This window comes from Kribbella lupini (assembly GCF_039529595.1).
GTDB lineage: Bacteria > Actinomycetota > Actinomycetes > Propionibacteriales > Kribbellaceae > Kribbella > Kribbella lupini.
The window spans coordinates 17,825-246,342 of record NZ_BAAANC010000003.1 but is presented as its reverse complement, the minus strand read 5'-3'; the positions used below and the strand labels follow the sequence as shown (position 1 = coordinate 246,342).

The window sequence follows — 228,518 nt, the reverse complement described above, 5'->3', positions numbered from 1 at the left end:
GGGACGGCTCGTGGATTGTCGCCGACCAGGTGGGTGCGTTCGGCGGGCGTCATCAGGCCGGCGGCTACGAGCTGTGGGGCGAAGGCTGCGTAGTCGGTGAAGGTCCAGTGGTTGGCCTGCTGCAGCTGCGTACGGCGTACTGGGCCGCCGTGGGACTGGACGGCGGACCACGTGCGGTCGAGGCGGGGGTTGGTGTAGCCGTCGGTGCCGGCCAGGAGGAGCGGCTTGCGGGTGCCTTGCTGGGCGATGGGGTAGAGGGCGCCGTCGGCCAGGTCGAGGTAGCCCTCGAGGTTCGCGGCGGCCAGGATGCGGTTGTCCTCGTGCATGGACTGGGCGGCGGTGGCGCCGCCGGCGGAGTGGCCGTAGGTGCCGACGCGGCGGAGGTCGAGGGCTCGGTGGAGGTTGCGGGGCAGTGCGCGGCCCGAGGCATCCGGGTTGTGGCCTGACGCCATGCGTTCGAGTTGGTCGAGGACGAAGTGGACGTCGGCGAAGCGGGTGGTCATCATCGTGCGGTTGAGCACGGGATCGGTCTGGACGTCGGGGGTGATCTCGATGATGCGTGGCGGGCGGCCGGGGAAGTCGACCTCGCTGGTTTCGCCGGGGTGGTCGATCGTGACGACGACGTGGCCGTGGCTCGTCAGGTCCTCGGCGAGCGACGTGCCGATCGTGCGTGGGTCGGCGCCGCCCGGGCTGTAGAGCAGGACGGGACGGCGTACCGGGAGGGCGGGGGCATCGGCGTACGAGTGGGTGCGGGTGGCGGCCCAGCTGACGCCGGTGGAGGGAAGTTCGGGGTGCAGAATCCCGGCGTCGAGTTGCCCGAAGACGGCGGCGGCTGCAGGAGACAGTTGCGGCGCGCGTCGGCAGCCGTGGGTTGTCGACGCTGGGTAGTAGATGGTGACCATGAGTTCGCGGGTGGAGGCGTTGCTCCACGGGTCGCGGCGGGTCGCGTCGACGAGGTGCAGGGTCGTCGTACCGATGCGGTGTGGACCGGTTGGCGAGGGCAACCGAAGGGTGAGCGGCGCGGTCAGCGCCGCGGCGGGCAAGGCTCCCACGGCGGGGACGGAAGCAACGGCGGCGAGGAAGGTTCGTCTTCTCATGAGGCCGACGGTGGCAGCCGCAACCGTCGTGGTCACTGCTGTCGGACGGACCTCCACCGAAGATCCACCGGGCGCCGGAAAGCGCTCTCGAACCAGGGACGGTTGACATCAAAGGGATAACGCCCCGAAACGCCGCGCCTGAGACAGGGCACGGATGTCGGAGCCGCGCCGTAGTGTGGGTGATGTGAACCGGCGAATCTTCGGCTTGGAGAACGAGTACGGAGTCACCTGCACTTTTCGCGGTCAGCGCCGACTGACCCCCGATGAGGTGGCGCGGTACTTGTTTCGGCGAGTCGTGTCCTGGGGGCGGAGCAGCAACGTCTTCCTCCGCAACGGGGCCCGGCTCTACCTCGACGTGGGCTCCCACCCGGAGTACGCCACCGGCGAGTGCGATTCGGTCACCGACCTGATCGCGCACGACAAAGCCGGTGAGCGGATTCTCGAGGGCCTGCTGGTCGACGCCCAGAAGAGGCTGCACGACGAGGGCATCTTCGGCGACGTCTACCTGTTCAAGAACAACACCGACTCGGCCGGCAACAGCTACGGCTGCCACGAGAACTACCTGGTCAGCCGGCACGGCGACTTCGCGAAGCTCGCCGACGTGCTGATCCCGTTCCTGGTCACCCGGCAGCTGATCTGCGGCGCGGGCAAGGTGCTGCAGACACCTCGCGGCGCGGTGTACTCCGTGTCCCAGCGGGCCGAGCACATCTGGGAGGGCGTCTCCAGCGCGACGACGCGGTCCCGCCCGATCATCAACACCCGCGACGAGCCGCACGCGGACGCCGAGCGGTTCCGCCGGCTGCACGTGATCGTCGGCGACTCGAACATGTCCGAGACCACCATGCTGCTGAAGGTGGCCAGCACGGACCTGGTGCTGCGGATGATCGAGGCCGGCATCGTGATGCGCGACCTGACGCTGGACAACCCGATCCGCGCGATCCGCGAGATCAGCCACGACATGACCGGCCGCCGCGAGGTCCGGCTGGCCAACGGCCGCGAGGCCAGCGCCCTGGACATCCAGGGGGAGTACCTGTCGAAGGCGCGCGACTTCGTCGACCGGCGCGAGCTCGGGACGCCGGCGGTCGAGCGGGCGCTCAACCTGTGGGAGCGCTGCCTCAAGGCGATCGAGTCCGGCGACCTGTCCGGGATCGAGCGCGAGATCGACTGGGTGATCAAGTACCGGCTGATCGAGCGCTACCGCGCGCAGAACAACCTCGGCCTGGCCAGCCCGCGGGTCGCCCAGCTCGACCTGGCCTACCACGACATCCACCGCCCGCGCGGGCTGTACTACCTGCTCGAGCGCAAGGGCGCCGTCACCCGCGTCGTCGACGACCTGCGCGTCTTCGAGGCCAAGTCGGTCCCGCCGCAGACGACCCGCGCGCGGCTGCGCGGCGAGTTCATCAAGCGCGCGCAGGAGCGGCGCCGCGACTTCACCGTCGACTGGGTGCACCTGAAGCTCAACGACCAGGCGCAGCGCACGGTGCTGTGCAAGGACCCGTTCAAGTCCCACGACGAGCGGGTCGAGAAGCTCATCGCCAGCATGTAGACAGAGGCGGCCCGGTACGACGCTGTGCCGGGCAGTGCCGATGGACCGGCCGCCGGGCTACGGTGGCCGGCGTGATCAGGCTTGGATATCCGGTGGTCGGCGTCGCGGACGTGGCCGCTGCCGCCGTGTTCTGGACGGCGGCGCTGAATCTGGTGGAGAGTCCGGAGGGGCCCAGCGACCGCTGGCGGACGCTGGTCGCCCGGGACGGCGGCGAGCGGGTGCTCGGGCTGATGCACAGCGACTCGCCGGTCGAGAACCATCCGCGCCTCCACCTCGACCTTCTCGTCGACTCGACCGCCGAGCAGCGGTCCGAGGTCGAGCGGCTGGTCGGGCTGGGGGCGACGCGCGTCGACTGGGACAGCTACCCGCCCGACCCCGACTTCGTCGTCCTGGCCGACCCGGACGGGAACCTGTTCTGCGTGGTCGATCTGAGCCGGGCGCCGTCGGTGTCCTGACGGCGCCCGCTCCGTCCCGCGGACGGCGAAGGGCAGAGATCAGTCGTCCCCGCGGCGTCCCCGACCCGGATTCGCGCCGGCCTGTTCATCGGGTGCGAACTTCATCCCGAGCGCGGCGGTGAGGATCAGGGCCAGGCAGGCGGCGATGGCGAAGTTGTCACCCATCATCCCGTGCGGCGTCGTGATCGCCGGCCGGATCAGCAGGGACATGATCAGCAGGCCGATGCCGATCCGTAGCAGCACCCTGGCCGCGGTCCTCATCATGATCGAACCTGCGATCGCGTCGGTTGCGGGCTCGCCTCGTCGGCACCGAGGTGCTTCAGCGGCGGGATCTCGTCGGAGAAGAAGCAGGCGGTCCGGTGTCCCGAGCCGATGTCGACGAGCGGTGGAGCCTCCTTGCGGCAGACGTCCTGGACGAGCGGACACCGGTTGGAGAAGACGCAGCCCTTCGTCGAGGGCTCGCCGGTCAGACGCTCGGCGCCGCTGCCCTCCGCGTCTCGCTTGCGCACCAGCACCGGGTCCGGCACGGGGATCGCCTGGAGCAGCATGTGCGTGTACGGGTGGCTCGGTGTCTTGATCAGCTCCTCGACCGGGCCTTCCTCGACGATGTGGCCGTAGAACATGACCGCGATGCGGCCACCCTGCGCGAAGTAGCGGACCACCCCGAAGTCGTGGCTGATGAACACGAACCCGATGCCACGGTCGCGCTGGAACGACAGCAGCAGGTCGAGGATCGCGACACGCATCGACACGTCCAGCATGCTCGTCACCTCGTCGGCGACGATCAGCTTCGGCTGCAGGCTGATGGCCCGGGCGATCGAGACCCGCTGCCGCTGGCCACCCGACAACTGGTGGGGGTAACGCTGCAGGAACGCCGGAGTCGCGTCCAGACCAACCTGCTGCAACAGCTTGATCATCTCCGCCTGGACGGTACGGCGGTTCGCCAGCTTGTGCCGCAGGAGGCCCGGCGCCAACGTACTGCCGATGGTCAGTCCCGGATTCAGCGAACCGTAGGGATCCTGATGCACCATCTGGACGCGACGCCGCCAGTTCTTGCGCTGCTTGCCTCTCAGGCCCGCGATGTCGCTGCCCTCGAAGGAGATGCTGCCGCTGCTGGGCTCGTGCAGTCCGGCGATCAGGCGGCCCAACGTGGTCTTGCCACAGCCTGACTCGCCCACCAGAGCCACGATCTCGCCCTCCCGGGTGGACAGATCGACATTGTGCAGGACCGGCCTGCCGGTGCCCGTGTCGTAGGTGTGCGTCACGTTCCGCACGTCGAGCAGGCTCATGCCTTCGACACCTCCATCGGTACGACGTCGCGATTCACGACGTGGCAGGCCACGAGGTGGCCACCACCGTCGCCGAGCAGCGGGGGCTCGGTGCGCCGGCAGAGGTCCTCCGCCAGCCGGCACCGCGGAGCGAACCGGCAGCCGGCCGGCAGGTCGGCGAGATTCGGCACCGAACCGCCGATCGGCCGGACCGTGAGGCCGGCGTCCAGCACGCTCGGAATCGCGTTGATCAGCGCCTCGACGTACGGATGCCGGCGTTCGGCCTTGAAGATCTCCTCGACCGTCCCGGTCTCGACCAGACGCCCCGCGTACATCACCGCGACCCGGGTGGCCACCTCGGCGACGACCGCGAGGTCGTGCGTGACGAAGACGATCGTCACCCCGAGGTCGCGGTGAAGGTCCTTGAGGATGTCGATCACCAGGCGCTGGTTGAGGACGTCCAGTGCCGTGGTGGGCTCGTCGAGAATCACCACGGACGGCTTCAGCAGCAAGGCGACGGCGATCGCCACTCGCTGCTTCATCCCGCCGGACAGCTGGCTCTCGTAGGCCTTCCAGATCCGCTTCGGTGGGAGCTGGACGAGTTCGAGGAGGTGCTCGAAGTGCTGGCGGCCCTGTTTCAGGTCGGGGAACACCTCAGGGTGCGCCTGCAGGATGTGGTCCACCTGGGCGCCGATGGTCACGACCGGGTTGAACGCGTTCATCGCGCCCTGGAAGACCATCGCCAGTTCGGCACCGCGCAGCGCGTTGAGCTCGCGCTTGGACATCGCGACCATGCCCCGGCCACGGAACCTGATGTCGCCGCCGACGACCCGGCCGGGCTGCGGCACGATCTGCAGCATCGAGTACGCCAGTGTGGACTTGCCACAGCCGGACTCACCGACCAGGGCGTAGATCTCGCCGGGGGCGACCGAGAGGGTGACGTTCTCGACGGCGCGCACCGAGCCGGCGCCGTCGCCGAACGCGACCGTCAGGTCGTCGATCTCCAGCAGGGTCCCGTCGTCGGGTTTCCCGTTCTTCGCGTTGGTCACTGGACACGCAGCCTCGGGTTGAACACGCTGTCGAGCGCGCGGGAGAAGAACACGAACGCGACCTGCAGGATGACGATCGCGGCCATCGGGGAGAACAGGTAGAACGCGCTGTCGGTGGTGTACAACGCGCCCTGGGCCATCGCGAGATTGATCATGATGCCCCAGTTGTTGCCGCTGATCGGCGCGATGCCGAGCAGGAACAGGCCCACGGACGCGTAGATGGCGCCGGTGATGGCCAGCAGGAAGTGGATCGCGACGTACGGCCCGACGTTCGGAAGCAACTGCCGTCCGACCATGTTGCCGAGCGAGACGCCCTGGAGCTTGGCGGCTTCGACGAACTCCCTGCTGCGCAGGCTCATCGCCTGGGACCGGATCGCCCGGGCCAGCCCGGCCCAGGCGGTGATCGACAGGATCAGGGCCAGGACGACGGGGTTGGTGGTGTTGATCACGCTGGCCAGCACGATGATCAGCGGCAGGCCGGGAATGGTGAGGAAGATGTCGGTGATCCGCATGATGACCGAGTCCGCCCAGCCGCCGACGTACCCGGTCAGCAGGCCGATCGCCACGCCGACGAAGACCGTGATCACCGCGGACAGCACGCCGACGATCATGATCGGCCGGGTGCCCACGATGATCTGGGACAGCACCCCCTGGCCAAGGGAGTCGGTGCCGAGCGGGTGCGCCCACGAGGGCGCCAGGTAGGCCTGGTTCGCGTCCTGCTCGTTGCCCACCTCGACGAAGACCGGGCCGAAGATCGCCGCCAGGCAGTAGAGCAGCACGATCGCGCCGCCGATCAGGGCCCCTTTGTCGTGGCGCAGGATCCGCCACAGGTCGCTGAGGAATCTCATGCCATCGAACCTCCTGCCGGCAGTACTTCCTGTTCGGGATCGGTGGGCTGGTCGGTCGCCCGGGCGCGGGCGGCCGGATTGGCGATCCGCGGGTCGACCAACGGGTAGAGCAGGTCGACCAGGAGATTGGTGATGATCACCGAGACCGTGATCAGCACGAAGCAGCCCATCATCAACGAGTAGTCGCGCTGGCCGACCGACTGGATCATGTAGAACCCGATCCCCGGGTACTGGAAGTAGGTCTCGATGAACACCGAGCCGCCGAACATGAAGCCCACCGACAGGGCCAGCTGGGTGACCATCGGCAGCATCGAGTTGCGCCCGACGTACGACTGGGTGATCCGGCGGTCGCTCAGTCCGCGGGACTCGGCCGCGCGGACGTACTCCGCGCCGAGCACCGAGACCGCGCTGCCCTTCATGCCGAGGGCCCATCCGCCGAACGACGTGATCACCGACGCCGCGATCGGCAGGATGGAGTGGTACAGCACGCTGACGATGTAGGGGCCGTTGAACCCCGGCGTGACGTCGACTCCGTAGGCGCCACCGGACGGGAACACCTGGTAGACGCTGGTGAGGACGTAGAGCAGCGCGATCGCCACCAGGTAGCTCGGAACGGCGCTCAGGAACGAGACGACGAAGGTCATCGCCTGGGAGAACCGGCTGCTCTGGAAGGCGGCCATCACTGCCCCGACCGCGATGCCGATGACGAAGCTGATGATCAGCGACACCGCCACCACCATGATCGTCCAGGGCAGGGCCTCGGCGATCACCGCCACCACGGTGGTGCCCGGGTTGGTGATCGGGCGGCCGAGGTCGCCACGGACCGCGCCCCACACGTACCGGAGGTACTGCTCCCAGACCGGAGCGTCCGGCGTCACGCTGTAGATGGCGTTGATCCGTTGCTGGATCTCGACCTCGCTCAGCCCGCCCTGCATCCGCAGCTGGGACTCCAGCGCCGCCATCGGGTTGCCGGGCATCAGCCGGATCATGAAGAACGACAAGGAGATGACGATGTAGATGATCAGCAACGACATCGCCAGTCGTTTCAAAACGTAGGAAACCATCAGCGCCTTCCGGGGTCGGGGCGGTACCGGTCGGCACCGCGTGAACGGTGCCGACCGGATGGTGCAGGACTTGCTACTTGGGAGTGATGTAGCCCTGCTGCATCGCCAGCGAGAGGCCGCCGTTCATGTCCGCGCTGATGATGTCCCAGAGTTCACTGGACTTGTTCTCGCCCAGGGGCGGCCAGTTGGTGAACTCCTTGGTGGAGAACGGGAACTGGTAGACCTTGGTCGCGTACCAGATGTAGGGCACCTCGTCGTTGACCAGTTGCGCCCAGTTCCACACCTGCTTGTTCATCTCGTCGCCCGGTTCGACGGTGCGGACCTGCCGTTCGATGGTGCTGGCCACGTCAACCTCACCGAGACCGGGCACGTTCTTCTTCGGGCCGAAACCGATACCGCGCTTTCCCGCGTAGTTGCCCTGGCGCGTGAAGTTGTATCCCGGGCCGAGCAGGAACCTGTACATCTCGAGCGGGTTGCTACCACCGACGAACGCCATGCCGGCCTGGAAGTCACCGTTGTGCTGATCGGCGTCCTGCTGCGCCCCTGAGGTCGCGTTCACCTCGGCCTTGATCCCGAACGCGGTCAGCGCCTTGGCCGCGGAGTTGAACGACGTGACGATGTCGGTGGTCTCGGCGTTGGCGGTGAACCGGAGCGTGAACGGTTTGCCGTCCGGCTTGATCCACTGATCGCCCTTCTTGGTGAAGCCCTGGCTCTGCAGCAGGTCGGTCGCCTTGGCCAGGTCGACCGGATACTTGTTCAGCTTCCCGAGCTGATCCGGCTTGAGGTAGATCTCCTCGAGCGTCGGCGAGATGCCCGTGTTGACTTCCTTCCAGGTTCCACCGGCCGCGTCGTCGGTGCCGTAGGCCGCCTCGCTGATCTGCTGGCGCGGAATCACGTACGCGAGGGCCTGGCGTACCGCTTTGGAGTCCAGTGGCTTCTGGTTGCTGTTGAAGACCATGGCGAACCCGAACCCGAGCGGGAGCGCCGTGTTGGACTCCGGGGTCGTTTTCCAGCGGTTGAGGATCGGGGGCGGCATGTACACGTTGGACAGGTGCACGTTGCCGCTGAACAGCTGCGGGTAGACGGTCTGCGTGGACCCGTTGAGGTACTGGATGCCCGCGAACTTGATCTTGTCCGCGTCCCAGAAGTCGTTCCACTTGACCAGCTTGGCTTCCTTGGTGGTGATGTTCTCCAGCCGGAACGGCCCGTTGCCGATCAGCTTGTCGACCTTCAGCTGGGCCAGGTCCTTGAACGCGTCGCCCATCCGCTTGAACTCGGGCAGCTTCGCGGCCTTGGCCGGGTCCTGCTGCAGCGTGCGGAAGTACGTGGTCACGTCCTGCTTCAGCCCGTCGGTGACCAGCTTGCCGTACACGCTGGACGGGTACGGGCGGATCGAGTTCAGGATGTCCAGCTTCGCCAGCGACTCCGGCTGGCCCTTCTTGAGCGTGAAGGCGACCGTCTTCTCGTCCACGGCGGCCACGTCGGTGATGTCGTTCCAGAACCCGTCGCCGCGGAGCCCGTTCAGGATGGCGGTGTCGTGCAGGTCCTTGCTCGTCACCGGAGTGCCGTCCTGCCACTTCGCGTCGTCGCGCAGGTGCACGTTGAGCTTGCCGCCCTCGACCGCCCACTTGTCGGCCAGCTGCGGGATGAACTCGGTCAGGCTCGGTGACTTCACGATCGCCAGGCGCATCGAGATGAAGTCGTTCTGGATGCCGAGCTGGTTCACGTTGTACGGGTTGTAGGACCACGTCGTGCCCCAGCTGCAGCACGGGAAGAAGGTGAGGAACTTGCTGGAGTCGCCGGCCGCGGCACCGGTGCCGCCGGAGTTTCCACCGGAGTTCCCGGCGGGTCCTCCGCCCGCCGTACCTGCGGTGCAGGCGGCCACCAACGTGACCACCAGGCACGCCGAGACCAGGGCCAGCAAGCGCTTTCTCGCGCGACAGATCACTCGCGGCAACATCATCGTCGATCCTCTCGACCGGGGCGGGCAGGGCGGGGGTGGGTCCCGATCTTGTCGAGATCGAGCGGTTTAGTAAAGAGGATGGGGAAAGTAAGTTGTTTGCGGAACGGCCACGATTGTTCGCGCGACCGCCATCCCGATCCGCGGCCGGATCCCACTTCTGACACTGCGTGACGTGACCGAACGGTGACGCAGGTGGCCGCTCCGGGGCTTGGTCGTGCCCGCTAGGGTGGGCGCGTTCATGGCCGTCCAGCAGGCGCGGGGTCCGCGCCGGGATATTTTGAGGTGCTTTGTTCGTGCGCAAGCTGCTGAGTGTCGTCGCGGTGATCGCGCTGGGGTCCTCCCTGGCCGCCTGCGGCTCGGAGTCCGGCGGGAGCAAGGATTTCGGCGCCGCCGGGATCAAGGTCGAGTCGGAGTTCGGCAAGAAGCCGACCATCACCCACCGCGACGGTGAGCCGGACAAGACCCTCGTCACCGAGGTCCTCAAGGAGGGCGACGGCCCCGAGGTGAAGAAGGGTGAGCTGCTCACCGCGAACTACCTCGGCCAGATCTGGCGCGACGGCAAGGTCTTCGACAACTCCTACGACCGGGGCGCGCCGTCGTCGTTCCCGATCGGGGTCGGCGGCGTCATCGCCGGCTGGGACGAGGGCCTGGTCGGCAAGAAGCTCGGCAGCCGCGTGCTGCTGTCGATCCCTTCGGACAAGGGCTACAAGGAGCAGGGCAACGAGCAGGCCGGCATCAAGGGCGACGACACGCTGATCTTCGTCGTCGATCTGGTCTCCGCGGCCGCCAACGACACCAAGCTGGACGCCGAGCCGGTCGCCGCTCCGGCGACCAAGTTCAAGGTCACCGGTGAGCTGAACGCCGAGCCGAAGGTGACCGTCCCGGCCGGTTCGAAGCCGCCGGCCAAGCCCGGCAAGCCGGTCGTCATCGCGACCGGCAAGGGCAAGCCGGTCGACAAGTCCAGCACCGTCGTCGCGCGGTACGTGATCTTCGACTACACCGGCAAGAAGCAGGCGAGCACCTGGGACGGCCAGCAGGGTCAGGCCGGCGCTCCCGCCGAGCTCCAGGTCGGCCCCGGCCCGACGGGTCAGACCGGTGCGCTCGACGGTCTGGCCGGTCTCCCGGTCGGCAGCCGCGTCCTGGTCGAGCTCCCGCCGTCGAAGGACGACAAGGGCAAGACCGTCAACGCCTTCGCGGTCATCGACCTGCTGAACAACTTCCCGGCCGGCAAGCAGCAGCAGTAAGTCCGTCGACACAGGGCCGGCTCCGAGTGGGGAGCCGGCCCTTCGTCATGTCCGGAACCACCTGGTCGTGTCGCGGTGGAAGGTCAGGGCGAGGGCGGCGATCACCGCGAGGACGTGGACGGTTCTCAGGACCGCTTCGAGGACGAAGACCGGGGTCGGGGACAGGTCGCCGGGGGAGTGGTTGGTCAGCCAAGTGATCGGGCCGATCAGCAGGCTGCCCAGTCCGACGGTGCCGAGCAGAGCGGTCAGGAGCCAACGGGACCAGGCGACACCGTGGCGGAAGTAGCGGTCGACGACGACGAACAGGCCGCCGTACAGAATGGTGCGCAAGGCGACCTGGGCGACCAGGCCGAGCGCGGGGGCGCCGTCGTGGATCGCGAGGCTCAGGCCGAGGATCGACTCGGCGACGCCGGCGCCGACGGCTAGGAACCACGCGCCGGTCGCGGCGCGGGCGGTCAGTGGCGAGGTGCGGACGGCGACACGAGTACTTTCCATACCTCGAGGGTCCGCCGGAACGGCGGCGAGATCAGGAGTACTGCGTCCCCGAAGCCGGTGGTGGTACGTCCACCAGCCGCGCCGCGTGCCGCCCCGACGCGGCCGCCGCCTCGAAGTACGCGCGGTCGCCGTCCAGGTCGCGGCCCATCGTCGACAGCTTGACCGGTGCGGCCTGCAGCGCGTCGTACAGGCCCTCGACACCGACCCGTACGACGCGGTGCCGCGCCTTCAGCGGCTCGGCGGCGTCCCGGACGGCGTCGCCGAAGTCGCCCTCGAGATCCGGTACGACGACGTCCGCGGACTGCAGCGCGACCCGTCCGTACGCCGTGAGGCTGTGGTGCGAGATCCCGCGGTGCCGCGGGCGCGGGTCGGCCTCGGAGATCCGCAGCGACGCGACCGCGCGGCCGCCGAGCGTGCCGACCGCGTTGACGGCCTCGCCCGACTGGACGCCGGAGAAGCCCCAGCGCGTCCCGGTGCCGAGGTTGCCCGGGCCCTGGGTGATGACGACGAGCTCCGCCGCGAGGACGTGGACGGCGGTGAGGAGGCCGGTGTGCACGGTGACGGCCTCGCGGTCGCCGCCGTACGCCTGGCCGACGGTCACCGTCCCGGCGAGCCAGCCGCTGTCGCGCAGCGAGGCGACCGTGCGCGAGAACGCGAGCGGGAGGGCGCCGCCGTCGGTCATCACGTAGACGACGCGGGTGGTCGGGCGCATCTCGTAGACGCCGGCCAGCACGGCGGGCAGCGCGGAGTGCAGGTCGGCCACGACGACCGGCGTACCGAACAGGTCGTCGGCGTCGCGCAGGACGTCGTGGTCGGGGGAGTCCTGCTCGTCCGCGCCGAGGACCATCGCCTGGAGCGGGGTGTAGCGGGCCTTGACCAGGTGACCGCTCTCCGGCGGGTCGGCGGGGAGGCGGTCGGGGATCGCGACGACGAGCGCGTAGCCGCCGGTGCCGAGGCCGCGGTCGAGCGCGCCGACGTTGAGCAGCACGCGGTCGCCCTCCTGCGGCTGACCGACGAGGTCTGGATAGGCCAGGGCCTTGACGCTCTGCTGCGCGACGCTCACCCTCAGCTCCTGCGCGCCGGTCCACGCGCGCCCGAGCTCGGTCACCACACCTTCACGCCAACGGATCACACGCCGACCCTAAACCTGTTGCAACAAGTCAGGAGGTATCTCGAACGTCTGTTCGGCGTGCAGTACGTGATTCGGCCTCCTGACCCCGTAAGGTGGTCGGGTGTCGGCGCGGAAGAGTGAGCGGCTGCTCAACCTGGTGATCTGCCTGCTGGTCGCGCGCACGTACGTGACCAAGGAGCGGATCCGCGAGGTGGTCGAGGGCTACGCCGGGCAGACCGACGACGCCTTCGAGAAGATGTTCGAGCGCGACAAGGACGAGCTGCGCGATCTCGGCATCCCGATCGAGATGGGCACCATCGACAAGTTCTTCTCCGACGACGTCGGCTACCGGATCCGCCGCGACGTCTTCGAGCTGCCCGAGGTGCACCTGGAACCGGACGAGGCCGCCGTGCTGGGCGTCGCCGCCCGGGTCTGGCAGCACGCCAGCCTGGCCGAGGCGACCACGTCGGCGGTACTGAAGTTGAAGGCCGCCGGGATCCAGACCGACCAGTCCGCGCTGAGCGCGATCGAGCCGCACGTCGGCGCGTCCGAGCCGGCGTTCGACCCGTTGTGGTCGGCGGTCGTCAGCCGTACGGCGGTCCGCTTCGAGCACCGCCGCTCCGGCGCGTCCGAGGCGACCCTGCGGACGCTCGAGCCGTGGGGGATCGTGTCGTGGCACGGCCGCTGGTACGTCGTCGGGCGCGACCGCGACCGGGAGGCGACGCGGATGTTCCGGATGTCGCGGATCGGCGGGAACGTGAAGACCGTCGGCCCGGCCGGTGCGTTCACGGTGCCGGAGGGGACGGATCTGCGCTCGCTCGTCTCCGAGCTGGCGCCGCCGCGACCGACGTCGGAGGCGAAGGTCCGGGCGCGCACGGGCTCGTGCGTCAGCCTGCGCCGCCGCGCCAACGCGATCGAGCCGTACGAGGAGGGCTGGGACCTGCTGCACGTCCCGTACGCCGACTCCGGGGTGCTGGCCGAGGAGATCGCGTCGTACGGGCCGGATGCCGTGGTCGAGGGCCCGGGCGACGTGCTGGACGGCGTACTGCGGCGGCTGCGGACGGTGGCGGGGGTCTGATGAGCAAACGAACCGACGCCGGGGCGACCGCGGCGGAGTGGCGGTTGTCTGCGGCCGAGGCGAAGCGAGGTCGCGGATGAGCAACGCGCGTGACCAGGTGCAGCGGCTGCTCGCGCTGGTGCCGTACCTGCGGGAGAACGACGGTGCCCGCGTCGACGACGTGGCCGCGGACTTCGGCGTTCGGCCGAAGCAGATCATCGCGGACCTAAAGGTGCTGTGGTTCTGCGGCCTCCCGGGTGCGCAGATGGGCGACCTGATCGAGATCGACATCGACGCCGCTGAAGGCGAAGGCGTCATCCACCTGAACAACGCCGACTACCTGGCCCGTCCTCTGCGCCTGGCCGCGGACGAGGCGCTGGCGCTGCTGACCGCGCTGCGGACGCTGCGCGAGGTGACCGCTGGTGGAGACCGCGACGCCGTCGATCGCGCGATCGCCAAGCTGGAGACCGCCGCGGGGGCCGGCGCCGCCGCTGTCGAGGGTGCGGCCGCGCACGTCCACGTCGAGCCCGCCGCGCCGGAGATCGCCGAGACGGTCAACCGTGGCCTGGCCGGCAAGCGCCGCCTGCACCTCACGTACGACGTACCGTCGCGTGACGAGACCACCGAACGCGACGTTGATCCGATGCGCCTGGTCGTCTCCGAAGGCCGCACGTACCTGGAAGCCTGGTGCCGCCTGGCCGAGGACGTCCGCCTGTTCCGTCTGGACCGGATCGCCGGTGTGAAGCTGCTCGACCTGCCGAGCGAGCCGCCGCCGGAGGCGACGCCGCGAGACCTCTCCAACGGCATGTTCCAGCCGTCGGAGTGCGACCTCCTGGCCACGGTCTCGCTGGCGCCTCCCGCGCGGTGGGTCGCCGAGTACTACCCGACGGAGTCGGTGAAGGAGGGCCCCGACGGCTCGCTGATCATCCAGCTCCGCGTTGCCGACACCTCGTGGCTCCAGCGGTTGGTGCTGCGCCTGGGCGGCTCGGCGACCGTGCTCGAACCGGCCGACCTCGGCGCCCAGATCGCCAGCACCGCCCGCGAGGCGTTGTCGGCGTACGACGATCAGCTCTGAGGGGTCTGTGGCTGAGGCCGGTGTCCATGCGGCCGATGAGGTCGCCCGTGGCTGAGGCCGCACCGGCCGGAAAAGAGAACGTGGACTGGTCGAGTGCGGTAGCCAGGGCGCGGGCGTTGTCGACCGCTGCTGGTCGCCGCACGGCCTGCCCCGGGCTAGTGGCGCTCTAAGCGCCGAAGCGGCCGCACGGCGAGTGGGACGGGACCGCTGGGCTTCAGGCGCCGAAGCGGGTGCGGGACTCGAGGGGGATCAGGCGCCGAAGCGGGTGCGGGACTCGACCGGGATCAGGCGCCGAAGCGGGTGCGGGACTCCACCGGGATCAGGGGGTTCTCGCCGCGCACCTTCAGTTGCTGGACGGCCCAGGTGTTGCCGTCGGGGTCGGTGAAGCCGAAGAAGGTGCCGCCGTCGTCGGGGGAGAAGCTGGTGATCTCCGAGCAGTCGACGCCGCGGGCGACGAGCTCGGCGCGGGCGGCTTCGGCGTCGGGGACGCAGAGCTGCAGGCCGTGCAGGGAGCCCGGGGTCATCTGGTTCTGGGCCGGCAGGCTGCCGATGACGATCGAGCAGCCGGAGCCGCGCGGGGTGAGCTGGGCGACGTGCATGTGCTCGTTGACCGTGTCGTGGTCGAGGTCGAAGCCGACCTGGTCACGGTAGAAGGCGATCGCCCGGTCGAGGTCGGAGACGGGCACGATCACGACTTCCAGGGTCCAGTCCATGGGGAGTGCTCCTCGTTCAGGGGCGCCGTGTGCGCCCGACACCCAGTACGACGCACCGGCCGGGAAAACTCATCGGTCACAGCGTCATCGGCAGTCCGAACGCCGCGAACAGGTGCGGTTCGAAGGTCGTGATCTGCGCGATCAGGCCGTCCTCGAAGCGGACGACGTCGAGCAGCTGGGCCCGGTACACGCTGGTGTCCGGGTGCTGGAGGTAGCCGGCGACGGCGAGCTGACCGTTGGCGCGGACCGGCAGGTGCCGCCAGCGACCGGCGTACCTCGGCGACGCCGGATCCAGGTTCGGCCGGACGAAGCCGAACAGGGCGTCGCTCGAGGTGAACCAGAACGGGTTCGGCGGCATGGTCAGGACGGCGTCGGCGCGGACCAGCTCGACCATCGCGTCGAGGTCGGCCGTCGCCGCCGCGTCCATGTAGCGCTGCAGAAGAGCCCGGTCCTCGGCGGTGGGCTCGGCGGCCGACCAGTCCTCGCGCCGTTGCGGCAGCGCTTCGCGGAGGGCCGCACGACCACGCTGTACGGCGCTGTTGGCCGACGCCAGGCTGGAGCCCAGCAGCTCCGCGGTCTCCTGCGCCGACCAGCGCGCGACGTCGCGCAGGATCACCGCGGCGCGCTGCCGCGGCGGCAGGTGCTGGATCGCGGTCAGGAAGACCAGCTCGAGGGTCTCGCTCGCGACCGCCTGCTCGTCCGGCGCGTGCCCGGGCGCCGGGCGCTCGGGCAGTTGGTCGTCGGGGAACGGCTGCAGCCACGCGATCTTCGGTGGCGGCGGGCCGTCGCCGGAGTCGATCCCGGGAATCGGCTCGTACGTCGTCGGCGCCCGGTTCACCTTGCGCAGGAAGTCGAGGCAGGCGTTGGTGGCGATCTTGTAGAGCCAGGCGCGCGGGTTGTCGAGGTCGCCGAGCTGGTCGGCCGCGTTCCAGGCGCGCAGGAAGGTCTCCTGGGTGAGGTCCTCGGCTTCGTCGTACGAGCCGAGCATCCGGTAGCAGTGCGCGCGCAGCTCGGCCCGGTGCTGCTCGATCAGCGCGGTGAACGCGTCCTCGCCGGGTTTCGTCACGGGCTCCGGCGTGACGATTTCCGCGGCGGGTTTCGTCACGGCGTCCGGCGTGACGTTTTCCTCGCGGGCCTGCCGGGCCACGCGCCGCAGCTGGGTGATGCGGGTCGACAGCACCTCGACGTCCGCGTGCAGCGCGGTCGCCGGGGCCGGCCGCAACCGGCGGGCCCGGTCGGCGATGTCGGAGATCAGTTCCTGCACTGGCAGGCCCGGCGACCGCCGTTCCCGGTAGGCGCGCTGGCGGCAGGCCTGCGAGCAGTACGACGCGGCGCGTCCCGGCCCACCGCTCCCGGCGATCGGCTTCCCGCAGACCTGACACGTTCCCGTCATGGGCTCACGCTAGGGCCACGGCGGATCAGCCCTGACTCAGGATCCTCTCCAGCGGGGTCCGGAACCGCGGCGTGATGCGGACACCGGCCAGCCAGGAGGTCCAGCGGGCGGCGTGGTCCTCGATGGCGGCCTGGGTCTCGCTGCCCACGTCTTCCAGCAGTTGGTAGCGGACCTCGCCGGACTCGGGTTGCCCCCAGGCGCCGACGATGCGGCCGTCGGCCCAGATGGTCGGGCCGATGTTGCCGGTGTTGTCGAACAGGCGGCTCTTGTGGTCGCCGACGTACCAGGCGCGGTCCTTCCAGCCCATGGAGGTGGGGTCCAGGGCGGGGAGGAAGGCGACCCACGGCTCCACGGCGACTTCGGGGGCCTCGTCGCCGGGGAGGACGTAGCCGGAGGCGCCGTGCAGGTCGACCTCCACGGCTTCCACGGCGACCAGGGCCTTGCGGGACTGGCCGAGGGTCCAGCCGGTCCACCACTGGAGGTCGGCCAGGGTGACCGGGCCGAAGGACTCCAGGTAGGCGCGGGCGAGCGCCGTACGGGCTTCGTCGGCGGACAGGTCGCCGGCCAGGCCGCCGGCGAGCCAGTCCTCCGCGGGTGACCACTGGTGTTGGCTGCTCAGCCAGGTGCCGAGAGGACGGCCGCGGACGATGCGGCCCTCCGCGGCGAGCTGGAAGAGCACGCGGCTGGTGACGTACGGCTGGGCCGCGTACGACTTGCCCGGCGCCATCGCCAAGCGGCTGCGCAGCCGCGGCTCGTCCTGGGCGAGCTCCTGCGCCGTCGCCGACCCGCGCAGGCTGAGCGCGGTCGCCGTCGACTCCTCGACGGCCCGCAACCACTGGCCGGCTGCCTCCGCGTCGCCGCCGATGCCGGCCTCGACCAGGTGTTTGACCAGCAGCTTGCGCTGCTTCACCGCGATGTCGTCACTGGCCGCGGCCTGGACGACCGGCGCGAACGAGGTCGGTACGACGAACACCGTCCGCCGCATCCCGAGCATCCGGATCAGCGTGCGGTCGTCGTACAGCGCACGCTCGGTGAGCGCGACGTCACTGCCCGGCACCCGGGCCGCGACCGACAGGTGCACCGTGGCCGGGTCGGTCGCGTGCAGCACGACCACCGAAGCGGCCGCCTGCACCGGATCCGCCGCCTGGCAGGACGTCGCCAGCCGGTGCCGGCGCCCCAGCCTGACCCGCCGTTCCTCGATCCCGAACCGCAGCACCACAGCCCCCTCGATCGCCGTCCCGCCCTTGCCGGACACCAATTCTTACCATCACGTTCCGACACCGTTGCCCGCGACGAACACCCATCCGCGTGGGCCGGGGCCCCGAACCGGATAAGGTCGGGACATGTACTGGTTCCTGCTCTTTCTCGCGGTGGTGGCGGTGTGGCTCGTGGTCCTCGCCCTGCTGGCGAAGAAGGTCTGGGGCCAGACCAAGGCGCTGACGCGTGAGTTGGTCGCCGCCCAGTCCAAGCTCGAGGCAGCACAGAGACCAGGTCCGGACAGGACTCCGGGGTCTGTAGGGCCTCGGGCGTAGTATCGGCCCAGTCTCACGTTGAGCCATCAGTTAGTCGTGAAAGGGAGATCCTCATGCCCCCGCTTCTCGGTATGCCCCAGGGCGCAGAGTGGCTCGTCATCCTCGCGATCGTCGTGCTGCTGTTCGGTTCGGCCAAGCTGCCGGCCCTGGTCAAGCAGCTCGGCCGGTCGAAGAAGATCTGGGAGGAAGAGGTCGGGCCCGGCAACAAGAAGAAGGACGCCGAGCTGACCGAGACCGCCCCGCCGCCGGCCCAGCCGGTGCAGCCGCCGGTCCAGCAGGCCCAGCCGCAGCAGAACCAGGCGAACGGTCAGGCCCCGGGCGACGGCCTGCCGCCGACGCACACGGCCAACTGATTCCCGCGCACCACCTGTGACGATGGTGAGGTTCGGACGGCGGAAAGAAGCACGTCCGAAGGACGAAGAGGGTCGGATGACCCTGCGCGAGCACATCGCCGAGCTGCGCAACCGCCTGCTCATCTCGGTGCTCGCGATCGTGGTGCTGACGATCGTCGGGTACGTCTTCTACGACCAGGCGCTGGACTTCCTGGTCAAGCCGTTCAACTCCGGCGTGGCCCAGCTGCTCGCCGACAGCAACGGTGGGAAGCGGCCCGAGCTCACGTTCAACAACGTGACCTCGCCGTTCACCTTCCAGATCAAGATCTCGCTGGTGTTCGGCCTGATCCTGGCCTCGCCGGTGTGGCTGTACGAGCTGTGGGCGTTCATCGCGCCCGGCCTGCACCGCTCCGAGCGGCGCTGGGCGTTCCTGTTCGCCGGGATCGCGACGCCGCTGTTCGTGGCCGGCCTGGCGGTGGCGTACTGGACGCTGCCGAAGGGCATCGAGATCCTGATCGGCTTCACCCCGGACTTCGCCCAGAACCTGATCACCCTGCCGGAGTACCTGGACTTCGTGCTGCGCACGATGCTGGTCTTCGGGATCGCGTTCCTGCTGCCGCTGGTGGTGGTGCTGCTGAACATCGTCGGGATCGTGCCGGCCAAGGCGCTGGCCAAGTTCCGGCCGTACATCATCCTGGCGATCTTCATCTTCGGCGCGGTCGCGACGCCGTCGGGTGACCCGTTCTCGCTGATGTTCCTGGCGCTGCCGATGTGCGCGCTGTTCTTCGGCGCCGAGATCATCGCCCGGATCCTCGACAGGCGGAAGGCCCGCAAGGCCGAAGCGCTCCTGGCCGACTGATGGCTCGCAAGATCGCGCTGGTGGTCAACCCCACCAGCGGCCGCGGCCTGGGTGCGCGGGTGGCTCCGGTCGTCCGGCAGCGGCTGGAGGCCGGCGGGCTGACCGTCGACCTGTACGAGACGACCTGCGCGGAGGACGTCGGCCGGATCTCGGCCGAGGTGGTCGCCTCGGGCGCGGACGGCGTCGCGCTCGTCGGCGGTGACGGCACGTTGCACCTCGGCGCGCAGGTGCTGGCCAAGTCCGGCATGCCGTTCGGCGTGATCCCGGCCGGCACCGGCAACGACTTCGCCCGCGGGATCGGCGTACCGCTGAAGGACCCGGTGGCCGCGGCCGACCTGATCGTGGCCGGCCGCACCCGGGACATCGACCTCGGCGTCGCCGCGGGGGAGTACATCACGACCGTCGTGGCCGGCGGCTTCGACTCCCTGGTGAACAAGCGCGCCAACGCGATGACCTGGCCGAAGGGCAACGCCCGCTACACGGTCGCGACGCTGGCCGAGCTGCGCACGTTCTCGCCGCTCTCGTACGTCGTGACGGTGGACGGCGAGCGGACCGAGACCGACGCGATGCTGGTCGCGGTCGGCACCGGCCCGACGTACGGCGGTGGCCTGCAGATCTGTTCCGGGGCCGTGATCGACGACGGGCTGCTCGACGTCACGATCATCAAGCCGGTGTCGCGGCTGACCCTGCTGCAGATGTTCCCGAAGCTGTCCAAGGGCACCCACCTCGGGCACCCGGCGGTGCACACGCTGCGCGGCCGGGAGATCCGGCTGGAGTCGCCGACGGTCACGGCGTACGGCGACGGCGAGGTGCTGGGCCCGCTGCCGCTCGACATCACGATCGCGCCGGGCGCGCTCACCGTGTACTCCTGAATCTATCGGTCACCGAAAGAATTCGCCCGATCTCTGGTCGTCACAGCGGTTGTCTGATAGGAAAGCTTCCTAACAGATACCTCTCGACGCCCCTCAGAGGAGAGATCGTGCTCAACCGCCCCAAGAAGCAGCTCACCGCCCTCCTGCTCGGCCTCGCCGTGGCCGCCGCCCCGGCCACGGCGTTCGCCTCGCCCTTCCAGCCCCAGTCGGCGATCAGCGGCCCGCAGTACCAGGACCGCGTGCACGCCCCGAGTGCCGTCGGGCTGGACGACCCGGCGAAGAAGGACATCGCGATGCAGATCGTGTCCAGCGCGGAGAACTCCTCGCTGGACTGGAAGGCGCAGTACAAGTACATCGAGGACATCGACGACGGCCGCGGCTACACGGCCGGCATCATCGGCTTCTGCTCCGGGACCGGCGACATGCTCGACCTGGTCGAGCTGTACACCCAGCGCAAGCCCGGCAACGTCCTGGCCAAGTACCTGCCCGCCCTGCGCGAGGTCGACGGCACCGACTCGCACGACGGTCTCGACCCGAACTTCACCAGGGACTGGAAGACGGCCGCGAACGACAGCGCCTTCAAGACCGCCCAGAACGACGAGCGCGACCGGGTCTACTTCAACCCGTCGGTCAACCAGGGCAAGGCCGACCGGGTCGGCGTACTCGGTCAGTTCATGTACTACGACGCGATCGTGATGCACGGCGACGGCGGCGACGCGACCAGCTTCCGCAACATCCGCAAGCGCGCGCTGACCAAGGCCAAGCCGCCGGCGCAGGGCGGCAACGAGACCACCTGGCTGAACGCCTTCCTCGACGCCCGGGTGTGGGCGATGAAGCAGGAGGAGGCGCACAGCGACACCAGCCGGGTCGACACCGCGCAGCGGGTGTTCCTGCGCAACGGCAACCTCAACCTCAACACCCCGCTCGACTGGAAGGTGTACGGCGACAGCTTCCACATCGGCTAAGCTCCGGTCCGACGAACAGCCTCCGCGCCGCGCACTGTCCCGGCGGCGCGGAGGCTTTCGCGCGCTATGCGGTGCGGTCGGTCCGCGGGTCCGACTCGGCACGCTGCCGCAGTGTCGACAGCGTGCCGGCCAGCTCTTCGAGTGCGTCGGCGGACAGGACCGCGCCGAGCCGGTGGCGGAGCTCGGCTTCGACCGTGGGGGTCGCCGCGGCGAGGATCGCCGCCCCGGCCGGGGTGATCTCGACCAGGGAGGACCGGCGGTCGTCGGGATTGGCCGTACGGCGGCAGCGGCCGGCCGCTTCGAGCCGGTCGACCGCCTTGCTGGTGGCGCCGACCGTGATGGCCATCTCCTGGGCCATGTCGTAGACCCTGGTCGTGGTCCGGCCGGCGATGAAGCGCAGGAACTCGAACTGGCCGAGCGGGAGGTCGTGCTCGGCCTTCAGTCGCGCGTCGAGCGCGTTGTAGAGCCGCGTCTCCAGCCGGACCAGGTCCGCGAACAGCGCCGTGAGCTGAGTCACAGAACGATCCTGATTCATGGGAATTAGATTCCTGGGAATGTAGTTGTGGAGACCATACCGCGGAATCACCGCGAGCAACCAGAGGGGTCCACGATGAGCCGGGCAGAACGTGAGTTGGCACGCGGAATGATGAGCAAGGGCGACCTGGGCCTGACGCCGGTCCAGCAGCGGGACTACTTCGACGAGCTGTTCGCCGATCGTCCGCTGGGGGACGACGTGACGCTGCGGCCCCGGACGCTCGGCGGCCGGCCCGCGCTGGACGTCCTGGTCGAAGGTGCCGACCGGGACGGCGTCATCCTCTACCTGCACGGTGGCGGGTACTCGATCGGCTCGGCGCGGACCGGGGCCAACCTCGCCGCGCCGCTGGCCCGTCGTACCGGTGTGCCGGCGGTGTCGCTGGACTACCGGCTGGCCCCGGAGGACCCGTTCCCGGCCGGGGTCGACGACGCCCTGGCGGCGTACGAGGAACTGCTGGCAGCGGGCCAGAAGGTCGTTGTCGCAGGCGATTCGGCCGGTGGTGGGCTCGCACTCGCGCTGCTCCTCGCCGCGCGCAGGGCCGGGCTGCCGCTGCCCGTGGGGGCTGTCCTCTACTCGCCCTGGACGGATGCCTCGCTGAGCGGCGGCAGCATGGACTCACGCGGTGAGCTCGACCCGCTGTTCACCCGCGCGCACATGCAGGAGTCCGCCGACTGGTACGTCGGTGGCGGTGACCCGCGCGACGAGCTGGCCAGCCCGCTCTTCGCGGACCTGACCGGCCTGCCGCCGCTGCTGATCCAGGTCGGGTCCGCCGAGGTCCTGCTGGACGACTCGCTGCGGCTGGCCGTCCACGCCGCCGAGAGCGAGGTCGACGTCAGCCTGGACGTGGTCGCCGGAGCGCCGCACGTGTTCCAGTACTTCACCGGCCTGATGAGCGAGGCCGACGAGGCGCTGGAGCGGGCCGCCGCGTTCGTCACCCGCCGACTCGCTGACTGACCGCCGGTCGGGGAGGCGCGTGGTTCTGGGGGTGGCTTCGCATAGATTGGAGCCCATGAGCACTCCGTCCGAGAAGTACGCCAGTTTCCGCTCGGACCAGGAGCACCCGGCCGTGAAGGAGTTCCGGTCGCTCTACGACTTCCGGCTGGACGAGTTCCAGCTGCGCGCCTGCGCCGCCCTCGAGGACGGGCACCAGGTGCTGGTCGCGGCGCCGACCGGGTCCGGCAAGACGCTGGTCGGCGAGTTCGCCGTGCACCTGGCGCTGCAGCGCGGGCAGAAGTGCTTCTACACCACCCCGATCAAGGCCCTCAGCAACCAGAAGTACGCCGACCTGGTCCGCCGCTACGGCCAGGACAACGTCGGCCTGCTGACCGGCGACAACTCGATCAACTCCGAGGCCCCGATCGTCGTGATGACGACCGAGGTGCTGCGCAACATGCTGTACGCCGGGTCGCACACCCTGCTCGGCCTGTCGTACGTCGTGATGGACGAGGTGCACTACCTGGCCGACCGGTCCCGCGGCGCGGTCTGGGAGGAAGTGATCATCCACCTGCCGGACTCGGTCGCGGTGGTCTCGCTGTCGGCGACGGTGAGCAACGCCGAGGAGTTCGGCGACTGGCTGGAGACGGTCCGCGGCAACACCGTCGTGGTGCTGGAGGAGAAGCGGCCGGTCCCGCTGTTCCAGCACGTGATGGTCGGCAAGCGGCTGCACGACCTGTTCGCGGGGGAGACGCCGACCGCCGGCGCGGCGCAGGCGCAGTTCGGGCCGTCGGCGGGGCGGCCGTCGAAGTCGGGCAACCCCGCGAAGGCCGCGGCCAAGGGCAACGCGCCGGACCTGCGCGACCTGGTCAACCCGCAGCTGGTCCGGATCGCCCGCGACGACAACCGGATCTTCCGCGACGACTCGCGCAAGCCGCGGCGCCGCCGGGACCTGCCGAAGAGCCGGCCGGCCAAGACGCACTTCACGCCGTACCGGTCGGACGTGGTGGAGGAGCTGGATGCGGGCGCGCTGCTGCCGGCGATCTACTTCATCTTCTCCCGCAAGGGCTGCGAGGACGCGATGCTGCAGTGCCTGCGGTCCGGGCTGCGGCTGACCAAGCCGAGCGAGCGCGACGAGATCAAGCGGGTGCTGGCCGAGCGGACCGTCGACCTGCCCGACGAGGACCTCGGCGTGCTCGGGTACCACGACTTCGCCGAGGCGCTCAGCCGCGGTATCGCGGCGCACCACGCGGGCATGCTGGCGGCGTTCAAGGAGGTCGTCGAGGAGCTGTTCGCCCGCGGCCTGATCAAGGTCGTGTTCGCCACCGAGACGCTTGCCCTGGGCATCAACATGCCGGCCCGCACGGTGGTGCTGGAGAAGCTCAGCAAGTGGAACGGCGAGGCGCACGTCGACATCACCCCCGGCGAGTACACGCAGCTGACCGGCCGGGCCGGGCGGCGCGGGATCGACGTCGAGGGGCACGCGGTCGTGCTCTGGCAGCCGGGCTTCGACCCGCGGGCCGTCGCGGGCCTGGCGTCGACGCGTACGTATCCGCTGCGGTCGTCGTTCTCCCCGTCGTACAACATGGCGGTGAACCTGGTCCGCCAGGTCGGGCGGTCGCGGGCGCGGGACATGCTGGAGCTGTCGTTCGCGCAGTTCCAGTCCGACCAGGCCGTGGTCGGGCTGGCCCGGCAGGTGCAGCGCAACACCGAGGCCCTGGAGGGGTACAAGGAGTCCATCGACTGCCATCTCGGCGACTTCCTCGAGTACGCCGACCTGCGGCGCCGGATCGGTGAGCGCGAGTCGTCGGGGTCGAAGCGGCGCAAGCTCGACCGCCGGGTCGAGGCGCAGGAGTCGATCGAGAAGCTGCGGATGGGCGACATCATCCGGATCCCGGCCGGCCGGAGCGCGGGCTGGGCGCTGGTGATCGATCCGGGGATGCGCTCGGAGCGCGAAGGGCCGCGGCCGACCGTGCTGACGCTCGACCGGCAGGTGCGCAAGCTGTCGATGGTCGACTTCCCGACACCGGTCGAGTCGATCGGGTCGCTGCGGGTGCCGAAGAAGTTCAACGCGCGCAACCCGCAGCAGCGCCGCGAGCTCGCGCAGGTGCTGCGGAACCGGACCGACATGCATGGCGAGGAAGGCCCGCCGTCGTACCGGAGCAGGGCCGGCGACGTGATCACCCACGCCGACGACCCGGAGTTGCAGGAGATGCGGGCGCAGCTACGCGCGCACCCGTGCCACGGCTGCTCCGACCGGGAGGACCACGCCCGCTGGGCCGAGCGCTACTTCCGGCTGGACCGGGAGAACCGCGAGGTCCAGCGCAAGATCGAGCAGCGGACGAACACGATCGCCCGCCAGTTCGACCGGGTCTGCCAGGTGCTCGACGCGCTGCACTACCTCGACGGCGACAAGACCACCGAGGCCGGCGACCGGCTGTCGCGGATCTACGCCGAGCTCGACCTGGTCGCGGCCGAGTGCCTGCGCCAGGGCGTGTTCGACGACCTGGACGTGCCGCAGCTCGCGTCGGCGCTGGCCGCGCTGGTGTACGAGTCGCGTTCCAAGGACGAGCCGACGTCGCCGCGGCTGCCGCGGGGCGAGGTGCGGGACGCGCTGGAGAAGATGGGCGTCATTTGGCGCGACCTGTCCGCGCTGGAGCGGGACATGCGGGTCGACTTCCTGCGCTCGATGGATCTCGGGTTCTGCTGGGCGGCGTACCGGTGGGCCTCGGGAGCGTCGCTGGCCGAGGTCCTGTACGAGTCGGACCTGGCCGCGGGTGACTTCGTGCGCTGGGTGAAGCAGTTGATCGACCTGACCGAGCAGGTCGCCGACGCGGCCGGCCCGACGCCGCTGCGCGCGACAGCGCGTGCGGTGACGGACCAGATCCGTCGCGGTGTGATCTCCTACGCCTCGGTCGTCGACGAGCCCTAACAGCGCCTGATGGGCGCGGAGTACGTCGTGTTGCTGGCGGTGGCTACGTAGTAGTCGGTGACGTAGCTGCCGTCGGTGAGCCGGTCCCACACCGCCGTCGTACCGACTTTGCTGCCGGCGCGCTGGCAGGTGACCCAGGCGAGCGAGCCGCTGGGCAGGGTGCCGACCACGCCGTACGACGTACCGGGCCCGCTGCGTCGGCTGAGCGACGTGGTCGTCTGGTACGGATGGGTGCAGCCGGGGACCGGGTACGAGTAGGTCATGTTCGACGGGGTGTTGACGTAGTAGTCGGTGACGTAGGCGCCTGAGGTCAGCTTGTTCCAGACCGTCGTGGTGCCGACCTTGGTGCCGTAGGTCTGGCAGACGACCCGCAGCGCCGCGCCCGCGCCGTACGTCGCGACGACCGGGTGGCTGGTGGACGGGCCGCTGCGGGCGCTCAGGGCGGTCGTTGTCGAGTAGGCGAAGCCGACCGAGGCGACCGGTGCGTCGAAGCGGTCGGCGTCGATGTTCAGCGTGACGCCGCCCCACGTCTCGTTGTGGTCACCCCAGTACTGCTTGGCGCGCTGGCCGGAAGCCCAATAGCTGTTGGAGATCAGCGGCCAGCCGGTCAGAGCTGTCTTCTTGTCCCAGCGTGCGATCCACAACGCGTCGGGCCGGGCGTACGCCGTGCTGTTGTAGACCTCCGCCAAGTGCCGCGCGCCGCTGTCCTGATGCGCGTACACCGCCGACAGGTAGCCGTGCCGGTGCAGCTCCTTCGTCCACGCCGACAGGTAACTCAGGACGGCGGCCCGGCAGGTGGCGTTGCCCAGGTCGTAGTGCTCCATGTCGCCGTAGATCGCACTCCCGCCGACCAGTCCGAGCGCCCTTGCCTTAGTCACCGCGTCCGCCGCGGACCCGCGAGCCTGCGTGGCGGCCGTTGCCGTCGACGACGACATCTTCAACGCCGTCGTCCGGTGCGTGCAGGTCGCCTGCCAGCCGAGGTAGATCGGGATCAACCGCCAGCCCTGCTTGGTCACCGTGCTCACCCAGGCCGCCGTCAGCTGCGGCTGCGCACAGCTCCGGTTGCCGCCGCCGATGTAGATCCCCACCGCCTGGTACGGCGACGAGGCCTTCCACGCTGCCATCTGCGCCACCGTCGGCGCCGTACAGGTGTCGAACGCCCACCCGTTCACCCGCGTCGACGTCGCGCCGGCCGGATAAGCCACCCCAGTAGCCGGCTCAGCTGCCGCCGTACCGGCTGTCCCCGCCACCAGTGCCCCCGCCACCACCCACACCTTGAGCCGCCACACGTTCAACCCCTCCCACCTGCAGTACACGCCTGAAACCTCCAGACAGCAATGCCTTCGGTGGGGCAGGATGTGGAGCATGCCGGAGATCGTGGAGCGTAGTGAGCAGCCGTACGTCGCCCTCAGGGCCAAGGTGCGGATGGACGAGATCGCGACCTTCGCCCGGCGGGGCGGAGAGGTGTTCGGATGGCTGGCCGCGCGCGGCATCACGCCGGTCGGCGACCTGTTCTTCAAGTACGACGTGGTCGACATGGAGAACGGGCTGGTGATCGAGATCGGCATCCCGGTCGAGGAGCGGCACACCGGGGAGGGCGAGATCGTCACCGGAGTGCTCCCGGCCGGGCAGTACGTCAGTCACACGCACCACGGCCACCCGGACGGCCTCTACCAGGCGACGGGTGACCTGCTGGCCTGGGCCGAGAAGGAGGGGCTGGAGTGGGACGCCGACGGTGACCGCTGGGGCGCCCGCCTCGAGGTCTACAAGTCGGACCCGATGGAGGTCCCGGACATGGACCAGTGGGAGACCGAGCTGCTCTTCCGCCTGCGAGGCTAAGGGGTGCCGACTGTTCTGGCCGGCCTCACCAAGCTGGACCCGGACCGCATCAGGCACGTCGCCTCACCGCTGATCGAGCTCGGCTGCGCCCTGCACGTCCTGGCTGAGCCGCGTCACCACGACCGCACGGAGTGGGCCGAGGGCACCCAACTCAGCAAGCCCCTGCGCAAGGAGCTGGCCGCCTGGACCTGGACGGTCCGCGCTGTCCGCGCCCGCTTCTTCGCCACCAGCTCCGCGACCGGTCTGCCCACCTGGCAGGACGAGCTGGACGCACTGCGAGCCCGTACGCCGGAAGACCTGGCCGCTGAGCTGGTCCGCCCGCTTCGAGGCCGTCCGCTCAGCTCCCGCACCACCGACACCGACTCCGTGCGCCGGTGGGCCCGCAGCCGCGGCCGGGCGGTCGAGGCGCTGGTGGAGTCGTTGCTGACGGACCCGGCCGAGCCGGTGCAGCGTTTCCTGGCTCTGCTCGACTCCTGCTGGCACGAGTGGTTCGGCGAGCTCTGGACCGAGTCACGCGACCAGCTGGCCGCCCGCGGCCGGCAGGACCGGGACCTGGCCGCCCGGGACGGTGTGGCGGCCATGCTCCGTTCGCTGGACGGTGCCGTGCACCCGCGGGACAAGGACAGCGTCGTCGTCCAGAAGGTGCAGAACAAGCGGATCGATCTGGCCAGTCGCTCGCTGCTGCTGGTGCCGAGCAACTACATCGCCCCGCACGTCTTCCTCGGCGAGGTGCCCGGCGAGCCCTTGACCGTCATCTACCCAGCAGCAGCCAGGCGGACCGGCGTACCGGCTGCTCAGGTTGTCCGGGCCAGGCTGGAAGCGCTGGCCGCGCCGGACCGGCTGCAGATCTGCCGGGCGGTCGCCAGCGAGCCGCGCACCGCCGGAGAGATCGCAGCACTCTGGGGACTCAACTCCACCCAGGTGACTCGGCACCTGCGAGCCCTGACCCGAGCAGGCCTGGTCACCGCCGAGCGGCAGGGCAGGTTCGTCGCGTACCGGCTGGACGAACAGGTGATGCGTGCCCTCGGCACAGATCTGCTCGACCTCGTGATGCGTTGACGGATCCCGTCAATCCAACCGCCTGCTGACGGCCGGAGCTGTTGGCTGGCTGCTATGACTGCTTCCCTCCCGCCCGAGGTCCGCCGGCTGGTGATCGCCACGCTGGTCAACACCTTCGGCAACGGCGTGTACGCCGCCGTCGGCGCGCTCTACCTGACCCGCGCCGCCGGTCTGTCCGTCCACGAGGTCGGCCTCGGCCTGACCATCGCCGGGCTGGTCGGCCTGGTCGCCAGTACGCCGCTGGGCGTCGTCGCCGATCGCCTCGGACCCAACCGCGCGTACGTCGGCTTCCTGCTGCTGCAGGCCGTGACGATGACCGCGCTCACCCAGGTCCGGTCGTTCGGCCTGTTCGTCGCCGTCGTCGGGGTCACGGCGATCGCCGACTCGGGTCAGCGCGGCGCCAAGGGTGCGCTGATCGCCGGACTGGTCCCGTCCGACCAGCGGGTCCGGACCCGGGCGCTGCTGCGGGTCACCACCAACATCGGCATGGGCATCGGGATGGCGCTGGCCGGGATCGTGCTGGCGGTCGACCAGCGCGAGGTGTACGTGATCGCGTTGCTGGCCAACGCCGCGACCTACGTGGTGACGGCTGGCCTCGTGCAGTGGGGGATGACCCGGGTCGCGCCGGTGCCTTCTGCGGACGGACCGTCGGCCCTGACCGCGCTGAAGGACCGCCCGTTCCTGGCGTTCGTCGCGCTGGACGGCCTGCTCAGCATGCACAACGCGATGGCGCAGGTTGCGATCCCGCTCTGGGTGGCGACGGCGACGGACGCTCCGACCTGGGTGATCTCGGTGCTGCTGGTGGTCAACGCGGCGTCGGTGATCCTGCTGCAGCTCCGGGTCGCTCGTGGGACCGAGCAATTGGCCGGTGCTGCGCGGGCTGGTCGCCGGGCAGGCGTCCTGCTCGCGCTGGCTTGTGGAGTACTGGCCATCACTGACTTCACTGCGGGCTGGGTGACGATCGCCCTGCTGATCGTGGCCGCGCTGGTGCACGTGCTGGGGGAGATGCTGCAGTCGGCGGGCGGCTGGGGGATCAGCTTCGAGCTGGCGCCGCCGGGTGGGCAGGGCCAGTACCAGGGGGCTTATGCGATGGGCACGCAGGTCGGCGACCTGGTCGCGCCGGTGGTGCTGACTGTTGTCGCCGTCAGCTGGGGCTGGCCCGGATGGTTGCTCACAGCCACTATCTTCCTGCTGGCCGGCGCTTTCATTCCTGTGGCGGTCCGGAGGCACCGGCAGCTACTCGTACCTGCTGAGGATGCAGCAGGTCCCGCAGCTCTCGGGCTGCGGTGAAGCCGGCGCGGTTGCCACCGATGGTGCTTGCCGACGGCCCGTAGCCGACCAGGTGGACGCGGGCATCGAGCACGGTGTGCGTGCCGTCCATGCGGATTCCGCCGGACGGTTCGCGCAGGTGCAGCGGTGCCAGGTGCGCGAGGTCGGCCCGGAAGCCGGTCGCCCACAGGATCGCGTCGACCTTCTCCTCCCGCCCGTCGGCCCACACAACCCCGCCTTCAGTGACCCGCGAGAACATCGGCAGCCGCGTGTAGACGCCCCGCTCGTACGCCGCCTGCTCCTGCCGCCGCAGCTGCAGCCCGGTCACGCTCACCACGCTCTTCGGCGGCAGGCCGGCCCGAACCCGCTCCTCGACCTTCGCGATGATCTTCCGCCCGAGCTCCGGCCCGAACTCCTCGTCGGTCCGCCACACCGGCTCCCGCCGCGTCACCCAGGTCGTCGACGCGACCTCGGAGATCTCGGCCAGCAGCTGGACGGCGGACGCGCCGCCGCCGACGACCAGCACGTGCTGCCCGGCGAACTCCTCGGCGCCGTGGTAGTCCGCGGTGTGCAGCTGCCGTCCCTGGAAGGACTCGATCCCCGGGTACCACGGGATGAACGGCCGGTTCCAGGTTCCGGTCGCGTTGACGATCGCGTCCGCCGAATACAGGCCTCGAGAGGTGCTCAGCGAGAACCGCCCGTCGACCGCCCGCACGCTCTCCACGATCACCGGCCGCACCACCGGCAGCGCGAAACGCTGCTCGTAGTCGGCGTAGTAGCGCGGCACGAAGACGTTCGCCCGCTCGGCGCCGATCGCCGGCGGCACGTCCGCGCCGGGCAGGTTCGCGATCCCGTGCACGTCGTCCATGGTCAGCGAGTCCCAGCGGTGCTGCCAGGCGCCGCCAGGGGCGTCGTTGCGGTCCAGGACCACCACTTCGTCGTACGGCGTGAAGCCCATCCGGACCAGGTGGTACGCCGCCGACAGCCCGGCCTGACCGGCCCCGATCACCACGACTTGGGTATCCACAACCAGCACAACGCCCCCGCCATCGTGGTCCTTCCCGGATAACCTCAAGGGCATGGACCTCACCGCGGCCTACGGCTACCGGCTGGACTGGGTCGTCAGCTTCGTGGCCGTCGCCCGGTACGGCGGGTTCTCGGCGGCCGCGAAGGCGGTGTTCCGCGGGCAGTCGCGGATCAGCGAGCACGTCGCCGAGCTGGAGAAGGCGCTCGGCGTGCAGCTGTTCGACCGGTCGGCGCACCCGGTCGCGCTGACGCCCGAGGGTCGCGCGTTGCTGCCCGCGGCCGAGGAGATCCTGCACCGGCTCGGCGAGCTGGCGACCGTGCGGGGGCAGGTCCGGTTCGGGACGTACCCGAGCGCGGCCGCCTGGCTGTTCCCGCAGGTCGCCGTACGGGTGAAGGAGGTCCGCCTGCTGCTCGTCGAGGGTCCGAGCATCGAGCTGGAACGCGCACTCGTGCACGGCGAGATCGACCTGGCGATCCGGCCTGTCCACCCGCTCGTCGCGTCGGAGACCTTGGAGCACCGGGTGCTGTGGCGTGAGCCGCTCGTCGCCGTGTTCGCCGCCAGCCACCCGCTGGCCGCGCAACCGTCCGTCGGTCTCGCGGATCTGGCCGCGCTGCCGCTGATCTCCATCGGCGAGGCTTCGGGCGGGCGTCAGTTCGAGTCCCACCTGGCCTTCGCGTCCGCCGGGTTGAGCCCGGCCAGCGTCTACCGCACGAACCAGCCGCAGACCCTGCTGTCGCTGGTCCGCCACGGCCTTGGAACCGGCGTCACGAACGCGCTGGCCGTGACTACCGCCAACCTGGACGGCGTACGCCTGGTCCCGATCCACGACGCGGGCGTCGAACGTCAGGTCGCGCTGTTCCTGCATCGCGACCGGCCCCGGACTCCGGCGCTGACCGCGGTGATCGACACGGTCACCGCCATCGATCCGCCGGCCTTGGGTGTCCTGTAGTTCTTCGCACGGGGCCGTCAGCGGATGAACTGGTCCACGTAGTCGGCGCCCAGGCCGTTGGCGGCGTAGTGGTCGCGGCAGAGCTGGATCTTGGTGAAGGTGTCCTCGTAGCCGGTCTGGTTCCCGTCGTCGTCGACGTAGATCATCGCGCCGGAGATGTTGAAGAACGTGATCATCTCGCCGGTGTCCTCGGGTACCCGCAGGGTGTGGATCTCGCCCGGCGGCTCGTACACGAACGAGCCGGTCTCGGCGACCCACTCGTGCTCGTCGTACTGCCACTTACCCTTGATCACGTAGCCGAACACGGCGCTCGGGTGCCGGTGCCGGGAGACGATGCCGGCCCGGGTCACCTTGAGCAGGTTGCACCACTGACCGGTGATCGTGTTCAGCATCAACGGGCGGAACCACACGTCCGGCGCCTGCGGGACCCAGAGGCGGTCGTCGTCGGGCACCGCCTGGACGGCGATCTCCTCCGGTACGGCGGTCGAGATGGGGATCTGGCTCACGGACTCTCCTTCAGGCGCTGAGGTAGCCGCCGTCGACGGGCAGGACGGCACCGGTGACGAAGCCCGCGTCGGGGCCGGTGAGAAAGGCGATCGCCCCGGCCACCTCGTCCGGCGTCCCCCAGCGGGCCATCGGGGTCCGGCGCAGGATGCGGTCGGAGGCTTCGGGATCCGCCTGCAGGGCGGCGGTCAGATCGGTGGAGATCCAGCCGGGCGCGACGGCGTTCACGCGGATACCGTCGGTCGCCCAGGCGACCGCGAGCGAGCGGGTGAGCTGAACGATGCCGCCCTTGCTGGCGCTGTACGCCGGGACCAGCGGCCCGCCGAAGTAGCTCAGCATCGAGGCCACGTTGACGATGCAGCCCTTGGTCGTGGCCAGCGCGTCGTGCGCGGCCTCGGCGGCGCGCATCGCGCCGGTGAGGTTGATCGCGAGCACCTCGGCGAACACCTCCGGCCGGTGCTCGTCGCCGCGGCGGATGATGCCGGCGGCGTTGACGAGCACGTCCAGTGCGTCGTACGACGTGAGGAGGTCCTCGAGCTCGGTGGGGGAGCGGAGGTCGAGGGCGCGGAGCTCCGCCACCTGACGGAGCTCCGCCGGAGCCGCGTCCGGATCCAGCCCGGCCGCGACCACTTCCGCCCCGTCGCGCGCCAGGCGCAGCGCGGCGGCGGCACCGATCCCGCTGGTCCCGCCGATCACCACCGCGTTCCGACCTGGCATGCGGTCGATCCTGTCGGTCACCGCGTCCCCCGACCACCGTCTCCCGGAAGCCGGATGGGTCCGATCCGCGCTCGCCACGCCTCGTTGCGTCCGAAGAAGCGGCATGCGTCCGAAGAACCCGAGGCTATGAGCCACACCCGTTCGGACGCATGCGGGATCTTCGGACGCAACCGGCGCCGGACAGGGGAAGCGGGGGAAGCCGGAGGAAGGGTCCGGGCTTCCCCCGCTTCGGGGAGGGTGAGAGACGGGACGGGGGCATCGCGCCTCTCCGGGAAGGTCAGTCGAAGCTGTGGTCGATCCGGTGGTGGTAGCGCTGGCCGGCCTTGCCGCCGATCACCGCGGCCAGCAGCGTGACGACCAGGACGGCCGCACCGAGGATCAGCCCGCCGGTGGTGAGATCGGCGTCGGCGATCGGGATGGACGGCAGGTCCACCCGGTCCAGGACGTCGTACTGCGAACCGGCCAGGGCGCCGATCCCGGCGACGATCAGCGTGACCACGACGCCGATGCCCCAGACGCCGAAGCCCTGCCGCGCACCGTCGAAGCGCGCCAGCCGGCCGGCGACGTACCCGCCGTTGTAGTAGGCGATCGCGAGCACGACGAGCAGCAGCGCGCCGGACACGATGCCGATCGTGCCGGCCTGCTCGTCGATCATCCCGCGGTCGATGGTGACCGCGTAGTCGACCGCCGCCGCGATCGCGCTGATGATCGCGGTCAGCAGCACGATCAGGCCGATGGCGATCAGCCAGCCGAAGAACGCCGAACCGCCTTTGAACCCACGGTACGCCGGGTCGACCTCGGCGGCGGTGGAGGTCTTCACATTCGAGCGGTGCAGCGGCTTGCGCTCTTCGACCGGGCCTTCTTCGACCACCGGCTGCGTCCCGGTCCGGTCGGGCGTGAAGCGCTGCTCCGGCGGACCGACGCGCGCGTCGGTGTCGTCACGGTAGTGCTGGACCATGGCAGTTCTCCTCACAGGGACGGCCCCGTCTCGCACCTCTCGTACCCGCCCGTACACGCGTACATGCGCAGCGTCCGATTCCCGGGCGATCTAGTCCAGTTCGGCGTCGATCTTGTCGTGGAAGCGCCGTCCAGCGCGGCCGCCGACGATGGCGAAGAACAGGGTGAGCAGCACGACCGCGCCGGCCGTCGCCGCCGCGCCGTACACGAGCAGGTCGGAGTCGAGCGTGCCGAGGCGCAGCGGCAGGTCCGAGCGGTCGAACTGGCTGACCGTGCCGTACCAGACGTTCAGCGCGGCGCCGATGCCCGCGATGAGCACGACCACCAGCACGGTGATCAGCCAGACGCCGAAGCCCTGCCGCTTCCCGTCGAACCGGGCGAGCCGGCCGGCGACGTACCCGCCGCAGAAGTACGCAAGGCTCAGCACCACGATCACCCCCACCGCGCCGGCCAGTCCGACCTCGGTCGGTCGCTGTCGCGCGTCGAGCAACGTGTAGTCGAGGAAGTAGCCGGCCAGCCCACCGATCCCGGCGACCACCAGGCTCAGGAAGACCGTCATCGACAAGGCGATCAGCCAGCCGAAGAAGGCCGCTCCGGCCTTGAATCCCAGGTACGACGGCCGCTCGGTCTCCACCTCGGACTCGGTCTCGGGCTGGTCGGGAACGATCCGGACCGTCGACATCGCCCGGTGCGCCGCCGCCCGCGCCTCCTCGTAGCGCTGCGTGCTCGTGTCCGGCCGGAGCTCGGTCACCGTGCCGGGGTCTTCGTACGGCTGAACCACAACGTTCTCCTCACGGGGGCGGCCTCGTGCCCGGGGCCTACCCACGAGGTGCGTGGCTCACTCACGCCGTCGGCAGATTTAACCCGGCTCTTGTACGCCGTCCGGATAGCGGCGCGGCGTGAACACCAACGGCCCGCCCGGCCGCTCGACCGCCCGGGTCTGCGAGGACCCGATCAGCAGCAGGCAGCGCATGTCGACCGTGGCCGGGGCGAGCTCACCGAGCGTGGTGATCGTGACGGACTCGTTCGCGCCACCGACGTTGCGGCCGACGACGACCGGCGTACTCGGGTCGCGGTGCTCGAGCAGCAGTTCCCGAGTCGCGGCGACCTGCCAGGTGCGCGACTTGGACGCCGGGTTGTAGATCGCGATCGCCAGGTCCGCGGTCGCGGCGGCGGTCAGGCGGGCGGCGATCACGTCCCACGGCTTGAGGCGGTCCGACAGCGACAGCACGCAGTAGTCGTGGCCGAGCGGCGCACCGGCCCGGCTCGCCACCGCCTGCGCGGCGGTCATGCCGGGGAGGACGTGGACGGCGAGGTCGGCGTACTCGGGTTCGGAGGCGACCTCGGTGACCGCGCTGGCCATCGCGAAGACGCCGGGGTCGCCGGAGGACACGACGACGACCCGGGAGCCCTTGCGGGCGAGGTCGAGCGCGAACGCGGCCCGCTCGGACTCGACCTTGTTGTCCGAGCCGTGCTTGCGCTGCCGGGCCCGGTCGGGCAGGCGGTCGACGTACGGGCCGTAGCCGATCACGTCGTCGGCGGAGGCGAGCGCGGCCCGGACCTCCGGGGTCATCCACTCGGGGCCGGCCGGTCCGAGACCGACGACGGTGACGGACCCTTCCTGCTGCGTCCTGGTCTCCGGCGCGGCGAAGGCGTTGTTGATCGGGCTCGGCAGGAGGGCCAGCGAGAAGTACGGCACCTCGCTCGGGTCCACGTCGGCCAGCTTGGCGGTGCGCTGCTGATCGGTCGTCGCGCGTTCGACGTACCAGGCCTCGTCCGCCCGTCCCGCCAGCTCGAACGCCTCGCGCACGTTGCCGAACGTCCGGCCGAGCTTCATCACCGCGGCCGCGTCGGTCTCCCGAAGCTTCTGCGCGAGCACGTCCGGCGGGAGCGTGCCGGGCAGCACGGTGAGGATCTCGTCGCGCTCGCACAACGGCCGGCCCAGCACAGCGGCCGCCGCGCTCACCGACGTCACACCGGGCACGACCTCGCAGTCGTACCGATCCGCGAGCCGCTTGTGCATGTGCATGTAGGAGCCGTAGAAGAGCGGATCGCCTTCGGCCAGTACGACGACGTCGCGCCCGGCGTCCAGGTGCGCGGCCAACCGCTGCGCGCACTCGGCGTAGAAGTCGTCCATCGCGCCCTGGTAGCCACCCGGGTGGTCGGTCGTCTCGGTGGTCAGCGGGTAGACGAGGTGCTCCTCGACCTGACCGTCGCGCAGGTACGGCGCGGCGACCGAGCGGGCAATGCTCCGTCCGTGCCGCGCGCTGTGAAACGCGATCACGTCGGCCGCGCCGATCAGTCGCGCGGCCTTCACCGTCACCAGTTCGGGGTCGCCCGGGCCGAGCCCGACGCCCCACAGCCGTCCGGTCACTCTTCCTCGCTAGCGATCGCGTTGATGGCGGCGGCGGTGATCGCGCTGCCGCCCCGGCGGCCGCGGACGACCAGGTACTCCAGGCCCAGGTCGTTCGCCGCGAGCGCCTCCTTGGACTCGGCCGCGCCGATGAACCCGACGGGGATGCCGAGCACGGCGGCCGGCTTCGGCGCGCCGTCCCGGATCAGTTCGAGCAGGCGGAACAGTGCCGTCGGAGCGTTGCCCACGGCAACCACCGATCCTTCGAGCCGGTCGACCCAGAGGTCCAGCGCGGCCGCGCTCCGGGTGGTGCCGAGATCTGCTGCTCGCTGCGGCACCGACGGGTCGCTCAGCGTGCAGACGACCTCGTTGTCCTTCGGCAGCCGGCGCCGCGTGACGCCCGCCGCGACCATCGCCGCGTCGCAGAAGATCGGCGCGCCCTGCTGGAGCGCTGTCCGGGCGGCCTTGACGACGCCCTCGGACCAGCCGAGGTCCGCGACCAGGTCGGTCATGCCGCAGGCGTGGATCATCCGGACGGCGACCTGCGCGACGTCCGGCGGCAGGTCCCCGAGCGCGGCCTCGGCCCGGATCGTCGCGAACGACCGCCGGTAGATCTCGGCGCCGTCGGTCTCGTACTCGTACTGGCTCACCGCATCCTCATCACACTCTGCTCGGCGGTCACGGCCTCTGAACCGTCGACCGAGTACCCGTCGGCCAGCGCGAGCACGTCCACGAAGTCTCCCGCGGGCTGCCCACACCGCCGCTCACATCCGGACCAGTGCACCGGCCGGTGTCCCGGCTGAAGCGCCGGCGTCGTCCGCCGCGCGTCACGCCGTACGTCGGCCAGCGCCTTGCCGCAGCCCGGCTTGCCGGCGCAGGCGGTCACCCTGGTCCACGGCGACTCGCTGTCCACCACGAGGCCCGTGTCCTGCAGCCGGCCACTGTCTCCACCGACCACCACTACCGAGCGCCACGGTGTAACCCGCAACTGCTCGGCCTCTGCCAGTACGGCGGCCTGCTCCGGCCCCAGACTGCCCAGCGGCACAGTCGCCACCAGCAACTCGGGCCCGTAGACCCCGGCGCGCACGGGCTTGCCTTTCGGCAACGCCACAGCGCTCACCGGCCCAGCCGCAGGTGGCTCCTCAGTCAGCTGCTGAGCCGCTCTGCTGTACCCCAGCCTGCTCAACACCTTGGCCACACCGTCCGCCAGCTCACCCAGCCGCCACTCGCCGTCCCGCTCGTCCAGGAACGCCTCAGCAGCCCGCAGCATCACCTGCGGCGCCTCAGCCGGCGTCAGCCGAACCCCGGTGTCGTCACCGGCCAGCAGCAACGCCACCTGGTCTCCGACAACCCGCACCCCGACATCGGCTCCGACAGCAGCCAGGTCCCCACGCCCGTCGTCGAGCGCGAACAGGAACCGCCCCGGCAGCCCGGCCAGCCGCGGCGACGCGCACAGCCCGCGGTCCAGCTCCCGGACCAGCGCCTGCACGTCGTACGACCCGTCGAGCCCGGACAGGGGAGAGGCCAGGAGGTTCCGCACCCGCTCGTGCGTGAGCGACGGCAGCAGGCCGGCGTCGTACAGGCGGTCCGACAGCTCCTCCGGAGCCTTCAGCGCCCGGATCTGGAGGTTGCCCCGGGAGGTGAGCTCCAGATTCCCGTCACCCAGCTCAGCAGACGCAGCGACAAGCACCTGGAGCTGGGCCGGGCTCAACACTCCACCCGGCAACCGCACCCGCGCCAGCCCACCATCAGCCGCCTGATGCACCGAGAGCACGCCAGGACAGCGGTCCGGTTGGCTCCTCCCAGTGCTGGTCACAGCCGAGATGCTACGTCCCGCCGATCACCTGTGTTCTGCGTCACCGCGCAGCAGCACCCCGACCATCACCAGACCAGTCACCCCACCGCACACCATCACCACCGCCACGGACGTCCGGTCCAGCAGCAACCCACCAGCCAGCGCCCCAGCCGACAGCGTCGCCTGGAACGACGAAGTGAACACCACCGTCGCCGCCTCCCGCGCCTGCGGCGCCGCCGCCGCGAACCAGCTCATCGAGCAGACCGGCACCGCGCCGTACGCGAGCCCCCAGACCACGAGCAGTCCAGCCGCGCCCAGCGTCGTCCGACCGACCAGCGGCAGCAGCAGCGTCGCCACGGCTAGTAGTCCGGCCGCGCTGACGAAGGTCGGCCGTAGCCACCTGCTGACAGTCAGCCCAGCCAGTCCGTTTCCCACGAGCCCGGCTACGCCGTACGCCAGCAGCAACGTGCTGATCAGCTCCGGCCGTACGCCGGTCACGTCACGCAGGAACGGCGTCACGTACGTGTACGTGCCGAAATGCGCCACCACGATCAGACAGGTCGCCACCAGCCCGACCCGCGTCTGCTTGAGCCGCAGTACGTCCCACAGCACGGCCAGTCGGGTCACCTCCTCAGCCGGCAGCGGCGGCACGAACAGGATGAGCGCGACCAGCACCAGCAGGCTCAGCCCGGCCAGCAGCACGAAGGGGAACCGCCACCCGCCGTGCTCCCCGAGAAACGTGCCGACCGGCACACCGAGCACCGACCCCAGCGGCACTGCCGAGAAGATCACCGCGGTCGCCCGCCCCGCCTGGTGCTCCGGCACCAGCCGCCCGGCCAGGCCGGCGCCGATCGACCAGAACCCACCGATCACCAGCCCGACCAGCACCCGCGCGACCAACTCCAGCCAGTACGCACTGGCTGTCGCCGCCAACACGTCCGCTCCGGCGAGCACGACCATCAGCACCGCGAGCATCACCCGCCGATCGACCCGCCCGGTCGTCACGGTGACCATCGGCGCGGCCACGGCCGCGACCAGGCCCGGCGCCGTCATCAGCCAGCCCGTCCGCCCGGGCGACAGCCCGAAATCCTCGCCGATCAGGGTCAGCAGCCCGATCGGGAGGATCTCGGCGGTGACGATCGAGAAAATCCCCAGCGTCACCGCGACGACCCCGAGCCAGCGGACCACCGGCGTACGCACGAGCACTGGACCAGGCATGCGGCCAGTCCACCTGGTTGCTGGTGGCAACGCTGGCGGATTCCCGCCCTCCTGATCCACTACCGTGGTCGCCCGTGAGTACGACGAGGAACCCGGACCGCCTGGTGCTGTTCACCGACGCCGTCGTGGCCATCGCCGTCACGCTGCTGGTCCTGCCGCTGGTCGAGGTGGTGACCGAGTCGAAGACCGAGGGCCTGACCGCGGTCGAGGTGATCACCGAGCACCGGCCGCAGATCTTCACGTTCCTGCTGAGCTTCGTGGTGATCGTCCGGTTCTGGCTGGTGCACCACCGCGTGTTCGAGCACGTCCGCCGGTACAACACGCGCCTGATCCAGCTGAACCTCGGCTGGCTGCTGCTCATCGTCATCCTGCCGTTCCCGACCGAGATCATCGGGTCGTTCGAGACCAGCAGGTTCACCAGCGGGCTCTACATCGGCACGATCCTGGTGCTCAGCCTCTGCCAGTCCGGCCTGGTGCTGATGATCCGCCGGCACCCGGACCTCGAGGACCCGGACAACCCGGTGACCCGCGGTGAACTGATCAACTCGATCGTCACCGCGGGCCTGTTCGGGCTGGCCTTCGTCCTCGCGGCCTTGGTACCGAACGTCGGCTTCTACGCGCTGTTCCTGCTGTTCCTGACCCCCGTGATCAGCCGGCCGCTGGCCAAGAGAACCGCCTAGTTCCAGAAGTCGCAGTGGTGCTCGGCCGTCAGGTCGACCTTCGTGACGCCGCCCTGGTCGCTCGGCGCCAGTGAGAGTCCGCGGACGTCGCCCTGCCTGACCGGTGCCCAGTGCGGCCGGTCCGGGCCGTTCGGGTTGCCGGTCCGGGCGAACGCTGTCCAGTAGTCGACCATCTGGTCCGACAGCCGCTGCTGGGTCGGTGTGAGCGGAGCATCCCAACCGCCCAGCTTGAACAGGTACGGCAGTTCCGTGGCGTGCGCAGCGCCCTGACCGGGCTGCGACAGCGGCGAGTGCTTGTCAGCGAACTCGTACGCGTACACCGGGACCTCCCGCGCCGCCTGCTGGTCGCTGGCGACCTGCGTGCACGACCAGATCCGGTCGGTCGTCACCGTCGCCCAAGCCTCCGCCGCGGACGCGTAGTCCTTCAGCGGGTACTCACGCAGTACGGCGGCAGCTCGCTTCGCCCCGACCATGTCCTTCACCAGCCGCGGGTAGTCCGCGTCGGTGAGCTTGCCACCGTTGAACGCCGCCACCCAAGGCGTCGCCTCGTCGTGGTTGTTCCCGGACAGCACCGGCACCCGGTGGAACAGCCCTGCCTTGAGAGCCTTCGCCGGACTGATCGGCAGCACCGCACTACCGCCGTACGCCGACTGCGTGAACTGCAACGTGTCCTCAGTCAGTACGGCGGGGTCCGCCGCCCGCAGGCAGTCCAGCATCGCCTGACCGGGCTTGCAGCCCAGCTTGTCCTTGCTGGCCGCGGCCCACTCGACCCCTGCCTGCTGGACTCGGCTCTGCGGGACCCAGAACGAGTCGGCCGCCTGGCCGGGGTACTGGCTGTTGTCGGCCCAGTTGAACGCGCAGGACCCGCTCTGCATGATCGCCTTCGAGAACAGCCCGGCGGACGTCGGTGAAGTGAGCTGCGCGCAGACACTCATCCCACCGGCCGATTCCCCTGCCACGGTGACGTTCCTGGGGTCGCCGCCGAAGCTGCGGGCGTTGCGCTGCACCCAGCGGAGTGCGGCCTGCTGGTCCTGGAGCCCGTACGTGCCGGACCCGGGCAGTCCCGGGTAGCCGAAGAAGCCGAAGATGCCCAGGCGGTAGTTGATCGTGACGACCACGACGTCGCCCCGGGTCGCCAGCTTGGCCGCGCCGTAGTTGCTGCCGGCACCGGAGAAGAAGCCGCCGCCGGGAATCCAGACCACGACCGGGTGCGGCTTGGCCGAATCCTTCGCCGGGGTGGTGACGTTCAGGTAGAGGCAGTCCTCGGTGGTGGACCCACCGGGCGCCTCGGAGTTGTCCTGCTGCGGGCAGGGGCTGCCGGCCGTCGTGGCGTCCCGTACGCCGGTCCACGGCTTCACCGGCTGCGGCGCCTTCCAGCGCAGGGCCTCGACCGGCGGGGCGGCGTACGGAATGCCCTTGAAGACCCGGGTCTCGCCGGAGACCGCACCACGCACTACGCCGGCGTCGGTGCGGACCTCCATCGCATCGCTAGCGGAGGCCGTCACCTTGCTGGTCAGTAGCGCGACCGGCACCAGCACGAGCGCCAGTGCCAGCCGTACCTTCTTCTTGCCGAGTTGTCTGGTCATGCCCAGCAGCCTCGGCCTTCGCGGGCAGTACCCGCTTCGGCCGGACGGCCAGGCCGCCTACACCTTTGGTCGAACCAGGTCTACCGGTGGCCGCGGCGGAGCAGGTAGGTGTCCATGATCCAGCCCTTGCGTTCGCGGGCCTGGGCGCGGACCTTCTCGATCTCGCCGGCGACCTCGGACAGCTTGCCGGCGACCAGCAGCTCGTCCGGCGTACCGAGGTAGGCACCCCAGTAGATGTCGGCGTCCTGGTCGGTGTGCGCGGTGAACGCGGTCTGCGCGTCGAGCATCACCACCACGTCGTCGACGCCGTCCGGCCACTCCTTGGCCAGCCGCCGTCCGGTCGTCACCTGGATCGGCTTGCCGACCTGGTTGAGCCCGATGCGGTGCTTGGCGGCGAGCGCTGAGACGCTGCTGATCCCCGGGATCACCTCGATGCCGAACTTCAGCTCACCGCGCGCCAGGAGGTCGTCGAGGATCGCGAGCGTGCTGTCGTAGAGCGAGGGGTCGCCCCAGACCAGGAACGCTCCGACCTGGTCGCCGGTCAGCTCCTGCTCGATCAGCCCGGCGCAGACGTCGGCGCGCCGGCGCCGCCAGTCGTCGACCGACTCGACGTACGCCGTACTGCTGCGATCGCGCTCGGGGTCGCGCCCCACCACGACCTTCGCCCCTGGCGCGTACTTCTCGAGGATCTCCGTCCGCAGGTCGACCAGCTCCTGCTTGACCTCGCCCTTGTCGAGCACGAAGAACACCTCGGCCCGCTCGATCGCCCGCACCGCCTGCATCGTCAGGTGGTCCGGATCCCCGGCGCCGATCCCGATCACCAAGATCTCCATGGCGCAGGAGCCTAGTTCCCGCCCTCCGGCGCACGGCCCGACGGTTAACTGCTAATTTAGAAGTCAGTAGAACCGACCTCGTGGGGGAGACCAGTGCCAACGGCCGAGGAAATGCTCAGCACGGAATCGGTGGTCGCGCTGGGCCGGATCCTGCGCACGGTCGAGCCGGCGCTCGACTTCACCGCTCTCCGGGCGGCCCCTGGCCAACTGTCCGGCCTGGCTTTCAGTGACCGAGGCCGCCTGGTCCGCGACGCACTGCTCGCCGATCTTCCCGCCGGCTACGCGCCCGTTGACCAGCTCTTCCGGGCAGCGCTGGAGCGGGAGGACTTCACCGGCTGGATGATCTGGCCGGTCACCGAGGCTGTCGCCGTACGAGCGACCTCCGCCGATGCTCCCGGCGGTGACTTCGAGCGAGGGCTCGAGTTGCTCGCTCTACTGACCCCCCGGCTCACCGCGGAATTCGCTCTCCGCACGTTCCTCGCCGCCGATCTGGCGCGCGCTCTCGAAACCGTCAGTACTTGGACCAAGCACCCCGACGAGCACGTACGCCGCCTGGCCAGCGAAGGCACCCGCCCTCGCCTCCCGTGGGCCAAGCAGGTCCGCGAGATTCTGGCCCGCCCCGAAGTCACCCGCGAAATCCTCGACGCCCTGCGCCACGATGATTCGCCGTACGTCCGCCGCTCGGTCGCCAACCACCTGAACGACGTCAGCCGCGCCAACCCGGCCCTCGCTGTGGACATCGCCACCAGCTGGCTCGCCGACCCCGCGGACACCACACCGCAGCTGGTCAGCCACGCTCTCCGCACCCTCGTCAAGGCCGGCGACCCGGCGGCCATGGCCCTCCTCGGCTACGCCCCACCCGCCGCCCTCACCGTCGACGGCCCGCTCCTGTCGGTCGAAGGCGTCACCGTCGGTGAGTCGCTCGAGTTCACCTTCGACGCGCGCAACGAGGGCCCCGACGAGGTCCGCCTGGCGATCGACTACGTCGTGCACCATGTGAAGGCGAACGGCACCCTCACCCCGAAGGTCTTCAAACTCACCACCCGAACCCTCGCCCCCGGCGAGTCGATCAGCCTCGCCAAGCGCCACTCCTTCAAGCCGATCTCCACCCGCCGGTACTACGCCGGCGAGCACGCCCTGGAGCTCCAGATCAACGGCCACCCGTTCGGCCGCGCCACCTTCACCCTCACCACGGAGGCATGATGACCATCCCCACCCCGCCCGACCCGACCGTCGCCGAGACGATCAAGCACCTCCCGCACGCGATCACCGCGTACCTGCGCGAGACCCAGCCCGGTCGCAAGGCGAACTTCCACGACCTGCTGCCCGCGTTCGCCGAGGACGCCACCGTCCTCGACGACGGCAACACCTACACCGGCCACGACGAGATCCGCCACTGGCGCGAAACCGCCGCCAGCGAGTACACCTACACCGAGGAACTCACCCACGCCGAGAAGCTCGACGACACCCACTGGGTCCTCACCCACCACCTCGAAGGCAACTTCCCCGGCGGCGAGGTCGACCTCATCTACCGCTTCACGCTGACCGGCGACGTCATCCAGTCCCTGGAAATCGCCCCCTGACCCAGCGCCGGTGGTGGACATCCACCACTCACCAACCCGCAGCCAGCGCCGGTTTCTGCCGGTTGTCAGGCGTGGCGTCCAGCGTCGGCCTGGGGTTGGTGGTGGTGGACGTCCGCTCAGCGGAGGAAAGCCTGGAGGGCCTTGGTGGTTGCGGCCGGGGCCTCCTCCGGCAGGTAGTGGTCCGACGGGAGGGCTTCGCCGCTGAGGTCTTCCGCGTACGAGCGCCAGGCGTCCAGTACGTCGTACGTGCGGCCGACGAAGCTGGAGGCTCCCCACAGCGCCAGGACCGGGCAGGTGAGCGGCGTGCCGTACGACGCGTCGTCGTGGGTCAGGTCGATCGTGGCGGCGGCTCGGTAGTCCTCGCAGGTGGCGGCGATCGCCTCGGGGGTGGAGAAGCACCGGACGTACTCGGCCATCGCCTCGGGGTGGAAGGGCTTGCCGCCGTGGTGGCGGGACTCCATCCGGGCGCGGATCCAGAACTCGGGGTCGCCGCCGATCAGCCGCTCGGGGATCCCGTTCCCGGCGGTCAGGAAGAACCAGTGGTAGTAGCCCTGGGCAAACGTCGCGTCGGCGTGCTCGTAGGTGTAGCGGGTCGGGACGATGTCGAGCACGGCGAGACGTTCGACGGCCGAAGGATGGTCCAGCGCGAGCCGATGCCCGACGCGGCCGCCGCGGTCGTGGCCGGCGACGGCGAAACGGTCGAAGCCGAGGGACTGCATGACCAGCAGCTGATCACGCGCCATCGCGCGTTTGCTGTACGGCGCGTGGTCGGGAGCGCCGGCCGGTTTCGCGCTGTCGCCGTACCCGCGGAGATCCGTGGCGACGACGGTGTGCGTCCGCGCGAGCACCGGCGCGACCTCGTGCCAGATCAGGTGGGTCTGCGGATAGCCGTGCAGGAGAAGCACCGGCGGCCCGCTCCCGGCGACCGCGCAGTTGATCTCGATGCCCTCGGCATCGACCCGCCGGTAGTCGAACCCGTCGAGCTTCATCGCGCCTCCACCGCGTCGAGCACCGCCTGCGTGAAGCTCGTCGTGGTCGCCGTTCCGCCGAGGTCCGGCGTCCGCACCTCCCGAGCAGCCAGTACGGCGGCAATCGCGTTCTCGACCTCCGCCGCAGCCTCCAGGTGCCCGAGATGGTCGAGCATCATCGCGGCCGTCCAGATCGCGCCGATCGGGTTCGCGATCCCGCGCCCGGCGATGTCCGGCGCGGACCCGTGCACGGGCTCGAACATCGACGGGAAGTCGCGCGCCGGGTTCAGGTTCGCGGCCGGCGCGATTCCGATGCCTCCGGCAACCGCCGCGGCCAGGTCGCTGAGGATGTCGCCGAACAAGTTGGAAGCCACGATCACGTCGAAGCGCGCCGGGTCGAGCACGAGCTTCGCGCTCAACGCGTCGATGTGCTCCTGGTCCCAGCGGATCGCGGGACGCAGAGCGGTGCGCTCGGCAACGATCTCGTCCCAGAACGGCATCGTGTGCACGATCCCGTTCGACTTCGTTGCCGACGTCACATACCCGTCCCGCGGCGAAGCTGCGGCCGCGCCGTACGAGCGCCGCCGCTCCGCCAGATCCAGCCCGAAGTCGACCAGCCGCGTCACCCCCGCCCGCGTGAACACGGCCTCCTGCACCGCGAGCTCGTCCGGGAACCCCCGGCTCATCCGCCCGCCGATCTCGCTGTACTCGCCCTCGACGTTCTCCCGGACCACGACGAAGTCGACCTCACCCGCGACCGCGCCGCGGACCGGGCTGTCGAGGCCGTCGAAGACCCGGATCGGCCGCAGGTTCACGTACTGCTGGAACTGCCGCCGGATCGGGATCAGCAGTCCCCACAGCGACACGTGATCCGGTACGCCGGGAGCGCCGACCGCGCCGAGGAAGATCGCGTCGTGCCCGCGGATCCGGTCCAGGCCGTCGGCCGGCATCATCGCGCCCTCGGTCAGGTACCGCTCGCAGGACCAGTCGAACTCGTCGTAGGTGAAGGCGATCCCGTGCCGGCGCCCGACCGCCTCGAGCACGGCGAGCGCGGCCGGGACCACCTCGCGGCCGATGCCGTCGCCGGGAATGAGTGCGATCCGCTCAGTCGTCATGACTCGATCAGACCAGCTGTCGGAGGCTCAGGTCCAAGACCGGATTCCGACCGCACCGATAGGCGGTGCCTATAAGTTGTCGCGGGCAACCGCCAGGAACGCCTCGGCGGCGGGCGTCAGCGCGGCCGTCCGGCTGGCCAGGGAGAGATGCAGGTGCGCCGCCGGTTCCAGCAACGACACCGTCGCGCCGGCCTGGCGGGCCAGCGTCGCCCAGGAGTCCGTCAGTACGGCGTACCCGACGCCGCCGAGCACGAGCGGCAGGATCGCCTCGCGGTGCTCGGACTCGACCACGGCCGTCACGTCGATACCGTCCGCCTGGATCTCGTCGACCAGCCGCCGCATCCCCGTCCCGGTCTGCCCGACGATCAGCCGGCAGCCGCGCAGCGCCTCACGCCGTACGGGACCTCCGTCGGGAAACCCGGACCCCGGCGGCGAGATCAGCACGAACCGCTGGACGCCGGCCGGCTCGAGGCGGACTCCGGCCGCCTTGGCGGGCTCCGGCGTCCCGAGGAGGCCGAGCTCGGTCACGCCCGAGCGAACCAGCTCCAGTACGACGTCCGCCGTCGGCGCGGCGCGGATGCCGACCGACAGCCCGGGATAAGCGCGCGTGAACGCGCCGATCAGACTGCTCAGCGGCTCGACGGTTTGCGACGGCATCGCCGCGATCTCCACCTGCCCGGCCTGCAGCCCGGCCGTCGACTCCACACTTGCCCGCGCTGAGGCGATCCCGCGCACCACCTGACGGGCCGGCTCGATCAGCGCCTGCCCCGCCGGAGTCAGCACCACCCGGCGGCCGACACGGTGAAACAGGTCGCTCCCGAGGTCGCGCTCCAGCGTCCGGATCGCCTGCGACAACGACGGCTGCGCGATCCGCAACGCCTGCGCGGCCCGGCTGACGCCACCCTCGTCGACCACCGCCAGGAAGTACTCCAACTGCCGCGCGTCCACGCCGACCACCTCCGCTCGAACCTCACCGTAGCCGCGCTCGACGCGGCTGCAGCGCGGGCGAGCTGAGCCTCGCCGGAGGCTGGCCTCCGAATTCTTCGCCGGATTCGGAAGGAAGTGTGGGGGCACCGCGTTGACTGGTGGTTGACAGTGATGAGAGGACATCCTTATGGACATCGGTCTGCAGATTCCTGATTTCACCTGGCCCAACGGCCCCAGCGCACTCGGCCCTGAGCTGGCGGCGGTGGCGCGCACCGCCGATCAGGCGGGGTTCCAGTACCTGGCGGTGATGGACCACTTCTTCCAGATCGGCGCCGTCGGGCCGGTCGAGAACGACATGCTCGAGGCCTACACGACGCTCGGCTTCCTGGCCGCGCACTCCGAGCGGGCGAAGCTGCTCACGGTCATCACCGGTGTGCACTACCGCGAGCCGGCGCTGCTGGCCAAGGCGGTCACGACGCTGGACGTGCTGTCCGGCGGGCGCGCGATCCTCGGCCTCGGCGCGGGCTGGAACGAGGAGGAGTCGCGCGGGCTCGGCTTCCCGTTCCCGCCGCTGGCCGAGCGGTTCGAGCGGCTCGAGGAGACCGTGCGGTACGTGCTGCAGATGTGGTCGGACGACGAGGGCGCGTTCGAGGGCAAGCACTACCAGGCGACGCGCCTGCTCAACTCGCCGCAGGCGCTCAGCAAGCCGCACCCGCCGCTGATGATCGGCGGTGGCGGCGAGAAGAAGACGCTCCGGCTGGTGGCGAAGTACGCCGACGCGTGCAACCTGTTCAACACCCCCGATCTGGAGCACAAGCTCGACGTCCTGAAGCGGCACTGCGAGACCGAGGGCCGCGACTACGACACGATCACCAAGACCGTGTACCAGCCACTGGACACGGGCGAGAAGGGCGAGAAGACCCAGGAGCTGATCGACGAGCTCGGCCGGCTGCACGGGCTGGGCATCCAGGTCGCCCTCGGGTACGTCCCCGACGTGCAGAAGCTGGACGGCCTGGAGCGCATCGGCGCCGACGTCATCCCGGTCGCCGCCGCCTTCTAGCCGTACGCCGGCCGAGCGCAGCGTCCGAAAAACCCGCACGCGTCCGAAGAAGAGTGCGCTATAGCCTCGGCTTCTTCGGACGTAAACGGATTCTTCGGACGCTGCGGGCCGGCGGACCCGCGGATCAGGCGGCGAAGGTGGCGACCCCGATCCGCCCGCCGTCCACGTCCAGCGTCGTGGCGTGGATGAAGGCGGCATCGTCCGAGGCCAGGAACACCGCCGCCCGCGCGATGTCGTCCGGATGCCCGACGTCCCCGCCCGGCGTACCGGCCATCATCCCCGCGGCCGGGTGATCGGTCATCGTGTGCACCACCCCGGGCGAGATCGCGTTCACCCGTACGCCGGACGCGCCGAACTCCGCCGACCACGCCCGGGTCAGCGTCTCCAGCGCCCCCTTCGAGGCCGCGTACGCCGTACCACCCCGTACGCCGAGCCGCGCGACCCACGACCCCAGGTTGACGATCGTCCCGCCGCCCGCGGCGGCCATCCCCGGAGCGATCGCGGCGACCAGGAAGAACGGCGCCTTGACGTTCACCGCGTAGACCGTGTCGAACGCGGCCTCGTCGATGGTCGTCGTACTGGCGCTGTCGAGCGCGCCCGCGTTGTTGACCAGGATGTCGATCCGCCCGCCCAGTGCGGCGGTCGCCTGCTCGGCCAGTTGCCGCGCGGCGGCGGGGGTGCCGTCGAGGTCGGCGGCGACGAAGTCGGCCTTGCCGCCGGCTGCGCGGATCTCCGCGACGACCGCCTCGCCGCGCTCGGCGTTGCGGCCGGTGACGACGACGTGGGCGCCCTCGGCGCCGTACGCGACCGCGATCGCCTTGCCGATGTTGCTGGTGGCCCCGGTGACCAGGGCCGTCTTGCCTGCCAGACGCATGAGAGTTGCTCCTCGAGCGAAGAATGGACTGATGAGTCCAAAGTAGCACGAAGAATGGACCTATCGGTCCAGACGTGGAACCAGTAGGCTGAGTGGCATGGAAGAGCGAGTGCTGACCGCGAAGGGGGCCGCGACGCGGCAGCGGATCGTCGACGGGGCCGCGCTGCTGATCCGCGAGCAGGGCGTGGTGAACGTCGGGCTGGACGACATCCGGGCCGCGACGGCGACCAGCAAGAGCCAGCTGTTCCACTACTTCCCCGACGGCAAGGCCGACCTGATGCTGGCGGTCGCGCGGCGGGAGGCCGACCAGGTGATCGCGGAGCAGATGCCGCAGCTCGGCGACCTCACCACCTGGCGCAAGTGGCAGGCGTGGCGGCGCCGCGTGATCAAGATGTACGACGAGCAGCGCGACGGCTGCGCGCTCTCCGCGCTGGTCGGGCAGCTCAACCTGGGCGACACGACGACGCGTCAGGTCGTCGGCGACATGCTCGACCGCTGGCTGCAGTACCTGGTCGACGGCGTCGAGGCGCTGCGCGCGTCAGGCGAAATCGACCGTTCCGTTGACCCGGTCAGGGCGGCCACCGCGATCCTCACCGCGGTCAACGGCGGCGCCACGATGCTGGTCGCCACCGACCGGATCAACTACCTGGAGACGGCCCTCACCGAGGCCATCGACGACCTGCGCCGCCCGAAGCGCTAGCCGCGACGGCAGCGCGGCCCCGCGAAGGCGGCCCGCGAAGGCGGCCCGCGAAGGCCGCGCGCCCGGCGTACCGGTTGCTACGACTTCTGCTCGCGCCACTCCCGCTCGAACGGCAGCCGCCAGGCCCGCGGCGCGATCAGCTGGTGGATCGCGTTCGGCCCCCACGTGCCCGGCGCGTACGGCTTCACCGGCGGCGGGTCCTCCAGCAGGAGCGTCGAGTTCTCCCACAGCGACTCGATGCCCTCGGCGGTCGTGAACAGCGTGTGGTCCCCGCGCATCGCGTCGAGGATCAGCCGCTCGTACGCCTCCAGCACGTCGGCCGCCGACTCCGTCTCCTGCGTCGAGAACTGCATCGACAGCTTCTCCAGCCGCATCCCCGGACCGGGGCGCTTGCCGTAGAACGAGAGCGACACCCGCGACGAGTCCGCCAGGTCGAAGGTCAGGTGGTCCGGACCCTGCGCGCCGACGCCCGAGCCGGCCGGGAACATCGTCTTCGGCGCCTCCTTGAAGGCGATCGAGATGATCCGCATCCCCTCGGCCATCTTCTTGCCGGTCCGCAGGTAGAACGGGACGCCGGCCCAGCGCCAGTTGTCGATCCCGACCTTCATGGCGATGAACGTCTCGGTGTCGGAGTCCGGCGCGACACCTTCCTCGCTGCGGTACCCGCCGTACTGACCCCGGACGACGTCGGTCGGCTGGATCGGCAGCATCGACCGGAAGACCTTGTTCTTCTCCTCCGAGATGGCCCGCGGTTCCAGCGCCGTCGGCGGTTCCATCGCGACGAACGCGAGCACCTGCAGCACGTGCGTGACGACCATGTCCTTGAACGCGCCGGTCGGCTCGTAGAAGGTGGCCCGCTGGTCCAGCCCGAGCTCCTCGGGGATGTCGATCTGGATGTGGTCGATGAAGTTGCGGTTCCAGATCGGCTCGAACAGCCCGTTGGCGAACCGGAACGCCAGGATGTTCTGCGCCGCCTCCTTGCCCAGGAAGTGGTCGATCCGGAAGATCTGCGCCTCGTCGAACGTCTCGTGCACGAAGTCGTTCAGGCGGATCGCGCTGGACAGGTCGTCGCCGAACGGCTTCTCCATCACCACCCGGGCCCGGTCGACCAGGTCGGCGTCGCGCAGCATCTGGATCACCGAGTGCGCTGCCTTCGGCGGCACCGACAGGTAGTGCAGCCGGCAGGCGTCCGGCCCGAGCAGCGTCTCGGCCTCCTTGACCGCGGCCGCCAGCGCGTCCGGCCCGGCCGTCGTCGACACGTAGGACAACCGGGTGGAGAACTGCTCCCACTCCTCCTCGGTGATCTTGTGCGTGCCGAAGGTGTCGACCGCCAGCCGCGCGCGGGCGCGGAACTCCTCGGTGGTCAGCTCCTCGGTCGCCGTACCGATGATCCGTACGTCGGGCGCGAACCGGTTCTGCTGCAGGTAGGCCAGCCCCGGCAGCAGCTTGCGCTTGGCCAGGTCGCCGGTCGCCCCGAACAGCACGATGACGTGCGGCGCGAGCGGCTCCAGATCCCGCCGTGACGGCCGCGCGCCGGGCGCAGGGTAGGCGATCGTCTGGCTACGGGATTCGGGCATTCGGTCCTCCTACGGACGACGCTCACGGCACAGGCCACAAACGAATTCAGTGTAGGCGCGTCGGGTTGCCGGGAAGGGCAGGCTCAAGTGACGTTCAGGAGACCGTCGTACGCCGCCATCAGCAGCTCCAGTCCCCGGTCGTCGCCGAGCGGGCCCTCCTCGAGCATCCGGTTCATCACGTAGGCGACGGTCAGGCCGGTGTCCAGGTCGACCAGCACCAGCGATCCGCCCCAGCCTCCCCACGAACACGCTCGCCCCTGCAGGCTGTAGCCCATCCCGTACCGGATCGGCCGGTCGAAGACCTGGTCGGTCCCGGCGAACTGCTGCTCCAGCACCCGCTCGCAGCCGGCCTTCGAGAGCAGCCGTACGCCGTGAGCCACGCCGCCGTTGCCCAGCACGGCCTGGACGGCGGCGACCGAGCGCGCGTTGCCGTAGCCGGCGGCGGAGGGGATGTCGGCCCGTCGCCAGGCCTCGGTGTTGGCGACCTCGGCGGGCAGCGGCGGGTTGCCCTCGCCCATCGAGCTCAGCTCTGGTGCCCGGCTCGTCGCCGGGATGATCTCGGCGACCCGGTGGTCCTCCTCCGGCGCGACCACCATCCGGAAGTCGGCGTCGAGCGGACCGGCCACCTCGTCGGCGAAGAACGCGGCCAGGCTCCGCCCGGTGACGCGGCGGACGACCTCGCCGAGCAGGTATCCCTGCGTGATCGCGTGGTAGGCGCCGACCTCACCCGGCGGCGAGCTCGGCTGCTGCTCGGCCAGGAGAGAGGTCATGGCTTCCCAGTCGTAGAGCTGCTCGGTGCGCAGCGGCTCGTGCCAGGTCGGCAGGCCGGCGGTGTGCCCGAGCACGTGCCGGACCAGGACATTTTCCTTGCCGGCGGCCCCGAACTCCGGCCAGTACGACGCGACCGGCGCGTCCAGGTCGACCACGCCACGATCGGCGAGGACCAGCAGGCACAGCGCGGTCATGGTCTTGGTGGTGGACCAGACGCAGGTGATCGTGTCCCGTTCCCACGGACGGGTGCGCCGGGCGTCGGCGTACCCGCCCCAGAGGTCGACCACCAGCTCGTCGCCGACGGACACGGCGACCGACGCCCCGACGTCCTTGGTGTCGAGGAAGCGCGCAAAGGTGGCCTGCACGGCGGCGAACCGCTCGTCGCAGGTCCCGTGCAGGTCGGCCATGGACCTCATCAAAGCCGAGTTCAGGCCTGGGACCAATTGATTTGCGTACCGTGTGAGGTGTCCGGGGTCGCCGGTCCCGTTCGTCGGTGGGGTGGAGAGGAGTCCGGATGAAGTACTTGTTGATGATCTGTGGGGACGAGTCGGCCGAGGCGCACGCGGAGGACGGGTGCGGCGGCTGGTCGGAGGAGATGGAGGCCCGCGGGGTCGTCCGGGGTGGCGCGGGGCTGCGGCCGCCGCGGGAGGCGACGACGGTTCGGGTGCGGGGCGACGAGCTGCTGCTGACCGACGGGCCGTTCGCGGAGACCAAGGAGCAGATCGGCGGGTTCGTGCTGATCGAGTGCGCGGACCTGGACGAGGCGATCGAGATCGCCGGCAGGCACCCGGCGGCGTCGTACGGGACGATCGAGATCCGGCCGGTGATCGACGGGCCGCAGGCGTGAGTGTTGCCGACCGGCTGGACCAGGTGTTCCGGGAGGAGTGGGGCCAGGTGCTGGCCACGCTGATCCGGGTCACCGGGGACTGGGAGGTGGCCGAGGAGTGCGTCCAGGAGGCGTTCGCGGCGGCGCTGCGGCACTGGCCCGAGGACGGCGTACCGGACAAGCCCGGGGCGTGGCTGACCACCACGGCCCGGCGGCGGGCGATCGACTGGATGCGGCGTGAGGCGGTCGGGGCCGCGAAGCTGCGAGAGGTGGCGGTGATGGCTGAACCGGACGGCGATGTGGCAGGCGCGTTCGGTGCGGGGGAGGAGCTTGCGAGCGTCGTGCAGGACGACCTGCTGCGGCTGATGTTCACCTGCTGCCACCCGGCGCTGGCGATGGAGTCCCGGGTCGCGCTGACGCTGCGGACGCTGGCCGGGCTGAGCACCGCCGAGATCGCGCGAGCCTTCCTGGTGGGGGAGGAGGCGATGTCCAAGCGGCTCACCCGGGCGAAGCAGAAGATCAAGCACGCCGGCATCCCGTACCGGGTGCCGCCGGACCACCTGCTGCCCGAGCGGACTCCCGCCGTACTGGCTGTGCTCTACCTGCTGTTCAACGAGGGGTACGCCGCGACTGCGGGCGCTGAGCTCGTACGGGACGGGCTGGCCGCTGAGGCTATCCGGCTGGCTCGGCTGCTGGTGCGGCTGATGCCGGACGAGCCGGAGGCGACCGGACTGCTCGCGCTGATGCTGCTGCACAACGCGCGGCGAGACACCCGGTCGGAAGGCGGCGTACTGGTCACGCTGGAGGAGCAGGACCGCAGCCGCTGGCACCTGGACGAGATCACCGAGGGCACCGACCTGCTGGACGCGGCTCTCACCAGGCGGCAGCCGGGTCCGTACCAAATCCAAGCAGCCATCGCCGCCTGCCATGCGACCGCGCCGACTGCTGCTGACACCGACTGGCCGCAGATCGCCGCGCTGTACGCGCAGCTGAAGCAGACACCGATCGTCAGGCTCAACCGGATCGTCGCCATCGGCATGGCCGACGGCCCGGCGGTCGGGCTGAAGCTGCTGGACACGCTGGAGGGCCTGGACGGGTACTACCTGCTCCCGGCGACCCGTGCCGACTTCCTGCGCCGACTGGGCCGCCGAGCCGAGGCGGCCGACGCCTACCGGGCCGCGCTCGAGCTGACCAAGACGGAGGCCGAGCAGACCTACCTGCAACGCCGTCTGGGCCAGGTGTCCGTCTAGGCGTCCGCCGTCCGTCGGTAGGGCATGACCGACGTACAGACAGCCATCGTCGCCGAGCGCACCGACCTCGTCGCAGTACTCCGCAGCCTGTCCGCCGAGGACTGGGACCGGAGCACCCTGTGCGAGGGCTGGCGGGTCCGCGAACTGGTGGCGCACCTCGTGATGCCGTACCGCTACTCCACGCCACGCTTCCTCAAGGAGATGCTGAGGAGCCGCGGCAACTTCAACCGGATGGCCGACCGCGTGGCCCGTGCGGACGCCGCCGCCCTGACTCCGGACGAGCTGACCGACACCCTGGAGGCCAACATCCACCACCAGTGGAAACCCCCGGGCGGGGGCTACGAGGGCGCCCTGTCCCACGACGTCATCCACGGCCTCGACGTCACGGTTGCCCTAGGCATCGACCGCCAGGTCCCGCTCGACCGCCTGCAACTCGTCCTCGGCAGCGCCGGCGCGAAGCAGCTCAAGTACTTCGGCGTGAACCTCACCGGCACCCAGCTCCAGGCGACCGATCTCGACTGGACCCTCGGCACCGGCACCGTGGTCAGGGACACCGCACAGAACCTGCTGCTCAGGATCACCGGCCGGACCTGAGGGAACAACCGCGCCGCCCGCGGGGTTGTGCGTGGTGTGCATGGTGAGTACAAGGTCCCCGGCGGCAAGCTCGTCGTAGCCGACCTCGAGGTTCTCGACGACACGGTCCTGCGGGCCCAGATCAGCGGGGACTTCTTCCTCGAACCCGACGACGCACTGCAGCGGATCAACGCGGCCCTGGCCGGTACGCCGACCGACCTGCCCGCCGCGCAGGTCGCCGCCCGGATCAAGGCGGTGCTCGGCGACGGCGTCGAGATGCTCGGGTTCTCGCCGGAGGCGGTCGCGGTCGCCGTCCGGCGGGCGCTGACCGGGGCGACCGGCTGGCACGACCACCCGTGGGAGCTCGTGCACGACGTACCGCGCGAGCCCGCGCTGCAGATGGCCCTCGACGAGGTGCTGACCGAGCAGGTCGGCTCGGGCGAGCGCCCGCCGACGCTGCGGGTCTGGGAGTGGGCGTCGAACGCGGTGATCATCGGCAGCTTCCAGTCCCTGGCCAACGAGGTCGACCTGGACGGCGCGGCCGAGCACGACGTCACCGTCGTACGGCGGATCAGTGGCGGCGGCGCGATGTTCGTCGAGCCGGGCAACACGATCACGTACTCGCTCTACGTCCCCGAGTCGCTGGTCTCCGGCCTGTCGTACGTCGACTCGTACGCGTTCCTGGACGACTGGGTGATCGGCGCGCTCAACGACCTCGGGATCGCCGCGACGTACCAGCCGATCAACGACATCACCTCGCCCGCGGGCAAGATCGCGGGCGCCGCGCAGAAGCGGTTCGCCGGCGGCGCGGTGCTGCACCACGTGACGATGGCCTACGACATGGACGCCGCGAAGATGCTGCAGGTGCTGCGGATCGGCCGCGAGAAGCTGTCCGACAAGGGCACCAAGAGCGCCGCCAAGCGCGTCGACCCGCTGCGCAGCCAGACCGGCCTCGAGCGCGCCGACGTGATCGACCGCATGGTCGCCTCCTTCCGCGGCCGCTACGGCCTGGCCCCCGGCGAGATCTCCGCGGAAACCGTCGCCGAGGCCGAGGAGCGCGTGGTCAAGAAGTTCGGCACCGAGGAATGGCTCAGGCAGGTCCCGTAACGCTCAGGCAGGGGCCATCACGACCGCGTTGCCGCTGACCCGTACTCGGTGGTCGCCGTCGCGCAGCTCGACCTCGATGCGGCTCGGCCGGCCGAGGTCGTCCCCCTGGTGGAGCTGCAGCGTGACCGGCGGTTGCACCAGCTCCAGCTCGCGCAGGTAGGCCCCGAAGGCGGCAGCCGCCGCACCGGTCGCCGGGTCCTCGACGACCCTACCGACCGGGAACGGGTCGCGCACGTGGAACACCGTCTCCGACTCCCGCCAGACGAGCTGCAGCGTGGTCAGGTCGCGCTCCAGCATGTACGCCCGCAGCCGGTCGAAGTCGTAGTCGAGGTCCGCCAGCCGCTGCCGCGTCGACGCGGCCAGCACCAGGTGCCGCGCTCCTGCGAAGGCGACGTACGGCGGAAGCTCCGGATCCAGCTCGTCGGCCTTCCAGCCGAGCATGTCCAGCACGTCGGCGACGTCGCCCACTGCCTCGATCGACGGCTCGACGCTCGTCAACGTCGCCCGCAGCCCGTCCGGGCCCTGCTCGACCACCACCGGCACCAGCCCGGCCGGCGTCGAGAACGTCAGCTCGCCGGGCCCGACCCGCTCGGCCACCGCGACCGCGGTCGCCACCGTCGCGTGCCCGCAGAACGGCACCTCCGCCTGCGGCGAGAAGTACCGGATCGGCACCACGCCGTCCGCACCTTCCACTCCGGACGTCAGGAACGCACTCTCGGAGTACCCGACCTCCGCCGCGATCTCCTGCATCGCCGCGTCGGTCAGCCCGGCGGCATCGAGTACGACGCCGGCGGGATTGCCGCCGGCCGGATCAGTGGTGAACGCGGTGTAGCGCAGAACCGTCATGGAGCCATTGTGGATCGATAACCGCGCCAGCTGCCGTGGTGGGTGATCTCTCGCGCGGGATCGGCGACCTCGGCGGTGCAGACGAACCCCAGTACCTGCCGGTCGTCGGCGAGTGTGATCGGACCGATTGCCAGCGGGGGAGTGACCGTGGTGAGGAAGTCCGCCAACGCGGCAGGCGCCAGGCTCCAGATCTCCACCTCGATCCCGGGACCGTCTCCCGACGGCAGAGTGCGGGTCAGTCCCGGCCGCGGGACCGGACCGTCGACCAGGAACATGCTGTAGTCGCGGGCAGTCCGGCTCTCGAACGCCAGCCGGGCGCCCCGCCGTACGAGCTCGTGGTTGAGCGGCTCACCGGTCAGGTGCGCGCCCGCCACCGCGAGCAGGATCTCCTCCTCACCGCACCACCTCGACGCCAGGTCGATGACGAGGTCGTCGTGCCCGGCCGGAGCCAGCAGCTGGACGCCGAACGGCAGGCCGTCCTCCCGCAAAGGACCCGGAAACGCGACCGCGCACAGGTCCAGCAGGTTCACCATGTTCGTGAACCGGCCCATCCGGCTGTTCACCCCGACCGGGTCCGCGGCCACCTCGGCCAGCGTGGGGTGCGACTCCGTCACCGGCAGCAGCAGCGCATCCACCACGGCCCACAGCGGCTCGGACTGCCTCCTCAGCTCGGCCAGCCGGTCGAACCCGGCGAACGTCTCCGACGCGGTCAGCCCGGCACCTCGCCGGACGATCGACCGCACGGTCGGGTCCACCGCCGGATCGTCGTCGAGCTTGTCGCCGAACGCGAGCCAGCGCTCGGCCAGCCACGGCCCGGAGTACAGCAGGTCGGCCGTCTCGAGCAGCGCACCCACATCCACCGGTACGACGGCGCCCACCTCCGCCGCGCGATCGAGCGCCTCCGCCCAGGCCTTCTCGTGCAGCGGATCCAGCCCCAGCGGCCGATCCGGTACGCCGATCCGCGGCACGCCGCTCAGCGGGGCAGCCCGAGGCAACTCGCGCGCGTAGGGATCGGCCGCGTCGAAATCCACCATCACGTCGAACGCACGCCGAGCCGTCGCGACGGTCCGTGCGAAGACCGTGACGCAGTCCAGCGACCGGCAGGCCGGAATCACCCCGGACGTCGAAACCAGCCCCTTGCTCGGCTTGATCCCGACGATCCCGTTGAAGGCCGCCGGCACCCGGCCGCTCCCGGCGGTGTCGGTGCCCAGCGCGAAGTCGACCTCTCCGGACGCCACCGCGACAGCACTGCCCGCACTCGAACCACCCGAGATGTGCTCCGCGGAGTACACCGAGTGGCAGGCCCCGTACGGCGACCGCGTGCCCACGAGCCCGGTCGCGTACTGATCCAGATTCGTCTTGCCCAACGGCACCGCGCCCGCCTCGACCAGCCGGTCGACCACGAACGCGTTCCGCGCCGCGGGCACCGTGTTGCGCGGATCGCCGCCCGTGGTCGGTACGCCGGCCAGGTCGATGTTGTCCTTGAGCGCCATCGTCAGTCCGTGCAGCGGCCCGGGCCGCGCCTCGGTCGCCGGGACGCGCGAGATCCAGACCGTCATGCGCCCCACCTCGCCCGCTCGGCGTCGAACGCGGCGCGCCTCTTCGCGCGCACGGTGACGATATCCATCGGTGCCTCCTGTTCGATGCGGCGGACGTCCGCGACCGAGAACGTCGCGGGTCTCACCTCGAGATCGGCCCGGCCGGCCTTGATGTCCGCCCGTTGCCGGGCGAGTTCCTCCGGACTGACGGGGGTGAAGCGGATCCGGTCGAACTGCCGCAGCAGCCACGGCTGCTCGTCGCGCTCCGACAGCCGCCAGACCGGCACGGTCCGGCCGACGAGCTGGTAACCGCCCGGCCCTTCCATGCCGTAGACGCACAGGTAGATCCCGCCGATGCCGACGGCGTTCTGCGGGGTCCAGGTCCGGGCCGGGTTGTACTTGGTGGTGACGAGCCGGTGCCGCGGATCGATCGGTACGGCGACCGGAGCGCCGAGGTAGACGTCGCCCAGCCCGACCACCAGATAGGTGGCCGCGGCAACGATGTCGAACACCTCGGACCGCTCGTCCAGGTCGTTGACCCGGCGGATGAACTCGACGTTGTCCGGGCACCAGGGCGCGTCCGGCCGGACCGAGGTCTGGTAGCGCCGCATCGCCTCGTGGGCCAGCGGATGGTCGAACGCGATCGGCAGGATCACCTCGCGGGCGGGCAGGATCACGGCCGCCGGATCGGCCAGCCCGTCGGCCAGGACCGTGAGCCGTTTCGCCAGCTCGTCCAGGCCGAGCCGGGCCGAGTCGATCGACACCAGCACCGACCGGACCCCCTCGACGATCTCGACAACACCGTCGGGACGGTCGGCGCGCAACGCCTCGGCGAGCAGGTGAATCCACACCCGCACCGTGAGGTCCAGCTCGGTGGGGCCCGCCTCGACCAGCAGGTGCCGGTCCCCGGACCTCCTGATCGTGTACGCCGGTGCGCTGTCGGCCGCGTCGGCCCGGTGCAGCTCGGCGGGCCGCTCCGGCCCGCAGCCGACCGGAAGGGCCGGCGTCGGCTCCTGCCGCAGATCGGCCAGCCAAGTACGCCGTACCCGCATCGCCTCGGCGGCCTCGTCAGGCGACACCGGTCGAAGCCGTACGGCGTCGCCCGGCCGCAACTGCCCGAGCATCCAGCGATCCGCCTCGATCACCACCGCCGGTACGACGAACCCGCCGAGCGACGGGCCGTCCTTGCCGACGATCACCGGGGTGTCGCCGGACAGCATGATGCCGCCCACCGGGTACGCCGAGTCGTGCAGGTTGGACGGGTGCAGACCCGCCTCGCCGCCGTCCTCACGGGACCACTCCGGCGTGGGACCGACCAGCCGGACACCGGTGCGGTCGGACCGGTGGTCCACCGTCCAGTCGGCGGCGAAGAACTGCCGGACGCCCTCGTCGGTGAGGTGGTCGGGCGCGCCGTGCGGACCGGGAACGACCCGCAGCGTCCAGTCGGTGCTCAGCCGCGGGAGCGAGATGGTTGCCGGAGACAACAGGTTCTCCTGCCGGCCCAGCGGAATCGTGTCGCCCGCTCGGAGAGGCCGTCCTTGAAGTCCGCCGAAGCCGCCGAGGGTGAAGGTGGATCGGCTGCCGAGCACCCGCGGGACGGCGAGGCCGCCCGCGATCGCGACGTACCCGCGCATGCCGGGCCCGTCGAGCGGGCCGACGTCGAGGGTCGCGCCGGCGGGCAGCATCACGACCAGGCCGGGGCGCAGGTGCCATCCGTCGATGGTGGCCCGGGTGGCCGCACCGCCGACGCAGACCAGCCGGTCCTCGTCGGTCGTCAGCGTCGGCCCGGCCACGACGCACTCCAGGCCGGCCGCGTTCTCGGGGTTGCCGACGGCCGCGTTCAGCAGCGCGAACGTGAGCTCGTCGACCGCACCCGACGGCGGTACGCCGACGTCCCACAGCCCTTGGCGGCCGGCGAGATCCTGGATCGTGGTCTGCAGCCCCGGTGCGATGACGGTGATCACTGCCACCACCCGAGCAGCTGGACGGGCGTGGGGTTCCAGCCGTTGCAGGGGTTGTTGACCTGGGGGCAGTTGCTGATCAGCACCAGCAGGTCGCGGGAAGCGGTCAGCTCGACGTACTTGCCCGGTGCGGACAGGCCGTCGTCGAACCTCAGGGAGCCGTCGGGCTCGACGGGGACGTTCATGAAGAAGTTGAGATTGTGGCCGAGCTGGCGCTGCCCGATGCCGGCCTGCGCGCCGTACCGCAGGAAGGTCTGCCGGCACGCGTGCTGGTGACGCGTCTGCTCGCCGTACCGGATGACGTTGCTCTCCTGCGAGCAGGCGCCGCCGATCGTGTCGTGCCGGCCGCAGGTGTCGGCGGTGACGACCGCGAGCTCGTCGAGCCGCGTCGAGAGGAGGCGGGAGCCGGTGGTCAGGAAGACCGCGCGCTGCTCGCGGACGGTGTCGAACGCGGAGTACCGGTTGCCGAGGTCGTGCGCGTCGTAGAGCAGGGTGTCGACGGCCTGGTTGCCGTGCAGGTCGACGATGCGGAGCCGGCCGCCGCGCGGGACAGGGATCAGCGCACCGTCGCCGGCGGGGACGACGGTGTCGAGCGTGGGGGTCATACCAGCGTCCTCCTCGACATCTCGAGCGCGCGCGCCGCCTCGTCGCGCTGTGGTCGGTGGGCCTCGGTGGCCGGTGACACCTCGATGCGGACGGCCGCCGGGTCCTGGTCGGACAAGGGGTGCCGCGCGGTCGAGACGACCACGAGCACGTCCTGCTCGGTCCGGAGGTCGACGGTGTCGCCCGCTGCCGCATGGCCGGGGACGTACGTCAGCGCGGACCGGTCGTCGATGGCGACCTTCGAGAAGAAGTTGACGCTGCCGTGGAGGTCGGCCTCGCCCAGGCCGTACTTGGCGAGCTCGACGGTCAAGAGGGTGTCGTGGACGAAGCCGCTGAGGCAGTCGTGCCAGTCGAGGCTCGACGCCGTGACGGACGCGAGGGCGAGTCCGCGGTCCGACATCAGGACCATCGGCGGCCGGACGCGGGCCGACATCTGCGCCTTCAAGGTGTCGGGGACGTTGAGCCGGTCGAGCCGGTCGGGGCCGAACAGCAGCATCGTCGCGTTCGGGTCGGGCGCGAGGGCGGTCAGCCTGATCAGCCGGCCTGCGCGGACGGGGAAGGACCAGGCTGCGCCGGCGGGGATCTCGTGCTGATAGGTCATGCGGTCACCGCCGCGACCTGGCTGATCGACCGGTGGTAGCTCGTCCGCTGGTACCGGTAGGCCAGTACGCCGCCGACCGCGGTCGCGGCCAGGACGATCAGCGGAAGGTAGTGCAGGTACCAGCCTTCGCCGGCCGGGTCGTACACCTCCGCCCGCGGCCAGCCGAGGTTGATCGCCATCGCGAGGCCGTAGACCACGGCGACGAGGTTGATCGGAAGGCCAAAACGGCCCAGGGAGAAGAGCTTCCGGCCGTCCTCGTCGACGCCGTCCGGGAGCGGGTTGCCTTTGAGGCGCTGGAGGAGCAGCGGCCCGGTGACCAGCAGGTAGGCGATGTAGAGCAACGTGATGCAGACGCTCGCCAGGCCGAGGAACAGGCCCGCGTTCCCGACGTTGACCGCCAGGCAGACGGCCGCTCCGACGCCCGGTACGACGGTCGCGAGCACAGGCGTACCGGTGCGGTCCGAGACGCGGCGCAGGTGGTTCGAGAACGGCAGGACGTTGTCGCGGGCCATCGAGAAGATCATCCGGGCCGCGGCGGTCTGGATCGCCAGCGTGCAGACACAGACGGCGAAGGCGACGTCGAGCAGGAGCAGCTTGCCGGTCGTCGTCCCGAGGCTGCTGGTGAGCACGTACGGCAGTCCGCCCAGCGCCAGCTCCCCGTCGGTGAGCGACGGCGCGGCCATCAGCGCGGCGACGATGAGGAACGCGCCGCCCAGGCCGGAGGCCAGGACCGCGCGGATGATCGTGCGCGGCGTGGTGGCGCGCGGTTTGTGGGTCTCCTCGGAGAGCTCTCCGGCGCTGTCGAAACCGACCAGGACGTAGGCGGCCATCAGTGCCGAGATCAGCAGCGGTACGACGTACCCGGTCGTGCTGTCCAGGTTCGTGGTGTGCAGCACGACCTCGGGCCCGCGCTCGGCGTGCCCGATCAGCAGCACGACGAGGAGGACGACGCCGATCAGTTCGCAGGTGACGCCGACCGAGTTGACGATCGCGGTCACGCGGACGCTGACGGCGTTGAGGGTGGTGGTCACGACGAGCAGCAGACAGCCCAGCAGTACGGCGTTGGCCGCACCGTCTCGCGAAGCCAGTGAGGGGTCGGTGCCGATCAGCTGGAAGCCGGACCAGACCGCCGGAAGCACCACCTGCAAGGCGATCGCGGCCGCCGCGACGGTGACGATCTGCGCGATCACCATCGTCCAGCCCGCGAACCAGCCGACGACCGCGCCGCCGAGCCGGCGGGACCACTGGTAGATGGCGCCGGACAGCGGGTAGCGCGCGGCCAGTTCGGCGAAGCACAGGGCGACGGTGAGCTGGCCGACGAGGACGGCCGGCCACGTCCAGAAGAACGCCGTACCGCCGAACCCGTAGCCGAGCCCGAAGAGCTGGAACACCGTGGTCAGGATCGACACGAAGGAGAAGCCGGCCGCGAACGACGCGTACCGCCCGACCCGCCGGTGCAACTGCTGCTCGTAGCCGAAACCGCTCAGCTCGGCCGCGCTGACACCGTCCACCTCAGGGCGATCAAGAGTTGCTGACATCCGGGCCTCCCGGCGAGTCGGCCCGGAAACCGCACGGCAGCCCGGGCCATCAAGGCCTCCCGGGCTTTTGTCCCGCCGTGGAACGGATCCGGCGCCGCGGCCGGTTCCGTCTCCCCTCTCGGACCAGTCCTCCCGTCACCGGAAGCGGAACCCTAGGGGCGCCCCGCCGTCGGCGGGTCTTGTCCAGTTCAGGGCCTGCGTGTTTCGCCTCCCGACGCCCGCGGTAACACGTCTGTGAACACCACCTCACACCACCGGCCGGAACCGGTGATCGCCTGTGAGGACGCCCGGTGCCAGCTGTGAACCGGGGGTCTCGCTGTCCCGCGACCTGTTCGGCGACGGGGGGATGGACACCCCGACGGTGGCACGCGGCAACGAAATCGGCGCCGGTTCGCGGCTGGCAGGATCCGGCGTGACGGGAAACCGCCAGGGGTCCGGGGGACACGAAAAAAAGGCCCGAGCTGATGCTCAGGCCTTCGTCGTACGGCGCCCCCGGCAGGATTCGAACCTGCGCACCCGCCTCCGGAGGGCGGTGCTCTATCCCCTGAGCTACGGGGGCTCAGGAACGAGCAGAACAGTAGCAGGTGATGCCGCCTAGTCCCGAATCGGGCGGGGTCCGGTGAGCCGTCGGGGTGACCCCTGAACCGTCCCTGGCTCGTCCGCGCGGCGGGATCTCGCCGGGACGGGCGGGCGTCATAGTGGACGTAACCCCTCGACAGCCGAAAGGAAACTCGACCTCATGGCCTCCACCACATTGGTCCGTCCGAGCCGCGGTCGTTGGATCGGCGGCGTCTGCGCCGGTCTCGCGCGCCGGTTCGGGACCACGCCGAACACCATGCGCCTGATCTTCGTGATCAGCTGCATCCTGCCCGGGCCCCAGTTCCTGATCTACCTCGTGCTCTGGGTCTTGATGCCCTCCGAGGACTGACCTCCTGCGCGGCGCGGCGTACGGCCGTGAAACCCTGCTCCCCATGAGAGCAGGCCGCCGGGTGTTCGCCGCCGTCGTACTGGCGGTGCTCCCGGTGGTGGCGGCCGGCTGCCAGGTCGGTCCGGCCCCGCCCGGCCCGGCCGAGACCCGGGACGGGCCGCCGCCGTGGGACGCGCCGCGCGATGCGGTCTCCTACATGGACCAGGCCGGGATGGAACGGCTGCCGCTCGACTTCAGCGGGCCGATGCCGTACACGGTGAACCTCGCGCTCACCCTCGACGGCAAGCCGGTGAAGATCCCGGCCGGGATCGGCGTCGACCGGGTCCGCGCGGAGCAGGCCGCGGTGCACACGCACACCGACGACGGCCTGGTCTACGTCGAGGCGAAGACCAAGGCCGAGCGGCCGACGCTGCGCCAGTTCTTCCAGCTCTGGGGCGTCCGGTACGACGGCAAGTGCGTCGGCGACGTCTGTGGCACGGTGAAGGTCGAACTGAACGGCCGGCCGGCCGCGTGGGACACCAAGCTGGTCCGCCAGAGCAAGATCCAGGTCACCGTGACGCGGTAGGTCCGCCAGGTGGAACGCGGGCCGCCCGGAAGGTGGCAGACTGCGGCCGGTGACCCGCCCCTTACGCTTGGCTGAGCGCATGCGAACCAGTACGCCCCTGGCCGCCGCCGCCCTGGCGGTCAGTCTCACCGCCTGCAGTGGTGGGAGCGACACCAGCGCGGACCCGGCCGGCGGTCCGGGCTCGCCACCCCCGAGCGAAGAGCCCAGCGCCTCGCTGTCGACCGCCGCCCCGCTCCCGACCGGCCCGCACGCCAAGGACGGGTTCAACTACCCCGCCTGCAAGGACGGTGCCTGCGAGATCTACGTCCGCACCGGCACCAAGGTCCCGATGAAGCAGAGTGTCGCCGGCTTCGGCACGCTCGTCGTGAGCAAGGCGACCTCGAGCGGCGTCGACTTCGCCGGCAAGAGCCCCGACGCGACCGGCAGCATCGGCCAGCAGCCTGGCTACCGGGCCCGGATCGGCAAGCTCGACGTCGTGACGGTCACCGTCAACCAGCGTCACCCCGCGGGCAACGGCGTGGAGACCCTCGCCATCCTCCGCCTCAGCCCCGCCTGAGTCCCGCCGGGGCCGTGGCGCGGGACACGCCTGGGGTGGCGGTGGGTCCCGGCCTGTGGATGGCGAAGGTGGAGGCTGGGACGCGGGCCATTAGGCTGAGCGGGTGACTCCGGAACAGCTCGCTGAGAAGATCCTGCAGGCCCTGACCGCGCTCGTCGACGACGGCACCATCACTGTCGACGGCGGGTTGCCGGGCGAGCTGAAGGTCGAGCGCCCCAAGAACCCCGAGCACGGGGACTACGCCACCAACGTCGCGATGCAGCTGGGCAAGCGCTCGGGGATGAACCCGCGCGCCTTCGCCGAGCTGCTCGCCGCCAAGCTGGGCACCGACGAGGCGATCACCGCCGTCGAGATCGCCGGCCCGGGCTTCATCAACATCCGGGTCGCCGCCGATGCCCAGGGCAAGATCGCGCAGTCGATCCTCGACGCCGGGCCGTCGTACGGCAGCAGCGACAGCCTGAAGGGCCAGGCGATCAACCTCGAGTTCATCTCGGCCAACCCGACCGGTCCGCTGCACCTCGGCCACACCCGCTGGGCCGCCGTCGGCGACGCGCTGGCCCGGGTGCTGACCAAGGCCGGCGCGGTGGTCACGCGGGAGTTCTACGTCAACGACCGCGGCGCCCAGATGGACAAGTTCGGGGCCTCGCTGAAGGCCGCCGCGCACGGTGAGCCGATCCCCGAGGACGGCTACCACGGCGAGTACATCGGTGACCTGGCGCGGCGGATCGTCGAGGAGGTCCCGGGCATCACCGACCTGCCCGACGACGAGCAGACCATCGCCTTCCGCGAGGCCGGGTACGAGCGGCAGCTCAAAGAGCAGCAGGACCAGCTCGAGCACTTCCGCACCAAGTTCGACGTCTGGTACTCCGAGCGCAGCCTGCACGAGCAGGACGGCGTCGGCCACGCGATCGAGAAGCTCCGCGCCCAGGGCCACCTGTACGACGACGACGGCGCGCTGTGGATGCGCACGACCGACTTCACCGACGACAAGGACCGGGTGCTGATCCGGTCCAACGGCGAGCCGACGTACTTCGCCTCGGACGCGGCGTACTACGTGAACAAGCGCGAGCGCGGCTTCGAGGTCGCGATCTACCTGCTCGGCGCCGACCACCACGGGTACGTGAACCGCCTGAAGGCGATCGCGGCCTGCGCCGGCGACGACCCCGAGCACAACATCGAGATCCTGATCGGCCAGCTGGTGAAGATCCTCAAGAACGGCGAGGAGATGAAGCTGTCCAAGCGGGCCGGCACCATCGTCACGCTGGCCGAGCTCGTCGAGGAGGGCGGCGTCGACCCCCTGCGGTACACGCTGAACCGCTTCCCGGTCGACTCGCCGCTGACGCTGGACATCGAGGAGATGACCCGCCAGGCCAGCGAGAACCCCGTCTACTACGTGCAGTACGCGCACGCCCGGCTGGCCTCGATCCTGCGCAACGCCGGCGACCTGGGCATCAAGCTGGACGAGTTCGACCCGGGCCTGCTCAGCCACGAGCGCGAGGGCGACCTGCTGCGCGCGCTGGCCGAGTTCCCGCGGATCGTGGCGACGGCGGCCGAGCTGCGCGAGCCGCACCGGATCGCCCGCTACCTGGAGGACACCGCGTCCGCCTTCCACAAGTTCTACGACAGCTGCCGGGTGCTCCCGCGCGGCGACGAGGAGGTGGAGCCGGTGCACAAGGCTCGCCTGACCCTGGTCGGTGCGACCAGGACCGTGCTCGCCAACGGGCTGGACCTGCTCGGCGTCTCCGCTCCGGAGCGGATGTGAGGGCGCACGAGGCGGGCACGCTGCACGCCGACATCGGGCACAAGGCGCCGCCGTGGCTGCGGGCGCCCCGCGACGTCAACGACCTGGTCCCGGCGCTCTGGTCCGGTACGGCGAAGAAGTCGGCCGAGGGTTCGCTGGTCGTCGGCGGTGTCGACCTGCGCGACCTGGTCGCCGAGCACGGCAGCCCGGCGTACGTGCTGGACGAGGACGACTTCCGCAGCCGGGCGCGCGCGTTCAGGACCGCGTTCAAGGACATGGACGTCTACTACGCCGGCAAGGCCTTCCTCTGTACGACGGTCGTCCGCTGGGTGATGGAGGAGGGGCTCAACCTCGACATCTGCAGCGGTGGTGAGCTCGCCGTCGCGCTGCGGGCCGGCGCCGACCCGAAGCGGCTGGGATTCCACGGCAACAACAAGTCCGTGCAGGAGCTGACCCGCGCGCTGGAGGCCGGGGTCGGCCGGATCATCGTCGACTCGCTGTTCGAGATCGACCGGCTGATCGAGCTGGCCGCCGAGCGCGGCCTGGTCGCGCCGGTGATGGTCCGGGTCACCGCGGGCGTCGAGGCGCACACCCACGAGTACATCGCGACCGCGCACGAGGACCAGAAGTTCGGCTTCTCGATCACCTCCGGCGCGGCCTTCGAAGCCGTTGCCAAGGTCAACGAAGCCGCCGAGCTGGAGCTGCTCGGCCTGCACTCGCACATCGGCTCGCAGATCTTCGACACGTCCGGGTTCGAGCTGGCCGCGAAGCGCCTGATCGCCTTGCACGCAAGGGTTTCCGACGAGCTCGGGGTGGACATGCCCGAGCTCGACCTGGGCGGCGGATTCGGAATCGCCTACACGACGCAGGACGACCCGGCCGATCCCGCGCAGCTCGCCACCGAGATGACCAAGATCGTCGAGCACGAGTGCCGGGCGTACGAGGTCGAGGCGCCGCGGATCTCGATCGAGCCCGGGCGCGCGATCGTCGGCCCGGCGGTCTGCACGGTCTACTCGGTCGGCACGGTCAAGGAGGTCGCGCTGGACGCCGGCGCCTCCCGCACGTACGTGTCGGTCGACGGCGGGATGAGCGACAACATCCGCACCGCGCTGTACGACGCGGACTACTCCTGCACCCTGGCGAACCGGTACTCCGGCACCACCCCGACGCTGGCGCGCGTGGTCGGCAAGCACTGCGAGTCCGGCGACATCGTGGTCAAGGACGAGTTCCTGCCCTCCGACGTCGGCCCGGGCGACCTGGTCGCCGTGCCGGGCACGGGCGCGTACTGCCGTTCGATGGCGAGCAACTACAACCACGTCCCGCGGCCACCGGTGATCGCGGTCAAGGACGGACAGACCCGCGTCGTCGTCCGGCGTGAGACCGAGGACGACCTGCTGCTTCTGGACATGGGGGCCGAATGAGCAAGCCTTTGAAGGTGGCCCTGCTGGGCTGTGGCGTCGTCGGCACCGAGGTCGTTCGCATCCTGACGACGCGCGCCGACGACCTCGCCGCGCGGGTCGGCGCCCCGCTGGAGATCGCGGGCATCGCCGTACGGCGGGGTGGGCGTGAGCGGGACATCGCCGTCGACCCGTCGCTGATCACCACCGACGCCCAGGCCCTGGTCAGCCGCGACGACCTGGACCTGGTGATCGAGGTGATCGGCGGGCTCGAACCGGCCCGCGGGCTGATCCTGACCGCGCTCGAGCACGGCGCCTCGGTCGTCACCGCGAACAAGGCGCTCCTGGCCGAGGACGGGCCGACGCTGTTCGCCGCCGCCGAGAAGTACGAGCGCGACCTGTACTTCGAGGCCGCCGTGGCCGGCGCGATCCCGATCCTGCGGCCGCTGCGCGAGTCGCTGGCCGGTGACGACGTGACGCGGGTGATGGGCATCGTCAACGGCACGACGAACTACATCCTGGACAAGATGGACTCCACCGGCGCCGGGTTCGACGAGGCGCTGGCCGAGGCGCAGGCGCTGGGGTACGCCGAGGCCGACCCGACCGCCGACATCGAGGGCTTCGACGCCGCCGCGAAGGCCGCGCTGCTGGCCAGCCTCGCCTTCCACACCCGGGTCTCGATCGCCGACGTGCACCGCGAGGGCATCACCGACGTGTCCGCGACCGACATCGCCTCGGCCCGCGAGATGGGCTGCGTCGTGAAGTCGCTGGCGATCTGCGAGCTGGACGAGGTGACCGACTCGGTCAGCGCCCGCGTCTACCCGGCGATGATCCCGCTGAACCACCCGCTGGCCTCGGTCCGGGACGCCTACAACGCCGTTTTCGTGGAATCCAAAGCAGCCGGCCAGCTGATGTTCTATGGTCGTGGTGCCGGCGGCGCCCCGACGGCCAGTGCTGTCCTCGGGGATCTGGTGTCCGCCGCGCGCAACCGGCTCAAGGGAGTGCCGGGGGTCGGCGAGTCGTCGTACACCCAGCGAGCCGTGCGGCCGATGGGCGACGCGATGACCCGCTACCACGTGTCGCTGGACGTGGCCGACAAGGCCGGCGTACTGGCCGCGGTGGCCCACGCGTTCTCCGAGCACGACGTGTCGATCCAGACCGTCCGCCAGGAGGGCCGGGGCGGTGACGCGCAACTCGTCGTGGTCACCCACACCGCCACCGACGCCGCGCTCTCGGCCACCGTGGAGACCCTGCGCGACATGGACATCGTTCGTGAAGTCAGCAGTGTGATGCGGGTAGAAGGAGACTAGCCATGGCGCACCAGTGGCGAGGCGTGATCGAGGAATACCGCGACCGGCTTCCGGTCTCGACGGACACTCCGGTGGTCACGCTCGGCGAAGGCGGTACGCCGCTGGTGGCCGCGCAATGGCTGTCCGAGCAGACCAACTGCGAGGTCTGGCTCAAGGTCGAGGGCAACAACCCGACCGGTTCGTTCAAGGACCGCGGCATGACGGTCGCGATCTCGCTGGCCGCGCAGGCCGGGGACAAGGCCGTCGTCTGCGCCTCGACCGGGAACACGTCGGCCTCGGCCGCGGCGTACGCGGTGCGGGCCGGGCTGATCCCGCTGGTGCTGATCCCGGCCGGGCGGATCGCGCAGGGCAAGCTCGCGCAGGCGATCGTGCACGGCGCGCAGCTGGTGCAGGTCGACGGCGGGTTCGACGACTGCCTGCGGATCGTGCGCGAACTGGGCAAGCACTACCCGGTCGCGCTGGTGAACTCGGTCAACCCGGTCCGCCTGGAAGGGCAGAAGACGGCCGCGTTCGAGGTGGTCGACGCCCTCGGCGACGCGCCGGACCTGCACGTGCTGCCGGTGGGCAACGCGGGCAACATCGCGGCGTACTGGAAGGGGTACGGCGAGTACGCCAAGGACAAGGTGTCGTCGCGACGGCCGCGGATGTGGGGCTTCCAGGCCGAGGGCGCGGCGCCGATCGTGAACGGCGCGATCGTCGCGCAGCCGGACACCCTGGCGACCGCGATCCGTGTCGGCAACCCGGCGTCCTGGACGCTGGCCGAGAACGCCCGCGACGAGTCCGGCGGCCTGATCGAGGCCGTCACCGACGACCAGATCCTCGCCGCCCAACGCGAACTCGCCGCCCGCGAAGGCGTTTTCGTCGAGCCCGCGTCGGCGGCCGGCGTGGCAGGCCTGCTGAAACTGAAGGCAGCCGGTCGAGTCGACGGTGGTCAGACGGTGGTCATCACGGTCACCGGCCACGGCCTCAAGGACATCGACACCGCACTGTCGTCGGCCCCACCGGCCGAAGCAGTGGTCACCCCCGCCGATACCGACGCGGTCGCCCGAGTTGCCGGACTGGTCTGAGTTGGAGTCGACTCCGTCAGGCCTTTCTCTCCCCACCGACCCTCGGCCCGCAGGGCCGGGGGAGGTGCGGGTTCGGGTGCCTGCGACGAGTGCCAACCTGGGGCCGGGCTTCGACGCCTTCGGGCTTGCGCTTGGTTTGTACGACGAGCTGACGGTGATCCCTGGCGGCTCCGGGGTTTCCGTCGAGGTGTCCGGAGCCGGGGCTGGGGAGGTCGCGCTCGACGAGTCGCATCTGGTGGTGCGGGCTGTTCGGGCTGGGCTGGATGCTCTTGGCGTTTCTGTGCCGGGCTTCGTGCTGAAGTGCGAGAACCGGGTGCCGCACGGGCGGGGGCTGGGGTCTTCGTCGGCGGCGATCGTCGGGGGAATCGCGGCGGCGTACGGGCTGGCGGGTGTCGAGCTCGATCGGGAGCACGTGGTCGCGCTGGCCAACGAGCTCGAGGGGCATCCGGACAACGTGGCGGCGGCCGCGTTGGGTGGGTTCACGACGGCCTGGGTCGACGGTGGCGTCGGCCGGGCGGTGCGGAACGATCCGGTCGCGGAGTTGCGCGCGACGGTCTACGTTCCCGAGGTGAAAGTCCTGACGAAGCAAGCACGTGGGTTGCTTCCGGACGCCGTACCGCACGCGGACGCGGCGGCGAACGCCGGACGGGCCGCGTTGCTGGTGACGGCGATCACGTCGCGGCCTGGACTGCTGATGACGGCGACCGAGGACCGCCTGCACCAGGAGTACAGAGAACCGGTGATGCCGGAGACGCTGGCCCTCGTGCACAAGCTCCGGGGGAGTGGTTGGGCGGCCGTGGTCAGCGGAGCCGGTCCTACCGTTTTGGTGCTGGATGCCCTTTCGGGCAAGGAGATCCCGGCGCTGCCGGCGGCTCCGGACGGCTGGACGCGGCACGACCTGGCGATCGATCCAGCCGGCGTACAGGTCTGGTCCGGGGAGCCGAGCACCGCAAGCACCCGCGCCCGGTTCGACGACAAGACGCTCTAGTTCGCCCTGGGCGGAATGATCAGGACCGGACACGCGTTGTACCCCACGAGTCAGCAGAAGGACCCTCTGTGGTGCTAGTCTCGACTCACCCGATCCCCTCCAGGTGATCGGTGACTCTCGCCGCTTCCGGGCTGTGTTCCCGGCACCCAGGTGTCCGTGGCGATCTCCCAGTAGATGACCTGCGCCGCCTGCGCCGGAGACTTTCGGGGGACCGGATCCAGCGAGAACCTCTTGTACCCACGATGCCGTCCGCCGGCCGTGGGAGCTGATTCCGGGCGATGAGCCGGTCAGGACATCGTTCATCCGTGTGGGAAGGACCTCACGTGACAGAAACTGTTGAAGCCTCCAACGGCGCTACCGCGCCCGAAGCGAGCGCGAGCACGCGGCGCCGCAAGACCGGAGGCGGCCTCGAAGGCATGCTGCTCCCCGAGCTCAAGCAGCTCGCCGGGACGCTCGGCATCAAGGGCACCGGCGCGCTGCGCAAGGGCCAGCTGATCGAGGCGATCAAGGCCGCTCAGGGCGGTAGTTCGACTGGTGGCGCCACCCGCGCCCGGTCGAGCCAGCCGACCCTGGACGAAGCGGTCCCTGAGGTTGTTTCCGCGCCGACGGTGACGCGCGCCAAGAGCGCGCCGGCCGAGGCTCCGGTGCGCGAGGGCGGCAGTCGCCGGGCCCGCGCCGCCGCGGCCGAGACGGCCGCCGAGCAGAACGGGGCCGCCGCCCCGAGCGTGACCGCCGAGGCCAGGACCGCCGACGCCAAGGGCGCCGACCTCAAGGGCTCCGACGCCCAGAACGGCGCGAGCGTCGTCCAGGCTCCGGTCACCGAGAGCGCGCCGCAGGTCACCGACCGCGCCGCGCAGAACGGCGCCACGACCGCGCCGGCCGGTACCGACGAGCGCGAGGGTCGGTCCGAGGACCGCACCCGCGACGGTGGCCGCGAGCGCACCCGCACGCGTGAGAACCAGAACCGCGACGGCAACCGCGACGGCCAGCAGGCCCGTGACGGTGGCCGCGAGCGCAACCGCGCCGAGGGTCGTACGGACGGCCGCACCGAGGGCCGGGGTGACGCCCGCACCGACGGCCGGGCGGACAACCGCACCGACGGTCGCACCGACGGCCGGGGCGACTCCCGCACCGACGGTCGTACGGACGGTCGCACCGACGGCCGCGGGGACACCCGTAACGACGGTCGCGGGGACTCCCGGACCGACGGCCGCAACGACTCCCGCACCGACGGCCGGGGCGACTCCCGCACCGACGGTCGGACGGACAGCCGCAACGACGGCCGGACCGACTCGCGCAACGACAGCCGCAACGACCGCGGCGCCGACGACCAGGACGGCGACGGCCGCCGTCGTCGCCGCCGGGGCCGCGACCGGGACCGCAACCGCGACGGCCGCGACGCCGGTGGGCGCGACAACACCCGCAACCGCGGTCGCGGCGAGCGCTTCGACCCGGAACCGACGATCAGCGAGGACGACGTCCTGGTCCCCGCCGCCGGCATCCTCGACGTGCTCGACAACTACGCGTTCGTCCGGACCAGCGGCTACCTGCCCGGCCCGAACGACGTGTACGTCGCGCTGTCGATGGTCAAGCGCTACGGCCTGCGCAAGGGCGACGCGATCACCGGTGCGGTGAAGCAGCCGTCCGACGGTGAGCGCAAGGAGAAGTTCAACCCGCTGGTCCGGATCGACACCGTGAACGGGTCGGACCCGGAGATCGCCAAGCAGCGCCAGGACTTCAACAAGCTCACCCCGCTGTACGCGACCGAGCGGCTGCGCCTGGAGACCGAACCGGGCATCCTCACCACCCGGATCGTCGACATCGTCAGCCCGATCGGCAAGGGCCAGCGTGGTCTGATCGTGTCGCCGCCGAAGGCCGGCAAGACGATGGTCCTGCAGGCGCTGGCCAACGCGATCACCACGAACAACCCCGAAGTGCACCTGATGGTCGTGCTCGTCGACGAGCGGCCCGAAGAGGTCACCGACATGCAGCGCACGGTCAAGGGTGAGGTCATCGCCTCGACCTTCGACCGTCCGGCCGACGACCACACCACGGTCGCCGAGCTGGCGATCGAGCGGGCCAAGCGCCTGGTCGAGCTCGGCCACGACGTGGTCGTCCTGCTCGACTCGATCACCCGCCTGGGCCGCGCGTACAACATCGCGGCGCCGGCCAGCGGCCGGATCCTGTCCGGTGGTGTCGACTCCTCGGCGCTGTACCCGCCGAAGCGGTTCTTCGGCGCGGCCCGCAACATCGAGGACGGCGGTTCGCTGACGATCCTGGCCACGGCCCTGATCGAGACCGGCTCCAAGATGGACGAGGTCATCTTCGAGGAGTTCAAGGGCACCGGCAACATGGAGCTGCGGCTGCGCCGCGAGTTCGCCGACCGCCGGATCTTCCCCGCCATCGACGTCGTCGCCTCCGGCACCCGCCGCGAGGAGCTGCTGATGTCGAAGGACGAGACCCAGGTGGTCTGGAAGCTCCGCCGGGTGCTGTCCGCGCTGGACGGCCAGGCGGCGCTGGAGCTGCTGATCGGCAAGCTCAAGGAGAGCAAGTCGAACATCGAGTTCCTGCTCCAGGTCAACAAGACCACGCCGAGCACCGGCGGCGGACGCTCGACGGACGACGGCAACTAGCAGCAACCCCCGAACCGACCAGACCGATTACCCCGGTTTGGTCGGTTCGGTCTGTACCTGGCAGACTTGTCTGTTGGTTCCGGTTCACGTCAGCACCGTGCGGGCGACCCGGGGCACCTGAGACCTAGGAGATCCATGAAGAGCGACATCCACCCGACGTACGTCGACACCAAGGTGACCTGCACCTGCGGCGCGAGCTTCGAGACGCGCTCGACGTCCGAGTCGGGCTCGATCCACGCCGACGTCTGCTCGCAGTGCCACCCGTTCTACACCGGCAAGCAGAAGATCCTCGACACCGGCGGCCGGGTCGCCCGCTTCGAGAAGCGCTACGCCAAGAAATAGCTTTTCCACCGCGCGCCGGTTCGCGACTCCTCCAGGGGTCCGCGAACCGGCGCGCGGTTTGTGTTGTACCCACAAGACCTGCTGGAAGGAGTGACCGATGTTCGAAGCGGTGCAATCGCTCAAGGCGGAGTACGCCGAGCTGGAGCGGCAGATGTCGGACCCCGAGCTGCACTCCGACCAGGCCAACGCTCGCCGGGTCGGCAAGCGGTACGCCGGGCTCGCGCCGGTGGTGCGCGCGTACGACGAGTGGCTGCAGACCGCCGACGACATCGAGGCGGCCAAGGAGCTGGCCCACGAGGACCCGGCGTTCGCCGAGGAGGCCGTCAAGCTGGAGGCCCGTCGCGACGAGCTGACCGAGAAGCTGCGGATGCTGCTGGTCCCGCGCGACCCGAGCGACGACAAGGACGCGATCCTCGAGATCAAGGCCGGCGAGGGCGGCGACGAGTCGGCGCTGTTCGCCGGCGACCTGCTGAAGATGTACCTGAAGTACGCCGAGTCGCAGAACTGGAAGACCGAGGTGCTCGACTCGGCCGAGTCCGATCTCGGCGGGTACAAGTCGATCACCGTCGCGGTGAAGGCCAAGGGCACCCCCGAGCCCGGCGAGGCGCCGTACGCGAAGCTGAAGTTCGAGGGTGGCGTGCACCGGGTCCAGCGGGTGCCGGTGACCGAGTCGCAGGGCCGGATCCACACCAGCGCGGCCGGGGTCCTGGTGCTGCCCGAGGCCGAGGACGTCGACGTCGAGATCGACCAGAACGACCTGCGGATCGACGTGTTCCGCTCGTCCGGCCCGGGCGGTCAGAGCGTCAACACGACCGACTCGGCGGTGCGGATCACCCACCTGCCGACCGGCATCGTGGTCTCGATGCAGAACGAGAAGTCCCAGCTGCAGAACCGCGAGCAGGCGATGCGGGTCCTGCGCTCCCGGCTGCTCGCCGCGGCCCAGGAGGCGGCCGACCAGGAGGCCTCGGACGCGCGGCGCCTGCAGATCCGAACGGTGGACCGCTCGGAGCGGATCCGCACCTACAACTTCCCGGAGAACCGCTTCTCCGACCACCGCGTCGGCTACAAGGCGCACAATCTGGACCAGGTTCTCGGCGGCGACCTGGCGCCGGTCATCCAGGCGCTCACCGACGCCGACATGGCCGCCCGGCTGGACGCCGTCGAGTCCCACCAGTGAACACTCGCCAGCTGATCGCCGCCGCCACCGAGCGGCTCGCCCAGGCCGGTGTGGCCTCGCCCGAGTACGACGCCGCCGAGCTGCTCGCGTTCGTGGCGGGCACCTCGCGGCTGCAGCTCGGCCTGGTCGACCTCACCGACGACCAGCTCGAGCGGTACGACGTACTGGTGGGTCGTCGCGCCCAGCGCGAACCGCTCCAGCACCTGACCGGTACGGCGGCCTTCCGCTACCGCGAGCTGGTCGTCGGCCCGGGCGTCTTCGTCCCGCGCCCGGAGACCGAGGTGCTGGTCGGCTGGATGCTCGACCGCCTCAAGGACGTCGAGGCGCCGCTGGTCGTCGACCTGTGCAGCGGTTCGGGCGCGATCGCCGGAGCCGTCGCGACCGAGCGCCCGGACAGCACGGTGCACGCGGTCGAGCTGTCCGCGGAGGCCTGCGTCTGGGCTCGCCGCAACCTGGCCGGCACCGGCGCGACGCTGCACGAGGGCGACATCGACGGCTGCCTGCCGGAGCTCGACGGCCAGGTCGACGCGGTGATCGCCAACCCGCCGTACATCCCGCTGACCGCCTGGGAGTCCGTCACGGCCGAGGTGCGCGACCACGACCCGGCGCTCGCGCTGTGGTCCGGTGACGACGGCCTGGACGAGATCAAGGTCGTCGCGGCCACCGCGGCCCGCCTGCTCAAGCCCGGCGGCTGGTTCGGCTGCGAGCACGCCGACGTCCAGGGCGAGTCCGCCCCGGCCGTCTTCGCCGCGACCGGCCAGTTCACCGAGGTCCGCGACCAGCTCGACCTGGCCGGCCGCCACCGCTTCGCAACCGGCCGCCGGGTTTAGCCCTTACTCGTAAACGACGAACTCCGGCCGTGGCTTCAGCGCCATCACCTGGGCGGGCGTCATCAGCGGGCCGTGCCGGGTGTCCTCCTTGTAGAAGAGCTTGAAGCCCGCGTGCACACCGGGGGCCATCGTCGGTGTGAGCTTGCGCCAGGTGGATTCCTTGTCGGCGCGGTGACCGATGCCGTCCACGGACTTGATCGTGACGACGCCGGGCTGCTGCTGGAAGGCCTTCTCGTTGCTCAGGATGCGCGACGAGAGCTGGTGGAAGACGAAGACCTTCTCGGGCAGGTTGTTCACCTTGACCAGGCCCGACAGGTACGACGCGATCGCGGTCAGCTCGGCGCCGGTCGTCCGGCCGAAGACGCGACCGGGGACCTGACCCGGACCGACCGCCCACTCGGGGTCGAAGGCCAGGCCGACGTCGGGTTCCTTCAGCCACTTCTCCAGCCGCTTGATCTCGGTCAGGCTGTCGGCGCGACCGGGCTGGACGTCGAGCAGCAGCAGCATCTTGTGCTTGCGCGCGGTGTCCAGGTACGGCTGGATCTTCTCGTCGGTGAGGCGGGCGCGGTACTGGCCGTCCTTGCCCGGGTGGTCGTTGGCGATCACGACGATCAGCTCCATCACCGGCAGCGGCGTGCGGCCACCGGCGTACGACGTCGCGAGCTTGTCGAGCTGGGCGGCCTTGGCGTCGATGTTCTTGTCGAGCGGACCCAGCGCGGGGGAGCCGGGCAGGCCGACGTACCCGACGAGCTGGTGCTGCGGGAAGATCGTCCGGCCACCGCGGGGCAGGTCGCCCTCAGCCGGTGGGGCAGGGGTCGGGGTGGTCGGTGCGGAACTCTGGGTGGTCGCCGGAGGCTTGCCCGGCGTCGGACCGGCGCCGGCAGGTTCGTCGCTGCAGCCGGTGAGGAGGCCGAGCAACACTGCGGTCGCGCTGAGGACGGGTAGCTTGCGCACCGGTCAAGGGAACCACGCACGACCGACAGAGCAAGGTCCCGGCGTGTCACGCCTCGCGCGCTGTCATGATGTTGTCGCTCTCCGTGAATCACCCTTGAGGAGCCGCCGATGTCACTGCTCAGCACGCTGGTCGCCGTACTGGCTGCTGGTGCCGTGCCGCTGTCGCCGCCGGCCCCGGCTGATGCGTTGCCGGGGATGACGCTGCAAGGCGAGGCGCGGCCGCTCGAGTCAGGCATCGCCGAGGCGACCATCGCCGCGCACCCGATCGTCTGCGAGGGCGACGGCAAGGCCGGCAAGCGGGTGCAGGTGATGTACGCGCGGGAGACGCAGCAGGTGTCACGGCTGGCGCTGTTCGTGCCGTCGTTCCGGGCCTGGTCGCACGAGATCGACGCGGCGTACAACGACAGCGCCGCGCAGACCGGAGCCAGTCGGCACGTCCGGTTCGTCACCGAGGCGGACGGCGACGGTTGCCGGATCAGCGTGCGGGAGGTCGCGCTGCCGAAGGGCGGTCTGGACACCTGGGACACGATGATCACCGCGCTGCAGAAGCTCGGCTACCAGGACCCCAACCGCAAGTACCTGGTCTTCGCCGACGCCAAGAAGACCTGCGGCCTCGGCACTCTGTACGGCGACGACCGGCCCGGCCTGGACAACGCCAACAACCGCAACACCGGCTACGCCCGGGTGGACGCGTCGGCCAACTGCTGGGGCTTCAACGCCGCCGCCCACGAGCTCGGCCACACCTTCGGCGCGGTCCAGAGCTCGGCACCGCACTACAACGGCCACTGCACCGACGAGTGGGACCTGATGTGCTACGGCTCCGGTACGACGGTCGTCTGCCCCGAGAAGGACAGCGACCGGCTGCTGGACTGCAACAAGGACGACTACTTCAGCACGAACCCACCGGCCGGCAGCTACCTGGCGACGCACTGGAACGTCGCCAACAGCGACTGGCTGATCAAGAACGCCGTGCCGGATGCCCGGCCCGGTCCACGGCACGGTCAGGTCTACGAGTTCGTGAACCCGGCGACCGGTGGTGCGCTGAGCGTCGCCTCCGCGGACGACTTGGCGTACATCAGCCGTCAGCCCTTCAGTGGCGAGGCCAACCAGCAGTGGCGCTTCCAGTACGCGACCGGCTGGCAGCTGCAGAACGTCAGCAGCGGCAAGTGCGCCGACAGCGCCTTCAGCGGCACCGCACCGGGCACCCAGGTCCTGCAGTACACCTGCAAGGGCCAGGACGGCATGCGCTGGACCTTGCATCCCTTGGGCGGAGACCTGTACGGCGTACTCAACACGCTGACCGGTCTGGCCGTGACCGATGCCGGGAGCAACGAACGCGTGACCCAGCAGGCCTTCACCGGAGCTGCCGGTCAGACGTGGCAGCTCCGGCGGGTCAACTAGCCCACGTACGCGTCGATCTCGGCGATCAGCTGGTCCTTGACCGACTGTTCGGCGAAGGAGACCCGGACGGCGGTACGCGCCAGGTCGGCGGCGCCGGCCTCGTCGAGCTTCAGCAGGTCGGTGGCGACGCCGTACTCGGTGACGAGATCGGTGCCGAACATCGGCGGGTCGTCGGAGTTGATCGTGACGACCAGGCCGGCCTCGACCATCGCCGGCAGCGGGTGCTCGGCGTACGAGGCGACCGCCTGGGTGGCCAGGTTCGAGGTCGGGCTCACCTCGAGCGGGATCCGGTGCTCGGCCAGGTACGCAACCAGCTCCGGGTCCTGCATCGCCGACGTGCCGTGCCCGATCCGCTCGGCCTTCAGGGAGCGCAGCGCGTCCCAGATCGTCTCCGGACCGGTGGTCTCACCGGCGTGCGGGACGCTGTGCAGACCGGCGGCCAGCGCCTGCTCGAAGTACGGCGCGAACTGCGGCCGCGGGACGCCGATCTCCGGGCCGCCCAGGCCGAACGCGACCAGCCCGTCGGGACGGATCTTGGTGGCGATCCGCAGCGTCTCCTCGGCGGCCGGCAGGCCGGCCTCGCCGGGGATGTCGAAGATCCAGCGCAGCGTCACGCCGAGCTCCTTCTCGGCCGCGGTCCGGGCGTCCTCGATCGCCTCGCAGAACGCCTCGGCGGCGATCCCACGGACCACCGACGTGTACGGCGTGACGGTGAGCTCGGAGTAGCGGATGTTCTGCGCCGCCATCTCGCGGGCGATCTCGTAGGTGAGCAGCCGGACGTCGTCCGGGGTGGTGATCAGGTCGACGACGGTCAGGTAGACCTCGATGAACTTCGCGAAGTCGGTGAAGGAGAAGTACTCCGCCAGCGCGGCCGGGTCGGCCGGCACCGGCGAGCCGGGGTGCCGGGCGGCCAGCTCGGCGACGATCCGCGGCGACGCGGACCCGACGTGGTGGACGTGCAGTTCGGCCTTCGGCAGGCCGGTGAGGAAGTCCCGGGACAGAGTCATGCAGGATTTTTACAGCAAAGCGGGTGGGTGACGTCGCGTTGCTGACAATCGATTGTCAGAAGCACGCTCAAGACGCTGGTGATCCCTGACAATCGGGTGTCAGCTCTGGCCGGGACTGCCCCAACTGGAGTGCGTGACCGGGGGAGTGGCACGATTCACTGCGTGAGCGAGCGCTTTGACTTCACCGGAGACGAACTGGCGCCGGCCTACCGCGCCGCCGTGGACGCGATCGAGGCCGGTGACCTGGTCGTCCTGCCGACCGACACCGTGTACGGGCTGGCCGCCGACGCCTTCAAGGCCGACGCGGTGCAGCGGCTGCTGGACGCCAAGGGCCGCGGCCGCGACATGCCGCCGCCGGTGCTGATCTCGGTGGTCGAGTCGCTGGACGCCCTCGCGACCGACGTACCGGAGGACGGCCGGAAGCTGTGCCAGGAGTTCTGGCCCGGGCCGCTGACCGTGATCTGCCACGCGCAGGGTTCGTTGATGTGGGACCTCGGCGACACCCAGGGCACGGTCGCGCTGCGGGTCCCCGACCACGAGAACACGCGTGAGCTGCTGTCCCGGACGGGACCGCTCGCGGTCAGCTCCGCCAACCTCAGCGGCCGGCCGGCGGCGCTCGACGTGTACGACGCCGAGGCGCAGCTGGCCGAGTCGGTCGCGGTCTACCTGGACGGCGGCGAGGTGACCGGCGGCCTGCCGTCGACGATCGTCGACCTGACCGGCGACGTCCCGCACGTCGTACGGATCGGCGCGCTGTCGATGGAGGACATCCGCAAGGTCGTCCCGGAGGCGACCACGGACCTGGAGCCGAAGGCCGCGGACGCCGAGGACAAGCCTGCCGAGGACGTCCAGGACAAGCCTGCGGAAGACGTCCAGGACAAGCTTGCGGAGGACGCGCCGGCGGTCGAGCCAACCGATCAGGTCCCGGCGGCGTCCACAGAGGAGCCGGGCAAGCCGGCCGACTCGAAGGCACCTGATGTGAGGCCTGCGGACTAGTGCGCGCGTACCTGCTCGTCTTCTTCGTGGCGATGGCCACGACCTTCCTGCTGACCGGACTGGCCCGCAGGATCGCGCTGCGCTACGGCGCGGTCGCGAAGGTTCGCGCGCGGGACGTGCACAAGGTCCCGATCCCGTACTTCGGCGGCGTCTCGATCCTCGGCGGCCTGATCGCCGGGTACCTGGTCGCCTCCAGCATGCCGTTCCTCGGCGACAGCCTGCAGGTCGCGCACGACGCCCGGGCGATCCTGATCGGCGGCGTGGTGATCTGCGCGGTCGGCGTGATCGACGACCTGTACGAGCTCGACCCGATCACCAAGCTGGCCGGCATGGTGCTCGCGGTCGGCGTGATGATCGTCCAGGGCATCCAGCTGTACTGGCTCCCGCTGCCCGGCGGCATCCTCTCGCCGCCGCCGGCCCAGCTCGCCGTCGTCACCGCCGGCATCCTGCTGGTCTCCTGCAACGCGGTGAACTTCGTCGACGGCCTCGACGGCCTGGCCGCCGGCGTCACCACGATCGGCGCGATCGCGTTCTTCACCTACTCGTACCTGCTGAACGTCGAGCAGAACCTCGACCGCGCCACCACCTCGACCCTGATCACGGTCGCGCTGGCCGGCGCCTGTCTCGGCTTCCTGCCCCACAACTTCTTTCCAGCGCGGGTCTTCATGGGCGACTCCGGCTCGCTGCTGATCGGCCTGATGCTGGCCGCGTCGACGATCAGCCTGACCGGCCAGATGGACCCGAACGCCGTCCCGTACGAGGTCGGCGGCTCGAGCCTGCTGCCCGCGCTGCTCCCGCTGGTGCTGCCGATCGCGGTGCTCGCGATCCCCGCGCTCGACCTGACGATGGCCTACGTACGCCGTACGAAAGCAGGCCGCTCGCCGTTCGCCGCCGACAAGCTGCACCTCCACCACCGCCTCATGCAGCGCGGCCACTCGCACCGCCGGGCGGTCCTCCTGATGTACCTCTGGACGGCCCTGATCGCCTTCGGCGTGGTCGTCCTGGGCCTGCTGCTGGACTGGTGGACGGTCCTCATCGTGCTCGCCGCGACGGTCACCGCGATCGTCCTGACCACCGGTCTGCCCGGACGCTCCGGCCGCAAGCTCGCGAAGGTCTGACGGACCGGAGGCTCCCTCTCCACTGAACGGCAGCCTCCGGTAGAGGATGTCAGTCGCAGGAGACTCCGTAGATCCGAATACCCTGCCCGAAGAAGGTTGACGAGTAGGCGTCTTCCTGGGTCCTGTTGCCGGGAATAGAGACCAGCGGGTCACCGATGTACTTCTGTTCGACCCTGTAACACTGCGTGCTGATGCAGGTGTTCTTCGCGGTGACGTAGCGAGTGCTGCTGCTGTTACGCCAGGAAATCAGGTTTACACAAGCGTTCAGCTTGGTGACCTGCACGGCGCCTTCGGTGGCGTCGGTGGCCGCCTCAGCGGTAGCAGTGAAGCCCGCCGACAGCAGTGCGCAGGCGGTCAGTGAGAGAGCGGTGCGACGCAGGATCATCATGAGTTTCCTTTATTCGGTCCAGTGATCCTCCGTTCCTACGCTGTCACGGAAGGTCACAACAGCGACAATCCATGCAACTGCCCATACAAGTTTTGATTTGCAGCAACTTGCAGGACTTCTCTGTCGATCTGGGAGACCAGACCAGTGGGCGGTGTGGCCTACCGATAGGGTGTGGGCGTACAGCGGCAGGGACCTCGTTTTGCTGACGGTGCAGACTTTGTGCTAGTTTTCACAAGCACCACCGAAAGCAAGCGTCACCCCTGACCCCGCCCACCCGACGACCGAGGGCAAGAATCCCGGTCGCCAGCAGGACGGAACCACCAGATGGCTCCCCATCGAAGCAGCGACGAACCCGCCGGCCAGGCCACTCGGCACCCGGCGCTGGCGATGCTGCGCGGCGCGTTGGTTGCCGCCGTGGTCGTCGGCGTGAACGCCGCCGCCGTGGCGACCGTTGCAGCCGGCCTCGAGGGCCTGTGGGGCGCGTTGCTCGGACTGCTGATGGTGGTCGTCTTCTCCGGCCTCGGACTCCTCGCGCTGCACCTGTCGCGCAAGACCAGTCCGACCGCGCAGCTCGGCATCGCGATGGCCTCCTACACCGGCCGGATCGCGCTCTTCGGTGGCATGCTCGCGATCGCCCTGAACTCCCAAGCCCTGGACGAGGCGGTCAATCTGACCGCCCTCGGTCTCAGTGCACTGGTGGTCGTGATGGGCTGGATGGCCGGCGAGATCTGGGCCTGGTCGCGGCTGCGCGTCCCGATCTACGACCTCGACGAAGAGGTCCCCGCATGAGCACCGTCCGTAGTACGTCGGCAAGCCGTTTCCCAACCGTGACAACGGATGTGGCGCACGGCACTGGTGCCGATGTGACCCGGCGTGTCGCCGACTGGTACCTTTCGGGTGCCGATGAGCCAGCACAGCGATCCGAAGCCGACACCCGACACCTCGGGCGACGGCTGGCGGGTCATCTCCTACCTGATCGGCGGTGTCCTGGTGTACGGGGGCATCGGCTTCGGGTTGGATCGCTGGCTCGGCACCCAGTTTCTGCTTCCGGTGGGCATCGTCCTCGGATCCGGACTCACGATTGCGATGCTGCACTTCCGGTACGGGCGGTCCTGAGCTCTGCCGGGTCTGACGTTGTTGACCGCCTTGCCCTGAGCCGCCCTGCCGCTAGCCCGATGGCGAACGACTTGAGCACGACGCGAGAGGAGACCCGGTGATTGCCGGCGTTTCGACCGAGTTCATCCCGCCCGGTCCACAAAGCTTCGAGACCCCGCCGATCTTCGACGGTGTCGAGTGGTTCACCAAGCCGGTCCTGGTGGCCGCGCTGTCGGTGATCGTGATCGTCTGGTTCTTCTGGGGTGCCTCCCGCAAGGCCGCGATCGTGCCGAGCAAGCTGCAGTTCGCGGGCGAGCTCGGGTACAACTTCGTGCGGAACTCGATCGCCCGCGACGCGATCGGCAGCCAGGACCACATGAAGTACGTGCCGTACCTGTGCGGCCTGTTCTTCTTCATCCTGCTGAACAACGTCGCGGCGTCGATCCCGCTGATCCAGTTCCCGACCTTCAGCCACATCGGCTGGGCCTACGTGGCCGCGGTGATGAGCTGGGTCATCTACAACGCGGTCGGCATCAAGAAGCACGGCCTGGGCGGCTACTTCAAGCTCCAGACCATGCCGGCCGGTGTGCCGGGCTGGCTGATGCCGCTGATGATCCCGATCGAGTTCATCTCGAACATCCTGGTCCGGCCGATCTCGCTGAGCCTGCGACTGTTCGCGAACATGTTCGCCGGCCACATCCTGCTGCTGGTCTTCGTGCTCGGTGGCGAGTACATGATCCTGCACTCCGGCAGCGTCGCGCTCGGCGGCGTCGGCATCCTCACCCTGCTGATGGGCATCGCGATCGCCGGACTGGAGTTGTTCGTCCAGTGCATCCAGGCCTACATCTTCGTCGTGCTGACCGCGCAGTACATCGGTAGCGCGATCGCCGACGAGCACTGATCCGCACCCCCTTTAGACCCGTAGCAACGGAACCCCGGATAGCCCTTATCCGTACCGAAAGGAACACACTGAAATGGCTCTCGAGATTGCCGGCAACATCGCCGTTCTGGGTTACGGCCTCGCCGCGATCGGCCCGGGCGTCGGTGTCGGTCTGATCTTCGCCGCCGTCATCAACGGCACCGCGCGTCAGCCGGAGGCCCAGGCCAAGCTGCAGTCGATCGCGTGGATCGGCTTCGGTGTCACCGAGGTTCTGGCGATCATCGGTATCGCCCTGGCCTTCGTGTTCAAGGCAAGCTGACCGTACTTTCTCCTTGACTGACAGGACACAGAGATGTTGACGAAACTTCTCCCGTTGACGGAAGCCGCGTCTGAGGAAGCCCCCAGTCCGCTGCTGCCGCACACAGCGGAGATCATCTTCGGCTTCGTTTTCCTGGTCCTGCTGGCCATCGCCTTCGCCAAGATCGTCGTTCCCAAGTTCGAGAAGGCGTATGCCGACCGGACCGCGGCGATCGAAGGCGGGATGAACGAGGCCAAGCAGGCCCAGGCCGAGGCGAAGGCGGCGCTCGACAAGTACAACGCGCAGCTGGCCGAGGCTCGCTCGGAGGCTGCGAAGATCCGTGAGGACGCGCGTGAGCAGGGTGCGCAGATCATCGCGGAGATGCGTGAGCAGGCGAACGTCGAGGCCGAGCGGATCGTGACCCACGCCCGGACCCAGATCGACGCCGAGCGCACGCAGGCCGTCGCAACGCTTCGCAGCGAGGTCGGCTCGATGGCCACCTCGCTGGCCGGCCGGATCGTCGGGGAGTCGCTCGAGGACGAGGCGCGTCAGCGTCGTACGGTCGAGCGCTTCCTGGAAGAGCTGGAGTCGAGCGAGTCGGCCCGGCAGGCTGTCGGAACGGACGGCTGATGCGCGGCGCTTCGAAGGAGTCACTCGCCCGGGCCGAAGAGGCCCTGGCGGGTGTCACCGTCTCCGAGGGCCTCGGCGCCGAGCTGTTCTCGGTCGCCAAGGTGCTCGACACCAACGGGTCGCTGCGCCGGGCGCTGACCGACCCGGCCCGCGGTTCCGAGAGCCGGACCGGCCTGGTCCGGCAGCTGCTCGGCGGCAAGATCTCCGACCAGGCGCTGGAGATCGTCACCGCCGCCGTGGTCGGCCGCTGGGTCAGCGGCCGGGACCTCGGTGACGCTCTGGACGACCTGAGCGTGCAGGCCGAGGTCGCCTTCGCCGACGGGCAGGGCAAGCTGGACGAGCTCGAGGACCAGCTGTTCCGCCTGGACCGCGTGGTCGCGGTCGAGCGGGTGCTGGCGAGCAAGCTGAGCGATCGCACCATCCCGCTCGAGGCCCGGCAGGAACTGATCCGCGGACTGCTGCAGGGCAAGGTCGACGCCGTCACCGTACGGCTGGTCGAGCGCGCGGTGGACGGCCGGGGACGCGGTTTCGCCGGCGCGATGCGGGCCTACCAGGTCGCCGCGGCGGCCCGGCGCAGTGCCAGCATCGCGACCGTTCGCGTTGCCACCGACCTGACCGAGGCCGAGCGTGCCCGGCTGGCCGAGCTGCTCGGCCGGCAGTACGGACGGCAGATCCAGCTGAACGTGATCGTCGACCCCGGTGTCGTCGGCGGCGTCCGGGTGGACATCGGTGACGAAGTGATCGACGGGACCATCGCGGCCCGCCTCGACGAGGCGCAACGGCGCATCGCGGGCTGACCCCTTAACGATTAGCAGGCGCTAAGGGTCGGCAAAGCCTTTAGAGCCACAACAGGCCAGCAAGGTCAAGGAAGCAGGGAAGCACAATGGCGGAGCTCACGATCAGGCCGGAGGAGATCCGGGACGCCCTGGATCGCTTCGTCTCCAGCTACGAGCCGGAGACGGCGACCCGCGAAGAGGTCGGCACCGTTGTCGACGCCGGTGACGGCATCGCGCACGTCGAGGGCCTGCCCTCGGCGATGACGAACGAGCTGCTCGAGTTCGAGGACGGCACCCGGGGCATCGCCCTGAACCTGGACGTCCGCAACATCGGTGTCGCCGTCCTCGGTGAGTTCGACGGCATCGAGGAGGGCCAGCAGGTCCGCCGGACCGGTCAGGTCCTGTCGGTCGCAGTCGGTGAGGGCTACCTGGGTCGCGTCGTCGACCCGATGGGCCGTCCGATCGACGGTCTGGGCGAGATCAAGGACCTCGAGGGCACCCGTGCCCTGGAGCTGCAGGCGGCCGGCGTGATGGACCGCCAGGAGGTCCGCGAGCCGCTGCAGACCGGTATCAAGGCGATCGACGGCATGATCCCGATCGGCCGCGGCCAGCGTCAGCTGATCATCGGCGACCGCAAGACCGGCAAGACCGCGATCGCGATCGACACGATCATCAACCAGAAGGCCAACTGGGAGTCCGGCGACCCGAAGAAGCAGGTCCGCTGCATCTACGTCGCGATCGGCCAGAAGGGCTCGACGATCGCCTCGGTGCGCGGCGCGCTCGAAGAGGCCGGCGCGATGGAGTACACCACCATCGTGGCCTCCCCGGCGTCCGACCCGGCCGGCTTCAAGTACGTCGCGCCGTACACCGGTTCGGCGATCGGCCAGCACTGGATGTACCAGGGCAAGCACGTCCTGATCGTGTTCGACGACCTGAGCAAGCAGGCCGAGGCCTACCGCTCGATGTCGCTGCTGCTGCGTCGCCCGCCGGGCCGTGAGGCGTACCCGGGTGACGTCTTCTACCTGCACAGCCGCCTGCTGGAGCGCTGCGCGAAGCTCAGCGACGCGCTCGGCGCGGGCTCGATGACCGGTCTGCCGATCATCGAGACCAAGGCCAACGACGTCTCGGCGTTCATCCCGACCAACGTCATCTCGATCACCGACGGCCAGATCTTCCTGCAGTCGGACCTGTTCAACGCCAACATCCGTCCCGCCATCGACGTCGGTATCTCGGTGTCCCGGGTCGGCGGCGCCGCGCAGGTCAAGGGCATGAAGAAGGTCTCGGGCTCGCTCAAGCTCGACCTCGCGCAGTTCCGCGCGATGGAGGCCTTCGCGATGTTCGCCTCCGACCTCGACGCCACCTCGCGCCGTCAGCTGGACCGCGGTCAGCGGCTCGTCGAGCTGCTGCGCCAGCCGCAGTACTCGCCGTACCCGGTCGAGGAGCAGACGGTCTCCATCTGGGCCGGTACGACGGGCAAGTTCGACGACGTCCCGGTCGAGGACGTGCTGCGCTTCGAGCGTGAGTTCCTCGACTACCTGCGGCGTGACTCCAAGGTGCTCGACGCCGTCCGGGAGAGCGGAAAGTTCGAGGACGACTCGGCCCAGGCCGTGGAGTCCGCGCTGGACGCCTTCAAGCCGACCTTCCAGACCACCGGCGGCGAGCTGCTGGTCGGTCGCGAGGAGGCCACGGCGATGGACGAAGAGGACGTCGAGCAGGAGCAGATCGTCCGGCAGAAGCGGGGCTGATCAACCCATGCCAGCCAGTCTGCGGCAGCTTCGTGAGCGTCGGGCCTCGGTCTCGACGATCAAGAAGCTCACCCGCGCGATGGAGCTCATCGCGGCGTCCCGGATCGTCAAGGCGCAGCAACGCGCCCAGGCGGCCGGTCCGTACGCGCGTGAGCTCACCCGTGCCGTGTCGGCGGTGGCGACGTTCTCGAACGTCGACCACCCGCTGACCACCGAGAAGCCGAACCCCCAGCGGGCCGCGGTTCTCCTGATCACCTCCGACCGCGGTCAGGCCGGTGCGTACTCCTCCTCGGTGATCCGCGAGGGGGAGCGGCTGCACCAGATGCTGCGCGAGGACAACAAGGAGATCGTGCCGTTCCTGAGCGGCCGCAAGGGGATCGCCTACTACACCTTCCGGCAGCGCGAGGTCGCGCAGTCGTGGAGCGGTGACTCCGACGCGCCGTCGTTCACCCGGGCCCGGGAGATCGCCGACGCGCTGATCGAGGCCTTCCTGACCCCGACCGAGGAGGGCGGCGTGGACGAGATCCACATCGTCTTCACCCGGTTCGTGTCGATGCTGACCCAGCGGCCGGACGTGATCCGGTTGCTGCCGCTGGAGGTCGTCGAGGGCGAGGAGGCGCCGGCCGAGGACGACGTACTGCCGCTGTACGAGTTCGAGCCGTCCGCCGAGGACGTCCTGGACGGGTTGCTGCCCAAGTACGTCGCCAGCCGGATCCACTACTGCATGCTGCAGGCGGCCGCCTCCGAGCTGGCCAACCGGCAGCGGGCGATGAAGTCCGCGACCGACAACGCGCAGGACCTGATCGAGCGTCTGACGCGTGAGGCCAACCAGGCGCGTCAAGCCCAAATTACCCAAGAAATCAGCGAGATCGTCGGTGGCGCGGGCGCGCTGGCCGATGCATCAGCCGGGAGCGAGTGAGAGAGATGACTGCCACGGTTACCGAGAACAACAACGAGGCGGGCGCTCGCGGCGTCGGTCGCGTCGCCCGGGTGATCGGCCCGGTCGTCGACGTCGAGTTCGCCGCGGACACGATGCCGGACATGTACAACGCGCTCGAGGTGGACATCACCCTGGGCGACGTCACCACGACGATCACCCTCGAGGTCGCGCTGCACGTCGGCGACAACATGGTCCGGGCGATCTCGATGAAGCCCACCGACGGCCTGGTCCGCGGTGCCGAGGTGCGCGACACCGGTGCGGCGATCTCCGTCCCGGTCGGCGACGTCACCAAGGGCCGCGTGTGGTCCGTGACCGGCAAGTGCCTGAACCAGGACGAGTCCGAGTTCGAGATCGCCGAGCGCTGGCCGATCCACCGCAAGGCCCCGGCCTTCGACCAGCTCGAGTCCAAGACCGAGATGCTGGAGACCGGCATCAAGGTGCTGGACCTGCTCACGCCGTACGTGCAGGGCGGCAAGATCGGCCTGTTCGGCGGTGCGGGCGTCGGCAAGACCGTCATGATCCAGGAGATGATCTACCGGATCGCCCACAACTTCGGTGGCACCTCGGTGTTCGCCGGGGTCGGTGAGCGCACCCGTGAGGGCAACGACCTGATCGGTGAGATGGAGGAGGCCGGCGTCTTCAAGGACACCGCGCTGGTCTTCGGTCAGATGGACGAGCCGCCGGGCACGCGCCTTCGGGTCGCGCTGTCGGCCCTCACGATGGCGGAGTACTTCCGCGACGTGAAGGAGCAGGACGTGCTGCTCTTCATCGACAACATCTTCCGGTTCACCCAGGCCGGTTCCGAGGTCTCCACGCTGCTCGGCCGGATGCCGTCCGCGGTGGGGTACCAGCCGAACCTGGCCGACGAGATGGGCGTGCTGCAGGAGCGGATCACCTCGACGCGTGGTCACTCGATCACCTCGATGCAGGCGATCTACGTGCCCGCCGACGACTACACCGACCCGGCGCCGGCCACCACGTTCGCGCACCTGGACGCGACCACCGAGCTGTCGCGTGACATCGCGTCGCGTGGTCTGTACCCGGCCGTCGACCCGCTGACCTCCACGTCGCGGATCCTCGACCCGCAGTACATCGGCCAGGAGCACTACGACGTGGCCGTCCGGGTGAAGCAGATCCTGCAGAAGAACAAGGAACTGCAGGACATCATCGCCATCCTCGGTGTCGACGAGCTCTCCGAAGAGGACAAGATCACCGTCGCGCGGGCGCGCCGGATCGAGCAGTTCCTCTCGCAGAACACCTACATGGCGGAGAAGTTCACCAACACCCCGGGGTCGACGGTGCCGCTGAAGGACACCATCGAGTCTTTCAAGAAGATCACCGAGGGCGAGACCGACCACATCGCCGAGCAGGCCTTCTTCAACACCGGGTCGCTGGACGACGTCGAGCGGCGTTGGGCCGAGCTCCAGAAGGAGCTCTGACCATCTGATGGCCGAGGACACCGGCAAGCACCTCGAGGTCGCGCTGGTCGCGGCCGAGCGGGTGGTCTGGGAGGGGCGGGCGAAGATCGTCATCGCCCGCACCACCGACGGCGACGTCGGCATCCTCCCGGGTCACGCCCCGCTGCTGGGACTGCTGCAGGGCGGGACCGTCCAGGTGCGGACCCTCGACGACGAGTACTTCGTCGCCGCCGCACCGGACGGCTTCATCTCGGTGGCCAACGACCGGGTCTCGATCCTGGCCGAGAACGCCGAGATGGGTCACGACATCGATCTCGAGGAAGCCAAGCGCGCCCTCGAGCAGGCTCAGGCCGCCGGCACCGACAGTGCCGACGAGCAGGAGCTGGTCCGCCTGGCCGAGGCCAGAGTGCGGGCCGCCGAACAGGTGTCCTGACCGCACCTGCAATAATTGAACATCGTCACAGTCAGTACGGTTCTGGGCCAACTGGTTCGGAGTAGGTGCCGCTCAGTCGCCGGCATCAGGAATGAGGTCGGCATATGAGGACAGTCCTCGATGTGGTCGGGGTCTGTTTCCTTGCTGCCGTACTGCTGGTCGTCGCTTTCGCGTGCCGTCGTCGCTGGTTGTCCAGGGACGGCGGCACGTTCGACTGCAGCCTCCAACTCGCCGAGAAGGACCACGGCCGCGGCTGGGCCCTCGGCCTGGCCCGCTACGTCGGCGACGACCTCCAGTGGTTCCGCGTCTTCAGCCTGGCCTGGTGGCCCAAGCTCGTCGTCAACCGCCGACAGCTGCAAGGCGTCACCACCCGCCGCCCGGTCGGCAACGAACCCCTCGTGACCTACGCCGGCCACGTCATCGTCGACGCCGAGCTCCGCGACCGCACCGTCCACTTCGCGATGACCGAGGAAGCCCTCACCGGCGTACTGGCCTGGATGGAATCCGCACCCCCCAGCAGCCAGACGTACCACTAGGCCCAGCTGTAGCGGGTCTGCGAGAACTCCGTGCCGTTCTGGTACGCGAAGGCGACAGTCGGCCCGACGCGGTAGAGCTGGACCTCACCGGACCGGAGAGCGTCACCCATCCGGTACCAGGTGCCGTCCTCGCGGGTCAGATGCCACCCGTATGCCTGCTCGAACGCCTCCGCAACGGCGTTCCGGTCGTCCGGGTCGGCGACCAGCGCCGCTTCGCCCTCGATCACGTAGTCCGTGCCGGTCAGCGTGTTCGTGCCGGTGGTCAGGATGCAGTGCGGGTTGCCGGCGAGGTTCTTCGCCTTCTGCTCGTTCTCCCCGGTGGCGAACCACATCGCGCCGAACGCCCAGATCGCGAGCAGCGGCGTCACGTGCGGTCGCCCGTCGGCACGCACCGTGGCGAGGGAGAACTTCTGCGTCCGCCGCAATGCCTCTGCGGTCAGCTCCCAAGGTGTTGTCGTCGCTCCTGGGGCGGAGAACGGTCCAAGGGTTGTTTCGGGCTGGTTCTCGATCCTGCCGGTCATGGGGTCTCCCCTGCACACGCCGTTGCGTGCTCATCACGGTACCTACCCACCGCCGGAAGTTTCGTCCGCGTGCGCACGGCCGGTTGAACCGCCGGTCTAGGGTCGGGGTATGACGGGCATCTTGCTGGAGCTGGATCTGACTCGGGGTGTGCTGGAGACGGCGCCCGGGTCGCCGTTGGCGGCGTTCAGGGCTCGGCATCTGCCGACCGTGCGGGAGCTGGTGGCCGGGCTGCGGAAGGCGGCTCAGGACGAGCACGTCGTGGGGCTGGTCGCGCACGTGGGTGGGCCGGCCTTGTCGTTGGCTCAGGTGCAGGACCTGCGGGCGGCCGTGGCCGGGTTCCGGGCTTCGGGGAAGCGCGCTGTGGCGTGGACCGAGTCGTTCGGTGAGGTGGGCGGCGGGACGGTGCCGTACTACCTGGCGACGGCGTTCGACGAGATCTGGGTGCAGCCGTCGGGGGAGCTGGGGATCACCGGGGTCTCGGTTCAGGCGACCTTCGTCCGGGGTGCGCTGGACAAGGCGGGCGTGATCCCGCAGTTCGGCAAGCGCCGGGAGTACAAGACCGCGGTCGACACCTTCACCGAGAAGGAGATGACCGGGCCCGCGCGCGAGATGGCGTCGCGGCTGGCGGAGTCGGCGTACGAGCAGATCGTTGCCGGGATCGCCGAGGGGCGGTCGCTGACGGTCGAGCAGGTCCGGTCGATCGTGGACCGGGCGCCGCTGGGCGCGGAGGCGGGGCGCGAGGCCGGGCTGGTGGATCAGCTCGGGTACCGCTCGGCCGTGTACGACGAGCTGGAGAAGCGGCTCGGTGAGACGACCCCGTTGCTCGTCGAGCGGTACCAGCGGCGCGGCCCGCGGACGCTGCACGACGCGCTCGACAACCTCCCGTGGCCGCCGAAGCCGGTCGTCGCGGTCATCCGGGTCAGCGGCGGCATCACCGTCGGCCGGAACTCCGGCGGCGGGCCGCTCGGCGGTCCGCGGACCGGCTCGGACACCGTCACGGCCGCGCTGCGCGCCGCCGCCGACGACGACAAGGTCAAGGCCGTCGTACTGCGGATCGACAGCCCGGGTGGTTCGTACGTCGCCTCCGACGCGATCCGGTTCGAGGTGCTGCGCCTGCGCGCGACCGGGAAGCCGGTGATCGCGTCGATGGGCAGCGTCGCCGCGTCCGGCGGGTACTTCGTGGCGATGCCGGCCGAGGTGATCGTCGCGCAGCCCGGCACGATCACCGGATCGATCGGCGTCCTGTCCGGCAAGGGCGTCGTCCGGGACGCGCTCGGCCGGATCGGAATCACCCAGCAGGCCGTGTCGGAGGGCGAGAACGCCCGGATGTACTCGGCGCAGGAGGAGTTCTCCCCGGCCCAGTGGGAGCGGCTCGAGGAGACCCTCGACCGGATCTACACCGACTTCGTCGCGAAGGCCGCCGACGACCGCGGCCTGGCCGTCGACGCGCTGGAAGCGCTGGCCCGCGGCCGTGTCTGGACCGGCGCCGACGCCCACGAGCGCGGCCTGGTCGACGAGCTCGGCGGCTTCGAGCACGCGCTCCAGCTCGCCTGCTCACGCGCCGGCCTGGACCGCGACGAGATCGCCCTCGCCAACGTCCCCAGCCGCTCCTTCCTCGACCGGCTCCGCCCGCCGACCTCCACCGAGGACCTGGCCGTCACCACCCAGCCCCTGACCCTCGACGGCGTGGCGACCTCCGCCCTGACGGCTCTCGGCCTGCCGCCGACCGGCGTACTGTCGATGCCGCTCACGTGGAAGATCGGTTGACCGGCAGTACGACTAAGGCGTGACCGGCCGGCACGAGCTCTGGCCCTGCGCCGACAGCGGGAAGACCATCGGAAGATGGGGGCGCTGCACCGGGTTCTGACGACAGCTGTTTGTGCCGCGACAGTGGCACTGACCGGCTGCACCAGCCTGGCCCGGGACGAGCCGGCCCCGACCGCGGCACCGCCCACCCAGCGTGCGCCCGATCCGGCGACCACCGTGCTGAGCCCGGCCGACGCGGAGGAGTTGCAGGCCGTGCTCGACCAGGTCGTTAGCCGGTACGCCGCCATCCCGGATGCCGAGGTCGCCGCTCGCGGGGTGACGGCCGCGATCGTCTCCGACCAGTGGAGCTGGTCGGGTGCCGCCGGGGCGGACGCGACCGGGACCAAGCTGACTCCGGTCACGAGCCTCGGGATCGCCAGCGTCACGAAGACGTTCGTCGCGGCGGAGGTCCTGCTGCTCGCCCGGGCAGGCAAGCTCGACCTGGACGCGCCGCTGACGCAGTACGTGCGGCACCGGCTGACGGCGAACAACGCGACAGTGCGGCAACACCTCTCCATGACGTCCGGCGTACCGGACTACGGGCCCGGCGACTACGCGACGCTGGATCGCGCGCTCGGTGCAGCGCCCGGTCGGCACTGGACCGCCGAGCAGGCGTTGTCGCACGTCTCCACACCGATCAGCCGGCCGGGGACCTACGACTACAGCAACCCGAGCTACGTGCTGCTGGGCCAGCTGATCGAGAAGGTCACCGGGCAACCGCTCGCGACCGTACTGCGACGCGATCTGGCCCAGCCCGCCGGACTGCCGCGGATCGCTTTCCAGGACGGCGAGAAGCCGCGACCGCCGATCGCCCGGACCCGGAACCCGGTCTGCGGACCGGCCTTCGACGGGTTCCTGCCGTGCCGGGCGATCGCCAGTGCGGAGGCAGCCAACGGCGGCGCCACCGCCGATGCGCCGACCGTCGCCCGCTGGGGCTACCAGCTGTACGGCGGTCGCGTGCTCCCGCCTGAGTTGGTCACCACGATGACCGCAGGAGACGGTGACTACGGGCTCGGCACCAGGCGCTTCTCGCTGCGGTTCGGCAACTCCCCGGCGTACGGGCACGACGGCAACTTCCCGGACCACTGCAGCATCCTGGTGGCGATCCCCGAGCGGCGGGTCGCGATCGCCGTACTGGTGGCCGAAGGCAACAAGAACGCCGGGGCCATCGCGTCCGACCTCGTCACGGCCGCCCTGCCTCTGCTCGGGTGACGCTTGGGAAGTCGTCGCCGTTCAGGTTGGTGCCTGGCTTCAGGTTCAGCGGGTCGGTGACCGGGTGGGGTGCGCCGGTGTAGACCGTGTCGGCGTCCATGTAGATGTTGACGTGGGCGAAGCGGGCCTGGTCGGTGGTGTTCGGGAGGGCCATGTGGCCGGTGAAGCCGCTGTGGAAGGTGCAGTCGCCGGCCTTGAGGGGGAGGGTGACGCGCGGGGCCCAGCGGAGTTCGGGGGCGCGGGTGAAGAGGTCCTCCTCGTTGCGGAGGTCCTGGGGTTGCAGGTCGGTGATGGTCTGGGTGCCGGGCAGGAAGGTCATGCAGCCGCGCTCGGGCGGTACGTCGACGAGCGCGATCCAGGCGGAGAGCGGGAGCCGGTCGTTGGTGTGGGGCCAGTACGGGCGGTCCTGGTGGAAGTGGGTGGCGGCGTTGCTGTTCGGTTCCTTGACGAGCATCTGGTCGTGCCAGATCCGCAGCGGGAAGCCGGCGAGCTGCTCGGCGGTGGCCGCGATCTTCGGGTGCAGTGTGAGTTGTTTGAGGACGTCGTCGTGGCGCCAGACGTTGACGAGCTGGCTGAAGATCGCGTCCTGCTGGAGGCGGTCGGCGCGGTGCTCCTCGAGGTACGCCGCGGCTCTCGTGCGGTAGTGCTCGACCTCGTCGAGGGTGAGGACGCCGGGGACTCGGACAAATCCGTTCACGCGGTACTCCGCAACAATGTCTGTCATGCCTCCAGCGTGCTCGTTTGTGAGGGCTTCGGGCCAGGCCGATCCGGGCCGGGCATCGTACGATCCTGACATGCCGGAGACTCTGCACGAGGCGACTCTCTTCCAGGGCGGCCCTGTTTGGGGCGGCGTCCACGTGCTGACCTCAGGCGTCGCGCCGCACGCCCACGACTTCCTCGAGATCGCCGTCATCGGGCGTGGTCGCGGCGTCCATCAGACCAGTCAGGGTTCGGCCGCCGTACGGCACGGCCAGGTGCTGATCCTCCGTCCCGGGCCATGGCATGCCTTCGCTGACTGCCACGACCTGACCGTTGCGAACTGCTGCATCTCCCCGCGGGGCCTCCGTGCCGAACTCTCCGCCCTGCAACAGATCCCGGCACTCAGGGACCTCCTGTGGACGACGCCCATCGCGGGCCCGCACGGCGTAGCGACCACCGAGGTCACCCCCGACGCCGCCGACGAGGCGATCGCCCAGATCGCCGCCCTCTCAGCTCAGCCAGGTGGCCCGGGCCGCCTGCTCGGCCACCTGGTCACCATCCTCGGCACCCTCTCCGACGGCCGCCCGACGGCCGCCGCAACGCCGCTGCTCCACCCAGCTGTCACCGCGACCATCACCCGCTACGAATCAGACCTGGCCGCCCCCTGGCGCCTCGACGATCTCGCCGCGGCAGCCAACCTCGACCCGGCGTACCTGACCCGCCTCTTCCGCCGAGACACCGGCCTCAGCCCCCTCACCTACCTAGCCCGCCTCCGCGCCGAACGAGCCGCCCTCCTCCTCACCGAGTCGTCCCTCCCCGCATCCCGAGTAGGCGCCGCCGTAGGTTGGCCGGACCCGACGTACTTCGCCAGACGCTTCCGCACGCTCGTCGGCCTGACCCCCACGGAGTACCGCGACCGCACCCGAAACCAGTCGCCCCCAGCACCACAGCCCTGAACACTGATCTCCATGCACGAGGTCAATCTGTGGTTCTGTTTGCAAGAGGCCGGTGACGACTGGGAGTTCGCCGAGGTGCGCGAGAAGGCCCTCCGCATCGAGCAGCTGATCACCGGGTTCGACGCACACACGATCAAGGCTGACTTCCGCATCCTCAACGGCAAGTACTACGTGACGCTCACCTGCTTCGCGAACCGCCCACGGGCCCACGAGCTCGGCATCATCGACTCGTTGGTGTCCGAGGTCGTCCACCTGCTCCCCGGCTCGTACGGGCTCATCTACGAGCGCGACGACGAACGCACGGACTTCCCGGGCCACGACGCTTTCAAGGTCACCGTCCTGGCCCGCGGCAAGCTCAGCGTCCGCGTCGACCCGTTCTTGTCACCGGTGTCCCTCGTCGTCGACGACGAGGAGGGAATGTCGGATGGCGGATGAACCGCCGTGGGCGATGACGTCGGTGCGGGTGTTCGCGACAGGTTTCAGTGGCGAGGAGATCGCCGGGCGGTTGGGAATGGTGGGCCTTTGGGGCGGTTCGGCGCGGTCCTGCGGATCGACACCTGGACCGGATAGCCCGGCCGTCCAAGGACGGCCGGGCTCGAGCGCCTGTTACTGCATCAGGTCGGGGACCTGTTCGGCGGTGATTCGGCCTCGGTCGGTGGGGAGTGCGTCGCGGTGGTCCGGGGTGCGGAGTACGCCGGTGGCCGGCTTCGGGTCGGCCGGGCGGCGGTGGTGCCAGTCGGTGACGGCCTGGTACGCCGCGGCGACGGCCAGCAGGCGGTCCTCGCCGAAGGGCTTGCCGCCGAGGATCGTGCCGATCGGGACGCCCGCCGTGGTGAAGCCGATCGGCAGCGCCAGTTCCGGCAGGCCGATCGCGTCGAACGGGTTCGGGCTGGTCTGGACGACCACGTCGCACTGCTGGAACAGGTCGTCGAGCACGCGCTGCAGCAGGACGACCTTGGCGCGCTGGCCGATCAGGTACTCGTTCGCGCCGAGCATGGCGCCCTGCAGCCAGCCCATCACCGACACCCCGAAGCCGCGCAGGTCGGATCGCAGCATCGGCAGGAACGGCTCGCTCCGCTCGGGCAGCCGGACGTTGTTGAACGCCGAGTTCGTCAGCACGTCCCACTCGTCCGGCAGGGTCACGTCGACGACCTGCAGCCCCTCGATTCCGGCCAACGTGGCCAGCGCCGTACGCCGGGCTGCCGCGGCCTCCGTCGTACCGCTGGTGTAGTCGGGGATCACGCCGACGCGGGTTCGCCAGCGCATCCGGACCTTGCGGGAGCGGACGACCGGCGTCGCCGCGGTGATCAGGTCGGGGACCGGCGGCAGGCCCTGCGTGCGTGGGTCGGCCGGGTCCTCGCCGGCCATCGCGGTGAGCATGATCGCCGCGTCCATCGCGTTCCTGGCGAGCGGGCCCGGGTGGTCGCGGGTGTAGCTGAGCGGCACGATCCCGTGCAGCGACACCCGGCCCATCGTCGGCTTGAGACCGGTCAGGTTCTGCGCGTTCGACGGCGCGGTGATCGAGCCACCGGTCTGGGTCCCGACGCTCGACGTCGCCAGCCGGGCCGCGACCGCGGTGGCCGAACCGGACGACGAACCGCCCGGATCGGTCCGCGGATCCGCCGGGGTCCACGCGTTGACGGTGGTGATCCGGCCGTCGGGCGTGGTCGCGCGGGTGGTGGCGAGCGGTCCCATCTGGGTCTTGCCGAGCACGATCCCGCCGGCCGCGGTGAGCCGCCGTACGGCGGTGGCGTCGTACGGGGGCTCGAACTTCTGGAACAGGTACGAGTTCGCCGTCGTCGGGATGCCGCGGGTGTAGTAGTTGTCCTTGATCGCGAGCGGAATGCCGTGCAGCGCGCCCCCGCGGGTCCGGCCGAGCGTCCGGGCCCGAGCCAGCGCCTCGTCGGCGAGGACCAGGTTGAACGCCTGGTAGACGTCGTCGAACGCCGAGATCCGTTCCAGGTACGCCGCGAGTAGCCGCTCGGGCGTGAGCCGCCCCTTGCGGATCAGCGTCGCGGCCTCGGCGATGGTCAACTCGCTGACGTCGGTGATCGCCTCCGGACGGGCGGGGACGTCGACGAGCGTCGGCGTTGTGCTCGGCGCCGGGCCGGCATGGGCGACGGCGGGGAGCGCGACGCTACCGACCGCGGTGGCGGCGGCGAGCGCGCTCGCGCGGTACAGGAAGGACCGTCGATCGACCCGGGCATCCATCGGCCCGGCATCCGGCGACGTGGTGGTCAGCTCGCGGGCGGTCATGCGTCCTGCCGGCGGCGGTCGATGGACGGGTACAGGGCCGGAACCCCGACCTGCTGGGCGAGCGCGGGCAGGTCCTCGGCAGGGCCGGTGGTGGCGAACTGGTACGCGGCGAGCGGCAGGATCGTCGTCCGGACGAAACTGCGCAGCCCGGCCAGGGCAGTGTCCCGCCCGGGGCTGCCGGTCTCGGGATCGGCGGCCGTCCCGGCGGGCAGTTGGTCGAGGTCGATACCGAGGACGGCGAGCCGGGCCCGGATCATCACGTCCAGCTCGGCGTCGGTGGGTTGACTCAAGCTCACAAGAGGCTCCTCGCGGTACGTGGCGGAAGTCGCGCCCTCTTTGTGTCACGCCGTCAATGCCCCCACGTTTCGCCGACGTCGCACCCGAGTTACGGCACCCCACGTCGCCGCCCCACCCCGCTCCGTCACGACCATCTGGGTCGACGAACGCACCCAAACCCAATCGCCACCAGCCCCACAGTCCTGAACACTGACCACCATGTACGAGGTCAACCTGTGGTTCTGCCTGCAAGAGGCCGGTGACGACTGGGAGTTCGCCGAGGTGCACGAGAAGGCCCTCCGCGTCGAGCAGCTGATCGCCGGGTTCGACGCGCACACGATCAAGGCCGACTTCCGCATCCTCAACGGCAAGTACTACGTGACGCTCACCTGCTACGCGAACCGCCCCCGCGCCCACGAGCTCGGCATCATCGACTCGTTGGTGAGCGAGGTCGTCCGCCTGCTCCCCGGTTCGTACGGCCTCATCTACGAGTTCGACGACGAACGCACCGACTTCCCCGGCCACGACGCCTTCAAGGTCACCGTCCTGGCCCGCAGCAAGCTCAGCATCCGCGTCGACCCGTTCCTGTCGCCGGTGTCCCGTGTCATCGACGACGAGGAGTTGATGCCGGATGGCTGACGATCCCGATGCTTGGGCGACGGTCGCTGTTCGGGTGCGTGTTCCAGGGCTCACCTGCAATGAGATCTCCAAACACCTGGGAATCGCGGTGAAGGCGTCCTCTCGGCATCCGGCGGTTTGGACTTACGACGTGCCGGTCTCGAAGGACCTGATGCTCAACGAGCATCTCGATGCGCTGAGCGCGTTCCTCACCGTCAACAAGGAACGCTTTGCTGCAGTGCCCGAGGAGGGGGAAGTGGATGTGGTGATCGGCTGGAGACCGAGGCGAGGGCAGGATGTCTCGACGTTCACACCGGAACTCGTGGCCTGCCTGGCGCGGCTGGGCGCGGGCATCGTGACCTGGACCTACTCCGACGACCGCCCGGACGAGGAGTGACGGGCCGATCAGGCGGGATGCTGCTCGGGCGGTGAGAGATGAGGTGCCCACCGCGTTCCGCGAGCGCCAGGAGAGCAATCGGTGAATAGTCGGGAAACCGCGCACGTTCCCCTCGTGCCAGCCACCTGAACGCCTCCAGGTTTGCAGCTTTTGACATTTCCGAGCCATCACCGGCAAGGCGGATCAGTCCGCAGAATGTTGCGGACAGCCGTCCATGTCGTGTGGGGGATGAAATGTTGATCGTACGTCGAGCCGTTCTGCTGCTCATCGGAATCAGCCTGTTGTTCTCGGGTTTGGCGGCCCCGGCAATCGGTGCAGCGACCAGCCGACGCCCGGGCCGAGCGCGCGACCCTCCGCGCCGCAGTCCTCGGGCAAGGTGCCCGACGCGATTCCGACCGGCAAGGGGACGAGCTACGACTATCGCTTCGCCGGCATCGCGGGAAGCCAGCAGGCGGCGGTCCAGGTCACGCCCGCCATCCCGGAGCGGGGCGTCACGCGGGGCGAGGTGATCCTCGACAAGACGCTGACGATCAACCAGAACGCAACGGAGACTCTGGCGATCTCCCGAGCCGCCACGGGCTACGGCGCTGTTCGGGTCGACGACGTCCTGACGGTCGAGGTGACCCATGCGGACGGCTCGACGATCAGCAAGACCCTCGACTTCAGCGACAACTGCATCGGCTGGGTGACGCCGGCCGGCCCGTTGCACCTGTCCGGCGTTCTGGAGCCCGGTGACAACACCGTGCGGTTCATTCTGCGCGACGGCTGCGGTGCCTTGGCGAGTGCTGACCCGATGTACGTCGTACCGGTGACAACGAAGGTCTCGGATTTGGCGACCCTGGGGTCAGGGTGCGATCTGTGCTCGAAGAACCCGACCGTGTCCCGCGGGTACCCCGTCAACACGGCAACCGGCAACGAGACCAAGTCGGTCACCGACCTGCAGCTGGCCGGTCCGGGTACGGCGTTCGTCCTGCTCCGCAGCTACAACTCCGCCAGCGATCACGTGGGAGCGCTCGGGAAGGGCTGGAACCACGCCTACGAAGGCCGCCTCGAGATCGCCGGTGGTGGAGCGTCGGTCGTGTACGTCGGAATCGACGGGCAACAGGCGGGTTACACCCGAGCTACCGACGGCACGTACACCAAGGGGACCGGCGTCGTAGCTGAGCTGGTCAAGCTCGCCGACGGAAAATTCGAGGTCCGGCAGCCCAACCACAGCGTCGCGCGCTTCACCTCCACAGGACAGCTCGAGGCTCTGCTCGACAACTCTGGAGTCGGTCTTCAACTCGCCCACTCCGGCGGATCGCTGTCGACGGTGACAGACGCGGCCGGTCGTGTCGTTCGGTTCACGCATGACACCGAAGGACGTCTGCAGAAGGTCGAACTCCCCGACGGGCGGTTTGTTCAGTACAACTACACGGCGGGCCTGCTCACCGGCGTTCGCGATGTGCGTGGCGGAAACACCACGTACGCCTACGACACAGCCGGCCGCCTCAACAACGTGACCGATCCGCTGGGGCACAGCGTCGCGAACGAGTACGACTCACAAGGGCGGGTCGTCAAGCAGACCGATCCGCGGGGGAAGGTCACGCAGTACGTCTACGACCCGTTGCTGGGGACGACCACGATCCGTCCTGATGGTGGGCAGTGGACTGACCACTACCTCGGCAACGTCCTGGTGGGCACGTCCGACGCTCAGGGCGGGCACACGTCGTACGGGTACGACGCCAAGCTCAACATGACCTCGACCACAGACCCCCGCGGTAATACCACGACAATGACGTACGACGCCCGCGGCAACATGCTGACGCGCACTGCTCCGGCGCCGCTGTCGACGGTCGAGAAATGGACGTACGACGCGGCCGACAACGTGCTCACCTACACCGACGGCCGCGGCAAGATCACGACGAACACGTACGACATTGCCAACCGGCTCACGAAACTGGTCGCACCCGACCAGGGGACGAAGAACTTCACGTACACGGCAACCGGTCAGCTGAAGACAAGAAGCACCGGGCGTGGGTACATCTGGACCAACGAGTACGACGCTGACGGCAACCTGACCTCCGAGGCGTCGCCGGCCGGGTTGACGACCACGATGTCGTACGACGGCAGCGGAAGGCTTCTGACGAGAACGGATCCACGCGGGAGCGCCGGTGGTTCCCAGGCCGAACCGTTCACCACGAAGTTCACCTACGAACCGGGTGACAAGGTCGCGACCACCACAGCACCTGACGGAACGGTCGCCAGCAACACGTACGACGCGGTCGGGAACCTCGCCACACTGCAGGTCGCCAACGCTGGTGGGACGGTGCTGAAGAGCGAGACCTACACCTACGACGCGGAGAACCGCCCGCTCCAGACCAAGAACCGTGACCGGATCGTCGAGACCCTCACGTACGACGCGGCCGGCAACAAGGAGTCGTCCACCGACGCGACCGGCGCCAAAACCACCTTCAAGTACGACCGGGTCGGGCGGTTGACGGCGATGACGACTCCCCGCGGCAACGTCGCGGGTGCGACCGAGTCGTTGTACAAGTGGGAATACCGGTACGACGCCAACGGCAACCGACAGTACGAGTACCAACCTGCGCCGAACGGCGGGTACACGCAGTTCACCTACGACGTGCTCAATCGGGTCACTCGCAAGAGCACACCGCTCGGCAACACGACCGACCACACATACGACGGCAACGGGAACGTTCTGACATCCGTCGACGATGCGGGCAAGGTCACGACCTACACGTACGACGGCGCGAACCGTGTGCTCAGCGAAGCGCTGCCAGGACTTCAGGCGACGCGGTACACCTATGACCCCGACGGCGCGCGACTCAGCATGACGTCGCCGAGCGGCGGCTCCGTGACCCGCTGGACCTACGACGGCGACGGCCGGCAGCTCACCCAGGTGAGTCCAAGGGGCAACGTCTCGGGCGGCACACCGGCCGATTACACCACCACCTTCGGGTACGACGCGGCCGGCAACCAGACGACCGTCAAGGACCAGCTCGGCCGGATCACGAGCAGCACCTTCGACGGCCGCAACAACCGGCTGACCGAGCGCAACCCTCGCGGGTTCACGACGTCCTACGGGTACGACGGGCTGCAGCGGTTGACGACCGTGACGTCGGCGGCGAGCGCGCCGACGTCCTACACGTACGACGCGTACGGCGATCTGGTCGAGCGTAAGGACGCCAAGGAGGCGGTGACGAAGTACGGGTACAACGCCCGAGGTGACCTGGTCTCGACCATCGACCCACTCGACCGGAAGCAGACCTACGGGTACGACGAAGACGGCAACGTCACCGAGATCGTCAAGGCCCGGGGCTACGCGACAGGTGACCTTGCGGCATGGACCGTCAAGCAGTCGTACAACGGTCGTGGGCTGCGAACCGCAGTCACCACGGCGTCCGCGGCGTCGAGCTCGACCTTCACCTACGACAACGACGATCGGCTGACGTCGTACAAGGATGCGACCGGGACGACGACCCAGACCTGGAACGGCCTGAACCAGCTGACCGGCGTTACCCAGCCGCAGGGCAACTACGTCTACACCTACACGGACTTCGGAGCCGTGAAGTCGCGGCTCTACCCGGGTGGCGGCCAGGCCGACTACGCGTTCGACGCCGACGGTCGGATCTCGTCGATGACCGCCCTGGCACAGACCACCAACTTCGCGTACGACGCGGACGACAACCTGACCAAGGTCACCTACCCGACCGCGAGCGGCTACTCCGAAACCCGGAGCTACGACCGCACCGGTGACATTTCGGCGGTGATCAACCAGAAGGCGGGAGTTTCTACGCCGCTCAGCCGGTACGACTACGTCCGCGACGCGGCGCGCAACCCGGCGGTCATCAAGCGGACGCGTGGAACGACGGTCTACAACGAGGCACTGCAGTACGACCAGGTGAACAGGCTCGCCAACTACTGTCTCGAGGCCACGACCTGTGCCGCGGCGACCAAGAAGATCACCTACGCGTACGACGGGGTCGGCAACCGGTTGTCCGAGACCCGCGTCGGCACCACCGGCCCGGGAACGATCACCAGCACCTATGACGCGGCCGACCAGATGGTCACCCGGACGAACCAGTCGGGTGGGACCACCAACCTCACCTACAACGCGGACGGCCTGCTGCAGGACTCCCGCGAATGGGACGTGCTCGGTCGTCTGACGAAGATGAGCGGCACCACCTTCACCTACGACGCGCTCGACCTTCGCCGTACGGCGACCACCACGGCCGGCACCAAGCGGATGTCGTGGGACGTCAACAACGAGCTGCCGATGCTCAACATCATCACGCAACCCGACAACAGCTACTGGCGCTACCGCTACACGCCGGACGGCATGCCGATGTCGGTCGAGCACCCCAGCAAGTCCTACCCGAGCTCGATCATGATGCACGACGCGATGGGCTCGGTCGTCGACGTAGCCGACGGCAACGGCGGTGCCCGCTGGCGCTACGCCTACGAGCCCTTCGGCGTCCGCACGGAGGCGACGAAGCTCCAGACCGTTGCCGAGGTCCCCGAGTTCGCCTACACCGGCGCCCACCTCGAATCCACCACCGGCGACTACCACCTTCGCGCCCGCGACTACAACCTCTGGGGCATGTTCACCGCCCCGGACCCACTCCAGCCGGCGATCACCGATCCGTACGTCTCGTCGTACGTGTACGCCGACCAGCGTCCGACCTTCTACACCGACCCCAGCGGCCTGTCCCCGAAATTCCTGGACGACTTCATCGGAGCGCTCAGCAAGGGCGAAACGTACAAGAACTTTGGTGTCGGGATCGTGGGTGGCGCTGCCCAACTATCGGAGCAGCTTCCGGTCCAGCAGCAAATCAACTTGCTGTACGCCCAGATCGGCTTGGACTCGTCGACGCTGTTCTACGGCGCCACAGACCGTTTGGTCGGTGTCGACGGCACAGAAACCAGCACACGGGTTGGCGAATTCTTCACACCTGTTCCGGCTGGGGTCGGCATCACGACCTGCAAATTCGGGGCCAAAGCAATTCTGACTTTTCCTGCAAAGATCTTCGGCAGGTCCGGAGCTCAGCTGGGAGGTCACAGTGTCGAGGATCTTCTCAGTGCCGGGGCGAAGCCTGACCGTAATGGGTTGACCATAGCGGGGCGAGCGTTGCAGAAGCACGGGGATCGCGAAAATCCGAAGTTCCCAAAATCGGCAGGCAAAGCATCTGCGCGGAACGAGCAGGGAATCGGTGTCCTTGAGGAAATCCTGCGCAATCCGGCTCAAGTGCAAGTCATCAATGGTAAGCTGCGAATCTGGGATTCGTCTGGCCGAGGCGCCAGCTACGACATGAAGGGTAAGTTCCTTGGGTTCGTTGAACGATAGTTCCGAAGGGTATTCTATGGTTCTGGCGAGCGATGTGGCTGATGGCCGGGACGGTATGGGTTTGGAATTGTATGATCAAGCCGAAAATCTTCTCGCCGTAATTTACCGAGATGACATTTCTCGTCGCACGACGTTTATTTCGCAACAGTCGTTTAGTATTCCGATTGAGGTACTACGGGGATTCTTGAACAGAGCTGGCGAGGTTTTATGAGCCGTCGTCCGGGCGGGCGGTCAACCGCCGGACCGACTGCTTGGATCGCGACGGTCAGTCGTTCGGCGCTGAGTGGCGAGGGCGATGCCTGGTACGTCGGGCTCCCGCGCCGCTCGGAGTCGGCTACTGCTTCTCGCGGTCTCCACCGGGGACCCAGAGGACGTCGCCGCCGGAGGAGAGGTTGGCTACTCGGCCGAGGATGAAGAGGAGGTCGGAGAGGCGGTTCAGGTACGTGATGGCCAGCAGGTTGATCGACGGGCCGTGGGCTTCGACGGCGGTCCAGCCGGCGCGTTCGGCTCGGCGGACCACGGTGCGGGCGACGTTCAGGTACGCCGCGCCGGGGGTGCCGCCGGGGAGGATGAACGAACGGAGTTTGGTGAGGCGGCTGTTGTACTCGTCGCACCAGGCTTCCAGGCGGTCGACGTAGTCCTGGGTGATCCGCAGCGGCGGGTACTCCGGGTTCGGCTGGATCGGGTTGCACAGGTCGGCGCCGACGTCGAAGAGGTCGTTCTGGATCCTGGTCAGCAGGACGACGATCGCCGAGTTCAGGTGGCCGGCCGCGATCGCGACCCCGATCGTGGAGTTCGCCTCGTCCACTTCGCCGTACGCCGCCAGCCGCGGGTCGGTCTTGGTCGTCGTACTCATGTCGCCCAGGCGGGTCTCGCCGGCGTCCCCGGTCCTGGTGTAGATCCGCGTCAAGTTCACAGCCATGTCACGGCACTCTACGCAAGCCCGCGACACCGGGGCGCTACAGTCGGCGGGTGGAACGGTTTCGGATCTCGGGTGAGGCACGGCTCGACGGGTCGGTCGAGGTGCAGGGCGCGAAGAACAGCGTGCTGAAGTTGATGGCGGCCGCGTTGCTGGCCGAAGGGACGACGACGCTGCGGCAGGTGCCGGGCATCCTCGACGTCACCTTCATGGCCCAGCTGCTGGACACGCTGGGCTGCTCGGTGAAGGTCGACGGCGACGCCGGTACGGCGACGATCGCGGTCCCGGCCGAGATCGGCCATCAGTGCGACTACGAGCTGGTGCGCAAGCTGCGGGCCTCGATCTCGGTGCTCGGGCCGCTGCTCGGCCGGTGCGGTCAGGCCGAGGTCGCGCTGCCCGGCGGCGACAACATCGGCTCGCGCGGGCTGAACATGCACGTCGCGGGGCTGGAGTCGATGGGCGCGAAGGTGCACATCGAGCACGGCTTCGTGGTCGCCGAGGCGCCGCAGGGGCTGCACGGCGCCGAGGTCTGGCTGGACTTCCCGAGCGTCGGGGCGACCGAGACGATCATGATGGCCGCCGTCCTGGCCAAGGGCACGACGGTGATCGAGAACGCGGCGCGCGAGCCGGAGATCCAGGACATCGCCGCGATGCTGGTCGAGATGGGCGCGCAGATCGAGGGCGCCGGGTCGCCGCGGATCGAGATCACCGGCGTGGACGGGCTGCTGCAGCCGGTCGACCACGTCGTCGTACCGGACCGGATCGTCAGTGGCAGCTGGGCGTTCGCGGCCGCCATCACCAAGGGCGACGTGACGGTGACGAACGGGCACGCCGAGCACCTCGAGCTCGTGCTCGACAAGCTGCACAAGGCGGGCGCGGAGATCAACGTGCTCGAGCAGGGGTTCCGGGTCCGGATGGCGAACCAGCCGAAGTCGGTCGACGTCGTCACGCTGCCGTACCCGGGTTTCCCGACCGATCTGCAGGCGTTCTGCATCGCGATGAACGCGGTCAGCAGCGGGTCCGCGATGGTGACGGAGAACCTGTTCGAGGGACGGTTCACGTTCGCGCAGGAGCTGACGCGGCTCGGCGCGCAGGTGCAGACCGACGGGCACCACGCGGTCATCCGCGGCGTCCCGCGGCTGTCCGGGGCGCCGGTCGTCGCGAGCGACATCCGCGCGGGGGCCGCGCTGGTGATCGCTGGTCTGGCGGCCGAGGGGGAGACGCTGGTCTCCGCCGCGCACCACGTGCACCGGGGCTACACGGACTTCGCCGGCAACCTGCGGCGCCTGGGTGCCGACGTCACCGTGGAGCCGGAAGACGCCGAGCTGTACTGGAACTGAAGGGGAGGGGGAGAGCCCCGCGCCCCCGAAGCGGCGTCGCCGGGAGCCGGCGGTGACCGGCGGGTAGCTGCTGGGGCAGGTTAGGGTCGTCCGCATGACTGAGCGTGTGATCAAGCCTGTCGGCCGTGGGTTCCTGTTCCTCGACTCGCACCCTGCCGGGTGTGAGCAGCTGGTGCGGGACCTGACCGCCCAGGTCGAGGCCCGTACGCCGGACAAGCACCCGGTCGCGCTCGTGATCGGCTCCAGCTCCGGCTACGGCCTCGCGGCGACGATCGCCGGGCTCGCGCGGTACGGGATCGACGGCGTCGGCGTCTCCTTCGAGAAGGGCCCGGCCCGTCGTACGGCGACCGCCGGCTGGTACCGGACCGCAGCCACCGCCCAGTACGCCGAGCAGGCCGGTCGCAAGTTCCACTTCGTCAACGCCGACGCGTTCGCCGACACCACGAAGGACGAGGTGCTCGACCTCGTCGCCAAGGAGTTCGGCGCGGTCGACTACCTGATCTACAGCGTGGCCGCTCCGCGCCGGGTCGACCCGCGCACCGGTACGACGTACCAGTCGGCGCTGAAGACGATCGGCGCGCCGTACACGACCAAGAGCATCGCGTTCGAGGACGGCGAGCCGCAGCTGACCGAGGCGAGTCTCGACGTCGCGACCGACGAGGAGATCGCCGAGACCGTCCAGGTGATGGGCGGCGAGGACTGGACCCGCTGGGTCGACGCGCTGGCCGAGCGCAAGCTGCTGAACGACGGCTTCAGCACCGTCGCGCTGACCTACATCGGCAGCGAGCTGACCGGCCCGATCTACCGCCAGGGCTCGATCGGCGCGGCCAAGGCGCACCTGGAGCAGACGGCCAAGGAGCTGTCCGAGCGCGACGGCGTCCGCGCGTTCACCTCGGTCAACGGCGCGGCCGTCACGCAGGCCAGCTCGGCGATCCCCGGCATCGGCCTGTACGTGAGCCTGCTGCACAAGGTGCTCGGCGAGAAGATGCAGACTCCGATCCAGCAGTCGATCGCGCTCTGGGACCAGCTGACCGGCGAGCAGACCCCCGACCTGGACGAGGACGGCCGGCTGCGCCTCGACCGCTGGGAGCTCGACCCGGCCGTCCAGGCCGCGGTCAAGGAGCAGTGGGACGCCGTCACCCAGGACAACATCGCGACCGTGGCCGACGCGGCCTGGTTCTTCGCCGAGGTACGACGCCTGTACGGCTTCGACGTGGACGGCGTCGATTACGACGCCGAGACCGAGGTCGACGTGGAGTGGCCTACAACGGCTTGAAGGACACCATCTCGAGCACGAGCTCCCCGGCTTCGTCGGACGCTGCGAGGTCGACCGTGGCGGTGATGCGCCAGTCGTGGTTGCCCTCGGGGTCGTCGATGATCTGCTGGACCTCCCAGTAGCCGGGGTGCTCCTCGACCATGAACAGCGCCGGGCCGCGGGCGGCGGGTCCGGTGCCCAGCGTGGAGTGCTCGGCGTAGTACGCCGTACCGGCTTCGGCCCAGCGTCCGGCGTCCCAGCCGGACTCGTTGTCGAGCTGGCCCAGCTCGGCCCAGCGGTGCAGGGCGACCAGCTCGACGCGGCGGAACATCGCGTTGCGGACCAGGACCCGGAAAGCCCTGGTGTTCAAGGTGATCCGGCGCGGGCCGAGCGGAACCGACGGCGCCTCGACCTGCTGAGTGGTCGGGTTGGTCAGCTCCTCCCACTCGTCGAGCAGGCTGGAGTCGGTCTGCCGGACGACCTCGCCGAGCCACTCGATCAGGTCGGTGAGGTCCTCGTTCACCTTGTCCGGCGGGACCGTCTGGCGCAACGCCTTGTACGCGTCGCTGAGGTAGCGCAGCATGATGCCCTCGGAGCGCGCCAGCCCGTAGTACTGGACGAACTCGCCGAACGTCATCGCCCGCTCGAACATGTCCCGGACCACCGACTTCGGTGACAGCCCGGCCTCGGCGATCCACGGGTGGGTCTGCCGGTAGATCTCCAACGTTGCCTGCAGCAACTCTTCGAGCGGCTTCGGCCAGCTGAGCTCGTCGAGCAGCTCCATCCGCTCCTCGTACTCGATGCCGTCGGCCTTCATCGACTGGACGGCCTCGCCCTTGGCGTGGTGCAGCTGGGCCATCAGGACGGCGCGCGGGTCCTCGAGCGTCGCCTCGACGACCGAGACGACGTCCAGCGCGTACAAGGGATCCTCGGGATCGAGCAGGTCCAGCGCCGCGAGCGCGAACGTCGAGAGCGGCTGGTTCAGCGAGAAGTCCTTCTGCAGGTCGACCGTCAGCCGCAGCGTGCGGCCGAACTCGTCGGGCTCGTCCAGCCGCTCGACGACGCCGGCGGTCAGCAGCGTGCGGTAGATCTGGATCGCGCGCCGGATCAGCCGGACCTGCGCCTTGGCGTCCTCGTGGTTGTCCTGCAGCAGGTGCCGCATGCTCGCGAACGCGTCGCCGTCGCGGGCGATCACGTTCAGCAGCATCGCGTGGCTGACCCGCATCTTCGACAGCAGCGGCTCGGGGTCGGCCGCGACCAGCCGGTCGAAGGTGTCCTCGCCCCAGGTGACGAATCCCTCCGGCGGCTTCTTGCGCTGCACGCGGCGCTGCTTCTTCGGGTCGTCGCCGGCCTTCGCCATCGCCTTGACGTTCTCGACCACGTGATCCGGCGCCTGGACGACGACCGTGCCGGAGGTGTCGTACCCGGCCCGGCCCGCGCGGCCGGCGATCTGGTGGAACTCGCGGGCCTTGAGGATGCGCTGCCGGCGGCCGTCGTACTTGCTCAGCGCGGTCAGTACGACGGTGCGGATCGGGACGTTGATGCCGACGCCGAGGGTGTCGGTCCCGCAGATCACCTTGAGCAGGCCGGCCTGGGCCAGCTGCTCGACCAGCCGCCGGTACTTCGGCAGCATGCCCGCGTGGTGCACGCCGATGCCGTGCATGACGAGGCGCTGCAGCGTCCGGCCGAACCCGGAGCTGAACCGGAAGTGCCCGATCAGCTCCTTGATCTTGTCCTTCTCCTCCTTCGTGCAGACGTTGATGCTGGTCAGCGCCTGCGCGCGTTCCAGTGCCGAGGCCTGGGTGAAGTGCACGACGTACACCGGCGACTGGTTCGTGACCAGCAGCTCCTGGAGCGTCTCGTGCAGGGGAGTGGTGACGTACTTGTAGATCAGCGGGACCGGGCGCTCGGCCGACGAGACGATCGCAGTCGGGCGACCGGTACGCCGGCTCAGGTCGACCTTGAACCGCTCGACGTCGCCGAGCGTCGCCGACATCAGGATGAACTGCGCGTTCGGCAGCTCGAGCAGCGGCACCTGCCAGGCCCAGCCGCGGTCGGGCTCGGCGTAGAAGTGGAACTCGTCCATCACCACCTGGCCGACGTCGGCGGCGGCGCCTTCGCGCAGCGCGACGTTCGCCAGCACCTCGGCGGTGCAGCAGATGATCGGGGCGCCGGCGTTGACCGAGGCGTCGCCGGTCAGCATGCCGACCTTGTCGGCGCCGAACACGTCGCACAGGGCGAAGAACTTCTCCGAGACCAGGGCCTTGATCGGCGCGGTGTAGAAGGTCCGCTTGCCGTTCGCCAGGGCGGCGAAGTGCGAGCCGGTGGCGACCAGGCTCTTGCCGGAACCGGTCGGGGTGGACAGGATCACGTTCGACCCGGTCATCACCTCGATCAGGGCCTCCTCCTGCGCCGGGTACAGCGAGATGCCCTGCGTGCCCACCCAGGTGGCGAAGGCGTCGTACAGGGCGTCGGGTTCGGTGGAGTCCGGCAGCTTCTCGGTCAGCGTCATCACCGACCATTGTCCCGTACGGCGCGAAAAGCCGTTGCAGGTGGCATCGGGGGTTCCCTACCGTTCGGCGCATGCTGACCGATCCGTACGGCGACGAACAACTGGTGGAGCTGTACGACGCAGACAACGAGCCGGGCGACGACCATGCGTACTACCGCGCGCTCGCGGACGCTCTGAACGCCAGGACGATCGTGGATCTCGGGTGTGGAACCGGTCTGCTGACACGGGCTCTCGTTGCTACCGGACGTCGGGTGATCGGGGTGGATCCGAGCTCGACGATGCTCGGGTTCGCTCGCAAGCAGCCGGGTGCCGACGCGGTGACGTGGATCGACGGCGACGCGAGCGCCTTGGCCGACGACGTTCAAGCGGATGTCGTGATCAGCAGCGGTAACTCGATCATGCACGTCGAGGACCTCCCGGCGACGCTGACCGAGCTGGCCGCGGCGCTGCGTCCGGGCGGGGTGATCAGCTTCGAGAGCCGCAATCCCGCGCGGCGGGCGTGGGAGCAGTGGACGACCGGGGTGTCCGAGCGGGAGACGCCGTTCGGGGTGCTGCGGGAGTGGATGGAGGTCACCGAGGTCGACCAGGGCCGGGTGACGTTCGATGCGTACAACGTGTTCGAGGACGGGCGCCAAGAGGTCTACACCAGCGTCCTGTACTTCCGGGAGGCCGACGAGCTGGCGGAGGCTTTGGAAGCGAGTGGGTTCGGGGAGATCGACCTGCGCGGTGGATTTCAGAACGAGCCGCTCACGGAGGAGTCGCGCCTGATCGTGGTCAAGGCGCGGAGGCTCTAGAACAGGGCGGCCATGAGGTCAGTGGAGTCTTGACCGGTCGGCCAGTCGCTGACCTGGCCGTCGCCCAGCTCGACGACTCTCCAGGTGCCGGCGGTGGTCCGGGTCAGGTCGACGGTGACGAACGGGAGCGCCAGCTCGGCGACCAGCGGCTCGACCTCGATCAGGTCGAGTCCGGTCGGGAGATCGTCGGGGGTGTCCGGATGCGGCGTCGTCAGAACGCAGCGGCCGCCGACCCACCAGGTGCGGGCCTCGGAGCCGGTGAAGTACTCGAACCGCCGTACGACGAACCCGCCGGTGAACGCGTCGTCGCGCAGCTCCAGGAAGCGCGCGCCGATCCGCTCGACCGCGGCCTCGTCGGTGAGATCGGGCAGGTAGCAGGCCTCGGTCCAGTAGTGCTTCATGGACTTCACGTAGTCGCGCAGGACGCCGGCGCCGCCGCCTAACGCGCGGGTCGCTTTCAGCAGTTCGGTGAGGTCGCTGCCCTTGGTCCAGACGGATTCCGGGGTGACGGTGCGAAGACCCTCGTACCAGCCGGGGAGCTCGTGGGCCGTCCGGTACTCGTCGGGCGAGGTCCGCAGTTGTACGCCGCGAGTCTCCAGCGCCCCGGCAAACGCCGCATACTGCGCCGACGTGAGCATCCAGCCGCGATAGACGGCGTCGTCATCGGCAGGCACTCCGGCCACCGCCGCCGCGGCTTGCTCCGGCGTCGCGGAGCGAGCCAACGCGTCGTGATCCACCCTTGCGACCGTGACTCCCAGGGCGCGTGCGGCTGCTCCTTGCGCGGCGAAGTGCGGATCGTCGCGCCGCGGATTCAGCGGGTCCCCCGGTACGAGCAGCATGCACTGCATTCTCCCGAACCGGGCGCCGCTTCGCCTCCCGTTTCCGCGCGTTCGCCACCGGACAGCGTCAGCTGGGCGACTGGTCCGCGCTACTCCCTCTTCACTAGCGGATGGTCCGAGTGGGCGGGGAGGGCTTCTCGTCGGTCCAGCCGGATTCGAGGATGACGCTGGCGCCGGCTTTGAGGCCGATGGACTCCGAGCTGAGCAGGCGCCCGGTGGTCTTGTCGACGACGTACCGGGTGCGGCCGTCGTTCAGCATGGTCGGCTCGCCGCTGGGCCTGCCGCCGCGGCCGGCCCAGTCGTAGGTGAACGCCGTACCGACCCGCCCGATCGGGTCCTTCACGTTCAGCTCGAACTCCGTCCCCGGCAGCATCGACAGCACCCGCAGGGCGGCTCCGCGCAGCTTCGGCGGCGACGGCATCTCGAAGAGCAGCCGCCCGGCCGCGCTGAACACCTGGTAGTCGATCTCGCTCTCGGACGCCCCCTCCGGGGCCCCGGAGGCGAGCACCGCGCGCAGCTTGGCCGGGTCGGTCGGCAGCGCCTGGATCTGCTGCGCGGTGACCGGCTTGATCCCGCTCAGGTAGTATCCGGGCGGCACCTGGTCGAAGGTCATCTTGTTCACCACCGGCTCACCCGGCGCCATCGTCACCGGGTCATCCTCGTACGACAGCTGCCAGGACCGCGGCGACCCCTGCGCCTTCCACTTCGCCTGGTCGGCCGGTGTCGCCGGCCGCGCCCCCAGGTCGACCCAGCCGAACCAGGACTCGACGCCGGACTTCATCGGCATCCAGCTCTCGGTGATGTTCCGCCGCTCCAGCTTGTACGGCGGCTTGCCGACCGTAGTCGTCCCACGCAGCTGCAAGCTCCGCACCCGGAAGAACTTGCCCGACACCTTCTCGTTCCGCTCCTGCTTGACCGCGAGGTCCAGCAGGACCTGGCTGGCCGTCATGAGCTGCGGCACCGACGTCGTACCGGGCGCTGGTGCAGCGCCCGGGCCAGAGCCGGGGGAGAGTAGTACAGGGATCGCCAGCGCAGCCAGCGCTACGGTGGCCGCCGTGGCGGTCAGTGCTAGGCCGACCCGACCGGACCGCGCCGCGGCGTACCAGCGGCTGGCCCTGCTCGGTGGAGTCCTGGCAGCCCGGACCAGCGCCTCCAGCTCACGCCGGGCGTTCGCCGTGGCCTCAGGCGTCGGGCCGGGCGGCTCGGGGAAGGCCGAGCGGATCTTGTCGAGGTCGTCCATCTCAGTCCTCCTCCAGCAGCTTGGTGGGGTCGGTGTTGCCCAGATGCTCCCGTACGACGCGTCTGGCGCGCGACAGCCGCGAGCACACCGTGCCGTACGCGATCCCCAGCGCCGCCGCGACCTCGTCGTAGCTCAGCCCGCCGAGCGCGACCAGCATCAGCACTTCGCGGTCTTTGCTGGACACCTTGGCCAGTCCGGCAGCGAGCTGACGGCCGGCGCTCTCGGCAGTGACCTGGGCGTCCACCCGCTCCTCGTGGCCACCGGACGGCAAGGGCAGTGGCAGCTTGGCGGTCGCCCGCCAGGCCCGGACCTCGTCACGGCGGTGCCGCCGGATCAGGTTGGTGGCGATGCCGTACAGCCACGCGCGGACCGCGCCGCTACGGCCGTCGAACCGGTCTCGCTGCCGGAACGCGATCAGGAAGGTCTCCGAGGACAGGTCGTCGGCCAGGTCCGGACCGAGCCGGCGGGCGACGTACGCGTGCACCTGCGGGAAGTACTTGTCGAAGATCAGCGTGAACCGGTCGGGACTGCGCACCGTCGACTCCAGGAGCCGGGCGTCCTCGTCGGGTACGACCTGGGCCCGGACGGCGGCCGGGCGGCCCGGCAACGCGACGGTCGCCAGCGCGAGGTCGGGGGTCATCGAGCTCCTCACTCGACCGGCCTGGGCAGACCCCTGCGTGGGGCCCGTGGCAGCGGCACTGCCGTTCGGCTCACCCTGTTCTTGTCCGATGTCCCCAGAACCCTTCTCGTACCCCGCCGACTACGCCGCGAGGTTGACGCGCAGGGGCGCCCGCCGGTGGTCACGGCAGGCGGATCCGGCGTACGAGGGTGGTCAGGAGTGGTCGAGAAAGCCCCGCGCGGCCGCCTCGTCGGCGGGCCAGACGTAGACCGACCAGCCGTCCTTGGTCCGCGCGGCGGTGGCCTTGATGCCCAGGTCCTTCAGCTTCGACACCGCGACGCGGGCCTCGTTGTACGACTTGGTGGTCCGGACGTCGACGAGCAGGCCGAACTTGTCCTTCTCGGCGGGGGAGTAGTCGGTACGGCGGACCAGCGAGCCACCTTTGGGCCGCGAGAACGCCCAGCGGCACAGCAGCACCACGCCACCGATCAGCGCGATGGCGACCACGGGGAAGAGAAAGTACCGGTCGGCGAACACGGACACCATTGTCTCGCGAATTGGAAGGTCCTGAGGCCTTGGCAACCTTCCGGGTCGCCGTGGAGTCTTTACCAACACACGCTGCAGTGCGGCCAACTCGGGGGCTGCCGGAAGAGCGGAGGGCACGGACATGCTCGCACCGACCCCAGACGCAGGTTCGGTCAACGACAACGTGGTCCGGCTGGCCGGGCTGCTGGACGTCCGCTCGGTGGGCGACGTCCGTCAACTTCTCAACGACCTGATAGACCGGACCGACGGCGACGTGGTGGTCGATCTGGAGGCTGTCGACGCGGTCGACGCCACCGGGCTCGGCCTGCTGGTCGCCACCCATCGCCGGACCCAGCTGCTCGGGCGGCGTCTGGTGCTGCGGCACCCGGTTCCCTCGGTGGTCCGCATCCTCGCGGTCACCCGGCTGCACCGGATCCTCGCCGTGGAAAGGACCCCGCTGCCGATCTCTGCCTGAGGGGGTGTCTGGTCATTCCCCGCCTACTGCGCGGCACTCGGCACGGCATCTCGCCGCACGGGAGCCAAGCTCACGATGCTGCGCATCGCCACGCTCGTCTCCCGCACGACGAGCTACCGCACCGAGCACCTGCTCGCTACGGCGGGGAATGACCAGACACCCCCGCCTCACCGCTGTGACCTAAGCCGCTGGTGACACCCGTCACGAGCTGCGGACTCACAAGGGCACACAGTCCTACTCTCGGGTACATGACCGCGAAGGACCGACCCTGGGTGATGCGCACGTACGCCGGCCACTCGTCGGCGGCCGAGTCCAACGCGCTGTTCCGGCGCAACCTGGCCAAGGGCCAGACCGGGCTCTCGGTCGCCTTCGACCTGCCGACGCAGACCGGGTACGACCCGGACCACGTGCTGGCCAAGGGCGAGGTCGGCAAGGTCGGCGTACCGGTCGCGCACCTGGGCGACGTGCGCGCGCTGTTCGACCAGATCCCGCTCGCGCAGATGAACACGTCGATGACGATCAACGCGACGGCGATGTGGCTGCTCGCGCTCTACCAGGTCGCCGCGCAGGAGCAGGGCGCGACGCCGGACGAGCTGACCGGGACCACGCAGAACGACATCGTCAAGGAGTACCTGTCCCGCGGCACGTACGCGTTCCCGCCGGACGCGTCGCTGCGGTTGACCACGGACCTGATCGCGTACACGGTGACCAACGTCCCGCAGTGGAACCCGATCAACATCTGCAGCTACCACCTCCAGGAGGCCGGCGCGACGCCGGTGCAGGAGCTGGCCTTCGCGCTGTCGACGGCGATCGCCGTACTGGACCGCGTCCGCGACGGCGGTCAGGTGCCGCCGGAACGCTTCGGCGACGTGGTGCAGCGGATCTCGTTCTTCGTCAACGCCGGCGTCCGGTTCATCGAGGAGACCTGCAAGATGCGGGCCTTCGTGCAGCTGTGGGACGAGATCTGCCTGAACCGGTACGGCGTGACCGACGCGAAGGCCCGGCGACTGCGGTACGGCGTCCAGGTGAACTCGCTCGGCCTGACCGAGGCGCAGCCGGAGAACAACGTGCAGCGGATCGTGCTGGAGATGCTCGGGGTGACGCTGTCCAAGAACGCGCGCGCCCGCGCCGTCCAGCTGCCCGCCTGGAACGAGGCGCTCGGCCTGCCGCGGCCGTGGGACCAGCAGTGGTCGTTGCGGATGCAGCAGGTGCTCGCGTACGAGTCGGACCTGCTGGAGTACGAGGACATCTTCGACGGCTCGCACGTGATCGAGGCGAAGGTCGCCGAGCTGGTCGAGGGCGCTCGCGAGGAAATCGACCGGGTGCAGGCGATGGGCGGAGCGGTCGCCGCGGTCGAGACCGGGTACCTGAAGCAGGCGCTGGTCGCGTCGCACGCCGAGCGCCGGCAGCGGATCGAGTCCGGTGAGCAGGTCGTGGTCGGGGTGAACAAGTTCGAGAACACCGAGCCGTCGCCGCTGACCGCCGACCTGGAGACCGCGATCCAGACGGCCGATCCCGGCGCCGAGGCTGCCGCGCTGAAATCGCTGGAGGAGTGGAAGTCGGCTCGCGATGCCTCGGCGGTCGAGGCCGCTCTGGCTTCGTTGCGTGAGGCGGCCAAGGGGACCGACAACCTGATGCAGGCGACGCTGACCTGCGTGCGGGCCGGGGTGACGACGGGTGAGTGGTCCGGCGTACTGCGGGAGATGTTCGGCGAGTACCGGGCGCCGACCGGGGTGTCGGGCTCGGTCGGGGTCTCCGGTGCGGGCGCCGAGATCGCCGCGGTCCGGGCCAAGGTCGCGGCGACGGCCGAGGAACTGGGTGGGCGCCTGCGGTTGCTCGTCGGCAAGCCCGGTCTGGACGGGCACTCGAACGGCGCCGAGCAGGTCGCCGTACGGGCTCGTGACGTCGGGTTCGAGGTGATCTACCAGGGCATCCGGCTGACGCCCGAGCAGATCGTCGCCGCCGCGGTCGCCGAGGACGTGCACTGCGTCGGCCTGTCGATCCTGTCCGGCTCCCACATGGAGCTGGTCCCGCAGGTCGTCGCCGGGCTGCGGGAGGCCGGGCTGTCCGACGTACCGGTCGTGGTCGGCGGCATCGTGCCCGACGGCGACGCCCGCGCGCTGACCTCAGCAGGCGTCGCCGCCGTCTACACCCCGAAGGACTACGACCTGACCGGCATGATGTCCGACGTCGTCGACGTCATCCGCCGCGCGCACGGCCTTTAGCCCTGTGCCTGCTTGGCGTCGATCAGGTCCTGGACGTCCTTCGGGAGGGTGGTCTCGAAGTCGAGCAGCTTGACCCAGGTCGGGGTGATCGTGAGGCGGGTCATCTCGTCGTACAGGTCCTTCACGCCGGCGGTCCAGCCGGCGTGCTGCTCGTCGGTCATCACCTTCTTGCCGGAGATGATGTACTCCTCCGGGACGCCCTGCTCGAGCTTGAGTTCGACGGTGCCGCGGATCAGCAGGACCTTCGGCGGGAAGCCGTTGGTGTCCAGGGTCAGCGCGACCTTCGGGTTCTTGGCCAGGGCCTTGACCTTGGCGGACTTCGGGATGGTGAAGGTCTGCAGCTTCTCGCCGTCGAAGTGGAAGCCGATCGGGATCACCCGCGGCTCGCCGTTCAGGGCGACGTAGGAGAACCGGGCGGGCTGGGCCGCGAACAGCAGCTCCTGCGAGTACGGCTTGGCCAGGATCTCGGCGATCTCGTGCTGGTTCATCTGTCTGCATCCTTTGTCGTTGTCGGGGCTTACATCAGGGGGACGAAGCCGCTGGACGGCTCTCGACATCGATAAGTTGGGAAAATGCCGGAAACTTTTGCGGTCGGGGCCGGACAGGTCGAGGTCGGCGACGACGGAGCGGTCTCGGCCGTGCAGCACCCGGTGCGCGGGCACTCGATGCTGCTGCCGGACGGCGCCTGGCACGACCCGGGCCATCACTGGGGCAAGGGGTTCGTGATCACGTCGGCCGGGAGCTATCGCTTCGACGCACCGGCGTTCACCCGCTGGCGCTCGAGCGGGATCGACCTGCTGTACCGCTTCGGGGAGCTGGAGTTGCGGGTCGGGAGGCGGTTCGGCGAGCGGTGGACCGAGACGTACGAGCTGCGCAACACCGGTGCCTCTTCGGTGGACGTTGGCTCTGTTGCGGTCAGTACGCCGTGGCGCGACCTCTACAGCTCCAGCCGCGAGAGCCTCCGTGGCGCCGTCCACGCTCATGTCTGGACCGGCGGCGCGGACTCCTGGGTCTGGGCGCAGCCGATGGACGGCAGCGGACCCGGTCTGGGGCTGCGGCTGATCGAGGGCGAGCTGTCGGCGTACTCCGTCGAGTCCCGTGACAGCGTGACCAGCAGCAACAGCCGCGGGCATCTCTACCTGCACGTCACGGACCACGCTCGAGCGCCGCACGCTCTGGGTGGGCAGGCATCAGTGGTGCTGGCTCCTGGCGAGTCCTACCGGTGGACCTGGCAGCTGGAGTGGTTCGACTCCCTAGCCGACTTCCGCGCGAGCTGGACCCCGATGGTCGAGGCGCCGGCGCTCACTGCTCTGGTGGGCGAGTCACTGGCCCTGGAGCTGGCTGAAGGCGTCACCGGTCCCGCGACAGTCACCTCCTCCGAGCCGGGCGTCCAGTACGTCGACGTGACCGACGGCAAGGTCCGCTCCCGAGTCGGCCTGCTCTTCCACGAGCCGCTGCGCGAGATCGTCGAGCGCCGGATCCGGTTCGTCCTCGACCACCAGCGCCCGGTCGAGCTGAGCGACAGCCGCCGCTTCTCCTTCGTCCCGTACGACGCCCGCACGGGACTGCGGATCCTGTCCGGCGGCTGGCGCGACTGGTCCGACGCCCGGGAGCGGATCGGCACCGCGCTGCTTCTGCAGGAGGCGCGTGACCTCGGGTGGGGTTCGCGCGCCGAGCTGGACGAGGCTCTGACCGGCTATCAGCAGTTCGTCGCCGAGCACCTGGTCGCGGCGGACGGCACTGTCGCCGACGACAGCCTGCACGAGAGCCGGACCCGGCTGTACAACTTCCCGTGGTTCGCCCGCTTCCTGCTCGGCCAGGGCGACGTCGACGGCGCCGTGCGCATCCTGGACCGGTACTACGCGCTCGGCGGCGACCACTTCCTCGCCTTCGACCTCGGCCCGCTCCTGCGTGCTCTGGCCGCCGCGACTCCTACGGAGACCGCCGAGCGGATGCGGGAGCACCTGCGACGCCACGCGGCCGCCTTCATCGAGTACGGCGACGACCTGCCACCGCACGAGGTCAACTACGAGCAGTCGATGGTCGCGCCGCTGCTGGAGCTGCTGCTGGCGGCGTACCGGGAAGGGATGGTGCCGCTGGAGGAGCTGACCCGTCGGCTGCCGTGGCTGACCGCGTTCGCCGCGGACCAGCCCGACGTACGGCTGCGGCACATCCCGATCCGCCACTGGGACGGCTACTGGTTCGGCCTGCTTCGGCTGTGGGGCGACGTCTTCCCGCACTACTGGTCCGTGCTCAGCGCAGCGGTCTACCTGACCTGGCCGACCGACGAGCTGCGGTCCGCAGGAGAGGCGATCCTCCGGGCCAACCTGGCGAACTTCCACCCCGACGGCACTGCCACCTGCGCCTTCGTCTACCCGAGCGCCGTCAACAACCTCCCCGCCCACGTGGCCGACCCGCTGGCCAACGACCAAGACTGGGCGCTGGTCTACGCACTGCGCCTATCCGGTGGATCGCTGGGCACGAACCTCTCCCCATGATCACTCGCCGCCTGCTCGTCCAAGCCGCGCTGGCCGGCGCCGGTGCAGCCGCCCTCGCCGGCTGCTCAGGCTCGGAACCCACCAGCTCCGACGGTCCGCTGGAGATCAGCTACGGCGACGACGACTCTCAGGTCGCCGACCTCTACCTTCCGCCGGGCTCTGAGAAGGTCCCGGCGGTCGTGGTGATCCACGGCGGGTTCTGGATGAGCGGGTACGGCAAGGAGCTGGCGACGCCGCTGGCCGAGGACCTGGCCAAGAACGGCGTCGCGGGTTACGCGATCGAGTACCGACGGGTGGGCAACGGCGGGGGCTGGCCGATGACGTTCGACGACGTCGCCGCGGCCATCGACGCGCTGGCCGACCAGCCGCGCGTCGCTGTCGACCGGGTGGTCGCCGTCGGGCATTCGGCCGGCGGCCACCTCGCCGTCTGGGCCGCCGCACGCACCGGTCGCGTTGCCCTGAAGGGCGCAGTCTCCCAAGCCGGAGTGCTCGACCTGGTGAACGCGTACGACGTACAGCTGGGCGGGGACGCGGTAGCTCAGCTGATGGGCGCCACACCGACCCAGGACAAGGCGCGCTACGCGGCTGCGTCGCCGTACGAGCAACTGCCGCTCGAGGTCCCGGTAGCCCTGGTTCACGGCACCCGTGACGGCCAGGTCCCGCTGGACCAGAGCCGGCGCTACCTGACTGCCGCGAGGAAGGCCGGGGGAGACGTGACCTTGACCGAGCTGCCAGGCGTCGGCCACTTCGAGCTGATCGACCCGACGCACGAGGCATGGATCACCTGCCGGAAGGAAACGTTGCGACTACTGGGCTGACTCGTGGAGGTGATCGCCGGATGCCCGAGCACGCCGCGGCGCGGCCGGACGTCCGGCTGAGGACCGCACGAGCCGGTACGGCGGCAGCGTTCTTCCTGACCGGCCTGGTCTTCGCCACCTGGGCCGCCCGAATACCGGCCCGCAAAGCGGAGCTCGGTCTGACCGACTCGGACCTGGCCTTGGCCTTCGTCGGTCTCAACGCCGGCGCGGTGGCCGGTCTGCAGGTCGGAGCCGTCGTCGTGACCCGGCTGGGCAGCCGACGGGCGATTACCGTCGCGCTGCCGCTGTTCGCGGCACTCCTGCCGGCCATCGCCCACGCGGGAGGCCTGGTGACCCTGACGATCGCGCTGGCGGTCTCCGCGATGGTCAACAGCGTCGTGGACGTCGCCATCAACGACCAGGGCGTCGGCCTGCAGTCGTCGTACGGCAGGCCCGTGCTGTCCGGGCTGCACGCGATGCACAGCCTCGGCGGCGTGGCAGGCGGCGGGTTGGCCGCGTTGGCTGCCGCAGCCGGCGCCGGAGTTCCCACACACTTCACGCTGGTCGCCGTGGGCGCAGGGGTGCTCGGCCTGCTCGCGAGCCGAACACTTCTCCCGCCCGCCGAGCTGCACACCGCGACGTCCGACCGCGCCGCGCAGGGCACCTGGCTGTCCGGCTGGTCGGGACGGCTCTTGCTGCTGGGCACGCTTGCCTTCGTGTTCACGTTCGCCGAGGGCACCGCCCTGGACTGGAGTGCTGTTCTGCTGCGCGACAGTCAGCACAGCTCAGCAGCTGTTGCGGCCGCGGCGCTGGCCGTCTTCCAGGCTGCTGTCACCTTCGGTCGACTGGGTGGCGACCGCCTGATTGGCCGACTCGGCCCAGTGGCGGTCTTTCGTCTCGGTGCACTCGTCGCCGGTGGCGGGCTGGCCGCGGGACTACTGATCGGGACGGCCTGGAGTGCCTTGGCGGGGCTCGGCCTGCTCGGACTCGGTCTGGCCAACCTGCTGCCGATCAGCATCAGCGCCGCCGGCGCGGATCGGCGGCTGCCGGTCGCCGTCGCCGTGGCACGGGTGTCGGCGCTCGGCTACCTGGGCTCCTTCACCGGACCGGCCGCCATCGGCGTACTGGCTCATCTCAGCAGCCTGCCGACCGCTCTGCTGCTTCCGGCGATCGGCGTAGCGATCACTGCGATGGCTGCGCCGATCGTCCGGACTCGTCAGGCGTGAACAGCTTCAGCTGAGCTCCGGCAGGAGTTTGCGGAAGGTGTCCATCAGGTGCGTGTGCAGGCTGGTGCCGTACGAGATGCGGGTCGCGCCGGCCGCGACGAGTTGTGCGGCGGTCGGTCCGTTCGGTGCGGCGTGGGCGTTGAGCGGTCCGCCGATGCCTTCCTTGAGCTCGGCGATCGACTCCAGCGGCGCGAAGATCGGGTACACGCAGTCCGCACCGGCTCTCCGGTAGGCCCGGCCGCGAGCGATCGCGTCGGCGACCGTTCCACCGTGCAGGAACGTGTCGATCCGCGCGTTGACGACCAGGTCGGCCCCGGCAACCTCTCGTACGCCGGCCAGGTAGTCGGCATGCTGCTCCGGCGAGGTCAGCCCACTCCCGCTCGAGTCCTCCAGGTTGCAGCCGGCCGCACCGGTCTCCAGCAACCGCTCGGCGAACTCCCGCGGGCTCAGCCCGTACCCGGCCTCCATGTCCGCAGTGACCGGTACGTCGACCGCCCGGACCATCCGGGCGACCGCAGCGAACATCTCGGCGGGCGGTGTCAGCTGGCCGTCGTCGTACCCGAGCACTCGGGCCGCCGCGCCGCTGCTGGTCGCCACCGCCGGGTAGCCGGCCTCGGCGACGATCCGGGCGCTGACCGGGTCCCAGGCGTTCGGCAGCAGCAGTGGGGTGTCGCCGTGGTGCAGTGCCCGCAGCGTCTCGGCTTGGCTCATCGCTACCTCAGCTCGGGGAGTAGTGGCCGGGCTCGAGGCGGTTGGTCACGCCGATCCGGTTCCAGGCGTTGATGGTGATGATCAGGCTGATCAGCTGCGCCAGCTCCTTGTCGGCGAACTGCTCGGCGGCCGCGTCGTACACCTCGTCGGGCACCTGGTCCACGCTGATCAGCGTGATCGCCTCGGTCAGCGCCAGTGCGGCTCGCTCCTGCTCGGTGAAGAACTTGCCGGCCTCGCGCCACGCGGCGACCAGGTGCAGCCGCTGCTCGGTCTCGCCCTCGTGGCGGGCGTCCAGGGTGTGCATGTCCAGGCAGTAGGCGCAGCCGTTCAGCTGCGAGGCGCGGATCCGGACCAGGTGGGCCAGCAGGGGGTCCAGACCGGTCGCGGACTGCGCGTCCAGCGCGATCATCGCCTGGTAGAACTCGGGGGCCAGCGAGGCCACCTTGACCCGTCGCTTCGTCGTTGTGCTCATACCGCCACGCTAGTCGCGAACCGGCCCAGGAGTATGGTCCACTTCCATGACGGATGGAAGGGCCAATTCCGAGCCCGGCGCGGACCTGCACCTGGACCTGACGGGCAGCCGCGGCCGGGCCGACCTGGTCTCCGCCCTGCACGCCTCGATCCGCAGCGGCCGGCTCGTCCCTGGCACCCGGCTGCCGTCGTCCCGGACGCTCGCCAAGGACCTGGGCATCGCCCGGAACACCGTCGCGGACGCCTACGGCCAGCTGGTCGCCGAGGGCTGGCTGACCGCGCGCCAGGGCTCCGGCACTGTTGTCGCCGGCCGTCCCGGCGTGACCCAGCCGCCTCCGCCCACCGAACGGCCGACGCGCCGCCGCTTCCGCTACGACCTGCTGCCCGGTTCGCCCGACGTGTCCACGTTTCCGCGCACCGAGTGGCTCGCCGCCGCCCGCAAGGCGCTGTCGGCGGCCCCGAATGACGCCTTCGGGTACGGCGACCCGCGCGGCCGCCCCGAGCTGCGCCGGATGCTCGCCGACTACCTGGCCCGCGCCCGCGGCGTCCACGCCGACCCGGAACGCATCCTGATCTGTTCCGGCTACGTCCAGGCCCTCAACCTGCTCAGCGAGGCGCTCCGCAACCAGGGCGCCACCACGATCGGGGTGGAGGAGTTCGGCTACAGCCTGCACTGGGACGTGATCAGGACCCGGGGCCTGACCGCGGTACCGGTCGCCGTCGACGAGTACGGCGTACGGCCTGAGCAGCTGACCGGTCAGGCCGTCCTGCTGACTCCAGCCCACCAGATGCCGACCGGCGTACCGATGGTGGCCGAGCGCCGTACGGCGGCACTGGAGTGGGCCCGCAAGACCGGCGCGGTCCTGATCGAGGACGACTACGACGGCGAGTTCCGCTACGACCGGCAGACCGTCGGCGCGCTGCAGACGCTGGACCCGGAGCGGGTCGTCTACACCGGTACGGCGAGCAAGAGCCTCGCGCCCGGCCTGCGGCTGGCCTGGATGGTCGTGCCGCAGCACCTGATGGAGCCGCTGCTCGCCGCGAAGCGCACTGCGGACCTGCAGACCGCCACGCTCGACCAGCTGATCCTGGCCGAGTACATCGAGTCGGGCCACTACGACCGGCACGTACGACGCTCCCGGCTGCACTACCGCCGTCGCCGCGACCGCCTGGTCGAGCTGCTCGCGGTCCGTGCGCCCGGCGTACAGGTGGCCGGCATCTCGGCCGGTCTGCACGTCCTGCTCGACGTACCGGGTGACGCTCAGGACGTGGTCGAGCGGGCAGCTCGGCAGGGGCTCGGCGTCGCCAACCTGAACGCGTACCACTTCAACAACGCCTCGACTCGCCAGGCGCTCGTCGTCGGCTACGGCACGCCGCCGGACCACTCGTACTCCGGCGCGCTGGACCTGCTCTGCCAGGTACTAGGCGTTCTTGACTAGCGCCAGGACCTCGTCGGCGCAGCCCCACGACAGGGTGACGCCGGAACCGCCGTGGCCGTAGCAGTGCACGACGGTCTGCTCGCCGACCCGGACGCTCTCGCAGCGGACCGCTGGGCGTGCAGGCCGCAGACCGACGCGGTGCTTGATGATCTTGGCCTGCTTGAGCTGCGGGATGTGCACAGCTGCCCTGGCGAGGATTGCCTCGGCTGTGTCGGGCCGGGTCGCCAGGTCCCAGCTGTCGGGCTGGCTGGTGCCACCGATGACGATGTCGTTGGACCGCGGTACGACGTACGTGAGGTCGCTGGGGCTCTCGTCGGCCAGCAGCCAGTCGGTCAGGCCGAACTGCTCGACGGTCAGCACCTGCCCGCGGACCGGCGTGACGGTCGGGTCCCCGGCCGTGAGCCGGGCGCCGAGGCCCGCGCAGTTCACGACGACGTCAGCCGAGTTCGGCAGCGCTGAGAGTGCTGCGCGGGTCAGCGAGCCGCCGGCGGCCTCCAGCCGGTTAACCAGGTACTGCAGGTAGAGCGGCATCTCGACCACAGGAGTGGTGAACGACCAGCCGTCCCTGAACCCCGTCGGCGGCGCTCCGACCCGCTCGAAGTCGGTCAGCACGTCCGCCCAGCCAGGGGTCGGCGTCGACTGGGTCAGGAACTCCTGGCCACGCCGCAGCCGCACCGACGGCTCGTTGGCCGCCAGCTCCACCAGTTCGCCGTACGTCGTACGAGCCCACCCGGCGACCCGCTCGGCCGGAGCCGACAGGTACGGGTACCAGATCGCGGCGGCCACCGCCGAGGTCGTCTCCAGCGGCAGGTCCCGCGCGAACACCCCCACGTCGTACCCGGCCTCGGCCAGCCGCACCGCCGAGCTCAGCCCGATCACGCCGGCACCCACCACGATCACGCGCATGCACAGATTGTCACCTGATCACCCCGGTCCCGCCAGTCACAGGCGGCGGGCAGCGCTCAGCGCAGGTCGACGGCGAGTGAGTAGAGCCGGGTGATCTGGGTGGCGCCGTCGTTGTCGTCCGACAGCAGGTAGAGCTGGCGACGGCCGCCCGGCAGGTGGCCGCCGAGAGCCAGGGCCTCGACGTTGTCGAGCAGCGGGTTCGGCTGCGGCTGCTTGGCGACCGCGCCGGACGGCGGGCAGTCGACCAGGTCGAACAGCAGCTGCTTCTGCACGAAGTCCGTCGCGGGCGCGGTCGCGATCGACTCGCGCTTGCTGACGTCCGGGGCGTGCCGGGTCGAGACCGAGAAGACCCGGATGGTGTTGCCGACGCCCGCGACAAAGGTGCGCTCCATCGACAGGAGCTGGTTGCGGCCGACGACCGCCAGCTCGACCAGGTTCAGGCCCGGGTCGGTCTGGTACGCGAGCTGCGCGACGGGCGTGTAGCCACGGCCCGGCAGGCCGGCGTACCGGATGATCCGGTTGCGGCTCCGGCCGTCGGCGTCGACACCGTCGGGGGCGAGCGCGCCCTCCATTCCGGCGTACAGGGAGAGGCCGTCAGGGCTCACGGCGAGCGACTCGAAGGTCGCGTTCGCGGTCGCCTGACCGGCCGGCGCGACCTGGAAGCGGGCCGGGACCGGCAGCGACGCGGTCTCCTTGCCGTCGGACAGCCGGAAGCGCCGGATCGTGGGCTCGCGCTCCGACGTCGCCAGGATGGTCCGGTCGCCGCGCTCGACGACGAGCCCTTCGCCGTCGAAGTCGGCTCCCGTGTACGGCGTACCGTCGGGCCGCTTGAGAATCGTCATCCCGTCGACCGACACCGTCGGCTTGCTGCTGATCCGCAGGTCGAAGACACGGGCCGGGCTGGTCTGCACGTTGTCCACCAGCGCGACGGCGTGGCCGGGCCGCGTCACGTTGAGCGCGGACAACCCGGAGACCTTCTGCCCGGCGTACGTGGTCTTGTCCAGGCTGTCGGTGAAACCGAGCAACCGCGCGTCCGGCGAACACGTGCCGCCGCTGTGACCGGGGTGTGCGGCGGCGGTGAGCGGCGCCGCCAAGGACGCGAGAACAACGGCCGTGGACAGCGTGGACTTCCAGCGCATCAGGAACCTCCGAAACGACGACAGGGCTGCCGAAAACCTACTCGTCCATGTGGAAGACGTCGCGGGTGTACACCTTGTCCGCCACATCCGACAGCTCACCGGTCAGCCGGTTGGCCACGATCACGTCGGTGCTGCGCTTGAACTCGTCCAGGTCGTTGATCACGCGCAGGCCGTCGAAGGTGTCGGCGTCCAAGGCGGGTTCGTGGATCACGATCTCGGCGCCGGCCTGCTTCAGCCGGCTGACGATGCCGAGGATGCTCGAGGACCGGAAGTTGTCCGAGCCCTCCTTCATCACCAGCCGGTGGATGCCGACCGTCTCGGGCTTGCCGGCCAGGATCTGCTCGGCGACGAAGTCCTTGCGGGTGGCGTTCGACTCGACGATCGCCTTCATCAGCCGCTGCGGGATGTTGTCGTAGCTGGCCAGCATCTGCCGGGTGTCCTTGGGCAGGCAGTAGCCGCCGTACCCGAACGACGGGTTGTTGTAGCCGGCGCCGATCCGTGGCTCCAGACTGACGCCGTCGATGATCGCCCGGGTGCTGAGGTCGTGCTGGGCCGCGAACGTGTCCAGCTCGTTGAAGAAGGCGACCCGCATGGCCAGGTAGGTGTTGGAGAAGAGCTTGACCGCCTCGGCCTCGGTCGAGCGGATCGCGAGGACCGGCGTGTCCGGCTGGGCGGAGCCCGCCAGCAGCAGGTCGGCGAACCGCCGCGCGGCCGGCGTGTCGTCGCCGACGATGATCCGCGCCGGGTGGAGGTTGTCGTGCAGCGCGTGGCCCTCGCGCAGGAACTCCGGCGAGAACACCACCTGGCGGCCGTACTCGGCCGACATCCGCTCGCTGAACCCGACCGGGACCGTCGACTTGACCACCGGTACGGCGGTCGGCGAGACCTCGACGACCTGCCGGATCACCGACTCCACCGACGAGGTGTCGAAGTTGAGGGTGGTCGGGTCGTAGTCGGTCGGCGTCGCGACGACGACGTAGTCCGCCGCGGCGTAGGCCGCGTCGGCGTCGGTAGTGGCGCGCAGGTCGAGCGGCGCGGTGGCCAGGAACTTCGACAGGTCCTCGTCGACGAACGGGCTCTCCTGGCGGTTGACCAGGTCCACGCGCTCCTGGGCGATGTCCACGGCGACGACCTCGTTGTGCTGCGCCAGGACGGCAGCGTTCGAGAGTCCGACGTACCCCAGGCCTGCGACGGCGATCTTCATGGGCAGGAGGCTACCGGGCGACGGGCGGCTCCCGGGGAGCCGCCCGCCTGCGGACCGGCTACTCGACCGTGACCGACTTGGCCAGGTTGCGCGGCTTGTCGACGTCGTGGCCGAGCGCGACCGACGCGTGGTAGGCCAGCAGCTGCAGCGGGATGGTGAGCAGGATCGGGTCGAGCTCCGGCTCGTTCTTCGGCACCCGGATGACCGCGGCCGCACCGTCCGGTACGACGACGCCGGGGTGCGTCACGACGTACAGGGGGCCCGAGCGCGCGGCGATCTCGTGCAGGGCACCGATGTTGCGGTCCAGCAGCTCGTCGTCCGGCACGATCGCGACGGTCGGGACGTCGGGCGAGATCAGCGCCAGCGGACCGTGCTTGAGCTCGGAGGTCTGGTACGCCTCGGCGTGCCGGTAGGAGATCTCCTTCAGCTTCTGCGCGCCTTCGCGGGCGACCGGGTAGCCGCGGGTGCGGCCGACGAAGAACAGGCTCTCGTGCTTCGCCAGCCGGCCGGCGATCTCGGCCAGCTCGGTCTCGGTGTCGACGATGGCCTGGATCTGCTCGGGGATCTTCTTCAGGCCGTCGATCAGCCGGCGGCCGTCGGCGGGGGAGACGTCGCGGATCCGGCCCAGGTGGATGCCGAGCATCGCGAACCCGACCGCCATGTTGGTCAGCGCCTTGGTCGAGGCGACCGACACCTCCGGACCGGCGTGCAGGTAGACGCCGCCGTCGACCTCACGGGCGATGCTGGAGCCGACCGCGTTCACCAGGCCGATCACGCGGCCGCCCTTGCGCTTCAGCTCCTGGACGGCGACCAGGGTGTCCAGCGTCTCGCCGGACTGGCTGACCGCGACGTACAGGGTGTCCCGCTCGACCACCGGGTTGCGGTAGCGGAACTCCGAGGCCGGCTCGGCGTCGGCGGGGATCCGGGCGACCTCCTCGATGAACTGCGCCCCGAGCTGACCGGCGTAGTACGCCGAACCGCAGCCGAGGATCTTCACCCGCTTGATCTCGCGGGCCTCCCGGGCGTCCATGTTCAGGCCGCCCAGGTGCACGGCGTGGAAGCGCTCGTCGAGCCGGCCGCGGATCACCCGCTGGACCGCCTCGGGCTGCTCGTGGATCTCCTTGACCATGAAGTGCTCGTGCGCGCCGCGCTCGAACTCCTCGGCGTCCCACTCGACCGTCTTCTCGGTCTTGGTGGTGGTCCGCGAGTCCTGCGTGAAGGTGCGGTAGCCGTCGGCGCGGACGGTGGCCAGCTCGCCGTCGTCCAGGTAGACGACCTGGCGGGTGTAGCGGATCAGCGCGGCCGCGTCGGAGGCGACGTGCATCTCGCCGTCGCCGACACCGAGGATCAGCGGGCTGCCGTTGCGGGCGACCACGATCCGGTCGGGGAAGTCCAGGTCGATCACGGCGATGCCGTAGGTGCCCTCGATCCGGCGCAGGGCGGCCAGCACCTTGTCCTCGAGGGTGTCGCCGTCGGCCTGCTCGATCAGGTGCGCGAGCACCTCGGTGTCGGTGTCGGAGCGCAGCTTGACGCCGGCGTCCTCCAGCTGGGCGCGCAGCACGCCGGCGTTGTCGAAGATGCCGTTGTGCACGACCGCGATCCGCTCGTTGCCGCTGGCGTGCGGGTGCGCGTTGTCCTTGCTCGGGCCGCCGTGGGTGGCCCAGCGGGTGTGGCCGATGCCGACCTTGCCGCCGAAACGCTTGGGCAGCGAGGCCTCGAGCTCACGGACCCGGCCGGCGTCCTTGTGCACCTTCAGCTCGCTGGAGCCGACCACCGCGACACCTGCCGAGTCGTATCCGCGGTACTCCAGCCGGGCCAGGCCGTCCACCAGGATGGGCGCGGCCGGCTTGGTGCCGACGTACCCGACGATTCCGCACATGGAAGGGGTTCCTTTCGCTGTTGGTCAGCCGTAGACGATCCGTCGTAGCTGCCGGGCAGACAGTTCGGGGGAGCGGACCGGCCAGTGCCGCAGCTCGTCGCCGAGCCGGGCGAAGATCTCGTCGTTGCGCGCGCCGTAGGTCTGCAGCTCGCGGTGACGTCGCCGGACGTACTCCTCGGTGGTCTCGGTGAAGTACGCGAGTACGTCGGCGACCACTCGCCGGGCGTCCTCGGTGGTCAGGCCGGTGGTCCGGCTGACCTGGTCGACCAGCTCGTCGCTGGGCTGCGTCACCTCACTCATCACCCGACAACTGTGCTGGTTGGACGCGCGGATGCCAAGGATCTGCCCGAAATCGGGCAAATCCGGCTGTTTTCTCAGATGCTGACTGGACTAGAACAGCCGCAGGACGTCGGATTCCATGCCGCGCAGCGCGTCGTAGTCGACCGTGACGCAGTCCAGACCGCGGTCCGTGGCCAGGAACTGCGCCTGTGGCTTGATCAGCTGGGCGGCGAAAACCCCGCGGACCGGGGCCAGCAGGGGATCGCGGTTCAGCAGTTCGACGTACCGGGTGAGCTGCTCGACACCGTCGATCTCACCCCGGCGCTTGATCTCGACCGCGACGTGCTTGCCGTCGGCGTCGCGGCAGAGCAGGTCGACCGGCCCGATCGCGGTCGGGTACTCGCGGCGGACCAGCGTCCAGCCCTCGCCGAAGGTGGTCACGTGCTCGGCCAGCAGCTCCTGCAGGTGCGCCTCGACGCCGTCCTTGATCAGCCCGGGATCCAGGCCCAGCTCGTACGACGAGTCGCTGAGCACCTCCTCGAAGGTGATCCGCAGTTCCTCGCCGGCCTTGTTGGTGACGCTCCAGACGCCGTCTTCCTCGATCAGCTTGCACGGGGGAGACATCCAGTTCAGCGGCTTGTACGACCCACCGTCGGCGTGGATCAGCACGGAACCGTCCGCCTTCACCATCAGCAACCTGGGCGCCATCGGGAGATGGGCGGTCAGCCGGCCGGAGTAGTCCACTGAGCAACGAGCAATCACCAGGCGCACGAGGAGACACCGTAGTCCAAGTTCCTGGAGAGTGCATGAAGACTGCCTGGTGGGTTCCTGGTAAGGCCGGGCGACGGGTGGGAATCTTTGGGTACGACCACTTCTGGGGGACTGCCCGATGAATCTGATGTGCCCAGCCCGAATTCTCCTGCCCTTGCCGGGCACGCCACCACAAGCCTTCGCCGGCGAGCGGGTCACTGCTGTGTACGCCGCTGCCTCGACTCCTACGGCCGCGGAGTTGGCTGCCGGCCTCGGCGTTGAGGTGACCGTGCTCGAGGATCCTGCCGGTCAGTTGCAGGAGATCTCCGACGCCCATCGCGGCGAGACCGTCGTGCTGCTGGGCGCCGACTTGGGTGTGCGGCTGCCCGCGGTGGTCGAGCACACTGGCGACGGCTGGACGTCTGTCGTCGCCGACAGCTTGCTGCAGGCCGCGAACGCCATCACCCTGCAGACCTACGAGCAACGGGCCGACTCCTTCCGCTCCACCATCCCTCGCGATCCGAACGACCACCTGATCCGTCTGGTCGACAAAGCGCTTCCCGCCGGCGGGACGGTGCTCGAGCTCGGCAGCGGCACCGGTCGCGACGCCGCCGAGCTGGAACGGCGAGGGCATCAGGTCCGCCGTACCGACGCCACGCTCGCCTTCGTCGAGATGATGCGCGCCGACGGTTTCAAGGCCGACCTGCTGAACGCGCTGACCTCCGACTACGGCGGTCCCTACGACCTCGTCTTCGCCGATGCCGTCTTCCTGCACTTCACCGCCGGCCAGCTGGCGCAGGTGCTCGCCAAGTGCGCCGACGCCGCACCCTGGCTCGCCTTCACCACCCGCGAAGGCGAAGGTGTCGAGTGGTCCAACCGCTTCCTCGACCTCCCACGTCAGTTCACGCTGTGGGAGGAAGGGCCGCTCCGCGCGCTGCTCGCGGACGCGGGCTGGCGGGTGCAGGAGCTGGAACGCGGCGAGACCCGCTCCGGCGGCTGGTTCCACATCCTCGCCGACCGGGTCGCGGCATGATCCGGGCCGGCGTCATCCTGCTCGCCGACCACGGCCTCGCCGCCATCGAACGCGTCCGGGCCGGCCGTCGATACCACACGCTGCCCGGCGGCGGCGTCGAACCAGGCGAGACCTCTGCCGAGGCCGCCGTCCGCGAAACCCACGAGGAGCTGGGACTGATCGTGAAGCTGCACGGCCTCGCCGCCGTCGTGAACTTCCGGCTCAGCACTCAGCACTACTACGCCGCGACCGCGCTGAGCGGCACGTTCGGCGCGGGGACGGGTGCCGAGTTCACCTCCCCGCCGACGTCCGAGTCCGGCAGCTACCGCGCCGTCTGGCTTCCCCTGTCCGATCTCACCCACGAGGACCTGCGCCCGATGCCCATCGCCACCGCTCTCCAGTCCGCGGCGAGTCCCCAGCACCTGCTGGACACGTGGCTCGCCGAGCCGCCGACCTTCGACGAGGTCCCGTCATGACGCCGGTGCTGGGCACGGCCCGGTCGGCAAGTTCGACGGCTCCGGCGGCCTGCCGGCTCAGCCGAGAGGAGGTGTGAGGTTGACCTCCCAGGTGACTCACCTCATGGGCAGACCAGCGGGCGACTGGCACACTGCGGCCATGGCGCGTGAACTGCAGACAGTCGGTGTGGTCGGGCTCGGCACGATGGGAGCCGGGATCGCGGAGGTGTTCGCCCGGCACGGGCTGACCGTGGTCGGGGTGGAGCGGGACGAGCAGGCGGTCGAGCGCGGCCGCGGGCACATCCAGCACTCCACCGACCGGGCGGTCAAGCGCGGCAAGCTGTCCGTCGAGGACCAGCAGGCGCTGTTCGACCGGGTGACCTTCGCCACCGAGCTCGAGGCGCTGGCCGACTGCGACCTGGTGATCGAGGCGGTGATCGAGCGGCTCGAGCTGAAGCGCGAGATCTTCTCCGCGCTCGACAAGGTGGTGCGCGAGGACGCGATCCTGGCCACCAACACCTCGTCCCTGTCGGTCACCGAGATCTCCGTGGCCACCGAGCGCCCGCGCCGGGTGGTCGGCATGCACTTCTTCAACCCCGCTCCCGTGCAGGAGTTCGTCGAGGTGATCAAGACCGTCGTCACCGAGCCGGACGTGGTCGAGGACGTGCTCGCGCTGGCCCGCAAGCTCGACAAGGTCCCGGTCGTCGCCGCGGACCGGGCCGGCTTCATCGCCAACGCGCTGCTCTTCGGGTACCTGAACCACGCCGTCTCGATGGTCGAGTCGCGCTACGCGACCCGCGAGGACGTCGACGCGGCGATGCGGCTCGGCTGCGGGTACCCGATGGGCCCCCTCGCGCTGCTCGACCTGATCGGCCTCGACACGGCGTACGAGATCCTCGACACGATGTACAAGCAGGGCCGCAACCGGCTGCACGCGCCGGCGCCGATCCTCAAGCAGATGGTCACCGCGGGCCTGCTCGGCCGCAAGACCGGCCGCGGCTTCTACACCTACGAGTCGCCGGACTCGCCGGTCGTGGTGGACGACGACCTGACCCCGCGGGCCGACGGCGACCAGACCGCGGTCCGCCCCGTCCGGCAGATCGGCGTGGTCGGCTCGGGCACGATGGCCGTCGGCATCATCGAGGTCCTCGCCAAGGCCGGGTACGACGTCCTGTACGTCGCTCGCGGCACGGAGAAGGTCGACCGGGTTCGCGCCGGCCTGGAACGCTCGCTGGAGAAGGGTGTTCAGCGCGGCAAGCTGTCGTCGGAGGAGCGCGACGCGGCGCTGACCCGCATCGTCGGCACCGCGAAGCTCGACGACCTCGCGACCGCGGACCTGGTGATCGAGGCCGTCGTCGAGGAGCTCAGCGTCAAGCAGGCCCTGTTCGAGACCTTCGACGAGATCTGCAAGCCCGGAGCCATCCTCGCGACCACGACGTCGAGCCTGCCGGTCATCGACCTCGCGATGGCGACCAAGCGCCCGGCCGACGTGGTCGGCCTGCACTTCTTCAACCCGGCCCCGGTCATGAAGCTGGTGGAGGTCGTCAGCACGGTCAGCACCACACCCGAGGTCGCCGACACCGTCGCGGCCGTAGCCGTTGCCGCCGGCAAGCACCCCGTGCGCTGCGGCGACCGCGCCGGCTTCATCGTCAACGCGTTGCTCTTCCCGTACCTGAACGACGCGGTGCGCATGCTCGAAGCCCACTACGCCGGTGTCGACGACATCGATGCCGCCATGAAGCTCGGCTGCCGCCTCCCGATGGGCCCGTTCGAGCTGCTGGACGTGGTCGGCCTGGACGTGTCGCTCGCGATTCAGCGCACCCTGTACCTGGAGTTCCGCGAGCCCGGCTTCGCCCCGGCGCCGCTGCTGGAGCACCTGGTCACCGCGGGGTACCTGGGCCGCAAGACCGGCCGCGGCTTCCGGGACTACTCCAACTGACCACGACGCCTCCCGCTCGGCGTTGGCTCGCCGGCGGGACCGCTAATCCAGATGCGACTGTGCTGACGGGCGTCCTACTCTCCTGAGATGGACGCCCGTCAGCCACCGAAGCCCGGTCTCTGCAGAAGGACGCCGACGGCCAGTGGGTTCGCCGCTGGACCGGTGCCGACTGGTTCACGCCGGCCGACACGTGGGTGCGCGCGCAGTTGGCAGCGGCCGGCATCGCCGTCACCGGTGAGCCGATCCCGTACAAGATCCGCTTCTGGGCTGCCGTCTGGTGCTATCCGACCGACCGGGGGCTGTACTGGTTCAAGGAGAACAACCCCGGCCAGTCCTTCGAGGCGGCCCTCGTCGACGCGATGGCCCGAGAGCTCCCGCAGCACGTGATCGCCCCCCTCGCGATCGAACCCACCCGCGGCTGGTTCCTCACCGCGGACCAGGGTGCGACCCTCGACGAGCAGCTCACCCAGGTCGACCCGCTGCTGCTCTGGCGCCGGCTGGTCGTCGAGTACGCCGCCCTGCAACGCGACACCGTCCCCGCCGAACAGCCCCTCGTCGCCAGCGGCCTCACCCGCCTCGGTCCCGATCAACTCGGCGACACCGTGCACGCCATCGCCGACTGGTTCGCCGATCTAAGCGCTGACCATCCGCTCGCCCTCGGCGGCCCGCCAGACCGTCACGCATCCGGCGGCGGGTCTGACTCACACGCGCTTGCCGGCGCGCCTGACAGCCACGCGCTTGGCGACACGCCAGGCTCCGGTGTGCCCGGTGTGCCCGGTGTGCCCGGTGTGCCCGGTGTGCCCGGTGTGCCCGGTGTGCCCGGCGCCCGCGGGCTCGGCTCGCAGGTCGAGCAGTTGCACCGGGCGGCTGACAACCTGGCCGGCTGGGGCGCGAAGTTCTCCGGTGCGATCCCCTTGGCGCTCGACCAGAACGATCTGCACGCCCACAACGTGTTCGCGGCGAGTCCGACCGCGCCGTTCCGGTTCTTCGACTTCGGCGACGCGCTCTGGGGCCACCCGTTCGTCACCCTCGCCTGCGTCCACGCCGCACTGGTCGACCCCGACGACCCCACCACTTGGGCAGCAGACGATCCCCGCCTCACCGAGATCACCGACGCCTACCTCCACCAGTGGACCGACCTCGCACCCCTCGACGTACTCCACGCCGAGCTCGAGGCGGCCCTGCCCCTCCACGTCGTCCACCGCCTCGTCTCCTGGCACCGCCTCCTGGTTCACGCCGACGAGATCGAGGCGGCAGCCTGGGCTGCCTCACCGGAACACTGGATCGGCGAGGTCATCCGACTCTTCGGCCAGGACTGAAGCTCGGCGCGAGCTGACCCCTCGCGTGCGAGACTCCGGGACGTGACCACCCAGCAGACCAGCTCCTCGCTGCGGTCCGATGCCGGCGAGGTCGTGCAGTCAGTCGCCTTCCTGCTCATCCCCAGCGCCACCGGACTCGGCCTGCTCGTGATGCCGGACGTTGTCGGAGCGGACTGGCCAGGCTGGTCCTCGACGATGCTCCTGGTCGTTCTGCTCGTCGTACCGGCCGCGTTCATCCTCACGATGGTCTCCGGCGCCACCGGTCGAGCCGTCCGCTGGATCGCGGTGATCGCCGTCCTGGCTTGCGGAGCACGCGTCGTCTGGAGCCTGTACGACGCGGGGGAGCGCGCGGCCTTCGCCGCGATCGCCTTGGCGCCTTTCGCGCTCCTGCTGATCGCAGCCGTCCTGTTGATCGCCTACTCGTGGCCCCGAGCAACTACCCGCGAGCTGACCGAGGTCGCTCGAGCCAACGGCTGGCAGGTGAGTCGTGAACTGCCGCAGGGTCTTCGGCCGTCCACCCAGCACCACCAAGCCCCCGATACTCCTCCGAGCCCCGCGCAGCTCTCCCTCCTATCACCTCCCCGCCACAGCGGCGACCCCCGAACATCCGTCCGGCTGCCTACAGCGCCGCTTCCCTTGCCCGTCGGCCGGATCCGCGTGGTGCGCAACGTCGTACAGGCTGATCGCGCACTGGCCTTCGAGGTCCGCTGGCTCGAGTGGCACGGGATCGTCTGCCGGCGTCGGCGGCTGGCGGTGTTCGTCGGGCAGCAGCTGAAGCAGGAGCTGCCGGCGATGGAGGTCCGTCCCGGGAGCGGGCTCACCCGCTCGGACCTGTCCCTGGAGAGCGCCGAGTTCAACCGGTCGTTCGACGTGATCGGCGAGCAACCGCCGTACGTGATGGCGATGCTGCAGCCGCGCGTGATGCAGACTCTCCTGGACGCCCGTCCGCTCGGGCTGGTCGTCGACCGCGACGTCCTGCTGACCTACCAGGACGCGGGCCTGAACGCCGAGTCCCTGCAGCGCGGCATGGCGACCATCGAGCGCCTGAACGACCTGGTGCCACAGCACGTCTACGACCAGTGGGGCCTGCGCCGCCCTGCGACGCCTAGCTCGAGGCTGCGGTTCGCCGGACGGGCCTGGGAGTTCTCGGTCGGCAAGATCTACCTGCGCTGGCTGGCGCTCTCGACCGGTCTGCTCGGCCTGACGCTGGCGACCTGTCTGGCCGGCGCAGCAGCCGAGGCCCACGCCAACCAGACGGACTTCACCCCGGCCAGGTCGCTGACCTCACTGCTGATCGTGACCGTCGTACTGGGCCTGGCTGCGACCGTCTGCGGTCTCGCGTCCAGATCGCGCCTGGCTCACGGCTCGGCGTCGGCGTAGTCGCCGCACGGCCCGCCGCCGATGGCCGCCGGGATGGAGACGGTCCGCCGGTCCGGCCGGACCAGCGGGTCGTAGAACGCGGCGATCTCGGTGCTTGCCTCGGGCACGTAGTGGAAGATCAGCGAGCGCCGGAAGCGGTCGGTGCTGGAGTTCGGACGCGAGCCGTGCACGACGCTGCCGTGGAAGAACAGCACGTCCCCAGCAGTCATCTTGGTCTGCACCTTGCGCAGCCCGTCCGGAACCGGCACCTCGACGTTCGTGAACGACTCGGCCAGATCCGCCGGCTCCGGACACACCAGCTCGGTGCGGTGCGAACCCGGTACGACGGCCAGCCCTCCGTTCTCCGCGTCCACGTCGTCGATCGCGATCCACGCGGCCAGGCAGGTCTCCGGGTCGGCGCGCAGGAACGTGTTGTCCTGGTGCAGCGCCTGCCCCCGCGCGCCCGGCGGCTTGAAGTAGAACATCGACTGCGCCCCCAGCGACGGCCCGATCAGCGCGGTCACCACATCGAGGATCCGGCTGTCGAGCATCAGCTCCAGCGACAGCCGACCGGCCTCGACATCGGTCCGGCGATGCGGGTGCACGAACCGCGGGTACCGCGCCAGCGGGTCGTTCGCCGGTACGCCGTCGTCGATCGCCAGCGAGTGGTCCGCCGCGACCTGGTCCATGAAAACAGTCCTGATCCGTTCGACCTCCGTGGGGCTGATCAGGCCGGGGACCTGGACCACACCCTCGCGCGCGTAGACGTCGGCGACGGTCTCGGACGCTGTGCTCGTCATACTCCGAGTCTGCGCGCCGCAGTCGCCGGAGTGGATAACCTATCGAACTGTGAACCTTCGAGATCCTGCTAGGCCCGACTCGTTCACGCCGACCGTACGGCGGCTGCTGGCCGGTGAGTTCGACGAAGGCCCCGGCTACACGACGTACCGGCGCCGTGGCACCACCGACTGGCTGCTCTTCCACACCCTCAACGGCCGTGGCCGCCTGGGCACGGCGCACTCCGATGTGATCGCTGCTCCTCAGAGCCTCACGCTGGTGAAGCCAGGGACTCTGCACGATTACGGGGTCGAGCCGACGCTGCGGCACTGGCATTTCCGCTACGCGCACTTCCACCCGAAACCCGACTGGACCCCGCTGCTCGACTGGCCTGAGGCAGCGCCCGGCATCCTGCAGCTCCACCCGAGCGAGCACGCTGCCGCCCGGATCGCCGGCCACCTCGCCGCGGTCGTCCGCCACCAGTCCAGCGTGCTGGCCCAGGGCGAGCTGCTCGCCCTGAACGCCCTGGAGGCCGCCCTCATCTGGGCCGACACCCAGAACCCGAAGGCCATCCCGATCGACGACCGGCTGCTCCGCGCGATCGAGCTGGTCGACCGCGACCTCAAGGCCGACCTCGACGTGCCGCGACTGGCACGCGCCGCGAACCTGTCCCCGTCCCGGTTCGCGCATCTGTTCCGCGCCCAGCTCGGCGCCACGCCCCAGCAGTTCGTCGAACGCCGCCGGATCGAGGCCGCCCGCCGGCTGCTCGAACTGACCACGCGTCCGATCTCCTCGGTCGCCGCGGAGGTCGGTTTCACCAACCCGCTGTACTTCTCGACCCGCTTCCGCCACCACACCGGCACCACCCCCACGGCGTACCGGAACGGCTGATGCACCGGCACCGAACGCGCACTCTGCCGGCACTCCCGCGGCATTCTTCCGGCATTCTCGAGCCGATTGATCGAGATCGGGCGAAACCGGTCGGCCCTGGGCCCTAGTCTGCTGCCATGAATCTTCGGACTGCCGTGGCGGTGCTGGCCACCCTCGTCGTTGTCGCAGTGTCGGCGTGCGCGCCGGAGGACGAGACCTCCGGTACGCCGAGCCCGACCGGACCCGATGCCTGCAGCAAGGACAAGCTCGCGCTGAAGACCGCGGGCACGTTCACGGTCGGTACCGACAAGCCGGCCTACGCGCCCTGGTTCACCGACGACGACCCGGCCAACGGCAAGGGGTACGAGTCGGCGGTGACGTACGCGGTCGCCAAGAGCCTCGGGTTCGCGGAGTCCGAGGTGAAGTGGCAGACCGTGCAGTTCAACGCGGCGTTCGCGCCGGGACCGAAGAAGTTCGACCTCGACGTGAACCAGATCTCGATCTCCGAGGACCGGCGCAAGGCGGTCGACTTCTCCTCGGGGTACTACGACGTCCGGCAGACCGTGATCACCACGGCCGGCAGCAAGATCGCCAACGCCAAGTCGGTCGCCGAGCTGGCGGACGCGAAGCTGGGCGCCCAGGTCGGCACGACCAGCTACACCTCGCTGCGGGACGTCATCAAGCCCAAGCAGACCCCGGCGGTGTACGACACCAACGACCTGGCCGTGCAGGCCCTGAAGAACAAGCAGATCGACGGCATCGTGGTCGACCTGCCGACCGGCTTCTACATGACCGCGGCCCAGCTCGACAACGGCAAGATCGTCGGCCAGCTCCCGGCCGGCGGGCAGGCCGAGCAGTTCGGGTTCGTGCTGGAGAAGGGCTCGGCGCTGACCGCCTGCGTCTCCAAGGCTGTCGACGGGCTGAAGGCCGACGGCACGCTGGCCAAGCTCCAGCAGCAGTACCTGACCGCGGAAGGCGCACCGGAGCTCTCGTGATGCACTTCGTCTGCTGGTCCGCTCCGCGAGTGATGCGCCGCACCGGGCGGCAGCTCGGGGCGGAGGACGCTGCTATCGGCGGCGGTGCGCCGGTCGTCGGTCGGATTGCCCGGAGAGCGCTGTGAGCGACTGGCAGCCGTCGGCGCTGCAGCTGGAGCGGCTGGCGTACCGGCGGCGACGGACCGTGCGGTCGGGGGTGATCGCCGCCGTCAGCACCGTCGTCCTGGTGGCGCTGCTCGTGGTCGGGATCGGTTCGACGCCGGGCTGGCCGCGGGTGCGGGAGACCTTCTTCAACGTCGACCGCGGCTGGGAGGCGTTGCCGGTCGTTGCCCAGGGCCTCTGGTTGAACGTCCGGGTGATGCTGGTCTGCGCCGTGCTGATCGTGATCCTCGGACTGACCCTCGCGATCATGCGGACGTTGCGCGGCCCGATCTTCTTCCCGCTGCGCGTCTTCGCCGCGGCGTACACGGATGTGTTCCGCGGTCTCCCGCTGCTGCTGGTGATCTTCCTGCTCGGCTTCGGCGTACCGGCACTGCAGTTGCGCGGGCTGCCGAACCAAGCGGTGATCTGGGGTGGTGCCGCGCTCGTGCTGACCTACTCGTCGTACGTCGCCGAGGTCTTCCGGGCCGGTATCGAGTCGATCCACCCGTCCCAGCGCGCGGCCGCGCGCTCGCTCGGGCTGTCCCACCGGCAGACGCTGCGCTTCGTCGTCCTGCCGCAGGCGGTTCGCCGGGTGCTGCCGCCGCTGCTCAACGACTTCGTCTCGCTGCAGAAGGACTCCGGCCTGATCGCCGTGCTCGGCGTCATCGACGCGATCCGCGCGGCGCAGCTCGAGACCGCGGAGGACTTCAATTTCACGCCGTACGTCGTGGCCGGAATCCTGTTCGTCGCGCTGACGATTCCGCTGACGCGGCTGACCGACTGGGTCGCCCGCCGGCAAGACTGGTACGGCGGGGGAGGGGGGCCGGTATGACGCTGCTGTCGCTGCGCGGGGTCCGCAAGACCTACGGCGCCAACGTGGTGCTCGACAACTTCGACCTCGACGTCGACGCCGGCCAGTGCGTCGTCCTGATCGGTGCGTCCGGCTCCGGCAAGTCGACGCTGCTGCGCTGCGTCAACCTCCTGGAGACCGTCGACGACGGCGTCATCGAGCTCGACGGCGAGGACATCACCGACCCGCGAGCCGACGCCGACCGGATCCGCTCCGGCATCGGCATCGTCTTCCAGTCCTACAACTTGTTTCCGCACCTCTCGGTGCTGGACAACGTCACCCTCGCGCCCATCCGCGTCCACGGCGTCGCCAAGGCAGCAGCCCGTGCCCAGGCGATGGAGATGCTCGACCGAGTGGGCCTCGCCGACAAGGCCGCGGCCCGCCCCGACAACCTCTCCGGCGGTCAGCAACAACGCGCCGCGATCGCCCGCGCGCTGGTCAACAACCCCAAGCTGATGCTGCTCGACGAGGTCACCTCGGCCCTCGACCCCGAGCTCGTCGGTGAGGTGCTCGACCTCCTCAAGGCCCTCAAGTCCGACGGCATCACGATGCTCGTCTGCACCCACGAGATGACCTTCGCCCGCGAGGTCGCCGACCAGATCTGCTTCCTCGACCAGGGCCGCCTCCTCGAGTCCGGCCCGCCGGCTCAGGTCCTCGGCGAACCACGCGAGCCTCGCACCCAGGAGTTCCTCCGCCGGATCACCAACGCCGGCCGCTTGTAGCGACACCGCGGTTCGGTGCGCGAGAACCGGCGACTACGAAGCCCGCAAGGGTTCTGGCATCGGCCTCGGCTCCATCTCGCTGCCGGAGCTGATGGCCGCCGTACTGGCGGGTGAGATCGGGACCTCGCGGATTCTGTAGCTCTAGGACATCGGCGGGACACCGGACTGCAGCGACGCCAGGTACTCGCCGACCCGTGTCTGGATCTCCTCCCGTGGGATGTCGCGCTCGCGCAACTCCTCCAGCCAGGACGTCAGGATCGGGTACGGCGCACTGAACTCCAGTGCGATGCCGTCCGGATCCCGGAAGTTCAGGTGGTACGAGAACTCCATGTCGCGAATCGGCGTGTACGTCACGCCGTACTTGTCGAAGCGGCGCTCCCACTCGACCAGCTCGTCCCGGCTCTCGGCGGCGAAGCCGAGATGGTCCAGGCCGGTGGTGAGCTCCGTGAACGGCCCACCGGCCTTCGCGTCGTGCTCGACCACCGACAACATGAACCCGCTCGGCCGGTCCACCAGGATCCGCGCGTAGCCGAAGTCCATCAGCTGGGTCAGTCCGAGCACGTCCACGTAGAACCGCTCACTACGATCCAGGTCCGTCACCGAGAAACTGACGTGGTCCACACCCCTGAAAGCAGGCATCCGAGCCCCCTCCCCTTGGACCGCAATCTAGCTCCGGACCGTCGCCCCGAACAGCCCCCGGGCCCCCGTCCCCCGAACAGCCCCCAGGCCGCCGTCGCCCCAACAGCCCCCGGCCGCCGGGGCGCCGAACGGGCACCCGGGCAGACCTGTACCGAGGCGCGGCCGCCTCAGCCCAGCGGGTTGAGCTCCTGGAAATCGGCTTCCTGCATCACGCGCCGTACGCCGATCGGCTGCTGCAGCGGCACTCCGCCGGGCCCAGGAACCTGCGAGACCAGCGCGGCGATCTCGATCGCGCGCTCCTCGGACTCGACGTCGATCACCTGGAAGCCGGCCAGCAGCTCCTTCGACTCCAGGAACGGCCCGTCGGTGATCACCGGAGCCGACACCCCGTCCGACGTCACCGACTTGGCCAGGTCCGGCCCGGTCAGCGCCTCGCCGCCGATCAGCTCACCCGACGCCCGCAGGTCCGCGTTGAGCTTGTCGTAGTAGTCCATGTGCGCCTTCACGTCCTCCGGCGCCCACTCGGTCATCGGCGTCTCGATCGCCCCACCGTTGTAGTCCACGATCAGCAGGAACTTCGTCATCTCGGTCTCCATCCGTTCGGCGCCCCAACGGCGCTCTCACCCAGGGGACGAACCCGACGCGCGGTCCTCGACATCCCCCGACACAAAAACTTAGCGGGAGGACAAATAGGTCAGCACGGCCATCACGCGGCGGTTGTCGTCCTCGGACGGCGGCAGGTCGAGTTTGGCGAAGATGTTGTTGGTGTGTTTGCTGACCGCCTTCTCGGTGACGAAGAGGGCGGCGGCGATCGCGGCGTTCGAGCGGCCTTCGGCCATCAGGCCGAGGACCTCGGACTCCCGCGGCGTGAGGCGGGTGACGGGGGAGTCGCGGGTGCTGCGGGCGAGGAGCTGGCCGATCACGTCGGGGTCCATCGCGGTGCCGCCGGCCGCGACGCGGCGGACGGAGTCGAGGAAGTCGGCGACGTTGGAGACCCGGTCCTTGAGCAGGTAGCCGACCGCGCCGCCTCCGCCGGTGAGGAGCTCGCGGGCGTAGAGCTGTTCGACGTACTGCGACAGCACCAGGATCGGCAGGCCGGGGACCTGGCGGCGGGCCTCGATGGCGGCCTTGAGGCCCTCGTCGGTGAAGGTCGGGGGCAGCCGGACGTCGACGACGGCCACGTCCGGCCGGTGCTCGACGAGCGCCGGGACCAGCCGGGGGCCGTTGTCGACGGCTTCGACGACGGTGAAGTCGTGGGCTTCCAGCAGCCGGATCAGGCCGTCCCGGAGGAGGGCGTGATCTTCAGCGATGAGGACTCGCAAGGCAACTCCATGATCACGGTGGTCGGCCCGCCGGTCGGGCTGACCACGGTCAACGTACCGTCGAAGGCGGCCAGTCGCCGCTGGATTCCGTACAGGCCACCTCCCACCGTGACCGTCGCCCCGCCGACCCCGTCGTCCCCGACGAGGATGTGCAGCCGCTCCTCCTCGTGCGTGATCTGGACCCAGGCGTTCGTCGCGGCCGAGTACTTGACCGCGTTGGCCAGCGCCTCGGCGACCGCGAAGTACGCCGCGGACTCGACCGGCGCCGGCGGACGACCCGGTACGTCGAACATCACGTCGACCTTGAACGGGCAGGTCAGCGCGAGCGCCTTGACCGCGCCGTCGAGTCCCCGGTCGGCGAGTACCGGCGGGTGGATGCCGCGGACCAGGTCGCGCAGCTCCGACAGCGCTGTACTGGCCGACTCGCGGGCCTCGGTGAGCAGGGCCGCGGCCTGCTTGGGGTCACGAGCCACCATCTCCTCGGCCATCCCGAGGTTCATGCTCAACGCGGCCAGCCGGGCCTGCGCGCCGTCGTGCAGGTCGCGTTCGATCCGGCGCAGCTCGGCGGCCTGGGTGTCGACGGTCTCGGCGCGGGACTCGGCCAGTTCGCGGACCCGGATCGCCAGCTGGGCGCTCTCCGTCGGGCCGAGCAGCGACTTGGCCAGGTACGCGTTCGCCCGCAGCAGCCGCTCACCCGAGGCCGACCAGATCAGGAACGCGACGAACCCGAGCGGCACCATCGCGAACGCGGTCAGCGGGTTCAGCTTCGGCAGGAGGCCTCCGAACGGTTCGTCGAACACGCCGTCCGGCGTCACCCAGACCAGGAACGGGTAGATCAGGTAGAAGACCGAAGCGAGGAACAGTACGGCGGACAGCAGGTTCAACGTGAAGCCCAGCACCGCGTTGACCAGCAGCCAGGCGACGTCGCGCCAGGTGGCCGGGTCGGCGAGCGTGGTCCGCAGCCACATCAGCATGCCCGGCATCGGCGGCTTGCGGTACGGCCGCTCGATCCGGACGCCGAGGAAGCTCGACAGCACCGTGCGGTGGCAGTTCGCGAACCAGCGGACGCAGGGCACGAAGACCAGCAGCATCGGGATCCCGACCCAGACCGCGATCAGCGGCACCGAGACGACGTTGAGCACGAAGAACGCGATGCCGATCTCGGCCAGGATCGCCAGCCCGAGCGCGACGAAGGGCTGCGCCAGCCGCGGGAACCGCAGCGGCGGCGCCTTGGGGGCGCTCTGGACGGTCGTCATGTTGTCTCCCGTGGTCAGGTCCTGCGAACTCCCTCCATCATGACGGAGTCCCGGGTCCGCCTCAGTGGTGCTAGACCCACCCTGACCAGGTGCTTAACCCCCGGACCGGCCGGGTGACAGCACGCGTGTGCCGAGCGGCGTTGGGCACCAGGGTGGATCACGTACGTTGGCCGCGGCTGCACGCCTAGGCCTCCACCGCTCACGAGACGAGGCACCAGATGGCCCAGCCACTTGCCCTTGCCCCCACCCGCACCAAACCGAAGGGCAGCGACTTCGCGCCGCTGCTGCGCCAGGTCCGCGACGCCGGACTGCTGGAGCGCCGTACGGCGTCGTACGCGATCTCCATCGGGCTGAACGTCGCGCTGATCGCGGCCACCTGGGCGGGCGTGGTCCTGCTGGGCAACTCGTGGCTGCAGCTGCTGCTGACCGTCCCGCTCGCGATCTTCACCACCCGGGCCGCGTTCTTCGGCCACGACGCCGGGCACCAGCAGATCGGCAGCTCCCGCAAGGCGCACGACCTGATCGGGCAGCTGCACGCCAACCTGCTCTGCGGGATGAGCTACGGCTGGTGGAACGACAAGCACAACCGCCACCACGCGAACCCGAACCACACCGGCAAGGACCCGGACGTCGGCGAGGGCGTGCTGGTCTGGACGCTGGAGCAGGCCGAGGGCCGGACCGGGCTGCACGGCTGGCTGAGCCGCCACCAGGCGAAGATCTTCTTCCCGCTGCTCACCCTCGAGGGCCTCAACCTCAAGCTGTCGAGCGTGCTGTTCCTGGTCGGCCGCCGCAAGCGCCACGACGCCCGCGTCGAGCTGATGCTGATGGCCGCGCACGTCACCCTGTACTTCGGCGCGCTGTTCCTAATCATGTCGCCGGGCAAGGCGATCGCGTTCGCCGCGCTGCACCACGCGCTGTTCGGCCTGCACCTGGGCAGTGTCTTCGCGCCGAACCACAAGGGCATGGAGATGCCGGACGACGACAGCAACTGGGGTCACCTGGAGAAGCAGGTGCTGACGTCGCGCAACGTCGACGGCGACCTGGTCACCGACTGGATGATGGGCGGCCTGAACTACCAGATCGAGCACCACCTGTTCCCGAGCATGCCGCGGGCCAACCTGCGGTTCGCGCAGCCGATCGTCCGCTCGTACTGCGAGAAGATCGGCATGCCGTACCTCAGTACGGGACTGATCGCGTCGTACCGGATGGGCCTCGGTCACCTGCACGACGTGGGCAGCGAGCTCCGCGCCCAGCACGCGAAGTGAGCAACTCTCCGCCAGGGACGGCGGCCGGGGCCGGAATCGGTTAGGTTCCTGGTCTCGGGGCCGACCTTGCACGAGGGAGACCTGCATGACCGACACGTCCGGTTTGAGTCGTCGCGGCCTGCTCGGAGCCGTCGCCGGCGCAACCGCCGCCACCGCCCTGTCGACGCCTGCGTGGGCTGCCGACGATCCACGGCCCGGAGCGGTCCGCCCGCCCGCGCTGGACAAGTACGACCGGCAGGTGGTCCAGCAGATCTCTTCGGACCGCGCCCTGCAGCACCTGAAGGTGCTGTCCGAGCAGATCGGCCCCCGGATCGGCGGCACGGTCAGCGAGAAGCGGGCCGCGGACTACCTGGCCGGCCAGCTGGACCGCTTCGGCTACCGGACCCGGCTCGAACCGTTCCCGGTCGCGGACAAGTTCACCGCCCAGATCGGCGACCTGCGCAACGTGCTGCCGGACGACATCTGCTGGCAGGCGGGCGCGGCGCCGGGCGGCAAGCTCAACGTGACCGTTCAGGGTCCGGCGCGCGACGTCGGGCCCGCGACGGCTCCGGTCTGGCCGGCGGATGTCGCCGGCGCCGTCGTACTGGCTGATGACACGGCTGCGGCCCGGCCTGCCTTCGTCGCCGAGGCCGCGGCGCGTGGCGCCGTCGCGGTGATCCTGCTGCCGGCGGATCAGGTCTTCCCGCGCCGGGCGTCCGCCTTCGCGCCGAGCGGCCTGACGGACGCGCCGATCCCGGTGATCGGCGTGGCGCAGGTCCAGAAGCGACTCCTGCGGGAGGCGCTCGCGGTGGTGACGTCATTGCCGCTGTCGATCGGTACGACGGCCCACCGCAGCCTGATCTCCAACAACGTGATCGGCGAACGCCGCGGCAAGGGCAGCAACCCGCCGATCGTGATGGTGTCCGGCCACTACGACACGGTGATCGGCGCGCCGGGCGCGAACGACGACGGCTCCGGCACGGTCCTCACGCTCGAGCTCGCGCGTGTGCTGGCGAAGCTGCCGACCGAGGCGACGCTGCGGTTCGCGCTGTGGGGCTCGGAGGAGCAGGGCCTGATCGGCTCGCGCTACCACGTGGCGCAGCTCGCGCAGGACCAGCGCGACCGCTACCGCGCCGTGTTCCAGAACGACATGGTCGCGACCAGCTGGGACCCGGCGATCGTCTACTGGCTGCTCTCCTTCGACGGGCTCCCCAACACCGCGACGGACGCCGTACGGGCCTCCGGCCAGAGACTCGGGTACGACGCGCAGCTGGTCGGCCCGGTCACCCGCGGAGCCAGCGACCACCAGTCGTTCCAGGAGGTCGGCATCGCCGCCGCGAACTTCTCCTGGCGAGGTGAGTCGTCGCCCGCGCTGCTCGAACCGCCGTACCACTCGCCGGAGGACACCATCGCCAAGAACGTCAGCCTCGAACGCCTCAAGGTCTCGATGGAGCTGATCGGCACCGCCGCCTACTCCGTCGCCCGGCGCCGCTGAGCCGGCCCGTGCGCAGAGCCCGTGCGCGGAGGGCCGTGCGTCGGCGGATAGCCTTGAGGCGACATGTCACCTCGTCGGCGCAAGCCCTCCAAGCACACACGGCCGGTCAGTGACCGGCCGTTGCTCGGTGGTACCCAGGAACGGCAGAGCCGCCTCGACGGTGACTGGATCGTCCGGCGGGTCAGCGGTACGGCGTCGACCAAGGCGTACCGCTGCCCGGGCTGCGACCAGACGATTCTGCCGAACACCCCGCACGTGGTGGTCTGGCCGGAGAACCCGAGCCTGCTCGCGGCGATCGGCGGCGCCCAGTCCCTGGACGAGCGCCGGCACTGGCACACCACCTGCTGGCAACGCCGCCGCTAGAAAGGCCTTCCGGATGAAGCTTCCTGTCACGTCGTACGGCGAGAGCGGTACGCCGGTCGTGGTGATGCACGGCCTGTTCGGCTCCGGCCGGAACTGGATGACCGCCGCCCGCCGGCTGGCCGCGTCGCACCGGGTCTTCGCCCTCGACCTGCGCAACCACGGCACCTCCGAGCACGTGCCGACGATGACGTACCCGGAGATGGCCGGGGACGTCCGCGAGACGATCGAGGCGCTCGGCGTCGGTCCGGTCGCGCTGGTCGGGCACTCGATGGGTGGCAAGACCGCGATGCTCACCGCGTTGACGCACCCTGAGGTGGTCGAGCGGCTGGTCGTCGTCGACGCGGCGCCGGTCGCGTACCCGCCGCAGTTCGAGCAGTACACGCAGGCGATGCGCGGCGCCGACCTGTCGAACATCCAGCGCCGCGCGGAGGTCGACGCGCAGCTCGCGGCCGCCGTACCGACGCCGGGCACGCGGGCGTTCCTGCTGCAGAACCTGATCCTCGACGACCAGGGCGCCCGCTGGCGGCCGAACCTCGAGGTGATCGAGGCGAATCTGCCGGGGATCTCGGGCTGGCCCGACGGCATCACCGGCTCGTACGACGGCCCGACGCTGTTCGTCTACGGCGGAAAGTCGGACTACGTCCAGCAGGATCACCGGGCCGCCATCGAGGCGCTGTTCCCGCAGGTCCGGTACGAGGTGGTCGCCGAGGCCGGGCACTGGGTGCACGCCGAGCGGCTGGACGACTTCCTCGCGGTGCTGACGCCGTTCCTGGCGTGATTCATTGACCGTTCGCGTAGGGTCTAGGTAACTTTCTACCCAGACGCGAGCGGGAGGTTGCCGGTGCACCGATCAGTCCTGGCCGTCGGCGGTCACATCGGGGACATGGACCTGTCGGCCGGGCCGACGCTGGCCAAGCTCGTGCTCGAGGGCGCGAACGCGACGATCGTCGCGCTGACGCCGGGGGAGCGCGGTCACCCGCGGCTCTCGCCGGCGGAGTACCGGCAGCAGAAGGTCGCCGAGGGCGAGGCGTTCGCGACCGCGATCGGCGCCGACTTCATGGTGCTCGGGTACAGCGAGGGCTTCCTGCCCGACACCGACGACGTCGCGCTGGAGCTCGCCACGATCATCCGCGACCAGCAGCCGGACACGGTGATCACGCACTGGCGGCACAGCTCGCAGCGCGACCACGAGCACACCGCGCGGGTGGTCGAGCGGGCGATCTACCTGGCCGACCTGCCGATGGACCACGAGCTGCCGCGGCACGCCGTACGGATGCTGCTGCACACCGAGCACGCCGAGGACCTGCGCGACTTCGCGCCGACGTCGTACGTGCCGATCCCGGACGACGCGTTCTACCGGTGGGTGAGCGCGATCCGGCACCAGGCGTTCGCGCGGGGCGAGACCGACGGGTTCCGGCACATCGACTACTACACGGCGCTGATGACGATGCGCGGATGCCAGGCGGGCTACCCGCGCGCGTGCGCGGTCTTCGATCCCAGCGGTCCGCAGGTGAGCAAACTGTCGGCGTGACGGACTCCAGGCAACGCCTTTTTCGGATATTCCGGATATTCCGGGTTTGAACACTTGCCTCGGGGGTAGTGCGGGCAAACGATGGCGCTAAGTCCCGCAGACTAATCGTGGCGGTGCGCCGGGGGGCTGGGGAATACGGCAATTGCGCCGCCGATCTCCAGGGGGAAATGCCCTATGCGTTACAAATCATTGGTTTCAGGGGTGGCTGTTCTGGCCGGTGCCTCCGCGTGGATGGCTCCGGCTGTCCAGGCCGGGCCGGCGGCCGGTACGTCGACCCGAGTCCTCACCCAGGCCGTCGTCTGGGGTCAGAACGGCGACATCGCGGTGCCGCGAGACTACGCGGGGGACAGCAGAACCGAGCTCGCGGTCTTCCGGCCGGGCAACGGCACCTGGTACGTCCGCGGATCCGCGCCGGTTCAGTTCGGCCAGGCCGGGGACATCCCGGTGGCCGCCGACTACACCGGTGACGGCAAAGCGGAAATTGCCGTGTTCCGTCCGTCGAACGGGTTCTGGTACATCCGCGGCGTCGGGCAATTCGTCTGGGGTGAGAATCACGACATTCCGGCTCCGGCCAACTACGTCGGCGATCCGGCCGCCGAAGCCGCGGTTTTCCGTCCGTCGACCGGCGTCTGGTACGTCCAGAGTTCGGTGGGGCCGATCACCTGGGGAACCGCCGGCGACGCGACGGTTCCGGCCGACTACCTGGGCGACAGTCACGCCGATGTCGCGGTGTACCGTCCGTCGAGCGGCCAGTGGTTCGTCCGCGGCTCAGCCGCCGGGATCGTCTGGGGTGAGCCTGGCGATCTCCCCGCACCCGCGAATTTCACCGGAGATGCCAAGACCGATCTCGTGGTGTTCCGTCCGTCCACCGGCCAGTGGCTGGTCCGCGGCGGGACGACCGTCACGTGGGGAGTGGCCGACGACGTTCCGCTGCCCGGCGATTACCTCGGCGACCCGATCACCGATCACACCGTGTGGCGTCCGAGCAACGGGACCTGGTACATCCGCTACCAGGTGACTGACTGATCCCTGTCGCAGGCCGGCCCCGGCAACGCCGGCCTGCGACTCGGTGCTGGGCCGGTCGCTCGCGTCTTCAGAGCGGGAGCTGGAACCAGCCGCCGATGTCGATCCGGCCCGAGGCTTTCGCCGCCTCGAGCGCGGAGCGGTTGTCGGCGTGGATGACGCCGAGCAGGATCGGCCGGTCGTCCGGGAGTGCGTTGGCCAGCAGGGCCGGGAGGTAGCGGCCGTAGCCGCGGCCGCGGTACGCCGGGTCGAGGATGAACTCCTGGACGACGTACGCCGGCAGGCCGAGCGTCTCGTCGTTCACGTGCGCGCCGACGTATCCGGCCCATTGGCCGTCGACCAGTACGTCGTACAGCAGGCCCGCCTCGATCGACTCGGCCAGGTCTTCGGCGGTCTCGATCCGGGCCTGGTCGGGGTGGTTCGGGTGCGCCTGGTCGATCGCTTCGTACGCCGCGACGGCGCGGGGGTAGTTGTCGAGGTTGGTCGCCTGGGCGAAGGTCAGTTCGGCCGGGACCTTCAGGTGGTTGCGGAGTTCACTGACCAGCCCTGCCATGAAGCGCCGGTCGACACCTGTTTTCGGGAACTGACCGATGGGTGCGGCGCTCCACAGCCTGACGTACCTGGGCTTCAGTACGCCGTACGCTGCCGTGGCCGCTTGCGCCAGCGCGGGCAGATCGTCGGTGCGGACCGCCCGCGACAGGGGAGTGGCGTCGACGAACGGCTTGGCCGCGTCGCCGCCCTCGTACCGCATGCTCAGCATCGCGTGCAGGTCGCCGACCGCCGTCCACCGGTTGAGCAGCAGCTCCGGCGGCTGCCCGGGCGCGAACCGCTCGGCGCGCTGCGTCGCGATGCCCAGGTCGGTCGCCAGGACGACGTCCATCCCGTGCTGCTCGGCGAGCAACTTCAGACGGACGTCGTCGGCGACCCACGTGCGGGTGATCGGGTGCTGGGCGGTGAGGCTGTACACCGCCAGGTCCGTTGCCGTGGGCACGTTCAGGACGCGTCGGCCTTCCGGACCCAGACCTCGCGGATGATCAGCAGCACCGCGGCCGCGGTCGGGATCGCCAGCAGCGCGCCGACGACGCCGAGCAGCGCGCCACCGAGCAGCGCCGCGATGACCGTGACCGCACCCGGGATGTCGACCGCGCGGCGCATGATCCGCGGCGCGACGACGTAGTTCTCGATCTGCTGGTAGATGATCCCGTACGCCAGGCAGGCGACGCCGACCCACAGCCCGTCGGTGAAGCCGATCGCCGCGACCAGGACGACGCCGATCAGGCCACCGACCATCGGGATGAACGCGGTGAACATGACCACGATCGCCAGCGCCACGGCGTACTGGTTGAGCCCGACGATCTCCAGGAACACGAACATGAAGAACCCGGCGCACAACGCGACCAGGAACTGGCCGCTGACGTAGCCGCCGACCCGCCCGAGCACCTCGTCGCCGAGGATCGAGACCCGCTTGCGGCGGCTGGCCGGGACCAGGCTGTACGCCGCGCGCTTGACCGTGGGGAGCGAGGCGAGGAAGTACAGCGTCAGGATCAGGACGGTGAAGCCGGAGAACAGGGCGTTCGCCACGACCTTGCCGACCCCGAGGACGCCGCCGAAGGCGCGCTGGGCGAGGGCTGGGTCCTGGATGTAGTCCTTGGCCTTGTCGATGAACTGGTACCGCTTGTCCAGCTCGTCCAGGGTCTTGGAGTTGTTGAGGAGGTCGAGCCAGTCGGGGGCGTTCTTGATCAGGCCGTTGATCTGGTCGGTCACGACCGGGACGATCGCGAACCCGACGCCGGCGACCGCGAGGACCATCAGCAGGAAGACGACTCCGACGGACAGTCCTCGTTTGAGCCCGCGGCGCATGAACCACTCGACCAGCGGGTTCAGGCCGACCGCGATGAACATCGAGACGATCAGCAGGATCAGGACCGATCGGGCCTGGCCGAGCGCGTTCCACAGGCCCCAGGCGACCAGTACGCCGAGGGCCGCGAAGAAGCCGAACACGAACGGGTTCGAGCGTCTGATCGGCGGGCCGGGGCGGCCCATGCCTTCGTCGGGGTGCCGCTCGTCCATCAGCAGCTGCCCGGCGAGGTTGTCGTCGGTCTCGGCGTCCTGCGCCGACCTCCGCGCGACGCTCGCGGACTCGCGCGCCACACCGGCCGACAGCTCCGCCTCGTCAGCGGAGTCGTCGGCCTGGTCCGCGGACACGTCCGCCTTCTGCGCCGCACCGGTTGCCAGCTCAGCCGCGCCCGTTGCTTGCTCCGCCGAGTCGTCGGCTTCGTCCGCCGACTTGTCGGCGTCCTCGGCCGCCCGCTCAGCCTCGGCGGCCGCCGCCTTCGCCTCACGCGCAGCAGCCTCCACCGCCGCGATCTGCGCGGCGGAGCCGTCGCTCGCTCGGTCCGCACCCGCCGGGTCCGCACCCGCACCCGCCGGGTCCGCACCCGCACCGGCCGGGTCCGCGCCCGCTGGACCGGCGCTCGCGCCCGACGCAACGGCGCTCGCGCCCGACGCACCGGCGCCCGTGCCTGCCGGACCCGAGCCCGCTCGGTCCGCGCCCGATGCACCCGGGTCCGCGCCCGACGGGCCTGCGCCCGCCGGGCCCGGCGCTGGGGTCTTGCTGTCTTCTGTGGAGTTGTCGTCGCCGGCAGGCGTCACTTCTTGTCCTTGTCGGCGGCGTCGTTCTTGCGGTCCTTCGGCGCGAACGGGCTGTCCCCGGTGATCCGGGTCTCCTCGGCCGTCAGGTCGTCGAGCCGGAACTCGTCGATCTTGGTCGAGTCCTTCGGCTCGTCGGCCGGCTTGCTGTCCTTCGCGTCGTCGAGCAGCGCCGGGTCGACCCGCAGGGCGGTGTCGATCCGGGTCTCGTCGACCCGCGCCGTACCGGCGTCCGGCCCGGCGAACGGGCTCCGCCCGGTGAAGCTCTGCGGCTCGTCGCCGGTGGAGTCCACCGGGTACGAGCTGTCGCCCGGAGCCTTGTACGACGAGTCCACCGGGTACGCCGCGTCGCCGGACGGGACCGCGAACGGGTTGCTCTTCGCCTCCGCGGCGAACGGGTTCGCCGACTTGTCGGCCGCGAACGGCTTCGCCGTCGTACCGGTCGAAGCGTCGTCCGCCTTCTCAGCCGCGAACGGGCTCGCCGAGGAGTCCGCCTTGTCGCCCCCGAACGGGCTCGCCGCCGCGCCCGAAGCCGAGTCGTCCGCCGCAGAATCCGCCTTGTCAGCCCCGAACGAGCTCGCCGCTGCACCCGAAGCCGAGTCAGTCTTGTCGGCCCCGAACGAGCTCGCCGCGGCGCCCGAAGCCGAGTCCGACTTGTCAGCCGCAAACGGGCTCGCGTCCGACTCACGGGCGAACGGACGCGCCGACGAGGTGCTCGCGTCCTTGGCGCCGGCCGAATTCGCGGCGGCGTCGTACGAGTTGCTCGACGCGTCGGTCGAACCGGCGGCCGGAGCGGCGTACGAGCTGCTCTCCGCCGGCCGGTCGTACGAGGTCGAGGCGTCGCTGCTCGGCGCGTCGTACGTGGTCGCCGGCGGCGTGTACCCGCCGAACGACGCGCTCGCCGGGGGAGCGGAGAACGGGTTGTACGCCGTCGGCGCGGCCGTCTCCGAGTCGAGCTCGGCGGCCTGCCGGGCGATGTTGCTGGCGATGTCGTTGAGCCCGGCGATCTGCGCCAGGATCCCGTCGCGCCGCTTCGCCAGCCGCTCGGTCTCGCGAGCCACCAGCGTCCGCGAGCGCTCGGCCTCGTCCGCCGAGCTCGCCAGCTCCGCCTCGGCCCGCGTCCGCGCGGCGGTCAGCACCTGCTCGGCCTCGCGCCGGGCACGGGTCAGCGTGCGCTCGGCGGACTCCTCCGCCTCGGCGCGAATCTTGCGGGCCTGCTCGGTCGCCTCCGCGACCCGCCGCTCGGAGGCCTCGGCGGCCTCCTTCATCTGGGTCGTCAGGTTCTCGGTGTCGGCCGCGATCTGCTGGTGCTTGTCGGCCAGTTCCTTGGCCTGCTGCTCCCGCTCGTCGGCCAGCCGCGCGCGCAGCGCCGCCGACTCGCGCTGGATCGCGGTCCGGATCTTCTCCGCCTCGTGCAGCGCGCCGTTCTTCAGCGTGCTCGACTGCGACTCGGCCGTCAGCTGCAGCTGCTCGGCCTTGCGCCGCGCGGCCTGCAGCACCTCGTTGGCCTCGGTCTCCGCGGTCCGGCGGATCTCGGCGGCGTCGCCCTCGGCGGTCCGCCGGATGCTGTCGGCCTCGTTCAGCGCGACGGTCCGGATGTCCTGCGCCTCGCGCTCACCGGTCGCCCGAGCGGCCAGGGCCTCCTTGTTCGCCGTCGACCGCAGCTCGTCGGCCTCACGCCGGGCCTCCTCGAGGGCCTCCGACGCCTGGTCCTGAGCGAGCCGCAGGATCTGCGCGGCCCGGTCACCGAGCCCCGCGTACGACGGGTTGGCGCTCGCCTCCAGCTGCCGCTTGGCCTCGTCCAGTTGCTTCTGCAACGGCGCGGCGCCGGCCTGCAACTCCTCCGCCTTGCTCCGCGCCTCGGCCAGCTGCGCCTCGAGCGCGCGGACGTAGTCGTCCACCGCGTGTTTGTCGTACCCACGGCGTGCGACGGGGAATCCCCCGGCCGCGGTCGCCGTACGGTCGAAGAACGGCAGGCTCGACTCGTCGCCCATCCCTGAGTGTCCCTTCTGGCGGAGCGGATGAATCCCCCAGCGTAAGCCTGTCAGACCCCAGGCCCACAAACCTAACCGGCGCCGGTCGCCCCGCCCCGGACCCGCCCGACGATCACCCCTCACACGCGTCGACCGACGCCCACCACCGTCCAACCACGGCGCCGCAGCGCACCTCACGCCTGCAACCGTCGAAATCCCCGCCTCGCCGGGAGCTTGATCAGTGGTGGGCGTCGGCCTCGCCCTCGTTCACCCGAGCCGCCCCCGCAAACACCCCACCGCGAGCAAGACCGGCCTACTTGTCCCGGAACCGGTTGATCGCCTCGAGATGCTGCGCCCGCAGCTCCTCGTCCCGCACACCCAAACCCTCCGAAGGCGCCAGCGTCAGCACGCCGACCTTCCCCTGGTGCAGATTCCGGTGCACGTCGTACGCCGCCTGGGCCGTCTCCTCCAGCGCGTACACCCGGCTCAGCGTCGGGTGCACCATCCCCTTCGCGATCAGCCGGTTCGCCTCCCACGCCTCGCGGTAGTTGGCGAAGTGCGACCCGATGATCCGCTTCAGGTTCATCCACAGGTACCGGTTGTCGTACTCGTGCATGTACCCCGACGTCGACGCGCACGTCACGATCGTCCCGCCACGACGAGCGACGTACGTCGAAGCACCGAACGTCTCCCGCCCAGGGTGCTCGAACACGATGTCCGGGTCGTCGCCGCCGGTCAGTTCACGGATCCGGGCGCCGAACCGCTTCCACTCCTTCGGGTCCTGCGTCGTCGGGTCCGACCAGAACCGGTACCCCTCGGCGTTGCGGTCGATGATGAGCTCGGCGCCCATCGCCCGGCAAATCTCCGCCTTCTCCGGCGACGACACGACGCACACCGGGATCGCCCCGCCGTTCAGCGCGAACTGCGTCGCGTACGAACCGAGCCCACCCGACGCACCCCACACCAGCACGACGTCGCCCTGCTTCATGTTCGCGCCGTTGGCCGAGACCAGCTGCCGGTACGCCGTACTGTTCACCAGCCCGGGCGACGCGGCCTCTTCCCAGGTCAGGTGCGCGGGCTTCGGCATCAGCTGGTTCGACTTGACCAGGGCGATCTCGGCCAGCCCGCCGAAGTTCGTCTCGAAGCCCCAGATCCGCTGCTCCGAGTCGAGCATCGTGTCGTTGTGGCCGTCGGGAGACTCCAGCTCGACCGACAGGCAGTGCGCGACGACCTCGTCGCCGGGCTTCCACGCGTTGACGCCCGGGCCGGTCCGCAGCACGACGCCGGCCAGGTCGGAGCCGACCACGTGGTACGGCAGGTCGTGCCGCGCGGTCAGCGGCGACAACTTGCCGTACCGCTTGAGGAACGAGAACGTCGAGACCGGCTCGAAGATCGACGTCCAGACCGTGTTGTAGTTGATCGCGCTGGCCATCACCGCGACCAGCGCCTCACCGGGGCCGAGCTCCGGCGTCGGGACGTCGTCGAGGTGCAGGCTCTTGCGCGGGTCCTTCTCCTTCGTCTCCAGGCCCTCGAACATGCCGGTCTCGTCGGCGTGCACGGTGATCCCGCGGTAGTGGTCCGGGACGTCCAGCCCACCAACGGCAGCGCTGTCGCCGGCGAGGATCGCGTCGAGGATCTGCTTCACGTCATACCTCCTGGAGCGGCGGTCGGGTGAGCGGAACTTACCGCCGAGTATGCCCGGGTCGCTGTGCTGCGTGACACAGTTCGGGCTCGGTGAGACCACCGTCACTTTTTCAGTCCACCGGCCGCAGTGGTCTTATCGCCGAGCTGTCCTTCGATGTCAGTACGGCGTCAGCGCACGCGGGTGTGCAGCCGGACCTGCGTACCGGTCGCACCCGAACGCACCTGGACCAGGTCGCACAGCTGGTTCGCGAGCCAGACGCCGCGCCCGCCGAGCCCGTCGACCGGCGGCAATACCCGGCCGACCAGCAGGTCGTCGATCCGGCCGCCGTCGGCGACGTCGCAGATCAGCTCGCCGCCGGCCGTCCACCACGACAGCGTCCCGCGGCCGCCGCCGAAGCGGACGCTGTTCGTGCAGATCTCGTGCAGCGCCAGTTCGAGGTCGTCGATCCGGTCGTCGTTCAGCCCCGCGGACCGAGCCGCGAGGTTCACGCGCCGTCGTACGGCGTTGAGGTCGCCCATGCCGAACTCCTGCCGCTGCGCGCCGACCGGTACGGCGGGCAGCGGGTGCCGGAAGCTCACGTCCGCACCGCGCTCCGGCTCGTCGGGATGCAGGCCGGCGGGATCGACGCCGAGCTCGGCCGAGTACGGGCAGCGCAGCCGGAACCGGCCGGCGTACTCGGTGAAGGCCACGCCCAGCAGGTACTCGTGCAGCGCGGTCTCCTCGAGCTCCGCGGGCGAGCGGCCGACGTACGCCGGTTCGCCCAGGCCGCGCATCGGGATGTCCGGCGCCTGGTCCAGGAGCCGGCGCCACAGCGGGATGATCCGCGCCGGGTTGCGTCCGACCTGGCGCATGTCGAGGAAGATCAGCTGGTCGGCGACGCCGTCGAGCGCCTTGCGCAGCAGGCTGTTGCGGTCCTCCGGGAGGACGGCGACCACGGTCTCACCGGCGTCCAGGCCGGCCTGGACGAACGCACTCGTCTGCCGGACGAAGTCTTCCTCATCGGTGTAGACGAAGGCATCGTGCTGGAACCCCGATGCGACGGGGCGGTGACGATCAGGAGCGCTGTCCTTCAGCACCTCATCAGATTAGCCCCGTACTCACGGGTTGTGACCAGGAGCCGCGCGTCTTGGCCAGAACTTCACTGACAGTCAGCATGCGAAAACGTTTGAGTCAGCGGACGCGCACCACTCAGCAAGCTGTCGCGTAGCCTGCCGACCCCGCCTGGGGACGGGCGCTTTCCGGTCGGCGAGGCGGATAGCTGAGTGGTGGAGCTCCGGCCGCCGGGGCGAGGTTGATCAGTGGTGGGCGTCGGCGCTCGCCGACGACCTGGGGAGTCAGGCTCAGCGGGCGGGCTCGACCAGCTCGACGAGGATGCCGCCGGCGGACTTCGGGTGGATGAAGTTGACCCGGGAGCCGGCGGTGCCGCGGCGTGGTTCGTCGTACAGGAGCTGGGCGCCGCGCTCGCGCAGGATCGCCGACACCTCGTCCAGATCGCTGACGCGGTAGGCGAGCTGCTGGATGCCCGGGCCGTTCCGGTCCAGGAACTTGGCGATCGGCGAACTGTCCGACAGCGGCGCGAGCAGCTGGATCGACGACCCCGAGTCGCCGACCGACAGCATCGCCTCGCGAACGCCCTGCTCCTCGTTGATCTCCTCGTGCGCGACCGTCATGCCGTAGGTCTCGGCGTAGAACCGGACGGCCTCGTCGAAGTCGGCAACGGCGACGCCCACGTGGTCGATCGCCTCGAAGAGAGTCTTGGTCACGGGCTCCATCCGACCAAGATGGCCTGCCCGGGCGCCGGATGCCAACGTCTGTGGCGGATGCGACACCGGACGACCCGATGAGTGTGACCCACGGCATCTACCAGCTGGTGCTCCGCCCGTCCTGGTCCCGGCCCGCGCCGGCCAGGCGGCCGTCCTCACAACCCTTGCCTAAGGCCCCTATGAGACCATCCGGTCCCAGCTGCAGCGGACGCCCTCCACACCACGCGAGCACAGATTCAGGAGCACTCACCGAAGAGCAGCTGATCGCCTGGACCCGCACCAGGCTGACCGGCGCGAAACTCCCACGGACACTGCGTTCCGCCGCTGAACGGCCGACCACCGCGAGCGCCAAGTACCGGCGCCGTGTGACCTGATCGACACAGGCGTACCAGTGCCGTCGCAGGTATCGTGACAGACATGTCTGACACCACCAGCTCGCAGAACGCTGACTCGATTAGTTCGCGGAGCGAAACCGTCATCGTCGCCGGCGCCAGGACCCCGATCGGGCGGCTGCTGGGCGGTCTCAAGGGCTTCACCGGAGCTGAGCTCGGTGGGTTCGCCATCAAGGGTGCGCTGGAGAAGGCCGGGATCACCGGCGACCAGGTCGAGTACGTGATCATGGGCCAGGTGCTGCAGGCCGGCGCCGGCCAGATCGCCGCCCGCCAGGCCGCGGTCAAGGGCGGCATCCCGATGGACGTCCCCGCGATCACCATCAACAAGGTCTGCCTGTCCGGCCTGAACGCGATCGCCCTGGCCTCGCAGCTGATCAGGGCCGGCGAGTACGACGTAGTGGTGGCCGGCGGGATGGAGTCGATGACCAACGCGCCGCACCTGCTGCCGAAGTCGCGCGAGGGCTTCAAGTACGGCGACACCACGCTGGTCGACTCGATGGCGTACGACGGGCTGTGGGACGCGTTCACCGACCAGGCGATGGGTGCGCTGACCGACCAGGCCAACAACGAGGGCCTCAAGCTGACCCGCGAGGAGCAGGACCAGTTCAGCGCGCGGTCGCACCAGCTGGCCGCGGAGAGCTGGAAGAACGGCGTGTTCGCCGACGAGGTCGTGCCGGTCGAGGTCCCGCAGCGCAAGGGTGACCCGCTGGTCGTCGACACCGACGAAGGCATCCGCGGCGACACCACGGTCGACACGCTGGCGCGGCTGCGCCCGGCGTTCGGCAAGGACGGCACGATCACCGCCGGTTCGGCCTCGCAGATCTCCGACGGCGGCTGCGCGGTCGTCGTGATGAGCAAGCGGAAGGCCGAGGAGCTCGGCCTGACCTGGATCGCCGAGATCGGCGCCCACGGCTCGGTGGCCGGCCCGGACTCGTCGCTGCAGAACCAGCCCGCGAACGCGATCGCCAAGGCCTGCGCGAAGCAGGGCATCGACCCCGCGTCGCTGGACCTGATCGAGATCAACGAGGCGTTCGCCGCGGTCGGCATCGCCAGTGCCCGCGAGCTCAACGTCGACGTCGACAAGGTCAACGTCAACGGCGGCGCCATCGCCCTCGGCCACCCGATCGGCATGTCCGGCGCCCGCCTGGTCCTCCACCTCGCCCTCGAGCTCCAGCGCCGCGGCGGCGGCACCGGCGCAGCCGCCCTCTGCGGCGGCGGCGGCCAGGGCGACGCCCTGATCGTCCGAGTCCCGACCAACAACTGACCGGCCCCCGGCCGCTTCGCATGCCAATCCCAACGCCCACTCAGCTCCCGTCCCGGGCGCCGCTCGCGGCCCCGTCTCGGGCGCTGAGTGCGCTGTGGGACGGCCAGCCGAATCGCCGGCCGACCTCAGCCGCATCGAGCCCCGTTGCGTCGGCGCCTCCCGCAGCCGTCTCGGGTGCTCCGATCTCCGTCACCCCGGCCTCCACCGCGCTGAAGCGACGTCCAGGCAGGCCGAGGATCGCGGCACAGCCGCAGCACCCATCCGAGCTGCCGCACACGGCGGCTCGGGCGACGCCGTTGTCGTTCAAGCTCGCGCTGCGAGCCAGCCGACTTCGGCTGTTCGGCATGCTGAGCCCTGTGTCGGCTCGGGCGACGCCGTTGTCGTTCAAGCTCGCGCTGCGAGCCAGCCGACTTCGGCTGTTCGGCATGCTGAGCCCCGTGTCGGCTCGGGCGACGCCGTTGTCGTCCAAGCCCGCGCTGCGAGCCAGCCGACTTCGGCTGTTCGGCATGCTGAGCCCCGTCTCGGCTCGGGTTCCGACCTGGATGCTGACCGCCGTACCGGCGCAGCTTTCGGGCGGAATGCCACTGCTGACCCGGACTCCGGCTTCGACCCGGCTGCCTCTTGCCGCCCCGACTCAGCCGATACTGACCTGATGTCACGTCGTACGCCGCCTGTCGCCGAACTGGTCGAGCGCGCCCGGGCCGGTGAGTCCCGCGCGGTCGCCCGGCTCATCTCGCTGGTCGAGGACGAGTCGCCGCTGCTGCGTGAGGTGATGGCCGCACTCGCGCCGCACGCGGGGCAAGCGCACATCGTCGGCATCACCGGCTCGCCCGGGGTGGGCAAGTCCACGTCCACCTCGGCGCTGGTTTCGGCGTACCGCGCGACCGGCAAGCGGGTCGGCGTACTGGCCGTTGACCCCTCATCGCCCTTCTCCGGCGGCGCCCTGCTCGGCGACCGCGTCCGCATGCAGGACCACGCGACGGACGCCGGCGTGTTCATCCGCTCGATGGCGTCCCGCGGGCACCTGGGCGGGCTGGCCTGGTCGACCCCGCAGGCCCTGCGGGTTCTCGACGCGGCCGGCTTCGACGTCGTCCTCGTGGAGACCGTCGGCGTCGGTCAGTCCGAGGTCGAGATCGCCGGGATGGCCGACACCACGCTGATCCTGCTCGCGCCCGGGATGGGCGACGGCATCCAGGCGGCCAAGGCCGGGATCCTCGAGGTCGGCGACATCTACGTGGTCAACAAGGCCGACCGCGACGGCGTGCAGAACGTCACCCGCGACCTCCGCGCGATGCTCGCGCTGGCCGAGCGCGACGCCGACGCGTGGACCCCGCCGATCCTGAAGACCGTTGCGAGCCGCAACGAAGGCGTCGACGAGGTCGTCGCGGCGATCGAGGACCGGCTCGCGTGGATGCGCGCGTCCGGCGTACTGGAGGACCGCCGCCGAAGCCGAGCCCGTGACGAGATCGAGGCGATCGCCATGACCTCCCTGCGCTCCCGCTTCGCCCACCTCCACGGCGACGCCCGCCTGGACGTCCTCGCCGCCAAGGTAGCCACCGGCGCCACCGACCCGTACTCAGCCGCCGACGAACTCATCTCCGCGCTCTGACCGCGCCCCAGCGACCGCCACCTACACCCCACGCCCGTACGTCGCACCCGCCGCACACTACGCAGGCGCCGTACGGCGCACCCGCCCTACGCCGCGCACCCCGCCGTGCGCAGCGCACATCGGACGTCGGCGAGCTGATCTCCGTGCTCCAGTCAACGGCCACCACGCACCCGCCGTACGCCACAGGCACCCGCGATACGCCGTCCTGACGCCGCGCACGCCGCAGTCCTTGCCGCGCTTCGAGGCCATCGCCGGGCCCGGCCGCCGCAGCAGTCGACGAGCGGTCTCCGAGCGTCGCCCACCCGTCCGCACCTGCCGGAGCGCCGACGCTCCATTAGCCGTCGGCCCCGCGCCTGGGGCCGACGCTGAGCTGCGCGAGTGCGCCAGCAAAGCGGCGACCGGCCGACCACATCCCCGACCTGCGACCGCCTGCCACCGCCCCTGCTTCCTTCCGTGTTGAGGGTACAAGCGCACCTCTCAACCGGACCGAAGTTATCCACACCATCCCGCCACTGCGACATCTGATGACGCTGTGTCACAGTGTCGGAGGCATGTGGTTGGATAGATCCGAATACGGGCAGGTAACCCGGCGCTTCCAGGCGGTGAGCGATGTGCGTCTCACGGCGGCGCGCCGGTGGCTGCCATGCCCCCCGATCCGTAACACAATGGGACTTGTAGCTGGTGAGCATGATGCTGTGGGCTGTGTTCAGTCAGTGACAGATGGTGACTATCCGTGATAGAAACACAGTCGACCGAATTGGTTGCGAACGAGGAGTGGTGACATGCCGAAGAAGCTGCTGATCTGGCTGGTCATCGCCTTTGCGGCGTTCTACCTGTTCACCCAGCCAGAGGGTGCTGCGGACGCCGTAGGAGGTGCGTTCTCGGCCGTCGGTGATGCGTTCGGGAGCGTGATCACGTTCCTGTCCGCGCTGTTCAACTGATCCTGCGCAGCCAAGTGTCCCGTCACGACGGATCGTGCGGGACACTTGGGTGTAGGGATCGTGGCCGAGGGGCCGACAGCGGGGTGGACAGGGGAGTGAGTGGATGGCCGGAATAGGCCTGTTCCGGATCTTCGACCCGAAGGTCCGGCGCCATCTCATCTCGGACGAGGGCGAAGTCGTCATCGACGAGGTGCGGCACCACTGGGTGGTGTTCGCGGTGCCGATGCTGGAGATCGCGCTGGCGACGGTGCTGCTGGTCGTCCTGCTGTGGAAGACGCCGGGCAACGCGTCGATCGCGTTGCTGGCGATCGTGCTGATCCTGCTCATGCACGCCTTCTGGCGTTTCCTCACCGAGCACCGGGATCGGTTCGTCGTCACCAACATGCGCGTGATGCGCATCCGCGGCGTGTTCTCGCAGACCGTCGCGACGACCCCGATCGCGCGAATTCTCGACATCACCCTGCAGAAACCGATCGTCGGCCGGTTCCTCGGGTACGGGCACTTCGTCTTCGAGTCGGCCGCGCAGGACCAGGGCTTCCGCGAGATCAGGTTCGTCAGCCGGCCCGACGACCGTGACCTGACCATCCAGCGCGTCATCCAGCGCACCGGCCTGCGGGCCTCCGCGAGCGTGGACGTCGTGCAGTCCGACGACGACGACACCGACGACGACGGTACCGGTCCGATCGGGATGGACACGGCCCAAGAAATCACCACGACCATCCCGCGCCAGGCGCCCGCTGCTTCGTCGTCCACCCGGGTGGCCAGCAGCAGCTCCAAGTCCATCTTCAACAGCGAGCAAGCCAACTGGACCGACCAGGATCGCGACGACTAGCTCGTACGGCGTACCGGCGACCAGTTCGTACGGCGTACTCACGCGGCGCGCCTGACTTTTCTTCCTGACCCAGGTCAAGACCCGGCGACCGGCTCCGACCTGATGGTGACGAACTCATGCTTCACCACAGGAGGAACACGTGTCGCAGCTGCTGAAGGTCCAGAACTTCAACGTCTCGAGCGACGGGATCGCCGCCGGGGCGAGCGAGGCCCAAAGCCTCGAGAGCCCGTTCGGCCTGCCGGGCGCCGAGCGGCTGTTCGGCTGGGCCGGCGCGACCGCGAGCTGGCCCAACCGCACCGAGCCCGGCGGCAGTCGCGGTCTCGACGACTACCTGACCCGCGACTTCACCCACAACATCGGCGCCGAGATCATGGGCCGCAACAAGTTCGGCCCCCAGCGCGGCCCGTGGGAGAACGAGGACTGGCGCGGCTGGTGGGGCGACGAGCCGCCGTTCCGTACGCCGGTGTTCGTGATGACCCACCACCCGCGGCCGTCGTACACGCTGTCCGACACCACGTTCCACTTCGTCGCCGGCGACCCCGCCGAGGTGCTGGATCAAGCGCGAGAAGCCGCACAGGGCAAGGACGTCCGACTCGGCGGCGGCGTCAGCACCATCCGCCAGTTCCTGGCTGCCGACCTCATCGACACCCTGCACATCGCGGTCGCACCGGTCGAGTACGGCTCCGGCGTACGGCTGTGGAACTCACCCGACGACCTCCTCGACCGCTACCACCGGGATGTCGTCCCCAGCCCCAGCGGCGTCACGCACCACCTGTTCTGGCGGAAGTAGGACCGACCCATCGTTGCCGATCCGCGGTCTAGGCGTAGGTAGGACCGACGCGTCGTCGCCGATCCGCGTCCCTGGCGGAAGTAGAGCCGAGCGCGTCCTCGCCGGCCCGCAGGCGAGGACGCGCTCGGTTGTGTCAGCCGTTCCAGCGCAACAGCGCCGCGGCAGGTGCGCCACCCAGCGAACTGCGAGGCATCACAACGATGTTCGCACCAGTCCGCGCCGCGGCGGCGACGAGTGCCTGATCAGCGCGCAGCGGCTGGTCCGCCGGTACGTCGCCGACATCGAACCCGGGATGATCGCGCACGAACAGCTCCACCTCACGCGCCGCCCCCGGATCGACCAGCAACGTGTCCACCTGCCCCTTCACAAAGGCATCGGCGATGTCACGTGCCCCGGTCGCCACCGCGTTGTCCTGCCCGAGGCGGTCCTTCAGATCGTGACTCAGTTCAAGCCGGCGAGCCACCGTGTACTCCAGCAACGCCTCACGAATCGCCTGCTGCTGCGCTTCGTCACCGCCGTCCTCCGCCCGACCCCCGCTCTCCAGCCGTACGACGGTCGCGCGCTGATTACTCAGCCGGTTCTCCACCTGGGCCACCGACCGCGGATCCCCGGCCAACAGCACCAGCGGAACCCCGGACTTGATCACGGAATCAAGCTCGTCGGCGACCGCATCCGCGTTGCGACTCCAAACGTTCTCGGTCTCATGCTGGTACCGCAGCGCCGACCATCCACCCACCGGCACCTTGTGAACATGCGTCGTCTCGCCCCCGGCTGAGGTCTCGCTCTCGGGCTCCGGTACGTCGGACTGATACACGGCAACGTCGCCACCTTCGTGGTCGACCAGCGCCAGTGCGAACCGAACGTTCCGCTCGGCAGCCTCCACCCACCGCGACAAATCCGGCAACGGTCCCCAGTGCACCGCGGTCGCGTCGATCCGCTGATGCACGACCTCGTCGAACACCACACCACCCGCGTTCGCAACAACGGTCCGCGTCACCGGAGCCGGCTCATCCACCAACTCACTCAGCCGCGCAGTCACCGCCTCGACAACAGCCCCGTCCGCACCCTGCTCGACAAGCTGCTCACCAGCCGCCCGTACCCGCAGCTCGTGCTCGTGCGCCCCCGACTCACTGTCGTGGCTCACGTCCAGAGTGACCGTCGCAAACGGCCCATCGGCCTGAAAAACTGTGCTCAGTCTGCTGGCATCCATGATTTCGGGTACCCATCTTGTGTGCCCGAAAACACCCTTCAACGGGTGCATTCGTCCGCTCCTGCGGCTTCTTCCGACGGCAGCACGTGCCGCTTCAAAATCCGCAGGCGCACAGCTCTCGTCAGCCAACTCTCGTTTCGGCTGTTTCGGATAGACTGAAGCAGAGAGGAGGCATCGTGGCGACGAAGAAGAGCGGCAGTGCTGTGCCGAAGGTGAGGACGAAGAAGGTCGCCGGATCTGGAGCGCGCAGGCATGGTTCGAGCCCCGACGCCGTCACGGAGCCTGTTGCAGCGGTGCCGGCTCGTCCGAGACGCCGTGGGAAGCCAGCTCAGAAATCCGGTCACGACAAGCTGATCAGCGCTGGGGCTGCAGATGGCAGCCGGCGAGGTGCGCTGCTCATGCCGATCACATCACCTCCGCGCGACCGGCTTCGGGAACTCGAAATGATCATCGCCGGAGGCGGGGAGATCACCATTGTCGAAGGCGAATCGAGCCTGAGGGTCGGCGGCGAGACGCTCGCAGCCATGCGTCAGATCATCGCCGCGCTCAATTCCGGCTCGGTCAGCTTGCTTCTCGGTGACGCGCGCGACACAGAGCTCACCAGTCAAGAGGTCGCTGATCTGCTGAACGTGTCTCGGCCGTACGTCGTCAAGCTCGCCCGCGAAGGCAAGCTTCCGCACAAGCGGGTAGGGAATCGTCATCGGTTTCTCCTCTCCGACGTTCAGGAGTACGACCAGCGTCACCGCGTGGAACGTGAGCAAGCGCTGACGGCCATCGTTCCCAGCAGCGGCTACGATCCGGCGGACTTCTGACCGATGCCATCTGTCCGACCGGAGCGGCCAGTGGCCGCTCTTGATGCGTGTGTGTTGATTCCGCCGGGTGTTCGCGACCTCTTGCTCTCGTGCGCCCACGAGTCGGTATTTCGACCTGTCTGGCAGGACGAGATCCTCGACGAGGTGCGACGGAACTCGGTGAAGCTGCTGATCGAACGGTCGCAGCTGTCCGAGCAAGAGGCGACCGCTGCCGTGAAGCACACCGTGGCTCAGATGCGTCGGGCGTTTCCTGACGCGTGTGTACCGAGCGAACTGTGGATTCCGCTCGTTTCCGACATGACGTGTCACCAGAAAGACCGTCACGTCCTCGCTGTCTCGGTCGGTGCCGAGGCGACTCATCTGGTAACCGACAACACGCGGGACTTCCCGGTGGCGTCCCGGCCGGCAGGGCTCGCCGTGCTGAAGCCGGATCGATTCATGCTGGAACGCATGGCTGCCGTGCCCGATCTGGTGCTGGAAGCTGTCGAAGGAATGTCCAACCGGATGAAGCACCCGCGGAAGACCCCAGCTGAGTTGGCGGCGTACATGGCCAACGGCCAGCATCTTCGTCGCTTCGGTCTGCAACTCGGAGAGAAGCTCGCGGGCGCTTGAGGGAGCCGTGGACCTCGACACCCCGACATCGGTCTCGGCGGCTACAAGCCCTAGTGGCTCGCGGTGTTAGCTGTCGGCCTGGTGGTTGAGGAAGAACGTTCGGATGTCCTTGGCGAGCAGGGCCGGGACTTCCAGGGCGGCGAAGTGGCCGCCTTGGGGGAGTTCTGACCAGTGCTGGATGTCGTAGAGGCGTTCGGCCAGGGGGCGGACTGACTGGGTGATGTCGTGGGGGAGGACTGCGACGCCGACGGGCACGGGGCAGGGCTCGATGCGGCGTGGGGCGTCGTGGTGGAGGCGGGCCGCGGACGCTGCTGTGGCGGTGAGCCAGTAGAGGGAGACGTTGGTGAGGATGCGGTCGTCGTGGACCGGGGTGCTGGGGTCGGTCCAGTGGGCGAAGCGTTCGGCGATCCAAGCGAGTTGGGCGACGGGGGAGTCGGTGAGGGCGTAGCCGATGGTCTGCGGGGTGGCGGCCTGCAGGGCCTGGTACGGCGGGCGGTTCGCCATCAGGTGCTTGATCTTGTCCAGGCGGGCCTCGTCGCTGGGGGAGAGGGTGAGGTTGGCGTCTGGGTCGGGGCGGGTGGGGAGGTAGTTCACGTGTACGCCGACGACGTGGTCGGGGGCTGCTGCGCCCAGGGCCAGGGAGATGCCGGCACCGAAGTCGCCGCCTTGAGCGCCGTACTGGTCATAGCCGAGGCGGTGCATGAGTTCGGCCCAGGCGGTGGCGACCCGGACGACGTCCCAGCCGCGTTCGTGGGTGGGGCCGGAGAAGCCGTAGCCGGGGATGGACGGGATGACGAGATGGAAGTCCTTCGACAGCGGCTCGATCAGGTCCAGGAACTCGAGAAAGGAACCGGGCCAGCCGTGGGTGAGGATCAGCGCGCCGGCGTCCGGCTTGGCGGAGCGGACGTGCACGAAGTGGATGTTCTGGCCTTCGATCTCGGTGGTGAAGTGGGGGAGCTCGTTGAGTTCGGCCTCGTGCTTGCGCCAGTCGTAGGTGGTGCGCCAGTGGTCGGCGAGCTCTTGAAGGCGGGCCAGCGGAAAGCCGTAGTCCCAGCCGGCGTCGGCGACTTCGTTCGGCCAGCGGGTGCGGGCCAGGCGATCGTTGAGGTCGTCGAGGTCGGACTGGGGGATGTCGATGCGGAAGGGCTTGATCATGGTCGGTCGGCTCCTGGGGGATCGTTGGCTCTATAAACGTTAGTGCGACTAACGTTCGGCAGCCAAACGATAGCATGATCGTTGGGGTGACTAACGATTCGCTAGAGTGCAGGGATGGAGAACTCGTCGTCTGAGAAGGCAGTCCCTGGCTGGATGAAGCTGCCCAGCTGGTTGCTGTCGCAGACTGCCGCCCACTCGCATCGGCTGCTGACGGAGGCCTTTTCGTCGGTAGGCGCTCGCGGGTACCACTACCGGCTGCTGGCGACCCTGGAGGAGTTCGGCCCGGCGAGCCAGGCCGAACTGGGCCGCCGGAGCGGGATCCACCTGAGCGACATGGTGGCGACGCTCAACGAGCTGGCCGAGGAGTCCTTCGTCGAGCGCACGCCGGATCCGAGCGATCGGCGCCGCAATGTCATCTCGCTGACCGCGGCGGGAAAGCGCCGGCTGCGGGTGCTCGAGGAGCGCCTGGCCGAGTGCCAGGATGAACTCCTGGCCCCGCTGTCGCAGGCAGACCGCCGCAAGCTGACCGGATTGCTGACCAGACTTCAAGCCCACCATGACCAACGAGCAGGCGAGTCCGAAGGCTCGTGGCGCTGAGCCCCAAGCCCGAGCCCTGACGCCGAGCTGAGCCCCAGGCCCGACCCCCGACGGCGAGCTGAGCCCCAGGCCCGAGCCCCAACGCCGAGCTGAGCGCGGCCGAGCTTCAGCGCGGAGTTGATCACGCGGAAGGAGCACGATGAGCCACACGCATCAGGTGGAGATCCGCGGTGAGGTCGTCACCAAGACGTACGTCGACTGGAGCCGGGACGAGCACCTGCGGGAATGGGCCGCACTACAGGTGATCTCCGCCGCCGAGCCGGATCTGGTGCCCAGACCGATCAGGCTTGCGGGACCGGGACCGGGACCGGGACCTGGATCGGGACCTGGATCGGGATCGGGACCTGGATCGGGACCTGGATCGGGACCTGGATCGGGATCGGGACCTGGATCGGGACCTGGATCGGGACCTGGATCGGGACCTGGATCGGGATCGGGATCGGGGCCGGGATCGGGGTCGGGGCCTGGATCGGGATCCGGGGCGGGGCCTGGATCGGGGTCGGGGCCTGGATCGGGATCCGGGCCGGGACCTGGAGCGGCACCGGGATCGGGGCCGGGGCGTGGACCGGGACCGGGCTCGACGCCGTTCGGAGTGGGGCCTTCGGTTGTGATGAGTCGGGTTGTGGGGTGGCCCCTGGGTGGGTGTTTGTCGGCCGAGCAGCTGGCTGGGCTGCAGGTGGCGCTGGATGCGCTGTGGTCGGTTCCGGCGGAGGGGCTTGAGTCGATCGACTTCGGCGGCTTTGTGGCGCGGGTCAGGCGGGCGGTTTCGTCCTGGGACGGTGAAGGAGTGATCGGCGAGGCCCACGCTGCTGCGGCTGAGTGGCTGGCCGGGCCGGCGGCGGATGAGCTGGTGGAGCGGCGGGACGTCGTCATCGGTCACGGGGATCCGAATCTGGCGAACTACCTCTGGGACGGCGAGCGCGTACGGATCATCGACTTCGAGGATGCCGGGCGAGCCGATCTCGCCGTCGAGTTGGCCAACCTCGTGGAGCACCTGGCCTCGCGGGGCGCCGATTGGAGCGGCTTTCTCGCGCAGTACCAAGTGGATGCCGAGCGACTGCTGAGCGCCCGACGCTTGTACGCGGCGTTCTGGCTCACCCTCATCCGGCCAGGCGGCCCATCAGCTCACCGCAATCCGCCGGGGACCGCCGAGCTTCAGGCCGAACGGCTCCTCAACCTTCTGGAGTAGTCGGCTGCGTCACGGCAAGCGCCGGTCGCGTCGTACGACCTGAGCAGCCTCCGCGGAAGATCGTCTTTCCCATCCGGACTGCCGACCAGCGCGGCGAGCTGTCGGCGGTTATCGGGGCGCTTGTGGTGGGGGCGGTGCGGCGGTGTACCACTGCCACCATGCGAGGCCTCGTCTTCGGGCGCCTCGGGTCAGGCCGGCTAGGGCGATCAGGGTCACCGCGAGACCGCCGGTGATCATCCACCTGCCTCGGCGTGCCGTGTGCTGGTCTGCGACCCACTCGCCGGCATCGACGAGCGCCAGCGCGACCGTCGGGTCCGACGGCCGGTAGACGATCTTCAGAGGCGGCGCGTACCTCGTCCCCGCCGCCGGCGTCTGCTGGCCGTCCGGCATGCCCTCGTCGTCGTTCACCTCGGCGTCGGAGAGTTCGGTCCTGATCTCGCGGCCGTCGGTTGTGCGGAAGACGACCACCGGATTGCTGATGCCGCCGCGGCCGACAGACACCTGCACCGATGACGCGACGGTCTCGGTTCCGTTCGCCAGCAGGTCCTTGGTGAACCCCTCGCGGTGTGAAACCTCCGCAAGCATCAAGACGCCGACCAGCGCGACCACCAACGCCGGCACACCGAGCCAGGTCGGGCCCCGGCCGGGCCAGTCGACGTTCGTTCCCACAATCACTCCCCAGGATCAGAGGGTGTACGCCGGAAGCGCGGAGCCGCGGCAGATCATAGTCGTCGCCGGGCTTCGCTCTTGTCGGTTCGAGCACCCCTGCGGTCCCGGTCGGTGAGAGGGGGTGGGCGACCACGGTAGCGAACGCGATTCCGTTGGCCGGGGTGGCCTTGCCGTGGTCGGGAAGAGCCGTCACGTCCTGCGTCGCCGGAGGCAGAACGCCGATTAGGACTGCAAGCTGACCGTGTACGGCGCGGGCCGTGGCCCAGGGGCTTCGGCGATGAGATCCGGCGCCGGTCATGGCTCGTGACGCGAAATTGTCCTAGGCGTGGGACAGACTGCGTGCATGGGTGCTGAGTTTGTGATGAGTGATCAGTTTCGGGGTGGGCGGATTCATCTGTCGGACCTTGCCGGGCTCGAGATTCGGGATTGTGAGGTGGACGGGTTGAAGATCGTCGACTGCTACGGCAGCGACGTCTACGTCGGTGGTGCGTTCGAGCGGCTGGTGGTGAACGACGTCGACGTGACGGCGTACGTCGAGAGCGAGCTCGATCGGCAGCATCCGGCGCGGGTGGTGGCGCGGGAGGTGCAGAGTGCCGACGACTACCGAGCTGCATGGGAGGTGATGGAGGGGCTGTGGGCCGGGACGCTGGAGCGGGCTCGTAAGTTGCCTGAGGCAACCTTGCATGAGCGGGTCGACGGCGAGTGGTCGTTCGTCGAGACGCATCGGCACCTGCTGTTCTGCAGCGATGCGTGGCTCGGCAACGCGGTGCTCGAGGAGACCGCGCCGTACCACCCGCTGGGCTTCACGGCCGGTGGGATGCCGGCCGAGGAGACCGCGAAGCTCGGGCTGACGATCGACGCGACGCCGTCGCTCGACGAGGTGCTGACGGCGCGGCGCGCCCGGATGGACGTGATGCGGCGGACCGTCGCCGCGCTCACCGACGCCGAGCTCGACCGGGTCTGTGGACGCAAGCCTGCCGATCCGTACCCGGAGCAGGACTACGTCGTACGGCGGTGCCTGAAGGTGATCCTGAAGGAAGAGGCCGAGCATCACCGGTACGCCGTACGGGATCTTGCTGTGCTGGAGGGTGTCGGATCCTCGGCGGAGCGTTCGTAGAGGGGGTGAACGCACCGCAGACAAGGAGACCGGATGACCGCGACGTACACGTTCGACATCTTCTCCACGCTGGACGGCTTCGCCTCGTACGACGACGGCGACTGGGGTGGGTACTGGGGCAAGCAGGGGCCGGAGTTTCTCGATCGCAGGCTCGCGCTGTACGGCGAGGAGCAGCGGATGGTGCTCGGGGCCAACACCTACCGGCAGATGGCGGAGGTGCTGGGGTCGATCGAGCTGGACCCCGTCAATGCCCGGATGGTGAGCCTGCCGACCACGGTCGTGGCGACGACGCTCGAGGGGCCGCTGGACTGGCCGGATGCCACGGTCGAGCACGGCGACGCCGTCGAGGTCGTCGCTCGGCTCAAGGAGGAGTCGCCGGTTCCGCTGCGTTCGAACGGCAGCCTGTCGCTCAATCGGTCGCTGCTGGACGCCGGTCTGGTCGATCGGATTCAGCTGACCATCTTCCCGGTGATCACGGGAAAGACCGGCGCGGAGCCGATCTTCCGCGGGGTCAGGGACTTCGACCTCGAACTGCTGGAGAGCCGGACGCTCGACGGCAACATCCAGGAGCTCGTCTACCGGCCGGCACTTCACGGCTGAAAACGGGGACGTCCTCGGCACATGGACGTCCCGGCAGAGGGTGGTGCCGCACGGCGGCGGGCGGGGCGAGGCGGGTGTGCGAGGTGAGGATTGGCCGCGAGGTACGCGGCGGCGTCCTCGATCCGCCGCCGTAGGTCCTCGAGCGAGTGGCGAAGGCGGCGGCTGTCGGCCGGGCGAGGGTGATCAGGCTGATGCCGAGGTTGCGGTGCTTGTGCCGTCGGAGGGCTGATACGCCTCGTACCGTCGGAGCCAGTCGGCGCGTACTGCGGGCGGGTGCGCGGCCTGGACGCAGAACTCGTTGCCTTCTGGGTCGGCCATCACTGTCCACGGACGGTCGTTGCCCTGGCCCACGTCGGCTCGGGTGGCGCCGAGGGCCTCCAGGCGTTCGACCTCGGCGGCCTGGTCCTCGGGGCGTAGGTCGAGCTGCAGTCGGTTCTTGCCTGCGCGCGGTTCGGGGACCTTGATGAAGAGCAGGTCGGCCACCACGCAGTCCTCGCGGCTGCCCTCGGGGGGCTCGACGATCCACTCGGGATCGGTGTCCTGGCTGATCACCCAGTCCAGCGCCTTCGCCCAGAACCTGGCCAGCCGGCCGGGATCGACGGAGTCGACGACCAGTGCACCGATGCGCAGACCCATGCGGACACCGTACGAATGCCGCCCGCGGAGCGTCGACCGGATTTGGGGTCGGTGCGCGGCGGAGGCCGCGGGGCCGCGAGCTCGGTGGCGCGCTTCAGGTGGTGAGCGCGGCGTCAGGCGGTGAATGCGATAGCCCGCGTCAGGTGGTGGGCCCGACAGCGCGGCGTCAGGTGGTGAGCTCGCCAACGCGGCGCCAGGTGGTGAACGCGACGGCCCGCGTCAGGTGGTGCACTCGGCGACTCGGGCTCGGAAGGCTTTGACCGCTTCAGGAGAGCCGGCAGTTTGGACCGCGCTGGTGTCGCGGCGGCCCCAGAGCCACAGCAGGACGTCGGTGGGGTCGCCGAAGATCTCGGCGGCGACCTCGGCGTCGGTGTCGCGGGTAACGGTGGCGCTGGTGGCGTCGGCCTGGGCGGTCCACGAGTGGCCGTCGGCCGTGACGCGGACCGTCGCGTCGACGGGCGACGAGGTGTCGCCTTCGGCCCACCACGGCCCGCCGAGCATCAGCGAGAGGACCTCGTCGATGCCGTCCAGGGCGAGGGTCCGGTCGATCGGTGTGGCGACGTTGTGGGCCAGCTCGAGGTCGACGCGGTGGACAGCTGTTTCGAGGGCCATGCGGCGGTACCAGAAACCCGAGGTCTTGTCCGACGGGGAGAACGTCCAGGTCTCCAGCGAGGTGCCGGCCTGGGCCAGGGCGTTCAGGAGTGCGGCGCGGGCTTCGTCGTACAGGGCCAGCGGTTCACGGTCGTCGAGGTTCGGCGGCCACGGGTCGGGCAGGCGGCCGAGGCGGAGGACCTCGATCTTGTGCAGGTAGACCGTCGCCGTGTGCCGGACGACCGACTCGACGGTCCAGCCGGGGCGCGGCGGAACGTCGGCGGTCAGGCCGAGCTTGGCGACCTCAGCCAGTCGCGCGGAGTCTGCCCGAAGGCAGTCGAGATAGAAGGCAGCACGTTCGGGCGGCAACGACATTCGCAGAGCATGGCAGGTTCCGCCGACACTTCCAGCCCCCAGTGAGCGAAGCTTCACGCATTCCGTTCACGGACCGCCGACGCCCATCCGGCCGTCTCCGCGTTGCTCAGCTCGACGACCCGCTCGGCCAGCAGCCGGGAAGCATCGTCGACGCCGGCGTACCGGCCCGCGCGCCCGGCGTACAGCCAGGCCTCGTTGCGCAGCTCTTCCGCCGTCCGCCGGTACGTCGGGTAGGTGTCCCGCAGTCCGAACAGCGTCCGCGCCCCCTCGGCCAGCGCGATCACCCCGCCCAACGAAGGCGCGAACCACACCGGTGCATCGAAGGCGACCGAGACCGCGATCAGCAGAGCCGCGGCGAGTTGCACGATGCCGAGCCAGATGTAGGCCAGCCGATGACGCTGAGCCTGCTGCGCGTACCACCGGAACCGAATACCGATCAGCTCTTCCGCCGGCGACTCGGTGCCCAGGGCGGGGAAGTCGGGGTCCATGGTCAGCACAGTAGAGGCTGGGGGCGGTTAGTGTTTCGTGCATGGCGAGGAAGAAACCGTTGCCGTTCGACCCGATCGACGAGGCTTCGCGGCAGTGGGGGCGGCGCTGGGGAGCGGTGGAGCAGATGCGGGCGGTGACCTCGCTGATGCGGGCCCAGCAGATCGTGATCGGTGAGCTGGACGAGATCCTGCGCAAGCACAACCTGAGTTTCGCCCGGTTCGAGGCGCTGGTGCTGCTCACCTTCTCGCGCCGCGGGTCGCTGCCGCTGGGCAAGATGGGGGAGCGCCTGCAGGTCCACCCGACCTCGGTGACGTCGATCGTACGGCGGCTGGAAGCGGCCGGTCTGGTCACCCGCACGCCGCACCCGGACGACGGCCGCGCGGTGCTCTGCGAGATCACCCCCGAGGGCCGCGAACTGGTCGAGAAGGCCACGGACGACCTGGTCAAGGCCGACTTCGCGCTGCGCGGGCTGACCGACGAGCAGCTCAAGGTGCTGTGGTCCGTCCTCGAGCCGCTGCGCCACAACGCGGGCGACTTCTGAGGCACGAAAATTCCGAGACACCGCCCCGCACTGGGAAATAGTTGGACGTCCTAGTATTTTGTCCCCATGGACGCTGAGCAGATCGAGGCCGGCCGGAGCCGGTGGCAGGCGCGGTACGACGCTTCGCGGCGCCGGGAGGCCGATTTCACCACCCTGTCCGGCAGTGTGGTCGAGCCGGTCTACGGCCCGCCGCAGGGGTACGACGACCCGCGGATGGAGCGGATCGGCTGGCCGGGGGAGTTCCCGTTCACCCGAGGCCTGTACGCGACCGGGTACCGCGGCCGGACCTGGACGATCCGGCAGTTCGCCGGGTTCGGCAACGCCGAGGACACCAACGCCCGGTACAAGATGATCCTGAACGGCGGCGGTGGCGGCCTCTCGGTCGCGTTCGACATGCCGACGCTGATGGGCCGCGACTCCGACGACCCGAAGTCGCTCGGCGAGGTCGGCCACTGCGGCGTGGCGATCGACTCCGCGACCGACATGGACCGGCTGTTCAAGGACATCCCGCTGCAGGACGTCACCACCTCGATGACGATCTCCGGCCCGGCCGTCCCGGCGTTCGTGATGTACCTGGTCGCCGCCGAGCGTCAGGGCGCCGACATCACCAAGCTCAACGGCACGCTGCAGACCGACATCTTCAAGGAGTACATCGCCCAGAAGGAGTGGCTGTTCCCGCCGGAGCCGCACCTGCGCCTGATCGGCGACCTGATGGAGTACTGCGCCGCCAACATCCCGGCGTACAAGCCGCTCAGCGTGTCCGGGTACCACATCCGCGAGGCCGGTTCGACCGCCGCGCAGGAGCTGGCTTACACGCTGGCCGACGGTTTCGGGTACGTCGAGCTGGGGCTGTCCCGCGGGCTCGACGTCGACGTGTTCGCGCCCGGCCTGTCGTTCTTCTTCGACAGCCACCTGGACTTCTTCGAGGAGATCGCGAAGTTCCGGGCCGGCCGCCGGATCTGGGCCCGCTGGCTGCGGGACGTGTACGGCGCGAAGACCGACAAGGCGCAGTGGCTGCGGTTCCACACCCAGACCGCGGGCGTCTCGCTGACCGCCCAGCAGCCGCACCTGAACGTCGTCCGGACCGCGGTCGAGGCGCTGGCCGCGATCCTCGGCGGGACCAACTCGCTGCACACCAACGCGCTCGACGAGACGCTGGCGCTGCCGACCGAGGAGTCGGCCGAGATCGCGCTGCGCACCCAGTCGGTGCTGATGGAGGAGATCGGCGTCACCAACGTCGCGGACCCGCTGGGCGGTTCCTGGTACGTCGAGGCGCTGACCGACCAGATCGAGGCCGAGGCCGAGGCGATCTTCGCGCGGATCAAGGAGATGAGCCCCGACGGCACGATGACGGCCGGGATCCTGCACGGGATCGAGGAGGGCTGGTTCATGGCCGAGATCGCCGACGCCGCCTTCGAGTACCAGCAGAAGCTCGAGAAGGGCGAGAAGAAGATCGTCGGCGTGAACACGCTGACCGACACCGTCTCCGGCGAGCTGGAGATCCTCCGGGTCAGCCACGAGGTCGAGGTCGAGCAGTGCCGGGTGCTCGCGGCGCGCAAGGCGCAACGCGACGAGGACCGGGTGCGTCGTACCCTGACGGCGCTGGTCGATGCGGCAAGGGGGACCGGCAGCCTGATCGAACCCATGCTGGAGGCGGCGCGTGCGGAGGCCACGATGGGGGAGATCTGTGACGTTCTTCGGATCGAGTGGGGCGAGTACCGAGAGCCCGCCCGCTTCTGAGGAGACCGTCGCAGAGGTCCCGCCGTCCACAGGACGCCGGCGGGGCCGTGCCTCCACCCAGGCCGACAAGCAGGCCCAGACCCCGGACAGCCGGGGTGTCGTGGTCTGCGGGTCCGACCGCACGATGCTGCGCGTCGTCACCGAGCTGGTCAGCTCCGGCGAGCAGGTCACGGCGATCGTCAACCCGGCGTCGCGGCACATCGAGCGGATCGGTGAGCTCGGCGCGCAGGTGATGGGTGTGCGCGTGGTCCGCGAGTCCGTACTGCGCCGGGCCGGGATCGACACCGACGGGACCAAGCCGTCGGCCGCGCGGGCGCTGGTGCTGCTCGACGCCGACGACGTCCACAACGTGCACACCGCGCTGACCGCGCGCGACATGGACGAGAACCTGCGGATCGTCGTCCAGATGGTCAATCCGCGGATCGGCGCCCAGCTGCACCAGCTGCTCGGCGACTGCGTGGTGATCTCCGGCCCGTCGCTGGCCGCGCCCGCGTTCGTCGCGGACGCGCTGGAGGACGACGAGCTGACCTGGCTCGAGCTCGGCGGCCGCCGGATGGTGGCCGGTCCGGCGGACCTGATCCGCGAGAAGGTCACGGTGCTGGCCGACACGACCTCCTCGGCGACGCCCGACCTGCTGCCGCAGTCCAGCGACGATCCGGCCGGGGACATCGTGCTCGGCACCGGGGTCCACCACCTGCGCCGCAAGCGGGACGTACGGCGTACCGGCTGGGTGATGGCGACGCGGGACGTGCTGGACCGGCGGGTCCGGGTGATCGCGGCGGTGATGGCTTCGCTCGTGGTGATCGGTACGGCGCTCACGCACTGGATCACGGGTGTGGAGTGGCTGCGGGCGCTGTACCTGGTGATGGGGGCGGTGACGTCGGCCGGGATCGAGGACGACGTGTTCGCCGACGCCCCGCCGTACGCGAAGGTGGCGGCGGTGGTGGTGCAGCTGACCGGGATCGTGCTGGTCGCGTTGCTGACCGCGGTGATCGTCGACTCGCTGATCGGGGCGCGGTTGTCGCGGGTGATCGGCGGGGTCCGGGGCCGGCCACGCAATCATGTGATCGTCTGCGGGCTCGGGACGGTCGGCGCACGGGTGCTGGAGATCCTGTCCGAGCGCGGTGTCGCGGTGGTCGGCGTCGAGCAGGACGAGGAGGCGCCCGGCATACAGACGGCTCATCGGCTGCGGATCCCGGTCGTGATGGGCGACAGCAGCCAGGAGGAGACGCTGCGGCTGGCCGGTGCCCCGCAGGCGCAGGCCGTGCTGGCGCTGACCGACGGCGACATCACCAACCTGGAGACCGCGATGGTGGTCCGGGACCTGAACGACGACGTCCGGATCACGATGCGGATGTTCGACCACGACCTGGCCCACAAGGTCGAGCGGATGCTGGGGCTCGGGCACAGCCGGTCGGTGTCGATGCTGGTCGCGCCGGCCATCGCGGCCGCGGTCGCGAACCGGCGCAGCCAGACGACCGTACCGGCCGGACGCCGGGTGCTGCTGCTGACCGAGGTGACCGTCGAGCGGGACTCGGTCGCGGTCGGCCGACGGCTCGGCGAGCTGGACGAGCCGGGCGGGCTGCGGGTGCTGGCCCGGGCCGACGGGGTCGACTGGGACTGGTCGCCGGCCTTCGGCCGGCCGCTGGGAGCGGGCACCCGGCTGGCCGTCGCAGGGACCCGGAGCGGGCTGGCCAGACTGCTGCTGGTGACCCGCGCACCACACCGACCTGACCGGTCGGGGAGGATAGGACCATGAACCGAGACGTAGTGACCGGAGGGCAGCGGTGAGTCAGCCGAACTTCTCCCGACCTGGAGCGATCGACCTGTCGTCCCTGCGGCAGCCGCCCGCGCGTCCCGGCGGCGCGGGCCCGGGCGCCGGTGGCCCCGGCGGACCCGGCCCTGGCGGCCCGGCCGGACCTGGTGGTCCTGGCGGCGTGACCGACCCGTACGTGCTGAACGTGTCGGAGCCGACCTTCCAGTCGGACGTGATCGAGCGGTCCGTCCAGCACCCCGTGGTGGTCGAGTTCTGGTCGCCGCGCTCCGAGGCGTCGGTGGCGCTGAGCCCGGTGCTGGCCCGGCTCTCGACCGAGTACGACGGCAAGTTCGTGCTCGCCCGCGTCGACGTCGACGCGAACCCGCAGCTGGCCCAGGCGGTCGGCGTGCAGAGCATCCCGCTGGTGATCGCGGTGCTGCGCGGCCAGGTAGTGCCGCTGTTCCAGGGTGCGCTGGGCGAGCCCGAGGCCCGGCAGTACCTCGACCAGCTGTTCACGGTCGCGGTGGCCAACGGCATCACCGGTCGCGCCGAGCCGGTCGGCCCGGCCGCTGCCGGTGACGAGGCCGCGGAGCCTCAGTCGGATCCGCGGTACGAGGCGGCCGAGGACGCTGTCGCAGCCGGTGACCTGGACGGCGCGATCGCGGCGTACGAGGCCTTGCTGAAGGAGGCGCCGGCCGATGCCGAGGCGAAGGCCGGGCTCGCGCGGGTCCAGCTGGTGAAGCGGACGCGCGACGTACCGGCCGAGGTGCGGACGCGGGCGGCGGAGAACCCCGAGGACGTCGAGGCGCAGATGCTGGTCGCCGACGTGGACCTGATGGGCGGGCACGTCGAGGATGCGTTCGCGCGGCTGATCCGGACCATCCAGGCGACCGCCGGCGACGAGCGCAACACCGTGCGCCTGCACCTGCTGGAGCTGTTCGAGGTGGTCGGCGGTGACGACGAGCGGGTGATCCGCGCGCGCCGACAGCTGATGACCGCGCTGTTCTGAGCTGACGCACGACGCAGCGGGTGGTGCCTCGGGCACCACCCGCTGTTTGCTGTCCACATCCGGACACCATCAGGTGTGAACTATTGACAGTCCGCCGCGCGGCTTCTGAGAATCATTCACATGTCCGCCGCCGAGTCGCCGCCCTCCAGCCTGGAGGCGCGCATCCGCGGGCTCCTGCCGTCGCTCAGCCCGGCCCAGACACTGGTCGCCCAGGAGGTCCTGCGGGATCCGGCAGCGGTCGCGTCGTCCACCATCGGTGAACTGGCGTCCCGCTGCGGTACGTCGCTGCCGAGCGTCACCCGCTTCTGCCTCGCCCTCGGTCTCGGCGGGTACGCCGAGCTTCGGCTCGCCCTCGCGGCCGAAGGCGGTCGCACCAGTTGGGAGCGGGGGACCGGGACCGAGGTCAGCCCCGACGACACGTTGGCCGACGTACTGCGGACTCTGCTGCGGTCCGACACCAAGGCGCTCGAGGACACCGTCGCCCAGCTCGACGTCTCGGTGCTCGAGCGGGCGGTCTCCGCTCTGGTCGATGCCCGGCGCATCGACTTGTACGCCGTGGGCGGATCGGCGTCCGTCGCCGAGGACCTGCGGCTGCGTCTGCACCGGATCGGGCACGTCGCCTGCGGCTGGAGCGATGTGCACAACGCGCTGACCAGCGCGGCCCTGCTCGGTCCCGCAGATGTTGCCCTCGGCATCTCCCATACCGGCGAGACCAACGAGGTGCTGGAACCGTTGCGCCGGGCCCGCGCCCTGGGCGCGACGACCGTTGCCGTCACCAACTACCCGCGGTCGCCGCTGGCGCTGGCCGCGGACCTCGTGCTGGTCACCGCCGCGCGCGACATCACCTTCCGCACCGGCGGGATGGCCGGCCGGCACGCGCAGATGATCGTGCTCGACGCGCTCTACCTGGGCGTCGCCCAGCGCGACCACGAGCGCTCCACCCAAGCCTTCGACCGCACCGCCGAAGCGGTCGCCGACCACCGCACACCCCATCGCTGAGCTCCACCGCCCTGGAGGAACCATGCAGAGCCCCCACCAGAAACTAGGACCGAGCCGCCGCACCCTGCTCCTGGGTGCGGGCGCCGCAGCCGCCGCGGCGGCCACCGCCGCGCAGGCCGTGCCCGCCTCGGCCGCAGCAACCGCCGCGCAAGCCGCAGCATCCCAAGTGGTTGCCGCCGACAACATAGCGGTCCTGTCGCCGGACGACTTGCCCCTGACCGGCGGCCCCGACTTCCCGATCGGCCTCTTCTGGCCGCCGCACCCGTACGAGAGCACCGCCCGGCGCTTCACCGAGATCGCCGAGGCCGGCTTCGACTTCGTCATCTCCGGCAACTACGCCGGCGACGGCAACATCTTCCAGTACCAGCTCGACCTGGCCCGGACCGCCGGCCTGAAGATGCTGATCTCCGACGACATCCAGATCCGCAACATGTCCCGCTGGTTCTCGATCTCCGACCAGCCCACCGACAACCTGAGCGTGACGCCCGCCGAGGCCCGCGAGCTCTACACCCGCGCCCGCGACGCGTACGGGCCGTACTCCTCGCTCGCCGGATTCAACCTGTACGACGAACCCGGCCCCGGCTGGTTCGGCACGCTGGCCAAGGCGGTCACGATCTCCCGCGAGCTCGCCCCGCAACTGCTGCCGTACATCAACCTGTTCCCGTCCGACGACCCGGCGTACTACAACGCGTTCGTCGACGTCGTGAAGCCGTCGCTGGTCTCCTTCGACCGGTATCCGCTGCTCTCGGACGGTCGCGAGGACGGCAACTACTTCCACAACTGGGCGATCGTCCGCGACGCCGCGCTGCGCGGCAACGTGCCGGCGTGGGTCTTCATCCAGACCCTCGCCTACAACGGTCACCGCGAGCCGACCGCCGCCGAGCTGCTCTGGCAGATCAACATCAGCCTCGCGTACGGCGCCAAGGGCATCCAGTACTTCACGTACTGGACACCGGAAGCCGCCCGCGGCGAGGGCTTCGGCCCCGCGCTGATCACCGTCGACGGCAAGCGCACACCGCGGTACACCGCCGCGAAGAACATCAACAACTCCTGGCTGCACCCGGTCGGCCGCCAGCTGAAGCCGCTGGTCTCGGAGTCCGTCGTCCACGCCAACGAGACTCCGCTGCCGAACAGCACCGTCGGTTTCACCCCGACCGACCTCGTCACGTCGGTCACCGGCCAGCCCACGGTGATCGGCACGTTCCGCTCCCGGGACGCGGCGTCCACCGACCGCTGGCTCCTGGTCGCCAACCGCTCCCACTCGACGGCGGCCCGGACGACGCTCACGTTCAACCCCGCCAAGGTGACCGGCGTCGACGTCTTCCACCCGGTGACGGCCAAGTTCGGCGCCAACCGCGGTGCCGGCCTCCCGGTGAACCTTCCCGCGGGCGGTGCCCAACTCCTCCACCTCCACGTCCGCTAGCCCCCGCAGACCGCGCCTTGTGCACCGGCCGGCCGCGCCGAGCGCGGATTCCCGGCTGAGCGGTGCACAAGGTCGCGATCCGCGGACCTGCACAGAACCTTCACGAGTCGTCCCCGGTTCCTGACCAGTCCGCCTCCTAGGCTCGCAGCATGCCAGTCAACGGAACGGGCGCGAGGATCCTCGTCGTCGAGGACGAGCCGGTCATCAACCAGGCGGTCGCCGACCGGCTGCGGGGATCGGGGTACGACGTCGTCCAGGCCTGGGACGGGCCCGGTGCGGTGACGGAGTTCGCGGCGGCCGAGCCCGATCTCGTGGTGCTGGACGTGATGCTGCCCGGATTCGACGGTCACGAGGTGTGCCGCCGGATCCAGGCGGCGCGTCCGGTCCCGGTGCTGATGCTGACCGCCCGCGACGACGAGGCCGACATCCTGATCGGGCTCGGCGTCGGCGCGGACGACTACCTGACCAAGCCGTTCCGGATGCGCGAACTGGTCGCCCGCGTCCAAGCCCTGCTGCGCCGCGTCGAGCGCGCCGCCGAACTGGCGAACCGCGCGGACACTCCCGACCTCGGCGGTCTGCGCATCGATGCCGCCGCGCGCCGGGTGTGGGTCGGCGACGCGGAGATCCACCTGACGCCGACGGAGTTCGACCTGCTGCTCTGCCTGGCCGGCAGCCCGGGCGCCGTACTGACCCGCGAGAACCTGTACGCCGAAGTCTGGGGCTGGCCCGGCGCCTCCGGCACCCGCACGGTCGACAGCCACGTGAAGGCCCTGCGCGCCAAGATCGGCCCCGACCGCATTCGCACCGTCCACGGCATCGGCTACGCCCTCGAGCCAGGCGGTACGACGTGAGCGAGAACCCGTCGAAGCCCGGCGACCGCATCCCGCCTCAGCTCGCCGACACTGCGTCGTCCCAGCCCGCCGAACGAGCCCCGCGATCTGCGCCCCTCGACCAGATGCGTTCGGTCAAGACCAAGCTCGGACTGCTGGTCGCGGTCAGTACGACGCTGGCGTCCGTCCTGGCAGCGGTCGGCGCCGTGGGCAGCGTGCCGGTCTGGCTGAGCATCCCCGTCACCGTCGCGCTGGCGCTCGCGGTGACCCAGCTGCTGGCCGTCGGCATGACCTCGCCGCTGCGCGAGATGACCGCCGCGGCGCGCGGGATGGCGCGCGGCGACTACTCCGTCCGCGTCACCGCCGCCTCCAGCGACGAGGTCGGCGAGCTCGGCCGGGCCTTCAACCGGATGGCCGAGGACCTCGCCGCCGTCGACCGCCAGCGTCGCGAACTGGTCGCCAACGTGAGTCACGAGCTCCGTACGCCGCTGGCCGCGCTGTGCGCCGTACTGGAGAACCTCGTCGACGGCGTGGCCGAGCCCGACCCCGTCGCGCTGAGAACGGCGCTGGACCAGGCCGAGCGGCTGTCCGCCCTCGCGTCCGACCTGCTCGACCTGGCGCGCGTCGACGCCGGCAAGGCCAAGCTGACGACCACCCAGGTGCCCGTCCAGGAACTGCTCGACCGCGCCGTGGCCGAGGCGCGGGTGACCGGCCGCCAGGTCCGGTACGACGTCCGTGTGACGCCGGCGGGTCTGACCGTCCCGGCCGACCGTGCCCGCCTGCAGCAGTTGATCGCCAACCTGCTGGACAACGCGTCCCGCCACAGCCCGGTGGGCGGCGAGGTCCGGATCAGCGCTCAGCAAGCACCGGACGGCTGGCGCCTCGAGGTCGCCGACAACGGCCCGGGCATCCCCGCCGCGGACCGCGATCGGGTGTTCGAGCGCTTCGGCACGCTCGCGGAGACCGACGGCGGCGGCGGTACCGGCCTCGGCCTGGCGATCGCCCGCTGGGTCACCGACCTGCACGGCGGAACGATCCACTTCGTCGACCCCGAACCGACCCGCACCGGCGCGCGAGTCCGCGTCGACCTCCCGAACCATCCCCGCCCGTTCGCCCACGCACGGAGAGAGGCACAGCCACAGATGACCAGCCCAGACAGGCCGAACGCCGAGTCCGACGGCAAGGCAGCACCCGGCGGTACGCCGCCGGCCGAGTCCGGTGCCCCGCCCCGTACGACGCCGGCCGGCACGCCCGCGCGCCTGGACGCCGCAGGCGAGGCACGGCCCAGTGCGGCAAGCGACGGGCGCCCCGGCGCCGGAGCGACCTCCCCGGGATCGCCCGCCGTACCGCCCAGCCCCACGCCCTCTGCCCGACCGGGGAGCGAGCCGCTTGCTGCGCCGGGCTCCGGGTCGCGCACGGCGACCATCGCTCGGCCCGCTGCAGCCGCGCGTGTGCCCCGGCCACCCGAGTCCGGGATGGACCTGATGTTCGGCAAGTTCTGGACCGACGCGCAGGTGCCGGGCAGCCTGCGGGCCGTGCTCTGGTGCCTGGGGGTCGGCCTGCTGGCTGCGATCGTCCTGCCGTTCCGCGATCTCGGGTTGGGGACGTTCGTCGTCCTGCTGGCGGCCGGGGGAGTGGTCCTCGGCTTCAGTGTCAACCGGCGTTCGCGGTTCACGCTGACCTGCGCCGCGCTCTGCTTGTTGCTGGCAGCAACAGTCGTCGTCCGGGACGCGGAGTGGATCGCCGTCCTGTGTCTCCTGGCCGGCGGCGCAGTGTGCATGGCGGCCCTGGTCAACGGCCGCAGCGTCCCGTCCTTCGTGCTCGCCGGCATCGCCTGGCCGCTCGCCGGCCTCCGCGGTCTGCCGTGGCTCGGCCGCTCGGCCCGCGCCGTCGGCGGCCTGCGCGCGAGCGCCGCCATGGTCCGCACCGTCGTACTGTCCGCGCTGGGAGTCCTCGTCTTCGGGCTCCTGTTCTCCTCGGCCGACGCGGTCTTCGGCGAGTGGATGGGCGCGATCATCCCCGACCTCGAGCTCGACTCGTTCGTCCTGCGGGCGTTCATCACCGTCGCCGTCGGCGGCGTCGTCCTCGCGGCGACGTACCTCGGCATCAACCCGCCGAACGTCGAGGTCGACACCACCGCGACGCGTCCGGTCGCGCGCCGGTACGAATGGCTCGCCCCGGTCCTGCTCGTCGACGGTGTCTTCCTGGTCTTCCTCGCCGCCCAGGCCACGGTCATCTTCGGCGGTCATGAGTACCTCGAGCGCATCACCGGCCTCACGTACGCCGAGTACGTCCATCAGGGCTTCGGGCAACTGACCGTCGCCACCGCCCTCACCCTGCTCGTCGTCTGGGCCGCCGCCCGCAAGGCACCGCGCGAGACACCCGCCGACGTTGCATGGCTGCGTGGATCACTGGGCCTGCTCTGCCTGCTCACCCTGGTCGTGGTCGCGTCCGCGCTGTACCGGATGCACGTCTACCAGCAGGCCTACGGCTTCACCGAACTGCGCTTGCTGGTCGACGTCTTCGAAGGCTGGCTGGGTCTGCTGGTGATCGGTGTGATGGTGTCCGGCCTGATCAAGAAGACCGGCTGGCTGCCGCGCGCCGCGCTGCTCAGCGGCGCCGGACTGCTGCTGATGATCGCGGCGATCAACCCCGACGCCTGGATCGCCCAGCACAACGTCGACCGCTACACCACCACGGGCAAGGTCGACTGGTACTACCTGCGCAACCTGTCCGACGACGCCGTACCGGTGCTGGCGAAGCTGCCGGACGACGTTCGGGACTGCGCGTTGAGCCAGTACGAACGCAGTACCGACGACTGGCTCGAGTGGAACCTGGGCCGGCACCGCGCCCAGTCCCTGCTCGACCCGAACGCCGACGCCCGAGGCGTGCCCCTGTCCTGCGGGAGCAGCTGACCCGAGCCGTCTAGTTGCCCTGGGCATCCGGTCCGGTGTAGATGCCCAGGGCACGGAATCGCAGGGCCGGCTGGGCGTACTCCTCGAGCGCGTGCGCGGTCCAGCCGATCGTCCGGGCGAGGGCGAACAGTGCCTCGCCGGCATCCGGCCGCAGACCGTAGGTGTGCATCAGCGCGGCGACCGCGACGTCGCTGTTCGGGAATCCGCGCACCTGATCGGCCAGCGTCCGGACGGTCCTGGTCGCGGGGACGTCACCCAGCAGGTCCAGCAGCAGCTCGGCCCGCGGGTCGCGGCGGCGGTACAGCTTGTGGCCGAACCCCGGGATCGCCTGACCGGTCCGCAGCCGGGCCGACACCGCGGCGACCGGGTCGTCGGTTGCCTGGAGCAAGAAGTCGTAGGCGACCGACGTCGCGGCGCCGTGCAGTTGGCCGTCGAGCGCACCGAGGCCGGCCGACACCACGGCGTACAGGTTGGCTCGGGCGCTGGCGGCGACGCGGGCGGCGAGGGTGGAGACGGCGAGGCCGTGGTCGGCGAGCAGGATGATCGCCGCGTCCAGCAGTTCGGGGCGCGGTGGTGCGGCGCTGTCGGTCGCGAGCTTCGGCCAGAGATCGGCGCCGAAGGTGCCAGCGGGACGGCTGGGTCCGGGCAAAGCAGCGACCAGTACGCCGAGGAGCTTGGCCGCGGCCCGCGTGACGGCGTCCGGCGTGAGGTCGAACCGCAGCAGGTCGCCGGCTCCGAGGACCGCGACCGCGATCCGGAGCTTGTCGGTCAGCCGGGCCCCGGCCGGAGCGGCTGCCATCGCTCGTCGAACCAGCTCGACCTCGTCCGGAGGAGCGGGGAATCGATCGGGCGTAGCGAGGTCGCCGGTCCACAGCAGCGAAGCGACCGACTCGACGGTGTGGCCGGCCACGAGGTCGCGGACCGCGTGGCCCCGGTAGTACAGGTCGTCGTCGTCGGTGATCAGCGTGAGCTGCGACTCGATGCGTTCGATCGCGCCCGGGTGGTCGACCGTGCGGCCGACGAGGCGGTCGACGTCGGTCTCGAGGAAGAGGCTGCCTCGGCGACCGCGGGCCCGGGTGCTGGTGAGCAGTCCGCGGCTGACGTAGGCGTAGACGGTCTCCGGCTTCACCTTCAGGCGGGCGGCCACCTCGGCGGTGGTGAGGTAATGCTCGTCACTCGAATCGGGCACGCCACGCTCCCGCGCAGGTTGATGTTGACTTGATCAACATTGACAATACTGGATTCTGAGCCGAGCGTGAATCCATGTCAATCAATGTGGATCAACTTGTCGAGGTGCCGCCGGGTCTGCGCAACGTCGTGGTGACGGAGACCGCGCTCGGCGACGTACGAGGTGATGAGGGCTTCTACCACTACCGCCAGTACTCCGCGGTCGAGCTGGCACGGACGAAGACGGTGGAGGACGTCTGGTTCCTGATGCTCGAAGGGCGATTGCCCAGTGCGGAGGAGCGGGCTCGGTTCGTCGCCGAGGTCGCGCCGCTGCGGGTGCTGCCCGACGAGGTGCGGGAGATCTTGCCGGCCGTGGCGGCGGCCGGTGTCGCGGAGAAGCCGTTGGCGGGGCTGCGGACTGCGCTGTCGGTGCTGGCGGCGGCTCGCGATCTTCCGCCGGTGTGGGACGTGGATCGCGAACGGCGGAAGGCCGACGCCATGCTGGTGTGCGCGGTGACTCCGACGATCCTCGCTGCTTTGCACCGGTTGCGGGAGGGGCAGCAGCCGTTGGAGCCGCGTTCGGATCTCGGCGCGGCGGCGAACTGGCTGTACCTGGTGACCGGCGCCGAGCCGTCCCCTGAGCACGTGGCGGCGATCGAGGCGTACCTGATCGCGACGGTCGACCACGGCTTCAACGCGTCGACGTTCACGGCACGGGTCATCGCGTCCACCGGCGCGGACGTGGTGTCGGCGGTAGCGGGCGCGTTGGGTGCGTTCTCGGGTCCGCTGCACGGCGGGGCGCCGGACCGGGCGCTGGCGAGCTTGGACGAGATCGGTACGCCGGAGCGTGCGGACGCGTGGGTGCGAGCGAAGGTTGCGGCGGGGGACCGGATCATGGGGTTCGGGCACGCGGTCTACCGGACCGACGACCCGCGGTCGCTGATGCTGCGGGACATCGCCCAGGGACTCGGTGGTGAGCTCGTGGACTTCGCCGTCACGGTCGAGCGAACGGTGGTCGACGTACTGGCCGAGCTGAAGCCCGGGCGCAATCTGTACGCGAACGTCGAGTTCTACGCCGGTGTGGTGATGGACCGCTGCGGGTTGCCGCGCTCGATGTTCACGCCGACCTTCGCCACCAGCCGCGTGATCGGCTGGACCGCCAACATCCTCGAGCAGGCCGGCGACGGCAAGATCATCCGCCCCGCCGCCCGGTACGTCGGCCCGCCCCCGCCGGCGCCGATCAGCTGACGTACTGCCGGGATCACGCCCGGAGCAGAACCCGGACCTGGCCTCTGATCTGCTCGACGATCGCGTCGACCGGCTCGGCGGCGTTGTTCGTCGCCGCCATGGCGACGAACATGATCGCGGAGACGATGTGCGCCAACGCCGCAGCCTGGTCGCCGTCGACGCGCTCGTCTCTGCGGAGCACCTCGGCGATCGCCTGCTCGGTCTCCACGGTCAGGGCGAGCGCGTCGCGGTGGTGCGGCTCCTCGGGATCGCCGAACACGATCTCCCGCAGGTACGTGCGCCCGTTGTCGACCTGCTTGCGGTTGCACTCCACGACCGGGCGCAGGATCGCCATCACCGCCTCCAGCGGGTCGGTGATGGTCGAGGCCGCGGACCGCCCGCGGGCGAGCGCGTCGGCGTACGTCGAGTTCTGCACCAGCAACAGCAGTTCGCCCTTGCTCTTCGCGTACAGGAACAGCGTCCCGGCGCCGATGTCGGCCCGGTCGGCGATCTCTTGCGTGGTGACCTCGTCGACCCCGCGCTCGGCGAACAGCTCCCGGGCCGCGGCGGTGATCCGCTCGAGCTTCTGCTGCTTGTTCCGCTCGCGCCGTCCGACCGGTCGGGAGGCGACTGCCATGGCTGCCGTCCTTTGCTGAGTGAACTCGAAACCGCCGACGCTCATTCTTCCACGGTGACCAACGAAGCCTCCGCGCCGGGAAATCGCAGTCAGCGGCCGAGGAAGTCGACGGCGAGCGGGACGAACTGCTCGTGGAACTGGAAGATGCCACCGTGGCCGGAGTCGGGGTAGATGACCAGTTCCGAGCCCTTGATCCGGCGGTGCAGATCCTCGGAGAGGATCGAGGGCACCATGCGGTCGTTGTCGCCGTTGGCGATCAGCGTGGGCTGGGTGATCGCCGACAGGTCGCCGGGCGCGGAGCGGCCCCACTTCTGGATCGCCTTCAGCTGGGTCCGGAACGCCGTGAGCTTGACCGGTACGTCGCGGTCCGCGGTGCGCTCTTCGAGTCGCTGGACGAACGCGCGGCCGGCGGCCTTGCCGGTCGTGTTGCGGTTGAAGAACAGGAACTCCTTCGGGTCGGACCGGGTCACGGTCGCGCGCAGGATGTCCCAGTACGTCGTCCGCGCGACCTTGTCCATGTCCTTGCCGCCCGCGGGCCCGGTCCCGGTGAGCACGAGCTTGCGGACCAGGCCCGGATGCTTGGCGACGAGCGCCTGGGCGACCATGCCGCCGAGCGAGAACGCGAAGATGTCGATCTCATCGAAGCCCAGGGCCTCGATGAACGTCACGGCGTCGTCGGCCATCGCCTCGACGGTGCCGGGAACGCGGCCGGTCGAGGCGCCGACGCCGCGGTTGTCGAACGCGACGACGTGGCGATGTGCGGCGATCGGGTCGATGATCCGCGGGTCCCAGTTGTCGAGGTTCGCGGCAAGGTGGACGAAGAAGACGACGGGGATCCCGCCCTTCGGTCCCAGCTCGCGGTAGGCGTAGGTGACGCCGTCGGCGACGACGGTCCGGGTCGGTGCGTCCTGGTAGGCGGTGACGATGTCGTCCCGCGCGTGCCGGTTCGTGGTCATGCTGTTCTCCTGATGGATGAGGTGGTCCTGCTGATGACGGCCTTGCCCCGGAAGCCGCCCTTCGCCAGCGACCGCACCGCCTGCACGGTCTGGTCGAAGTCGAAGACCCGCCCGACGACGGGTCGCAGCGCGCCGCTGTCGACAAGGCCGGCGATCCGGCGCAGCTGATCGCCGTCGGCGCGCATGAAGAGGAACTCGTACGTCGTACCAAGGCGCCGGGCCCGGCGCCGGACGCCGCTGCTGAGAACGCCCGTCACCAGCCGAAGCGCCGCGTTGGCGCCGAGCTCGCGGGCGAACGCCGCATCGGGCGGCCCGGCGATCCCGATCGCCTTGCCGCCGGGGCGCAGTACGCGCAGGGACTTCTCGAGGTTCTCGCCGCCGACGCTGTCCAGCACCAGGTCGTACCCGTCGAGCAGCTGCTCGAAGTCCTGGCTGCGGTAGTCGACGACGACGTCCGCCCCGAGCTCACGCACGAACTCCGCGTCACGGGCACTGACCGTCGTGGCGACCGTGGCGCCGAGATGCTTGGCGAGCTGGATCGCGATCGTTCCCACCCCGCCGGCGCCAGCGTGGACGAGCACGCGTTGGCCCGGCTGCACGTTGCCCCGCTCGACGAGCGCCTGCCAGGCGGTCAACGCGACCAGCGGCAGCGAGGCCGCTTCCACGAAGTCCACCGACGCCGGTTTGAGCGCCAGGTCGGTCTCCGCGATCGCGATGCGCTCGGCGAAGGTTCCGATCCGGTCCTTCCCCGGCCGGGCGTACACCTCGTCGCCGAGCGCGAAGCCGCGCACCTCGGCGCCGAGACCGATCACCGTTCCCGCGACGTCGTGGCCGAGAACCAGCGGCAGCTCGTACGGCAGCACCTGCCGGAACTCGCCCGCCCGGAGCTTCTCGTCGAGCGCGTTGAGCCCTGCGGCCCGCACCTCGACCAGTACGTCGTGCGCGCCGACCACGGGCTCCGGGACGTCGGCCTCCTGCACCGGGCCCTTGTACTGACGGACGACGAACGCGCGCATGATCACTCTCCCCGACGGGCGATTTACTGAGTGAACTCGATAATGAGCATACTCAGTAAAGAAGTCAAGCGCGCGCAAGAACGCCGCCACCCCGGATCTGGAGTGGCGGCGCGCGGCGAGGCGGCTCTAGCTGAAGCGCAGGTCGGGATTGGTGAGCTTGCCGAACCGCAGCGCGACCAGGTCGCGCGGATAGTTCTGGCGCAGCCGCCACGGGCCGGTCGTGCCCTGGCGGGGGAGCAGCGCGGCGGCGCGGCGGATGTAGCCGGAGGTCAGATCGACGACCGGACGGGCCGGCTTGTCGTACTCCTCGGGCGGGATCTCGGGCCGGCAGACCCGGGTGCCGGTGCGGGACATGTGGTTGAGCAGCCGGCAGACGTACTGCGAGGTGAGGTCGGAGCGCAGCGTCCAGGAGTTGTTGGTGTAGCCGATGCACCAGGCCAGGTTCGGTACGCCGCTGAGCATCATGCCGCGGTAGACGAAGGTTTCGTTGACCGCGACCGGCCGCCCGTCGACGGTCAGCGCGATCTTGCCGAGGGCAACCATCTGCAGGCCGGTGGCGGTGACCACGACGTCGGCGGGAAGGTGCTCGCCGGACCGGAGCCGGATGCCGTCGGCGGTGAAGGTGTCGATCTCGGCGGTGACGATCGACGCCGCGCCCTTGCGGAAGGCGCGGAACAGATCGGAGTCGGGGACCAGGCACAGCCGCTGGTCCCACGGCTTGTACCGCGGGACGAAGTGCGGATCCGCCGGAATCGACGCGGGGAGCTGCTGAGCGGCTGCCTTGTTCAGGAAGGCCGCGGCGTGAGCGGGGAAGCGGCGGAAAGCGCCGTACGCCAGCGAGCTGAACGCGACGTTCTTCCCGCGGATGACGCGGTGCGCGAGCCGCTCGGGCAGGACGGCGCGGATCCGGTCGGAGACCGCGTCGACGGCAGGCCGGGAGGCGATGTACGACGGCGAGCGCTGCAGCATCGTCACGTGCTCGGCCTGCCCGGCCATCGCGGGCACCAAGGTCACCGCGGTCGCGCCGCTGCCGATCACGACCACCCGCTTGCCGGTGTAGTCGAGGTCGTCCGGCCAGTGCTGCGGGTGCACCACCCGCCCCTCGTACGACGCCAGGCCGGGAAAGTCCACGACGTACCCGCTGTCGTAGTCGTAGTAGCCGCTGCAGACGTAGAGGAAGTTGCAGGTGTACGACTCCTGGTCGGTCTCCACGGTCCACAGCGCGTCGGCCGTCGACCAGGACGCCGCGAGCACCTTGCGGCCGAAGCGGATGTTCCGGTCGATGCCGTACGTGGACGCCGTCTCGTGCAGGTACTCCAGGATCGACGGCCCGTCCGCGATCGCCTTCGCCGCGGTCCACGGGTGGAACGGGAAGCCGAGCGTGAACATGTCCGAGTCCGACCGGATCCCCGGGTAGCGGAACAGGTCCCAGGTCCCGCCGAGGTCCTCGCGCGCCTCCAGTACGGCGTACGAGCGCTCGGGGCTCTGGGTCTGCAGCCGGTACGCCGCACCGATGCCGGACAGGCCGGCGCCGACGATCAGGACGTCCAGGTGCTCCACGCGTGCCTCCCTGCCGCGGCCGGGGCCGCTTGTTGAGTGCCTCGTCAACAATAGTCCACCCGCGGCCGGCGCGGTGTACGCCAGGTCGCGTGATCCGTACGCAAAGTTGCCGACCGGGTTTGTCGATTCCGCCGGGGCGCGATCGTCAGCAAGATGTCAGTAGAACCCCACAACGAGGGAGCCCGCGATGGCGCAGTACATGTTCATGCTCTTCGACTCCGAGGAGTGGTACGACCAGGTGACCGCCGAGGAGTGGCAGTCGCAGATGAAGCTGCACAACGAGTTCATGGCGGCCGTGGAAGCGGCCGGCGCGCGGGTCGTCGGCGGGGAGGCGCTGCTGCCGTCCTCGACCGCGAGCACGATCAAGAAGGGCGACGGTGAGCCGCTGGTCACCGACGGCCCGTTCATCGAGACCAAGGAAGCGCTCGGCGGGTTCTACATCGTGGACGCCAAGGACCTGGACCAGGCGCTCGAGCTGGCCAAGCTGGTGCCGTCGGGCAACATCGAGGTCCGTCCGGTGATGGACACCTCCGAAGGCTCCGCGCCGCCGGCGTAGTCGCTGGGTGGTGGGGTCCCGCCGGGGACCCCACCAGCCCACCACGAGAGGAGCTGAAGCGGTGGGAGCGAGCGCTCGGGTGGTGACCGAGCAGGTCGAGGCGGCGCACCGGGAGTGCTGGTCGGTGGTGCTGGCCTCGACCGTGCGCGTCACGCGCGACCTCGATCTCGCCGAGGACTGTGCGCAAGAGGCCTTCGTCCGAGCCCTGCGCACCTGGCCCGAGCAGATCCCGGACAATCCGGCCGGTTGGCTGACGACCGTCGCGAAGCGGCTGGCGCTGGACAAGCTCCGGCGCGAGACGACGCTGCGGCGCAAGCTGCCGCTGCTCGTCGAGGAACCGGGAGAGACCGAGCAGCCGACCGACCCGCTCCGGCTGGTGTTCACCTGCTGCCACCCGGCGCTGGCGCGGGACGCCCAGGTAGCGCTGACGTTGCGGCTGATCTGCGGCCTGACGACGCGGGAGGTCGCGGCGGGCCTGCTGATCAGTGAGGCGACGGCGGCGGCCCGGATCACCCGGGCGAAGAAGAAGATCGCGGCCGCGGGGATCCCGTACCGGATTCCCGCCGACAGCGAGCTCGCGTCGCGGCTGGACGTCGTACTGACGGTGGTGCAGCTGGTCTACACCGCCGGGCACGTCGCGGCCGGGCCGGAGCTGACGCGGGCGGATCTGACCGGGCGGGCGATCGAGCTGGCGCAGCTGCTGGTGCGGTTGATGCCTGACGAGCCGGAGCCGCAGTCGTTGCTGGCGTTGCTGCTGATGACGCAGGCCCGGGGTGACGCGCGGGTGAGCGAGGACGGCGAGCTGGTGCTGCTGGCGGACCAGGACCGGTCGCGGTGGGACATCAAGATGCTCGCTGAGGGCGTCAGCCGCGCGACCGCGGCGTTGCGGCAGCGGGAGAAGCCGGGGCGGTTCGCCTTGCAGGCGGCGGTTGCCGGGTTGCACGTGACGGCGCCGAGCTGGGAGCGGACCGACTGGGTGCAGGTCGTCCGGATGTACGACGCGATGCTGGTCGGCTGGCCGTCGCCGATCGTCGCGCTCAACCGGGCGGCGGCGCAGAGCCTGGTTCCGGGTGCGGACCTGGACGAGGTGCTCGGCGAGTTGGATGCCTTAGGCAAGGAGTCGGCGCTGAAGACGTATGCCTACCTGCCGGCCGCGCGGGCCGACGTACTGGCGCGGCTGGGTCGAACGGCGGAGGCTATGACGGCGTACGACGCGGCGATCGCGCTGACCGCGAACGGCGCCGAGCGGCGCTTCCTGCTTCGTCGGAAGGCCGCGCTGGCTTGACGGGCGTCCTCAGTACGGCGAACCGTCGCGCAGGTTGTGCAGGTGGGACGGATCGGCCAGCAGCACCGGCAGGCGCCGCGCGTTGAGCGGCGAGACCAGCCCGGCGAGCTCGTCGGGCGCGTACCAGTCCAGGCCGAGAATCTCGAACCCGTCCGGCTGCAACGTCGAGATCAACGACGCGTCGTGCACCCCACCGTCGTACAGGATCTCGATCGCGTCGCCCCAGCCTTCCCAGCGCGGCAGCCAGTCGATCGCCAGCACGCCGTTCACCGGCAGCGCGGTCCCGAGCTCCTCCTCCATCTCGCGCCGGGCGCCGGTCAGCGGGTCCTCGTCGGGCTCGACGACGCCGCCGGGCAGCTCGAGATCCTTCTTGTAGCTCACCTTGCACAGCAGGACGCGCCCGGCGGGATCCCGGACGACGACGTGCGCGATCACGCGCTTCTTCGGCAGCACCGAGTCCATCAGCGCGGTCCAGCCGGACAGCGTGTCGGCCCGCGGATCGTCGCGCCGCAGTCCGTAGACCGCGACGTCACGCCGCTCACCCTGCAGTACGGCGCCGCCGCGCAGCAGGCCCTCGCGCCGGAAGCCGGAGCGGATCGCAACCCGCGCCGCCGCGTGGTTCTCCGGGTCGACGTGGACCTGCAGCCGGTCCAGCTCGAGCTCGCCGAACGCGTACACCACCAGCAACCGCACCGCGCGCCGGGCGATCTGGCGCCCGCGATACGGCTTGTACGTCGTCCAGGTGACCGCGCCGACGCCCGGTGAGATGCGCCGGACCTCGACCGTGCCGACCGGGCCGCTCTCGCCGGCCAGCTCGACCACGAAGCTCACCACCGACCGGTCGTCGGCGTACGCGTCGCGCGCCTCCTCGACCTCGTCGGCCAGGTCGGACCGCGGCGGGTCCTCGGCCAGGCCGAACCAGCGGACCATCTGGTCGTCGGACAGCCCGTGCGCGACGTCGATGTCCTCGTCGCGCCACGGGCGCAGCGTGAGGTCCCCGTCGGTCAGCGTCGGTTGCGGCGGCACACCAGTCACGTCCGGAACGGTACCCGACGCAACTTCATCGACTCCCGATGCATCGAGAGGGACGTGAACAGAACCCTTCCCACCCTGGCCGCCGCCGGCGTACTGCTCGCGGCCCCCTGGGTGACGCCCACGGCCTCCGCGGCAGCGGCGATCAGCGACGTACAGCTCAGCTGGTCCGACGCCACCCACACCAAGGTCAAGATCACCTGGTCCGAAACCACTTCCGTCGCCAACACCGTCGACCTGGCGACCTGGGTCGAGAACCCGATCGGTACGACGACCGCGGCCCAGCCCAACGAGGTCCTGGTTCCGGTCAACCGGTTCCCGCAGACGAACGCCGACGGCAGGCACTACGTCACGGTCAGCGGCCCCGACGGCGCCACGGCGCGGTCGGTCGACTTCGACGCCTACGCCTACGCACCCGAGAAAGCGACGCTCACCTTCCCGACGTACGACCAGCTGGCGTGGTCCGTGCCGGCCGACACCAGCGTCGACGGTACGCCGAACGACCCGCTCGACCTGCCCAAGCACGACACCTACCTGGTCGAGACCAGGTTCGACGACCCGGACCAGTACGACGTGGAGTGCACGCCACTGCCGACCACGACCAGCCCGGAGCCTAGCGGGCAGATCGCCCGGCCGACCCGGCCGATCTCGCTCGAAATCCACACGCAGAACGAGTGGGGCCCGTCGACCGGCGGCACCTGGAACCTGATCGACGTCACCAGTGCCGTCACCATCACCGCCCCCGCGGCCTCGCCGCTGGGCGGGAACACCACACTGACCGGCGAGGTGAAGCTCCGCGGTCTGGACGTGAGCGGACACCCGCCGAGCTGCACGGCGTACGAGAACGTGTCGCCGTTCACGCCCGTCGTCGTGCACCAGCGCACGTCCCCGACGGCCCCGTGGACCGTGGTCGGCAGCACCAAGACCGACAACACCGGCAAGTACACCGCAACCTTCCGCAACCCGGGCCACCGCGAGTACCGCGTGGTCGTCCCCAGCCAGACCGTCAACGGCAAGCCCCTCTTCGGCGGCGACAGCCCCACCAAGTCAGTCCGCGCCACGACTCGGGTCGTCTCGGCCAAGTTCATCCAGCCGACGGTCGACCTCGGCACCCAGCCGCAGGCCTACCTGTGGGTCGACCCGGCCGGCACGCAACAGGCCGCCCTCCAGTTCAAGAACGCCACGGGTGCGTGGCAGGGGCTCGGCTACAAGACCCTGTCCGCCGGGCGCGGACTGCTCGCGTTCCCGTGGAACCAGCGGGGCACGACCCAGTTCCGCTGGTGGATCCCGGCCTCGACCACCGCCGATGCAACGTACAGCGGACTCTTCACGCTGACCGTTCGCTGAACCTTTCGGCCGGATCTTGCATCGAGCTTGGTAGGACGATTCCTGGGGGACACATGCTGACACTCGCTCTCGCTCCGGCGCTCCTGCTGAGCGCCGTCGCCGTACCGCTCCCGGCAGCCGCCGCGGACGCCACGATCAGCAACGTGAAGATCAGCTGGTACGACGCAGAGCACACCAAGGTGTTGGTCACCTGGCAGGAGTCCGCACCGGTGGCCAACATCGTGCGGGCACAGGGCTACGAACTCGGCACGACGACCGCGAAGCAGCCCGACCGGATCGTGGCGGAGACCGGCAAGTTCCCGCAGACCGGTGTGGGCGAGAGCCAGCAGGTGCTCGTGGTCGGACCGGACGGCACCGAGGCGCGGTCGGTCCCCTTCGACAGCTACACCTATGCGCCGAAGGAGCTGGGAGTGACCTTCCCCAGCTATGACCGGTTGCGCTGGACGGTGGCACCGGACCAGAGCGTGGACAGCACCCCGAACGACCCGCTGGACCTACCGGTCAGCCCCCGCTACCAGGTGACCGTCAATCTTGATCCTGATCTCGAGGACCCGGGCGACTGGGCCTGCGCGCAGCAGAAGACGTTCACCGCCATTCCGTCCGGCACGGTGACGAAGACCGGCCGCACGTTCGATCTCCGGGTCAGTCCGGTGAACGAGTGGGGCACCTCGCCCTGGGCGCACTCCTCGGTGCCGGTCGGAGCGATCGATCGGGTCACGATCGCGGCTCCCGTCGCAACGCCGTACGGCGGGACCACCACGCTGACCGGGCACCTGGGCTGGCGCTCCCTGATCATCAGTGGCGCGCCACCGACCTGCAACGACTGGCTGATCGACGGCAACGGCTCGCCCGTCGTCGTGCAGCAGCGGACCTCGCCGACCGCACCGTGGACAGTGGTCGGAACCACCAGAACCGATGCCAAGGGCAACTACAAGGCGACCTTCCGGAACCCTGGCCACCGCGAGTACAGGGTTGTCGCGCCGAACGTGACCAGCGGCTGGCTCCGCTTCGGCGGCGACAGCGCGACCGTCGCCGTCCGAGCGACCACTCGCGTGGTCTCGGGCAAGTTCATCCAGCCGGTCATCAACCTGGGCACCCGGCCGCAGGCCTACCTCTGGGTCGACCCGGCCGGCACGCAGAAGGCCGCGCTGCAGTTCAAGAACGCGGCGGGTGCCTGGCAGGGCGTCGCGTACAAGACCCTGTACGCCGGCCGCGGTCTGCTCGCGTTCCCGTGGAACAAGCGGGGGACCACCCAGTTCCGCTGGTGGGTCCCGGCCTCGGCCGCCGCTGACGCGACGTACAGCAACAGCTTCACGCTGACCGTGCGGTGACGTCGCAACTATCGGTCCGGTGACTGCATCGTGACTGGTACAGAGAGAGGGACGCGGATGCTGAAGAGATCGAGCGCGCTCGTCGGGGCGGTGGCGTTGTTGACCGTGGTGGGGGCGCAGAGCGCCTCGGCGCGGGCGGTGAACGTGACGAACGTGCAGGTCGTCTGGGCCGACGCCAAGCAGCACAGCATCCGGATCACCTGGACCGAGTCGCAGCCGGCGGCGAACACGATCGTCCTGCGCAGCGACGCCGGCGAGGGCGGGAACGAGTTCGGGCACACGACGGCCGACCAGCCGAACGAGTACGTCGTCGACGCGGCGACCCTGGGACCCCGGGCCGACCCCGCCGACAAGGTGTGGATCGAGGTCGGCGACGGTTCCGGTACGCCGGGCCGCACGGACGCCTTCGACCGGTTCAACTACGGTGGCTCCCCGGTGACGACGGCGTTCGAGGCCGACGGTTCGCTGCGGTGGACGGTCGCGCCGGACACCTCGATCGACCCGACGCCGGGAGATCCGCTCGACCGGCCGCAGGACTACACCTACGTCCCGCAGCAGCGGGTTCGGCCCGACAGGCCCATCCCCGGGTGCGACGCGATCAACCTGGCTCCGACGACCGCGCGGACCGGTACGATCCCGGACGCCGGCTACCCGTACAACCTGTTGATCGGAGTCGACAACGAGTGGGGCACCGTGCGGTTCAACCTCACCGGTGTGGGCAGAACCAAGAGCCTCACGATGACCGGCCCGGCCGCGACGAAGCTCGGCGAGAAGACCACGTTGACCGGTGTGCTGAACGAAGAGTTCCTGTTCGAGGCGAGCGGCGGTCCGCCGAGCTGCAGCCAGTGGCCGGAGCAGACGCCGAACCAGTCGGTGGTCATCCAGCAGCGGACCTCGGCGACCGCACCGTGGACCACGGCCGGCACCACCAGGACCACCGGTGAATGGGGCGCGTACACGGCCGTGCTGACGAACCCGGGACATCGCGAGTACCGGGCGGTGCGGCTGAACACGATCTACGGCGGCCGCGCGCTGTACGGGGGAGTGGGCGGCGTCAAATCGGTCCGAGCGACCACTCGCGTGGTCTCGGCCAAGTTCATCCAGCCGGTCATCAACCTCGGCACCCGGCCGCAGGCCTACCTGTGGGTCGACCCGGCCGGCACGCAGAGGACCGCGCTGCAGTTCAAGAACGCGGCGGGTGCCTGGCAGGGCGTCGCGTACAAGACCCTGTACGCCGGCCGCGGCTTGCTCGCGTTTCCTTGGAACAAGCGGGGCACGACCCAGTTCCGCTGGTGGGTTCCCGCCACGACCGCGGCGGATGCGGCATACAGCAACACGTTCACGCTGACGGTGCGGTGAGGGCGCAACTTTCCGCCGGCCGCAGGCATCGTGGCTGGTAGAGACGAGAGGACGAGGATGCTGAAGAGATCGATCGCGCTCGCTGGGGCGGCGGCGTTGGTGACCGTGCTGGGTGCGCAGAGCGCGTCGGCCGGTACGACGCGGGCCGCGGGTGTGAGCAACGTGCAGGTCGCGTGGGTCAACGCCGACCACACCAACATCAAGATCACCTGGGCCGAGTCCGCGCCGGCGGCGAACACGCTGGTGCTGCGCAGCGCGGCCGGCGAAGGTGGATTCGAGTTCGGGCACACGACCGTCGGGCAGCCGAACGAGTACATCTACGACTCCGCGAGTCTGGGGACCAGCGGCGACCCGGCCGACAAGGTGTGGATCGAGGTCAGCGACGGCTCGGCCGCGCCGGGCCGGACGAAGGACTTCGACCGGTTCAACTACGGCGGCTACCCGACGGCGGTCGCGTTCGAGGCCGACGGTTCGTTGCGGTGGAAGGTCGCGCCGGACACCTCGAAGGACGAGACGCCGGACGATCCGCTCGATCTGCCGAAGAACTACACCTACGCGCCGCAGAAGCGCGTCCACACCGACGACCCGAGCATCCCCGGGTGCGACGCGATCAACCTGCCGCAGACCACCACACCGACCGGTACGGTGCCGAACACCGGCCAGGTGTACAACCTGTCGATGGTCGTCGACAACGAGTGGGGCGCCGCGCAGGGACCGATCATCGGGGTCGGGACGACGAAGAGCATCACGATGACCGGACCGGCCGCGACGAGGATCGGTGAGAAGACCACACTGACCGGTGTGCTGACCGGTGCCACCTTGTTCGAGTCGGGCCATCCGCCGAGCTGCGGCGAGGAGACCGAGCCGGTGCCGAACCAGTCGGTGGTCATCCAGCAGCGGACCTCGGCGACCGCGGCGTGGACCACGGCCGGCACCACCAAGACCGATGCCCAGGGCAAGTACACCGCGGTGCTGACGAACCCCGGTCATCGTGAGTACCGGGTGATCCGGCTAAACACGACCTCCGGCGACAAGGCGTGGTACGGCGGGGTGGGCGCGAGCAAGTCGGTCCGGGCCACCACCCGCGTCGTGTCGGCCAAGTTCATCCAGCCGGTGATCACTCTCGGCACCCAGCCGCAGGCCTACCTCTGGGTGGACCCGGCCGGCACGCAGAAGGCGGCACTGCAGTTCAAGAACGCGTCGGGCGCCTGGCAAGGACTCAGCTACAAGACCTTGTACGCCGGTCGCGGCCTGCTCGCCTTCCCGTGGAACAAGCGCGGCTCGGTGCAGTTCCGCTGGTGGATCCCCGCCACGGCGACCGCCGACGCCACCTACAGCGGAGTCTTCACCCTGACGGTCCGCTGACCCCACAAACGTTGCAGGCGGTGCCCTCAATCCCCCGGCCCCGCCTGCAACACCCGGCGGACTAGGTGACGATCGTGGTCTCGGACGGCGACGCCGCCTCGGCCGCGTCGCCCGCGTTCGACCGGTACCTGCCGCGGCCCGCCAAGGTGACGACGGCGCTGGTCGACCCGGACGAATCCGTCCGCTGGAGCGTCCCGGCCGCCGGCGCGGATCAGACGCCGGATGTCAGTAGCTCAGGGCTGTTCGCTCATCCGTCGTACCGGAACCACACGGCGGCCAGTGGCGGGACCGAGATCTCGGCGCTGCTGGCCATGCCGTGCCAGGGGGTGCCGTTGGCGTCGACGCCGCCGAGGTTGCCGACGCCGGAGCCGCCGTAGGTCGCCGCGTCGGTGTTGAGGATCTCGCGCCAGTGGCCCTCGAACGGCAGGCCCAGGCGGTAGCCGTGGTGCGGGACCGCGGAGAAGTTCACCACGCAGGCCATCGTCGCCTCACCCTCGCCGCCGAAGCGGACGAAGGAGAAGGTGTTGTTGCCGGCGTCGTTCGCGTCGATCCAGCTGAACCGCTCCGGCACGTGGTCGTTGCCCCACAGCGCCTTCAGCTCCTTGTACGACGCGTTGAGGTCCTTCACCAGCTGCCGAAGCCCCTGGTGGTCGGCGTGGTCGAGCAGCCACCAGTCGAGCTCACCCTTCTCGGACCACTCCGACTCCTGGCCGAACTCACCGCCCATGAACAGCAGCTGCTTGCCCGGGTGCGCCCACATCATCGCCAGGTAGGCGCGCAGGTTCGCGAGCTGCTGCCAGCGGTCGCCGGGCATCTTGCGCAGCAGCGAACCCTTGCCGTGCACGACCTCGTCGTGCGACAGCGGGAGGACGAAGTTCTCCGAGTAGGCGTACATCATCGAGAACGTCAGTTCCTGGTGGTGGTACTGGCGGTGGATCGGCTCGTGCTCGAGGTAGCGCAGCGAGTCGTTCATCCAGCCCATGTTCCACTTGAACCCGAAGCCGAGTCCGCCCAGGTGCGTCGCCCGGGTGACGCCCGGCCACGACGTCGACTCCTCGGCGACCGTGATCACGCCGGGGACCCGCTTGTAGAGCGTGGCGTTCATCTCCTGCAGGAACGAGACGGCTTCGAGGTTTTCGCGGCCGCCGTACTGGTTCGGCACCCACTGGCCTTCCTGGCGCGAGTAGTCCAGGTAGAGCATCGAGGCGACCGCGTCGACCCGCAGGCCGTCGATGTGGAACTCCTCGGCCCAGTAGAGCGCGTTGGCGACCAGGAAGTTGCGCACCTGCGGCCGGCCGAAGTCGAAGACCAGCGTGCCCCAGTCGGGCTGCTCGCCGCGGCGCGGGTCCGGGTGCTCGTAGAGCGGGGTCCCGTCGAAGCGGGCCAGCGCCCAGGCGTCCTTCGGGAAGTGCGCCGGCACCCAGTCGACCAGGACGCCGACGCCGGCCTGGTGCAGCGCGTCGACCAGGAAGCGGAAGTCGTCGGGGTCGCCGAACCGCGAGGTGGGCGCGAAGTACGAGGTGACCTGGTACCCCCACGAGCCGCCGAACGGGTGCTCCATCACCGGCATGAACTCGACGTGGGTGAAGCCCATCTCGTTGACATAGGCAACGAGTTCGTCGGCCAGCTCACGGTACGACCGGCCCTTGCGCCACGACCCGAGGTGCACCTCGTACACGCTCATCGGCTCGGCGTACGCCTGGGCAGCCGCGCGCCGCTCCAGCCAGTCCGCGTCCTTCCACTCGTACGTCGTCTCGTGCACGACCGACGCGTTGGCCGGCGGCACCTCGGCCAGGTTCGCCATCGGGTCGGCCTTCTGCCGCCAGACGCCGTCCCGGCCGCAGATGTCGAACTTGTACCGCGTCCCCGGCCCGACGCCCGGGACGAACAGCTCCCAGACGCCGCTCGACCCCATCGTGCGCATCGGGTGCGCGCGGCCGTCCCAGAAGTTGAAGTCGGCGGTCAGCCGGATGCCCTGCGCGTTCGGCGCCCAGACCGCGAACGACGTCCCGGTGACGGTGCCGCCCGGGCCGTCGTACCGGCGGACGTGCGCGCCGAGCACGGACCACAGCTGCTCGTGCCGGCCCTCACCGATCAGGTGCAGGTCCATCTCGCCGAGCGACGGCAGGTACCGGTACGGGTCGTCGACCTCGAGCGCGGGACCATCGGTGTAGGTCACCTCGAGCCGGTAGTCGGGCACCTTCTCGACGTCCAGGACGCCGACCCAGATGCCCTCGAACTCGTGCTCCAGCTCGACCCGCTGGTCCTCGAACAGCGCGGTCACCGTCGCGGCGAACGGCCGCAGCACGCGCAACGTCACCGTCCCGTCGCCGAGATGCGGGCCGAGCACCTGGTGCGGATCGTGGTACGTCCCCGACACCACTCGTTCGAGCACGGACCGATCGACCTCGACCCGCCCGTCGGCCCCGGTCGCGGCCGGAGCGGCGGCACCGGGCACAACCTGCCCGGTGGTGGCCGGAACCGCCTGTTCAGCAGGCGCCTTGACCGGTTCGGTCATCGCCTCCGACAGCGGCGTCCGCACCTCGGCATCGTGCTCGTCGCGCTCGTTCGATCCCATGCACCCAATCCTGCCCGATGGACTCTTCGATTCCCGCATCCCGTACCCGTCCGTCGTGGACGTACACAAGAACTGGTCACCGCTGCAGCGTGTAGTCGCGCACCGCGCCGGGCACCCGGAAGCGCCGGCCGTCGAGATCCTCGACCAGGAGCAGGTTGCGGTCCGCCAGCTCGGTCAGCGCCGGAGCGACGTCCCGCGGGTCGGCGGCGATGCGCTCGGCGTCCTCCAGGGTGAACCCGTCGGCGAAGACGGCCACCTCGTGCAGGACCACGCGCTCCTGCTCGCCGAGCAGTCGATACGTCCACTTCAGTACGGCGGACAGGCCGCTGCCCAGCTCTTCGGCCACCCGCTCGACCGGCAGCGTGCGGGTGAGACCCGCGGCCAGTTCGATGCCGAGCGGCAGCCCTTCGGTCGCGGCGTAGATCGCCGCGACCTCCGAGGCGACGGCGGCCTGCGCGTCCGCGGCGCAGCGTTCGGTGAACAGCTGGGCGGCGGAGCGCTCGTCGAGCGCTTCCAGCACGCGCACCTCTTCGTCAGGTAGCTGAAGGGGCTCGCGAGAGGTGACCAGCACAGTCAGGTTGGTCCGTTCGAGCAGGTGGGCCACCGTCTTGGCGACCGGCTCCAGCTGGTGCTCCGCGTCGTCGAGCACGAGGAGCCCGTTCTCCCGGCGCTGCGCGGAATCCAACTCGGTCGCGTCGATCGCGCGGAGCGGGACCAACTGCGCCGGGTGGCCTGCCGCGGCCATCGCCCGGGTGGCTTCGAAGGCCAGCCGGGACTTCCCGCTCCCGGGTGCACCGGTGAGCGTGATCAGCCCAGGGGTGCGCAACCGCTGGAGCAGGTCGGACAACTCGGCCTGCCGCCCCACGAAAGTTGTCATGGGCAACGGAAGGTTCAGCGGCTCGGGGGTGGTGGCCCGGAGCTGAAGGCTCGGATCCTGCCGCAGCAGGCGGAGTTCCATCTCTGCCGTGTCAGGCGCGGGGTCCACGCCCAGCTCGTCCGACAGCCGCGAACGCAGCTGGGCCAGCCGGTTGAGCGCATCGGCCTGCCGGCCGGTGCGGTAGAGCGCCAGCGCGAGCAAGCACCACAGGCGTTCGTGCAGCGGATGCTCTGCGGCCAGCGCTTCCAGCTCCCGCCCGGCCTCGGTCGCGGCGCCGAGTGCGAGCTCGGCATCCAGTCGCTCCAGCTGCAGGTCCAGCCGCCACGTGTCGAGTTGCTCGGCCTCGGTGGCGGCGTACGGAACGGCCCGCAGATCGGCCAGCGACGCACCGCGCCACAGCGCCAGCGCCTCGCGGCCGAGTGCGCTCACCGTCGCGTGTTCGCCGGCTCGCGCCGCGGCGTACAAGCCCTTGGCCAGTGATCGCGCCGCCGCGAGATCCGTCATCCGCGCGGACAGGGCGTAGCCGTTGGAGGCTCGCGTCAGTACGTCGGGAGTGCCCAACGCTGTGCGCAGCCGGGAGGCCAGTACGCGTAACCGCTCGGTCGGACGGGCCAGATCGACGTCGCCCCAGAGATCGACAGCGAGCCGCTGATCCGGGACCGGCAGGCCGTTGGCGAGCGCGAGCCGAACCAGCAACGCGCGCTCCAGGGGCCGGTCGACCGCGATGGCCGCGCCGTTGAGCCGCACGGCGAGAGGTCCCAGAACCAGGACCTCCAGCTGCGGCTCGGACGGCATAGGCAGCAGTATGTCAGCGCGACAGCTCCCCAGGCCCGGTCAATCGTCGCTGGTGGACACTCTCGCGATCGCGACCTACCGCAACCGGTCAGCTGTCGTCGTCGTGCGACTCCGTCGTGCTCAGCTGAGCGGCCGCGGCCAGCGGGATCGGCAGCCAGCTCGGCCGGTTGCGGGCCTCGTACATCGTCTCGTAGATCACCTTGTCGGCCAGGAACGCGCTGAGCAGCACGCCCTGGTCGCGCGGGTCGGTGCCCGCGACCTCGGCGTACCCGTCGCAGAAGGCGCGACGGTTCCGGTTGGCCCACTCGGCCGCGCGGTAGGCGATCTGCTGGTCGCCCTGGTGGTCGGCCAGCAGCGACCGGGCCGCGTAGTCGAACGAGCGCAGCATCCCGGCGATGTCCTTGATCGGGGTGTCCAGCGCCCGCCGCTCGATCAGCGACTTGGCCGGCTCGCCCTCGAAGTCGATCAGCTTCCAGCCGTCGATCGTGCGCAGTACCTGACCCAGGTGGAAGTCACCGTGGATCCGCTGCACCGGCACCGCTTCGCCGTACTCCGCGAGCGCGGTGAAGGCCCGGCTCAGGCCTTCGGCGTACGGCTGCAGCTCCGGGATCGCCGCGGCGGCCTTGTCCAGCCGGCGCTGCATCGCCGCCGCGTGCTCGACCATCTGCTCCGGCGCCCAGACGTCGGACCCGAGCGCCTTGGCCAGCTCGGAGTGCACCTCGGCGGTGGCCGCACCGAGCCGGTGCGACTCCCCGGCGAAGTCGCCGCCGACCTCTTCGGCGTGCAGGTCGGCCTCGGCGTACAGGTCCCGGACCGACGTCGTCGCGTACGACCAGCCGTCGGTCGAGTTCTTCTCGAACGCCGTCATCATCGCCAGATCGCCGGAATCCGTGCCGCCGCCGGCGCGCGGCCAGGAGCCTCGCGCCGATCCGAGCACCTCGGGCACCAGCTCGGAGCCCGCCTCGGTGAGCGCCGACTCGATCTCGACCCCGGGATTGCTCCCGGGCTCGAGCCGGCGGAACACCTTCAGCAACGCGGTGTCGCCGAACACCAGCGACGTGTTGCTCTGCTCGACCGTCAGCACCAGCGACTGGGCGTCGTCCGGTACGACGAGCGTGCGGTCCGGTGCGTGCACCGGGTGGAACTCCAGACCGGTCAGCTGCCGCCCGTGGGTGAGGGCGTCCAGCCAGTACGGCGTGGCTTCCTTGTCGTGCAGGGCGTCGTACACCCAGACCCGGGTGTCACCCAGGTCTGGCTCGGACCAGTCGCCGATCAACGCGTGGCCGAGGTTGTCGACCGGCGCGGTGTGGTAGCTGAGCGGCAACTGGTACACCCGGATGGCGTTCTCCGCCCCGGGCGGGCCCGAGCAGTAGACGAACCCGATCCGGACCGCGGGCCAGACGCCCTCGTCCGACAGCCACGCTGAGGTGGCCATCGCTTCGACGTCGACGTCATGTCCTTTCTCACCGAACCATCGCTGGTGGGTGCAGAAGGACTGGACCTGGTCCAGATGGGAAGTCACGAAGAGCTCTCCTCACGATCGGCCGACTTGTTCACCGGCAGCCGGAACCAGTAGAACCCGTGCGCACCCAGGGTGAGCAGGTACGGCAGCTCACCGATGGTCGGGAAGTGCACGCCGCCGAGCAGCTCCACCGGCTCGACGCCTTGGTACTGCCGCAGGTCCAGCTCGATCGGCTGGGGGAACCGCGACAGGTTGTTCACGCACAGCACCACGTCGTCGCCGAACTCCCGGATGTACGAGAGCACGCTCGGGTTGGACCCGCCCAGATCAGTGAAGGTACCCATGCCGAAACACGGGTGCTGCTTACGGGTCTGGATCATCCGCCGCGTCCAGTGCAGCAGCGACGACGCGTTCTCCATCTCGGCCTCGACGTTGACCGCCTGGTACCCGTAGACCGGGTCCATGATCACCGGCAGGCTCAGCTTGCCCGGGGTCGCGGTGGAGAACGACGCGTTGCGGTCCGGGGACCACTGCATCGGGGTCCGGACCCCGTCGCGGTCACCGAGCCAGATGTTGTCGCCCATGCCGATCTCGTCGCCGTAGTACAGGATCGGCGAGCCGGGCAGCGACAGCAGCATCGCGGTGAACAGCTCCATCCGGTTCACGTCGTTGTCGAGCAACGGCGCGAGCCGGCGGCGGATGCCGATGTTGGCCTTCATCCGCGGGTCCTGGGCGTACTCGCCCCACATGTAGTCGCGCTCCTCGTCGCTGACCATCTCGAGCGTGAGCTCGTCGTGGTTGCGCAGGAAGATGCCCCACTGACAGGTGTCGGGGATCTGCGGGGTCTGGGCCAGGATCTCCGAGATCGGGAAGCGCGACTCGCGCCGTACCCCCATGAAGATCCGCGGCATCACCGGGAAGTGGAAGGCCATCTGGCACTCGTCGCCGCCGGACTCGCGGTCGCCGAAGTACTCGACCACGTCGGCCGGCCACTGGTTGGCCTCGCAGAGCAGGACGCGGTCGGTGTAGTTCGCGTCCACCTCCTTGCGGACCCGCTGCAGGAACTCGTGCGTCCTGGGCAGGTTCTCGCAGTTGGTGCCCTCTTCCTCGAACAGGTACGGCACCGCGTCCAGCCGGAAGCCGTCCACACCGAGGTCGAGCCAGAACTTCAGCGCCTCGATCATCGCGTCCCCGACGGCCGGGTTCTCGAAGTTGAGGTCGGGCTGGTTGGAGTAGAACCGGTGCCAGAAGTACTGCTGGCGGACCGGGTCCCAGGTCCAGTTCGAGGTCTCCGAATCGACGAAGATGATCCGCGCGTCCGAGTAGGCCTCGTCGTTGTCGGACCAGACGTAGAAGTCGCCGTACGGGCCGTCGGGATCCGTGCGCGACGCCTGGAACCAGGGGTGCTGGTCCGAGGTGTGGTTCATCACGAAGTCGACGATGACGCGCATGCCACGGGCGTGGCAGGCGTCCATGAACGCGGCGAAGTCGGCGATCGTGCCGACCTCGGGCATCACGTTGGTGTAGTCGGAGATGTCGTAGCCGCCGTCACGCAGAGGTGAGGGGTAGAACGGCGGTAACCACAGACAGTCCACGCCGAGCCACTCGAGATAGTCGAGTTTCTCGGTCAGGCCTTGCAGGTCGCCGATTCCGTCGGCGTTCGAGTCCTTGAATGACCGCACGAGGACTTCGTAGAAGACGGCCCGCTTGAACCACAGCGGGTCACTCTTCGTCAGTCCGTGGTGCTGCTCCGGCAGCATGTCGGTCACGCTCACCTCCATCGGGTGTATCCCCTCGGTCCAAACCTAGCGGTACTTGCGGCTGCCACCACCGGACGATTACGGCGACGCGCGGGTGGACACCGGGGGCGGGCTCCGGTTCCCGTACCCGGACTGCGGGCATCTCAAAAGGAACCGGGGTCCGGTGGCGTCCGGGGGTGGTGTGGATTGACGCCGTGGGACTCGGTCCGGACCGGCGTTGAAGTCAGTGTGACGCCGCTTTGCCAGTACAAGCAAATAGGGGCCGGATCCCCCTATTTCACGGCCGATTCGTTACCTCGACCGCGTTGCTTCCGGTCTGCTCGCGCGTTAGTTCTGGTCGTCGCGCGGCGAGCGTCGCGGTTTGCGGACGTACTTGGTGAAGCCGGCCCGTTCGGCGTCCTGCTCGGTGCGGAACCAGACCTGGGGTTTGGTCCGCCCGTAGTACGGCGAGTCCGGAGTGTGGAACAGCATCGACTGGGCGTTGCCCTTGATCGTGAAGCCGTCCGGTGGGCCCTGGTGCTCGACGGCGTCGGCCGATCCCGGCCCGTAGCTGCCCGGTACGGCGGACTGCCCGGCCCCGTCGAACAGCGTCGGCTGTGGCGAGTCCACCATCTCCATGCGCTGGGAGAAAGTCTGTTGTCGTTCGGCCGGTTCTTCCTTGACCGGGGCGCCGGCCGTGACCAGAACCTTCTCTTCCTCTTCTGCTGCTTCTTCTTCAGGTACTTCTTCGGCGGCTGCCGGTTCGCGACGGCTCAGGAGCAGCCAGGTGATGACGGCTCCCAGCAGGAACGCCAGCAGTTCCCACGGCCAGTTGGTGCGGGCGAGCGTGCTCATCGGTGGGTGCTCCGGTGGATGAGGTAGGCGGCGGCGCTGCCCACGACGAAGGCGGCCAGCAGGAGCACCCACAGCTGCACGTACAGCGAACTCATCGAAGACCCCTACAGGACTCGGATCTCCACCCGGCGGTTCGCGATCCGCCCGGCGGAGGTGTGGTTGGACGCGACCGGCTCGGACTCGCCGTACCCGCGGCTGATGATCCGCTCGGCCGGCACCCCGCGCCGGACCAGGTCGGCCTTCACCGCGTCGGCGCGCTGCTGCGACAGCGGCAGGCTCGTCGACGGATCGCCGAGGTTGTCGGTGTGACCGCCGACCTCGACCCGGGCGGTGGCACAGCTCTTCAGCAGCGCGGCGACCCGGGCGACCGATCCGCGCGAGCGCTCGTTGACGATCGCCGTACCGGACAGGAACACGATCTTGTGCTGACCGGTCACCTGCGCCAGCCGGCTCTCGAACGTCTGGCAGGCCTCGCTCACCGGCGGCTTCGCCGCGGTCGGCACGCGCAGCTCGTTCGCGACGACGGCACCCGGTACGGCCTTCGCCGCCGCTCGCGCCGCCGTCGCCTTGGTCGCCTGATCGGCGACGTCGCCGCTCAAGGTGATCGTCGCGCCGTCGTACTTGACGGCGACATCGCCGGGCGCCGACCGCAAGGCCTGCAGTACGCCGACCAGGGCGCTCGGGTTCGCCAGTCCGCTCGCCGCGTCGACGGTCAGCTTGTCGCCGAAGGTCTCGCCCTCGTCGAGCAGCCCCTGGATCTCGCCGACGACCTTCTCCTTCGCGGCGTCGTCCCGCAGGACCGCGGCGACCTGCAGGCCGTCCTTCTCGGTCCACGCGACGGAGAACGGCGCGGCCTCGGGCTCTGCGGGGACGACGCTCGCCGGGGTGCTCGGCGTCGGGGGAGTGGTGGTCGCGGGCGCTTCCGCCGTACCGGTTTCGTCGGCGGTCGCGTTGCTCAGACCGTCGCCCTTGAAGGCGATCAGGAGGGCGGTGAGAACCAGCGGCACGACCAGGAGGGCAAGCAGCCAGATCCGAGCGGGTCGCCGCGGTGATCCAGGCACGTGTTCCTCCGTCGATACGGTCTTTGACCGTGCGCGAGGAGATTACTCCGTGAAGCGGTTCTGATGCACGTGGGACCAGGGTCTGATCACGCCTGTTTCCGGCGGTGGTCCGCCGGGTCCGGGATGGTGGTTACCGAGCGGTTCCGTGATCGCGTGGACATTTTTATTTCGGTTTCTTCTTTTCTTAACCCGCTGTGCTGAGTAGGGTGCGGACAGTGCCTCTCCCGCCCCCCTGGAGGAACACCATGAAGATCCGAACCCTGCCCACCGTGGTCGCCGCGCTCGCACTGCTCGGCACCGGAGTGGTCCCCGCCGCGGTCGCGGCCACCCCGTCCGACGACGGCGCCCAGGCGCTGCCGACCCAGGTGGTCGAGCAGCAGGACCACGCGGTTGCGGCCGGCAAGCGCGTCGTCGGCTACTTCACCGAGTGGGGTGTCTACGACCGCAACTACCACGTCAAGAACATCAAGACGAGCGGGTCGGCGGCGAAGCTGACCAACATCGTCTACGCCTTCGGCAACACCACCGGCGGCCGGTGCACGATGGGCGACTCGTACGCGGCGTACGACAAGGCGTACGACGCGGCCGGCTCGGTCGACGGCGTCGCGGACACCTGGGACACCGGCGCGCTCCGCGGCAACTTCAACCAGCTGCGCAAGCTGAAGAAGGAGTTCCCGAACATCAAGGTGGTCTGGTCGTTCGGCGGCTGGACCTGGTCCGGCGGCTTCACCGAGGCGGCCAAGAACCCGGCCGCGTTCGCCGACTCCTGCTACAAGCTGGTCGAGGACCCGCGCTGGGCCGACGTGTTCGACGGCATCGACATCGACTGGGAGTACCCGAACGCCTGCGGCCTGAGCTGCGACACCTCCGGCCCGAACGCGTTCAACAACGTGATCAGCGCGCTGCGCACCCGGTTCGGCTCGTCGGCGCTGGTGACGGCCGCGATCACCGCCGACGGCACCAACGGCGGCAAGATCGACGCCACCAACTACGCGGCCGCCGCGGGCAAGCTCGACTGGATCATGCCGATGACCTACGACTACTTCGGCGCGTTCAACGCCCAGGGCCCGACGGCGCCGCACTCGCCGCTCACGTCGTACAGCGGCATCCCGACCGCCGGCTTCCACAGCGACGCGGCGATCCAGAAGCTCAAGTCGAAGGGCATCCCGGCGTCCAAGCTGCTGCTCGGCATCGGGTTCTACGGTCGCGGCTGGACCGGCGTCACCCAGGCCGCGCCGGGCGGTACGGCGACCGGCGCTGCGCCGGGGAAGTACGAGGCCGGTATCGAGGACTACAAGCTGATCTCGACCCGCTGCCCGTCGACCGGGACCGTCGGCGGTACGGCGTACGCGTTCTGCAACGGCCAGTGGTGGGGCTACGACACCCCGGCGACGATCCGCAGCAAGATGTCGTACGCGAACCAGCAGGGCCTCGGCGGCGCGTTCTTCTGGGAGCTGTCCGGCGACACCAGCACCGGTGCCCTGATCACGGCCGTGAAGACCATCGGCTGATCCGGCAGCCCTTCCCCGCGTCCGGTCCTTCTGCCCCGTCCGGCAGAGGGTCCGGACGCCTCTGCGTCCCTTGTCTCCCGGCTCCGCGTCTGGCGGCGCGGCCGGGCGTACGCCGTACTGCGGGCGTTCGCAGTACGGCGTACCGGCGTGTCCGGAGGCCACTACTACGGGGAGCGGGGGAGGAGCCGTCGCGACGGCGCGGCGCGGTGTCCAGGCTGGCCGGTCTCGGCCAGGTCGCATATGTGCCACGCGCTCGCGCAGGGTTTCCCTTGACTTGTCCTTCGCGGTTGAGCGTACTGGTCCCTGCGCCTGTCCCGGCAAACGTTTGAGGAGGGGGCTTCATGGAGACCGTGCCGGACTCGTCGTTGATCATCGGCGTCGCCGCCACCAGTGCCGAACGCGTCCAACTGGCACGCCTGCTGAGCGGTGCCGAGGCCGTGCTGCTGGTCTCCAGCGCCGACCAGGCCAGAGCGTTCCTGGACCTGACCACAGGCGCCGGCTCCCAGCCCGTCGTCCTGGCTCCCGGGGTCCTTCCACCCGAACCCCAGGTTGAGACTCCTGCCCAGATCGAGGCAGCCCTGCCCAGAACCGACAATGTCGTCGCCCTCCCCGCCGCCCTACGCCTCGACGAGGACCGCCGGGTCGTCCGCTGGAAGGACCGCGAGGTACCGCTGACCCGCCTGGAACACGACTTCCTCCACTGCCTCGTCCAGAAACCAGGCCAGGTCTGGACCTACCAACACCTCCACCACGCCGTCTGGGGCAACGAACACCTCGGCCACGGCTCCCACATCCACTCAGTCGTCAAACGCCTCCGCCAGAAGCTCGCCCACCTGGGCGCGACGGTCACCATCAGCGCGGTCCGAGGCGTGGGCTTCCATCTGCTGCCCGCCGCTTGAGTTCGGCAGCAGACAAGAGCAGACCCATGTCCTCAGCCACAGTCGAACCGAAGTGTGGGCACCTGCGATGAACCTACGGCCCAACTAAATTCTTCTATCTCTTGTATTTCTCTTTTCTTGGGTTTTGTTCCTAGGTCAGGCGACGTGGGCGGCTGATGGTTCGGCGAGGGTGAAGAGGCGGTCGAAGACTTGGGCTCGGTCGAACTGGAGGGCGTGGGCGCGGGCTCTTAGTTCGGCTGCGGTGCGTTGGTCGGGGGTCCAGTCGCAGACGACCTCGTCGAGGACGGTTCGGAGGGTGGCTGGGTCGTGCTGGGGGACCAGCAGGGCGGTGTCGCCTACTGCCTCGGGGACGCCGCCCGTGGCGCAGGTGATGATGGGGCCGCCGCCGGCGAGGGCCTTCTCTACGAGGGCGATTCCGAAGGTTTCGACGAACTCCGGCTGTTCGCGGGTCGGGAGGACGAACGCCGCGCTTCCGGCCATCAGGGCCGGCTTTTCCGCGTCGTCGACGTCGGTGAGCACCTGGACCCGATCGCCCAGGCCCGCTGCAGCGACGCGCGCCAGGACCTCGTTCTCCTGCGGGCCGCGGCCGGCCAGGACCAGTTGGACCCGTTCGGCCGAGCGCGATCCGGCGTACGCGTCGATCAAATCGTCGACGCCCTTGGCCGACGCGATCCGGGACAGGAACAGCACGTACCCGTCCCGTGAAAGCCCACGTCGGGCAAGCGTTTCGGCGATCCGGTCGTCGGTGAGCGACAGGTACGACCAGGAGTCGACCGCCGGGTAGGAGATCGCGATCCGCTCCCGGCACCGTTGGGCGAACGTCGTACCGTGCATGCTGTCGAGGCTCGCCGCCGAGGCCACGATCAGATCCCTCGTGTACTCCGACACCGCGACGCAGTGGTCGGCCGCCAGGTACACCGACAGGATGTGCGCCGCCGCGCCGAACCGCCCGGTCGCCACGCAATCCCGCACCACATTGGTGATGTCGGACCCCACCGCCTCAGCCACCGTGACTACCCGAGCCGGCCCGATCTGGCGCGCCACCTGGACGGCCTCCTGGACGGCGATCGCGTGCGGGCTCAGGTACAGCGACATCGCCACCGTCGGTACGCCGTCGCTGAACAGTTCGACCAACCGCCCAATGAGCCCGGACAGGTAGCGCCCGTCCGGAACCCGGTAGTCGCCGACAGGGTCGGGCCGCTCCACCGTGATGCCAGGGCTGTACGGCAGTACGCCGTCTAGCGGCTTCATCGGGAGCCCGGCCGCCTCCAGCGCGTCCAGCGGCCAGGTGACGATCCGTACGTCGTCGTACCCGCGGGTGAGCGCGACCTCCGCGAGGCACCGTGCCTCACCGGAGTGCCCGCAGATCACCGGGTCGGCGCGGACGACGATGACCAGGCGGCGGTTGGGTGTGGACGGAACGAGTGTGTTGTCAGCGAGGTTCATGCCCACCTCCAGTGGCGTGCAGCGGGTCGGATGTGGATGGTGGCCTGACGCGGGTGCCCCAGCCGGAAGGCCGAGGGCCGAGCTCGACGTGCAGGTTGCGGACGTGCCGCAGTTCCCGGCCGGAGATCCAGGGCCGTTCGAGGGTCTTGCCGTTCACCGCGAGGGACTGGACGTAGGAGACCGGTCCGCCGGCCTCGACCGGCTCGAAGCCGGTGGTAGTGATCGACAGGTCGCCCTCGGGCAGCTGGATCGTGGACTCCGCCACGGCCGGCGCGCTGACCAGGAACAGGTTCTGCCCAGCGACCGGGAACAGCCCGAGCGTCGCCCAGACGTACCAGGCGGACAGCCCGCCGGAGTCGTCGTTGCCCGGCAGCCCGCCGCGGCCGGTGCCGAACTGGTTCGCGACGGCGGCATGCACCACCTCGGCGGTCCGGTCCGGGCGTCCGGCGTAGTGGTAGGACCATGGCGCGTCGTAGTCCGGTTCGTTGTTCAGTCCCTCGAAGCGGCCCAGCCCGTACCCGGCGTTCATCTCGGCCAGGCCCGGCGCGACCCCCGGCTGAGCGACCGGTTCAGCGTCGTACCCGAAGAAGCGGTCGAGCAGCCCGACGAACGCCTTGTCGCCGCCGGCGAGCGCGATGCGGGCGCGCATGTCGTGCAGCAGCCGGAACGAGTAGTTCCACCGGCCGCCTTCGTAGAACGTCGAGTCACGCAGGAGGCCGGTGTTCGGGTCGTACGCCGCCCGCCAGCCTTCGGCGTGGTCGCGCATCTGCTGGGCCAGTGGACGGTCGCGCACCTTGTGGGCGATCGCCGCGGTGCAGTGGTAGGCGTAGGCCAGGTCGAGGGTGTGGCTGATCGGGTGCGCGACACCGTGCACCAGGTAGTCCTCGCCGTACGTTCGGCGCAGGTCCATCTCGAGGTGCACCATGGCCCAGTCCCAGTCGATGCCCGGCAGGTCCAGCTGGCACAGGTCGGCCAGGAACGTGTGCGCCAGCGCGCTGCCCTGCCGGGAGAACCGGTCCGCGCCCTTGGCCATCCGGTAGCCGATCGGGAGGTTGCCCTCCTGCTCGGCGATCGACAGCATCGCGCCGGCCAGCGCGACCGAACGCTCCGGGAACAACGTGGTCATCAGCGGCAGCTGCGTGCGGTAGATGTCCCACATCGTGCAGATGTCGAACGCGTACGGGCCCGCGGTCGTCCACGACGGACTCTCGTCCGGGGCGAAGCAGGGCTTGACCATCGAGTGGTAGAGCGCGGTGCCGAACACCGTTGCCTGGTCGTCGGACGCGGGCTCGATCGCGACCTTCCCGAGGTGGTCCCGCCAGGTGGCCGCCGTGTCGTCGCGCCGGCCGGCGAAGGTGACCTGGGAGCGGCCGACGTCGGCGTACAGGTTGTCGCGGGCCTTCTCGCAGCCGCGCAGGGAGAACCCGAGCCGCACCTCGACGGTCTGCTCGGCCCGCGAGGGGCCCATGAACATCAATCCGAACGGCCGCAGTGTGGTTGGCCGGATGTAGTCGAAGTCGAGGCGGGTGCCGCCGGGCATCAGGCGGCGGTCGTACCAGAGCAGCTGGCGCCAGCCCGGGGCGTCGACCTCCAGGTGCACGGCCAGCGGCACTCCCTCGACGTGGATCTCGCCTTGGGCCACCCCGGGCTCGAGCATCGCCAGGTGCGCCTTCAGCGGCACGGTCCGGCTGTGCGGAATGGCCAGGCCGCCGGTCGAGGCGTCGATGACGATCCGGGCCGCGTCGTGCGCCGGGAAGGTGTACCGGTGAACGGCCGACTTGGGACCGACCGTCACCTCGCAGCGCACCCCTGAGCTCAGCGTCGCCGCGTAGTACCCCGGCTCGGCCACCTCGTCCAGCAGGTCCCAGTTGGTCCCCAGGTCGTCGAGTGGACCGAGCATCGGCGTGACCCGGAAGTAGTTGTAGTACTTGCGGATCGCGCCGGTCCCGGACTGCTGGAAGTGCGTGAACCCCGAGGCGACCGGCCGGTCGTACAAAAGACCCGGCACGCCCTCGGTGTTGAAGTCGTACAGCCCGTACCCCGTCGGATAGGCCCCGGAGTACGGGCACGCCGACACCATCCCGAACGGGTGCATCGCCCCCGGATGCGTGTTCCCCACCTGCGGCTTGGGCCACCACCAAGTTGCCGCCAGCCCCTTGGGCACCGGCAGCTCCGTGGCGCCGGTCCCGATGAACGGGTCAACGTACTCGTACATGAGACCTCACCGCCTCACGCGGCCGACGTGGACTCACAAGGTAAGAAGCCCATGTTTCCGCCACGTAGACCGAAGGCGACGCCCAGATTACGTTCGCGCCGACCGTCGAGGAGGAAGCAGGCGGACCGTGCGGCAAGCTGTCGTCAGGACGGTGTTCGCCAGCGCACGACGACTTGCCCGTTGCACTGGCCGTCGGCGTTTCCCGTGGACCAACTGGCGTAGGCGCCGGCGAGAACGACCTCGCTGCAGCCACGCGCTGACCCAACCCGCCAGACCTTGCTGGTCGCCAGGTCCATGACGTATTCCCCCGTGTCGCCGGACGAACTTGAACCGCCCCAACCGAGCAAGGTGGGTGTGAGTACCGGGACCGCTGTGTAGGTGTGCAGTTTGATGCGCAGCGCCTGGTTGCTGCCGTGCTTCATCAGGTAGAGGGAGCAGCCGTGGTCCTTGGTGTCACGGCAGCCTTCTTCGAGGTCGTCGCCGGGCGGTGCTTGGCGGTCGGTGTCGCTGATCACCCACGCCAGGTGCGTGGAGGTCGCAGCGAGTTGCAGGATCTGCTGATCCTTGATCAGCGGCGCTTCGACCACCACGCGATCCGTGCCGTCGGGAGTGCGCGCGTGGATCTCGAGCTTCTTCTGCGGGGTTTCCGGCGACACGTCGTCCAGGTGGCTGTAGTACAGGGTGTTCCCGACGACCGCCGGTGTACTCGCCTTCCGAACGACCGTCCGCACCGGTCCCTTCGCTCGGGAGTCACGGGCCATGATGACGCCGGTGTATCCCAAGTGGGCTTCGGCGTCCGGTACGGCGGCCTCCCAGTAGATGGTGCCGTCAGCGGCCATGATGGGCGTGGTGTCGCCCGGTGGAGGCCGCAGGTTCTTCACCCCGGGAAACAGAACGGCCGAGTCGGCGATGAGGCGGGTGGTCCGGGCTGCCGCGTCGAAGTACCGAATTTGCCAGTCCTGCTTGAACAAGTCGACGCTGGTGGTGTCGACCCAGGTCGCGTTCGGACCGTGCGCCCGCCCGTTGATCGGCTGGCGAACCGGCTTGGCCCGGCCGGCGGCGTCGTCGAGGAGCCGCTGCCGACCGTCGGCCGACCACAGACTCGTCTTGGCCGGCTGCAGGATCGGCTCGCCGTCCTTGATGACCTGCTCCGACTGGGAGATCAGCAGCCCGCCGCTGTCGGTGAGATCGTGAACGACAGCCTCCTTGGGCAGCTTGCTGTTCCGGGTCGTGTCCAGCACCAGGTCGCGGTTCCACGTCTTCGGATCGACTGCGGCTGCGATCGCCCGGGCATCCAAGTCGCGGGTCACCACGAAGCTGTGTCCCGGCAAGGGCTGCGTGGCGACCGGCGGCGGTGCACTGGTTGTCACCGACGGACCAGGCCCCTGACCGGTCGTCGACTGCGAGCAGCTGGTCAGCGCGACGACAGCGGCCATGGCGGTCAGGGCGGCGCCGAGCAGCTTCCGCATGATCAGGACACGACTCCGTTCCGGGGGCTTTCGGCATTCTCCGGTGGTTTGATCCTTGTCGCCTTCGTTTTGTTCGGCCCCGCTGCCGAAAGCACCCGGCCCCCGCCCAGAGGTTCCTGGGCGGGGGCCGGGGTTGTTGCTAGGTGACTACTTGATGGCCTTGAGGGCGAAGTCCTCGATGACCGGGGTGCCTGCTACCAGGCGGGTGGTGCGGGTCTGGGGCTTGTAGCCGTCCTTGGCGGCGATCAGGGTGAGGGGGTTGTTGCGGCGGTCCAGCCAGTAGGCGTAGCCGCCGGTGGTGGTGGTCGTGAAGGTGTACGACGACGCCCACGAGTCGACCTGGACGATGGCGCCGGCCAGGGGAGCGGTGCTGCCGTTGGTGGCGACGCCGGTGACGGTGCCGGACAGCTTGCTCCAGGTGGTCGGCGGGGTGACGTTCATCGTCACGGCCACGTTGTCCACGCTGTACGGCGTGTTCTCGGCGATGGTGACCGAGCCGGTGTACTTACCGGGCTGGTCGACGCTCGCGGTGAGCGTGACCTTGACCGTCGTGCTGGCGCCCGGGGCCAGGGTGGCCTCGGTCTTGTCGATGCTCAGCCAGCTGACGTCGGCCGACGACTCGGCGCAGTCCTCGAGACCCGGCAGGGCCTCGCTGTCGACGGTCGCGGTGAAGCCGCCGGACGAGCCGCCGACCTTGTAGAAGCCGCACGCCGCGCCACCGCGGTACCGCGCCTGGTTGGCGTTCGGCAGCGCGGACCAGGTGCCGGCCGCGGCGTCGAACGCGAAGCCCGCGTTGGTCACCGCACCGGTCTGGACACCGCCGACGACCAGCAGCTTGCCACCGGCGACGGAGAACGACGCCGCCCAGTGGTCGGCCGGGGAGTCGGCGATCGGCGACCACGCGTCGGTGGCCGGGTCGTAGACGTAGCCGCTCTTCTGCGCCGCGACGCCGTCGTTACCGCCGGAGCAGTAGACCTTGCCGTCGATCGCGCCGCAGGCGGCGAACGCCACCGACTTCGGGTAGTTCGCGATCGGCGCCCAGGTGTTGGCGGCCGCGTCGTAGGTGACCGCGGTGTTCGACATCGGGGTGCAGGAGGCCGTGGTGCAGCCACCGATCGCGTACAGCTTGCCGTCCAGGACGGCCTGGCCGGCGGCCGCACGCGGCGCCGGGTTGTTGGCGACGGCGGACCAGGCGTTCGCGGCCGGGTCGTAGGACCAGGTCGCGGCGTCCGGGCCGGCGGTGCCCCAGCCGGAGCTGGCGATGATCTTGCCGCCGACGGCGCCGACGGTGATCGCGTTGCGGGCGCCCGGGAGCGGGGCGATCGCGGTCCAGGCCAGCGAGGCCGGGTCGTACACGTAGCTGTTCGCGCTGGACGCGGAGCCGTTGCCGCCGGCGATCGAGTAGATCTTGCCGTCGAGGTTGACCACGCGGTTGTCCATCACGACCGCCGGGTAGTCGGCGATGTCGGCCCACGGAGCCGCGAGCGGCGCCGGTACGGCGGGAGCAACCGGCATCTTGCCGGACATCTTGCTGCCGAACGAGGTCGGTACCGACAGCCGCTGCAGCGGAGCACCCGTGCCGGTCAGCACCTGGCTCTTGGTGGTCGTCGAACCGTTGGCGTTGGCGATCTCGAAGCCGCCGTCGCGCTCACCGAACTTCACGTCGACCGGCGCTCCACCGGTGTTCTTGACCGTGAAGGACTTGGTGACCTTGCCGGTGGGCAGCTTGAGGTTGCCCTCGATCGCACCCGGCGTCACGGTGAGCTTGCCCGCGGCCAGCGTGAAGTCGGCCGGGGTGACCCAGTCGGCTTCCACGTCGACGCTCTGGGCGGAGCTGACGTAGCCCCCGGCCTTGGCGGTGAAGCCGTGCGCGCCGGAGTCGGCGGTGTACATCCAGTAGAAGCCGTCGTTGAGGCCGGTGTCCTCCGGCGTGGCGACGGTGGTCGCGGTCTCGCTGGGCTTGTCGTCACGGGTGACGACGGCGCCGTTCACGAAGCCGCCGGTGTTGGCGTCCTTGACGTTGCCGACGACGATGCCGCCGCCGGTGGGCTCACAGGTGATCTGGCTGCCGATCAGCACGCTGTCGACCTCCCACCACCACTCGTACGAGGCGTCGTAGTAGTGGAAGCGAACCTGTACGGCGGACTGTCCGGCCGCCTGCGGGATCGCGATCTCCTTGACACCGCGAGCGTCCGCGGTGGCCTGGTTGAGCACGTTCGTCCAGGTGGTGCCACCGTCGATCGACAGGTCGACGTCGGCCTTCTCGCCGCCCAGCCAGTTCAGGTCCTGGTTGAAGCGGATCACCGGCGCGGCCACGTCGGTCAGGTTGACCGTCGGGCTGACCAGCGAGGTGTCCTGAGTCTGGCCGGAGCCGTACTTGTCGGAGTCGATGACGGCGAAGCCGCCGCCGGCGCCGGTCAGGTTGCCCCGGTTGCCCGGGTCGTCGAACTTCCAGACCTGGCCGTTGCCCTTGTTGTCCACGACGGTCCAGCCGCTCGGAGCGGCGGTGGCGTCGAAGGTCTCGTACAGGCCGTCCGAGCCGTTGCGGTAGCCGGGCGCGGTGGCGCAGGCGTCCGAACGAACCGGTACGGCGATGTTCTTGGTGACGCTGCTCGCGCCGACCGTGACCGGCTGGCTGACGGTCTGGTAGCCCGGGTACTGCGACTCGACCTTCAGCGTGTAGGCGTTGCCGGACGGCACCTTGAAGCTGTAGCGGCCGTTGGTCGGGGTGGTGTAGTCGAACACGCCACCCGGTCCCTCGACGCTGACCTTCGCGTACAGCGGCCAGCCGTGGCCGGAGCCGTCGCTGACCGTACCGCCGATGTTGACCGCCGGCGCGGACTCCAGCGCGAAGTCCTTGGTGGTGGTCGCGTTGGTGGTCACCGTGGCGGTCGCCGTCTGGCTCTTGTAGCCGAACGACGCGACGGTCAGCGAGTAGTCGCCGGCCGGCAGCACGGAGGAGTAGCGGCCGTCGGCGCCGGTGGTCAGCAGGCGGTCGGCCTGACCCGTGGCCTTCACCGTCACCGAGGCGCCGGCGAGCGCGGCACCGGCGGCGGTGACCTTGCCGGTCAGCGTGCCGGTGTCACCGATCGGGGCGGCGTTGAGCAGCGCGAGCGCGTCCAGCCGGCCCTCGCCGTACACGTTGTTGTCGTCGGTCGTGCCGCCGCACTGGGCGTCGGCCTTGTCGACGGCGGTGTTGTCCAGCAGTGCGCGCGTCGCGTTGACGTCACCCTTGAGGGAGGGAGCCGCCGACCACAGCAGCGCGATGACGCCCGCGAGGTGCGGGGTGGCCATCGAGGTGCCGTTGAAGCTCGCGTACGCCGAACCCGGAACGCTGGAGCGCACGTTCACGCCCGGCGCCGAGATGTTCGGCTTGATCACGCCGTTCTGACCGACACCACGGCCGGAGAACGAGGCGACGTTGTTGTTGATGTCGTAGGCGCCGGCGGAGTAGTTGCTCTCCAGGCTGCCCGGGGAGCCGCTGCTCTGGCAGGCCGACCCGCTGTTGCCGTTGGCGAAGGCACCGAAGATGCCGGACGCCGTCCAGGCCAGCGTGATGTCCTCCATGAACGGGTCGTTGGAGGGCAGGGTCGAGCCCCACGAGTTGTTGATGATGTTCGGCCGCTTGCTCGCGTCCGGGTTCTGCCCGGCGAGGTTGGTCGGCTCCAGCATCCACTCACCGGAGCTGATCAGGGCCGCGTCGGACGGGCAGCACCCGTTCGCCGCGATCCACTTGACCGCCGGGGCGACGCCGATCTGGTTGCCCGCACCGTCGTCACCGACCATCGTGCCCATCGTGTGGGTGCCGTGGCCGTTGCCGTCGGACGGCGCCGCCGGCGAGGAGCCGGCCGCGTCGAACCAGTTGTAGTTGTGGTCGAACTGGCCGCCGCCCAGGTTGCCCCGGTAGGAGTTCACCAGCGCCGGGTGGTCGTACTGGACGCCGGTGTCGATGTTGGCGATGACGATGCCCTGGCCCTTGTCGCCGTACTGCGACCAGACGTCGTCGGCGTTGATGTTGGCCAGACCCCACTCCAGGGAGTTGATCTGCCGCTCGTTCTTGCCCTCGGTGACCTTCGGCACCTCGATCGCGGTCGGGTTGTACAGTCCCTCGACCTCGGCGTGCTGGGCCAGGGTCTGCGCCAGGGCCAGCGAACCGCCGTTGATCCGGATCGCGTTGGTGCCCCAGAACGTCTGGTACTTGACGTGCTGCGCGTCCAGCTCGGCCTTGACGCTCGCCTGGCTCTCGGCCGCGGTCTTGCGCAGCGCGGCGGCGACCGCCGTACCGCGGGCGTTCCAGTCCGCGATCGCGCTGGCCTTGGTCAGGTCGGCCTTCGCGGCGAACCGGACCCAGTAGTCGGTGGCTTCCTTGGCGTCCTTGCCCTGGAGCTTGCTGAGCAGCTCCGGCTTGATCTTGGACGCCGGGTCGGCGTTGGGTTTGGTCGGTGCGGCCTGGGCGGCGCCGGTGGCCGCCAGCCCGGTCGCGACGACGGCTACCGCCGCCAGGGCACTCACCAGTGATCTGGCCAGGCCCCTTCGTCTCACGTGTGACATTCTCTGCAGCCCCTCACTTGAACGACCCCGAGTCGACTCCCCCGAGTCATTGGTGCAGAGGTGCCGGTGGCCGCTGCGGTCGTGGTGAACCGGTTCTGCGACGCCCCGTGCCCCCCAGGTCGCAAGCTGTGACGCTGCGAGCCTGACGTGGACCTTATGTGTCAGATGTCAGCGTGAACAAGCACACTTCGTGAGCAAGATGTCACCAGCGGTAGAACCGTTCTGGGCAAGTTCCGCCAGATTTTGTCAGTCCGTTGACGATAAGAGGCACAGGTTGACATCGTGACCGGATGGTCACCGCCCGTGTCCCCGCCCCTGGCGACGACGGAACCATCGATCACCAGGACTTTCCGCTGCTGATCGCCGTCGCCGCATCCGTCGAAGAGCGCGTCCGGCTCGCCGAGCTGGTTGACGATGTCGCTCCGTTGCTGCTCGTCTCCAGCCTGGACGAGCTGCGCAAACTGCTCACCCCCGCCCAGGACCCGCCACCGGCTCCGGCCGAGCCGGCCGAACCACCCCGTACGCCGGACGCCCGCCGTACCGGCGACTCGCTGACGATCGACTCCCGCCGGTCGGTCGCGCAGTGGCGGGGGAGGGAAGCGCCGCTGACCGACCTCGAGCACGACCTGCTCACCAAGCTGATGACCGTCCCGGTCAAGGTGTGGACCTACGAGGAGCTGCACCAGGCGGTGTGGCGGAACCGCCACCTGCGCGGTACGGCGGACGTGCACTCGCTGGTCAAGCGGCTGCGGCGCAAGCTCGACGAGCTCGGGACGACGGTCACCATCGACGCGGTCCGCGGGACGGGCTTCCGGCTGGCCGACCACCAGCGCCCGGCGATCACCGGGTTGCGTGCCGGCTGAGCAGTCCGGACTGTAGACGGTGTACGGCGGCCAATAGCCGGCGGAGTAGCGTCCATGCCGTGCGCTTCTCCGCTTTGACCCAGCTGGAATGTCCCAAGTGCGGCCTTCGCCACGACCCGGACCAGGTGATCGGGCTGTGCTCGTGCGGTTCGCCGTTGCTGGTTCGCTACGACCTGGACGAGGTCCGGGCCGGGCTGACCAAGGACGACGTCGCGGCCCGGCCGCCCGACCTGTGGCGGTACCACGAGCTGCTGCCGGTCCGCGACCCGGCGAACATCGTGACGCTCGGGGAGGGGATGACGCCGCTGCTCCGGCTGCCGGCGTACGGCGCTGAGCTCGGCGTCGAGAACCTGCTGATGAAGGACGAGGGCCTGATCCCGACCGGCACGTTCAAGGCGCGCGGTGCGGCCGTCGGGGTCTCGCGCGCGAAGGAGGTCGGGGTCCGCAAGATCGCGATGCCGACGAACGGGAACGCCGGGTCCGCGTGGGCGGCGTACGGCGTGCGGGCCGGGATGGAGGCACTGATCGCGATGCCGGAGGCCGCGCCGGAGATCTGCCGGCGCGAGGTGAGCGTCGTGGGCGCGGAGCTGCAGCTGATCGACGGGCTGATCAGCGACGCGGGCGTGTGGATCCGCGAGCAGCTGGCGATCCGCGAGGGCTACCAGGACGTGTCGACGTTGAAGGAGCCCTACCGGATCGAGGGCAAGAAGACGATGGGTCTGGAGATCGCCGAGCAGCTCGGGTGGAAGCTGCCGGACGTGATCCTGTACCCGACCGGTGGGGGCGTCGGGCTGATCGGGATCTGGAAAGCGCTGAACGAACTGCTCGAGCTCGGCTGGGTCGAGGGCCCGCTGCCGCGGCTGGTCGCCGTACAGGCCACGGGGTGTGCGCCGATCGTGCAGGCGTGGGAGCAGGGCAAGCCCGAGAGCGAGCCGTGGCCCGACGCCAAGACCGTTGCCTTCGGCATCACCGTCCCGAAGGCGCTCGGCGATTTCCTCGTCCTGCAAGCGATCCGGGAGACGGGCGGCTGCGCCGTCGCCGTGGACGACGAGGAGATCCTCGCCGCCCTCCGCCGCTGCGCCGAGCTGGAAGGCTCCTTCGTCTGCCCCGAAGGAGCCGCCAACTTCGCCGCCGTCGCCCGGCTACGCGCCCAAGGCTGGATCAAGCCCGGTGAGACGGTCGTCGCGCTCAACACCGGCACGGGGTTGAAGTACCCGGAGACGGTCGAGCTCTAGGCCTGCCCGCGCCTGACGGCGAGGATGTGGGCCGGGTCGCCGTTGGGGTCGAGTTTGACGTAGTTGCTCTGGCCCCAGCGCCAGGTGGCGCCGGTGATCTCGTCGTAGACGGTGAAGGTGTCGTCGGCGCGCATGCCGAGGGCGGCCATGTCGAGGTGGACCATCGTCTCGCGGACCGAGTGCGGGTCGGTGTTGACCACGACGATGACCGTGTCGGTGTGCCCGTCGGGGCCGGTCGTGCGCTTGGAGAAGCACATGATCGCGTCGTCCTCGACGTTGTGCAGGCTCAGGTTGCGCAGTTGCTGCAGCGCCGGGTGCCGGCGGCGGATGGCGTTCAGCAGCGTCAGGTACGGCGCGAGCGTGCGGCCCTCGGCCTCCGCGGCCGCCCAGTCGCGCGGGCGGAGCTGGAACTTCTCGGTGTCCAGGTACTCCTCCGAGCCCGGCCGCAGCGCGACGTGCTCGAACAGCTCGAACCCGGCGTACACACCCCAGGCCGGTGAGGAGGTTGCGGCGATCGCGGCCCGGATCTTGAACGCGCCCGGTCCGCCGTACTGCAGGTAGGCGGTCAGGATGTCGGGCGTGTTGACGAAGAAGTTCGGCCGCAGGAAGTGACCGGTCTCCGACGTCAGCTCGGTCAGGTACTCCTCCAGCTCCCACTTCTCGTTGCGCCAGGTGAAGTAGGTGTAGGACTGGTGGAAGCCGACCTTGGCCAGCTCCCGCATCATCGGCCGGCGGGTGAACGCCTCGGACAGGAACACCACGTCCGGGTCGGTCTGCCGGACCTCGCCGAGCAGCCACTGCCAGAAGTTGACCGGCTTGGTGTGCGGGTTGTCGACCCGGAACACCGTGACGCCGTGGTCGATCCACAGCTTCACGATCCGCAGCACCTCGGCGTAGATGCCTTCGGGGTCGTTGTCGAAGTTGATCGGGTAGATGTCCTGGTACTTCTTCGGCGGGTTCTCCGCGTAGGCGATCGAGCCGTCGGCGCGGACCGAGAACCACTTCGGGTGCTCCTTGACCCACGGGTGGTCCGGCGATGCCTGCAGCGCGAGGTCGATCGCGACCTCGAGGCCGAGCTCACGGGCCCGGCCGACGAAGAAGTCGAAGTCCTCGAAGGTGCCGAGCTCGGGGTGGATCGCGTCGTGGCCGCCGTCCTCGGACCCGATCGCCCACGGCGAGCCGGGGTCGCCCGGCTTCGGGTCGAGCGTGTTGTTCGGGCCCTTGCGGTACGACGTACCGATCGGGTGGATCGGCGGGACGTACAGCACGTCGAAGCCCATTGCGGCGACCGCGTCGAGGCGCTCGGCGGCCGTCCGGAAGGTACCGGACTTCCACTGGCCGGTCTCCTCGTCGTACACGGCGCCTTCGGAGCGCGGGAAGAACTCGTACCAGCTGCCGTACAGCGCGAGCTGGCGGTCGACCCAGACCGGGTAGGTCTCCGACGAGGTGATCAGCTCGCGGACCGGGTACCGGCCGAGCGCGGAGCGGACCTGCGGGGAGATGCCGGCGGCGAGCCGGGCCTCGGGCGGCAGCGCGCCGTTGGCCAGCGCCTGCGCGGCGTCGCTGAGCGTGTTGCGGTCCAGCCGGACCGCGGGCGGTACGCCGGCGGCCGCGCGGTCGAAGAACGCGGCGCCCTCGGCGAACATCAGGTCGACGTCGATCCCGGCCGGCACCTTGATCTCGGCGTTGTGCCGCCAGGTCCCGTACGGGTCGCTCCAGCCCTCGACGGCGAACGTCCACGCGCCCTGCTCCTGCAGCGTGACGTCGACGGTCCACCGGTCCGACCCCTGGCCGACCGGGGTCATCAGCATCCGTCTGGTCTGGCCCGACGGAGACGTCAGGACGACGTTCGCGTTCACCGCGTCGTGGCCCTCACGGAACACGGTGGCCGCGATGGTGAACGTCTCGCCCACCGACGACTTGGCCGGATACGCTCCGGCGTCGACGGTCGGGGTGACGTCGGTGATCGGGATGCGCCCAGTCATGGTGGCTGATGAACCTTCGCTTTCGGCGTCGCTGGAACCGGCATGAAGAGTTGTAGGTCTGACGGTATCGGTTCCCGAAGTCCTCGCAGGACATGCGGGCGGCGTGGTTCGTCCACACTGCGGACTGTTCTGCACGAATTCCGTGCGGGCCTCCGCCTGAAGTCCCTGCAAGATCTTGCTCGCGTTGCAAAATCGATGCATACCGAAGATGCCCCGGCCCGGCCTGGGCGCTACGGTGTCCCGGTGCGAGCGATACGACGATTCTCCGTCCGCCCTGTCCTGCCCGAGCCGCTGACCGGCCTCGGCACCCTGGTGAACAACCTGCGCTGGGCCTGGCACCCCGAGACGCAGGACGTGTTCGAGGCTGTCGACCCGCAGCTGTGGCGCAGCACCGGCGGTGACCCGGTCCGGCTGCTCGGCGAGGTCCCGGCGGCCCGCCTCGAAGAGCTGGCGGGGGACCACTCCTTCCTGCGCCGGCTCGAACTGGCCGTGACCGACCTGAACGGTTACGTGACCGACGACCGCTGGTTCCAGGCCGACGCCGGTTCGCCGGTCAGCTCGGTGGCCTACTTCTCCCCGGAGTTCGGCATCACCCACGTGCTGCCGCAGTACTCCGGCGGTCTCGGCATCCTGGCCGGCGACCACCTGAAGGCCGCCAGCGACCTGGGCGTCCCGCTGATCGGGGTCGGGCTGCTCTACCGCCACGGCTACTTCGGCCAGTCGCTGAACCGCGAAGGCTGGCAGCAGGAGCGCTACCCGCTGGTCGACCCGGACGGGCTGCCGATCAGCCTGCTCCGCGACGGCGACGCGCCCGCGACCGTCACCGTGAACCTGCCCGGTGGCCGCGAGCTGCACGCCCAGATCTGGGTCGCCCAGGTCGGCCGCGTGCCGCTGCTGATGCTCGACTCCGACATGGAGGAGAACGAGCCGGCCGAGCGCGAGGTGACCGACCGCCTGTACGGCGGGTCGACCGAGCACCGCCTGCTCCAGGAGCTGCTGCTCGGCGTCGGAGGTGTCCGCGCGGTCCGCGCCTTCTGCCGGATCACCGGTCACGCGGCGCCCGAGGCGTTCCACACCAACGAGGGCCACGCCGGTTTCCTCGGCGTCGAGCGGATCCGCGAGCTGGCCACCGACCAGGGCCTCGACTTCGACACCGCGCTCGAGGTCGCCCGCGGCGGCACCGTGTTCACCACCCACACCCCGGTCCCGGCCGGCATCGACCGGTTCCCGGTCGAGCTGATCCAGCAGCACTTCTCGCCGGACGTGTTCGGCGACGGCGTCCCGATCGACCGGATCCTGGCGCTCGGCGCCGAGGACTTCGAGAACGGCGACCCGTCGGTCTTCAACATGGCCATCATGGGCCTTCGCCTCGCTCAGCGGGCGAATGGCGTCTCCAAGCTGCACGGCGTGGTCAGCCGCGGGATGTTCGCCGGCCTGTGGCCGAGCTTCGACCCGTCCGACGTCCCGATCACCTCGATCACCAACGGCGTGCACGCGCCGACCTGGGTGGCCCGCGAGATCTCGGCGCTCAGCTACGCCAACGCCGACCAGGGTGACTCCGAGGGCATGTTCGAGGGTCTGGACAAGACCACCGACGCGCAGCTGTGGGAAACCAAGCGGATGCTGCGCCAGCGCTTCATCGACGACACCCGGTCCCGCGTCCGCGCGTCCTGGGTGAACCGGGGCGCCAGCGAGGCCGAGCTCGGCTGGGTCGACTCGATCCTCGACCCGGACGTGCTGACGATGGGCTTCGCCCGCCGCGTTCCGTCGTACAAGCGGCTGACGCTGATGCTGCGCGACCCCGAGCGGCTGAAGGCGCTGCTGCTGCACCCGACCCGGCCGATCCAGATCGTGATCGCCGGCAAGGCGCACCCGGCCGACGAGGGCGGCAAGAAGCTGATCCAGGAGATGGTCCGGTTCGCCGACGACCCCGAGGTCCGGCACCGCATCGTCTTCGTGCCCGACTACGACATCGCGCTCGCGCAGCCGATGTACCCGGGCTGCGACGTCTGGCTGAACAACCCGCTGCGCCCGTACGAGGCCTGCGGCACGTCCGGCATGAAGGCGGCGCTGAACGGCGCGCTCAACCTGTCCATCCGCGACGGCTGGTGGGACGAGTGGTACGACGACGAGTTCGGCTGGGCGATCCCGTCGGCCGAGGGCATCGAGGACACCGACCGGCGTGACGACCTCGAGGCGCACGCGCTGTACGACCTGATCGAGAAGCAGGTCGCGCCGCGGTTCTACGACGGTGAGGTCCCGGGCCGCTGGATCGAGATGCTGCGGCACACGATCAAGGAGCTCGGCCCGAAGGTGCTGGCCACCCGGATGGTCCGCGACTACGTCGAGCGGCTCTACGTGCCGGCGGCGCACTCGTCGCGGCAGCTCAACTCGACGTACGACGGCGCCCGGCAGCTGGCCGCGTGGAAGAAGCAGGTCCGGGCGGCCTGGCCGCAGATCCGCGTCGACCACGTCGAGCTGCAGGGCCTGGGCGACGTGCCGCAGCTCGGTACGACGGTCGGGATCCGCGCGTTCGTCACGCTCGGCGAGCTGACCCCGGACGACATCGACGTCGAGGCGCTGCACGGCCGGGTGGACTCGGCCGACGAGATCACCGACGCCGTCCGGGTCTCGCTGTCGCTGGCCGAGACCTACGAGGGCAACCGGCACCGCTTCGAGGGGGAGCTGAAGCTCGACCGCACCGGCCCGTTCGGCTACACCGTGCGCGTCCTGCCCAAGCACCCGATGCTCGCCAGCCCGGCCGAGCTCGGCCTGGCCGCGGGCCCGTCCGACCCGGAGGACCCGGACACTCCGGACCTCCCCGCGGGCTCGGAGTTCTGAGCCACTGAGCAAAGCGTGGGGGACCCCGCGGGGGGGGCGGG

208 protein-coding genes, 1 tRNA gene and 1 riboswitch (1 of these 210 cut by a window edge) are annotated in these 228,518 nt (G+C 69.8%); of the genes, 114 read left to right on the top strand and 95 right to left on the bottom strand.

The features are described 5' to 3' along the window. Positions 1-1,097, bottom strand: the 5' portion of a protein-coding gene (locus ABD235_RS27325) for an alpha/beta hydrolase (protein WP_344179242.1). The gene continues 49 nt to the left of window position 1, outside the view; 1,097 of the gene's 1,146 nt are visible here — the first part of the coding sequence; its start codon is at positions 1,095-1,097; its stop codon lies off the left edge, out of view. Between the two features lie 184 nt (positions 1,098-1,281). Here ABD235_RS27325 and pafA point away from each other — a divergent pair, with 184 nt between their 5' ends. Both pafA and ABD235_RS27315 read left to right on the top strand, forming a co-directional pair. Continuing rightward, positions 1,282-2,643, top strand: coding sequence for a Pup--protein ligase (gene pafA, locus ABD235_RS27320; RefSeq protein ID WP_344179240.1), 1,362 nt, complete (start codon positions 1,282-1,284; stop codon positions 2,641-2,643). 71 nt (positions 2,644-2,714) lie between these two features. Beyond that, positions 2,715-3,098: a VOC family protein gene (locus ABD235_RS27315; RefSeq protein ID WP_344179238.1), complete on the top strand. Its 384-nt coding sequence runs from the start codon at positions 2,715-2,717 to the stop codon at positions 3,096-3,098. 39 nt (positions 3,099-3,137) lie between these two features. On the opposite strand, the gene ABD235_RS27310 is transcribed toward ABD235_RS27315, so the two are convergent. The 6 genes from ABD235_RS27310 to ABD235_RS27285 form a co-directional block, all read right to left on the bottom strand. Continuing rightward, positions 3,138-3,362: a hypothetical protein gene (locus ABD235_RS27310; protein ID WP_344179235.1), complete on the bottom strand. Its 225-nt coding sequence runs from the start codon at positions 3,360-3,362 to the stop codon at positions 3,138-3,140. Then, positions 3,359-4,387, bottom strand: a complete 1,029-nt coding sequence (locus ABD235_RS27305) for an ABC transporter ATP-binding protein (RefSeq protein WP_344179233.1) — start codon at positions 4,385-4,387, stop codon at positions 3,359-3,361. The genes ABD235_RS27310 and ABD235_RS27305 overlap by 4 nt, the downstream gene beginning before the upstream one ends. Next, entirely contained in the window at positions 4,384-5,415 is a 1,032-nt protein-coding gene (locus tag ABD235_RS27300) for an ABC transporter ATP-binding protein (protein WP_344179231.1), read from the bottom strand. Before ABD235_RS27300 ends, ABD235_RS27305 begins: the two co-directional genes overlap by 4 nt. Beyond that, positions 5,412-6,263: an ABC transporter permease gene (locus tag ABD235_RS27295; protein ID WP_344179229.1), complete on the bottom strand. Its 852-nt coding sequence runs from the start codon at positions 6,261-6,263 to the stop codon at positions 5,412-5,414. The genes ABD235_RS27300 and ABD235_RS27295 overlap by 4 nt, the downstream gene beginning before the upstream one ends. Then, a complete protein-coding gene (locus ABD235_RS27290) occupies positions 6,260-7,327 on the bottom strand; it encodes an ABC transporter permease (RefSeq protein ID WP_344179227.1) in 1,068 nt (355 codons plus the stop codon). The genes ABD235_RS27295 and ABD235_RS27290 overlap by 4 nt, the downstream gene beginning before the upstream one ends. Before the next feature lie 73 nt (positions 7,328-7,400). Then, positions 7,401-9,290, bottom strand: a complete 1,890-nt coding sequence (locus ABD235_RS27285) for an ABC transporter substrate-binding protein (RefSeq protein WP_344179225.1) — start codon at positions 9,288-9,290, stop codon at positions 7,401-7,403. 293 nt (positions 9,291-9,583) lie between these two features. On the opposite strand from ABD235_RS27285, the gene ABD235_RS27280 reads away from it, so the two are divergent. Continuing rightward, positions 9,584-10,534, top strand: a complete 951-nt coding sequence (locus ABD235_RS27280; protein WP_344179223.1) for an FKBP-type peptidyl-prolyl cis-trans isomerase — start codon at positions 9,584-9,586, stop codon at positions 10,532-10,534. Between the two features lie 45 nt (positions 10,535-10,579). On the opposite strand, the gene ABD235_RS27275 is transcribed toward ABD235_RS27280, so the two are convergent. Together ABD235_RS27275 and ABD235_RS27270 are read right to left on the bottom strand one after the other, a co-directional pair. Continuing rightward, positions 10,580-11,029 (bottom strand): hypothetical protein, encoded by a 450-nt coding sequence (locus tag ABD235_RS27275; RefSeq protein ID WP_344179221.1) that lies wholly within the window; start codon positions 11,027-11,029, stop codon positions 10,580-10,582. 31 nt (positions 11,030-11,060) lie between these two features. After that, positions 11,061-12,161 (bottom strand): DUF3866 family protein, encoded by a 1,101-nt coding sequence (locus tag ABD235_RS27270; protein WP_344179219.1) that lies wholly within the window; start codon positions 12,159-12,161, stop codon positions 11,061-11,063. A 100-nt stretch (positions 12,162-12,261) separates the two neighbouring features. On the opposite strand from ABD235_RS27270, the gene ABD235_RS27265 reads away from it, so the two are divergent. Further along, positions 12,262-13,218, top strand: coding sequence for a helix-turn-helix transcriptional regulator (locus ABD235_RS27265; RefSeq protein WP_344179215.1), 957 nt, complete (start codon positions 12,262-12,264; stop codon positions 13,216-13,218). Positions 13,219-13,294: 76 nt separating this feature from the next. Then, positions 13,295-14,272 carry a helix-turn-helix transcriptional regulator gene (locus ABD235_RS27260; RefSeq protein WP_344179212.1) on the top strand — a complete coding sequence of 326 codons (978 nt, stop codon included), beginning with the start codon at positions 13,295-13,297 and terminating at the stop codon, positions 14,270-14,272. Positions 14,273-14,556: 284 nt separating this feature from the next. On the opposite strand, the gene ABD235_RS27255 is transcribed toward ABD235_RS27260, so the two are convergent. The 3 genes from ABD235_RS27255 to ABD235_RS27245 all read right to left on the bottom strand — a co-directional run bounded on the left by ABD235_RS27255 (position 14,557) and on the right by ABD235_RS27245 (position 17,633). Then, positions 14,557-14,985, bottom strand: coding sequence for a VOC family protein (locus ABD235_RS27255; RefSeq protein WP_344179210.1), 429 nt, complete (start codon positions 14,983-14,985; stop codon positions 14,557-14,559). A 76-nt stretch (positions 14,986-15,061) separates the two neighbouring features. After that, positions 15,062-16,378 carry an RNA polymerase subunit sigma-70 gene (locus ABD235_RS27250; protein WP_344179208.1) on the bottom strand — a complete coding sequence of 439 codons (1,317 nt, stop codon included), beginning with the start codon at positions 16,376-16,378 and terminating at the stop codon, positions 15,062-15,064. 25 nt (positions 16,379-16,403) lie between these two features. After that, entirely contained in the window at positions 16,404-17,633 is a 1,230-nt protein-coding gene (locus ABD235_RS27245) for a winged helix DNA-binding domain-containing protein (protein WP_344179205.1), read from the bottom strand. 88 nt (positions 17,634-17,721) lie between these two features. Between ABD235_RS27245 and ABD235_RS27240 the strand changes: the two genes are divergently transcribed. The 5 genes from ABD235_RS27240 (at position 17,722) to ABD235_RS27220 (ending at position 20,938) form a co-directional block, all read left to right on the top strand. Then, a complete protein-coding gene (locus ABD235_RS27240) occupies positions 17,722-17,910 on the top strand; it encodes a hypothetical protein (RefSeq protein WP_344179203.1) in 189 nt (62 codons plus the stop codon). A gap of 53 nt (positions 17,911-17,963) precedes the next feature. Continuing rightward, positions 17,964-18,263, top strand: coding sequence for a twin-arginine translocase TatA/TatE family subunit (locus tag ABD235_RS27235; RefSeq protein ID WP_344179199.1), 300 nt, complete (start codon positions 17,964-17,966; stop codon positions 18,261-18,263). A 76-nt stretch (positions 18,264-18,339) separates the two neighbouring features. Then, positions 18,340-19,101: a twin-arginine translocase subunit TatC gene (gene tatC, locus ABD235_RS27230; RefSeq protein WP_344179196.1), complete on the top strand. Its 762-nt coding sequence runs from the start codon at positions 18,340-18,342 to the stop codon at positions 19,099-19,101. Further along, the gene (locus ABD235_RS27225) at positions 19,101-19,973 is read left to right on the top strand and encodes a diacylglycerol/lipid kinase family protein (protein WP_344179194.1); all 873 of its coding nucleotides are present in this window, start codon (positions 19,101-19,103) and stop codon (positions 19,971-19,973) included. Before tatC ends, ABD235_RS27225 begins: the two co-directional genes overlap by 1 nt. A 107-nt stretch (positions 19,974-20,080) precedes the next feature. Further along, on the top strand, positions 20,081-20,938 hold the full coding sequence (locus ABD235_RS27220; RefSeq protein ID WP_344179192.1) for a chitosanase: 858 nt from the start codon (positions 20,081-20,083) through the stop codon (positions 20,936-20,938). Positions 20,939-21,002: 64 nt separating this feature from the next. Here the strand turns inward: ABD235_RS27220 and ABD235_RS27215 are convergent, their stop codons facing one another. Next, positions 21,003-21,455 carry a MarR family winged helix-turn-helix transcriptional regulator gene (locus ABD235_RS27215; RefSeq protein WP_344179191.1) on the bottom strand — a complete coding sequence of 151 codons (453 nt, stop codon included), beginning with the start codon at positions 21,453-21,455 and terminating at the stop codon, positions 21,003-21,005. Positions 21,456-21,548: 93 nt separating this feature from the next. Here ABD235_RS27215 and ABD235_RS27210 point away from each other — a divergent pair, with 93 nt between their 5' ends. Both ABD235_RS27210 and ABD235_RS27205 read left to right on the top strand, forming a co-directional pair. Beyond that, positions 21,549-22,427 (top strand): alpha/beta hydrolase, encoded by an 879-nt coding sequence (locus tag ABD235_RS27210; RefSeq protein ID WP_344179189.1) that lies wholly within the window; start codon positions 21,549-21,551, stop codon positions 22,425-22,427. Between the two features lie 55 nt (positions 22,428-22,482). Further along, complete coding sequence (locus ABD235_RS27205) at positions 22,483-25,338, top strand: DEAD/DEAH box helicase (RefSeq protein WP_344179187.1); 2,856 nt, start codon at positions 22,483-22,485, stop codon at positions 25,336-25,338. Here the strand turns inward: ABD235_RS27205 and ABD235_RS27200 are convergent. After that, positions 25,335-26,603 carry a glycoside hydrolase domain-containing protein gene (locus tag ABD235_RS27200; RefSeq protein WP_344179185.1) on the bottom strand — a complete coding sequence of 423 codons (1,269 nt, stop codon included), beginning with the start codon at positions 26,601-26,603 and terminating at the stop codon, positions 25,335-25,337. The two genes, ABD235_RS27205 and ABD235_RS27200, sit on opposite strands and share 4 nt — an antisense overlap. 100 nt (positions 26,604-26,703) lie before the next feature. On the opposite strand from ABD235_RS27200, the gene ABD235_RS27195 reads away from it, so the two are divergent. The 3 genes from ABD235_RS27195 to ABD235_RS27185 are packed head-to-tail and all read left to right on the top strand — an operon-like array spanning position 26,704 to position 29,526. Beyond that, positions 26,704-27,177 carry a GyrI-like domain-containing protein gene (locus tag ABD235_RS27195; protein ID WP_344179184.1) on the top strand — a complete coding sequence of 158 codons (474 nt, stop codon included), beginning with the start codon at positions 26,704-26,706 and terminating at the stop codon, positions 27,175-27,177. Between the two features lie 3 nt (positions 27,178-27,180). After that, entirely contained in the window at positions 27,181-28,236 is a 1,056-nt protein-coding gene (locus ABD235_RS27190; protein ID WP_344179183.1) for an ArsR/SmtB family transcription factor, read from the top strand. 54 nt (positions 28,237-28,290) lie between these two features. Beyond that, positions 28,291-29,526 (top strand): MFS transporter, encoded by a 1,236-nt coding sequence (locus tag ABD235_RS27185; RefSeq protein ID WP_344179181.1) that lies wholly within the window; start codon positions 28,291-28,293, stop codon positions 29,524-29,526. Here the strand turns inward: ABD235_RS27185 and ABD235_RS27180 are convergent. Next, complete coding sequence (locus tag ABD235_RS27180; protein WP_344179180.1) at positions 29,441-30,532, bottom strand: FAD-dependent oxidoreductase; 1,092 nt, start codon at positions 30,530-30,532, stop codon at positions 29,441-29,443. The two genes, ABD235_RS27185 and ABD235_RS27180, sit on opposite strands and share 86 nt — an antisense overlap. 52 nt (positions 30,533-30,584) lie before the next feature. Here ABD235_RS27180 and ABD235_RS27175 point away from each other — a divergent pair, with 52 nt between their 5' ends. Further along, positions 30,585-31,481, top strand: a complete 897-nt coding sequence (locus ABD235_RS27175) for a LysR family transcriptional regulator (RefSeq protein WP_344179179.1) — start codon at positions 30,585-30,587, stop codon at positions 31,479-31,481. A gap of 17 nt (positions 31,482-31,498) precedes the next feature. Here the strand turns inward: ABD235_RS27175 and ABD235_RS27170 are convergent, their stop codons facing one another. From ABD235_RS27170 to ABD235_RS27135, 8 genes are all read right to left on the bottom strand, one after another. Then, complete coding sequence (locus ABD235_RS27170; protein WP_344179176.1) at positions 31,499-31,987, bottom strand: 2,4'-dihydroxyacetophenone dioxygenase family protein; 489 nt, start codon at positions 31,985-31,987, stop codon at positions 31,499-31,501. 10 nt (positions 31,988-31,997) lie between these two features. Next, a complete protein-coding gene (locus ABD235_RS27165; protein ID WP_344179174.1) occupies positions 31,998-32,702 on the bottom strand; it encodes an SDR family NAD(P)-dependent oxidoreductase in 705 nt (234 codons plus the stop codon). Positions 32,703-32,979: 277 nt separating this feature from the next. Continuing rightward, positions 32,980-33,660, bottom strand: a complete 681-nt coding sequence (locus tag ABD235_RS27160; RefSeq protein WP_344179172.1) for a hypothetical protein — start codon at positions 33,658-33,660, stop codon at positions 32,980-32,982. Positions 33,661-33,750: 90 nt separating this feature from the next. Then, positions 33,751-34,440, bottom strand: coding sequence for a hypothetical protein (locus ABD235_RS27155; RefSeq protein ID WP_344179171.1), 690 nt, complete (start codon positions 34,438-34,440; stop codon positions 33,751-33,753). Positions 34,441-34,518: 78 nt separating this feature from the next. Further along, positions 34,519-36,033 carry a precorrin-2 C(20)-methyltransferase gene (locus tag ABD235_RS27150; RefSeq protein WP_344179169.1) on the bottom strand — a complete coding sequence of 505 codons (1,515 nt, stop codon included), beginning with the start codon at positions 36,031-36,033 and terminating at the stop codon, positions 34,519-34,521. Next, complete coding sequence (locus tag ABD235_RS27145) at positions 36,030-36,662, bottom strand: precorrin-8X methylmutase (protein WP_344179168.1); 633 nt, start codon at positions 36,660-36,662, stop codon at positions 36,030-36,032. The genes ABD235_RS27150 and ABD235_RS27145 overlap by 4 nt, the downstream gene beginning before the upstream one ends. Further along, positions 36,659-37,828, bottom strand: coding sequence for a precorrin-3B synthase (locus tag ABD235_RS27140; protein ID WP_344179166.1), 1,170 nt, complete (start codon positions 37,826-37,828; stop codon positions 36,659-36,661). Before ABD235_RS27140 ends, ABD235_RS27145 begins: the two co-directional genes overlap by 4 nt. A 24-nt stretch (positions 37,829-37,852) precedes the next feature. Further along, positions 37,853-39,025 (bottom strand): MFS transporter, encoded by a 1,173-nt coding sequence (locus ABD235_RS27135; RefSeq protein WP_344179165.1) that lies wholly within the window; start codon positions 39,023-39,025, stop codon positions 37,853-37,855. Between the two features lie 74 nt (positions 39,026-39,099). Here ABD235_RS27135 and ABD235_RS27130 point away from each other — a divergent pair, with 74 nt between their 5' ends. After that, positions 39,100-39,705, top strand: coding sequence for a TMEM175 family protein (locus ABD235_RS27130; protein WP_344179162.1), 606 nt, complete (start codon positions 39,100-39,102; stop codon positions 39,703-39,705). Here the strand turns inward: ABD235_RS27130 and ABD235_RS27125 are convergent. Together ABD235_RS27125 and cobF are read right to left on the bottom strand one after the other, a co-directional pair. Further along, the gene (locus ABD235_RS27125) at positions 39,702-41,291 is read right to left on the bottom strand and encodes a carboxylesterase/lipase family protein (RefSeq protein WP_344179160.1); all 1,590 of its coding nucleotides are present in this window, start codon (positions 41,289-41,291) and stop codon (positions 39,702-39,704) included. The two genes, ABD235_RS27130 and ABD235_RS27125, sit on opposite strands and share 4 nt — an antisense overlap. An 80-nt stretch (positions 41,292-41,371) precedes the next feature. Continuing rightward, a complete protein-coding gene (cobF, locus tag ABD235_RS27120) occupies positions 41,372-42,124 on the bottom strand; it encodes a precorrin-6A synthase (deacetylating) (RefSeq protein ID WP_344179158.1) in 753 nt (250 codons plus the stop codon). Positions 42,125-42,235: 111 nt separating this feature from the next. On the opposite strand from cobF, the gene ABD235_RS27115 reads away from it, so the two are divergent. Together ABD235_RS27115 and ABD235_RS27110 are read left to right on the top strand one after the other, a co-directional pair. After that, complete coding sequence (locus tag ABD235_RS27115; RefSeq protein ID WP_344179156.1) at positions 42,236-43,327, top strand: DNA alkylation repair protein; 1,092 nt, start codon at positions 42,236-42,238, stop codon at positions 43,325-43,327. Beyond that, a complete protein-coding gene (locus ABD235_RS27110; protein ID WP_344179154.1) occupies positions 43,327-43,707 on the top strand; it encodes a nuclear transport factor 2 family protein in 381 nt (126 codons plus the stop codon). Before ABD235_RS27115 ends, ABD235_RS27110 begins: the two co-directional genes overlap by 1 nt. A gap of 116 nt (positions 43,708-43,823) precedes the next feature. Here the strand turns inward: ABD235_RS27110 and ABD235_RS27105 are convergent, their stop codons facing one another. From ABD235_RS27105 to ABD235_RS27095, 3 genes are all read right to left on the bottom strand, one after another. Further along, the gene (locus ABD235_RS27105; protein WP_344179152.1) at positions 43,824-44,696 is read right to left on the bottom strand and encodes an alpha/beta fold hydrolase; all 873 of its coding nucleotides are present in this window, start codon (positions 44,694-44,696) and stop codon (positions 43,824-43,826) included. After that, on the bottom strand, positions 44,693-45,790 hold the full coding sequence (locus ABD235_RS27100; RefSeq protein ID WP_344179150.1) for a tartrate dehydrogenase: 1,098 nt from the start codon (positions 45,788-45,790) through the stop codon (positions 44,693-44,695). Before ABD235_RS27100 ends, ABD235_RS27105 begins: the two co-directional genes overlap by 4 nt. Positions 45,791-45,859: 69 nt before the next feature. Then, complete coding sequence (locus ABD235_RS27095) at positions 45,860-46,738, bottom strand: LysR family transcriptional regulator (protein ID WP_344179148.1); 879 nt, start codon at positions 46,736-46,738, stop codon at positions 45,860-45,862. Positions 46,739-46,904: 166 nt separating this feature from the next. On the opposite strand from ABD235_RS27095, the gene ABD235_RS27090 reads away from it, so the two are divergent. Beyond that, positions 46,905-47,777 carry an LLM class F420-dependent oxidoreductase gene (locus ABD235_RS27090; RefSeq protein WP_344179146.1) on the top strand — a complete coding sequence of 291 codons (873 nt, stop codon included), beginning with the start codon at positions 46,905-46,907 and terminating at the stop codon, positions 47,775-47,777. 124 nt (positions 47,778-47,901) lie between these two features. Here ABD235_RS27090 and ABD235_RS27085 read toward each other — a convergent pair whose 3' ends face one another. Continuing rightward, complete coding sequence (locus ABD235_RS27085; RefSeq protein WP_344179144.1) at positions 47,902-48,651, bottom strand: SDR family NAD(P)-dependent oxidoreductase; 750 nt, start codon at positions 48,649-48,651, stop codon at positions 47,902-47,904. A gap of 97 nt (positions 48,652-48,748) precedes the next feature. On the opposite strand from ABD235_RS27085, the gene ABD235_RS27080 reads away from it, so the two are divergent. Next, on the top strand, positions 48,749-49,351 hold the full coding sequence (locus ABD235_RS27080) for a TetR/AcrR family transcriptional regulator (protein ID WP_344179141.1): 603 nt from the start codon (positions 48,749-48,751) through the stop codon (positions 49,349-49,351). 77 nt (positions 49,352-49,428) lie between these two features. Here ABD235_RS27080 and zwf read toward each other — a convergent pair whose 3' ends face one another. Both zwf and ABD235_RS27070 read right to left on the bottom strand, forming a co-directional pair. Then, on the bottom strand, positions 49,429-50,928 hold the full coding sequence (gene zwf / locus ABD235_RS27075; protein WP_344179139.1) for a glucose-6-phosphate dehydrogenase: 1,500 nt from the start codon (positions 50,926-50,928) through the stop codon (positions 49,429-49,431). Between the two features lie 83 nt (positions 50,929-51,011). Next, positions 51,012-52,106, bottom strand: a complete 1,095-nt coding sequence (locus tag ABD235_RS27070; protein WP_344179136.1) for a serine hydrolase domain-containing protein — start codon at positions 52,104-52,106, stop codon at positions 51,012-51,014. A gap of 107 nt (positions 52,107-52,213) precedes the next feature. Here ABD235_RS27070 and ABD235_RS27065 point away from each other — a divergent pair, with 107 nt between their 5' ends. The 4 genes from ABD235_RS27065 to lplAB are packed head-to-tail and all read left to right on the top strand — an operon-like array spanning position 52,214 to position 55,455. Beyond that, positions 52,214-52,546 (top strand): YciI family protein, encoded by a 333-nt coding sequence (locus ABD235_RS27065; RefSeq protein ID WP_344179134.1) that lies wholly within the window; start codon positions 52,214-52,216, stop codon positions 52,544-52,546. Further along, positions 52,543-53,775, top strand: coding sequence for an RNA polymerase sigma factor (locus tag ABD235_RS27060; protein ID WP_344179132.1), 1,233 nt, complete (start codon positions 52,543-52,545; stop codon positions 53,773-53,775). The genes ABD235_RS27065 and ABD235_RS27060 overlap by 4 nt, the downstream gene beginning before the upstream one ends. 24 nt (positions 53,776-53,799) lie before the next feature. Next, positions 53,800-54,369 (top strand): maleylpyruvate isomerase family mycothiol-dependent enzyme, encoded by a 570-nt coding sequence (locus tag ABD235_RS27055; protein WP_344179130.1) that lies wholly within the window; start codon positions 53,800-53,802, stop codon positions 54,367-54,369. 36 nt (positions 54,370-54,405) lie between these two features. Further along, positions 54,406-55,455, top strand: a complete 1,050-nt coding sequence (gene lplAB / locus ABD235_RS27050) for a lipoate-protein ligase LplAB (RefSeq protein WP_344179129.1) — start codon at positions 54,406-54,408, stop codon at positions 55,453-55,455. 3 nt (positions 55,456-55,458) lie between these two features. Here the strand turns inward: lplAB and ABD235_RS27045 are convergent, their stop codons facing one another. From ABD235_RS27045 to ABD235_RS27015, 7 genes are all read right to left on the bottom strand, one after another. Further along, complete coding sequence (locus ABD235_RS27045) at positions 55,459-56,301, bottom strand: PhzF family phenazine biosynthesis protein (RefSeq protein ID WP_344179127.1); 843 nt, start codon at positions 56,299-56,301, stop codon at positions 55,459-55,461. Further along, positions 56,298-57,860, bottom strand: coding sequence for an allophanate hydrolase (atzF, locus tag ABD235_RS27040; RefSeq protein ID WP_344179125.1), 1,563 nt, complete (start codon positions 57,858-57,860; stop codon positions 56,298-56,300). Before atzF ends, ABD235_RS27045 begins: the two co-directional genes overlap by 4 nt. Then, complete coding sequence (locus ABD235_RS27035; protein ID WP_344179122.1) at positions 57,857-59,803, bottom strand: 5-oxoprolinase/urea amidolyase family protein; 1,947 nt, start codon at positions 59,801-59,803, stop codon at positions 57,857-57,859. The genes atzF and ABD235_RS27035 overlap by 4 nt, the downstream gene beginning before the upstream one ends. Continuing rightward, positions 59,800-60,405, bottom strand: coding sequence for an urea amidolyase associated protein UAAP2 (locus ABD235_RS27030; RefSeq protein ID WP_344179120.1), 606 nt, complete (start codon positions 60,403-60,405; stop codon positions 59,800-59,802). The genes ABD235_RS27035 and ABD235_RS27030 overlap by 4 nt, the downstream gene beginning before the upstream one ends. Then, positions 60,402-61,004: a DUF1989 domain-containing protein gene (locus ABD235_RS27025; protein WP_344179118.1), complete on the bottom strand. Its 603-nt coding sequence runs from the start codon at positions 61,002-61,004 to the stop codon at positions 60,402-60,404. Before ABD235_RS27025 ends, ABD235_RS27030 begins: the two co-directional genes overlap by 4 nt. Next, positions 61,001-62,542 (bottom strand): amino acid permease, encoded by a 1,542-nt coding sequence (locus ABD235_RS27020; RefSeq protein ID WP_344179116.1) that lies wholly within the window; start codon positions 62,540-62,542, stop codon positions 61,001-61,003. Before ABD235_RS27020 ends, ABD235_RS27025 begins: the two co-directional genes overlap by 4 nt. Positions 62,543-62,596: 54 nt before the next feature. Beyond that, positions 62,597-62,709, bottom strand: a riboswitch (guanidine-I (ykkC/yxkD leader). 320 nt (positions 62,710-63,029) lie between these two features. Continuing rightward, positions 63,030-63,101: transfer RNA gene (locus ABD235_RS27015), tRNA-Arg, on the bottom strand. 180 nt (positions 63,102-63,281) lie between these two features. On the opposite strand from ABD235_RS27015, the gene ABD235_RS27010 reads away from it, so the two are divergent. The 12 genes from ABD235_RS27010 to prmC all read left to right on the top strand — a co-directional run bounded on the left by ABD235_RS27010 (position 63,282) and on the right by prmC (position 76,076). Further along, the gene (locus ABD235_RS27010; RefSeq protein WP_344179113.1) at positions 63,282-63,470 is read left to right on the top strand and encodes a PspC domain-containing protein; all 189 of its coding nucleotides are present in this window, start codon (positions 63,282-63,284) and stop codon (positions 63,468-63,470) included. Positions 63,471-63,513: 43 nt separating this feature from the next. Further along, positions 63,514-64,035: a hypothetical protein gene (locus ABD235_RS27005; protein ID WP_344179111.1), complete on the top strand. Its 522-nt coding sequence runs from the start codon at positions 63,514-63,516 to the stop codon at positions 64,033-64,035. A gap of 79 nt (positions 64,036-64,114) precedes the next feature. After that, positions 64,115-64,591 carry a hypothetical protein gene (locus ABD235_RS27000; protein WP_344179109.1) on the top strand — a complete coding sequence of 159 codons (477 nt, stop codon included), beginning with the start codon at positions 64,115-64,117 and terminating at the stop codon, positions 64,589-64,591. A gap of 103 nt (positions 64,592-64,694) precedes the next feature. Continuing rightward, the gene (gene argS / locus ABD235_RS26995) at positions 64,695-66,353 is read left to right on the top strand and encodes an arginine--tRNA ligase (protein ID WP_344179107.1); all 1,659 of its coding nucleotides are present in this window, start codon (positions 64,695-64,697) and stop codon (positions 66,351-66,353) included. Beyond that, the gene (gene lysA / locus ABD235_RS26990) at positions 66,350-67,753 is read left to right on the top strand and encodes a diaminopimelate decarboxylase (RefSeq protein ID WP_344179105.1); all 1,404 of its coding nucleotides are present in this window, start codon (positions 66,350-66,352) and stop codon (positions 67,751-67,753) included. The genes argS and lysA overlap by 4 nt, the downstream gene beginning before the upstream one ends. Then, a complete protein-coding gene (locus ABD235_RS26985; protein ID WP_344179102.1) occupies positions 67,750-69,039 on the top strand; it encodes a homoserine dehydrogenase in 1,290 nt (429 codons plus the stop codon). The genes lysA and ABD235_RS26985 overlap by 4 nt, the downstream gene beginning before the upstream one ends. Positions 69,040-69,041: 2 nt before the next feature. Beyond that, positions 69,042-70,106: a threonine synthase gene (thrC, locus tag ABD235_RS26980; RefSeq protein ID WP_344179100.1), complete on the top strand. Its 1,065-nt coding sequence runs from the start codon at positions 69,042-69,044 to the stop codon at positions 70,104-70,106. Positions 70,107-70,182: 76 nt separating this feature from the next. Further along, positions 70,183-71,094, top strand: a complete 912-nt coding sequence (gene thrB / locus ABD235_RS26975; protein WP_344179099.1) for a homoserine kinase — start codon at positions 70,183-70,185, stop codon at positions 71,092-71,094. Between the two features lie 323 nt (positions 71,095-71,417). Next, positions 71,418-73,727 (top strand): transcription termination factor Rho, encoded by a 2,310-nt coding sequence (rho, locus tag ABD235_RS26970; RefSeq protein ID WP_344179097.1) that lies wholly within the window; start codon positions 71,418-71,420, stop codon positions 73,725-73,727. A 135-nt stretch (positions 73,728-73,862) separates the two neighbouring features. Beyond that, on the top strand, positions 73,863-74,069 hold the full coding sequence (rpmE, locus tag ABD235_RS26965; RefSeq protein ID WP_184796359.1) for a 50S ribosomal protein L31: 207 nt from the start codon (positions 73,863-73,865) through the stop codon (positions 74,067-74,069). Between the two features lie 97 nt (positions 74,070-74,166). Next, positions 74,167-75,246, top strand: a complete 1,080-nt coding sequence (gene prfA / locus ABD235_RS26960) for a peptide chain release factor 1 (protein WP_344179095.1) — start codon at positions 74,167-74,169, stop codon at positions 75,244-75,246. Then, complete coding sequence (prmC, locus tag ABD235_RS26955) at positions 75,243-76,076, top strand: peptide chain release factor N(5)-glutamine methyltransferase (RefSeq protein WP_344179093.1); 834 nt, start codon at positions 75,243-75,245, stop codon at positions 76,074-76,076. The genes prfA and prmC overlap by 4 nt, the downstream gene beginning before the upstream one ends. A gap of 3 nt (positions 76,077-76,079) precedes the next feature. On the opposite strand, the gene ABD235_RS26950 is transcribed toward prmC, so the two are convergent. Then, positions 76,080-77,030, bottom strand: coding sequence for a hypothetical protein (locus ABD235_RS26950; RefSeq protein WP_344179091.1), 951 nt, complete (start codon positions 77,028-77,030; stop codon positions 76,080-76,082). Between the two features lie 108 nt (positions 77,031-77,138). Here ABD235_RS26950 and ABD235_RS26945 point away from each other — a divergent pair, with 108 nt between their 5' ends. After that, on the top strand, positions 77,139-78,431 hold the full coding sequence (locus ABD235_RS26945; protein WP_344179089.1) for an RICIN domain-containing protein: 1,293 nt from the start codon (positions 77,139-77,141) through the stop codon (positions 78,429-78,431). Here ABD235_RS26945 and ABD235_RS26940 read toward each other — a convergent pair. Continuing rightward, the gene (locus ABD235_RS26940) at positions 78,428-79,438 is read right to left on the bottom strand and encodes an adenosine deaminase (protein ID WP_344179087.1); all 1,011 of its coding nucleotides are present in this window, start codon (positions 79,436-79,438) and stop codon (positions 78,428-78,430) included. The genes ABD235_RS26945 and ABD235_RS26940 overlap by 4 nt on opposite strands. 162 nt (positions 79,439-79,600) lie before the next feature. Between ABD235_RS26940 and ABD235_RS26935 the strand changes: the two genes are divergently transcribed. Further along, positions 79,601-80,434 (top strand): L-threonylcarbamoyladenylate synthase, encoded by an 834-nt coding sequence (locus ABD235_RS26935; RefSeq protein ID WP_344179085.1) that lies wholly within the window; start codon positions 79,601-79,603, stop codon positions 80,432-80,434. After that, positions 80,434-81,552 (top strand): glycosyltransferase family 4 protein, encoded by a 1,119-nt coding sequence (locus tag ABD235_RS26930; RefSeq protein WP_344179083.1) that lies wholly within the window; start codon positions 80,434-80,436, stop codon positions 81,550-81,552. Before ABD235_RS26935 ends, ABD235_RS26930 begins: the two co-directional genes overlap by 1 nt. 49 nt (positions 81,553-81,601) lie before the next feature. Here the strand turns inward: ABD235_RS26930 and ABD235_RS26925 are convergent, their stop codons facing one another. Beyond that, on the bottom strand, positions 81,602-81,940 hold the full coding sequence (locus ABD235_RS26925) for a hypothetical protein (RefSeq protein WP_344179082.1): 339 nt from the start codon (positions 81,938-81,940) through the stop codon (positions 81,602-81,604). A gap of 324 nt (positions 81,941-82,264) precedes the next feature. Here ABD235_RS26925 and ABD235_RS26920 point away from each other — a divergent pair, with 324 nt between their 5' ends. The 11 genes from ABD235_RS26920 (at position 82,265) to ABD235_RS26870 (ending at position 90,691) form a co-directional block, all read left to right on the top strand. Further along, entirely contained in the window at positions 82,265-82,729 is a 465-nt protein-coding gene (locus ABD235_RS26920) for a Cg1360 family ATP-synthase-associated protein (protein ID WP_344179079.1), read from the top strand. Between the two features lie 114 nt (positions 82,730-82,843). Continuing rightward, complete coding sequence (locus tag ABD235_RS26915) at positions 82,844-83,056, top strand: AtpZ/AtpI family protein (protein WP_344179077.1); 213 nt, start codon at positions 82,844-82,846, stop codon at positions 83,054-83,056. 97 nt (positions 83,057-83,153) lie between these two features. Further along, the gene (atpB, locus tag ABD235_RS26910) at positions 83,154-83,936 is read left to right on the top strand and encodes a F0F1 ATP synthase subunit A (RefSeq protein ID WP_344179074.1); all 783 of its coding nucleotides are present in this window, start codon (positions 83,154-83,156) and stop codon (positions 83,934-83,936) included. Positions 83,937-84,009: 73 nt separating this feature from the next. Next, entirely contained in the window at positions 84,010-84,234 is a 225-nt protein-coding gene (gene atpE / locus ABD235_RS26905; protein ID WP_344179072.1) for an ATP synthase F0 subunit C, read from the top strand. A gap of 33 nt (positions 84,235-84,267) precedes the next feature. Then, entirely contained in the window at positions 84,268-84,843 is a 576-nt protein-coding gene (locus ABD235_RS26900; protein WP_344179071.1) for a F0F1 ATP synthase subunit B, read from the top strand. Next, on the top strand, positions 84,843-85,640 hold the full coding sequence (locus ABD235_RS26895; RefSeq protein ID WP_344179069.1) for a F0F1 ATP synthase subunit delta: 798 nt from the start codon (positions 84,843-84,845) through the stop codon (positions 85,638-85,640). The genes ABD235_RS26900 and ABD235_RS26895 overlap by 1 nt, the downstream gene beginning before the upstream one ends. A gap of 86 nt (positions 85,641-85,726) precedes the next feature. Further along, positions 85,727-87,364, top strand: coding sequence for a F0F1 ATP synthase subunit alpha (gene atpA / locus ABD235_RS26890; RefSeq protein WP_344179066.1), 1,638 nt, complete (start codon positions 85,727-85,729; stop codon positions 87,362-87,364). Positions 87,365-87,371: 7 nt separating this feature from the next. Then, a complete protein-coding gene (locus ABD235_RS26885) occupies positions 87,372-88,283 on the top strand; it encodes a F0F1 ATP synthase subunit gamma (RefSeq protein WP_344179063.1) in 912 nt (303 codons plus the stop codon). Between the two features lie 5 nt (positions 88,284-88,288). After that, on the top strand, positions 88,289-89,743 hold the full coding sequence (atpD, locus tag ABD235_RS26880) for a F0F1 ATP synthase subunit beta (RefSeq protein ID WP_344179061.1): 1,455 nt from the start codon (positions 88,289-88,291) through the stop codon (positions 89,741-89,743). Between the two features lie 7 nt (positions 89,744-89,750). After that, positions 89,751-90,155 carry a F0F1 ATP synthase subunit epsilon gene (locus ABD235_RS26875; RefSeq protein WP_344179059.1) on the top strand — a complete coding sequence of 135 codons (405 nt, stop codon included), beginning with the start codon at positions 89,751-89,753 and terminating at the stop codon, positions 90,153-90,155. Between the two features lie 104 nt (positions 90,156-90,259). Beyond that, positions 90,260-90,691, top strand: coding sequence for a DUF2550 domain-containing protein (locus ABD235_RS26870; RefSeq protein WP_344179057.1), 432 nt, complete (start codon positions 90,260-90,262; stop codon positions 90,689-90,691). On the opposite strand, the gene ABD235_RS26865 is transcribed toward ABD235_RS26870, so the two are convergent. Then, entirely contained in the window at positions 90,688-91,212 is a 525-nt protein-coding gene (locus ABD235_RS26865) for a pyridoxamine 5'-phosphate oxidase family protein (protein ID WP_344179055.1), read from the bottom strand. The two genes, ABD235_RS26870 and ABD235_RS26865, sit on opposite strands and share 4 nt — an antisense overlap. 109 nt (positions 91,213-91,321) lie before the next feature. Here ABD235_RS26865 and sppA point away from each other — a divergent pair, with 109 nt between their 5' ends. Together sppA and ABD235_RS26855 are read left to right on the top strand one after the other, a co-directional pair. Next, positions 91,322-92,980 carry a signal peptide peptidase SppA gene (sppA, locus tag ABD235_RS26860; protein WP_344179053.1) on the top strand — a complete coding sequence of 553 codons (1,659 nt, stop codon included), beginning with the start codon at positions 91,322-91,324 and terminating at the stop codon, positions 92,978-92,980. A gap of 75 nt (positions 92,981-93,055) precedes the next feature. Beyond that, positions 93,056-94,231, top strand: a complete 1,176-nt coding sequence (locus tag ABD235_RS26855; protein ID WP_344179052.1) for a serine hydrolase domain-containing protein — start codon at positions 93,056-93,058, stop codon at positions 94,229-94,231. On the opposite strand, the gene ABD235_RS26850 is transcribed toward ABD235_RS26855, so the two are convergent. Beyond that, positions 94,203-94,955, bottom strand: coding sequence for a phytanoyl-CoA dioxygenase family protein (locus ABD235_RS26850; RefSeq protein ID WP_344179051.1), 753 nt, complete (start codon positions 94,953-94,955; stop codon positions 94,203-94,205). The genes ABD235_RS26855 and ABD235_RS26850 overlap by 29 nt on opposite strands. Positions 94,956-95,025: 70 nt before the next feature. On the opposite strand from ABD235_RS26850, the gene ABD235_RS26845 reads away from it, so the two are divergent. Beyond that, a complete protein-coding gene (locus ABD235_RS26845; protein WP_344179050.1) occupies positions 95,026-95,886 on the top strand; it encodes a helix-turn-helix transcriptional regulator in 861 nt (286 codons plus the stop codon). Between the two features lie 12 nt (positions 95,887-95,898). Then, positions 95,899-96,321, top strand: a complete 423-nt coding sequence (locus ABD235_RS26840) for an Imm7 family immunity protein (protein WP_344179048.1) — start codon at positions 95,899-95,901, stop codon at positions 96,319-96,321. A 171-nt stretch (positions 96,322-96,492) separates the two neighbouring features. Here ABD235_RS26840 and ABD235_RS26835 read toward each other — a convergent pair whose 3' ends face one another. Then, positions 96,493-98,142: an amidase gene (locus ABD235_RS26835; protein WP_344179046.1), complete on the bottom strand. Its 1,650-nt coding sequence runs from the start codon at positions 98,140-98,142 to the stop codon at positions 96,493-96,495. Next, entirely contained in the window at positions 98,139-98,438 is a 300-nt protein-coding gene (locus ABD235_RS26830; RefSeq protein ID WP_344179044.1) for a hypothetical protein, read from the bottom strand. The genes ABD235_RS26835 and ABD235_RS26830 overlap by 4 nt, the downstream gene beginning before the upstream one ends. A gap of 199 nt (positions 98,439-98,637) precedes the next feature. Between ABD235_RS26830 and ABD235_RS26825 the strand changes: the two genes are divergently transcribed. The 3 genes from ABD235_RS26825 (at position 98,638) to ABD235_RS26815 (ending at position 104,780) form a co-directional block, all read left to right on the top strand. Then, complete coding sequence (locus ABD235_RS26825; protein ID WP_344179042.1) at positions 98,638-99,057, top strand: Imm7 family immunity protein; 420 nt, start codon at positions 98,638-98,640, stop codon at positions 99,055-99,057. Further along, entirely contained in the window at positions 99,050-99,433 is a 384-nt protein-coding gene (locus tag ABD235_RS26820; protein ID WP_344179039.1) for a hypothetical protein, read from the top strand. Before ABD235_RS26825 ends, ABD235_RS26820 begins: the two co-directional genes overlap by 8 nt. A 376-nt stretch (positions 99,434-99,809) precedes the next feature. Then, entirely contained in the window at positions 99,810-104,780 is a 4,971-nt protein-coding gene (locus ABD235_RS26815; RefSeq protein WP_344179036.1) for a DUF6531 domain-containing protein, read from the top strand. Positions 104,781-105,114: 334 nt separating this feature from the next. Here ABD235_RS26815 and ABD235_RS26810 read toward each other — a convergent pair whose 3' ends face one another. Continuing rightward, the gene (locus ABD235_RS26810) at positions 105,115-105,702 is read right to left on the bottom strand and encodes a cob(I)yrinic acid a,c-diamide adenosyltransferase (protein WP_344179033.1); all 588 of its coding nucleotides are present in this window, start codon (positions 105,700-105,702) and stop codon (positions 105,115-105,117) included. Positions 105,703-105,752: 50 nt separating this feature from the next. On the opposite strand from ABD235_RS26810, the gene murA reads away from it, so the two are divergent. Further along, positions 105,753-107,039 (top strand): UDP-N-acetylglucosamine 1-carboxyvinyltransferase, encoded by a 1,287-nt coding sequence (gene murA, locus ABD235_RS26805; protein WP_344179031.1) that lies wholly within the window; start codon positions 105,753-105,755, stop codon positions 107,037-107,039. A gap of 94 nt (positions 107,040-107,133) precedes the next feature. Beyond that, the gene (locus tag ABD235_RS26800) at positions 107,134-108,315 is read left to right on the top strand and encodes a trans-2-enoyl-CoA reductase family protein (protein ID WP_344179029.1); all 1,182 of its coding nucleotides are present in this window, start codon (positions 107,134-107,136) and stop codon (positions 108,313-108,315) included. Here ABD235_RS26800 and ABD235_RS26795 read toward each other — a convergent pair. Continuing rightward, entirely contained in the window at positions 108,302-110,806 is a 2,505-nt protein-coding gene (locus tag ABD235_RS26795; protein ID WP_344179027.1) for a DEAD/DEAH box helicase, read from the bottom strand. The genes ABD235_RS26800 and ABD235_RS26795 overlap by 14 nt on opposite strands. Before the next feature lie 71 nt (positions 110,807-110,877). On the opposite strand from ABD235_RS26795, the gene ABD235_RS26790 reads away from it, so the two are divergent. Then, positions 110,878-111,600, top strand: a complete 723-nt coding sequence (locus tag ABD235_RS26790; RefSeq protein ID WP_344179025.1) for a class I SAM-dependent methyltransferase — start codon at positions 110,878-110,880, stop codon at positions 111,598-111,600. On the opposite strand, the gene ABD235_RS26785 is transcribed toward ABD235_RS26790, so the two are convergent. From ABD235_RS26785 to ABD235_RS26770, 4 genes are all read right to left on the bottom strand, one after another. Beyond that, positions 111,597-112,439 carry an ATP-grasp domain-containing protein gene (locus ABD235_RS26785; protein WP_344179023.1) on the bottom strand — a complete coding sequence of 281 codons (843 nt, stop codon included), beginning with the start codon at positions 112,437-112,439 and terminating at the stop codon, positions 111,597-111,599. The genes ABD235_RS26790 and ABD235_RS26785 overlap by 4 nt on opposite strands. A 103-nt stretch (positions 112,440-112,542) precedes the next feature. Then, positions 112,543-113,679, bottom strand: a complete 1,137-nt coding sequence (locus tag ABD235_RS26780) for a CU044_5270 family protein (protein WP_344179021.1) — start codon at positions 113,677-113,679, stop codon at positions 112,543-112,545. Between the two features lies 1 nt (position 113,680). After that, positions 113,681-114,319, bottom strand: coding sequence for an RNA polymerase sigma factor (locus ABD235_RS26775; protein ID WP_344179019.1), 639 nt, complete (start codon positions 114,317-114,319; stop codon positions 113,681-113,683). 192 nt (positions 114,320-114,511) lie between these two features. After that, positions 114,512-114,844 (bottom strand): hypothetical protein, encoded by a 333-nt coding sequence (locus ABD235_RS26770; RefSeq protein ID WP_344179017.1) that lies wholly within the window; start codon positions 114,842-114,844, stop codon positions 114,512-114,514. Positions 114,845-114,965: 121 nt separating this feature from the next. Here ABD235_RS26770 and ABD235_RS26765 point away from each other — a divergent pair, with 121 nt between their 5' ends. Further along, a complete protein-coding gene (locus ABD235_RS26765) occupies positions 114,966-115,298 on the top strand; it encodes an STAS domain-containing protein (protein WP_344179015.1) in 333 nt (110 codons plus the stop codon). Between the two features lie 248 nt (positions 115,299-115,546). Then, positions 115,547-117,523 (top strand): protein meaA, encoded by a 1,977-nt coding sequence (locus ABD235_RS26760; RefSeq protein ID WP_344179012.1) that lies wholly within the window; start codon positions 115,547-115,549, stop codon positions 117,521-117,523. Here the strand turns inward: ABD235_RS26760 and ABD235_RS26755 are convergent. Beyond that, positions 117,520-118,011 (bottom strand): pyridoxamine 5'-phosphate oxidase family protein, encoded by a 492-nt coding sequence (locus tag ABD235_RS26755; protein WP_344179010.1) that lies wholly within the window; start codon positions 118,009-118,011, stop codon positions 117,520-117,522. The genes ABD235_RS26760 and ABD235_RS26755 overlap by 4 nt on opposite strands. An 84-nt stretch (positions 118,012-118,095) precedes the next feature. Here ABD235_RS26755 and ABD235_RS26750 point away from each other — a divergent pair, with 84 nt between their 5' ends. From ABD235_RS26750 to ABD235_RS26740, 3 genes are read left to right on the top strand one after another with little or no spacing between them, the layout of a single operon-like run. Continuing rightward, positions 118,096-120,021 (top strand): hypothetical protein, encoded by a 1,926-nt coding sequence (locus ABD235_RS26750; protein WP_344179007.1) that lies wholly within the window; start codon positions 118,096-118,098, stop codon positions 120,019-120,021. Continuing rightward, complete coding sequence (locus tag ABD235_RS26745) at positions 120,018-120,839, top strand: alpha/beta hydrolase family protein (RefSeq protein WP_344179005.1); 822 nt, start codon at positions 120,018-120,020, stop codon at positions 120,837-120,839. The genes ABD235_RS26750 and ABD235_RS26745 overlap by 4 nt, the downstream gene beginning before the upstream one ends. A gap of 20 nt (positions 120,840-120,859) precedes the next feature. Then, entirely contained in the window at positions 120,860-122,044 is a 1,185-nt protein-coding gene (locus tag ABD235_RS26740; RefSeq protein ID WP_344179002.1) for an MFS transporter, read from the top strand. 6 nt (positions 122,045-122,050) lie between these two features. Here the strand turns inward: ABD235_RS26740 and ABD235_RS26735 are convergent, their stop codons facing one another. Both ABD235_RS26735 and ABD235_RS26730 read right to left on the bottom strand, forming a co-directional pair. Beyond that, positions 122,051-122,755, bottom strand: coding sequence for an isocitrate lyase/PEP mutase family protein (locus ABD235_RS26735; protein ID WP_344179001.1), 705 nt, complete (start codon positions 122,753-122,755; stop codon positions 122,051-122,053). A gap of 7 nt (positions 122,756-122,762) precedes the next feature. After that, positions 122,763-123,227, bottom strand: coding sequence for a carboxymuconolactone decarboxylase family protein (locus ABD235_RS26730; protein WP_344178999.1), 465 nt, complete (start codon positions 123,225-123,227; stop codon positions 122,763-122,765). Between the two features lie 46 nt (positions 123,228-123,273). On the opposite strand from ABD235_RS26730, the gene pdxR reads away from it, so the two are divergent. Continuing rightward, entirely contained in the window at positions 123,274-124,665 is a 1,392-nt protein-coding gene (pdxR, locus tag ABD235_RS26725; RefSeq protein WP_344178997.1) for a MocR-like pyridoxine biosynthesis transcription factor PdxR, read from the top strand. On the opposite strand, the gene ABD235_RS26720 is transcribed toward pdxR, so the two are convergent. The 6 genes from ABD235_RS26720 to nucS form a co-directional block, all read right to left on the bottom strand. Next, on the bottom strand, positions 124,648-125,571 hold the full coding sequence (locus tag ABD235_RS26720) for an FAD-dependent oxidoreductase (protein ID WP_344178996.1): 924 nt from the start codon (positions 125,569-125,571) through the stop codon (positions 124,648-124,650). The genes pdxR and ABD235_RS26720 overlap by 18 nt on opposite strands. A 56-nt stretch (positions 125,572-125,627) precedes the next feature. Beyond that, positions 125,628-126,710, bottom strand: a complete 1,083-nt coding sequence (locus ABD235_RS26715) for an esterase-like activity of phytase family protein (RefSeq protein ID WP_344178994.1) — start codon at positions 126,708-126,710, stop codon at positions 125,628-125,630. Positions 126,711-126,747: 37 nt separating this feature from the next. Next, positions 126,748-127,914, bottom strand: a complete 1,167-nt coding sequence (locus tag ABD235_RS26710; protein WP_344178992.1) for a nucleotide sugar dehydrogenase — start codon at positions 127,912-127,914, stop codon at positions 126,748-126,750. Positions 127,915-127,972: 58 nt separating this feature from the next. Next, positions 127,973-129,793: a glutamine--fructose-6-phosphate transaminase (isomerizing) gene (gene glmS, locus ABD235_RS26705; protein WP_344178990.1), complete on the bottom strand. Its 1,821-nt coding sequence runs from the start codon at positions 129,791-129,793 to the stop codon at positions 127,973-127,975. Positions 129,794-129,817: 24 nt separating this feature from the next. Beyond that, positions 129,818-130,093 (bottom strand): hypothetical protein, encoded by a 276-nt coding sequence (locus tag ABD235_RS26700; protein WP_184796256.1) that lies wholly within the window; start codon positions 130,091-130,093, stop codon positions 129,818-129,820. 90 nt (positions 130,094-130,183) lie between these two features. After that, positions 130,184-130,843, bottom strand: coding sequence for an endonuclease NucS (gene nucS / locus ABD235_RS26695; RefSeq protein ID WP_344178987.1), 660 nt, complete (start codon positions 130,841-130,843; stop codon positions 130,184-130,186). 118 nt (positions 130,844-130,961) lie between these two features. On the opposite strand from nucS, the gene ABD235_RS26690 reads away from it, so the two are divergent. The 5 genes from ABD235_RS26690 to ABD235_RS26670 all read left to right on the top strand — a co-directional run bounded on the left by ABD235_RS26690 (position 130,962) and on the right by ABD235_RS26670 (position 136,927). Further along, complete coding sequence (locus ABD235_RS26690; RefSeq protein ID WP_344178985.1) at positions 130,962-131,855, top strand: class I SAM-dependent methyltransferase; 894 nt, start codon at positions 130,962-130,964, stop codon at positions 131,853-131,855. Then, complete coding sequence (locus tag ABD235_RS26685) at positions 131,852-132,310, top strand: NUDIX hydrolase (RefSeq protein WP_344178983.1); 459 nt, start codon at positions 131,852-131,854, stop codon at positions 132,308-132,310. Before ABD235_RS26690 ends, ABD235_RS26685 begins: the two co-directional genes overlap by 4 nt. Positions 132,311-132,449: 139 nt before the next feature. Further along, the gene (locus ABD235_RS26680) at positions 132,450-134,228 is read left to right on the top strand and encodes a 3-hydroxyacyl-CoA dehydrogenase family protein (RefSeq protein ID WP_344178981.1); all 1,779 of its coding nucleotides are present in this window, start codon (positions 132,450-132,452) and stop codon (positions 134,226-134,228) included. Between the two features lie 194 nt (positions 134,229-134,422). Continuing rightward, positions 134,423-135,547, top strand: a complete 1,125-nt coding sequence (locus ABD235_RS26675) for a hypothetical protein (RefSeq protein ID WP_344178978.1) — start codon at positions 134,423-134,425, stop codon at positions 135,545-135,547. Positions 135,548-135,589: 42 nt separating this feature from the next. Then, entirely contained in the window at positions 135,590-136,927 is a 1,338-nt protein-coding gene (locus tag ABD235_RS26670; protein ID WP_344178975.1) for a hypothetical protein, read from the top strand. On the opposite strand, the gene ABD235_RS26665 is transcribed toward ABD235_RS26670, so the two are convergent. Beyond that, positions 136,906-137,706 carry a phytanoyl-CoA dioxygenase family protein gene (locus tag ABD235_RS26665; protein ID WP_344178974.1) on the bottom strand — a complete coding sequence of 267 codons (801 nt, stop codon included), beginning with the start codon at positions 137,704-137,706 and terminating at the stop codon, positions 136,906-136,908. The genes ABD235_RS26670 and ABD235_RS26665 overlap by 22 nt on opposite strands. A 49-nt stretch (positions 137,707-137,755) precedes the next feature. On the opposite strand from ABD235_RS26665, the gene ABD235_RS26660 reads away from it, so the two are divergent. The 4 genes from ABD235_RS26660 (at position 137,756) to ABD235_RS26645 (ending at position 141,261) form a co-directional block, all read left to right on the top strand. Further along, on the top strand, positions 137,756-138,574 hold the full coding sequence (locus ABD235_RS26660) for a helix-turn-helix domain-containing protein (RefSeq protein WP_344178973.1): 819 nt from the start codon (positions 137,756-137,758) through the stop codon (positions 138,572-138,574). Between the two features lie 116 nt (positions 138,575-138,690). Next, a complete protein-coding gene (locus ABD235_RS26655) occupies positions 138,691-139,548 on the top strand; it encodes an ABC transporter substrate-binding protein (RefSeq protein ID WP_344178972.1) in 858 nt (285 codons plus the stop codon). 121 nt (positions 139,549-139,669) lie between these two features. After that, positions 139,670-140,521 carry an amino acid ABC transporter permease gene (locus ABD235_RS26650; RefSeq protein ID WP_344178970.1) on the top strand — a complete coding sequence of 284 codons (852 nt, stop codon included), beginning with the start codon at positions 139,670-139,672 and terminating at the stop codon, positions 140,519-140,521. Continuing rightward, on the top strand, positions 140,518-141,261 hold the full coding sequence (locus ABD235_RS26645; protein WP_344178968.1) for an amino acid ABC transporter ATP-binding protein: 744 nt from the start codon (positions 140,518-140,520) through the stop codon (positions 141,259-141,261). The genes ABD235_RS26650 and ABD235_RS26645 overlap by 4 nt, the downstream gene beginning before the upstream one ends. 141 nt (positions 141,262-141,402) lie before the next feature. Here the strand turns inward: ABD235_RS26645 and ABD235_RS26640 are convergent, their stop codons facing one another. The 4 genes from ABD235_RS26640 to ABD235_RS26625 form a co-directional block, all read right to left on the bottom strand. Beyond that, positions 141,403-141,900, bottom strand: coding sequence for a VOC family protein (locus ABD235_RS26640; protein ID WP_344178965.1), 498 nt, complete (start codon positions 141,898-141,900; stop codon positions 141,403-141,405). 167 nt (positions 141,901-142,067) lie between these two features. Further along, positions 142,068-142,484, bottom strand: coding sequence for a YciI family protein (locus ABD235_RS26635; RefSeq protein WP_344178963.1), 417 nt, complete (start codon positions 142,482-142,484; stop codon positions 142,068-142,070). Between the two features lie 90 nt (positions 142,485-142,574). After that, positions 142,575-143,222, bottom strand: a complete 648-nt coding sequence (locus ABD235_RS26630) for a response regulator (RefSeq protein ID WP_344178960.1) — start codon at positions 143,220-143,222, stop codon at positions 142,575-142,577. Then, positions 143,174-144,478, bottom strand: a complete 1,305-nt coding sequence (locus ABD235_RS26625; RefSeq protein ID WP_344178958.1) for a sensor histidine kinase — start codon at positions 144,476-144,478, stop codon at positions 143,174-143,176. The genes ABD235_RS26630 and ABD235_RS26625 overlap by 49 nt, the downstream gene beginning before the upstream one ends. A 218-nt stretch (positions 144,479-144,696) precedes the next feature. On the opposite strand from ABD235_RS26625, the gene ABD235_RS26620 reads away from it, so the two are divergent. The 6 genes from ABD235_RS26620 (at position 144,697) to ABD235_RS26595 (ending at position 150,137) form a co-directional block, all read left to right on the top strand. Continuing rightward, positions 144,697-145,743, top strand: a complete 1,047-nt coding sequence (locus ABD235_RS26620) for a fatty acid desaturase family protein (protein ID WP_344178956.1) — start codon at positions 144,697-144,699, stop codon at positions 145,741-145,743. A gap of 85 nt (positions 145,744-145,828) precedes the next feature. Continuing rightward, on the top strand, positions 145,829-147,217 hold the full coding sequence (locus tag ABD235_RS26615; protein ID WP_344178954.1) for a M28 family peptidase: 1,389 nt from the start codon (positions 145,829-145,831) through the stop codon (positions 147,215-147,217). 63 nt (positions 147,218-147,280) lie between these two features. Beyond that, the gene (locus ABD235_RS26610) at positions 147,281-147,580 is read left to right on the top strand and encodes a hypothetical protein (RefSeq protein ID WP_344178951.1); all 300 of its coding nucleotides are present in this window, start codon (positions 147,281-147,283) and stop codon (positions 147,578-147,580) included. 13 nt (positions 147,581-147,593) lie between these two features. Next, positions 147,594-148,358 carry an alpha/beta fold hydrolase gene (locus tag ABD235_RS26605; RefSeq protein WP_344178950.1) on the top strand — a complete coding sequence of 255 codons (765 nt, stop codon included), beginning with the start codon at positions 147,594-147,596 and terminating at the stop codon, positions 148,356-148,358. Positions 148,359-148,421: 63 nt separating this feature from the next. Beyond that, positions 148,422-149,111 (top strand): PIG-L deacetylase family protein, encoded by a 690-nt coding sequence (locus tag ABD235_RS26600; protein WP_344178947.1) that lies wholly within the window; start codon positions 148,422-148,424, stop codon positions 149,109-149,111. 201 nt (positions 149,112-149,312) lie between these two features. Continuing rightward, entirely contained in the window at positions 149,313-150,137 is an 825-nt protein-coding gene (locus ABD235_RS26595) for an FG-GAP repeat domain-containing protein (protein WP_344178945.1), read from the top strand. Between the two features lie 67 nt (positions 150,138-150,204). Here ABD235_RS26595 and ABD235_RS26590 read toward each other — a convergent pair whose 3' ends face one another. From ABD235_RS26590 to mce, 6 genes are all read right to left on the bottom strand, one after another. Then, positions 150,205-151,101, bottom strand: coding sequence for a GNAT family N-acetyltransferase (locus tag ABD235_RS26590; protein WP_344178943.1), 897 nt, complete (start codon positions 151,099-151,101; stop codon positions 150,205-150,207). 26 nt (positions 151,102-151,127) lie between these two features. Further along, entirely contained in the window at positions 151,128-152,786 is a 1,659-nt protein-coding gene (locus ABD235_RS26585; RefSeq protein ID WP_344178941.1) for an AI-2E family transporter, read from the bottom strand. After that, positions 152,783-154,777, bottom strand: coding sequence for a coiled-coil domain-containing protein (locus tag ABD235_RS26580; protein ID WP_344178939.1), 1,995 nt, complete (start codon positions 154,775-154,777; stop codon positions 152,783-152,785). The genes ABD235_RS26585 and ABD235_RS26580 overlap by 4 nt, the downstream gene beginning before the upstream one ends. 292 nt (positions 154,778-155,069) lie before the next feature. Continuing rightward, positions 155,070-156,401: a crotonyl-CoA carboxylase/reductase gene (ccrA, locus tag ABD235_RS26575; RefSeq protein ID WP_344178937.1), complete on the bottom strand. Its 1,332-nt coding sequence runs from the start codon at positions 156,399-156,401 to the stop codon at positions 155,070-155,072. 167 nt (positions 156,402-156,568) lie between these two features. Continuing rightward, a complete protein-coding gene (locus tag ABD235_RS26570) occupies positions 156,569-157,477 on the bottom strand; it encodes an anti-sigma factor RsbA family regulatory protein (RefSeq protein WP_344178935.1) in 909 nt (302 codons plus the stop codon). A 264-nt stretch (positions 157,478-157,741) separates the two neighbouring features. Beyond that, the gene (mce, locus tag ABD235_RS26565) at positions 157,742-158,173 is read right to left on the bottom strand and encodes a methylmalonyl-CoA epimerase (RefSeq protein WP_344178933.1); all 432 of its coding nucleotides are present in this window, start codon (positions 158,171-158,173) and stop codon (positions 157,742-157,744) included. A 408-nt stretch (positions 158,174-158,581) separates the two neighbouring features. Between mce and ABD235_RS26560 the strand changes: the two genes are divergently transcribed. From ABD235_RS26560 to ABD235_RS26535, 6 genes are all read left to right on the top strand, one after another. Beyond that, positions 158,582-159,820 carry an acetyl-CoA C-acetyltransferase gene (locus ABD235_RS26560; RefSeq protein ID WP_344178931.1) on the top strand — a complete coding sequence of 413 codons (1,239 nt, stop codon included), beginning with the start codon at positions 158,582-158,584 and terminating at the stop codon, positions 159,818-159,820. Between the two features lie 344 nt (positions 159,821-160,164). Beyond that, positions 160,165-160,473, top strand: a complete 309-nt coding sequence (locus ABD235_RS26555; RefSeq protein WP_344178929.1) for a hypothetical protein — start codon at positions 160,165-160,167, stop codon at positions 160,471-160,473. Beyond that, the gene (gene meaB, locus ABD235_RS26550; protein WP_344178927.1) at positions 160,473-161,429 is read left to right on the top strand and encodes a methylmalonyl Co-A mutase-associated GTPase MeaB; all 957 of its coding nucleotides are present in this window, start codon (positions 160,473-160,475) and stop codon (positions 161,427-161,429) included. The genes ABD235_RS26555 and meaB overlap by 1 nt, the downstream gene beginning before the upstream one ends. 782 nt (positions 161,430-162,211) lie before the next feature. Beyond that, positions 162,212-162,370, top strand: coding sequence for a hypothetical protein (locus ABD235_RS26545; protein ID WP_184796222.1), 159 nt, complete (start codon positions 162,212-162,214; stop codon positions 162,368-162,370). 103 nt (positions 162,371-162,473) lie between these two features. Next, positions 162,474-163,202 (top strand): PH domain-containing protein, encoded by a 729-nt coding sequence (locus ABD235_RS26540; protein WP_344178923.1) that lies wholly within the window; start codon positions 162,474-162,476, stop codon positions 163,200-163,202. Positions 163,203-163,341: 139 nt separating this feature from the next. After that, positions 163,342-163,992 carry a dihydrofolate reductase family protein gene (locus ABD235_RS26535; protein WP_344178922.1) on the top strand — a complete coding sequence of 217 codons (651 nt, stop codon included), beginning with the start codon at positions 163,342-163,344 and terminating at the stop codon, positions 163,990-163,992. A 133-nt stretch (positions 163,993-164,125) separates the two neighbouring features. Here the strand turns inward: ABD235_RS26535 and ABD235_RS26530 are convergent, their stop codons facing one another. Continuing rightward, positions 164,126-165,253: a baeRF2 domain-containing protein gene (locus ABD235_RS26530; RefSeq protein WP_344178920.1), complete on the bottom strand. Its 1,128-nt coding sequence runs from the start codon at positions 165,251-165,253 to the stop codon at positions 164,126-164,128. 125 nt (positions 165,254-165,378) lie between these two features. On the opposite strand from ABD235_RS26530, the gene ABD235_RS26525 reads away from it, so the two are divergent. Next, positions 165,379-166,014, top strand: coding sequence for a helix-turn-helix domain-containing protein (locus ABD235_RS26525; RefSeq protein WP_344178918.1), 636 nt, complete (start codon positions 165,379-165,381; stop codon positions 166,012-166,014). Positions 166,015-166,044: 30 nt separating this feature from the next. Beyond that, complete coding sequence (locus ABD235_RS26520) at positions 166,045-166,626, top strand: VapC50 family PIN domain-containing toxin (protein WP_344178916.1); 582 nt, start codon at positions 166,045-166,047, stop codon at positions 166,624-166,626. Between the two features lie 66 nt (positions 166,627-166,692). On the opposite strand, the gene ABD235_RS26515 is transcribed toward ABD235_RS26520, so the two are convergent. After that, the gene (locus ABD235_RS26515; protein WP_344178914.1) at positions 166,693-167,781 is read right to left on the bottom strand and encodes an epoxide hydrolase family protein; all 1,089 of its coding nucleotides are present in this window, start codon (positions 167,779-167,781) and stop codon (positions 166,693-166,695) included. Positions 167,782-167,895: 114 nt separating this feature from the next. Between ABD235_RS26515 and ABD235_RS26510 the strand changes: the two genes are divergently transcribed. Further along, positions 167,896-168,378 (top strand): MarR family winged helix-turn-helix transcriptional regulator, encoded by a 483-nt coding sequence (locus tag ABD235_RS26510; protein WP_344178912.1) that lies wholly within the window; start codon positions 167,896-167,898, stop codon positions 168,376-168,378. Positions 168,379-168,659: 281 nt separating this feature from the next. On the opposite strand, the gene ABD235_RS26505 is transcribed toward ABD235_RS26510, so the two are convergent. Next, complete coding sequence (locus tag ABD235_RS26505; protein ID WP_344178909.1) at positions 168,660-168,920, bottom strand: hypothetical protein; 261 nt, start codon at positions 168,918-168,920, stop codon at positions 168,660-168,662. Positions 168,921-169,024: 104 nt separating this feature from the next. On the opposite strand from ABD235_RS26505, the gene ABD235_RS26500 reads away from it, so the two are divergent. Then, positions 169,025-169,567, top strand: coding sequence for a phosphotransferase (locus ABD235_RS26500; RefSeq protein WP_344178908.1), 543 nt, complete (start codon positions 169,025-169,027; stop codon positions 169,565-169,567). A 108-nt stretch (positions 169,568-169,675) separates the two neighbouring features. On the opposite strand, the gene ABD235_RS26495 is transcribed toward ABD235_RS26500, so the two are convergent. After that, positions 169,676-170,236: a DUF3592 domain-containing protein gene (locus tag ABD235_RS26495; protein WP_344178906.1), complete on the bottom strand. Its 561-nt coding sequence runs from the start codon at positions 170,234-170,236 to the stop codon at positions 169,676-169,678. A gap of 433 nt (positions 170,237-170,669) precedes the next feature. On the opposite strand from ABD235_RS26495, the gene ABD235_RS26490 reads away from it, so the two are divergent. Both ABD235_RS26490 and ABD235_RS26485 read left to right on the top strand, forming a co-directional pair. Next, positions 170,670-171,353 (top strand): DinB family protein, encoded by a 684-nt coding sequence (locus tag ABD235_RS26490; RefSeq protein ID WP_344178903.1) that lies wholly within the window; start codon positions 170,670-170,672, stop codon positions 171,351-171,353. A 33-nt stretch (positions 171,354-171,386) separates the two neighbouring features. Beyond that, entirely contained in the window at positions 171,387-171,953 is a 567-nt protein-coding gene (locus ABD235_RS26485; RefSeq protein ID WP_344178902.1) for a dihydrofolate reductase family protein, read from the top strand. Between the two features lie 183 nt (positions 171,954-172,136). On the opposite strand, the gene ABD235_RS26480 is transcribed toward ABD235_RS26485, so the two are convergent. From ABD235_RS26480 to ABD235_RS26470, 3 genes are all read right to left on the bottom strand, one after another. After that, positions 172,137-172,589 (bottom strand): VOC family protein, encoded by a 453-nt coding sequence (locus ABD235_RS26480; RefSeq protein ID WP_344178899.1) that lies wholly within the window; start codon positions 172,587-172,589, stop codon positions 172,137-172,139. A gap of 219 nt (positions 172,590-172,808) precedes the next feature. Continuing rightward, positions 172,809-173,555, bottom strand: a complete 747-nt coding sequence (locus ABD235_RS26475) for a maleylpyruvate isomerase family mycothiol-dependent enzyme (protein WP_344178897.1) — start codon at positions 173,553-173,555, stop codon at positions 172,809-172,811. Between the two features lie 53 nt (positions 173,556-173,608). Beyond that, complete coding sequence (locus ABD235_RS26470) at positions 173,609-174,043, bottom strand: DUF4231 domain-containing protein (protein WP_344178895.1); 435 nt, start codon at positions 174,041-174,043, stop codon at positions 173,609-173,611. A 41-nt stretch (positions 174,044-174,084) separates the two neighbouring features. Between ABD235_RS26470 and ABD235_RS26465 the strand changes: the two genes are divergently transcribed. The 8 genes from ABD235_RS26465 (at position 174,085) to ABD235_RS26430 (ending at position 185,257) form a co-directional block, all read left to right on the top strand. Then, complete coding sequence (locus tag ABD235_RS26465; protein ID WP_344178894.1) at positions 174,085-174,585, top strand: MarR family winged helix-turn-helix transcriptional regulator; 501 nt, start codon at positions 174,085-174,087, stop codon at positions 174,583-174,585. Between the two features lie 66 nt (positions 174,586-174,651). Continuing rightward, entirely contained in the window at positions 174,652-176,325 is a 1,674-nt protein-coding gene (gene icmA, locus ABD235_RS26460; RefSeq protein WP_344178892.1) for a coenzyme B12-dependent isobutyryl-CoA mutase large subunit, read from the top strand. Continuing rightward, positions 176,273-178,084 (top strand): NAD-binding protein, encoded by a 1,812-nt coding sequence (locus tag ABD235_RS26455; RefSeq protein ID WP_344178890.1) that lies wholly within the window; start codon positions 176,273-176,275, stop codon positions 178,082-178,084. The genes icmA and ABD235_RS26455 overlap by 53 nt, the downstream gene beginning before the upstream one ends. A 28-nt stretch (positions 178,085-178,112) precedes the next feature. Next, entirely contained in the window at positions 178,113-179,090 is a 978-nt protein-coding gene (locus tag ABD235_RS26450; protein ID WP_344178887.1) for a tetratricopeptide repeat protein, read from the top strand. A gap of 120 nt (positions 179,091-179,210) precedes the next feature. Beyond that, a complete protein-coding gene (locus ABD235_RS26445) occupies positions 179,211-180,089 on the top strand; it encodes a MurR/RpiR family transcriptional regulator (RefSeq protein ID WP_344178885.1) in 879 nt (292 codons plus the stop codon). A gap of 22 nt (positions 180,090-180,111) precedes the next feature. Beyond that, positions 180,112-181,512: a hypothetical protein gene (locus ABD235_RS26440; RefSeq protein ID WP_344178882.1), complete on the top strand. Its 1,401-nt coding sequence runs from the start codon at positions 180,112-180,114 to the stop codon at positions 181,510-181,512. A gap of 149 nt (positions 181,513-181,661) precedes the next feature. After that, entirely contained in the window at positions 181,662-182,363 is a 702-nt protein-coding gene (locus ABD235_RS26435) for a response regulator transcription factor (RefSeq protein WP_344178879.1), read from the top strand. Then, complete coding sequence (locus ABD235_RS26430; protein ID WP_344178877.1) at positions 182,360-185,257, top strand: DUF4153 domain-containing protein; 2,898 nt, start codon at positions 182,360-182,362, stop codon at positions 185,255-185,257. Before ABD235_RS26435 ends, ABD235_RS26430 begins: the two co-directional genes overlap by 4 nt. 10 nt (positions 185,258-185,267) lie before the next feature. On the opposite strand, the gene ABD235_RS26425 is transcribed toward ABD235_RS26430, so the two are convergent. Next, complete coding sequence (locus ABD235_RS26425) at positions 185,268-186,446, bottom strand: citrate synthase (protein ID WP_344178874.1); 1,179 nt, start codon at positions 186,444-186,446, stop codon at positions 185,268-185,270. A 74-nt stretch (positions 186,447-186,520) separates the two neighbouring features. Between ABD235_RS26425 and ABD235_RS26420 the strand changes: the two genes are divergently transcribed. Continuing rightward, positions 186,521-187,672 carry a citrate/2-methylcitrate synthase gene (locus tag ABD235_RS26420; RefSeq protein ID WP_344178873.1) on the top strand — a complete coding sequence of 384 codons (1,152 nt, stop codon included), beginning with the start codon at positions 186,521-186,523 and terminating at the stop codon, positions 187,670-187,672. A 13-nt stretch (positions 187,673-187,685) separates the two neighbouring features. Here the strand turns inward: ABD235_RS26420 and ABD235_RS26415 are convergent, their stop codons facing one another. The 4 genes from ABD235_RS26415 to ABD235_RS26400 form a co-directional block, all read right to left on the bottom strand. Continuing rightward, positions 187,686-188,288 (bottom strand): TetR/AcrR family transcriptional regulator, encoded by a 603-nt coding sequence (locus ABD235_RS26415; protein WP_344178870.1) that lies wholly within the window; start codon positions 188,286-188,288, stop codon positions 187,686-187,688. A gap of 89 nt (positions 188,289-188,377) precedes the next feature. Further along, positions 188,378-189,244 carry an alpha/beta fold hydrolase gene (locus ABD235_RS26410; protein WP_344178868.1) on the bottom strand — a complete coding sequence of 289 codons (867 nt, stop codon included), beginning with the start codon at positions 189,242-189,244 and terminating at the stop codon, positions 188,378-188,380. After that, a complete protein-coding gene (locus ABD235_RS26405) occupies positions 189,241-190,260 on the bottom strand; it encodes an NADP-dependent oxidoreductase (protein WP_344178867.1) in 1,020 nt (339 codons plus the stop codon). Before ABD235_RS26405 ends, ABD235_RS26410 begins: the two co-directional genes overlap by 4 nt. A gap of 126 nt (positions 190,261-190,386) precedes the next feature. Next, entirely contained in the window at positions 190,387-191,820 is a 1,434-nt protein-coding gene (locus ABD235_RS26400) for a flavin-containing monooxygenase (RefSeq protein WP_344178865.1), read from the bottom strand. Between the two features lie 187 nt (positions 191,821-192,007). On the opposite strand from ABD235_RS26400, the gene ABD235_RS26395 reads away from it, so the two are divergent. Next, positions 192,008-192,376, top strand: a complete 369-nt coding sequence (locus ABD235_RS26395; protein ID WP_344178863.1) for a YciI family protein — start codon at positions 192,008-192,010, stop codon at positions 192,374-192,376. A gap of 61 nt (positions 192,377-192,437) precedes the next feature. Next, a complete protein-coding gene (locus ABD235_RS26390; protein ID WP_344178861.1) occupies positions 192,438-193,661 on the top strand; it encodes an RNA polymerase sigma factor in 1,224 nt (407 codons plus the stop codon). 9 nt (positions 193,662-193,670) lie between these two features. Here the strand turns inward: ABD235_RS26390 and ABD235_RS26385 are convergent, their stop codons facing one another. Continuing rightward, a complete protein-coding gene (locus tag ABD235_RS26385; RefSeq protein ID WP_344178859.1) occupies positions 193,671-194,696 on the bottom strand; it encodes an NUDIX hydrolase in 1,026 nt (341 codons plus the stop codon). Positions 194,697-194,750: 54 nt separating this feature from the next. Between ABD235_RS26385 and ABD235_RS26380 the strand changes: the two genes are divergently transcribed. Genes ABD235_RS26380 through ABD235_RS26365 form a run of 4 tightly spaced genes read left to right on the top strand, consistent with a single transcriptional unit; the run spans position 194,751 to position 200,095 of the window. Then, entirely contained in the window at positions 194,751-196,040 is a 1,290-nt protein-coding gene (locus tag ABD235_RS26380; RefSeq protein ID WP_344178857.1) for a hypothetical protein, read from the top strand. 53 nt (positions 196,041-196,093) lie between these two features. Continuing rightward, positions 196,094-197,371 (top strand): hypothetical protein, encoded by a 1,278-nt coding sequence (locus tag ABD235_RS26375; protein WP_344178856.1) that lies wholly within the window; start codon positions 196,094-196,096, stop codon positions 197,369-197,371. 57 nt (positions 197,372-197,428) lie between these two features. After that, a complete protein-coding gene (locus tag ABD235_RS26370; RefSeq protein WP_344178855.1) occupies positions 197,429-198,730 on the top strand; it encodes a hypothetical protein in 1,302 nt (433 codons plus the stop codon). Positions 198,731-198,787: 57 nt separating this feature from the next. Further along, positions 198,788-200,095 carry a hypothetical protein gene (locus ABD235_RS26365; protein ID WP_344178852.1) on the top strand — a complete coding sequence of 436 codons (1,308 nt, stop codon included), beginning with the start codon at positions 198,788-198,790 and terminating at the stop codon, positions 200,093-200,095. A gap of 247 nt (positions 200,096-200,342) precedes the next feature. On the opposite strand, the gene glgB is transcribed toward ABD235_RS26365, so the two are convergent. The 6 genes from glgB to arfA form a co-directional block, all read right to left on the bottom strand. Beyond that, positions 200,343-202,673 carry a 1,4-alpha-glucan branching protein GlgB gene (gene glgB, locus ABD235_RS26360; RefSeq protein ID WP_344178850.1) on the bottom strand — a complete coding sequence of 777 codons (2,331 nt, stop codon included), beginning with the start codon at positions 202,671-202,673 and terminating at the stop codon, positions 200,343-200,345. Between the two features lie 76 nt (positions 202,674-202,749). Continuing rightward, positions 202,750-204,345, bottom strand: coding sequence for an AfsR/SARP family transcriptional regulator (locus tag ABD235_RS26355; protein ID WP_344178848.1), 1,596 nt, complete (start codon positions 204,343-204,345; stop codon positions 202,750-202,752). 88 nt (positions 204,346-204,433) lie between these two features. Then, positions 204,434-205,867 (bottom strand): maltokinase N-terminal cap-like domain-containing protein, encoded by a 1,434-nt coding sequence (locus ABD235_RS26350; RefSeq protein ID WP_344178845.1) that lies wholly within the window; start codon positions 205,865-205,867, stop codon positions 204,434-204,436. Beyond that, positions 205,864-207,588: a maltose alpha-D-glucosyltransferase gene (gene treS, locus ABD235_RS26345; protein ID WP_425553183.1), complete on the bottom strand. Its 1,725-nt coding sequence runs from the start codon at positions 207,586-207,588 to the stop codon at positions 205,864-205,866. The genes ABD235_RS26350 and treS overlap by 4 nt, the downstream gene beginning before the upstream one ends. Before the next feature lie 306 nt (positions 207,589-207,894). Continuing rightward, positions 207,895-208,401, bottom strand: a complete 507-nt coding sequence (locus ABD235_RS39935) for a sunset domain-containing protein (protein ID WP_425553182.1) — start codon at positions 208,399-208,401, stop codon at positions 207,895-207,897. 104 nt (positions 208,402-208,505) lie between these two features. Further along, positions 208,506-209,462 carry a channel-forming protein ArfA/OmpATb gene (gene arfA, locus ABD235_RS26335; protein WP_344178843.1) on the bottom strand — a complete coding sequence of 319 codons (957 nt, stop codon included), beginning with the start codon at positions 209,460-209,462 and terminating at the stop codon, positions 208,506-208,508. Between the two features lie 245 nt (positions 209,463-209,707). Here arfA and ABD235_RS26330 point away from each other — a divergent pair, with 245 nt between their 5' ends. After that, a complete protein-coding gene (locus ABD235_RS26330; RefSeq protein ID WP_344178841.1) occupies positions 209,708-210,973 on the top strand; it encodes a glycoside hydrolase family 18 protein in 1,266 nt (421 codons plus the stop codon). A gap of 341 nt (positions 210,974-211,314) precedes the next feature. Beyond that, positions 211,315-211,872, top strand: coding sequence for a winged helix-turn-helix domain-containing protein (locus ABD235_RS26325; protein ID WP_344178839.1), 558 nt, complete (start codon positions 211,315-211,317; stop codon positions 211,870-211,872). A 135-nt stretch (positions 211,873-212,007) separates the two neighbouring features. Here ABD235_RS26325 and ABD235_RS26320 read toward each other — a convergent pair whose 3' ends face one another. From ABD235_RS26320 to ABD235_RS26305, 4 genes are all read right to left on the bottom strand, one after another. Further along, positions 212,008-213,318 carry a glycosyltransferase gene (locus ABD235_RS26320; RefSeq protein WP_344178836.1) on the bottom strand — a complete coding sequence of 437 codons (1,311 nt, stop codon included), beginning with the start codon at positions 213,316-213,318 and terminating at the stop codon, positions 212,008-212,010. After that, positions 213,305-215,533, bottom strand: coding sequence for a glycoside hydrolase domain-containing protein (locus ABD235_RS26315; RefSeq protein WP_344178834.1), 2,229 nt, complete (start codon positions 215,531-215,533; stop codon positions 213,305-213,307). Before ABD235_RS26315 ends, ABD235_RS26320 begins: the two co-directional genes overlap by 14 nt. A 143-nt stretch (positions 215,534-215,676) precedes the next feature. After that, positions 215,677-217,002, bottom strand: a complete 1,326-nt coding sequence (locus ABD235_RS26310) for a hypothetical protein (protein ID WP_344178832.1) — start codon at positions 217,000-217,002, stop codon at positions 215,677-215,679. A 147-nt stretch (positions 217,003-217,149) separates the two neighbouring features. Continuing rightward, positions 217,150-221,553, bottom strand: coding sequence for a S8 family serine peptidase (locus tag ABD235_RS26305; RefSeq protein ID WP_344178830.1), 4,404 nt, complete (start codon positions 221,551-221,553; stop codon positions 217,150-217,152). A gap of 290 nt (positions 221,554-221,843) precedes the next feature. Between ABD235_RS26305 and ABD235_RS26300 the strand changes: the two genes are divergently transcribed. Both ABD235_RS26300 and ABD235_RS26295 read left to right on the top strand, forming a co-directional pair. Then, on the top strand, positions 221,844-222,416 hold the full coding sequence (locus ABD235_RS26300) for a winged helix-turn-helix domain-containing protein (RefSeq protein WP_344178827.1): 573 nt from the start codon (positions 221,844-221,846) through the stop codon (positions 222,414-222,416). Between the two features lie 59 nt (positions 222,417-222,475). Continuing rightward, the gene (locus ABD235_RS26295; protein WP_344178825.1) at positions 222,476-223,651 is read left to right on the top strand and encodes a threonine synthase; all 1,176 of its coding nucleotides are present in this window, start codon (positions 222,476-222,478) and stop codon (positions 223,649-223,651) included. Here the strand turns inward: ABD235_RS26295 and ABD235_RS26290 are convergent. Continuing rightward, positions 223,648-225,636: an alpha-1,4-glucan--maltose-1-phosphate maltosyltransferase gene (locus ABD235_RS26290; protein ID WP_344178822.1), complete on the bottom strand. Its 1,989-nt coding sequence runs from the start codon at positions 225,634-225,636 to the stop codon at positions 223,648-223,650. The two genes, ABD235_RS26295 and ABD235_RS26290, sit on opposite strands and share 4 nt — an antisense overlap. Positions 225,637-225,879: 243 nt before the next feature. Here ABD235_RS26290 and glgP point away from each other — a divergent pair, with 243 nt between their 5' ends. Then, a complete protein-coding gene (gene glgP / locus ABD235_RS26285; protein WP_344178820.1) occupies positions 225,880-228,477 on the top strand; it encodes an alpha-glucan family phosphorylase in 2,598 nt (865 codons plus the stop codon). Positions 228,478-228,518 lie beyond the last annotated feature (41 nt).

Excerpts from the sequence above, each read along its gene's own strand:
- ABD235_RS27310 (WP_344179235.1), bottom strand. The coding sequence starts at position 3,362 with ATGATGAGGACCGCGGCCAGGGTGCTGCTACGGATCGGCATCGGCCTG.
- ABD235_RS27305 (WP_344179233.1), bottom strand. The coding sequence starts at position 4,387 with ATGAGCCTGCTCGACGTGCGGAACGTGACGCACACCTACGACACGGGC.
- ABD235_RS27295 (WP_344179229.1), bottom strand. The coding sequence starts at position 6,263 with ATGAGATTCCTCAGCGACCTGTGGCGGATCCTGCGCCACGACAAAGGG.
- ABD235_RS27290 (WP_344179227.1), bottom strand. The coding sequence starts at position 7,327 with ATGGTTTCCTACGTTTTGAAACGACTGGCGATGTCGTTGCTGATCATC.
- ABD235_RS27285 (WP_344179225.1), bottom strand. The coding sequence starts at position 9,290 with ATGATGTTGCCGCGAGTGATCTGTCGCGCGAGAAAGCGCTTGCTGGCC.
- ABD235_RS27275 (WP_344179221.1), bottom strand. The coding sequence starts at position 11,029 with ATGGAAAGTACTCGTGTCGCCGTCCGCACCTCGCCACTGACCGCCCGC.
- ABD235_RS27260 (WP_344179212.1), top strand. The coding sequence starts at position 13,295 with ATGAGCAACGCGCGTGACCAGGTGCAGCGGCTGCTCGCGCTGGTGCCG.
- ABD235_RS27255 (WP_344179210.1), bottom strand. The coding sequence starts at position 14,985 with ATGGACTGGACCCTGGAAGTCGTGATCGTGCCCGTCTCCGACCTCGAC.
- ABD235_RS27250 (WP_344179208.1), bottom strand. The coding sequence starts at position 16,378 with ATGACGGGAACGTGTCAGGTCTGCGGGAAGCCGATCGCCGGGAGCGGT.
- ABD235_RS27240 (WP_344179203.1), top strand. The coding sequence starts at position 17,722 with ATGTACTGGTTCCTGCTCTTTCTCGCGGTGGTGGCGGTGTGGCTCGTG.
- ABD235_RS27235 (WP_344179199.1), top strand. The coding sequence starts at position 17,964 with ATGCCCCCGCTTCTCGGTATGCCCCAGGGCGCAGAGTGGCTCGTCATC.
- tatC (WP_344179196.1), top strand. The coding sequence starts at position 18,340 with ATGACCCTGCGCGAGCACATCGCCGAGCTGCGCAACCGCCTGCTCATC.
- ABD235_RS27225 (WP_344179194.1), top strand. The coding sequence starts at position 19,101 with ATGGCTCGCAAGATCGCGCTGGTGGTCAACCCCACCAGCGGCCGCGGC.
- ABD235_RS27210 (WP_344179189.1), top strand. The coding sequence starts at position 21,549 with ATGAGCCGGGCAGAACGTGAGTTGGCACGCGGAATGATGAGCAAGGGC.
- ABD235_RS27205 (WP_344179187.1), top strand. The coding sequence starts at position 22,483 with ATGAGCACTCCGTCCGAGAAGTACGCCAGTTTCCGCTCGGACCAGGAG.
- ABD235_RS27195 (WP_344179184.1), top strand. The coding sequence starts at position 26,704 with ATGCCGGAGATCGTGGAGCGTAGTGAGCAGCCGTACGTCGCCCTCAGG.
- ABD235_RS27185 (WP_344179181.1), top strand. The coding sequence starts at position 28,291 with ATGACTGCTTCCCTCCCGCCCGAGGTCCGCCGGCTGGTGATCGCCACG.
- ABD235_RS27175 (WP_344179179.1), top strand. The coding sequence starts at position 30,585 with ATGGACCTCACCGCGGCCTACGGCTACCGGCTGGACTGGGTCGTCAGC.
- ABD235_RS27165 (WP_344179174.1), bottom strand. The coding sequence starts at position 32,702 with ATGCCAGGTCGGAACGCGGTGGTGATCGGCGGGACCAGCGGGATCGGT.
- ABD235_RS27160 (WP_344179172.1), bottom strand. The coding sequence starts at position 33,660 with ATGGTCCAGCACTACCGTGACGACACCGACGCGCGCGTCGGTCCGCCG.
- ABD235_RS27135 (WP_344179165.1), bottom strand. The coding sequence starts at position 39,025 with ATGCCTGGTCCAGTGCTCGTGCGTACGCCGGTGGTCCGCTGGCTCGGG.
- ABD235_RS27125 (WP_344179160.1), bottom strand. The coding sequence starts at position 41,291 with ATGACCAGACAACTCGGCAAGAAGAAGGTACGGCTGGCACTGGCGCTC.
- cobF (WP_344179158.1), bottom strand. The coding sequence starts at position 42,124 with ATGGAGATCTTGGTGATCGGGATCGGCGCCGGGGATCCGGACCACCTG.
- ABD235_RS27115 (WP_344179156.1), top strand. The coding sequence starts at position 42,236 with ATGCTCAGCACGGAATCGGTGGTCGCGCTGGGCCGGATCCTGCGCACG.
- ABD235_RS27110 (WP_344179154.1), top strand. The coding sequence starts at position 43,327 with ATGACCATCCCCACCCCGCCCGACCCGACCGTCGCCGAGACGATCAAG.
- ABD235_RS27105 (WP_344179152.1), bottom strand. The coding sequence starts at position 44,696 with ATGAAGCTCGACGGGTTCGACTACCGGCGGGTCGATGCCGAGGGCATC.
- ABD235_RS27100 (WP_344179150.1), bottom strand. The coding sequence starts at position 45,790 with ATGACGACTGAGCGGATCGCACTCATTCCCGGCGACGGCATCGGCCGC.
- ABD235_RS27090 (WP_344179146.1), top strand. The coding sequence starts at position 46,905 with ATGGACATCGGTCTGCAGATTCCTGATTTCACCTGGCCCAACGGCCCC.
- ABD235_RS27085 (WP_344179144.1), bottom strand. The coding sequence starts at position 48,651 with ATGCGTCTGGCAGGCAAGACGGCCCTGGTCACCGGGGCCACCAGCAAC.
- ABD235_RS27080 (WP_344179141.1), top strand. The coding sequence starts at position 48,749 with ATGGAAGAGCGAGTGCTGACCGCGAAGGGGGCCGCGACGCGGCAGCGG.
- zwf (WP_344179139.1), bottom strand. The coding sequence starts at position 50,928 with ATGCCCGAATCCCGTAGCCAGACGATCGCCTACCCTGCGCCCGGCGCG.
- ABD235_RS27070 (WP_344179136.1), bottom strand. The coding sequence starts at position 52,106 with ATGGCCGACCTGCACGGGACCTGCGACGAGCGGTTCGCCGCCGTGCAG.
- ABD235_RS27065 (WP_344179134.1), top strand. The coding sequence starts at position 52,214 with ATGAAGTACTTGTTGATGATCTGTGGGGACGAGTCGGCCGAGGCGCAC.
- ABD235_RS27055 (WP_344179130.1), top strand. The coding sequence starts at position 53,800 with ATGACCGACGTACAGACAGCCATCGTCGCCGAGCGCACCGACCTCGTC.
- ABD235_RS27045 (WP_344179127.1), bottom strand. The coding sequence starts at position 56,301 with ATGACGGTTCTGCGCTACACCGCGTTCACCACTGATCCGGCCGGCGGC.
- atzF (WP_344179125.1), bottom strand. The coding sequence starts at position 57,860 with ATGACGGTCTGGATCTCGCGCGTCCCGGCGACCGAGGCGCGGCCCGGG.
- ABD235_RS27030 (WP_344179120.1), bottom strand. The coding sequence starts at position 60,405 with ATGACCCCCACGCTCGACACCGTCGTCCCCGCCGGCGACGGTGCGCTG.
- ABD235_RS27025 (WP_344179118.1), bottom strand. The coding sequence starts at position 61,004 with ATGACCTATCAGCACGAGATCCCCGCCGGCGCAGCCTGGTCCTTCCCC.
- ABD235_RS27020 (WP_344179116.1), bottom strand. The coding sequence starts at position 62,542 with ATGTCAGCAACTCTTGATCGCCCTGAGGTGGACGGTGTCAGCGCGGCC.
- ABD235_RS27010 (WP_344179113.1), top strand. The coding sequence starts at position 63,282 with ATGGCCTCCACCACATTGGTCCGTCCGAGCCGCGGTCGTTGGATCGGC.
- ABD235_RS27005 (WP_344179111.1), top strand. The coding sequence starts at position 63,514 with ATGAGAGCAGGCCGCCGGGTGTTCGCCGCCGTCGTACTGGCGGTGCTC.
- ABD235_RS27000 (WP_344179109.1), top strand. The coding sequence starts at position 64,115 with ATGCGAACCAGTACGCCCCTGGCCGCCGCCGCCCTGGCGGTCAGTCTC.
- ABD235_RS26985 (WP_344179102.1), top strand. The coding sequence starts at position 67,750 with ATGAGCAAGCCTTTGAAGGTGGCCCTGCTGGGCTGTGGCGTCGTCGGC.
- thrC (WP_344179100.1), top strand. The coding sequence starts at position 69,042 with ATGGCGCACCAGTGGCGAGGCGTGATCGAGGAATACCGCGACCGGCTT.
- rpmE (WP_184796359.1), top strand. The coding sequence starts at position 73,863 with ATGAAGAGCGACATCCACCCGACGTACGTCGACACCAAGGTGACCTGC.
- prfA (WP_344179095.1), top strand. The coding sequence starts at position 74,167 with ATGTTCGAAGCGGTGCAATCGCTCAAGGCGGAGTACGCCGAGCTGGAG.
- ABD235_RS26945 (WP_344179089.1), top strand. The coding sequence starts at position 77,139 with ATGTCACTGCTCAGCACGCTGGTCGCCGTACTGGCTGCTGGTGCCGTG.
- ABD235_RS26940 (WP_344179087.1), bottom strand. The coding sequence starts at position 79,438 with ATGACTCTGTCCCGGGACTTCCTCACCGGCCTGCCGAAGGCCGAACTG.
- ABD235_RS26925 (WP_344179082.1), bottom strand. The coding sequence starts at position 81,940 with ATGATGATCCTGCGTCGCACCGCTCTCTCACTGACCGCCTGCGCACTG.
- ABD235_RS26920 (WP_344179079.1), top strand. The coding sequence starts at position 82,265 with ATGGCTCCCCATCGAAGCAGCGACGAACCCGCCGGCCAGGCCACTCGG.
- ABD235_RS26915 (WP_344179077.1), top strand. The coding sequence starts at position 82,844 with ATGAGCCAGCACAGCGATCCGAAGCCGACACCCGACACCTCGGGCGAC.
- atpE (WP_344179072.1), top strand. The coding sequence starts at position 84,010 with ATGGCTCTCGAGATTGCCGGCAACATCGCCGTTCTGGGTTACGGCCTC.
- ABD235_RS26900 (WP_344179071.1), top strand. The coding sequence starts at position 84,268 with ATGTTGACGAAACTTCTCCCGTTGACGGAAGCCGCGTCTGAGGAAGCC.
- ABD235_RS26895 (WP_344179069.1), top strand. The coding sequence starts at position 84,843 with ATGCGCGGCGCTTCGAAGGAGTCACTCGCCCGGGCCGAAGAGGCCCTG.
- atpA (WP_344179066.1), top strand. The coding sequence starts at position 85,727 with ATGGCGGAGCTCACGATCAGGCCGGAGGAGATCCGGGACGCCCTGGAT.
- ABD235_RS26885 (WP_344179063.1), top strand. The coding sequence starts at position 87,372 with ATGCCAGCCAGTCTGCGGCAGCTTCGTGAGCGTCGGGCCTCGGTCTCG.
- atpD (WP_344179061.1), top strand. The coding sequence starts at position 88,289 with ATGACTGCCACGGTTACCGAGAACAACAACGAGGCGGGCGCTCGCGGC.
- ABD235_RS26875 (WP_344179059.1), top strand. The coding sequence starts at position 89,751 with ATGGCCGAGGACACCGGCAAGCACCTCGAGGTCGCGCTGGTCGCGGCC.
- ABD235_RS26870 (WP_344179057.1), top strand. The coding sequence starts at position 90,260 with ATGAGGACAGTCCTCGATGTGGTCGGGGTCTGTTTCCTTGCTGCCGTA.
- ABD235_RS26865 (WP_344179055.1), bottom strand. The coding sequence starts at position 91,212 with ATGACCGGCAGGATCGAGAACCAGCCCGAAACAACCCTTGGACCGTTC.
- sppA (WP_344179053.1), top strand. The coding sequence starts at position 91,322 with ATGACGGGCATCTTGCTGGAGCTGGATCTGACTCGGGGTGTGCTGGAG.
- ABD235_RS26855 (WP_344179052.1), top strand. The coding sequence starts at position 93,056 with ATGGGGGCGCTGCACCGGGTTCTGACGACAGCTGTTTGTGCCGCGACA.
- ABD235_RS26850 (WP_344179051.1), bottom strand. The coding sequence starts at position 94,955 with ATGACAGACATTGTTGCGGAGTACCGCGTGAACGGATTTGTCCGAGTC.
- ABD235_RS26845 (WP_344179050.1), top strand. The coding sequence starts at position 95,026 with ATGCCGGAGACTCTGCACGAGGCGACTCTCTTCCAGGGCGGCCCTGTT.
- ABD235_RS26840 (WP_344179048.1), top strand. The coding sequence starts at position 95,899 with ATGCACGAGGTCAATCTGTGGTTCTGTTTGCAAGAGGCCGGTGACGAC.
- ABD235_RS26835 (WP_344179046.1), bottom strand. The coding sequence starts at position 98,142 with ATGACCGCCCGCGAGCTGACCACCACGTCGCCGGATGCCGGGCCGATG.
- ABD235_RS26825 (WP_344179042.1), top strand. The coding sequence starts at position 98,638 with ATGTACGAGGTCAACCTGTGGTTCTGCCTGCAAGAGGCCGGTGACGAC.
- ABD235_RS26820 (WP_344179039.1), top strand. The coding sequence starts at position 99,050 with ATGGCTGACGATCCCGATGCTTGGGCGACGGTCGCTGTTCGGGTGCGT.
- ABD235_RS26810 (WP_344179033.1), bottom strand. The coding sequence starts at position 105,702 with ATGGCTGTGAACTTGACGCGGATCTACACCAGGACCGGGGACGCCGGC.
- ABD235_RS26800 (WP_344179029.1), top strand. The coding sequence starts at position 107,134 with ATGACTGAGCGTGTGATCAAGCCTGTCGGCCGTGGGTTCCTGTTCCTC.
- ABD235_RS26795 (WP_344179027.1), bottom strand. The coding sequence starts at position 110,806 with ATGACGCTGACCGAGAAGCTGCCGGACTCCACCGAACCCGACGCCCTG.
- ABD235_RS26790 (WP_344179025.1), top strand. The coding sequence starts at position 110,878 with ATGCTGACCGATCCGTACGGCGACGAACAACTGGTGGAGCTGTACGAC.
- ABD235_RS26785 (WP_344179023.1), bottom strand. The coding sequence starts at position 112,439 with ATGCTGCTCGTACCGGGGGACCCGCTGAATCCGCGGCGCGACGATCCG.
- ABD235_RS26780 (WP_344179021.1), bottom strand. The coding sequence starts at position 113,679 with ATGGACGACCTCGACAAGATCCGCTCGGCCTTCCCCGAGCCGCCCGGC.
- ABD235_RS26775 (WP_344179019.1), bottom strand. The coding sequence starts at position 114,319 with ATGACCCCCGACCTCGCGCTGGCGACCGTCGCGTTGCCGGGCCGCCCG.
- ABD235_RS26770 (WP_344179017.1), bottom strand. The coding sequence starts at position 114,844 with ATGGTGTCCGTGTTCGCCGACCGGTACTTTCTCTTCCCCGTGGTCGCC.
- ABD235_RS26765 (WP_344179015.1), top strand. The coding sequence starts at position 114,966 with ATGCTCGCACCGACCCCAGACGCAGGTTCGGTCAACGACAACGTGGTC.
- ABD235_RS26760 (WP_344179012.1), top strand. The coding sequence starts at position 115,547 with ATGACCGCGAAGGACCGACCCTGGGTGATGCGCACGTACGCCGGCCAC.
- ABD235_RS26755 (WP_344179010.1), bottom strand. The coding sequence starts at position 118,011 with ATGAACCAGCACGAGATCGCCGAGATCCTGGCCAAGCCGTACTCGCAG.
- ABD235_RS26750 (WP_344179007.1), top strand. The coding sequence starts at position 118,096 with ATGCCGGAAACTTTTGCGGTCGGGGCCGGACAGGTCGAGGTCGGCGAC.
- ABD235_RS26745 (WP_344179005.1), top strand. The coding sequence starts at position 120,018 with ATGATCACTCGCCGCCTGCTCGTCCAAGCCGCGCTGGCCGGCGCCGGT.
- ABD235_RS26740 (WP_344179002.1), top strand. The coding sequence starts at position 120,860 with ATGCCCGAGCACGCCGCGGCGCGGCCGGACGTCCGGCTGAGGACCGCA.
- ABD235_RS26735 (WP_344179001.1), bottom strand. The coding sequence starts at position 122,755 with ATGAGCCAAGCCGAGACGCTGCGGGCACTGCACCACGGCGACACCCCA.
- ABD235_RS26730 (WP_344178999.1), bottom strand. The coding sequence starts at position 123,227 with ATGAGCACAACGACGAAGCGACGGGTCAAGGTGGCCTCGCTGGCCCCC.
- pdxR (WP_344178997.1), top strand. The coding sequence starts at position 123,274 with ATGACGGATGGAAGGGCCAATTCCGAGCCCGGCGCGGACCTGCACCTG.
- ABD235_RS26720 (WP_344178996.1), bottom strand. The coding sequence starts at position 125,571 with ATGCGCGTGATCGTGGTGGGTGCCGGCGTGATCGGGCTGAGCTCGGCG.
- ABD235_RS26715 (WP_344178994.1), bottom strand. The coding sequence starts at position 126,710 with ATGCGCTGGAAGTCCACGCTGTCCACGGCCGTTGTTCTCGCGTCCTTG.
- ABD235_RS26710 (WP_344178992.1), bottom strand. The coding sequence starts at position 127,914 with ATGAAGATCGCCGTCGCAGGCCTGGGGTACGTCGGACTCTCGAACGCT.
- glmS (WP_344178990.1), bottom strand. The coding sequence starts at position 129,793 with ATGTGCGGAATCGTCGGGTACGTCGGCACCAAGCCGGCCGCGCCCATC.
- ABD235_RS26700 (WP_184796256.1), bottom strand. The coding sequence starts at position 130,093 with ATGAGTGAGGTGACGCAGCCCAGCGACGAGCTGGTCGACCAGGTCAGC.
- ABD235_RS26690 (WP_344178985.1), top strand. The coding sequence starts at position 130,962 with ATGAATCTGATGTGCCCAGCCCGAATTCTCCTGCCCTTGCCGGGCACG.
- ABD235_RS26685 (WP_344178983.1), top strand. The coding sequence starts at position 131,852 with ATGATCCGGGCCGGCGTCATCCTGCTCGCCGACCACGGCCTCGCCGCC.
- ABD235_RS26680 (WP_344178981.1), top strand. The coding sequence starts at position 132,450 with ATGGCGCGTGAACTGCAGACAGTCGGTGTGGTCGGGCTCGGCACGATG.
- ABD235_RS26665 (WP_344178974.1), bottom strand. The coding sequence starts at position 137,706 with ATGACGAGCACAGCGTCCGAGACCGTCGCCGACGTCTACGCGCGCGAG.
- ABD235_RS26655 (WP_344178972.1), top strand. The coding sequence starts at position 138,691 with ATGAATCTTCGGACTGCCGTGGCGGTGCTGGCCACCCTCGTCGTTGTC.
- ABD235_RS26645 (WP_344178968.1), top strand. The coding sequence starts at position 140,518 with ATGACGCTGCTGTCGCTGCGCGGGGTCCGCAAGACCTACGGCGCCAAC.
- ABD235_RS26640 (WP_344178965.1), bottom strand. The coding sequence starts at position 141,900 with ATGCCTGCTTTCAGGGGTGTGGACCACGTCAGTTTCTCGGTGACGGAC.
- ABD235_RS26635 (WP_344178963.1), bottom strand. The coding sequence starts at position 142,484 with ATGACGAAGTTCCTGCTGATCGTGGACTACAACGGTGGGGCGATCGAG.
- ABD235_RS26625 (WP_344178958.1), bottom strand. The coding sequence starts at position 144,478 with ATGACGACCGTCCAGAGCGCCCCCAAGGCGCCGCCGCTGCGGTTCCCG.
- ABD235_RS26620 (WP_344178956.1), top strand. The coding sequence starts at position 144,697 with ATGGCCCAGCCACTTGCCCTTGCCCCCACCCGCACCAAACCGAAGGGC.
- ABD235_RS26615 (WP_344178954.1), top strand. The coding sequence starts at position 145,829 with ATGACCGACACGTCCGGTTTGAGTCGTCGCGGCCTGCTCGGAGCCGTC.
- ABD235_RS26610 (WP_344178951.1), top strand. The coding sequence starts at position 147,281 with ATGTCACCTCGTCGGCGCAAGCCCTCCAAGCACACACGGCCGGTCAGT.
- ABD235_RS26605 (WP_344178950.1), top strand. The coding sequence starts at position 147,594 with ATGAAGCTTCCTGTCACGTCGTACGGCGAGAGCGGTACGCCGGTCGTG.
- ABD235_RS26580 (WP_344178939.1), bottom strand. The coding sequence starts at position 154,777 with ATGGGCGACGAGTCGAGCCTGCCGTTCTTCGACCGTACGGCGACCGCG.
- mce (WP_344178933.1), bottom strand. The coding sequence starts at position 158,173 with ATGGAGCCCGTGACCAAGACTCTCTTCGAGGCGATCGACCACGTGGGC.
- ABD235_RS26560 (WP_344178931.1), top strand. The coding sequence starts at position 158,582 with ATGTCTGACACCACCAGCTCGCAGAACGCTGACTCGATTAGTTCGCGG.
- ABD235_RS26555 (WP_344178929.1), top strand. The coding sequence starts at position 160,165 with ATGCTGAGCCCTGTGTCGGCTCGGGCGACGCCGTTGTCGTTCAAGCTC.
- meaB (WP_344178927.1), top strand. The coding sequence starts at position 160,473 with ATGTCACGTCGTACGCCGCCTGTCGCCGAACTGGTCGAGCGCGCCCGG.
- ABD235_RS26545 (WP_184796222.1), top strand. The coding sequence starts at position 162,212 with ATGCCGAAGAAGCTGCTGATCTGGCTGGTCATCGCCTTTGCGGCGTTC.
- ABD235_RS26540 (WP_344178923.1), top strand. The coding sequence starts at position 162,474 with ATGGCCGGAATAGGCCTGTTCCGGATCTTCGACCCGAAGGTCCGGCGC.
- ABD235_RS26530 (WP_344178920.1), bottom strand. The coding sequence starts at position 165,253 with ATGCACCCGTTGAAGGGTGTTTTCGGGCACACAAGATGGGTACCCGAA.
- ABD235_RS26515 (WP_344178914.1), bottom strand. The coding sequence starts at position 167,781 with ATGATCAAGCCCTTCCGCATCGACATCCCCCAGTCCGACCTCGACGAC.
- ABD235_RS26510 (WP_344178912.1), top strand. The coding sequence starts at position 167,896 with ATGGAGAACTCGTCGTCTGAGAAGGCAGTCCCTGGCTGGATGAAGCTG.
- ABD235_RS26485 (WP_344178902.1), top strand. The coding sequence starts at position 171,387 with ATGACCGCGACGTACACGTTCGACATCTTCTCCACGCTGGACGGCTTC.
- ABD235_RS26480 (WP_344178899.1), bottom strand. The coding sequence starts at position 172,589 with ATGGGTCTGCGCATCGGTGCACTGGTCGTCGACTCCGTCGATCCCGGC.
- ABD235_RS26475 (WP_344178897.1), bottom strand. The coding sequence starts at position 173,555 with ATGTCGTTGCCGCCCGAACGTGCTGCCTTCTATCTCGACTGCCTTCGG.
- ABD235_RS26470 (WP_344178895.1), bottom strand. The coding sequence starts at position 174,043 with ATGGACCCCGACTTCCCCGCCCTGGGCACCGAGTCGCCGGCGGAAGAG.
- ABD235_RS26465 (WP_344178894.1), top strand. The coding sequence starts at position 174,085 with ATGGCGAGGAAGAAACCGTTGCCGTTCGACCCGATCGACGAGGCTTCG.
- icmA (WP_344178892.1), top strand. The coding sequence starts at position 174,652 with ATGGACGCTGAGCAGATCGAGGCCGGCCGGAGCCGGTGGCAGGCGCGG.
- ABD235_RS26445 (WP_344178885.1), top strand. The coding sequence starts at position 179,211 with ATGTCCGCCGCCGAGTCGCCGCCCTCCAGCCTGGAGGCGCGCATCCGC.
- ABD235_RS26440 (WP_344178882.1), top strand. The coding sequence starts at position 180,112 with ATGCAGAGCCCCCACCAGAAACTAGGACCGAGCCGCCGCACCCTGCTC.
- ABD235_RS26435 (WP_344178879.1), top strand. The coding sequence starts at position 181,662 with ATGCCAGTCAACGGAACGGGCGCGAGGATCCTCGTCGTCGAGGACGAG.
- ABD235_RS26420 (WP_344178873.1), top strand. The coding sequence starts at position 186,521 with ATGTCAATCAATGTGGATCAACTTGTCGAGGTGCCGCCGGGTCTGCGC.
- ABD235_RS26415 (WP_344178870.1), bottom strand. The coding sequence starts at position 188,288 with ATGGCAGTCGCCTCCCGACCGGTCGGACGGCGCGAGCGGAACAAGCAG.
- ABD235_RS26410 (WP_344178868.1), bottom strand. The coding sequence starts at position 189,244 with ATGACCACGAACCGGCACGCGCGGGACGACATCGTCACCGCCTACCAG.
- ABD235_RS26405 (WP_344178867.1), bottom strand. The coding sequence starts at position 190,260 with ATGCGCGCGTTCGTCGTCCGTCAGTACAAGGGCCCGGTGCAGGAGGCC.
- ABD235_RS26395 (WP_344178863.1), top strand. The coding sequence starts at position 192,008 with ATGGCGCAGTACATGTTCATGCTCTTCGACTCCGAGGAGTGGTACGAC.
- ABD235_RS26375 (WP_344178856.1), top strand. The coding sequence starts at position 196,094 with ATGCTGACACTCGCTCTCGCTCCGGCGCTCCTGCTGAGCGCCGTCGCC.
- ABD235_RS26370 (WP_344178855.1), top strand. The coding sequence starts at position 197,429 with ATGCTGAAGAGATCGAGCGCGCTCGTCGGGGCGGTGGCGTTGTTGACC.
- ABD235_RS26365 (WP_344178852.1), top strand. The coding sequence starts at position 198,788 with ATGCTGAAGAGATCGATCGCGCTCGCTGGGGCGGCGGCGTTGGTGACC.
- glgB (WP_344178850.1), bottom strand. The coding sequence starts at position 202,673 with ATGGGATCGAACGAGCGCGACGAGCACGATGCCGAGGTGCGGACGCCG.
- ABD235_RS26355 (WP_344178848.1), bottom strand. The coding sequence starts at position 204,345 with ATGCCGTCCGAGCCGCAGCTGGAGGTCCTGGTTCTGGGACCTCTCGCC.
- treS (WP_425553183.1), bottom strand. The coding sequence starts at position 207,588 with ATGGAGGTGAGCGTGACCGACATGCTGCCGGAGCAGCACCACGGACTG.
- ABD235_RS39935 (WP_425553182.1), bottom strand. The coding sequence starts at position 208,401 with ATGAGCACGCTCGCCCGCACCAACTGGCCGTGGGAACTGCTGGCGTTC.
- ABD235_RS26330 (WP_344178841.1), top strand. The coding sequence starts at position 209,708 with ATGAAGATCCGAACCCTGCCCACCGTGGTCGCCGCGCTCGCACTGCTC.
- ABD235_RS26325 (WP_344178839.1), top strand. The coding sequence starts at position 211,315 with ATGGAGACCGTGCCGGACTCGTCGTTGATCATCGGCGTCGCCGCCACC.
- ABD235_RS26320 (WP_344178836.1), bottom strand. The coding sequence starts at position 213,318 with ATGAACCTCGCTGACAACACACTCGTTCCGTCCACACCCAACCGCCGC.
- ABD235_RS26315 (WP_344178834.1), bottom strand. The coding sequence starts at position 215,533 with ATGTACGAGTACGTTGACCCGTTCATCGGGACCGGCGCCACGGAGCTG.
- ABD235_RS26310 (WP_344178832.1), bottom strand. The coding sequence starts at position 217,002 with ATGCGGAAGCTGCTCGGCGCCGCCCTGACCGCCATGGCCGCTGTCGTC.
- ABD235_RS26305 (WP_344178830.1), bottom strand. The coding sequence starts at position 221,553 with ATGTCACACGTGAGACGAAGGGGCCTGGCCAGATCACTGGTGAGTGCC.
- ABD235_RS26300 (WP_344178827.1), top strand. The coding sequence starts at position 221,844 with ATGGTCACCGCCCGTGTCCCCGCCCCTGGCGACGACGGAACCATCGAT.
- ABD235_RS26290 (WP_344178822.1), bottom strand. The coding sequence starts at position 225,636 with ATGACTGGGCGCATCCCGATCACCGACGTCACCCCGACCGTCGACGCC.